This is a genomic window from Mesorhizobium erdmanii (genome assembly GCF_013170725.1).
GTDB lineage: Bacteria > Pseudomonadota > Alphaproteobacteria > Rhizobiales > Rhizobiaceae > Mesorhizobium > Mesorhizobium erdmanii.
In genome coordinates this window covers 6,252,792-6,483,477 of record NZ_CP033361.1, presented here as the reverse complement: position 1 = coordinate 6,483,477, position 230,686 = coordinate 6,252,792, and the positions used below count along the sequence as shown (strand labels likewise).

At 59.0% G+C, this 230,686-nt stretch carries 198 protein-coding genes, 32 pseudogenes and 1 riboswitch; of the genes and pseudogenes, 130 read left to right on the top strand and 100 right to left on the bottom strand.

The window, feature by feature from the left end; translation table 11 throughout:
• Positions 1-13 precede the first annotated feature (13 nt).
• Both EB233_RS31110 and EB233_RS31105 read right to left on the bottom strand, forming a co-directional pair.
• Positions 14-502 carry a hypothetical protein gene (locus EB233_RS31110; protein WP_064990636.1) on the bottom strand — a complete coding sequence of 163 codons (489 nt, stop codon included), beginning with the start codon at positions 500-502 and terminating at the stop codon, positions 14-16.
• A gap of 253 nt (positions 503-755) precedes the next feature.
• Positions 756-1,196: a hypothetical protein gene (locus EB233_RS31105; RefSeq protein ID WP_027055510.1), complete on the bottom strand. Its 441-nt coding sequence runs from the start codon at positions 1,194-1,196 to the stop codon at positions 756-758.
• A 290-nt stretch (positions 1,197-1,486) separates the two neighbouring features.
• Between EB233_RS31105 and EB233_RS31100 the strand changes: the two genes are divergently transcribed.
• The gene (locus EB233_RS31100; protein WP_244277716.1) at positions 1,487-2,767 is read left to right on the top strand and encodes an RsmB/NOP family class I SAM-dependent RNA methyltransferase; all 1,281 of its coding nucleotides are present in this window, start codon (positions 1,487-1,489) and stop codon (positions 2,765-2,767) included.
• Positions 2,768-2,803: 36 nt separating this feature from the next.
• On the opposite strand, the gene EB233_RS31095 is transcribed toward EB233_RS31100, so the two are convergent.
• On the bottom strand, positions 2,804-4,837 hold the full coding sequence (locus tag EB233_RS31095; protein WP_064990637.1) for a YgiQ family radical SAM protein: 2,034 nt from the start codon (positions 4,835-4,837) through the stop codon (positions 2,804-2,806).
• 583 nt (positions 4,838-5,420) lie between these two features.
• Between EB233_RS31095 and EB233_RS31090 the strand changes: the two genes are divergently transcribed.
• The 9 genes from EB233_RS31090 (at position 5,421) to EB233_RS31050 (ending at position 12,203) form a co-directional block, all read left to right on the top strand.
• A complete protein-coding gene (locus tag EB233_RS31090) occupies positions 5,421-6,353 on the top strand; it encodes a hypothetical protein (protein ID WP_155765381.1) in 933 nt (310 codons plus the stop codon).
• Between the two features lie 523 nt (positions 6,354-6,876).
• On the top strand, positions 6,877-7,491 hold the full coding sequence (locus EB233_RS31085) for a hypothetical protein (protein WP_064990639.1): 615 nt from the start codon (positions 6,877-6,879) through the stop codon (positions 7,489-7,491).
• Positions 7,492-7,562: 71 nt separating this feature from the next.
• Entirely contained in the window at positions 7,563-7,928 is a 366-nt protein-coding gene (locus EB233_RS31080) for a DUF3768 domain-containing protein (protein ID WP_064990640.1), read from the top strand.
• 404 nt (positions 7,929-8,332) lie between these two features.
• On the top strand, positions 8,333-8,689 hold the full coding sequence (locus tag EB233_RS31075; RefSeq protein ID WP_064990641.1) for a hypothetical protein: 357 nt from the start codon (positions 8,333-8,335) through the stop codon (positions 8,687-8,689).
• Between the two features lie 65 nt (positions 8,690-8,754).
• On the top strand, positions 8,755-9,294 hold the full coding sequence (locus tag EB233_RS31070; RefSeq protein ID WP_244277717.1) for a hypothetical protein: 540 nt from the start codon (positions 8,755-8,757) through the stop codon (positions 9,292-9,294).
• Between the two features lie 65 nt (positions 9,295-9,359).
• A complete protein-coding gene (locus EB233_RS31065) occupies positions 9,360-9,782 on the top strand; it encodes a superinfection immunity protein (protein ID WP_064990643.1) in 423 nt (140 codons plus the stop codon).
• 54 nt (positions 9,783-9,836) lie between these two features.
• Entirely contained in the window at positions 9,837-10,196 is a 360-nt protein-coding gene (locus tag EB233_RS31060; protein WP_064990644.1) for a hypothetical protein, read from the top strand.
• 154 nt (positions 10,197-10,350) lie between these two features.
• Positions 10,351-11,622, top strand: a complete 1,272-nt coding sequence (locus EB233_RS31055; RefSeq protein WP_064990645.1) for a hypothetical protein — start codon at positions 10,351-10,353, stop codon at positions 11,620-11,622.
• Between the two features lie 11 nt (positions 11,623-11,633).
• Complete coding sequence (locus tag EB233_RS31050; RefSeq protein ID WP_064990646.1) at positions 11,634-12,203, top strand: GIY-YIG nuclease family protein; 570 nt, start codon at positions 11,634-11,636, stop codon at positions 12,201-12,203.
• 38 nt (positions 12,204-12,241) lie between these two features.
• Here EB233_RS31050 and EB233_RS31045 read toward each other — a convergent pair whose 3' ends face one another.
• From EB233_RS31045 to EB233_RS31015, 7 genes are all read right to left on the bottom strand, one after another.
• A complete protein-coding gene (locus EB233_RS31045) occupies positions 12,242-12,520 on the bottom strand; it encodes a hypothetical protein (protein ID WP_246298420.1) in 279 nt (92 codons plus the stop codon).
• Between the two features lie 10 nt (positions 12,521-12,530).
• On the bottom strand, positions 12,531-12,989 hold the full coding sequence (locus EB233_RS31040; RefSeq protein WP_064990648.1) for a Ros/MucR family transcriptional regulator: 459 nt from the start codon (positions 12,987-12,989) through the stop codon (positions 12,531-12,533).
• 155 nt (positions 12,990-13,144) lie between these two features.
• Entirely contained in the window at positions 13,145-13,666 is a 522-nt protein-coding gene (locus EB233_RS31035) for a hypothetical protein (RefSeq protein WP_155765382.1), read from the bottom strand.
• Between the two features lie 279 nt (positions 13,667-13,945).
• The gene (locus EB233_RS31030) at positions 13,946-14,155 is read right to left on the bottom strand and encodes a DUF2188 domain-containing protein (protein ID WP_081294177.1); all 210 of its coding nucleotides are present in this window, start codon (positions 14,153-14,155) and stop codon (positions 13,946-13,948) included.
• Positions 14,156-14,448: 293 nt separating this feature from the next.
• On the bottom strand, positions 14,449-16,761 hold the full coding sequence (locus tag EB233_RS31025; protein WP_155765383.1) for a hypothetical protein: 2,313 nt from the start codon (positions 16,759-16,761) through the stop codon (positions 14,449-14,451).
• A 166-nt stretch (positions 16,762-16,927) separates the two neighbouring features.
• Positions 16,928-17,476 carry a recombinase family protein gene (locus EB233_RS31020; protein ID WP_064990650.1) on the bottom strand — a complete coding sequence of 183 codons (549 nt, stop codon included), beginning with the start codon at positions 17,474-17,476 and terminating at the stop codon, positions 16,928-16,930.
• Between the two features lie 179 nt (positions 17,477-17,655).
• Entirely contained in the window at positions 17,656-18,789 is a 1,134-nt protein-coding gene (locus tag EB233_RS31015) for a phospholipase effector Tle1 domain-containing protein (RefSeq protein WP_171892277.1), read from the bottom strand.
• Between the two features lie 396 nt (positions 18,790-19,185).
• Between EB233_RS31015 and EB233_RS31010 the strand changes: the two are divergent.
• From EB233_RS31010 to EB233_RS30975, 7 genes and pseudogenes are all read left to right on the top strand, one after another.
• Positions 19,186-19,543, top strand: a pseudogene (locus EB233_RS31010) (recombinase family protein); the annotation flags it as partial.
• 1,768 nt (positions 19,544-21,311) lie between these two features.
• Positions 21,312-24,023: a class III lanthionine synthetase LanKC N-terminal domain-containing protein gene (locus tag EB233_RS31005; protein ID WP_081294178.1), complete on the top strand. Its 2,712-nt coding sequence runs from the start codon at positions 21,312-21,314 to the stop codon at positions 24,021-24,023.
• 307 nt (positions 24,024-24,330) lie between these two features.
• Positions 24,331-25,458: a RelA/SpoT domain-containing protein gene (locus tag EB233_RS31000; RefSeq protein WP_246298419.1), complete on the top strand. Its 1,128-nt coding sequence runs from the start codon at positions 24,331-24,333 to the stop codon at positions 25,456-25,458.
• Positions 25,459-25,491: 33 nt separating this feature from the next.
• Complete coding sequence (locus EB233_RS30995) at positions 25,492-25,851, top strand: hypothetical protein (protein WP_064990653.1); 360 nt, start codon at positions 25,492-25,494, stop codon at positions 25,849-25,851.
• Positions 25,852-25,859: 8 nt separating this feature from the next.
• Entirely contained in the window at positions 25,860-26,603 is a 744-nt protein-coding gene (locus EB233_RS30990) for a hypothetical protein (RefSeq protein ID WP_155765384.1), read from the top strand.
• A 13-nt stretch (positions 26,604-26,616) separates the two neighbouring features.
• The gene (locus EB233_RS31700; protein WP_179948855.1) at positions 26,617-27,645 is read left to right on the top strand and encodes a nucleotidyltransferase family protein; all 1,029 of its coding nucleotides are present in this window, start codon (positions 26,617-26,619) and stop codon (positions 27,643-27,645) included.
• Positions 27,642-28,364: a DUF6602 domain-containing protein gene (locus tag EB233_RS30975; RefSeq protein ID WP_064990655.1), complete on the top strand. Its 723-nt coding sequence runs from the start codon at positions 27,642-27,644 to the stop codon at positions 28,362-28,364. Before EB233_RS31700 ends, EB233_RS30975 begins: the two co-directional genes overlap by 4 nt.
• A 119-nt stretch (positions 28,365-28,483) precedes the next feature.
• On the opposite strand, the gene EB233_RS30970 is transcribed toward EB233_RS30975, so the two are convergent.
• From EB233_RS30970 to EB233_RS32100, 6 genes and pseudogenes are all read right to left on the bottom strand, one after another.
• Positions 28,484-30,169, bottom strand: coding sequence for a DUF927 domain-containing protein (locus EB233_RS30970; RefSeq protein WP_081294179.1), 1,686 nt, complete (start codon positions 30,167-30,169; stop codon positions 28,484-28,486).
• A gap of 59 nt (positions 30,170-30,228) precedes the next feature.
• Positions 30,229-31,134 carry a hypothetical protein gene (locus EB233_RS30965; protein WP_064990657.1) on the bottom strand — a complete coding sequence of 302 codons (906 nt, stop codon included), beginning with the start codon at positions 31,132-31,134 and terminating at the stop codon, positions 30,229-30,231.
• 91 nt (positions 31,135-31,225) lie between these two features.
• A complete protein-coding gene (locus EB233_RS30960) occupies positions 31,226-31,678 on the bottom strand; it encodes a hypothetical protein (RefSeq protein ID WP_064990658.1) in 453 nt (150 codons plus the stop codon).
• Positions 31,679-31,877: 199 nt separating this feature from the next.
• Positions 31,878-32,849: a hypothetical protein gene (locus EB233_RS30955; protein WP_155765385.1), complete on the bottom strand. Its 972-nt coding sequence runs from the start codon at positions 32,847-32,849 to the stop codon at positions 31,878-31,880.
• On the bottom strand, positions 32,846-34,474 hold the full coding sequence (locus tag EB233_RS30950) for a tyrosine-type recombinase/integrase (RefSeq protein ID WP_244277718.1): 1,629 nt from the start codon (positions 34,472-34,474) through the stop codon (positions 32,846-32,848). The genes EB233_RS30955 and EB233_RS30950 overlap by 4 nt, the downstream gene beginning before the upstream one ends.
• 838 nt (positions 34,475-35,312) lie before the next feature.
• Positions 35,313-35,649: pseudogene (locus EB233_RS32100) on the bottom strand (ATP-binding cassette domain-containing protein); the annotation flags it as partial.
• A 716-nt stretch (positions 35,650-36,365) separates the two neighbouring features.
• Between EB233_RS32100 and nodU the strand changes: the two are divergent.
• Together nodU and EB233_RS30940 are read left to right on the top strand one after the other, a co-directional pair.
• Positions 36,366-38,036 (top strand): nodulation protein NodU, encoded by a 1,671-nt coding sequence (gene nodU, locus EB233_RS30945; protein WP_064987272.1) that lies wholly within the window; start codon positions 36,366-36,368, stop codon positions 38,034-38,036.
• 54 nt (positions 38,037-38,090) lie between these two features.
• Entirely contained in the window at positions 38,091-38,387 is a 297-nt protein-coding gene (locus EB233_RS30940) for a hypothetical protein (protein WP_064987271.1), read from the top strand.
• Positions 38,388-39,074: 687 nt separating this feature from the next.
• Here the strand turns inward: EB233_RS30940 and EB233_RS32095 are convergent.
• A complete protein-coding gene (locus EB233_RS32095) occupies positions 39,075-39,257 on the bottom strand; it encodes a hypothetical protein (RefSeq protein ID WP_244277719.1) in 183 nt (60 codons plus the stop codon).
• On the opposite strand from EB233_RS32095, the pseudogene EB233_RS32425 reads away from it, so the two are divergent.
• From EB233_RS32425 to EB233_RS30925, 4 genes and pseudogenes are all read left to right on the top strand, one after another.
• Positions 39,247-39,291: pseudogene (locus EB233_RS32425) on the top strand (hypothetical protein); the annotation flags it as partial. The gene EB233_RS32095 and the pseudogene EB233_RS32425 overlap by 11 nt on opposite strands.
• Before the next feature lie 116 nt (positions 39,292-39,407).
• Positions 39,408-39,575 carry a hypothetical protein gene (locus EB233_RS32090; protein WP_223217963.1) on the top strand — a complete coding sequence of 56 codons (168 nt, stop codon included), beginning with the start codon at positions 39,408-39,410 and terminating at the stop codon, positions 39,573-39,575.
• A gap of 289 nt (positions 39,576-39,864) precedes the next feature.
• Complete coding sequence (locus EB233_RS30930) at positions 39,865-40,245, top strand: helix-turn-helix domain-containing protein (RefSeq protein ID WP_155765386.1); 381 nt, start codon at positions 39,865-39,867, stop codon at positions 40,243-40,245.
• A 424-nt stretch (positions 40,246-40,669) separates the two neighbouring features.
• Positions 40,670-40,882 carry a cold-shock protein gene (locus tag EB233_RS30925; RefSeq protein ID WP_019863204.1) on the top strand — a complete coding sequence of 71 codons (213 nt, stop codon included), beginning with the start codon at positions 40,670-40,672 and terminating at the stop codon, positions 40,880-40,882.
• A 1,504-nt stretch (positions 40,883-42,386) separates the two neighbouring features.
• Here EB233_RS30925 and EB233_RS32085 read toward each other — a convergent pair.
• Together EB233_RS32085 and EB233_RS32080 are read right to left on the bottom strand one after the other, a co-directional pair.
• Positions 42,387-42,533: a hypothetical protein gene (locus EB233_RS32085; protein WP_244277720.1), complete on the bottom strand. Its 147-nt coding sequence runs from the start codon at positions 42,531-42,533 to the stop codon at positions 42,387-42,389.
• Positions 42,534-42,563: 30 nt separating this feature from the next.
• Positions 42,564-42,806 carry a hypothetical protein gene (locus EB233_RS32080; protein WP_019863206.1) on the bottom strand — a complete coding sequence of 81 codons (243 nt, stop codon included), beginning with the start codon at positions 42,804-42,806 and terminating at the stop codon, positions 42,564-42,566.
• Positions 42,807-42,836: 30 nt separating this feature from the next.
• Between EB233_RS32080 and EB233_RS32420 the strand changes: the two genes are divergently transcribed.
• The 3 genes from EB233_RS32420 to EB233_RS30910 all read left to right on the top strand — a co-directional run bounded on the left by EB233_RS32420 (position 42,837) and on the right by EB233_RS30910 (position 46,468).
• A complete protein-coding gene (locus EB233_RS32420; RefSeq protein ID WP_155765388.1) occupies positions 42,837-43,232 on the top strand; it encodes a helix-turn-helix domain-containing protein in 396 nt (131 codons plus the stop codon).
• Between the two features lie 971 nt (positions 43,233-44,203).
• Positions 44,204-45,313 carry a histidinol-phosphate transaminase gene (hisC, locus tag EB233_RS30915; RefSeq protein WP_027047754.1) on the top strand — a complete coding sequence of 370 codons (1,110 nt, stop codon included), beginning with the start codon at positions 44,204-44,206 and terminating at the stop codon, positions 45,311-45,313.
• A gap of 126 nt (positions 45,314-45,439) precedes the next feature.
• Positions 45,440-46,468 carry an LLM class flavin-dependent oxidoreductase gene (locus EB233_RS30910; protein WP_080643865.1) on the top strand — a complete coding sequence of 343 codons (1,029 nt, stop codon included), beginning with the start codon at positions 45,440-45,442 and terminating at the stop codon, positions 46,466-46,468.
• Between the two features lie 258 nt (positions 46,469-46,726).
• On the opposite strand, the gene EB233_RS30905 is transcribed toward EB233_RS30910, so the two are convergent.
• From EB233_RS30905 to queC (EB233_RS30865), 9 genes are all read right to left on the bottom strand, one after another.
• Positions 46,727-47,497: a hydroxymethylpyrimidine/phosphomethylpyrimidine kinase gene (locus EB233_RS30905; RefSeq protein WP_064987267.1), complete on the bottom strand. Its 771-nt coding sequence runs from the start codon at positions 47,495-47,497 to the stop codon at positions 46,727-46,729.
• Positions 47,488-48,093 carry a thiamine phosphate synthase gene (locus tag EB233_RS30900; protein ID WP_064987266.1) on the bottom strand — a complete coding sequence of 202 codons (606 nt, stop codon included), beginning with the start codon at positions 48,091-48,093 and terminating at the stop codon, positions 47,488-47,490. Before EB233_RS30900 ends, EB233_RS30905 begins: the two co-directional genes overlap by 10 nt.
• On the bottom strand, positions 48,090-48,863 hold the full coding sequence (locus EB233_RS30895; protein WP_064987265.1) for a thiazole synthase: 774 nt from the start codon (positions 48,861-48,863) through the stop codon (positions 48,090-48,092). Before EB233_RS30895 ends, EB233_RS30900 begins: the two co-directional genes overlap by 4 nt.
• Position 48,864: 1 nt before the next feature.
• A complete protein-coding gene (gene thiS, locus EB233_RS30890; protein WP_064987264.1) occupies positions 48,865-49,062 on the bottom strand; it encodes a sulfur carrier protein ThiS in 198 nt (65 codons plus the stop codon).
• Positions 49,031-50,032: a glycine oxidase ThiO gene (gene thiO, locus EB233_RS30885; RefSeq protein WP_064987263.1), complete on the bottom strand. Its 1,002-nt coding sequence runs from the start codon at positions 50,030-50,032 to the stop codon at positions 49,031-49,033. Before thiO ends, thiS begins: the two co-directional genes overlap by 32 nt.
• On the bottom strand, positions 50,029-51,864 hold the full coding sequence (gene thiC, locus EB233_RS30880; RefSeq protein ID WP_064987276.1) for a phosphomethylpyrimidine synthase ThiC: 1,836 nt from the start codon (positions 51,862-51,864) through the stop codon (positions 50,029-50,031). The genes thiO and thiC overlap by 4 nt, the downstream gene beginning before the upstream one ends.
• A 102-nt stretch (positions 51,865-51,966) precedes the next feature.
• Positions 51,967-52,083, bottom strand: a riboswitch (TPP riboswitch).
• A gap of 283 nt (positions 52,084-52,366) precedes the next feature.
• Positions 52,367-53,092 (bottom strand): 7-carboxy-7-deazaguanine synthase QueE, encoded by a 726-nt coding sequence (gene queE, locus EB233_RS30875; protein WP_064987262.1) that lies wholly within the window; start codon positions 53,090-53,092, stop codon positions 52,367-52,369.
• A complete protein-coding gene (queD, locus tag EB233_RS30870; protein WP_019863217.1) occupies positions 53,089-53,445 on the bottom strand; it encodes a 6-carboxytetrahydropterin synthase QueD in 357 nt (118 codons plus the stop codon). Before queD (EB233_RS30870) ends, queE (EB233_RS30875) begins: the two co-directional genes overlap by 4 nt.
• Positions 53,445-54,143, bottom strand: coding sequence for a 7-cyano-7-deazaguanine synthase QueC (gene queC / locus EB233_RS30865; protein WP_019863218.1), 699 nt, complete (start codon positions 54,141-54,143; stop codon positions 53,445-53,447). Before queC (EB233_RS30865) ends, queD (EB233_RS30870) begins: the two co-directional genes overlap by 1 nt.
• 734 nt (positions 54,144-54,877) lie before the next feature.
• Between queC (EB233_RS30865) and EB233_RS30860 the strand changes: the two are divergent.
• A pseudogene (locus tag EB233_RS30860) lies at positions 54,878-55,960 on the top strand (IS110 family RNA-guided transposase); the annotation flags it as partial.
• Between the two features lie 312 nt (positions 55,961-56,272).
• Here the strand turns inward: EB233_RS30860 and EB233_RS30855 are convergent.
• Positions 56,273-56,530: pseudogene (locus tag EB233_RS30855) on the bottom strand (transposase); the annotation flags it as partial.
• Between the two features lie 213 nt (positions 56,531-56,743).
• On the opposite strand from EB233_RS30855, the pseudogene EB233_RS30850 reads away from it, so the two are divergent.
• The 6 genes and pseudogenes from EB233_RS30850 to EB233_RS32260 form a co-directional block, all read left to right on the top strand.
• Positions 56,744-57,238 (top strand): annotated as a pseudogene (locus EB233_RS30850) (tyrosine-type recombinase/integrase); the annotation flags it as partial.
• Positions 57,239-57,905: 667 nt separating this feature from the next.
• A complete protein-coding gene (locus tag EB233_RS32075) occupies positions 57,906-58,568 on the top strand; it encodes a TniB family NTP-binding protein (RefSeq protein WP_246298418.1) in 663 nt (220 codons plus the stop codon).
• Between the two features lie 232 nt (positions 58,569-58,800).
• Positions 58,801-59,649, top strand: a complete 849-nt coding sequence (locus EB233_RS30840) for a calcium-binding protein (protein WP_064990661.1) — start codon at positions 58,801-58,803, stop codon at positions 59,647-59,649.
• A 180-nt stretch (positions 59,650-59,829) separates the two neighbouring features.
• A complete protein-coding gene (locus tag EB233_RS30835) occupies positions 59,830-61,659 on the top strand; it encodes a type I secretion system permease/ATPase (protein ID WP_244277722.1) in 1,830 nt (609 codons plus the stop codon).
• A 13-nt stretch (positions 61,660-61,672) separates the two neighbouring features.
• Positions 61,673-62,974: an HlyD family type I secretion periplasmic adaptor subunit gene (locus EB233_RS30830; RefSeq protein ID WP_064987235.1), complete on the top strand. Its 1,302-nt coding sequence runs from the start codon at positions 61,673-61,675 to the stop codon at positions 62,972-62,974.
• 48 nt (positions 62,975-63,022) lie between these two features.
• On the top strand, positions 63,023-63,649 hold the full coding sequence (locus tag EB233_RS32260) for a calcium-binding protein (protein ID WP_064987232.1): 627 nt from the start codon (positions 63,023-63,025) through the stop codon (positions 63,647-63,649).
• Here the strand turns inward: EB233_RS32260 and EB233_RS30820 are convergent.
• Together EB233_RS30820 and EB233_RS30815 are read right to left on the bottom strand one after the other, a co-directional pair.
• Positions 63,646-63,800 (bottom strand): annotated as a pseudogene (locus EB233_RS30820) (IS481 family transposase); the annotation flags it as partial. The gene EB233_RS32260 and the pseudogene EB233_RS30820 overlap by 4 nt on opposite strands.
• A 19-nt stretch (positions 63,801-63,819) precedes the next feature.
• Positions 63,820-63,921, bottom strand: a pseudogene (locus tag EB233_RS30815) (transposase); the annotation flags it as partial.
• Between the two features lie 98 nt (positions 63,922-64,019).
• On the opposite strand from EB233_RS30815, the pseudogene EB233_RS30810 reads away from it, so the two are divergent.
• A pseudogene (locus EB233_RS30810) lies at positions 64,020-64,711 on the top strand (helix-turn-helix domain-containing protein); the annotation flags it as partial.
• A gap of 56 nt (positions 64,712-64,767) precedes the next feature.
• On the opposite strand, the pseudogene EB233_RS30805 reads toward EB233_RS30810, so the two are convergent.
• A pseudogene (locus EB233_RS30805) lies at positions 64,768-65,895 on the bottom strand (IS110 family transposase).
• Between the two features lie 261 nt (positions 65,896-66,156).
• Between EB233_RS30805 and EB233_RS30800 the strand changes: the two are divergent.
• Positions 66,157-66,358 (top strand): annotated as a pseudogene (locus tag EB233_RS30800) (integrase core domain-containing protein); the annotation flags it as partial.
• 250 nt (positions 66,359-66,608) lie between these two features.
• Here the strand turns inward: EB233_RS30800 and istB are convergent.
• The 3 genes from istB to EB233_RS32060 form a co-directional block, all read right to left on the bottom strand.
• A complete protein-coding gene (gene istB, locus EB233_RS30795) occupies positions 66,609-67,361 on the bottom strand; it encodes an IS21-like element helper ATPase IstB (RefSeq protein ID WP_064987230.1) in 753 nt (250 codons plus the stop codon).
• 22 nt (positions 67,362-67,383) lie between these two features.
• On the bottom strand, positions 67,384-68,892 hold the full coding sequence (istA, locus tag EB233_RS30790; protein ID WP_155765405.1) for an IS21 family transposase: 1,509 nt from the start codon (positions 68,890-68,892) through the stop codon (positions 67,384-67,386).
• A gap of 95 nt (positions 68,893-68,987) precedes the next feature.
• Positions 68,988-69,257, bottom strand: a complete 270-nt coding sequence (locus EB233_RS32060) for a hypothetical protein (protein ID WP_081288656.1) — start codon at positions 69,255-69,257, stop codon at positions 68,988-68,990.
• Here EB233_RS32060 and EB233_RS30780 point away from each other — a divergent pair.
• Positions 69,228-70,215: pseudogene (locus EB233_RS30780) on the top strand (recombinase family protein); the annotation flags it as partial. The gene EB233_RS32060 and the pseudogene EB233_RS30780 sit on opposite strands and share 30 nt — an antisense overlap.
• Here the strand turns inward: EB233_RS30780 and EB233_RS32415 are convergent.
• A complete protein-coding gene (locus EB233_RS32415) occupies positions 70,136-70,411 on the bottom strand; it encodes a Fic family protein (RefSeq protein ID WP_425487742.1) in 276 nt (91 codons plus the stop codon). The pseudogene EB233_RS30780 and the gene EB233_RS32415 sit on opposite strands and share 80 nt — an antisense overlap.
• A 502-nt stretch (positions 70,412-70,913) precedes the next feature.
• Between EB233_RS32415 and EB233_RS30770 the strand changes: the two genes are divergently transcribed.
• Together EB233_RS30770 and EB233_RS30765 are read left to right on the top strand one after the other, a co-directional pair.
• Positions 70,914-72,347 carry a phosphomannomutase gene (locus EB233_RS30770; protein ID WP_064987227.1) on the top strand — a complete coding sequence of 478 codons (1,434 nt, stop codon included), beginning with the start codon at positions 70,914-70,916 and terminating at the stop codon, positions 72,345-72,347.
• Positions 72,347-73,762: a mannose-1-phosphate guanylyltransferase/mannose-6-phosphate isomerase gene (locus tag EB233_RS30765; RefSeq protein WP_064987226.1), complete on the top strand. Its 1,416-nt coding sequence runs from the start codon at positions 72,347-72,349 to the stop codon at positions 73,760-73,762. The genes EB233_RS30770 and EB233_RS30765 overlap by 1 nt, the downstream gene beginning before the upstream one ends.
• Before the next feature lie 1,294 nt (positions 73,763-75,056).
• On the opposite strand, the gene EB233_RS30755 is transcribed toward EB233_RS30765, so the two are convergent.
• Positions 75,057-75,317 (bottom strand): RodZ family helix-turn-helix domain-containing protein, encoded by a 261-nt coding sequence (locus tag EB233_RS30755; RefSeq protein WP_027047760.1) that lies wholly within the window; start codon positions 75,315-75,317, stop codon positions 75,057-75,059.
• A 789-nt stretch (positions 75,318-76,106) separates the two neighbouring features.
• Here EB233_RS30755 and EB233_RS30750 point away from each other — a divergent pair.
• From EB233_RS30750 to EB233_RS30740, 3 genes and pseudogenes are all read left to right on the top strand, one after another.
• A complete protein-coding gene (locus tag EB233_RS30750; RefSeq protein ID WP_064987225.1) occupies positions 76,107-77,192 on the top strand; it encodes a cytochrome-c peroxidase in 1,086 nt (361 codons plus the stop codon).
• A 617-nt stretch (positions 77,193-77,809) separates the two neighbouring features.
• The gene (locus EB233_RS30745; protein WP_019863241.1) at positions 77,810-78,487 is read left to right on the top strand and encodes a transposase; all 678 of its coding nucleotides are present in this window, start codon (positions 77,810-77,812) and stop codon (positions 78,485-78,487) included.
• A gap of 69 nt (positions 78,488-78,556) precedes the next feature.
• Positions 78,557-79,094 (top strand): annotated as a pseudogene (locus tag EB233_RS30740) (DDE-type integrase/transposase/recombinase); the annotation flags it as partial.
• Positions 79,095-79,318: 224 nt separating this feature from the next.
• On the opposite strand, the gene EB233_RS30735 reads toward EB233_RS30740, so the two are convergent.
• The 5 genes from EB233_RS30735 to EB233_RS32050 all read right to left on the bottom strand — a co-directional run bounded on the left by EB233_RS30735 (position 79,319) and on the right by EB233_RS32050 (position 81,600).
• Entirely contained in the window at positions 79,319-79,618 is a 300-nt protein-coding gene (locus tag EB233_RS30735; protein ID WP_081288655.1) for a M10 family metallopeptidase C-terminal domain-containing protein, read from the bottom strand.
• The gene (locus tag EB233_RS32410; protein WP_394811863.1) at positions 79,615-79,722 is read right to left on the bottom strand and encodes a hypothetical protein; all 108 of its coding nucleotides are present in this window, start codon (positions 79,720-79,722) and stop codon (positions 79,615-79,617) included. The genes EB233_RS30735 and EB233_RS32410 overlap by 4 nt, the downstream gene beginning before the upstream one ends.
• On the bottom strand, positions 79,700-80,044 hold the full coding sequence (locus tag EB233_RS30730) for a calcium-binding protein (protein WP_081288654.1): 345 nt from the start codon (positions 80,042-80,044) through the stop codon (positions 79,700-79,702). The genes EB233_RS32410 and EB233_RS30730 overlap by 23 nt, the downstream gene beginning before the upstream one ends.
• A 570-nt stretch (positions 80,045-80,614) precedes the next feature.
• A complete protein-coding gene (locus EB233_RS30725; protein ID WP_244277742.1) occupies positions 80,615-81,412 on the bottom strand; it encodes an IS110 family RNA-guided transposase in 798 nt (265 codons plus the stop codon).
• Entirely contained in the window at positions 81,409-81,600 is a 192-nt protein-coding gene (locus tag EB233_RS32050) for a hypothetical protein (protein WP_027047765.1), read from the bottom strand. The genes EB233_RS30725 and EB233_RS32050 overlap by 4 nt, the downstream gene beginning before the upstream one ends.
• Before the next feature lie 459 nt (positions 81,601-82,059).
• On the opposite strand from EB233_RS32050, the pseudogene EB233_RS30720 reads away from it, so the two are divergent.
• Positions 82,060-82,515: pseudogene (locus tag EB233_RS30720) on the top strand (beta-barrel domain-containing protein); the annotation flags it as partial.
• A 419-nt stretch (positions 82,516-82,934) separates the two neighbouring features.
• On the opposite strand, the pseudogene EB233_RS30715 reads toward EB233_RS30720, so the two are convergent.
• A pseudogene (locus EB233_RS30715) lies at positions 82,935-83,315 on the bottom strand (acyl-homoserine-lactone synthase); the annotation flags it as partial.
• A 1,431-nt stretch (positions 83,316-84,746) separates the two neighbouring features.
• On the opposite strand from EB233_RS30715, the pseudogene EB233_RS30710 reads away from it, so the two are divergent.
• The 5 genes and pseudogenes from EB233_RS30710 to EB233_RS30690 form a co-directional block, all read left to right on the top strand.
• Positions 84,747-84,863: pseudogene (locus tag EB233_RS30710) on the top strand (polysaccharide deacetylase family protein); the annotation flags it as partial.
• Between the two features lie 117 nt (positions 84,864-84,980).
• Positions 84,981-85,244, top strand: coding sequence for an acyl carrier protein (locus EB233_RS30705; protein WP_064987220.1), 264 nt, complete (start codon positions 84,981-84,983; stop codon positions 85,242-85,244).
• Position 85,245: 1 nt separating this feature from the next.
• On the top strand, positions 85,246-86,454 hold the full coding sequence (locus EB233_RS30700) for a beta-ketoacyl-[acyl-carrier-protein] synthase family protein (RefSeq protein WP_064987219.1): 1,209 nt from the start codon (positions 85,246-85,248) through the stop codon (positions 86,452-86,454).
• Positions 86,455-86,774: 320 nt separating this feature from the next.
• A complete protein-coding gene (gene fabG / locus EB233_RS30695) occupies positions 86,775-87,512 on the top strand; it encodes a 3-oxoacyl-[acyl-carrier-protein] reductase (protein ID WP_064987218.1) in 738 nt (245 codons plus the stop codon).
• A gap of 223 nt (positions 87,513-87,735) precedes the next feature.
• Positions 87,736-89,076 carry an ISNCY family transposase gene (locus EB233_RS30690; protein WP_027047176.1) on the top strand — a complete coding sequence of 447 codons (1,341 nt, stop codon included), beginning with the start codon at positions 87,736-87,738 and terminating at the stop codon, positions 89,074-89,076.
• Positions 89,077-89,410: 334 nt separating this feature from the next.
• On the opposite strand, the pseudogene EB233_RS30685 reads toward EB233_RS30690, so the two are convergent.
• Positions 89,411-89,721 (bottom strand): annotated as a pseudogene (locus EB233_RS30685) (type I secretion system permease/ATPase); the annotation flags it as partial.
• 392 nt (positions 89,722-90,113) lie between these two features.
• Positions 90,114-91,073, bottom strand: a complete 960-nt coding sequence (locus EB233_RS30680; protein ID WP_064990759.1) for a calcium-binding protein — start codon at positions 91,071-91,073, stop codon at positions 90,114-90,116.
• A 508-nt stretch (positions 91,074-91,581) separates the two neighbouring features.
• On the opposite strand from EB233_RS30680, the gene EB233_RS30675 reads away from it, so the two are divergent.
• From EB233_RS30675 to EB233_RS30665, 3 genes and pseudogenes are all read left to right on the top strand, one after another.
• Positions 91,582-92,082, top strand: a complete 501-nt coding sequence (locus tag EB233_RS30675; protein WP_155765390.1) for a hypothetical protein — start codon at positions 91,582-91,584, stop codon at positions 92,080-92,082.
• A 9-nt stretch (positions 92,083-92,091) separates the two neighbouring features.
• A pseudogene (locus tag EB233_RS30670) lies at positions 92,092-92,681 on the top strand (NodA family N-acyltransferase).
• A 265-nt stretch (positions 92,682-92,946) separates the two neighbouring features.
• Positions 92,947-93,132 (top strand): hypothetical protein, encoded by a 186-nt coding sequence (locus EB233_RS30665; protein WP_064987081.1) that lies wholly within the window; start codon positions 92,947-92,949, stop codon positions 93,130-93,132.
• A gap of 253 nt (positions 93,133-93,385) precedes the next feature.
• Here EB233_RS30665 and panD read toward each other — a convergent pair whose 3' ends face one another.
• Genes panD through bioB form a run of 6 tightly spaced genes read right to left on the bottom strand, consistent with a single transcriptional unit; the run spans position 93,386 to position 98,903 of the window.
• The gene (gene panD / locus EB233_RS30660) at positions 93,386-93,838 is read right to left on the bottom strand and encodes an aspartate 1-decarboxylase (protein ID WP_064987142.1); all 453 of its coding nucleotides are present in this window, start codon (positions 93,836-93,838) and stop codon (positions 93,386-93,388) included.
• A gap of 56 nt (positions 93,839-93,894) precedes the next feature.
• Positions 93,895-94,878, bottom strand: coding sequence for a beta-ketoacyl-ACP synthase III (locus EB233_RS30655; RefSeq protein WP_064987082.1), 984 nt, complete (start codon positions 94,876-94,878; stop codon positions 93,895-93,897).
• Positions 94,875-96,140: an adenosylmethionine--8-amino-7-oxononanoate transaminase gene (locus tag EB233_RS30650; RefSeq protein WP_064987083.1), complete on the bottom strand. Its 1,266-nt coding sequence runs from the start codon at positions 96,138-96,140 to the stop codon at positions 94,875-94,877. The genes EB233_RS30655 and EB233_RS30650 overlap by 4 nt, the downstream gene beginning before the upstream one ends.
• Positions 96,140-96,775 carry a dethiobiotin synthase gene (gene bioD, locus EB233_RS30645; protein ID WP_064987084.1) on the bottom strand — a complete coding sequence of 212 codons (636 nt, stop codon included), beginning with the start codon at positions 96,773-96,775 and terminating at the stop codon, positions 96,140-96,142. The genes EB233_RS30650 and bioD overlap by 1 nt, the downstream gene beginning before the upstream one ends.
• Complete coding sequence (locus EB233_RS30640) at positions 96,772-97,911, bottom strand: 8-amino-7-oxononanoate synthase (protein ID WP_064987085.1); 1,140 nt, start codon at positions 97,909-97,911, stop codon at positions 96,772-96,774. Before EB233_RS30640 ends, bioD begins: the two co-directional genes overlap by 4 nt.
• On the bottom strand, positions 97,908-98,903 hold the full coding sequence (gene bioB / locus EB233_RS30635; RefSeq protein WP_064987143.1) for a biotin synthase BioB: 996 nt from the start codon (positions 98,901-98,903) through the stop codon (positions 97,908-97,910). Before bioB ends, EB233_RS30640 begins: the two co-directional genes overlap by 4 nt.
• A 48-nt stretch (positions 98,904-98,951) precedes the next feature.
• Here bioB and EB233_RS30630 point away from each other — a divergent pair, with 48 nt between their 5' ends.
• Positions 98,952-99,290: a hypothetical protein gene (locus EB233_RS30630; protein WP_155765391.1), complete on the top strand. Its 339-nt coding sequence runs from the start codon at positions 98,952-98,954 to the stop codon at positions 99,288-99,290.
• 118 nt (positions 99,291-99,408) lie between these two features.
• Here the strand turns inward: EB233_RS30630 and nadC are convergent, their stop codons facing one another.
• The 4 genes from nadC to EB233_RS30610 all read right to left on the bottom strand — a co-directional run bounded on the left by nadC (position 99,409) and on the right by EB233_RS30610 (position 103,822).
• Positions 99,409-100,290 (bottom strand): carboxylating nicotinate-nucleotide diphosphorylase, encoded by an 882-nt coding sequence (gene nadC / locus EB233_RS30625; RefSeq protein ID WP_019863264.1) that lies wholly within the window; start codon positions 100,288-100,290, stop codon positions 99,409-99,411.
• 1 nt (position 100,291) lies between these two features.
• Positions 100,292-101,830 (bottom strand): L-aspartate oxidase, encoded by a 1,539-nt coding sequence (locus tag EB233_RS30620; RefSeq protein WP_064987087.1) that lies wholly within the window; start codon positions 101,828-101,830, stop codon positions 100,292-100,294.
• Positions 101,827-102,801, bottom strand: coding sequence for a quinolinate synthase NadA (nadA, locus tag EB233_RS30615; RefSeq protein WP_064987088.1), 975 nt, complete (start codon positions 102,799-102,801; stop codon positions 101,827-101,829). Before nadA ends, EB233_RS30620 begins: the two co-directional genes overlap by 4 nt.
• Positions 102,802-102,865: 64 nt before the next feature.
• Positions 102,866-103,822, bottom strand: coding sequence for an NUDIX hydrolase (locus tag EB233_RS30610; RefSeq protein ID WP_064987089.1), 957 nt, complete (start codon positions 103,820-103,822; stop codon positions 102,866-102,868).
• A 178-nt stretch (positions 103,823-104,000) separates the two neighbouring features.
• Here EB233_RS30610 and panB point away from each other — a divergent pair, with 178 nt between their 5' ends.
• The 3 genes from panB to EB233_RS30595 all read left to right on the top strand — a co-directional run bounded on the left by panB (position 104,001) and on the right by EB233_RS30595 (position 106,632).
• On the top strand, positions 104,001-104,834 hold the full coding sequence (gene panB / locus EB233_RS30605) for a 3-methyl-2-oxobutanoate hydroxymethyltransferase (RefSeq protein WP_064987090.1): 834 nt from the start codon (positions 104,001-104,003) through the stop codon (positions 104,832-104,834).
• 75 nt (positions 104,835-104,909) lie between these two features.
• Positions 104,910-105,392, top strand: coding sequence for a pantoate--beta-alanine ligase (locus EB233_RS32405; RefSeq protein WP_155765392.1), 483 nt, complete (start codon positions 104,910-104,912; stop codon positions 105,390-105,392).
• 730 nt (positions 105,393-106,122) lie between these two features.
• Positions 106,123-106,632: a hypothetical protein gene (locus EB233_RS30595; protein ID WP_064987091.1), complete on the top strand. Its 510-nt coding sequence runs from the start codon at positions 106,123-106,125 to the stop codon at positions 106,630-106,632.
• A 220-nt stretch (positions 106,633-106,852) separates the two neighbouring features.
• Here EB233_RS30595 and nifA (EB233_RS30590) read toward each other — a convergent pair whose 3' ends face one another.
• From nifA (EB233_RS30590) to EB233_RS30580, 3 genes are all read right to left on the bottom strand, one after another.
• Positions 106,853-108,568 carry a nif-specific transcriptional activator NifA gene (gene nifA, locus EB233_RS30590; protein WP_171892275.1) on the bottom strand — a complete coding sequence of 572 codons (1,716 nt, stop codon included), beginning with the start codon at positions 108,566-108,568 and terminating at the stop codon, positions 106,853-106,855.
• Between the two features lie 659 nt (positions 108,569-109,227).
• Positions 109,228-110,259: a LacI family DNA-binding transcriptional regulator gene (locus tag EB233_RS30585; RefSeq protein WP_019863271.1), complete on the bottom strand. Its 1,032-nt coding sequence runs from the start codon at positions 110,257-110,259 to the stop codon at positions 109,228-109,230.
• Between the two features lie 424 nt (positions 110,260-110,683).
• On the bottom strand, positions 110,684-112,117 hold the full coding sequence (locus EB233_RS30580) for a dicarboxylate/amino acid:cation symporter (protein WP_019863272.1): 1,434 nt from the start codon (positions 112,115-112,117) through the stop codon (positions 110,684-110,686).
• A gap of 806 nt (positions 112,118-112,923) precedes the next feature.
• On the opposite strand from EB233_RS30580, the gene EB233_RS32040 reads away from it, so the two are divergent.
• The 6 genes and pseudogenes from EB233_RS32040 to EB233_RS30550 all read left to right on the top strand — a co-directional run bounded on the left by EB233_RS32040 (position 112,924) and on the right by EB233_RS30550 (position 119,367).
• The gene (locus tag EB233_RS32040; protein WP_223217812.1) at positions 112,924-113,592 is read left to right on the top strand and encodes a sensor histidine kinase; all 669 of its coding nucleotides are present in this window, start codon (positions 112,924-112,926) and stop codon (positions 113,590-113,592) included.
• Positions 113,589-114,952, top strand: a pseudogene (locus EB233_RS30570) (sigma-54-dependent transcriptional regulator). Before EB233_RS32040 ends, EB233_RS30570 begins: the two are co-directional and overlap by 4 nt.
• Positions 114,953-115,187: 235 nt before the next feature.
• A pseudogene (locus EB233_RS30565) lies at positions 115,188-115,457 on the top strand (transposase); the annotation flags it as partial.
• A 636-nt stretch (positions 115,458-116,093) separates the two neighbouring features.
• Positions 116,094-117,083, top strand: coding sequence for a nodulation protein NodZ (locus EB233_RS30560; RefSeq protein ID WP_019863275.1), 990 nt, complete (start codon positions 116,094-116,096; stop codon positions 117,081-117,083).
• A 142-nt stretch (positions 117,084-117,225) separates the two neighbouring features.
• Positions 117,226-118,326 (top strand): GDP-mannose 4,6-dehydratase, encoded by a 1,101-nt coding sequence (gmd, locus tag EB233_RS30555; protein ID WP_019863276.1) that lies wholly within the window; start codon positions 117,226-117,228, stop codon positions 118,324-118,326.
• A gap of 87 nt (positions 118,327-118,413) precedes the next feature.
• Positions 118,414-119,367 carry a GDP-L-fucose synthase family protein gene (locus EB233_RS30550; protein ID WP_167626481.1) on the top strand — a complete coding sequence of 318 codons (954 nt, stop codon included), beginning with the start codon at positions 118,414-118,416 and terminating at the stop codon, positions 119,365-119,367.
• A gap of 49 nt (positions 119,368-119,416) precedes the next feature.
• Here EB233_RS30550 and EB233_RS30545 read toward each other — a convergent pair whose 3' ends face one another.
• The 13 genes from EB233_RS30545 to nifS all read right to left on the bottom strand — a co-directional run bounded on the left by EB233_RS30545 (position 119,417) and on the right by nifS (position 130,714).
• The gene (locus EB233_RS30545) at positions 119,417-119,683 is read right to left on the bottom strand and encodes a hypothetical protein (protein ID WP_155765393.1); all 267 of its coding nucleotides are present in this window, start codon (positions 119,681-119,683) and stop codon (positions 119,417-119,419) included.
• A gap of 173 nt (positions 119,684-119,856) precedes the next feature.
• A complete protein-coding gene (locus tag EB233_RS30540) occupies positions 119,857-120,768 on the bottom strand; it encodes an SIR2 family NAD-dependent protein deacylase (protein WP_019863279.1) in 912 nt (303 codons plus the stop codon).
• A gap of 41 nt (positions 120,769-120,809) precedes the next feature.
• Positions 120,810-121,022, bottom strand: a complete 213-nt coding sequence (gene nifT, locus EB233_RS30535) for a putative nitrogen fixation protein NifT (protein ID WP_019863280.1) — start codon at positions 121,020-121,022, stop codon at positions 120,810-120,812.
• Positions 121,019-121,345: a nitrogen fixation protein NifZ gene (locus tag EB233_RS30530; protein ID WP_019863281.1), complete on the bottom strand. Its 327-nt coding sequence runs from the start codon at positions 121,343-121,345 to the stop codon at positions 121,019-121,021. The genes nifT and EB233_RS30530 overlap by 4 nt, the downstream gene beginning before the upstream one ends.
• 90 nt (positions 121,346-121,435) lie before the next feature.
• Positions 121,436-121,630 (bottom strand): 4Fe-4S binding protein, encoded by a 195-nt coding sequence (locus tag EB233_RS30525; RefSeq protein ID WP_010913566.1) that lies wholly within the window; start codon positions 121,628-121,630, stop codon positions 121,436-121,438.
• A gap of 32 nt (positions 121,631-121,662) precedes the next feature.
• The gene (gene nifB, locus EB233_RS30520; RefSeq protein ID WP_064987093.1) at positions 121,663-123,144 is read right to left on the bottom strand and encodes a nitrogenase cofactor biosynthesis protein NifB; all 1,482 of its coding nucleotides are present in this window, start codon (positions 123,142-123,144) and stop codon (positions 121,663-121,665) included.
• 240 nt (positions 123,145-123,384) lie between these two features.
• A complete protein-coding gene (nifA, locus tag EB233_RS30515; RefSeq protein WP_019863284.1) occupies positions 123,385-125,145 on the bottom strand; it encodes a nif-specific transcriptional activator NifA in 1,761 nt (586 codons plus the stop codon).
• Between the two features lie 151 nt (positions 125,146-125,296).
• Positions 125,297-125,596, bottom strand: coding sequence for a ferredoxin family protein (locus EB233_RS30510; protein WP_019863285.1), 300 nt, complete (start codon positions 125,594-125,596; stop codon positions 125,297-125,299).
• 12 nt (positions 125,597-125,608) lie between these two features.
• A complete protein-coding gene (locus EB233_RS30505) occupies positions 125,609-126,916 on the bottom strand; it encodes an FAD-dependent oxidoreductase (RefSeq protein ID WP_019863286.1) in 1,308 nt (435 codons plus the stop codon).
• 11 nt (positions 126,917-126,927) lie between these two features.
• A complete protein-coding gene (locus tag EB233_RS30500) occupies positions 126,928-128,034 on the bottom strand; it encodes an electron transfer flavoprotein subunit alpha/FixB family protein (RefSeq protein ID WP_019863287.1) in 1,107 nt (368 codons plus the stop codon).
• A 20-nt stretch (positions 128,035-128,054) separates the two neighbouring features.
• Positions 128,055-128,906, bottom strand: a complete 852-nt coding sequence (locus EB233_RS30495) for an electron transfer flavoprotein subunit beta/FixA family protein (protein ID WP_019863288.1) — start codon at positions 128,904-128,906, stop codon at positions 128,055-128,057.
• A gap of 184 nt (positions 128,907-129,090) precedes the next feature.
• Positions 129,091-129,474, bottom strand: a complete 384-nt coding sequence (nifW, locus tag EB233_RS30490; protein WP_019863289.1) for a nitrogenase stabilizing/protective protein NifW — start codon at positions 129,472-129,474, stop codon at positions 129,091-129,093.
• Positions 129,467-130,714: a cysteine desulfurase NifS gene (nifS, locus tag EB233_RS30485; RefSeq protein WP_155765394.1), complete on the bottom strand. Its 1,248-nt coding sequence runs from the start codon at positions 130,712-130,714 to the stop codon at positions 129,467-129,469. The genes nifW and nifS overlap by 8 nt, the downstream gene beginning before the upstream one ends.
• Before the next feature lie 695 nt (positions 130,715-131,409).
• On the opposite strand from nifS, the gene EB233_RS30480 reads away from it, so the two are divergent.
• The 4 genes and pseudogenes from EB233_RS30480 (at position 131,410) to EB233_RS30465 (ending at position 135,106) form a co-directional block, all read left to right on the top strand.
• Positions 131,410-133,305 (top strand): ABC transporter ATP-binding protein, encoded by a 1,896-nt coding sequence (locus tag EB233_RS30480; RefSeq protein ID WP_019863291.1) that lies wholly within the window; start codon positions 131,410-131,412, stop codon positions 133,303-133,305.
• Between the two features lie 634 nt (positions 133,306-133,939).
• Positions 133,940-134,142: pseudogene (locus EB233_RS30475) on the top strand (CCE_0567 family metalloprotein).
• Positions 134,139-134,456: a ferredoxin III, nif-specific gene (gene fdxB / locus EB233_RS30470; RefSeq protein WP_019863294.1), complete on the top strand. Its 318-nt coding sequence runs from the start codon at positions 134,139-134,141 to the stop codon at positions 134,454-134,456. Before EB233_RS30475 ends, fdxB (EB233_RS30470) begins: the two are co-directional and overlap by 4 nt.
• Positions 134,453-135,106 (top strand): nitrogen fixation protein NifQ, encoded by a 654-nt coding sequence (locus EB233_RS30465; RefSeq protein ID WP_064987094.1) that lies wholly within the window; start codon positions 134,453-134,455, stop codon positions 135,104-135,106. The genes fdxB (EB233_RS30470) and EB233_RS30465 overlap by 4 nt, the downstream gene beginning before the upstream one ends.
• On the opposite strand, the gene rpoN is transcribed toward EB233_RS30465, so the two are convergent.
• Together rpoN and EB233_RS30455 are read right to left on the bottom strand one after the other, a co-directional pair.
• Positions 135,103-136,557 (bottom strand): RNA polymerase factor sigma-54, encoded by a 1,455-nt coding sequence (gene rpoN / locus EB233_RS30460; protein WP_064987095.1) that lies wholly within the window; start codon positions 136,555-136,557, stop codon positions 135,103-135,105. The two genes, EB233_RS30465 and rpoN, sit on opposite strands and share 4 nt — an antisense overlap.
• Positions 136,558-136,631: 74 nt before the next feature.
• Complete coding sequence (locus tag EB233_RS30455; RefSeq protein WP_027047771.1) at positions 136,632-137,180, bottom strand: peroxiredoxin; 549 nt, start codon at positions 137,178-137,180, stop codon at positions 136,632-136,634.
• Here EB233_RS30455 and EB233_RS30450 point away from each other — a divergent pair.
• The 12 genes from EB233_RS30450 to asnB all read left to right on the top strand — a co-directional run bounded on the left by EB233_RS30450 (position 137,170) and on the right by asnB (position 149,227).
• Positions 137,170-137,331 carry a hypothetical protein gene (locus EB233_RS30450; RefSeq protein ID WP_155249159.1) on the top strand — a complete coding sequence of 54 codons (162 nt, stop codon included), beginning with the start codon at positions 137,170-137,172 and terminating at the stop codon, positions 137,329-137,331. The genes EB233_RS30455 and EB233_RS30450 overlap by 11 nt on opposite strands.
• 790 nt (positions 137,332-138,121) lie before the next feature.
• Positions 138,122-138,595, top strand: a complete 474-nt coding sequence (locus tag EB233_RS30445; protein ID WP_155765395.1) for a hypothetical protein — start codon at positions 138,122-138,124, stop codon at positions 138,593-138,595.
• 17 nt (positions 138,596-138,612) lie between these two features.
• Positions 138,613-139,830, top strand: coding sequence for a cytochrome P450 (locus EB233_RS30440; RefSeq protein WP_064987096.1), 1,218 nt, complete (start codon positions 138,613-138,615; stop codon positions 139,828-139,830).
• A 42-nt stretch (positions 139,831-139,872) separates the two neighbouring features.
• Positions 139,873-140,118: a ferredoxin gene (locus tag EB233_RS30435; RefSeq protein WP_064987097.1), complete on the top strand. Its 246-nt coding sequence runs from the start codon at positions 139,873-139,875 to the stop codon at positions 140,116-140,118.
• A 211-nt stretch (positions 140,119-140,329) separates the two neighbouring features.
• Positions 140,330-140,869: a nuclear transport factor 2 family protein gene (locus tag EB233_RS30430; protein ID WP_064987098.1), complete on the top strand. Its 540-nt coding sequence runs from the start codon at positions 140,330-140,332 to the stop codon at positions 140,867-140,869.
• A 357-nt stretch (positions 140,870-141,226) separates the two neighbouring features.
• On the top strand, positions 141,227-142,282 hold the full coding sequence (locus tag EB233_RS30425) for an LLM class flavin-dependent oxidoreductase (RefSeq protein WP_064987099.1): 1,056 nt from the start codon (positions 141,227-141,229) through the stop codon (positions 142,280-142,282).
• 489 nt (positions 142,283-142,771) lie between these two features.
• Positions 142,772-143,680, top strand: coding sequence for a phosphoenolpyruvate mutase (aepX, locus tag EB233_RS30420; RefSeq protein ID WP_064987100.1), 909 nt, complete (start codon positions 142,772-142,774; stop codon positions 143,678-143,680).
• Positions 143,681-143,725: 45 nt separating this feature from the next.
• Positions 143,726-144,916: an aminotransferase class I/II-fold pyridoxal phosphate-dependent enzyme gene (locus EB233_RS30415; RefSeq protein ID WP_064987101.1), complete on the top strand. Its 1,191-nt coding sequence runs from the start codon at positions 143,726-143,728 to the stop codon at positions 144,914-144,916.
• Positions 144,917-144,942: 26 nt separating this feature from the next.
• Complete coding sequence (locus tag EB233_RS30410) at positions 144,943-145,761, top strand: phosphocholine cytidylyltransferase family protein (RefSeq protein WP_064987145.1); 819 nt, start codon at positions 144,943-144,945, stop codon at positions 145,759-145,761.
• Positions 145,758-146,357 carry a CDP-alcohol phosphatidyltransferase family protein gene (locus EB233_RS30405; RefSeq protein WP_064987102.1) on the top strand — a complete coding sequence of 200 codons (600 nt, stop codon included), beginning with the start codon at positions 145,758-145,760 and terminating at the stop codon, positions 146,355-146,357. The genes EB233_RS30410 and EB233_RS30405 overlap by 4 nt, the downstream gene beginning before the upstream one ends.
• A gap of 30 nt (positions 146,358-146,387) precedes the next feature.
• Complete coding sequence (locus EB233_RS30400; RefSeq protein ID WP_064987103.1) at positions 146,388-147,302, top strand: class I SAM-dependent methyltransferase; 915 nt, start codon at positions 146,388-146,390, stop codon at positions 147,300-147,302.
• 32 nt (positions 147,303-147,334) lie between these two features.
• Entirely contained in the window at positions 147,335-149,227 is a 1,893-nt protein-coding gene (gene asnB / locus EB233_RS30395; protein ID WP_064987104.1) for an asparagine synthase (glutamine-hydrolyzing), read from the top strand.
• Between the two features lie 38 nt (positions 149,228-149,265).
• Here the strand turns inward: asnB and EB233_RS30390 are convergent, their stop codons facing one another.
• Positions 149,266-150,573, bottom strand: a complete 1,308-nt coding sequence (locus EB233_RS30390; RefSeq protein ID WP_064987105.1) for an alkaline phosphatase family protein — start codon at positions 150,571-150,573, stop codon at positions 149,266-149,268.
• 167 nt (positions 150,574-150,740) lie between these two features.
• Here EB233_RS30390 and EB233_RS32035 point away from each other — a divergent pair, with 167 nt between their 5' ends.
• The 8 genes from EB233_RS32035 to EB233_RS30355 all read left to right on the top strand — a co-directional run bounded on the left by EB233_RS32035 (position 150,741) and on the right by EB233_RS30355 (position 158,820).
• On the top strand, positions 150,741-151,655 hold the full coding sequence (locus EB233_RS32035) for a glycosyltransferase family protein (RefSeq protein WP_244277723.1): 915 nt from the start codon (positions 150,741-150,743) through the stop codon (positions 151,653-151,655).
• Positions 151,543-152,433, top strand: a complete 891-nt coding sequence (locus EB233_RS32030) for a pyridoxal phosphate-dependent aminotransferase (RefSeq protein WP_244277743.1) — start codon at positions 151,543-151,545, stop codon at positions 152,431-152,433. Before EB233_RS32035 ends, EB233_RS32030 begins: the two co-directional genes overlap by 113 nt.
• Positions 152,434-152,487: 54 nt before the next feature.
• Positions 152,488-153,279 (top strand): DeoR/GlpR family DNA-binding transcription regulator, encoded by a 792-nt coding sequence (locus tag EB233_RS30380; protein WP_020629141.1) that lies wholly within the window; start codon positions 152,488-152,490, stop codon positions 153,277-153,279.
• A gap of 187 nt (positions 153,280-153,466) precedes the next feature.
• Positions 153,467-155,029 carry an ABC transporter substrate-binding protein gene (locus EB233_RS30375; RefSeq protein ID WP_064987106.1) on the top strand — a complete coding sequence of 521 codons (1,563 nt, stop codon included), beginning with the start codon at positions 153,467-153,469 and terminating at the stop codon, positions 155,027-155,029.
• A 5-nt stretch (positions 155,030-155,034) separates the two neighbouring features.
• Complete coding sequence (locus EB233_RS30370; RefSeq protein WP_064987107.1) at positions 155,035-156,066, top strand: ABC transporter ATP-binding protein; 1,032 nt, start codon at positions 155,035-155,037, stop codon at positions 156,064-156,066.
• Complete coding sequence (locus tag EB233_RS30365) at positions 156,063-157,022, top strand: ABC transporter ATP-binding protein (RefSeq protein ID WP_064987108.1); 960 nt, start codon at positions 156,063-156,065, stop codon at positions 157,020-157,022. The genes EB233_RS30370 and EB233_RS30365 overlap by 4 nt, the downstream gene beginning before the upstream one ends.
• A complete protein-coding gene (locus EB233_RS30360) occupies positions 157,022-157,963 on the top strand; it encodes an ABC transporter permease (protein ID WP_019863313.1) in 942 nt (313 codons plus the stop codon). The genes EB233_RS30365 and EB233_RS30360 overlap by 1 nt, the downstream gene beginning before the upstream one ends.
• Positions 157,960-158,820, top strand: coding sequence for an ABC transporter permease (locus EB233_RS30355; protein ID WP_064987109.1), 861 nt, complete (start codon positions 157,960-157,962; stop codon positions 158,818-158,820). Before EB233_RS30360 ends, EB233_RS30355 begins: the two co-directional genes overlap by 4 nt.
• Positions 158,821-158,985: 165 nt before the next feature.
• Here the strand turns inward: EB233_RS30355 and EB233_RS32025 are convergent.
• Together EB233_RS32025 and EB233_RS32400 are read right to left on the bottom strand one after the other, a co-directional pair.
• Positions 158,986-159,051 (bottom strand): annotated as a pseudogene (locus EB233_RS32025) (3'-5' exonuclease); the annotation flags it as partial.
• 246 nt (positions 159,052-159,297) lie between these two features.
• Positions 159,298-159,390, bottom strand: a pseudogene (locus EB233_RS32400) (nucleotidyl transferase AbiEii/AbiGii toxin family protein); the annotation flags it as partial.
• Between the two features lie 443 nt (positions 159,391-159,833).
• Here EB233_RS32400 and EB233_RS30345 point away from each other — a divergent pair.
• From EB233_RS30345 to EB233_RS30315, 7 genes are all read left to right on the top strand, one after another.
• Positions 159,834-160,133, top strand: a complete 300-nt coding sequence (locus tag EB233_RS30345; RefSeq protein ID WP_019863317.1) for a hypothetical protein — start codon at positions 159,834-159,836, stop codon at positions 160,131-160,133.
• Positions 160,130-160,561, top strand: coding sequence for a PIN domain-containing protein (locus EB233_RS30340; protein WP_064987111.1), 432 nt, complete (start codon positions 160,130-160,132; stop codon positions 160,559-160,561). Before EB233_RS30345 ends, EB233_RS30340 begins: the two co-directional genes overlap by 4 nt.
• A 36-nt stretch (positions 160,562-160,597) precedes the next feature.
• A complete protein-coding gene (locus EB233_RS30335; RefSeq protein ID WP_027047779.1) occupies positions 160,598-161,386 on the top strand; it encodes a DUF5131 family protein in 789 nt (262 codons plus the stop codon).
• 25 nt (positions 161,387-161,411) lie between these two features.
• The gene (locus EB233_RS30330; RefSeq protein ID WP_064987112.1) at positions 161,412-162,677 is read left to right on the top strand and encodes a three-Cys-motif partner protein TcmP; all 1,266 of its coding nucleotides are present in this window, start codon (positions 161,412-161,414) and stop codon (positions 162,675-162,677) included.
• Positions 162,674-163,531, top strand: a complete 858-nt coding sequence (locus EB233_RS30325; RefSeq protein ID WP_244277724.1) for a restriction endonuclease — start codon at positions 162,674-162,676, stop codon at positions 163,529-163,531. Before EB233_RS30330 ends, EB233_RS30325 begins: the two co-directional genes overlap by 4 nt.
• A 227-nt stretch (positions 163,532-163,758) precedes the next feature.
• The gene (locus EB233_RS30320; RefSeq protein WP_064987113.1) at positions 163,759-164,700 is read left to right on the top strand and encodes a restriction endonuclease; all 942 of its coding nucleotides are present in this window, start codon (positions 163,759-163,761) and stop codon (positions 164,698-164,700) included.
• Positions 164,701-164,709: 9 nt separating this feature from the next.
• A complete protein-coding gene (locus EB233_RS30315; RefSeq protein ID WP_019863324.1) occupies positions 164,710-165,606 on the top strand; it encodes a bacteriophage abortive infection AbiH family protein in 897 nt (298 codons plus the stop codon).
• Between the two features lie 325 nt (positions 165,607-165,931).
• On the opposite strand, the gene EB233_RS30310 is transcribed toward EB233_RS30315, so the two are convergent.
• On the bottom strand, positions 165,932-166,069 hold the full coding sequence (locus tag EB233_RS30310; protein WP_155765396.1) for a hypothetical protein: 138 nt from the start codon (positions 166,067-166,069) through the stop codon (positions 165,932-165,934).
• Between EB233_RS30310 and nifH the strand changes: the two genes are divergently transcribed.
• The 9 genes from nifH to EB233_RS30265 all read left to right on the top strand — a co-directional run bounded on the left by nifH (position 166,068) and on the right by EB233_RS30265 (position 175,927).
• Entirely contained in the window at positions 166,068-166,961 is an 894-nt protein-coding gene (nifH, locus tag EB233_RS30305) for a nitrogenase iron protein (protein WP_006331760.1), read from the top strand. The two genes, EB233_RS30310 and nifH, sit on opposite strands and share 2 nt — an antisense overlap.
• 104 nt (positions 166,962-167,065) lie before the next feature.
• Positions 167,066-168,571 (top strand): nitrogenase molybdenum-iron protein alpha chain, encoded by a 1,506-nt coding sequence (nifD, locus tag EB233_RS30300; RefSeq protein ID WP_064987114.1) that lies wholly within the window; start codon positions 167,066-167,068, stop codon positions 168,569-168,571.
• A gap of 129 nt (positions 168,572-168,700) precedes the next feature.
• Complete coding sequence (nifK, locus tag EB233_RS30295; protein ID WP_064987146.1) at positions 168,701-170,242, top strand: nitrogenase molybdenum-iron protein subunit beta; 1,542 nt, start codon at positions 168,701-168,703, stop codon at positions 170,240-170,242.
• Between the two features lie 60 nt (positions 170,243-170,302).
• Positions 170,303-171,793 carry a nitrogenase iron-molybdenum cofactor biosynthesis protein NifE gene (gene nifE / locus EB233_RS30290; protein WP_019863329.1) on the top strand — a complete coding sequence of 497 codons (1,491 nt, stop codon included), beginning with the start codon at positions 170,303-170,305 and terminating at the stop codon, positions 171,791-171,793.
• Positions 171,794-171,802: 9 nt separating this feature from the next.
• On the top strand, positions 171,803-173,185 hold the full coding sequence (gene nifN / locus EB233_RS30285; protein WP_064987115.1) for a nitrogenase iron-molybdenum cofactor biosynthesis protein NifN: 1,383 nt from the start codon (positions 171,803-171,805) through the stop codon (positions 173,183-173,185).
• Positions 173,151-173,648, top strand: coding sequence for a nitrogen fixation protein NifX (gene nifX, locus EB233_RS30280; protein ID WP_019863332.1), 498 nt, complete (start codon positions 173,151-173,153; stop codon positions 173,646-173,648). The genes nifN and nifX overlap by 35 nt, the downstream gene beginning before the upstream one ends.
• Before the next feature lie 17 nt (positions 173,649-173,665).
• Complete coding sequence (locus EB233_RS30275; RefSeq protein ID WP_019863333.1) at positions 173,666-174,145, top strand: NifX-associated nitrogen fixation protein; 480 nt, start codon at positions 173,666-173,668, stop codon at positions 174,143-174,145.
• A 24-nt stretch (positions 174,146-174,169) separates the two neighbouring features.
• Positions 174,170-174,955 carry a response regulator transcription factor gene (locus tag EB233_RS30270; RefSeq protein WP_019863334.1) on the top strand — a complete coding sequence of 262 codons (786 nt, stop codon included), beginning with the start codon at positions 174,170-174,172 and terminating at the stop codon, positions 174,953-174,955.
• Between the two features lie 84 nt (positions 174,956-175,039).
• Positions 175,040-175,927 (top strand): universal stress protein, encoded by an 888-nt coding sequence (locus tag EB233_RS30265; protein ID WP_064987116.1) that lies wholly within the window; start codon positions 175,040-175,042, stop codon positions 175,925-175,927.
• A gap of 287 nt (positions 175,928-176,214) precedes the next feature.
• Here EB233_RS30265 and EB233_RS30260 read toward each other — a convergent pair whose 3' ends face one another.
• The 3 genes and pseudogenes from EB233_RS30260 to EB233_RS30250 all read right to left on the bottom strand — a co-directional run.
• The gene (locus EB233_RS30260) at positions 176,215-176,616 is read right to left on the bottom strand and encodes a hypothetical protein (RefSeq protein WP_064987147.1); all 402 of its coding nucleotides are present in this window, start codon (positions 176,614-176,616) and stop codon (positions 176,215-176,217) included.
• 25 nt (positions 176,617-176,641) lie between these two features.
• Complete coding sequence (locus EB233_RS30255; RefSeq protein WP_064987117.1) at positions 176,642-177,385, bottom strand: acetoacetate decarboxylase; 744 nt, start codon at positions 177,383-177,385, stop codon at positions 176,642-176,644.
• Positions 177,386-178,259: 874 nt separating this feature from the next.
• Positions 178,260-178,608: pseudogene (locus EB233_RS30250) on the bottom strand (GDP-mannose 4,6-dehydratase); the annotation flags it as partial.
• A 681-nt stretch (positions 178,609-179,289) separates the two neighbouring features.
• On the opposite strand from EB233_RS30250, the gene EB233_RS30245 reads away from it, so the two are divergent.
• The 8 genes and pseudogenes from EB233_RS30245 to EB233_RS32395 form a co-directional block, all read left to right on the top strand.
• Complete coding sequence (locus tag EB233_RS30245; protein WP_064987148.1) at positions 179,290-180,594, top strand: lysine N(6)-hydroxylase/L-ornithine N(5)-oxygenase family protein; 1,305 nt, start codon at positions 179,290-179,292, stop codon at positions 180,592-180,594.
• A gap of 742 nt (positions 180,595-181,336) precedes the next feature.
• Positions 181,337-182,116 carry a phytanoyl-CoA dioxygenase family protein gene (locus tag EB233_RS30240; RefSeq protein ID WP_064987119.1) on the top strand — a complete coding sequence of 260 codons (780 nt, stop codon included), beginning with the start codon at positions 181,337-181,339 and terminating at the stop codon, positions 182,114-182,116.
• Between the two features lie 330 nt (positions 182,117-182,446).
• A complete protein-coding gene (locus tag EB233_RS30235; protein WP_064987120.1) occupies positions 182,447-184,447 on the top strand; it encodes a class I tRNA ligase family protein in 2,001 nt (666 codons plus the stop codon).
• Between the two features lie 1,115 nt (positions 184,448-185,562).
• Positions 185,563-186,027: pseudogene (locus EB233_RS30230) on the top strand (DUF269 domain-containing protein).
• Positions 186,028-186,052: 25 nt separating this feature from the next.
• Entirely contained in the window at positions 186,053-186,256 is a 204-nt protein-coding gene (locus EB233_RS30225; RefSeq protein WP_019863342.1) for a CCE_0567 family metalloprotein, read from the top strand.
• Complete coding sequence (gene fdxB / locus EB233_RS30220; protein ID WP_064987123.1) at positions 186,253-186,570, top strand: ferredoxin III, nif-specific; 318 nt, start codon at positions 186,253-186,255, stop codon at positions 186,568-186,570. The genes EB233_RS30225 and fdxB (EB233_RS30220) overlap by 4 nt, the downstream gene beginning before the upstream one ends.
• Before the next feature lie 38 nt (positions 186,571-186,608).
• Positions 186,609-186,932: an exopolysaccharide production repressor protein gene (locus EB233_RS30215; protein WP_064987124.1), complete on the top strand. Its 324-nt coding sequence runs from the start codon at positions 186,609-186,611 to the stop codon at positions 186,930-186,932.
• A 119-nt stretch (positions 186,933-187,051) separates the two neighbouring features.
• Positions 187,052-187,171, top strand: a pseudogene (locus tag EB233_RS32395) (helix-turn-helix domain-containing protein); the annotation flags it as partial.
• A gap of 460 nt (positions 187,172-187,631) precedes the next feature.
• Here the strand turns inward: EB233_RS32395 and EB233_RS30205 are convergent.
• From EB233_RS30205 to EB233_RS32250, 3 genes are all read right to left on the bottom strand, one after another.
• Positions 187,632-187,991, bottom strand: a complete 360-nt coding sequence (locus tag EB233_RS30205; protein WP_155249162.1) for a hypothetical protein — start codon at positions 187,989-187,991, stop codon at positions 187,632-187,634.
• 702 nt (positions 187,992-188,693) lie between these two features.
• Positions 188,694-189,464 carry a calcium-binding protein gene (locus tag EB233_RS32255; protein WP_027047785.1) on the bottom strand — a complete coding sequence of 257 codons (771 nt, stop codon included), beginning with the start codon at positions 189,462-189,464 and terminating at the stop codon, positions 188,694-188,696.
• 483 nt (positions 189,465-189,947) lie between these two features.
• Positions 189,948-190,073 carry a hypothetical protein gene (locus EB233_RS32250; protein WP_257784413.1) on the bottom strand — a complete coding sequence of 42 codons (126 nt, stop codon included), beginning with the start codon at positions 190,071-190,073 and terminating at the stop codon, positions 189,948-189,950.
• Between the two features lie 705 nt (positions 190,074-190,778).
• Between EB233_RS32250 and EB233_RS30195 the strand changes: the two genes are divergently transcribed.
• From EB233_RS30195 to EB233_RS30175, 5 genes and pseudogenes are all read left to right on the top strand, one after another.
• Positions 190,779-190,970: a CBS domain-containing protein gene (locus EB233_RS30195; protein ID WP_027047788.1), complete on the top strand. Its 192-nt coding sequence runs from the start codon at positions 190,779-190,781 to the stop codon at positions 190,968-190,970.
• A gap of 162 nt (positions 190,971-191,132) precedes the next feature.
• Positions 191,133-192,006, top strand: a pseudogene (locus EB233_RS30190) (transposase); the annotation flags it as partial.
• Between the two features lie 552 nt (positions 192,007-192,558).
• Complete coding sequence (locus EB233_RS30185) at positions 192,559-193,122, top strand: hypothetical protein (RefSeq protein WP_064987149.1); 564 nt, start codon at positions 192,559-192,561, stop codon at positions 193,120-193,122.
• A gap of 2 nt (positions 193,123-193,124) precedes the next feature.
• Positions 193,125-194,141, top strand: coding sequence for a S8/S53 family peptidase (locus EB233_RS30180; RefSeq protein ID WP_223217807.1), 1,017 nt, complete (start codon positions 193,125-193,127; stop codon positions 194,139-194,141).
• A 400-nt stretch (positions 194,142-194,541) separates the two neighbouring features.
• A complete protein-coding gene (locus EB233_RS30175) occupies positions 194,542-195,555 on the top strand; it encodes a 1-aminocyclopropane-1-carboxylate deaminase (protein WP_064987150.1) in 1,014 nt (337 codons plus the stop codon).
• 698 nt (positions 195,556-196,253) lie between these two features.
• Here the strand turns inward: EB233_RS30175 and EB233_RS30170 are convergent.
• Entirely contained in the window at positions 196,254-196,442 is a 189-nt protein-coding gene (locus tag EB233_RS30170; RefSeq protein ID WP_065005741.1) for a hypothetical protein, read from the bottom strand.
• A 130-nt stretch (positions 196,443-196,572) separates the two neighbouring features.
• On the opposite strand from EB233_RS30170, the pseudogene EB233_RS31685 reads away from it, so the two are divergent.
• The 3 genes and pseudogenes from EB233_RS31685 to EB233_RS30160 form a co-directional block, all read left to right on the top strand.
• A pseudogene (locus EB233_RS31685) lies at positions 196,573-196,695 on the top strand (ATPase); the annotation flags it as partial.
• A gap of 308 nt (positions 196,696-197,003) precedes the next feature.
• Positions 197,004-197,294, top strand: coding sequence for a type II toxin-antitoxin system RelE/ParE family toxin (locus EB233_RS30165; protein ID WP_244277726.1), 291 nt, complete (start codon positions 197,004-197,006; stop codon positions 197,292-197,294).
• 62 nt (positions 197,295-197,356) lie between these two features.
• Positions 197,357-197,656: a helix-turn-helix domain-containing protein gene (locus tag EB233_RS30160; RefSeq protein WP_064987127.1), complete on the top strand. Its 300-nt coding sequence runs from the start codon at positions 197,357-197,359 to the stop codon at positions 197,654-197,656.
• A gap of 203 nt (positions 197,657-197,859) precedes the next feature.
• Here the strand turns inward: EB233_RS30160 and EB233_RS30155 are convergent.
• From EB233_RS30155 to EB233_RS30120, 8 genes and pseudogenes are all read right to left on the bottom strand, one after another.
• A pseudogene (locus EB233_RS30155) lies at positions 197,860-198,897 on the bottom strand (LacI family DNA-binding transcriptional regulator).
• Between the two features lie 389 nt (positions 198,898-199,286).
• Complete coding sequence (locus tag EB233_RS30150) at positions 199,287-199,562, bottom strand: hypothetical protein (RefSeq protein WP_064987128.1); 276 nt, start codon at positions 199,560-199,562, stop codon at positions 199,287-199,289.
• 364 nt (positions 199,563-199,926) lie between these two features.
• Positions 199,927-200,664, bottom strand: a complete 738-nt coding sequence (gene queC / locus EB233_RS30145; RefSeq protein ID WP_064987129.1) for a 7-cyano-7-deazaguanine synthase QueC — start codon at positions 200,662-200,664, stop codon at positions 199,927-199,929.
• Positions 200,665-200,668: 4 nt separating this feature from the next.
• Positions 200,669-201,022, bottom strand: coding sequence for a 6-carboxytetrahydropterin synthase QueD (queD, locus tag EB233_RS30140; RefSeq protein WP_064987130.1), 354 nt, complete (start codon positions 201,020-201,022; stop codon positions 200,669-200,671).
• The gene (queE, locus tag EB233_RS30135; RefSeq protein WP_064987131.1) at positions 201,019-201,651 is read right to left on the bottom strand and encodes a 7-carboxy-7-deazaguanine synthase; all 633 of its coding nucleotides are present in this window, start codon (positions 201,649-201,651) and stop codon (positions 201,019-201,021) included. The genes queD (EB233_RS30140) and queE (EB233_RS30135) overlap by 4 nt, the downstream gene beginning before the upstream one ends.
• 236 nt (positions 201,652-201,887) lie before the next feature.
• Positions 201,888-202,349, bottom strand: coding sequence for an iron-sulfur cluster assembly scaffold protein (locus tag EB233_RS30130; protein WP_064987133.1), 462 nt, complete (start codon positions 202,347-202,349; stop codon positions 201,888-201,890).
• 27 nt (positions 202,350-202,376) lie between these two features.
• Positions 202,377-202,697: a HesB/IscA family protein gene (locus EB233_RS30125; RefSeq protein WP_064987134.1), complete on the bottom strand. Its 321-nt coding sequence runs from the start codon at positions 202,695-202,697 to the stop codon at positions 202,377-202,379.
• 64 nt (positions 202,698-202,761) lie between these two features.
• Complete coding sequence (locus tag EB233_RS30120) at positions 202,762-203,064, bottom strand: hypothetical protein (protein ID WP_064990666.1); 303 nt, start codon at positions 203,062-203,064, stop codon at positions 202,762-202,764.
• Between the two features lie 618 nt (positions 203,065-203,682).
• Between EB233_RS30120 and ectB the strand changes: the two genes are divergently transcribed.
• From ectB to EB233_RS30100, 4 genes and pseudogenes are all read left to right on the top strand, one after another.
• Complete coding sequence (gene ectB / locus EB233_RS30115) at positions 203,683-204,942, top strand: diaminobutyrate--2-oxoglutarate transaminase (RefSeq protein ID WP_064987135.1); 1,260 nt, start codon at positions 203,683-203,685, stop codon at positions 204,940-204,942.
• Entirely contained in the window at positions 204,932-205,774 is an 843-nt protein-coding gene (locus tag EB233_RS30110; RefSeq protein WP_064987136.1) for a 2OG-Fe(II)-dependent halogenase WelO5 family protein, read from the top strand. The genes ectB and EB233_RS30110 overlap by 11 nt, the downstream gene beginning before the upstream one ends.
• 317 nt (positions 205,775-206,091) lie before the next feature.
• A pseudogene (locus tag EB233_RS30105) lies at positions 206,092-206,351 on the top strand (transposase); the annotation flags it as partial.
• Between the two features lie 492 nt (positions 206,352-206,843).
• Positions 206,844-207,689 carry a LuxR family transcriptional regulator gene (locus EB233_RS30100; protein WP_081288632.1) on the top strand — a complete coding sequence of 282 codons (846 nt, stop codon included), beginning with the start codon at positions 206,844-206,846 and terminating at the stop codon, positions 207,687-207,689.
• A 41-nt stretch (positions 207,690-207,730) separates the two neighbouring features.
• Here EB233_RS30100 and EB233_RS30095 read toward each other — a convergent pair.
• A pseudogene (locus EB233_RS30095) lies at positions 207,731-208,491 on the bottom strand (transposase); the annotation flags it as partial.
• A gap of 724 nt (positions 208,492-209,215) precedes the next feature.
• Between EB233_RS30095 and EB233_RS30090 the strand changes: the two are divergent.
• Together EB233_RS30090 and EB233_RS30085 are read left to right on the top strand one after the other, a co-directional pair.
• Positions 209,216-210,145 (top strand): 2-oxoglutarate and iron-dependent oxygenase domain-containing protein, encoded by a 930-nt coding sequence (locus EB233_RS30090; protein ID WP_064987138.1) that lies wholly within the window; start codon positions 209,216-209,218, stop codon positions 210,143-210,145.
• A 310-nt stretch (positions 210,146-210,455) separates the two neighbouring features.
• On the top strand, positions 210,456-210,872 hold the full coding sequence (locus EB233_RS30085; RefSeq protein ID WP_081288628.1) for a DUF2267 domain-containing protein: 417 nt from the start codon (positions 210,456-210,458) through the stop codon (positions 210,870-210,872).
• A gap of 605 nt (positions 210,873-211,477) precedes the next feature.
• Here EB233_RS30085 and EB233_RS30080 read toward each other — a convergent pair.
• Complete coding sequence (locus tag EB233_RS30080) at positions 211,478-213,154, bottom strand: GMC family oxidoreductase (RefSeq protein ID WP_244277727.1); 1,677 nt, start codon at positions 213,152-213,154, stop codon at positions 211,478-211,480.
• A gap of 317 nt (positions 213,155-213,471) precedes the next feature.
• Positions 213,472-214,095 carry a hypothetical protein gene (locus tag EB233_RS30075; RefSeq protein WP_246298417.1) on the bottom strand — a complete coding sequence of 208 codons (624 nt, stop codon included), beginning with the start codon at positions 214,093-214,095 and terminating at the stop codon, positions 213,472-213,474.
• Positions 214,096-214,586: 491 nt separating this feature from the next.
• Here EB233_RS30075 and EB233_RS30070 point away from each other — a divergent pair, with 491 nt between their 5' ends.
• From EB233_RS30070 to EB233_RS30035, 8 genes are all read left to right on the top strand, one after another.
• Positions 214,587-215,003, top strand: a complete 417-nt coding sequence (locus EB233_RS30070) for an SET domain-containing protein-lysine N-methyltransferase (protein WP_064990667.1) — start codon at positions 214,587-214,589, stop codon at positions 215,001-215,003.
• A gap of 673 nt (positions 215,004-215,676) precedes the next feature.
• Positions 215,677-216,768 carry an IS5 family transposase gene (locus EB233_RS30065; RefSeq protein ID WP_064987257.1) on the top strand — a complete coding sequence of 364 codons (1,092 nt, stop codon included), beginning with the start codon at positions 215,677-215,679 and terminating at the stop codon, positions 216,766-216,768.
• A gap of 1 nt (position 216,769) precedes the next feature.
• Positions 216,770-217,114, top strand: coding sequence for a hypothetical protein (locus EB233_RS30060; RefSeq protein ID WP_064987258.1), 345 nt, complete (start codon positions 216,770-216,772; stop codon positions 217,112-217,114).
• A 109-nt stretch (positions 217,115-217,223) separates the two neighbouring features.
• Entirely contained in the window at positions 217,224-218,657 is a 1,434-nt protein-coding gene (locus EB233_RS30055) for an IS701 family transposase (protein ID WP_064987259.1), read from the top strand.
• 241 nt (positions 218,658-218,898) lie between these two features.
• Complete coding sequence (locus tag EB233_RS30050) at positions 218,899-220,005, top strand: ABC transporter substrate-binding protein (RefSeq protein WP_064987237.1); 1,107 nt, start codon at positions 218,899-218,901, stop codon at positions 220,003-220,005.
• Between the two features lie 129 nt (positions 220,006-220,134).
• Positions 220,135-221,193 (top strand): ABC transporter ATP-binding protein, encoded by a 1,059-nt coding sequence (locus EB233_RS30045; protein ID WP_081288657.1) that lies wholly within the window; start codon positions 220,135-220,137, stop codon positions 221,191-221,193.
• A 19-nt stretch (positions 221,194-221,212) separates the two neighbouring features.
• Positions 221,213-222,991, top strand: a complete 1,779-nt coding sequence (locus tag EB233_RS30040; protein ID WP_064987239.1) for an ABC transporter permease subunit — start codon at positions 221,213-221,215, stop codon at positions 222,989-222,991.
• 64 nt (positions 222,992-223,055) lie between these two features.
• Positions 223,056-224,225, top strand: a complete 1,170-nt coding sequence (locus tag EB233_RS30035; RefSeq protein ID WP_064987240.1) for a M24 family metallopeptidase — start codon at positions 223,056-223,058, stop codon at positions 224,223-224,225.
• A gap of 333 nt (positions 224,226-224,558) precedes the next feature.
• Here the strand turns inward: EB233_RS30035 and EB233_RS30030 are convergent.
• The 5 genes and pseudogenes from EB233_RS30030 to EB233_RS30010 all read right to left on the bottom strand — a co-directional run.
• Positions 224,559-224,705: pseudogene (locus tag EB233_RS30030) on the bottom strand (hypothetical protein); the annotation flags it as partial.
• Between the two features lie 832 nt (positions 224,706-225,537).
• Positions 225,538-226,821, bottom strand: coding sequence for an NAD(P)/FAD-dependent oxidoreductase (locus tag EB233_RS30025; protein ID WP_064987241.1), 1,284 nt, complete (start codon positions 226,819-226,821; stop codon positions 225,538-225,540).
• Positions 226,822-226,945: 124 nt separating this feature from the next.
• A complete protein-coding gene (locus tag EB233_RS30020) occupies positions 226,946-228,142 on the bottom strand; it encodes a M20 metallopeptidase family protein (RefSeq protein WP_081288658.1) in 1,197 nt (398 codons plus the stop codon).
• A complete protein-coding gene (locus tag EB233_RS30015) occupies positions 228,129-229,307 on the bottom strand; it encodes a M24 family metallopeptidase (RefSeq protein WP_064987243.1) in 1,179 nt (392 codons plus the stop codon). Before EB233_RS30015 ends, EB233_RS30020 begins: the two co-directional genes overlap by 14 nt.
• A 151-nt stretch (positions 229,308-229,458) precedes the next feature.
• A complete protein-coding gene (locus EB233_RS30010) occupies positions 229,459-230,529 on the bottom strand; it encodes a GlxA family transcriptional regulator (RefSeq protein ID WP_081288659.1) in 1,071 nt (356 codons plus the stop codon).
• Positions 230,530-230,686: the final 157 nt, after the last annotated feature.

Below are 230,686 nucleotides of genomic sequence, written 5' to 3'. Positions count from 1 at the left end.
GCGCCTTGCGCCATCATTCCTGTGAAGGTGGGGCGCTCAATCGACGATAGGGGATGCCATCGAACCTTGCCGTCACAAAGTCCGTGACGGAGATCTTGCGCTTGCGTCCGTCGCTGCAGGCGTACATCGGCCAACCGGCGTCACTGCATTCGCTGGCTGCGCAAATACGCGCCAGGCAGTTACCGATAGTCAACCGGAAGCCGCCCTTGCCGGCGAAGCCTTGCAACAAGCTGCCGTCCGCCGAGCGCCATGTACGTGCGCGGAATTCCGCCCGCAACAGCGATGGTTCGAGAGGGATCGCAAGATTGGTTTCGCCGGCAAGCCCCGCGAACCGCAGACGGAAGCGCGCCATGGCGGTCGTGTATGCGGTCACGATATCCGATTCGCGAAAGTATGCGATCGGCAGGTTGGAACGGTCGAGCAGATGGGACTTACGCTCGCTTGCCTCTACCGGGGTCAGCAAGGCAACAAAGGTAAGAAAGGCGAAGCAGGCTCGCGACATTTTTCAGCAGCCATATCGATCTCGGCTTGCCGGTTTGCCCCCGGTTGCCCTCCAGCACCATCCCGCCAATCGTCGCTCTGCGCAAGCCGCTTGCTGAGGCAGCCCGTAAGGCGGCTGGGCGTGCAATTCGCAAGGCCGCCGCGTTAAAGCGATTGGGAGCCGAAGACGGTGACCCGCATCGATGAATTTGCCCGGACGATGGCGAGATGCCGTCGGCGTTGGCGGCAGGTAGGAACACTGCCGCCAGGGTTCCTTAGCCGAGGCGAGCCGGCGGCAGTTCGTACAGGTTGGCGCCGCTCTCCCGGCCGTGCTCGACATAGCCGATGACGCCGAACCACCGGGCGACATCAGGTCCCTGGAGCCAACTGCGCGAATGGACGGGAAGGTTGCCGGCCAGCGCCTGGATCTGCCTTATATGCCGCTTGCAGAAACGCACGGTCGAGGCGCGGAAGAAATCCTCCTGCGCGGCAAACAGCGTATCGGCGGCATCGCTGTTCTCATGCCAGGCGATGATCGCCACGGCCTTCTCGCCCTCGACAAGCGCGTGCGCCCGGCCTTCCTTCAAATTCATCATCAGATTGTCGTAGGCGATCTTGCTGTCCTTGCCGGCCGCCGCGTATTCGTCCGACATCCGCTTGGACAGGCCATGAAAGACATCCTCGAGATCCCCGAGCGTAGCTGCGCGTGCTCTCATTTCACCTCCTGCAGCCCCACCGCAAGTTTGCCCTAGGGATGGAGGATCACCAAGCAAATTGAATCCTGATACGGGGCAACGGGAGCAAAGTCGTTTCGCTTGGCGGGTCGCGAGCCGGCGCCAACCGATGGCTGGGATGTGATCTCGCCATGGGCGGCGTAGTGTCGCTGGCGGCAGGCCGGCACGCGCGAGCAATGGTCATGCGCAGGTCCGTCCCCTATGGTGTCGTTTTTCAGCCTGATCATCGTTCCGTGACCCCTTCCGCCTGTCTGCAAGCTACCCTCGATCTTATGTCTGAAGTCGATAGTGTTGCGCGCCCTGCGGATGCTGTCGTCTCGGCCTGGTTCCGTGCCCGACGCACTATCGGCGACAAGGAACGTGGACAAATTCTGGAGTTGCTCTACGCGCTTCTGCGGCACCAGGCACGGCTTGGCTGGTGGCTGGTCAAGCATGGGCGCGAGGATATGCCCCGCAACCGGCTGCTCGCATGGCTTACCCTCAAGGAAGGCAAGACATCAGATCAGGTCAAAGCCTTGTTCAATGGCGCGAAATTCGCGCCTGCCGTCCTGGTCGATCACGAGCACGCGCTGCTGGTCAAATTGCAGGGATGCACGATCGACCATCCCGGCATGCCGGAAGAGGTGCGCCTTGAATGCCCGCCCTGGGCGGCCGACCCCCTGCGGCGCCGTTTCAAAGAAGCGTTTGGCAACGAGATGGCCGCGCTTCTGACGTCGGCGCCGCTCGACCTGCGCGTCAATCCGATCAAGTCGACGCGCGAGACCATGCTTGGCGCGTTGAAAGATATTGGCGTGCGGGCGCGGCCGTCAGCCATGGCTCCTTACGGCATTCGGGTGGATGAGCGCCTCTCCCTGGCAGGCCTGCCGATGCTGAAAAGCGGCGAGGTCGAGATCCAGGATGAAGGCTCGCAGCTTGTCGCCATACTGGTCGATGCCCGGCCGGGCGACCGCGTGGTCGATTTCTGCGCCGGAGCCGGCGGCAAGACGCTGGCCATCGCCGCGCAGATGAACAACAAGGGCCACGTCGTCGCCTGCGACGTCATGGAAGGTCGTTTGAAGCGCGGCGCCGAGCGCTTCCGGCGGGCAGGGCTGCACAATATCGAGACCAGGCTTCTGGCCAGCGAAACGGATCGCTGGATCAAGCGCCACAAGGGCGGTTTTGATCGCGTGCTGGTGGACGCGCCATGCAGCGGCACCGGCACCTGGCGCCGCAATCCCGATGCGCGCTGGCGCGCCCGCGAGGAACAGGGTCTGGACAATCTCGTGGCGTTGCAGGCCCGCATCCTGGCGAGCGCGGCGCGTCTGCTAAAGCCTGGCGGACGGCTGGTCTACGCAACCTGCTCCATGCTGTCCGAGGAGAATGAGGAGCAGGTAGCCGCGTTCCTTGGCGCGCATCCCGCCTTTCGTGTCGTGCCGCTGCACGAGGCCGCGCCGCGGCTGACGAACTCATCTCATCCCGACTATCTGTCGCTGACGCCCGCGCGCAACGACACCGACGGCTTCTTCGCCGCTGTCATGCAGCGAGAGGCTTCACCTGCGCCAAGCGCGGGTTGACAAAGGACAAAGCGGAAGTAGGCCGGGTCTGTCGGCTCACTTCTTCGGCAGCGGCACGCCTTTGGTGGTAAACCTCTGCCCCCGGCCGATCGGCCGCACGGGCCGCTTGGTGCCGGCGGCCTTGCCGGTTCCGGGCGGCTGGTGGGCGGGGATGAGTTGGTCGGGGCGAGGGCCGATAAGGTCGGCGCGGCCCATCTCCTTCAAGGCTTCGCGCAGCAATGGCCAATTGTCGGGGTCGTGGTAGCGCAGGAATGCCTTGTGCAGCCGGCGTTGCCGCCCGCCACGAACGGTCTCGACCTTGTCGGTCGCGCCGCGCCGCACACCCTTCAGCGTGTTGACGCCGGTATGGTACATCGCGGTCGCCGTGGCCATGGGCGAAGGCAGGAAGGTCTGCACCTGGTCGGCGCGATAGCGGTTCTTCTTCAGCCAGAGCGCAAGCTGGAGCATGTCCTCGTCGGTCGTGCCGGGATGGGCGGCGATGAAATACGGAATGAGATAGTATTTCTTGCCGGCTTCCTTGGCCGCGGCGTCGAACATCTCCTTGAAGCGGTCATAGGTGCCGATGCCGGGCTTCATCATCTTGTCGAGCGGCCCGCGCTCGGTGTGCTCGGGCGCGATCTTGAGGTAGCCGCCGACGTGGTGGGTCACCAGTTCCTTGACGTATTCGGGGCTCTTGACGGCCAGATCATAGCGCACGCCCGAGGCGACCATGACCTTCTTGACGCCCTTGACCTCGCGCACCTTGCGATAGAGCCGGATCAGGTCGTCATGCGAGGTGTTGAGGTTGGGGCAGATTTCGGGGAACACGCAGGACGGCAGGCGGCAGGCCGCCTCGATCTTGGGATCCTTGCAGGCCATCCGGTACATGTTGGCGGTCGGCCCGCCGATATCGGAGATCACGCCGGTAAAGCCCGGGGTCTTGTCGCGGATCTTCTCGATCTCGCGCAGGATCGAGCCCTCTGAGCGGTTCTGGATGATGCGGCCTTCGTGCTCGGTGATCGAGCAGAAAGTACAGCCGCCGAAGCAGCCGCGCATCACCGTCACCGAGAACTTGATCATGTCCCAGGCGGGGATCTTGGCGTCGCCATAGGAGGGGTGCGGCGCGCGCGCGTAGGGCAGGTCGTAGACGGCGTCCATCTCGTCGGAGGTCAGCGGGATGGGCGGCGGATTGAGCCACAGGTCGCGGTCGCCATGGCGCTGGACGAGCGGGCGGGCATTGCCGGGGTTGGCCTCGCGGTGCAGCACGCGCGAGGCGCGGGCATAGGCGTCGCGGTCGCCCTCGACCTGCTCGAAGGAAGGCAGCCGGATCACCGTGTCGCCGGGCTTGCGGGTCGCACCCTCGTCGGCGGAATCGAGGTCGTCGGCGTGCAGTTCCGTGAAATGCTCGGGCACGCGGCGGAACAGGGCGACCCCCCTGACGGAGTCGAGTTGGCGTGGCGTCTCGCCGGCGGCAAGCCGGTTCGCCACCTCGACGACAGCGCGCTCGGCATTGCCGTAGATCAAAAGGTCGGCCTTGGCATCGGCCAGGATCGAGCGGCGCACCTTGTCGGACCAGTAGTCGTAGTGGGCGATGCGGCGCAGCGAGGCTTCGATGCCGCCCAGCACGATAGGCACGTCCTTGTAGGCCTCGCGGCAGCGTTGCGTATAGACGATCGTGCAGCGGTCCGGCCGCTGGCCGCCCTCGCCACCCGCCGTATAGGCGTCGTCATGGCGCAGCTTGCGGTCCGAGGTATAGCGGTTGACCATCGAATCGAGGTTGCCCCCGGTGACGCCGAAGAACAGCCTCGGCCTGCCCAGTGCCTTGAACGGCTCCGCCGACTGCCAGTCGGGCTGCGAGATGATGCCCACCCGGAACCCCTGGGATTCGAGCAGACGGCCGATGATCGCCATGCCGAAGCTCGGATGGTCCACATAGGCGTCGCCGGTGACCAGCACGATGTCGCACTCGTCCCAACCGAGCGCCGTCATCTCGGCGCGGCTCATCGGCAGGAACGGTGCTGCACGTCCGGTAGGGGGCTTGACCCGGGCTAGCGGGGTCACGTTCTGTTGGGCGCTGGCTATGGTTTCCATGGCCGCGACGTATAGGCCGGCCCCGATGCGAATTCAATGAACCTCGATCTGGGCTCCGCAAAGATCGCTCTTTCGCACGGCGTAGGGGCTCGTTCCAGACAGGACCATGCCACCCAGTGTTTTGAAGCCGAGTTTACGCATCAGGCGAATGAACGTCCGCAATGCGTCTCGTTGTCCTGAAGGTGATGGTGCCCAGAGGCGGAAAAGGCAGAACGCAGAAAAAACCGAGCAAAATCAATTGCGGGCCCGACCTTGATTTGCTGCCTGTGTAACACCGATGTGGTGCAAAGTCGAATATGTTCGAGCACGTATAAACCGGCTGGCAGTCATACGGTGTCTTTTGACGGATCTACTCCGCCCCTCCCGTTTCGTTTAGTCAGTGCAACGGCGAAAGGGCCATTTGTGCTCAGCTCATCTTCCATCGCTTTCCTCCCTTCGATGATGGCCAACGCTCGATCCGCGCGTGAGGTTCAATAGGGTGAAATTCGTCAGGAGAGTCAGGTCATGGAGTTGACCGACATCCCGATCCGAGCCAGATATCTTACATTCATCCGGCACTACTAAACCAGAGAGACGCACTTTTATGAAGCAGCTTGGTTGGGCTCGCCTGTTGACGGCGGCGATGGCGGCTTGCATATGGTCGGTTGATACGCACGGTCAGGAGATCGAATACACACGAACGAAGGATTGGGTAATTACATCGGCCGGAACAGTTTGCACTGCGCGTAATTTACATGAAGACGAGCAAAAGAAATCTGGATTGATAGTAATAAATATAGAGTATGATTTTTCTAAGTCAAATAGTCAGATTCCGGATGTTTTGCTGTACCACCCGTCTTTTTCAAGGGTAAAAGGAACAAGTCAGTTTAAATATAATTTAATTGATGGAAAGAAAATAATTGAGTCAAGTTATCCATACCTAAGACTTGACGACGAATATCTGAAAAAATCATCTGATTATCGTATAAGATTTAACTGGAGCAGATCCATTTACAATATAAATTCTAGCGATATATTCCTCAAGGACTCTGAAGGGCGCGGCCCGCAGCTTCACGGAAAGACTACGGGGCTTGTTGAGGCCGTCAACATCGTTCTAAAGTGCGCCGCAGGTAGCTATCAAAATCGGCCTCAAAGCGTTATTAAGCAGGAAAAAGAAATAACCGAGACAATGTTATTTTGCGCTCAGCTCCCCCAAGCGCTTGCCTATGATTGCGGGGCGGCAAATCGGGATAATCCTTCTGCGAAGGTTATGTCATATCGGGACTTCCTCTTGGATGAAAACCAGCTGCTCTATAGGCCGATACAAGTAGAGGGCATGGTCGGGCGGACCAAAGACGGCACTTATGGCATATATGATAAAAACGGAGAAAACGGACGAATCCTGATTCTGGATCGCGCTCCGAGAGATGATCGGGGAGCCGTCCTGGATAAGTGTTCGGAGGGCTGTGACGCGGTAGTCACGGGTCGCCCAACCCCTATCGGACTATTTGCGACGGGTGTGGCGGTCGTCGATTAGTTCAGCCTCGCCTCCCGGCAGCTCAAGGAATGCGTCGAGTTCCGAGATCTGCGCCACGGCCAGCTGATCGCCCGGCACATCCTGGCGCGCGGCATTTGCTATGCTGGCGACAGGCTGTGTAGCGGTCGGGGTCGCCGACGAGATGGTAGAGCCGCCCAGACTCAGTCTCAACGATCTTCGCATGGCTTTCGTAGGCGACGATAGGCTGGTCACCCATCTGCCGAAGCAGCAAGCGCGGACATCAAGCTGGCGCTATCAGATTCTGTAGCAACTCAGACATCTTGGCCCCCATCGGGGCCAAGCCGGTCGGAGCTAAGTTATTGATTCTAGTTGATTTCTTGACAAAGGAAAATATTCCTGTTATAGTGGTCGCGGCGAGCTGCGTCGGCTGACGCGGTTAGGCCAGCACTTAACAGGAGATCAAAATGCCTATGACAGACCGACCCGGCACGATGTGTCGGCAGCCAGCACAGTACACCGAAGGGGGCCGAAAGGCCCCTTCTTCATTTAGGGAGGCGCTTCAATGAATGTCGCCTCAGAGACAACGCCCTCGCTGATCGTCTTTGGGCGCGACGAGACCAGCAAGGCTCATGCGTCGGTCTTCCTGCTGCCCGATGTCGAAGCCGCCGAAGGGGCCGCCAAACTGATGGGAATGCATTCGCACCGCCTTGAGCCCGGCGAGGCCGCAGACATCGCCATGCGCCTTCCGCGTGGCAAGCTCTTTGACAGCGGCAAGGCGTTCGTGCCGTTCGTCAAGGGGGATCTGTATACCCGCATTGCGGCCCTAGCAGGCGTCGCTGACGAGCCGCGCCAAGCCTCGACCGGCACCGATGACCCCGAAACCGCCGAAAACGCTTCAGCGGGCTCGCCTGAGGCCGGAAAAGGCCCTGCCGACGACGGGCAAGGGGCCGGTTCGGGCGACGGGGGCTCACCCGATCCATGGGCCAAGCTGACGGTCGGCGATTTGGTGCTGGCGTCGGAAGGTCCCGACGAAGGCTACTTCGAAGCTCGGATCATGAAAGCCAAAGCCAAAGGCATCTACACCCTGAAGTTCCGCGATTACCCAGAAGCCCCGTCGATCGATCGCAGCTACTACCAGCTCGGCCTGATCCACCCCCGGCAACTGGCCAAGAAATAACTCGACCTCGCAACGGGCTGGGCTCGTCCCGGCCCGTCACCCTTCAGCGACTCCCATCAAGGAACCAAATCATGACCTGCTCAACAGAGCGCGTCGATCAGGCCAGTGCGGCCCATCGGAGGATGCGCATTCGAACTCTCAACGACCGGCTACGGAAGACCGGCGTCGGCGGCCGAATGGTGATGACCGCCGGTGTCGCCGCGTTACCTGCCACCGAGATCGTCGCCATTTTGCTGGCTATCTCAAGCTTTGACGCCTTCGATGCAGCTAACGACCCGTGGGGCGAACACGACTGCGCGCTCCTGCACGTCGGCGAGCGACAGCTGTTCTGGAAAATAGATTGCTACGATCGGAAGCTGGCGAACCTGTCGCCGGACCCGGCTGACCCCGCCGTTACGACCCGCGTCATGACCGTCATGCTGCCGGAGGAATACTGATGTTCTCCGCTGCCCTGGGCAGGGCTTGGCTCCTGCCGAACGCGATATTTGATCAACCGGGGGCACTCTGCTCGTCACCACTGGGCCTTATTGTTAGAATATGGCGTCATCAGTTCCAGATAATTCCTACCGTGAGCTTCGGCCACCTCGTAGACGGTTATCACTATCGGATTGCGTTTGCCCCGTTAGAGGACGCTCAGATACTGCTGGCCGAAGCCGGAACGTGCTTCAACCTTTGCCTGAGGAAGACCTTTTGCCTTCCACAGCCGAACGATATTTTCCCCAACAGGCGCGGGAATATCTACGCGCCCCTGCGTTGCAGATTCCGATCGGCTCGGTTATCAGCTATAGTGTGTTTTGTTAATGCTCGAAGGGGTTCGAGCGCTTCTTTAAGGGGGAATTAAATGAAAATCGCAGTTGGAATAATTGGCATTCTGCTCGGCTTGGTGTCTATGCTGCAGTCGTGTGCAGTGGCGACGGGCGGAAGCCTTACATCGAACCACGATCTCGCCGGTGCAGGCTCGGTTGGCGTGTTGGTCGGGTTGCTGTTTTTCGTTGGCGGTGCCTTCGCGTTCGGATTGCCGCTGGTTTCCGCCATCGTTTTCGTGGTCGGCAGCCTGTTCGCATTCATCGCGGCCAGTACCTTCACCGACATGAAGATTTGGGCGATTGCCGACCTGATCCTCGCAGCGATGGCGTACTTCGCATGGAGAAGCGCTCGTGCGAGCCGGGTCAAGCTGTCGGGGGTTGCCCCGAAATGACGGACTGGTTTTACGAAGAGAATGGGCAACCACGCGGGCCAGTCTCTGAGAGAGATCTGGCGACAATGTTTGCCAACCGGCTGCTTTCTGCGGAAACACGGGTGTGGACTACGGCCTTCGGCAACGAATGGCGGTCGGCCTCGCAAACGACGCTTGCGAAGTCAGCGGGAGTGATGCCGCCGCCACTACCAGCTGCAAGCGCTACGACCGCACAGCCGCCTCAAACTCAGGCTGCTACTGGCTACTCACCGCCATACGTCCCGCCCAGCGACGTTTGGGCTTATCTGCTTGCCTTTTCACCCCTAGTGTTCGTCGTGCTGGAAGTAGTCCTGTACAAACAGTTTGGGGGCAAGCCGGGCGATGCTGTTCCGGCCATCCTCTACTGGCTCGGTCCGCTGCCGTTGGTTTGGGCTGACGCCCGCAATCTCTATCTCAGCCGACGCAACCCACAAAAGCGCGAAGTGATGCCGTTCGTGCTGCTGACCCCCTTCGCCTATTTCTGGCGGCGCTGGGCGATCACCAGAACGTCAATCAAGTTTCTTTGGATCTGGATAGCCTGCTTCGTGGCCTACGCCGTTGCCATGGCGGCGCTGTCGGACGGCTGAGCCAATAGAGCGAACACGATTCTGTCGGACGGCATTGTAGCCCGGCGACTCATCTGGGTCAGATCATGGACACAAGCGAATTCATTGCCGGGCTGATCATCATTTTGATGATCTACCTCATCCCGGCCATCGTTGCCTTCTGGCGGAGCCACCCGAATCGCTGGGTTATTTTGCTGCTCAATGTGTTCTTGGGCGGCACTGGCATCGTCTGGTTCGGTTGCCTGATCTGGGCCTGTATGGCTGTCCATATCAGCAATGACCCGAACGGTAGCAACGGCGGCGAATCCGGCATCAACCTTGCCGCTAATGATATCTTGCCCGTGCGCCTTGTCAGCAGCCCGCCAGCGCTACCTACGCTGCCACCGCCACTCAATAGTCTACCGCCTTCCAACGACCCCCTTACGCGCCTTGAAAGGCTCAAGAAGCTGCTCGATGACGAAGTGATCGATCGCGACCAATTTGAGCGGCTACGGCAACAGATAATCTGACTGTGTAGGAATTCCTTCACCAATTGCGGGTTTCTTCCTAACAAAGAGGTTCAAATGTCGAAGCTCAGAAAAGACCTCGATGTTCTGCTGTCCACGGTTGACGCGCTTTGCAGCATCCCTTCCATGAACGAATATTTGATTGGCCACACGAGGTTGCCTGCTTGGCAGAAAGCAACAGAATACAGGCGTGTTGGATTCCAACACTTAGCCGTTCTGGTTGACAAGCTGGATCGCGAAGAGAGCTTGGCTATTGAGCATGAACTCCAACGATCGATCTTCGCTTCGATCGGCTCACCTCTCTTGGAGAAATACCATAAAGAAAAGCGCGACCATCGCGTCCTAAGTCGCAGCTACGGCGGATCTCCCACCGATCCGGCGATAAAGGAATGCTCCGTTTACATAGTTTGGTATTGACTGCCATCCAAGCTAGTCGCTTTTGGCCGCTTCCACCGGGTTGGCTTCGAAAGGCACTCAAGCGAGAATTTTTTTCGGCTGTGAGGCTGAACTTGCCGCCTGAAAAGGGCTCTTCCGGACAACTGAAATTCGATTTCAACCGGAGAAGAAAGCTATGCAAAGAAAACTATCTCTTGAGACCGTTAGAGCCCTGCGGCACACGCTTGCTGACCTTCGCGATAGGGATTGGCAAGTCGGCTTTGAAATGATTGCTCTATTCGCCCCCAATTCCCCTCGGTCGCATCTGGTCAGCCGCGCCAGAGACGGTCAGCAGCATACCATCTCATATCCGGAAGTCTCTTCAATCGACGTGGCTGGATCGGTCAGCTCGGCTTTGGATTTTCTGTTGGAATGCTATCCCGACGCCACCTACTGGTTCTGTAGCGGCGCTGTGGCCGACGTCAAAAAAGTCGACCCTGACGGGCCTTATGGGTGCCAGTGCGACCTGCCCGGGCTGGCTGCTTTCGGGGCTGGGTGGACGCCAGCGCTTGCTGTGCTTGATACAATTCTAGCAATCGCTGAATGGCACTTCAAAGAGAATCTTTCATGGCCGTCTTCGGACGAGGGCTACGAGTGCTCACTCCCACAATTCAAGTTTGAAGAGCTAATCCCGCCAACCAGAGACCGAGAGAAAATCATGACTGATGGAATGACGTGGCTCGTCGATAAAGGCTCCTACAAGGCCGCCTACTATGACGCGATTGAGTCTGCCAAGACCAGTTTGCCCCAGACCCTTGTGAGTCAGGTAAGCACTCCTGAGGCGTGGGCACTCACCAGCGAATATGCCGGGGCTAAGAGACGCATCATGGTCATGGGTCAGGAAACCTTCGGCAATCTCACCAGCTTAAGCGCCGCGCGACCCTTTCATTCGTGGTCTGCGGCGATCGGAGAATCCATCACTTTCGATTTCGCAACCGGGGAGACACAGGAGACAAGCCCCTTTTGGCGGGCCTACCAAGAGATCATAACCCAATTGGGATTGCCTTCGCGCAGGCACACCGCCTGGACCAACCTTGCCAAGGTCCAACTGACGCTTGAGGACGGACCTTCAAGAAGCATCTCTACGTTGGAGCCGCAATCCCGCATGGAGGTCATCCGCTGGCAGAAGCCGCTGTTTCTTGCAGAGATGGAGTTCGCAAAACCGGACGCCATCATCATGCTCACTGGCTCGCTAACATGGCTGATTGAGCACATGTACGAGAACGTGCAGATTTCTCAAATGGGCAAGGAAGACGAAGCCTTTAACATCGTCCAGATTCCGGCGCTCAATATTCCCATTGTTCAGACGTATCACCCTGCAGCCCGAGCCGGTTCGGTCACCAACGTCGCTGGCCGCCGCCGCAACGCTGTCGAGCATCTGATATCAAAAATTAACACACTCACCTGACGAAGAGCTGGATGAGCAAATCGGAAAAAATTCGCGAGTTAGCAAAATCGGGAATGAGCACGGCAGAGATCGCTCGCACTCTCGGCATCCGATATCAATTCGCCTATAATGTGCTTCGAACCGAAGGGTGTGGGCTAACGCCCGCAGCGAAATCGGTGGTGGCGACTGGTGGCAAGCCACCCCTTCAAGTCAGCGATCTCCTCGCCGGTGGTTTCGAGCACGTCGGCAGTTGGATCCTTTCACGAGACCAGCGCCTTGTCGTTGACCGCGAGTTGCCCAAGGCGGTGGGCGTATATGCGTTCGCCAAGCAAGATGTCGTCCTGTATGTGGGCGTGGCAACCATGGGACTCGCCAAGCGTCTCTATTTCTATGGCCGCCCCGGGGTATCGCAGCGCACCAGCCTTCGCATCAACGCCATCATGATCAACGAGTTGGTAACCCACCCAAAGATTGACGTCTACGCTGCAATTCCGCCAGACCTGGAATGGAACGGCCTGCCCGTTCACGGAAGCGCAGGACTGGAGCTCGGCCTGATCAAGAAATATGCCCTGCCGTGGAACATGCGAAGTGCGGGTCAATGACCTTTGGATGGCGCTCGAGAGCGCGGCCACCGCGGTCGCTATTGCATCCTCGGATTGTCCGACCAATGGGAAGCCGATGAGCCGGGGTCCAGGTAGCGGCCGATCGAGCGCAGATAGACGACGATCTCAGGTAGCAAGAAATCACGGTCGCCAAACTCTTCGTCTATGCGTCGGAGCTCGTCTTCTGCCGCCACCATCTCTTCGACGTCGCCAAGCACGTAGCCAGAGTGGCCAATAGCGCAGATGTCGCAGCCGGTCTCAATCACCTTAGCGACAAAGGCGGGAATGTCACTCGACCTCATGAGCCGGGCCGCCATAGGTCAGCCTCTACGACTTCCTTCTCCCACTCGGCCTCCTGACGGCTTTGGCGGCCTTCGCTGCGGCCTTCCGGCCGAGCCCGCTCGACTTCGCCAGCGCCGACCGCTGGGCCGCGTAGTTCGGCGCGACCATAGGATAGTCCGATTTCAATCCCCACTTGGCCCGGTACTCGTCGGGCGTCAGGCCGTAGTGCACATCAAGATGGCGCTTCAGCGATTTGAACTTCTTCCCGTCTTCAAGGCAGATGATGTAGTCGGGGAACACCGACCTCTTCGGATTGACTGCAGGCGTAAGCGCCGGGCTCTCTGGCTCGGCTGGAGCGCCGATCTTTGACAGCGACGCATTCACACTTTGAATCAATTCAGGCAGTGATGCGACCGGCACAGCGTTCTTGCTGACATAGGCAGAGACTATATCGGCCGTAAGCTCGATCAGTGCGGTCCCGGAGTTCGATGATAGTTCAGACACGCAATACCTCCTTTTTATAGGGTAGGAATCTCTAGCGAGTTTTCTTAGAAATGCCAGTGCACCAAGAAATGGTTGGGCCTTCCTGCACCGCGCTCGTACAAGCTCGCGGCGATCGAGCGTTTCGAGCCGAGCCGGAAGCCAAACTTGTCGTACATCTAGGTCGAGCCGAGGGCGTATCGCAAGTTTCCCAGCTCAGAAATGAGCCGCTGCCCGGTAGTTTGAAGTGACTTGACTATTTCGCCAGCCTCGTTCTGTTCAATAACAAGAACTGCGCGCTGTGGCTGTTTGGATCGGAATGCAAGGGTCCGGAGGACGAGCAACCAATTCCCTTGTCGATCAAGAACAACTTTACCGACACCATGGGCCAACGATGAGCGCAAACCCTCATTGGGGCGGAACGCCAGCAGTGCTGCTGCAGATGCTTTTCCCTCGGACGCAAAGGCCCCAGTCGGTCCGATCAAGGTCGCTAGTTCTTCGAAGCGCTGCCCTACCAGATGAGGCAGTTTCACAGCAGTGCCACTCCTCGGCTTGCTTGCCAGCACTAAAAGCGTTTCGCTCACCGCTGCCTCACTCCGAGCAATATCAAGGCAACGTCCTCGCCATGCGTTCACAGCGCTCATAGCATGAGCCCACTGATCGTTGCTGACATCAGTAGTAGCGGCCGTCTCGGTATCCATTCGGTTGTCCTACCGGAACCGTCCCCCAACAGAAGGAGGTTCGGAATCATGCCATAAAGTCGGCAATCAAATGCGAAAGCCCTTTAGAGAGGCTAGATAAGTCACAGGTCGCCAGTTTGAAAATACTGTCGAACGCGCTTCATGAATGCCTTTGCGGATCTGACGGGCAGCAATTCAAGAACGCAACCGAAGCGAATTGTATGGCTCGCTGAAAAAAACCCGCCAACTCTGAAGATGGCGGGCCTCAGTCTGGCTTGGGAGGATTGAAGCTTTGGCCGATCACGCCTTCCGCCATTGGTCAGGCTTGCCGACACTGGTATGACGAACGCGCTCGACATCCGGTCGAGTGTTCGGCTCCAGTTCCCGTGCCCTTTCAATCGCCTGACGCTGCGTCGGCAGAACGTCGCTGGCTCGCTGTGAGTCAGGACGCCTTACAGCGTAGTCACCCTGTTCTCGGCGCTCCACATAAAGATGCTTGTCTTTGCTCATTGGGGTTTCCTTGTATCTAGATGTTGGGCCGCATGGACGCGCGACAACTAGACATGGCTAAAATTTGTACAAAAAATGGCGGAAAGGCGGCATGGGAACGAAAATAGAACGCCACCAGCGGTCCGCATAGATTTGAGCCTTCAATAGGTTGTCCATTCGGTCCCGAGCAAGGAAAACCGTTAACTATCGAGGAGGTATCTGCATCGCTTTGCGTCACTGCCTGTAAAGGAGTTCTCCCCTGCGCGACTTTACTCCCCGAAAAGCCCGCCCCCGAGCTAATACGAGACGATAGCTCAATAGTTGAAGTCGAACCGCGACCCAGATACTTTCTTTACCGACTCATCTCTTATTTGATTTGCAAGATCCTCTTTCGCTTTATCGATTTTTTCATCACAAAGAACCGCCAGCCCTGCGCCTCCAATAGGACCCAAGAGCGCGTTCCCCGCGAAAAAACAGACAGTATCTGCGATCATTTTGCACCCGCGATCGTCGGCATCAGCGGAAATTCCTGCAGAAAGATTGTTGTCATAGATTCTTACTTTCCCCCCGGAATTCGCCGCGAAAACGTCCAGCTTTCCAGTGATATTGGGAGTCTGCGAATGCAGTATCACTTTGGGTGCGCACAGCGTACCGCCCGTGGGAGGCGAGATCGGGGCATATACAAGCTCTTGCTCGGCGATCGGAACTTTCAACTTAAAACCAACACCGACAATAGGGTCTATAGACCAGTCGGCCTTGGAGGCTTTCACTGCAGTTGGTCCAAGCACCAATGGCTCGGCCAAAGTTGGCGACAGGCGAATAGGATAAACGTGGACATCTGCCTTGAAGCCTAACTTGCTCTTCTTATCTTCAAACGAAGGGGTGTCGAAATTATATGAACCGTCAGTGGCCGTTAGCCGGAGAGACGCCTCCCCGCGCCCTCGATAATAGTGAATATCCTGGATCTTGATGTCTGCGCCCAAAAAGTCCCCTGAATTCATGCGCGCACGAGCATGTCCCTCAATGTCGCCTTTTGTCAGTTCAGGCTCATCCCCATCTGCTCGCTCCACATGCGCGACCAAAGTGGCTCCTGCGTCGAACCGGACCTTTCCCACATCTCCGCCCTCAAACCCCGAGATCGATCCGTCAACGTCAACGGCCCCAATTGGCAGGCTTTGGCCGTCCTTGTAAATGAGATCGTTCGCTCTAACGCGCGCCTGCGCAATATGCGCAGTCGTGGACGCATCAATCTCAAAATCTTGCCCCTGAAGCGACACTTCGAACTTATTGATTTTTCCTGTGATGGGTGTAATCGTTCGGCTCGAATCCAAGTTCAACGTATCGGCTGCTATCTGGCCTGAGCTTATTTGAACAAGTCCTACATTTGAGATGTTGAATTGTCCGCCGAGAAGACTGGTAGAGAAGGCGTTAATAATGCCGTATACATCAACTTTTCCATCGGACCATCGCACCGCTCGACAGTCCGAGTCACTCTGGTGCTCTGGACAACCCAGAACCAAATCCAAGTTGGTATACCCCAATCGAACGCTGTTCTTCTCGCTAAACCACATTTCGGCGTTCTCAAGTTGTGCCGCCAAGACGCCACGCGCAAAGCTGAGGGTCTCATGGCCACCAGACACATCGTAGTTCATGCCGGAAAATGACGCCTTCGCATATGTAACGTTCAGAGTAGAGTCTCTATTTCCATTGCTAGAAAGGATAATCGAGGTTCCTCGACCAAGCTCACCGGTAAGCGAACCTCTGCTTATCGAGAAATGGGAAGCCTCTTTTGCGAAATCGACTTCGTCGGCAGAAAGTCGGCTTTGTGGACCTATCCTTAGCGTCGTGCGATCAGCCGATATGATTCCATCGGTTAGGCCGAACGTGATTTTGTGAAGTAGTCCGGCTCCAGATTGGGCCTCAAGGTCATAAAATAGGTCGTTGAACACAGCCGTCGAGTCAGGTCCTAGACTCAAGAATCCTTTGTTCGGGAGCAGGATCTGAGCCCCTTCTTCAAAGCTGGCCGCAAGTGCTGACAGCGGACGACCATCTGCCGAGCTGCCATAAAAAGTTGCGCGGCGAATGGGCAAGCCTTGCTCTAGTTTGTCGCATTTCGCGTCAACGCAGCGCCTCATGCTTTTAATTGAGATAAAAGGCTTGCCACTGAAGAGGTCGCCGGGGTCGGCCGAAAGCCTTATGAAGTCATTGATGCGCGCCAGCGGCTCTGAATCACGACAGTGTCCTGACGGAACGATTGTCTGCTCGGTATCGCCCGAAACAAATCCGCCCTCATCGTAACTGAGCCGCTTGACGCTAATGGTGACGCACTTATCACCAACTTGTAGCGTCAGAAGAACGTTTCTCTCGAAGTCCCACGAAGCGGAGACAATAGCCCTGTCTTGATAATTGAACTTGAGAGTGGATCCCATATCCTTCGGAACGTCGAATATGATTTCGCTACTACCGCTCGTAGCCAGATAGCGGCCCTTTAGTAGGTCCAGCCTTGCCTGTCCGTTGGCAGACTTGATCGCTGCCACAGCGCTATCAAGATACGCGCTACCGGCATGAGAAACACATGTAGCGAAAAGCAATATTATCCAGCTTGCGACTATCGATTGAAGACGCATCAGAACCCCCACCCGTGTTTGGTCCAATGTAAGCTCCAAATGTATTAGTGAGTCAAGACAAGCCCGAAGATGTCATTGCGGCTATTGCTGGAGGTGGACGGCGACTAAAAGCGGTCAAAGAGATCAGCGCGTTTTGTCAGGCGGCCATGGCACAGCAAGGCCTTATTCATCTGTTTGATTGAAGTATTCGGTAGATTTGCATCCGTGAACAACCGACCGCTCGAGCGATTTCTGACGCCCCGGCACCGCCCTCGTGCATGTCTTTCACTTTCTGGTGATCTAGGCGCGCTTTGCCACCCAGATAGACACCCTGTCGTTTGGCTTGCTCGATGCCCTCCCGTTGGCGCTCCTTGATAAAACGCCGTTCCATTTGGGCGACCATACCCAAAACAGTCAGCACTATGTGGCCCATCTCGCCCCGCGTCGAAACATGAGGATCGAGTACCGTGACGAATGCGGCCTTCTGTTCGCACTCGTAGATCAGGTTGAGTACGTCGCGGGTGTCGCGCCCGAGCCGGTCGAGGCGTGTCACCACCAGCTCATCCCCCGGCCGCAGGAAGTCTATGATCGTTGCCAATTCGGCCCTGCCGTCACGGCTCGCCCCCGAGACCTTCTCCGATCGGATAATATCGCACCCTTCGGCTTTCAGCTTGACGATTTGCGTTTCTAGATCCTGATCGATCGTGCTGACGCGGGCGTAGCCAATCCTGCTCATCAGGTGTCACCTCAAGGTTTAGGCCTGAGGCTACCTTGTCACAAATAGTCGCTGTCAACTCCGATGTTACGCATGAAGGCCAGGAGCCGGTTACGTCACGCTGGGGTATACCCTGAAGTGCAGCGGCTGGAGGTCTGACAATTGTATGATCGAGCACAAGCGGGCTACCGCATACATCACTATTTGGATCGACTCCGCCGCGAAGGCGGACTCTTGCGTTTCAGCTCTGCTGCCACGAAAGGCCCAAGTTTTTGGAGGAGCTTTCTAGTCCAGTCATCCGGTGCAAGACTGTCTCCTAGCCTGTTTTGGTAGACCTCATAGGCCTCATCTTTCCAGTGCACCGATTCTCCAATTAATACGAAATGGATCCAGTGAACTTTGTCGCTCTGTAGGAAATAGTCGTTTCGCTTCTTCTTGGCCACGCTTGGACCCTCCCGGTTCACTGCGACAAGGTGAGAGGCAAGCGAGGTGTCAATCTCATCCTGGAGCTTGGATAGCGCTGTCGTCTCCAGCGCAATTCCGGCATCTCGCTGCAGCGCAATCGCCATTGTGAATAGGCACGTGTTGGCGAGCGCGTCGTGGCGATAGCCTCCGCCAACATCGGAGTGAACGCCCGGAACCCAAATCTCACGGGACTCACCGTTCGAGGGTTGCAGCCTCGCCAGTACGAAATGGTCGCGCATGTCATGGAGGCTCATCAGATGAACATACCGAAGTACGTTCTCCGATTGCCGCTGGTCAATTACATGCAGGAAGTTGCGAAATTCTCGCGGCCCACCGACACAATCAAAAAGACCTAGGAATTTGATTGAGGGCGTTTCGAGCATCTGCTCCGAATATTGCGATCTGAATTTACTAGCCGCTTCAGCGTAAGAATTGAATGTACCTTTGGTTGCCGCCGAGAATCCCTCGAACATATCGGAGAAATAGCGAACACTGTTTGCTTGGAGCAATCCAAAGTCCGATACAAGCCGACAGAATAGGCGCGCCGCTATCGCTCCCCTAGAGAACCCAATCACAAGTAAGTCGTCGCCGGGCCGGTAGTTGGAAGCGAGGTTGATGTATGCCCGCATGACCATTTCATAGACGCCGTCGCCGAACCATAGCTGCCGAATTTTCGAAAACATACCACGGCTTGTGAACTTCGTGCCGATCCCTGGAATGTAAAAGGTGACCTGAGAGCGATGTCGTCTGCCGATCGATCTGGACTCAGCGACAAGGGAGTTCAGCTTGAACACATTACTCGGTTCCGCCGACGGCTCGGTCGGCTCATTGGCCGTACCATCGAACAAAAAAATGAGCGCGCGCGGCATCCAATCCCCCGCTTGCAGCATGTCTCGATAGCTGCGACAGACTTAAGTTTGGCAGATTTAGCAAATGGACGCTAGGACTCCGCTAGAAAGAGAGCTATGCGACGGACAATTGCGGCTATTTTTGATCTAGAGCGCGATTGAGCATGCCGATAACGTGATCACGCGGCGGTCTTTTATTGGAGCACCGCCTATGTGAGAGCTTTGCGCGATGTCGCTCGATGAAAAGAAGCCCCCCATGGCTGATAAGCACGTAGCCGATTGCGGCTAAAACGTCGTTGAAGAGTTTGGATAACAAGTCTGATGAAGTGAAAAGCGCAAGCCCTCACTGCCGCACACGCCGTCGAGGATGCCGACAGGGCTTTTGGATACATGAGCGAGGACGACCATGTAACATCTGGGTCAACGACCCGCGATGTGCTGAACCTGATCCACGAGTGCGAGCAGCGAGGGGCTTTCGTGACTGTCCTGGACCCGCATGTTTCGACTGGTGGAGAGATGGGCCAAATATTGCTGACGGTGCTAGGCATGGTTGCGCAGATGGAGCGCCGCTTTATCAAGGAGCGCCAGCGCGAAGGGGATCGAGCGAGCCAAACGGGAAGGAGCCTACAAAGGCGGCAAGCGAAGGCTTGATCGAGATCAGATATTGAAACTCCACAGAGAGGGTACCAAACCGACTGCCATTGCGAAGATAGTCAGTTGTTCCAGGATGGACGTTTATCGCGTCATAGAGGCCGCAGGCAGCCACCCTCATTAAACCTCTTCTTGTCGAAATGGTACCTTCTCATTCCCTCGACACACCGCCTGCTTAACTGGTGGCACACCGACATGACGTTCGAGGTGGGTTCGGTTCCGCATTTTTCTGATCACCTGTGCATAGCCGGGCGTTAGGCGATCGCATTCAGCTTCCGCACTACGCGTTCCCCGAGGCTCACGCCGGTTCGGCTCCTCGGAAACCGCCATGCTCTATGTCCCAGCAGCGCGATAATATAGCGCTATCCGAGTAGGACTGCAGCGCCCGCCTCAGTAGCTCTCGAATTAGCCTATCGCTCTGCCTGCGCAATCTACGCCCTCAACCCACTTTTCAACGATATAGCCAGTCTTTGGATTATAGTTTGCATAGCAGTCTACCCACGTGGTGACGAGACAGTCCTGCTGCCCGCCAAGAAACGCTCTATAGTAGCAAGCACCTAGCGTATCCGGATTCTCTGGCCTCGGTGAGTTTCCAACTGGTGCATCATGTCCGGTCGAAGCCATTGATCAATCCTCCCCTTTACCAGGTTTTCGCAGATTTCCTGCGTTAGACAAAATTAGTAGCCTCAAGGATCGTGCGCCGACTGAAAGCTACATTGTCCCCAGAGACCGCGCAACCGGCCACGATTTTTCCCCAATCGTTGAAAAGACTGCTTTCGCTTTAGGTAATGGCACTTCGAGCTTGCGTTTCAGCCTTGATCAACCCTGGGCGAATCCTAAATCCCTACTCGCCCACATCTACCCACGAACCAACCTTGACGAGTGAGACCAGCAGACTTTTGCAGGCTGAGACGCCGCTCGTCGCCCCTTATGGGTCAGAGCAGAGGTTGGCGTGGACAATTGCGCTGACGTCGCCCGGCGAACATCTGTAGCCCGGATAGTCTCCCGCGTGGTCAGCGGTCCTAGATTGAATACCAAGATCGAAACAGCCCGGAGGACCGGCATCCGCCGTGGAAAACGGCCCCTGCGCATTGTGTTGCTCGACCACTTCAACGGTCACTCCCTCCGCTCGCGTTGCGCCCTGGACACATATCTCCTTTCGAACGGTTACAAGTTCAACGCATTGAGGCCCAAACGTAAAGGGCAAAAGAATGTGAAGTAGACCGGTATCCACCGGCGTACACATTGCCGCCGTCGCTTCATTTGTCACGACCGGAAATGAAAGGAAAATAAAACCAATCACATATATGCACCGCTTCATCTGGATCCTCGTGTCCAAATAGTTGCCCCTGTTTCGCACTCCCAGACGGATTCCCTGCGAACTAATAGGTCCGCGATCCTGACCTAGCGCAGTCCCCCATTCTTGCAACTACTTGTTCGTGTACGCGACCGTGCTGTTTCCCTTTGACATATCACAGATTTAATTCTAAACCAGTGGCTGGATGGAGGATCGCGCTGATGCCTATTACCGAGTCCAGCAAAAAATCGGAACAATTCAAAACGCTCAGTAATTACTTGCGTATGAGATTGGAGACCGACCCCCAATTCGCTGAGAGAGTTAAGTCGAATCCAAAGCAGACTTTGATTGATCTCGGGTTCGATAAGAGCGTTTTGCGGGAATCTGGCGCAACTGCGGACGAGTGTACCTGTTACGATACAACCTGCTGGAGTAGTGAATGCCCGGCGACCTGTGTCGGCCCAAGCGTTACCTGGACGCCGGAACTATAGCGGCAATCAGAACAGCTACAAAGGGTACGTGTGGGCCGAAGTCGCATTGTCGGCCACAGTAGATTGTAAATACTCTTAAACCGTTAAGGGTGTTTCTAGCGGTGATGTCTACTGGCGCGCTAACCAAACCCCGTCTCGATGATTTTCTCGACCTTATACTGTCGGAGGCGTCGGTTCGCTCGTCGGCAGACGCGGTGATAGCTGGTGACCAGTGGATCATGATCCGGTCGCGAACGCGCCGATTGCTAGACCAAGGTTGGAAGCTTCATATCTCCGCTAACATTGGCAATAGTCTGCGTGTTCTAAGGGCTGCACTGTCCGTACTCTTGGACCTCGATTGTTCATTTAAGGTGGCGCGGACTCCATTGGTGTTGCGCAGTTTGAACGCTGGCAGTCTTGGCGCGAGCCAGATAGGAAAATTTATTACGGTATACCCCGACAGTGATTCCTCCGCTGTCGAGATCGCCGAACTACTTTATCTTTCGACCTTGGAGTTCAATGCGCCGGAGGTTCCGAGCGATCTTCCGGTTCATCCTGACGGCAATGTCTATTATCGCTACGGCACGTTCATAAACACTTCGATGCAGCTTCCCAACGGCGAAATCGTATCGGCTTTTCGCGCGAAGGACGGATCATTGACGCCTGATCATCGTAGGCCGTTTTATGCCGCGCCAGACGATGTCCCTTGTCCTTTCCCGAATGATCTTGAAGCGCGACGGCGCGACGAGGCCCACCTTATTTCAGATCGCTACCTTCTGTTGTTTCAAGTGTCTAGAACTGCCCGCGGTGCCGTGTTTATGGGCCACGACATCGACAGCAATGTCGCTTGCGTCGTCAAGCGGGCCCGGCTTAGGCCAAACGTTTTTCATAGCGATTCCGACCCGTCAAAAATGCTCCTAGCGGAGCATAGAATGCTTGGAATGTTGCGGGGTCTTAACGTATTCCCGAAGTGTTACGATCTGATTGAGTCCGACCATAACTTATGGCTCGTGATGCAATATGTGGATGGTTTGCCGTTGTCCGAATACGTTACGTCCAAATTCACGCGCGAGGGACCGACAATTACGAAGGAAGTTCTGCAAACCGCAACGGCGATAGCAAGACACGTCGGTACATTGCATCAAAAAGACTTCGTTTATCGGGACTTAAAGTCTAGTAACATTCTGGTGTGCGGTAACGGAAACGTTGATTTCGTTGACGCCGAACACGTGTACCTTTTGTCGGAGATACTAGATCATACCGTTGGGGGCGGGACTAGGGGGTACATGAGCTCCCGTCAATTGAATACTCGTATCCCGTCAAAGCGTGACGATATATATAGCCTCGGGGCTATCCTATACTTTATATTTACCGGTGCAGAGCCGTCTCGATCGCCCACGCCTACGGATTTATTAAGTCGGCGTCTCGAGCTCATGAACAGCGCCTGTCCGCAGGGGATAATTGACCTGGTGACCGAATGTCTTGACCCCGATGGGTTTCCCAACTTGGCAGCGAGTCATGTGAGCTCCAGGTTAGACGACGTGCAATTGCCGGTGAAGGCCAGTCCACGCAACATGGCGGATCGATCGGCTCTCGCGAGTACCTGCGATCCGAGCCTTTTGGCTAATAAGTTGGTCAAGACGCTGATATCTCGCTTTAATTGGCTTGGTGACGGCCAAGGATTCTGGGAATCTTGTCATCCCCTTTGCGTAACATCGGTAGCGCGAGATATACACGTAGGCGTGTCGGGTATGGTTATAGCATTAGCGAACGCTTTGGGTAATGAGTGTTTTGACCGCACGCTCCTCCGCGATGCAACGGAGGTGCTTCTTGGGGCTTGCCGATGGCTTACATCTACTAATAAAATAGTAGAAGGCCGTTTGCCCGGCTTATATGTCGGTGAAATGGGTGTGGCCTATGCACTCTGTGTCGCGGCTACGGAACTAAACAATGAAGAGATTCTTAGATCTGCAATTTCAATTGCGCGTGATACGTCAAGTATGGCTCATACATCGCCCGATTTATTTAATGGAACTGCAGGTCGATTGCGTAGTCTTATTCGAATTTGGGACGTGACAGGCGACGCGCATCTGCTCAAAGATGCGGTAAGTTGTGGTGAAATAATTGCGTCAGCTGCATTGGCGAAAAATGGTGCGTTCCACGCCTGGAAGATACCAAACGGCTTCGGCGGATTAAGTAACAACACCTACCTTGGGTACGCTCACGGAGCCGCGGGCATCGCTGACACTTTGGTTGAATTATACCTACGCACGGGTGACGACCGTTATATCTCAGTTGCTGACGGTGCGGGAGAGTGGCTCTTACAACGTATGCAGCTTTGGAAAGGGCCGGTGGCGGGCGCGTACTGGAATTCGGTTGAAGAGAGCGCTGGGGCGGCGCCTCCATACTGGTGTCATGGGTCGGCTGGAATAGCAACGTTCTTAATGCACCTTTACGAAATTCACCCTGAAGCTTCTCTATTGAAAGCCATGCATTTGGCTTTGAACGCGGTGAGCGAAGGATCACGTTGGGCTACTCCTGCATACTGTCATGGCCTAGCCGGGTCGATTGATGTTTTGTTGGACGCTCATACAATATTGCATTCAGACGATTACCGTCGCAGCGCATTTGAAATTGCCACCATTCTTGAGACATTCCGTATCGAATCTGAGGATGGAGTGGCAGTTTATACAGAGAATCCAGAGGTGACGACCCCTGATTTCATGGTTGGGTACTCTGGCCTCATTGGCCCGTTATTTCGACTCGCCGCAAGTAAACGAGCTTGGTCGGATGATCCAATGACAAGCGGACGTACACGCATCACTCCTTCCACATAGGCGACAAGCGTGGCTGACTTGAACGTCGGGATGACGCTTCTCACGGTTGGAGCCACGGCCCTGGGGACGCTTGCGGTAACCTATTTCGGCAGCTTGCTCCACCATCTTCATCTCAAATGACCAAAGCCGGAATTTTCAAGAAAGGCGAGTTAGCACGAAACAAGGATTCCTTCGGGGAAAAGCGAAGAATCCTTAGGGAGAGACGCCCGGTGCCGCTGGACAGTCGAAGGCGAATACCTATTTTCGGACAGTTCTGAATTCAAAGGTGATTCGGCTGATGTCGGAGTATCCGCGCCTTCGATACGCGATGGACGAAGTCCGTGCCGCAGGGAAAAGCCTTGCTGGCCCGGTGTACTTCACCCGGCAAAACAACGCCGATGCGATCGCGATATTCTCCATAGCCAATTCATGGCGTGACTCCCACATTTACCCCATGCGTAGCATCCGTGCTTCGGTGCGGATTGCCATGCGGCAGGCCTCCATTCGAGGAGACATGGCCGCACGGCCGAAACGGATGTCGTCAATCCGGCGCAAGCTCGCCGAGACGACGATCCGGCTCGACCAGATGCAGGACCTCGGCGGGTGCCGGGCGATCCTCAATGACATCGATGGCGTGAACCGCCTCGTCGAACGCGTGCGCGAGCGCTGTCCGCACGTCATTCGCAAGGAATGGGACTACATCCAGAAACCCAAGGACGATGGCTACCGCAGCCACCATCTCTCCATGGAGTTTACGCCCGCGAAGCAGGAGGACGAATCCTACGCCGGTCGCCGCATCGAGCTGCAAGTGAGGACCCGCCTACAGCACTCCTGGGCGACCGCTATCGAGGCCGTCAGCCTCTATCGCAACCAAGACCTGAAGCACCACAAGGGAGACGGCGACTGGCTGCGGCTGTTCGAACTTGCTTCCGCTGAGTTCGCGCATGTCGAGCGCAGCCCGCTTCCGGCCGGGGTTCCGGATCGAGCCGAACGTATCAAGGAACTGAAGGATCTCAACGCCAAGCTCGGTGCCGTGAGCATGCTCCAGAACATCAAGGCCGCCACCCATTTCGCCGAGAATTTCACCCATGACCGCGGCCGCTATTACCTCCTGCGGTACAGGCCGGATCACACCGTCAAGATCGAGACCTATATGGGCACGTTCTCCGCAACGGGCGCGCTTGAGCTTGCCGAAAGGGCGATCGAGGTTGGGGAAAGCCAGGATAAGGTCGTCCTCGTCGAGGTGGACAAGATCGACAAGCTGGTTTCCACCTACCCGAACTATTTCGGCGACGTCAGCCTATTCATCCGCAACCTGCAACTCGCCTGCAGCGGACAGTCAGGCATCGAATACACCTTGGCTCCACAGGAAGTGGTCAGGCCGAAGGAGGTGCAGCAGCCTGACTACGGAGCCCTGCGCAGGCGTTATACGCGTTGGATCGAGCCGCGACGTTGATCCGGGCACGGGGTGGCGAAATGGGGGGTAAGCATGCAGGAATTCGAAGCCGCACTGATGGACCGTTACGTTGCATTCAACATAGCCGTCGCCGTGGCAGGCATCACAATGTCCGGCTATCTCGCACAGCGCATGCGGCCGGGGTTCCTGCTCGGGACACTGGGCTTCGCACTGGCGACGGCCCTCGCTCTTTTCGTAGCGGCGGCTGCTACATGGCTGGCGGCGGCGTTCATGACTCCGGGGCTGGCCGGACGCTCTTGGGCGGTGCCGCTCGGCGCGGTCGCGTGGTCATTCGCGACAGGCGTTGAGTTCGCGACACTTGGCATCTCCGTGGGGATGCTCGCCTACCTAGTTCTCAGACTAAGGTTTCCGGCCAGACAGGCACAGTCATGATGGCGTGCATGGGCAGGATCAGCTGGAGTGCCCTCATTTCCGCCGCAATGCTCGTCCTCCAGTCGCGACCGCTGCTTGCGGCCAGCGATCCGTCCAGCGGCGCTTCCGACTCCTGGCTGACGGGCTGGCCCCTTGCCGTCATGACCGCCGTGACGACGACGGCTGGCACTGTTCTAGTTACTTACGCCAACCATCGGCTGACTATCGCCAGGGACAGCCAGCAGGAGCGCGACAGGCACGCCACCTACGTCGCCACCCGGGTGGTCTGCATGTTGGACCCGTTCGTGCTTCACTGCGTTGACGTAATCCATGACCAGGGCGAGTACGTGGACGACGAACTGACCCCGCAAGTCGACGCCCCGGAACTGGAATTCCCGGCCGACCTCGACTGGAAAACCCTGGACGCGGCCCTCATGTACCGCACCCTGTCCCTGCCCAACGAAATCGCGGTCGCCGACAGCATGATAGTCGCATTCGCGCAGCACTCCGGGCCGCCGAACTGGGACGAGGTCCGGGAGGAAAGGCGCTACCAGTACGGCCGCGTCGGCCTCCACGCCCTCGATCTCGCCGCCGACCTGCGGCGACGCTACAAGCTGGACCAGCCCGACTTCACCCGCTGGAATCCTCGCGACACACTCGACATTGCCTACAGCAACGAGGATGTCAGGCGTAAGAAAGCGAGCGAAAGCATCAAGAACATGATCGCCAACTCGGATAGGAAGAAGGCAGTCGCCCAGCCGGACCCGCTGTAGGGATCGAAACCGGATGAGCGACGCCTATCTGCAGGGAATACTGGCCCGCGAGGCCGTCGATACGGGTCTATATTCACCGGTAAGAAGCGTTCAGGCAACGCTGACGCCCGTGATTTCGGGCTGGGCGGGCAATAAGCTGCTTTCGGTGAATCCGAGCGGGTCTTTCGCGAAGGGAACCGCCAACCACAGCGGCACGGATATCGACCTGTTTATTTCGCTGTCAGAAGACACCGCCGAAACGCTGCAGCAGATATACGAATTGCTATTTAAGAAGCTTACCGCGGTCGGCTACGCGCCCAAGCGCCAGAATGTTTCCATCAACATCCAGGTTAATGGCTACGATGTGGACCTAGTTCCGGCGAAGCGGCAGAACTCGCTATCGAGCGATCACAGCCTGTATCGCCGCCGCGCCAATACCTGGACGAAAACTAATGTTCAGACGCATATCGCGACCGTCTGGGCAGGCGGCCGCCAGCAGGAGTCGCGCCTTATTAAGCTGTGGCGAGACCAGAAGGGTCTCGATTTCCCGTCCTTCTATGTTAAGAAGCTTACCGCGGTCGGCTACGCGCCCAAGCGCCAGAATGTTTCCATCAACATCCAGGTTAATGGCTACGATGTGGACCTAGTTCCGGCGAAGCGGCAGAACTCGCTATCGAGCGATCACAGCCTGTATCGCCGCCGCGCCAATACCTGGACGAAAACTAATGTTCAGACGCATATCGCGACCGTCTGGGCAGGCGGCCGCCAGCAGGAGTCGCGCCTTATTAAGCTGTGGCGAGACCAGAAGGGTCTCGATTTCCCGTCCTTCTATGTCGAGCTGGCCGTGATCGAGGCGCTGCGCAACACGAACCACGCTACCCTGAGCGAGCGGGTACTCGCGTGCCTCATATATCTCCGCGACCGCTTGCCGAACGCCCGGTTCGTCGATCCGGCCAACACCAACAACGTAATTTCGGACGACCTGACCCCCGCTGAGAAACAAAGGATCAGCGCCGCCGCAGCGCAGGCGATCAACGGTACATGGGGGCAGTTTGTCAAATGAGCGGATGGTCGCTGCACGAATTGCTCGCCGGGCTCCACGACAAGGTCGAGCAGAGCTTGAATCAGGCGCGCAAATCGTTCGCCCATTCCGGCACGAAGGGCGACGCGAGCGAAGCCGTCTGGGTCGATCTGCTGAACACTTATCTGCCGAAGCGGTATCAGGTGGATACCGCTCATGTCGTCGATAGCCACGGCTCGTTCAGCCAGCAGATCGATGTCGTCATTTACGACCGGCAGTACACGCCTTTGATCTTCGAGATGCACGGCATCAAGATCATCCCGGCCGAAAGTGTCTATGCTATCTTTGAGGCGAAACAGACGATCAACGCGATGTATGTGGGCTATGCCCGCGACAAGGCAGCCAGTGTCCGCAAGCTCGATCGGACCAGTCTGGCGGTTCCATGGCTCGGCGGCAAGGCCGAGGCTAAAAAGCCACACCACATTCTCAGCGGCATCCTAACATTCGAAAGCGACTGGAGCCCGCCCATGGGCAAAACCATGACAGACCTGCTCGACAGCGCCCCGGATGAAAGCCTGCTCGATATCGGATGCGTGGCCGCGCACGGCTGGTTCGGCCGCGGCGTAGACGGGCAGACCGCGGTGACGCCAGGCGGCAAGCCCGCTACCGCCCTCCTGATGGAACTGATCGCCCGGCTGCAGGAGATTGGAACCGTTCCCATGATCGACGTCCGGGCCTATGCACGGTGGTTGATTGAATAACGCAAGATCCGGCGACGATTGGTGGTGACGGGGTGGCGGAGCGCAGTGATGTCAGGCTCCGTGGCTAAACGTTTCGCGCTCGAACCATGTACCCGCTATCCCGCTCTCGAGACCAGTTCTCACAGCGTAATGCAATAAACCCTTTGACCCCCCAACCGCAAAAACGTCGGCGCTTTGATTGAGAGCTTCGGATTCTTGCCGCCTTCGGACTTCAGCTTACCATCAGCTCTAAGCCGCTGAAGAACCAACTGGCAGTCCGGACCCAATGCCTGCTGAAAGTTCTCGGTCGGCACATAGTACGTCGCGACTTTCTGGACGGTCTTGCGATACGCGAACGGCAGATCCCAAAAAAGGAGATCGGGACCCGCGCTAAGGTCTTTTGTCCTGTCCGTGTTCTTCTCAAGCACTGACCGAGCGCGCCTCACCGCCCACTCAAGGTCTTTCGGCTCGGACGTGACCGTCGCTGAGCTGGCTAGTTCGAAGATGCTTTGTACGGCCTTGGCAACCGGCTGCTCAAGAGCAGGAAGCGCTCCCCATTTGCGGGCGAGCCGACCTGCGGCATAGGTCAGAGCAAATGTGTTGACCACTCGGGCTGGTGCCGTCTTGGATGGAATCCAGGACCGAAATTCGTCGATGAACAGCCTAATTTTTTCGCGAAGAGCGTCCGCACCTTGGTCCTTGACGTGTTCCGCCACAGCTCGCACGAACTTGCGCCCCGCTGTGCCATACTGCTGATCGCAGAACTCTCTCAGCTTGTTCATGGCCTCCAGCGGCTCTGAGAAGCCCTCGGGACACACCTTCATGATCTTACCTTCGAACGCTATGGTGCAGGTACGGCTTCCTACGGCAGCAACAGTATCAGCTGCAGCCTTCATCGCGTCCTTCGATGCTTCGTTCGCTGTGGTTAGAAGGGCTACCCTCACGCCCTTGTCCGGTTCCTGCCCCGGCCTGCGTCGGCCCGAAGACGATGAGTGTTTAAACGCCATCTTGCCTGACAATTTGAGCGACGCGTCCATTTCATTTTGTTCATCAAGGAGAAGCATCGAATCGCGGCGGGGCCTTCGTAGTTCGTCGAACGACATCTCGCTGAAGTTGAAGCTATCGCCACCGCCCACATCGCTGTTCGGGTTTCCTGCGTGGACGCTCGTCGCCAGGATCGCGAACGTGGTTTTCCCGCATTCCGGTTCCCCTACAAGCTCGACAGAAGGGTTGACGATGTAAGAAGGGGCAAAACGCAGCAGCGGGCCAACAAAAGCGTAGCTCAGCAAAAAGGTCGCCAGTGGTTCGCCGCCAACGATCTTTTCGACACCGGCTTTCCATGCCGCAAGTTCCCCAAGCGGTGTAAACCGGCCGTCAGGTTCGAAGGTGATCAAGATTTCGCTGTCGAGGCCGTCTTCTCGAATAAGCGTACCGTCGCCAAACACGTAAATATTGTCAGCCATCCAGCCCGGGCTGCTGGCCACGAGGGCTTCGCGAATGGTCGGATACTCATCCAACGCAGCCAACATAGCTTCTTGGGGCTTGCGCGAATGAAAGCCGAATCCGCTTTTCACCAGAGCGCCGAAGACCTTCTTCGGGTTATCAAAGAGATCGTCGGCCGAGAACCACAGCGCGATGCTATCCGTCCCGTAGCGATAGTGGATTTGGCCTTCTTGGTCACGCACCTTGTCGAGAATGCGCGGGCCGTTTGCCAATTGGTCAGTCCCGTTTTTTTCCTGATCTGCGCGGATCTCTTTTTCGGGATTTCCCACCTTCCCACCTTTCCCACCCATTCGGGTGCTTTGTCGAAAATTGGCATTAGGCATGGCCGGTGCCCCCAGTTGCAGTTATTAAGACCTCACCTCCAACATGCCCCCCGAGGCCATCAACCACGCCCCCGACGCCGTATTCCGAGGAATTCGCGAACCACCTCGCGCAAATCGGCAGCCATGAACTGACGCATCAAGCCGGGCTGAAAGCCCCTTAGGATCATGAGTTCGGCCACGCCGTGCTGCGCGTACCACTGAAGCCATTCAGCGCGTTCGGATGCCTGCATCTTGTTGCGCTGCCGATTTCGCTTACCGCGCCTATCCTCGTAACCGACCCGTTCCTCGGCCGCGAACTTGGTGAAGTACAAGCCGGAGCCCCCGCTGTGGTAGACCGGGTCAATGTGAGAGTCGTGGCGAGGGCTACCGGGGACCACCGCCGATAGTTCATCACGCGTCGGACCCTTGATGATCATATGGACGTGCGGCTCGAAGAGCCGTGCACCGTCCTCTTCGATCAGCGATACCTCGACGATGCCGAAGACCGTGGGTTTGAGCCCGGCCTTGCGCAGCCGTCGATGGATCGTGGTGACCATCCTCAAGGCGGCCTCAGGCCGAAACTGGTCAAGTGATCCAACCGGCTGCCGGTGGCCGATCTTAGCCAGCGCCACCGTATGCACGTTCTCGCCGACGGCGAACAGCGGTGCAATTTTCGTCAGGACGGTCAGCCGGGCGCGGAAGCGCTCATAGACGCAGGCACTTTTCGCCGGACCTTGGTGGAGACTATCGAACCCCGGATGAATGGAAGCCTTATAAGAGCGAACGTCGAGACCCGCAGCCCTGACGTCGTGGACGGCGTTGGCCTGCTTCGTCGCCAGCCCGGCAACGGAAAACCTTGCGAAGGATGCGTTGCCCTTATGGCGACGTCCAGCCGCTTCTGCCGCAGCCTTCGCCTCCTTCACGATGGCCTTCAGCCGGTCACGGATATCGAACTCGTGGTCATAGATGAACTTGGAGAGCTTCATGTCGTATCCGGGGGCAGAGCTGCTTCGTGACGCAGCGGGTGAACAAAGAAAAACCGGCGATCTTCTAGGTCGCCGGTTGATGTCTCGACAGCTATTTGGGCTCGGGAATCCTGACGCGCAGCCGGATCTGATGTTGAAGCTCGAATGCCGCTGAGCCTGTCAGGAACCATCCGCCTTTTTCCCGCTTGAGTGAGAGAAGATGGGACGCATGCGCCAAGATCAAAAACATCTTCATGCAGCGCAGCAAGGACAGGCTTTGCTCTTTCCCATCAATCATCATCATCGCGGCCAGAACGTAGAAACGAATGAGGTGCTGCGGGTATTCGACTATTCCCGCAGCACGGTGGTCGCTGCTGTCGGGGTAAATGAGGCTTTGTAACAGCTCCTCGATGTCCAGCAGTTCGAAGCGATAATTTTCCTTCAGACTGGTTTTCATCCCAATAATTCTGGTGTGCGCCACGGCCGTGATGTAACGCGTTTCCGGCGACCCGATTTGGTCGAAGATGTAATCGAGGGCCACGCCTATTTCAGTCATTTCTTTCATTTTTGCGTCTCCGAGTTTTGCGCATAGCTACGCCCCACCCGCGCTTTACGAGCGAGATCAAACGATGCGGCTTTTTGTTTGATGGGCGGCCCGATACCCGGCCATTGCTATGTCTCGATTGCTGCCATCCGCACTCCTTGTTTGTTGTGCAGCGCAGATGGCACAGATGGGAGTCCGTGACTCGCGTAAAGGCGCGTAATTACGCGGTTGGAGGGATCGGTTTCTTCAGAACCCCCTTGAGACCCGGCCGCAGCTTAATTTTCTTCCAAGCGTCCTGTAGATTCCTGCGGACCATTGTCAAAGACGTCTTCAGTCCGGCCGCCTCCAAGTCCGCAACAAGTTTCGCCAGAGCCTCCGCGTTCTCTTCTGCACGAGGGTCATAGTCATAATGTTGCGCGGCCATAACGAGGATCATCCTGTCCAAAGTCGGCTTGTCGCGCGAGGCATTTTTCCCGCCCAAGCCCTCACTTCCCTTTGGAAGGAGGAGCTCGTTCTCGAAAGAGCTTGGAAAATCGATAGCCATTCTGGTGCAAAGTCCCTTCAGCTTGTTACGTTCGATTCCCTTCGGTATCTCCCCCAATTCGATGGCCCTGTTCACTATCGACAGAAGCCCACGGAAATTGTTTGCGAACGGTGATTTCCTGAACGGCTTTAAGCTTCGAACGTTGACGTGCTCGGGGTCCTTGTCGAGCGAAAGCGCCACCGTTTCCTCGGCGGTCCATTTCGACAGGCGGCCCCAGTATGCGTAGTCGGGCCGAGCAGCTTCTCGTGAGAAGAACCTGCCCTTGTCGAGTAGCAGCTCGTAGAGATTGTCCAGCTTGGAAGGGCTAAGGGACCCCAGCCGCTGCTCCTCCTTGAGGAGCGGTTCGAGCATCTGCCTAAGCCGCTCAGCGTCGGCTTGAGAGAGCTTTGTTTCGCCGTCCGGCCCCTCGCTGTTATCGACAGGGAGCCAGACTGTCTCAGACTCATAGCTAAGGTGCTCGGCGGCTGTGTTCAGCCAGTCCTCGGTGAATCGAGGGCCTTTTGCGTCGGCGTGGGCAACCGCCCACAACATGGCTTGTTGGTCTGGAAATTGGGGTTCGAGGAGGGCAGTGATCTTGCTACTGCGATCCGGCTCAATTTCTAAACGGCCGCCTACCGGTCTAGCGGTTCTATTGGGGAGGGTTCTCATTGTGCGCTTCCCATATCGGAGGTGCTCCGCAAGCGATAGAAGGGCAACTTTTCTATCTCCGCTGCCATTGTCTTTAGAGTGACCTCGCCGTAGGTCTCAGCCACCGTCCGGGGTGCCTGCCCCTGAATTGCGTCAAGGATGCGCGGCGGAATACCGGCTTCCATTCCAACCGTCTTGAAGCGATGCCGCCAACCATGGTTGGGGGCAACGTTGGGGTCGGAAACGAAACTGCGCCCGAATTCGGCAAGACGGTTCTTAAGGCCTCGCCGCGCGCCTCGACTGTCTTCGGTGGGATCAACATTCAGGAACAGATGACCGCTGCCAGATTGCTCGACAAATTTAGGAAACCCGAGCTCGATGAGCTGCTCATGGAGAGGTACATCGCGGGCCTCATTCGTCTTGACTGTTCCAGCCTCGGGAGTGATGCGAATTATCCAGAAACTGTCGCGTGTGAAAACATCCTGTTTTCGCAACTGAGCCAGTTCGCCCACCCGGGCTCCCGTGAATGCGCACAGCCACGGAATCCAGCGCTTGGCAGCATAGGTCCTCTGACTTTCCTGACCTCGCTGATGCGCCATAGCGCCGGATAGAATGGCCGCGGCCTCCTCGTCCGAAAGGCTCTTCGATCTGAGCCGCGCCGTCTTTCCTACCTTCAAGGTCACGCCTGCTGCCGGGTTATGGGTGACAAGCCCGTTTGCAACGCCCCAATCAAAAACAACTTTCAGGGCGGACAGGTTGCTGTCCTTGACTGTCTTGGCGGAAACCATTTTGCCCGTCTTAGGGGAGGGGGTGCTCAGCCGATGATTTTTGAATCCGATCACGTCCTTGGCTGTGACTTTCGTCGCATCGTTGTGGTCGAGGAAATCGGCAAGATAGGCAAACGCATTGCGATAGCTGTCATAGGTACTCGGTTTCCGGCCTGCCGCTTTGTTTTCTATCCACCATCCTTCAACCAATCCCATCAGCGTGGCTGATCCAGGTTTCGTCTTAGCGGTCGTAGCTTTGGATGATCGACCGTCCGCTGGTCGAGATTCTGCCGAACGATGAGTTAGACCGGCTGGCTGCGGTTCTGATTCATAGTCCCCGCGTTCTAGCTTTTGCAGCGTCAAGCTGGCACGTTGGAAAGCAGCGCCGACAGCCCGCGCGGTTCTCGTGATGCTCCATGGATCGGTTGGAAAACCATTCTCGACAAGGATGTCTTTGGCCCTGCTGATGCATCCAGCACGCATCGATTTCCAAAAGATATTCTCGATCGGCATTGTTCCTGGAATCGGGTCGGCGACCCCTTCCACCCCAGGAATCGGATCGGTCGAAGGCAGGGGATAATCCGTCCACATGCCCTCGTAGAACTCGGGATGCCAATGCAGCTGTTCGCTGGGGTTGTCATAGAACTTTGCGAGCCATTCATCGTGAACGGTCTGCGCGAGGGAATGCGCTTCGCGGTCTGTGATGGGATGTGCGGGCGACGCTGCTTTCTCGGTGGGCTCGCCATTACCGGCACCAAGCCGAATTCGGGAGCAATCAGCTTCGAATTCCGCGAGCACCTCTATATATTTTCGCTTGGCCTCTTCAGGGTCCTTCGTGCCGAGCGTCTTGTTGACCTCCTTGCGGCCCGTCAGCGCCACTATGTCCGCGGGTAGGCGCTTTCGAAACCAGTAAACGCCGGTCTTTGGATGTTTGACAGGACGGCTCATAGCAAGGACCATGTGTAACACCCGTGTGTAGCACCCGGGCAGGCCTAAGCATATAATTTTGCTAGTTTTTCAACTGCGTCAACACCTTAAGAAGGTGATGGTGCCCAGAGGCGGAATCCAAGCAAAGCAAATTTGACTTTATTTTCAAATGCCTGGGGTCGCGGATCGACGGCGTTAACCAACAGACATACCAATAAAATATTTCTGTGGATTGGTTCGGTTCCCGAACATTACAAACTGCCCCTCTCAGAAACCGATCGCTGTTCTAATGAACCTTAGCCAAGACTGGATCGTCCTCTCGATCACGCCCATAGCGCCGTGATCGTCTGAGGCGATCAAACTCGGGTTTTCGCCGGAAACTGCGCAATGCGAGACTCAAAACAATAAGGCAGGTCAAGTCATTTGAATCACTTGAGTCTGTTCCCCGGACAAACCTGCTGGCGGCGGAGAGAGCGTCTTTCGAGCTGACCTCCACGGCCAGTGGCCGTCTTGCGGCAGCTCGCTTGCCCTTTCCACCGGAGCTTCGGGGAGGGGAGGGGGAGGGCGTTGCGCGGCGGATATTGGCAGCGTTGGTAACCGATTGCTGATGGGCAGCCCTCTGCCTATTGCCCACATGTCCGGTACAAACCGTCACCTCAGTCTCTTCTTCGCGGCAAAGCAACAGCTCCGGAGCCCTGCACGTACAGCCACGGTCTGCATCGTTGGATACGGTGCCGACCATCTGGTAACCCAAACAAGCCCCGCACTGGGTCGATGCGCCGGGGCTTTGGCCTTGCGGCAGATATCCAATATGACGGCCCAACGCTTCCCGGTCCCATTGGTCGAGGCTTGCGCCGTCGATGCGAACCTTTCCGGCGGCCGGGGCCATGCGCCGACAGTAGCGCGCGAGAGCGTCGACTTGCCGGAACCGATGCGCCGATGACGCCCAGCGCGCTTCCCGCCTGAATGGCAAACGCAAGGCCGGTCTCGGTCGGCTTGCTTTCGCCGGGCGGAAAGATTGTCACGCCCTCGACGCGCAGTTCGCGTTCAGGTGCAGGCATAGGCATGACAGGAGCAGTTTCGGGGATCTTTGCCAGGGCGTCCAACAGATCGCGTTTGAGACTCCATCCGTCTCCTCATGCTCCATTCTCCTGGGTCCCTTACAGACCCGGGTTCGAAGCATGCTAGATGGCACATCTGACGCTAGGGAGCGGCCGCGCTTGTCGATGCGGTCTATCCCAGCCGAGGGGCGCCGGGTCGATATGCCGATAGAACAGGCGCGCCTCGATTCTACTCGAGTCAGGCTTGGGCCAATCGGGCGCAATCGCCGCCTTGATCGACTATGAAAAGGGCGCAGGGAATGCCGAAATAGTAGGCCTGCAGATGCAGGAAGTCGAGATGCCTGCTCCCCCGCAGAACGATGGCGTCGTAGTCGTCGCAGGCCGCGTCGTGCCGCGGCGTACCAACTTCGCTCGTGACTCCAAATCTGCGGAAGCCTCTCTGAATCACACTAACCTGTGACAGACCACCAATTATACGCCGTCGTTCACCTGAACTGCCCTGAGGTCACCGCTGCTCCTTCACGCTGAAAGTGCGGTAAATCGAGGTGCCCAACTGAGCCCCCATCAGTGCTCGACGAGGAAGAGCATGGTTGGGTTAGACGCCTGTTGGGCATGGGCCGCATATCCACCCCATGAATGCACTCAATCCAAACAATCAAATTTACCGATCCGTCAAGATGCTGCATAGCGCATTAATTGAAAGCGCATGTCCCGTGCTTTCGCGCTCACGTTTTCCGGATTGTTCTACATTTGTGCCACGCTAACCTTGACAGGGATCTATTATGCGCATTTGCGGTATCAAGCTAACGCACGACGGGGCAATCGCTGTCGTCGAGGACGGCCGATTGATCTTTTGCATCGAGCAGGAGAAACTCAATAATAACCCACGATACCAATCCATTGATCGTCTTGAAACGATTACTGCCGCCTTAGCGGAACATGGCCTCGATCCGCGCGATATTGACCGGTTCGTCATCGATGGCTGGGACGGTGAGATCGAATCGGAATTCCAGGTTGTCAGTGAGGGTGCCCCGGTCACTCTCCACGGGGCACCATATGTAGAGCGGGACGCTAATGGTCCCCTGACAGCCTATCACAGCTCGGGCCTCATGCTCGGCGGCGGGGCATTTCCTTATGAAAGCTATCCGCATGTCATTGGCCACGTAGCTTCCGCATACTGCACCAGCTCATTCGCCAAAGCAAAACAACCCGCCTTTTGCCTGATATGGGACGGCTTCATCTTCCCGCGGCTTTACTACGTGGAACCAAGCGGAGTCCGGTTTGTCAGATGCCTGTTTCCGATTATAGGCCATGCCTACGCCGCAGCGGGCCAACACTTCGGTCCCTATAGACAGGAAGTGCGGACCGGCTGGAATCTAGATATAGCCGGCAAGCTGATGGCCTATATCGCGCTAGGGGCTGTTCACGAAAATATCGTCTCTGTATTTCAAGAGCTTTATAACGAACACTTCGCCGGCGACACAAAGATTGGCCTCGAATACAGGAGCAGCAGCCGCTGCGAAGACGCGCTACTCGCAGCTGTGCATGTTTTCTTCGATGTAAGCGCGTCGCGCCTAGTCGCCGAGAGACCCGAGGACATACTTGCTTCATTTCATGCCTTTCTCGAGCGCCTTCTTGTTCGCGAGATGACAATCGCGCTGCGGCAGTCGGTTCCCGGGACGCGAAACCTGTGCATCGCCGGGGGATGCGGGCTGAATATCAAATGGAACAGTGCACTTCGCGCGAGCGGTTTGTTCGATACAGTCTGGGTACCTCCGTTTCCAAACGACAGCGGGTCGGCGATCGGTGCTGCTTGCTGCGCCCTAGCCGCCGACAAAGGCTTCGTCCACCTCGATTGGTCGGTCTACAGCGGGCCAAACATGAACCATGGCTCCGTGCCCCCTGGATGGCATGCTGCTCCATGCAGCTTAAAAGAACTTGCCAACGTGCTCGCCGACGACAAGCCTGTCGTTTTCCTCTCAGGCCGTGCAGAGCTTGGTCCACGTGCGTTGGGAGGCAGAAGCATCCTGGCGGCCGCGACTTCGCCGCAAATGAAGAACCACCTCAACAACGTAAAAGGTCGAGAGCACTTCCGGCCGGTAGCGCCAATATGCTTGGAGGATCGTGCTCATGAGATATTCGAACCCGGCACGCCGGATCCTTACATGCTGTTCGATCATCGAACACGTTTGGAGTGGAAAGAGAAAATTCCGGCAATCGTTCATCTCGACGGCACTGCGCGATTACAGACAGTTTCTAGAAAATCTGATCACCCAATTGCAGAGCTCCTGGTCGAATATGAGCAACTCACTGGGATTCCGCTGCTCTGCAACACGAGTGCCAACCTTAACGGACGTGGGTTCTTTCCGGATGCCGCGGCAGCCTGCGAGTGGGGACGGGTGGACCACGTTTGGTGCAATGGGCTGCTGTTGACCAACGTGAAAGGTACATGACCGGTTGGCACCTGACCGTCCGCTTCCGCCTGAGGGTTACGTGCGTGTGGCCGAATGGCGGATGATCCCTATGAAGGTAGTTTTATGAGATTGTATGCGAAAATCTTTGCTGCAGCGGGAGCGTTGCTCGCTGCCTGGCCGGTCATGGCCAATAACGCGGTTGTGGGTGAACCGGTGTCCTACAATCCCGATTTCTCTTTCGTCGGCGGCGGCCTCATCATTGACATCGAGGCCAACGAGCTAGTCCGGCAGGAAATCTTCCTGGCGGGCTCCGTCGAATGCTTAGCATCTCGACAGCTTTGGCGGCTGGACCTCGTATCTTGCCGCTGGACGAGCCACAGGCCGGTTTAAACGCGACCGAAGACAGCCGAGGTCACCGGCAAGCGAGAAGCTTGGATATGCGATCCGTGATCCGTCTTTGTGACCGGACCACGGTCTTGCATTTCGGCTGCGTCCTCGCTGAGGGGACACAGGCAATGCGCTGTCGACGAGTTGAACTTCGGCGCGAAGATCAGTGGCGTCACGCCGCCGACGTGGGCAGCAATGGCGTGGGCAAGACCAGCTTGATGAACACTATCTGCGGCTGGTGAAGCCATCGCAGGCGAGATCAGATTGGATGGGGAGTGCATGGACGGCATGCCCCCTGATGAGGTCGTGCGCCGAGGTAATTCGCTTGTCCCCGAGGGCTGGGTACTGCTTCCGCACCTCTCGGTGCGCGAGTTGCCCGTGCCGCTATGGCGTTCATCGCCAACTCACGCGCCTCGGCCATCGGTGCGACGTAGTGGCCCCGACGCGAGTTCGCGGGAGCCTGGCCATCGGGTTTGACGAACCGTCGCGACGCCACCAGGCCCGCTCGCCTCATCGGGCCGGAGAGTTGACCCCGTCTGGGTGCCCGACGCCGATCATGAAGCCATGCGCGACCTGATCCGGCTGCGCAGCCGTCGTGCGACAAGTGGTGACGCGAGCGCGCCAACATCTTCAAGGATTTCTGCTCGGTCACGGGCGCTAGCATGAGGGCGGGAGGGCCTGGCGAAAGGCTTATCGGCGATGGCTTCGGCCCTCGACCATCCCGCTCAGCAGGTCGCATTTCAGGACTATGTCGATGCCGTCATGGATGCGGGACGGCGCCTGCAGCGCCCCGGTCTTTGACGCTTTGCAGGCGATGCGCGGCATCGCGGTGATTAATGCCCTGTGCCGGGCGCGGAGGTCGGTGAACTTCACACGCTTCTCAAACCCACGCCAGCTCATGGCCTATTTCGGCCTGGTCCCCGGAGAACAATCGAGTGGTGAGACCGTCTGGCGCGGCGGCATCACCGAGCCGGCAATACTCATGCCCGGCGCGCGCTGGTCGAAGGCGCCTGGGCTTACCGGATGGGAGCGCGCATCGGCCAGCATAAGGTCGACCGGATCGAGGCGCTGCCGAAAATCGTTCGCGATATCGGGTGGAAAGCGCAAGTTCGACTGTGCACCCGAAATCGTCGGCTGAGCGCGCGCGGCAAGAATGCGATCCGCGCCAAAGGCGGCGTGACCACTATTTGACAGACCGCCAGCAGAGGAGACCACAACACGGGATCAGCCTCGGCGCGACACGCGGCGCTGGAGGCGCGACAATGCCGGGGAGCCCCGTCTTCACTATCAGCCTCGACGCTCGCCACCTAGACAGAGGCAGCCCCAAACGAAACCAGGTCATGCGGCCCGACCCGCGGCCTCTTGCACCTCACATCCGCCGTACAAGTGCCTCATGCCCGCCGATCGGATCGGCGGGCATGAGAGTGGATTGATCGGATCAAAAAGGTCCGATTTTGGGATTCCGTTTGCGGTGTAGCGTGTGAGTTTGATGCATCCCCATGGCATCTCCCTCAACGGCTCGGCCAGCGATCGTCGGCGCTTGCAAGTGATCGTCGCGGACCCTGGAAGCCTAGAAGGCGTGATGAGCGGCGATGGTCTGGGCACCTCGGCAATCATGGCCGAGACCGACAAGTCCAAGACCTGTGTCTGTCGCTCGCTGGAGCGGTTCATGCGCGAATGCTTCGATGGACTGCTCCGCGACCGGTCCCGTTCGCCCGGAAGGGCGCCGGTCCCGCCGAAGCACGTCGCCGAGATCGTCCGCCTGACGCAGGCGACGCCGCCGCATGAGGCGGCCCATTGGACGCTGCGCGCGATGTCCACGGTCGCCGGCATTGAAGCGTCGACGGTGCAGGGTATCTGACATTGTCGGACATCTGACATCGCCGAATGGGAAGTGCTTGCCACTTGAAAGGTTGCTAGGTGAACCATCCGTGGGCGAGCGACGAATATGGTGGCGTTAGCGCGCGCCCGTAATCGCTGTGTCGTCAGCGTACCCTTGCTCAAGTCGGTAGATCGCAGATCCCGTGATACGACTCCAAAACCAGCGATAGACGCGGTTCTGCGATCTTTTTTCGGAGCGTTGCAGGAATCGCTTGTCTTTTGGGCCATTCGAGCTCCAGCGCGAGATGCTTGGGGCGACAGGCGATCATGAGCCTTGCGCGCCGGGTTGCGATTGGACTGGGCTTTTGCAATTTCTCGCTTTTGCTGCCCCTAAAATCTCGGTATGAAGCGGGCGGACTGGCTTATGGCCTGCCCGCATCGAAATGTTTACAAGGAATACGACTATGGCGACCGGAACGGTGAAGTGGTTCAACAGCACCAAGGGATTTGGATTTATCCAGCCCGACAATGGCGGTCAGGATGTTTTCGTCCACATTTCTGCTGTCGAACGCGCAGGCCTCTCGACCCTCACCGACGGCCAGAAGATCAACTATGAGATCGAACAGGACCGCCGTACTGGCAAGTCCTCCGCTGGCAGTCTCAGCAAAGCTGGCTGAACTTTTCTGCGTCTGCCCGACAAGAGCCGGGCAGACGTGCCACTGACTCCGATAAGAGCGGGCAAGAACATGGATCCTACGCAGACCGGGGCAGCAGATTGTGGGAAGCTGTTAATTTCTACTCCAGCAGATTCTTCTGTAGAAGATGCCGACGGCAGCTGCGCGCATCAAAACGAATCTGGAGAGATGAGACCACGCTGCGACTTCTTGCGGATCCCGGTTCCTTCGCCGCTGAATGCTAATAGCTCGCGGCGCGTTCGCGTTCCGATCTGATGGACCTCGTCATCACCTACCATAGCCGACTACCGCGACAGTAATAATACTTCGTCCGATGAGGTCTCACGGACCCAAATGTCCACTGCGCTCCGGTTTTCGAAACCATCATCATATGACTCGCCAGAGCGAATTTCGAAACAGTCTTTGAGAAGCCATTGCTGTTGGAGTTGTCGCAAGAGTGGATCGGAGCGCTGCGCAGCTCACCTCTCGAGGGTCACTTCAGCAGCCCCTGCATACGACACCGTCCCGCACAACACTCCCCTGCACCGCAGCGATCTCCAGAAAATCGGGTGAAGGCGAAGAGGCGCTCGCCGGCCTCTTCCAGGCTTCGGCCACCGCCCAGCACTTGAGCCGCCATATGCGTAGGACCTGCGGCCGTCGTACGGGCAGCGTTATTGATATTCATCCGCTTCGTAGCTTCGACCGCAATCTAACCATCTTAGGATATGTTCCTTTCGAAAAGCTGGCGAGTCGAAGAGCCAATCACGACCGTCATTGGCGTCGCACCTGATTTCCTTCAGACATGCAAGGTGGTTCGATCCGGCACCGACCGTTAAGCGGGGGGCTGTTTGAGCCGATGCCGGACCGAACCGTCTGGGGCAACGCCGGCTTTCTCGTGGGAGATTGCGATAATGTCGGGGCTAAAAGGTGGCGATAATGTGTCACGGAATCACCGATTCCAACACGCGCTTCGAAAATGTGACTAGGCGGTTGGAAGCGGCACAGAGCAGCTGGCTTTGCTAGAGGTCTGCAGTTCGGCCGCGAAAGTGCTACTTTGGCTATGGTAGAAAGATTGATGCAGCGCGACAATCAAGGGTTCTTCCGCATATTTGGTGCAGATTGCGGGATTCACGGACGGTGCGAATAAGTTCATAGAGTCGGAATCGCAGTTGACGCCGTGATTTGCCCGCGCTCCATGCCTTCCGCTCGCTGATTTCGCCCGAGCTTTCGATTGTCCAAATTCTTCCGCAGGCTGACAGGGCGGTGCTCGTCGCTCGGCCGAAGGCAATGGAAACGTGCTTCCATGTTGCGGCCGCCGAACCGGCCGCGTCCACAGTCACTACATGCGCCGGTTGACCGATCTGCCGTGGCAGGGGCGGGTTGTCGAAATTCGGCTCCACGCACGACCGTTTCGATGCGCGAATTCACAATGCCCGCGCCGGTTCACCGAGAGGCTTCCTGAGACGGTTCAGCCGAAAGCCCGGCGCACGGTTCGGCTCGGCGAAAGTCAGCTGGCGATCGGCTTCGCTGTGGGTGGCGAGCCGGGCTCGCGCCTGTCGGACAAGCTCGCCATGCCGGTGAGCGGCGACACGCTGTTGCGGATGGTCCGCGCGGCCGGGTTCGAGCCGCCGCAAGCGCCGCGGGTGGTTGGCATCGACGACTGGGCCTGGCGCAAAGGACAGTGCTACGGAACGATCATCTGCGATTTGGCGCGCGACCGCGTGCTGGATCTATTGCCGGATCGAAATGCCGGCACGGTCGCATCACGGCTTAACGCCATCCTGGCATCGAGGTCATCGCGCGCGATCGTGCCGGCGTTTATGCCGAGGGCGCCCGTCGCGGTGCTCCCGATGCAACGCAGGTCGCCGACCGCTGGCATCTTCTCCAGAACCTGGGCGAAGCGTTGCGTCTGGCCGTCGGTCGCCATCGCAAGGCGGTCAGCGCCGCCGGAAAGGCCATGGCGTCCGAGATGGCCGGAAATGCCGAAGCCGAGCCGGAACCACCGGTAGAAACTTCCCCGAAACTTGATTGCCTGCGCCAGTCGAGGCGCAACCAGCGCAGCGAGTTCTATGCTGAAATCCTTCAGTTGCGGGAGGCCGGTCTATCGCCGCGACAGATCGCGCCCCGGATTGGCATGAACGTGAGAACTGTCGAACGCTGGCTTGCAGCGGGCGGTGAGCCCGAGCACCGGCGGCCACCTTCGCGCTCGGTTCTCATGGATTCTTTCCAAGAGTATCTCGAAGGGCGCTGGGAGGAAGGCCAGCGCAACGGGTTGCAGCTGTGGACCGACAGGGGGCCATCAGGTGCTCCGCGAGGAGGGCAAAGGTCAAGACTTCGTCGCGATTGTGAATGAAATCATGCCGGGGTCGCGGTCAGCCCGAGCAGGTGACTCGTCGCGATGGCGGTCGCCACGCCACTGCGCCGGCTTTGCCAGGAGCTGATTACGCTGGTGGCCCGAGCTATCAGCACCGGCACCGCGGAGACGCCGTGGCAGACATTCTACCGTTCGATCTCATCTGCTGAAGATATACGAAACTGAGGGAATTCTATCATGAGCGCCGAGTTTCCTTTCGCGGATGAAAGAAAGCTCGATTGACTCTCCCGCCCCATTCCGGTCTCGTGAATCAACGTGCGGTTGCGGCGTGCAGAAGTCAGTCGAAGATCGCGATTCATGAGAGGAAACCCATGCGCCAAGCATCGCCCCGATGTGCACTCGACCACGTCGCGGCGCCCCGACTTACGGTCACGGCGTTTTTCGCGCTTGCCGCGTTCCGCGGCGCGTGGAAGAGCGGACCGGGCAACATGGTGCTGTAAGTGGGTCCGGTGATGCCAGCCAGGCCGGCCACGTCGCCGAATGAGGCTGCTCCCTGGGCCGCCGCTACGGCCCCGCCCGTCGTCAGCGATCAGGCACCACTGGGCTGCCAGCGCGGCCTCTTAAAGGTGCGAGTATGTCAAATCGCGAGCGTGCTATCGGGGCCGTGGAGAGATGTGGCTCGCTGCAGGCAAAGGCGGCGCCTCCTGGGACTGACGCCGCGCCAGACTGGATACACGCTGAGGAAATACGGCATCAAGATCAAGCGTCCTTGAAAGGCCGACCGAGGCAAATATCAGTGACAAATCAAGCGTTGGTGGTTTGGCGGAGCCTTGGCCCGATGACGAGTGGATGCGGATCTGAGCGTCGGCCGGTTCGACCCGGGAGGACAGCCCGCCCGCCCTCACGGGGTCAATGTGCTGACAAAGGCGGTGTGAACGCACCGTCGGTCGTCCATGTGCTCTAGACCATCAGTTCATCCGGATTCCTCTGCGACTGAAACGGAGAAAAACATGTCCGACGCAAAACTGCAGAGTGTGCTTTCGTCTCTTTCGCGAGTGGCGAGACAGTTAGATGCTCTGCCATCCGATAGACCAGCGCCGGATGCAAGTTGGGTAAAACTAAACACGAATGAGAACCCATTCCCGCTTCCAGCAATCATAATGCAAAGTGCGATTTCAGCTTTAGAAAGGCAGTATCTATATCCGGAAGACGATAACATCAGCTTGAGGGAAGCAGCCGCCAACGCCTATAGCGTCGCCATGGATCAGGTAATCGCCGGCAACGGTTCGTCTGAACTGCTTGGACTTGTCTACCGAGCTTTCCTTGCTCCGGGGGATAGCGTGGCGATGATGTCGCCAGGTTTTTCGTTTAACCGCAAGCTTGCCACGTTGCAGGGTGCTCAATTTCTCGAAATCGAATTTAGCGAAGATAATTCCTTGCCGATGGAGCAATTGCTCTTCGGTCCTGCAAAGGACGCCAAGTTCATTCTGTTAGCCAATCCGAACAATCCGACTGGAACGTTCGTTCCGGTGGCCGATATCGAACGCCTGGTAGCGAAATCGGACCGCTTGATCGTGCTGGATGAGGCCTACGTCGACTTTGCACCAGAGAATGGTCTACGCCTCATCGATCGCTATTCGAACCTTCTGGTCTTAAGGACATTTTCGAAAAGCTATGCTGCCGCCGGCGTTCGCGTCGGTTTCGGTTTCGGTCACCCTGAAATTATCGGCAGGCTACGCAACATCCAGAACGTCTTCAACATGAATGTGATCGGGCAGGCGGTTGGTATCAGCGTCCTTGCGCACCGCGCCGCCTATGCAGACAACCACAGACACATCAGGCATGAACGACGGCGAGTGACGCTCGCGCTGTCGCAACTTGGATTTTCCGTAATCCCTTCCCACGCAAACTTCTTGCTTGCCCGCGTGCCAACGGGACAGGACGGCTCATGGTGGCAATCAGCCTTTGCAAGGCAAAAAGTACTTGTTGCCGTCTTTCCCGATAAAGGTTTGGAAAATTACATCCGCGTCAGCATCGGTACAAAAGAGCAAATGGATGCGTTTCTTCGTGACGCTAGTCGTATTAGTAGAATATTGAATATGTTAACGCCCCCGCGTTAGGTTGTTAAGGCCCTGCTTTAGCATTTCGCACGCATAATTCGAGCGATTACACAAGCGAAAAACCTTTAAATTGCTTGGAATACGCAAGCAACCGGACTTGTTGCGTCAAAAAATGGAGACAATATCATGGATAAGGCCTTTCCTTCAGGCCTAGCTGTCGGAATCTTCGATCATCTGGACGAGGACGGCCCCGATATCGCCCGACAGTACGAAGATCGCCTGATGTTAGCGGAGGCGTGCGATCACCTTGGGTTCTATGCATATCATCTCGCAGAGCACCATTGTACCCCACATGGGAGAGGTCCCTCACCGAATCTGTTCTTGTCGAGCGTAGCCCAGCGAACCCGGCGCCTTCGTGTCGGACCGTTGGTAATGTTGCTTGCCCTTTATCATCCGCTACGTGCGTTTGAAGAGATCTGTATGCTGGACCAATTGAGCGGTGGCAGGCTGGAACTTGGGATAGGGCGCGGCTCGCTCCCGATCGAATTGGGTTACTTCGGGATTGGCTCGGACGCGGCGCCAAACCACTATGCGGAAGCCAGCGAAATTCTTATCAATGCGCTGAAGGGCGGCACGCTATCGTATCAAGGTCGCCATTTTGAGTTGAACAGCGTTCCGCTGACGCTAAGAACTCATCAGCGTCCACATCCGCCGACTTGGATCGCCACCAATCGACCGGAATCGGCAGGCTGGGCCGCTGCGAATGGCATGAACATAGCGTGCGTGGGACCTTCCTCTTCCGTTCGAAGAATCACTGATGCCTTCCGCGCCGGTCGAGAGCACACCGGTGAGGCGGACGACCAAGCGCCATTTCTTGGATTGCTCCGAATGGTCGTGATTGGGCGTTCTGAAACAGATGCACGTTCACTCGCCGCACCTGCTTACGAACGGTGGCTCAAGAGCTTTAAATTTCTTTATGATCTCAATAGCATGCCAACTCCACCAAACCTGCCGCTGACCTTCGATGGAGCAATCGAGAAGGAATTGTGCGTAGTAGGAACGGCAGCATCTGCGGGACAAGCTCTTCTTGATCAGCTGGAAGCGGCAGGTGCAAACTACCTCCTTTGTCAACCGGCGTTTGGGAACCTGTCGTTAGATGCTTCCCTATATACCGCAACGGCGATTCAATCCGCAATTATGGCTCGAGTTGGCTAACCCCGGTTCGAACGTTCGCTCACCCAACAACGTGCCAAGCGGCATGCTGTCGCTAGCGACGACTAGGTGCGGGTTTCGGATGACCCATCAACCGGTTGGCACAGAGGCATGCGGCTTCCTCCTCAAAGCGGCGTGTTGTTCATAGGCGAAAGCGACCGTGTATGCCGCATTCTCACCCTGATAGGGCCTTCATGTCCTAGGAGTAGACCCACGATCGCCTGCCAGACTTGATCGGATCGTTGGATACGTTCGGGCCGATCAGCTTATCGGCCCGATATCCTTCGATCCGGCAAGCGCATCGAAAACATGTTGCTTGGCTTGGCGCACGCTCGCTTTCAGCGACGCTCCAAGAGCAAGCGAGGCGGCGACTGCGCTGGCCATCATGCAACCCGTTCCGCGCATCCCTCGCGGCAAGCGGGGCGCCTCAAACCGAACTGCAGGTTGGTTCGGCTGCAAAAGCACGTCGACGCAACGGGTTCCTTGTACATGGCCGCCCTTGACGAGTACGGCGGTCCTCACCGTCCTCGATAGCTCTTCAGCCTGACGACAAGCCCCTTCTTCGTCCGCGGCCGGTGACGAGCCGGTAAACGCAGCCAGCTCGACCAGGTTAGGCGTTACAAGCCGGCAGATCGGCATCAGATCGTGGCGCAGCATATTAATGGCATCGTCCGCCAGCAGATTGCGTCCCGAGGTAGAGGCCAGGACCGGGTCGAGTACCACAGGCACTTGGCGGTTGACCAAAACAGCGCCGACTGCCTCAACAGCCGCCGATGTCCCAATCATGCCTATCTTGACGGCCGCGACATCGTTGGCAGCGAACGCGGCGCGCATCTGAGCGGCGACAAGCTCCGACGGCACAAGCTTGACGTGCTCGACAGCCGAGTGCGTCTGGACTGTCACGGCGGTGATGGCAAGACAACTGCGCAGCCCGAAGGCGGAAACCGTTTCTATATCGCGGGCAATGCCAGCTCCACCGCTGGAGTCCGATCCGCCAACGACAAGGACATGCGGTTCCCGCCTCAGCGCCATCGCTCCGTCTTTTCGATCCATTCTCGCGTACGCGCCTCGGGGTCGGCATTCAGCGTGATATCGGTGACCACTGCCGCGCTATCGGCGTCCGCCGCGAAAACACCGTTGAGCCTGTCAGGGTTGAGACCGCCAATGGCGACCAATGGGATTGGCGCTACCCGATGCTTCCATTCTCTGATCCGTTCGAGTCCCTGCGGCGCCCATTTCATCTTCTTCAGGATGGTCGGGTAGATGGGCCCAAGCGCGATATAGTCCGGCCCGGCGGCCATCGCCGTTTCCAGCTCAATGTCATCATGTGTGCTCAGTCCGAGCCTCAAGCCGGCTGCGCGTATCGCCAAGAGGTCGGCGGTCTGCAAATCGTCCTGGCCGAGATGCACGAAGTCGCAGCCTTCCTCGATTGCCAGGCGCCAATGGTCGTTGACGATGAGCTGGCAGTGGTGCTGGGCGCACAAGGCCTTTGCCTTGCGGATCTCCGCGCGCAACCCAGCCTGATACACGGTCTTGATGCGCAGTTGCACAAGCCGGACTCCGAGTGGGACCAGCCGTTCGATCCAGGCAGCGCTGTCGACGATCAGGTAGAAGGGATCGAGCTTCATGAAAAAACTGCCCTGCCAATTGTCGGCGTCGATGGCGCGGCGACGTCGCGCGGTTCGAGCATTCCCGAGCTGTAAGCTTCACGACCGGCCTCGACAGCCTTGCCGAAAGCGCGCGCCATGCCGACCGGATCAGCCGCTCTGGCGACCGCGGTGTTCAGCAGCACGCCGTCAAAGCCGAGTTCCATGACGGTTGTCGCGTGCGACGGTCGTCCGAGCCCCGCATCCACAATCAGCGGGACGCCAGGGAAATGTCCGCGCATCGAGCGCAGTGCCATGATGTTGACCGGGCCGAGGGCGGAACCGATCGGTGCGCACCAAGGCATCAAAACCTTGCAGCCCGCATCCAGCAGCCGCTCGGCGACACCAAGGTCGTCGGTGGTATAGGGAAATACCGTAAAACCGTCTTCGCACAGGATGCGCGCGGCTTCGACCAGGCCGAACACGTCCGGTTGCAGCGTGTCCTGGTTGCCGATCACTTCGACCTTGATCCAGCTCGTGCCGAACACTTCGCGCGCCATGTTCGCGGTGGTGACCGCTTCCTTGACGGAGTGGCAGCCGGCAGTGTTCGGAAGGATTCTCGTGCCGAGCGCGCGGATCAACGACCAGAATTTTTCGCCGGCCCTCCCGCCTGCCATCTCACGCCGCAACGAGACTGTCACCACCGATGTGCCCGACGCCTTGATCGCATCGGCAAGGATGGCCGGTGAAGGATACTGAGCCGTGCCGAGAAGCAGCCGCGAGGGAAGCGACGTTCCGAAAAGTTCGAACATGCTAGCCTCCCTGCATGGGCGAGAGGATTTCGATCCGGTCGCCGTCGCTCAACTGGAACTCCGCGCGGTTGGCTTTGTGTACGAGATCGCTGTTGACGGCGGTTGCTAGCCAATCGCCTTCGTAGTCGAGCGCTGCAAGCAATTCGGCCAGCGTGGTGGCGGCAATCTCATGCGCTTCGCCGTTGACCATCAGATTCATGTGCAAACTCCGCGGGTTTGTCGTGACCGAAGACAAGCTCGGCCGCCTGGCGCGCCATGGCTGGGGCGAGCAGAAAGCCATGGCGATAGAGGCCGTTGATCGCGACCGTGTTTCCGAGTGCCTCGATACGCGGCAGGTTGTCGGGAAAGGCGGGACGAACGCCGACACCAGCCTCGACGATCTCAGCTTCGGCGAATGCCGGGTGCAGCGCGCAGGCGGCGCTGAGCAACTCCATCATTGAACGCGCCGTGACCCGTCCGGTGGACTGGCTTTCGATCATCGTCGCACCGACCATGAAATTGTGGTAGGTGCGCGGCACCACGTAGAGCGGAAAGCGCGGATGCAGCAGCCTGACCGGGCGTGACAGCGAGACATCAAGCGTGCGCAGGATCAGCATTTCGCCGCGAATGCCGCGCAGCCTGTCATCGACGGCGGCCATTCCCGTGCAGTCGATCTGACGATCGAAGCCGGAAACATGCCGGGCGTCGGTGCCGAAGTGGAATTCGACACCCATGGCTGCAAGCTTGTCATGAAGTGCCGCCATCGCCTGGCGCGGGTCGAGATGAGCCTCATCGGGGAACAGCAACCCGCGCCGGAAGCGGCCTGCGAGGTCGGGCTCCAGGATCGCAATTTCGTCTTCATCGACACGCCGATGCCCTGACGTGCGACTGGCGAACCGGTCAAGCTCACCGGCATCACGCGGCGCGGCCACGACCAGCGTTCCGGCCCGTGTCACCTGACCCGGCAGTACCGCATCCCACCAGCCGGCGGCATCGCGTCCGAGATCCAGCACCGGCTGCTCGGCGCTTTCGCGTTCGCACCATGGCGCCAGCATGCCGCCGGCGAACCACGACGCATTGCCGTCAAGGCCAGGCCTTGTCTCGGCAACGGTTACAGCCGCGCCGCGTGTGGCGAACTCGAAGGCCGCGGTGAGGCCGGCGACCCCGGCCCCTTTGACCAGCACCCTCATGACGGCTCATGCGCCTCCGGCACCAGCGGTGCGCCGGTCTCGTCCGCCGGCACGTAGAGATCGCCGCCCCCGCGGTATTTCGCCGCCATCGCCGCCATGCCCTCTTTCTGTGCCTCGGCGCGAATGTCGTGGGAAATGCGCATGGAGCAGAATTTCGGTCCGCACATCGAGCAGAAATGTGCCACCTTATGCGCCTCCTTGGGCAAGGTCTGGTCGTGGAAGGACCGCGCGGTTTCGGGATCGAGCGACAGGTTGAACTGGTCCTCCCAGCGGAACTCGAAGCGCGCGCACGAAAGGGCATCATCCCTGACTTTCGCCGCCGGATGCCCCTTCGCCAGGTCGGCGGCATGGGCCGCGATCTTGTAGGTGATCACGCCGGTCTTGACGTCATTGCGGTCCGGAAGGCCGAGATGCTCCTTCGGCGTGACGTAGCAGAGCATGGCCGTGCCGAACCAGCCGATCATGGCGGCGCCGATGCCGGAGGTGATGTGGTCATAGCCCGGCGCTATGTCCGTCGTCAGCGGCCCCAGCGTGTAGAACGGCGCCTCGCCGCAGACAGCGAGCTGCTTGTCCATGTTCTGCTTGATCTTGTGCATAGGCACGTGGCCAGGGCCTTCGATCATCACTTGGCAATCTTTGGCCCAGGCGATCTTCGTCAATTCACCGAGCGTTTCCAGTTCGGCGAATTGCGCCGCGTCGTTGGCGTCGGCGATGGAGCCCGGACGAAGACCGTCGCCGAGCGAAAAGGACACGTCATAGGCGCGGCAGATGTCACAGATTTCCGCGAAATGCTCATAGAGGAAGCTTTCCCGGTGATGGTGCAGGCACCATTTGGCCATGATCGAGCCGCCGCGCGAGACGATGCCCGTGACTCGGTCAACGGTCAGCGGGATAAAGTGCAGCCGCACGCCGGCATGGATGGTGAAATAGTCGACGCCCTGTTCGGCCTGTTCGATCAGCGTGTCGCGGTACACCTCCCAACTCAGATCCTCGGCGATGCCGTTGACCTTTTCGAGCGCCTGATAGAGCGGCACCGTGCCGATCGGCACCGGCGAGTTGCGCACGATCCATTCGCGGATGTTGTGGATGTTGCGGCCGGTCGACAGGTCCATCACCGTATCGGCGCCCCAACGGATCGCCCAGACCATCTTTTCCACTTCCTCGGCCATCGACGAGGTGACCGCCGAGTTGCCGATATTGGCGTTGATCTTCACCAGGAAATTGCGGCCGATGATCATCGGCTCGCTCTCGGGATGATTGATGTTGGCGGGAATGATCGCGCGCCCGCGCGCCACCTCCTCGCGCACGAATTCCGGCGTGACAAAGTCGGGGATCGCCGCGCCGAAGGCTTCGCCGTCGCGCTCGATCTTGCCGCGCAGGATCTCGCGGCCGAGATTCTCGCGGATGGCGACGAACTCCATTTCTGGCGTGATGATGCCGGCGCGCGCATAGGCAAGCTGGGTCACGGCCTTGCCCGATTTGGCCTTCAGCGGCCGGTTACGGATTGGAAACTCCGGCGTCAGGCGTTCGCCCGTGACAAATCCATTGTCTTCGGGTCGGACATGGCGCCCGTCATAGGCTTCGACATCGCCGCGCGACACGATCCATTCGCGGCGAAGCCGGGCAAGGCCGGTTTCGATGCTGGTTTCGACAGTCGGGTCGGTATAGGGGCCTGAGGGATCGTAGACGGTGACGGGCGGCTCGCCGGCCGTCGGATGGACGGAGATCTCGCGCATCGGCACCCTGATCTGCGGGTGGATGGCACCGGGCTTGTGGATTTTCCGCGAGGCGGGCAATGGTCCCGTCGAGACGGCGGGGGTGAAGGCATTCATCTTGAGGCTCCTTTGCTCATGCATTGGAGACCCAGTTCTGTGCCGGAAGGATGAAAAGACGCTTCTGTTGACCTGCCGAAACAGGACCTCGGGCGTAAACTCCCGTAAGCGCTTGCACCGTCCCTACGCCAGTATGAACTGGATCAGGTTCAACGGGTCACTGCGCCGCGAAAGCAAGCAGTATCTCAGCCCCTTGCCGGGACTCCCCTGGTGAATGCCTCAAGTTTGAACGGGCCGGCGCTATTTTGTCAAGCGCATTCGGCCCGCAGCGGTGATCGGGGCGACCAAACAAACCCAGCGGAAAAGCATGGTAGTATCGAGAGCAAGTCACGCTCCAGAGGAGCGGTGAAGCGCCCCCAATAAGGCGAGCCCTCATGCGGATTCGGTGCCTTTTCCAGCACGGTGTTTTCGGGGCTTTCCGGAACGACGCTGCTGCCGCCCAGTTGGGTGAGATTGCTATAGATGTCTGGCTTGCTCGTCGTCGGCAATCCTTCCCCTTCGGCTAGACGCCCCAGAGCAGAACATGAAGCTGCGGCAGTACACGCGCCTCGAACCACCTGTCACGGGTCACCTTTTCAACCAGCCATTCCATGCGCCTCATCACACCGGCAAAGTCGATGAAACCGTCTTCGTTGCCGGGACGCGGCGGCGTGTGATTGCCGGGCTGCAGATAGACGGGTAATTGGGGGTAGCGCGCCGCGGCGTCTTTGGCATAGGCATAGTCATCTTCGTCGAAGACGACAAGCTTGAGCGCCATCTGCGGCTTAGCCTGCGCCGCCTCTAAGCAGGCGTCGAACGCGGCCCAATCTGTCGTCATTTCACTTGAGGGCGGCTTGGGGCTGAGTACCAGCACGTCGAGATCCGCGAACCATTGCTTAGACACCGAACCTTGGCTTTCCAATGCAAAACGGTAGCCCTCACCATGCCCGCGGTCGATCAAGTGGCCAAGCGGCTGGATGGCCGGATTGCCGCCCGATAGCGATACCATCACGGGCTGACCGCCGGAAAGTGCAATGACCTTTTGCCAAACCGCGTCGGGAGTCATCATCTCCCAATCATGGCGGAAGCGACGGTCCACCGCATGCAGGCTGTCGCACCAGGAACAGCGATAATCGCACCCGCCGGTTCTTACGAACACCGTCGGCAAGCCGATCAGCACGCCTTCGCCCTGAATGGTCGGCCCAAAAATCTCGCTCACCCGGATTCCGGGATGCAACGCGCAAGTCATGGCCGGTATTCCGCCCAGGTTTTCGGCGTCTCGCTCACCCGCACGGCGGAGGTTTCGGGTAGCCGCACCTTGCACCAGTCGTAAAAGTGCCTGGCCAGGTATTCCGCTGTGGCATGGTCATGCCCCAGCACGTCGTTAAGATGCCGATGGTCGAAGGTCCCATCGATGTAGTGCTTGAACGCCGCCAGATCTTGGTAGTCGCGCACAAAGCCGTGTTCGTCCAGTTCGCCACCCGAAAGCTCCACTACAACGATGTAGTTGTGGCCGTGCAGACGTGCGCACTGATGACCTGGTGGCAAGGAGGTGAGCTGATGCGAGGCCGAGAAGTGGAACTCTTTGGTAATGCGGAACATTACGCGCTCCTTGTCTGGATAGCGTGGAGCCAGAAGTCTGCGTCCTCATAATCTGTCGGGTCGGTGATGCCGGCCAGATCGAATGCTTCGCGCCGTTCGACGCATGTCCCGCAGCGACCGCAATGACGTGCACCGCCCTTGTAGCAGGACCACGTCGCCTCGAACGGTGTGGCGTACTTTGCCCCCTCGCTGACGATGTCGGCCTTCGAGATATTCACATACGGAGCGTACAGGCAGATATCGGCGTAGCCTGCGAGCGCATGGTTCTGCATCGTCTGAAAGGCGTCGATAAAAGCGGGCCGGCAATCGGGATAGATGAAATGATCTCCGCCGTGGACGGCAGTGGCCACCGCATCGGCCTTCTGCGCGGCGGCAACCCCGAAGGCGATGGCCAGCATGATAGCGTTCCTATTCGGCACCACCGTGATCCTCATGGAGTCTTCGGCATAGTGCCCGTCGGGCACGTCCACATTGTCAGTCAGCGCCGAGCCGCTCAGGTTCCGGCCAACATCGCGGATATCGACGATCTGGTGCGGAACACCCAGCCGTTTGGCGCAGATGGCGGCAAAGCCGAGTTCCTTTTTGTGCCTCTGGCCGTAATCGAACGAAAGCAGGCCAATGAGTTTCTGCTCGGTCGCCACCTTGTGAGCGAGCGAAACAGAGTCCAATCCGCCGGAGCAGATGACGAGGGCATTCATGGTTTGAGTCCTTGTTTTGACCGGGTAAGGCTGCGACCGGAGATTTCTCTGCGTTCCCACTACCCCACCGAGCCGGTTTTGTGAATGAGGTGGACCCGATTGAGCGCACGTACCTTGTTGTCAGGGTCCCCAAGATGACTTTGCACGCGACTTGTCGCGCATGTTCGACCGCTGAGGCGCTGAGTCCGCCACTGCGTATGTATGCGTATAGACGATGCAGAAGTCACTGCCGTGGCGCAGCAGCATTCCCGACACACCTTCGGCTTGTCCGGTTTGCTCCAGAACTTGACGTCCCGAGTTCGGCGATAACGCAAGGGTCGACCGGCAGTCCAGTGAAAGGCTTCTGCCGCGCGCTGGTCTGCGCATAGATCGCCTCGATCCGCCGCGCCTCGTCATTGGTCAGAGCGGGGAAAGGCGGCGGTGCGAGCAAGGAGGTCACGCGGCACGTCCCCTATGATTGCCGCCGCGTGCGGCGACAGTTCAAGGCCGATGATCTTTCGAGTGTCTTTGCGGAATACCAGAGGGCAGAACTCATGCGTGCCCAGGAGATTGTCCCTTATGCGGTAGCGCGAAGCGGTCTTCTCGGGTCCCGGACCACCGCAGCTCGGGATCGACAACCGGAACGTAGCGTCCGGCATCGGCGTCGGGCAGATCGAGACGCGCGCCCGTCAGCCATTCATAAGAAACCAGATGCGGCGGGCATAACTGCCGGTCGGGCTTTCAGGGACCAGCGCCTCGAGGCTACGGGCAACGCCATGGCGGTGGTGCGGGTTCTGTCGCCCTATGTCGGCCGGGTGATTGTCGCCAACCCGATGCAGGTGAAGGCGATCGCCCATGCCAGGATCAAGACCGACAAGATCGATGCCGGGGTTCTGGCGCAGCTCCATGCCAGCGGCTTTCTGCCGGAGGTCTGGGTTCCCGATGAGCAGACTGAGCGGCTTCGCCGCCTCGTCGCGCGGCGCAACCAGGTCGTGCGGCACCGCACGCGCGTGAAGAACGAGGTGCATGGCATCCTGCAGGCGCACCTCGTGCCGAAGTGCCCGCATGCCGATCTGTTCAACCGTCGGGGTCGCGCCTGGCTCGAGCAGCAGGTGCTCCCCGACGACGAGCGGGCTGCTATCGCCCGCCACATCCGCGAGATCGACCGCCTGGCCGAGCATCTGGCTGACCTCGATCGCGACATCGCCCGGGAAGCGGTTGATGATGTGCAAGTCCGGCGGCTTCAGACGATCACCGGCGTCAATGCAATCGTCGCGAGCGGTATCATGGCCGCCGTCGGCGACATCCGGCGGTTCCGCGAGCCGCAGAGGCTGGTGAGCTACTTCGGCCTCAATCCGCGTGTGCGCCAATCTGGTCTTGGCTTGGCGCAATATGGCCGGATCAGCAAACATGGGCGTTCCCATGCCCGCGCCAAGCTGGTCGAGGCCGCCTGGGCGGCGGCGAAGGCGCCCGGACCGCTCAGGGCCTTCTTCCTGCGCATCCGCAACAAGCGTGGCCATCAGGTCGCAGCCGTGGCGGTCGCCCGCAAGCTCGCGGTGTTGATCTGGCATTTGCTGACAAAGGAGCAGGACTGCTTCTGGGCTTGCCCGGCGCTGGTGGCGGCAAAGCAGAGGCAGCTCGCTCTTAAGGCTGGCGCGCCGGGGGAGCGCGGTGTCGGTCGCCGCGGTTCGGCTTACGCCTACAACGTGAAGGAGTTGCGAAACAGCGAGCAAGCCGCGGCCGAGAATGCCGAGCGTGCCTACGAGCTGATGGTTGGGCATTGGCGGCCACGCGGGCCGAAGCGGCGCACGGACGCCACAAAGGAGGACCGACTATAAGGCTGCGTGGCGGCACTCTCATCCCCTGCACCACTCTTTGCCACGTGATCATCCATGCCGGACAAATATAGCATAGGGAATGTGCCGGCACGACCGCCGTCTCGGTCCGCTCCAGACTGGCGCCGTGCTCGACGCCGTCAAGGCGTGGCCTTGAAACCTCGCAGCCGCCGTGCCGCCACCGCACCGGCCAGCCTTGACGGCGTCTCGACACGCTCGCACGGGAAATCCTGTGGGCCGGGACGAAGAAACAGGCTCACCTGAAGCCGAACAAAGCGAACAGGAGTCGAAAAAGCCAAAAAGCCGAAATCAGGTGTCGATGTCATCCGTCGAGTGCAGCTTGACGCGGTGCTCCCTGGGGAAGCTCATGTAGGCGAGCACGTCGTGCTCGGCCTCGTCCATGATGGCGGCGAGATTCGGCACCTTCGGGCGGATCTGGTCGGCGACGGCGCGCCACTGCAGGCTTGCCGCCTCGGCCGTCTCCTGGACGAAGGCGGTGGCGATGAAGGCCGAGACGACGCGGCGGCCGCTCTTGCCGGCATGGGCGAGCACGTTGCGGGCGAAATGCACCTTATGCCAATGTCGGCATAAGGTGCCATTGGACTAACCCGCTCCGCGATTGCGGAGCGGCAAGGAGGGTGTGTGCCGACGGCGTGGTGTTGATCACGTCGTCTGTCGCGCTGGTCATGTGTCCACAACAAGCTCCGACTGCGTCAGCATGGAGTGGCTGCTTGCAGCCCATTCCATCCGACAAAGGAGCTTGTCACGCCCTAACTTCGCCAGCGCATGAGCGAGGACATGGAGGTGCGCAACTTCGCGCTCAACACCCAGCTGTCGTATCTGCAACAGGTGTCGCTGTTCGCCCGCTATTTTAGCAAGTCGCCGGACTTGCTCGGGCGCGAGGACATTCGGACCTATCAGGTCTATTTGACCAACGAGAAGAAGCTGGCCCCCGGCTCGACCCACATCTCCATTGCGGCGCTGCGTTTTCTCTACAAAGTGACGCTCGAAAGGGACTGGGCGCTTGAAGAGGTCCTGCCGCTTCCCAAGAAGTCGCAAAAGCTGCCGATCATTCTCAGTCCCGAGGAATTTCAGCGGTTCCTCGGTTGCGTCCTCGACGTCAAACACCACGCCATCCTGACCACTTGCTATGCCGCCGGCTTGCGCATCTCGGAAGCGGTTCGGCTGAAGCCCGCGGGCATCGACAGCCAGAGAATGGTCATCCGCGTCGAGCAGGGCAAAGGCCAGAAGGACCGCTACGTGATGCTGTCGCCCAAGCTGCGAAGAAATCGATCAGGACGGGTCGTTCAGCGCAGCCAGCGCTTCTTGCCCCATTCCCAATGGGCGTCTTCGGCATTGACCTCAGCTAAAGTTTGAACAGAGGCCTTGGCTTCCCTACGACGCAACTCAAAAAAAGGTCGCCAGCGTGCTTCAATATGCTCGAGATTCGTGCTGTCCAGGCCATGATACAGATCTGCATCTTCGCATCCCCAACGAACCGATGGGCAAAGTGTCGTTCGATCCGTCTGAGCGGCCGGCGCGGACCGTCATGCGGAAGAAGCCTTCGAGCTCCGAAGAGCGCCGACGCGAACAAAACGAGCGCATAGCCGCTCGGATGGACTTGGAGAAGAGGATCGTCGGATGACGATGTTCGTTGAAGCCCGCGCTGCGCTCAGTGTGCGCGCCGCCTTCGATATGGCGGCCAAGATGCAATGTCCGGTGCTTGCGGTCGGTAAAGCCGAGCTCCGAAAGACTGTAGCACTCGGGTGGATAGCTGCCCAAACCGGAGCTGCCTGTTGTGAGGTTGCGTAGCATAGCAAGGCTATCAGGCCGATGCTGCAGATGCTGCACGACGCCTACGGCGTCCAAAAGGACAGCAAGTTCACATACGACCTTGCGACAGGATTGCATCAACTTTTTGGATGCCCGATACGGCGCGACGCGTGCGTTGCTGGTGGACGAATATCAGAACTTCACACCCGCCGTATTGCGAGAGCTGCTGCATCTTCAGGAGTACTGCGGTTTCGCTTTGCTGCTCGCTGGCAACACTCATCGTTTAGCGGGCACGAGGCGTGATACCCACGCTATGGATCAGCTCGAAAGCCGTATCGGCATGCGTTTCGAGATCGGGCAACCGACGCGGGAGGACTGCGTAAGGATCGGTGTCGAACAAAACGTTGATGGAGCCGACGCCTACGAAGCGATTGTCATCTATGGTGAGAACACCTCCCTTCGCGCGCTTTGCCACCTTCTCCAGAACTGCGCTGCCCTTACCAGCGGCATTGGGGGCATTCGTCTTCCCCGGAACGAGACCACGCTTTCGTGTGATGTCGTGCGGCAGCGATGCGTTAAGCTTTTGCACGAGCGCCGGCACGACCGGCTTAATTCCGGACAGCGACAGATAATTTCTGAACGGCACAACAGGGCCAGAATCTACTGCAGCGGCTGCTCCCAGGGCATGCCGGAGCCTGCTGGCGCGAGCTGGGACCGCGAGAACAAGCACGAGCGCGGCGGACCAAAGAAAGCTTCTTGCACAAGAATTAGCCCTTTCAAACTACTGAAGTTGCGGGAGCGTCAGTCGGGTGACGGCGTAACCGCCGCTGCCCTCTGACCACTGGACCATGGTTCGTCCGGTTTGACCAACCGACTGTTCCAGACCGGTCGGCTGAGTAGCCAGGTCGCCTGCCGCCATCGAGACCGGCAACTGCTACGCAGAAGGACGGAGCCGATGCCACACATCCATTTCGTAAATGTTTCTATCGAACAAATCGATTTCCCCAGTTGTCTGGTGAGGGATAGCAAGGTGCCAGGTGGGTGGGGCTGTATCAGAAGGAATGTTTGCGATGGAAACATTTATCCAGGGAGGCCCGAAGGGCGAAACCGTCTTCGGCAGCGACGGCGACGATAAGATACTTGGTTCCGGTGGCGGTGACTGGCTCGAAGGTCGTGGCGGCGTTGACTATATCTCGGCCGGCTATGGTAGTGACCGATCCATGGGCGGTGAGGGCAATGACAAAATCTTGGGCGAACAGGGCTTCGACCATCTCTCCGGCGACAACGGCCGCTACAAACCGCGCATCGTCGGTGAGGACAATGACTTTATCGACGGCGGTCCCAACGACGATTACATCTACGTGGGTGACGGCAAGGACTATCTGACAGGCGGGGCCGATAAGGACACTTTCGTGTTCCAGTTCTACGATCCAATTCCTGGGTGGGATGGTTCCGCCCCTTGGGAGCAGAAGCCTTGGCTGGGGTCGGGACCTGATGTGCCGATGTTCTCGGTGGACATCACTACTATCGAAGATTTCGATCCGAAGGAGGACACCTTCGCCTTCGACGCCGTAGGCCTCCTCAAAGATGGTTTTGGCGCAAACTTCATCAATCAATCCAGCTTAGAGTCTGGCAACGCGGTGAGCAGCTTCTTTAGCGGTGCGGCGTCGGCTGCGCATGGCGAGCACGCCGTGGTGATCACCGACGAAGCTTTCACCTCTGCGGCTGACGCCGCGAAGGCCATCTCCGGCGAAACCGTTGGCGACATCATCGTCTACTGCTCCGACGACGGCATAACGAGTCTGGCCTATGTGACCGCCGAAAACCAGGCGCGGGACTTCACCCATTTGGGCGGTGTGGACAGTTTGGCCGATCTGGCCAATCTGGGCCTGACAGCCTCGGACTTTACCTTCGTCTGATTCGGAAAGTCGATATGGGACCCGCCCCACACGTGGGGCGCTTCCTTTTCCACTACTTGCCGATGCCGTGGCGCAGCATGTCACCTTGATAAAGGGCTGCTGGTCGTAGACCGTCCTGAAGGTACACATTGAGGCGGTGAGGCTGTCCGGACCCCTGGCAGGAGCGGAGCACAATGGCTGATGAACGAGCCGGTGCGATCAGTGTCGCTCCTCCATTTGGCGAGCACTGCGCGTGCTGTGCCGACAATTAACGGAGGCATTCTCCTGAGCAAGTATCTCTCGAACATTTCAGTGTGGAGACCTTCCGGTCTGACTTCCACCATTGGGGGAATTTTGTTGATAAGCGGCGTGGTCAATGTGCTTGCGCTGACCTCGCCGCTGTTCATGCTGCAGGTCTATGACCGCGTTCTGGCAAGTCACAGCGTACCGACGCTGGTGGGGCTCGCCGTGCTTGCTGCTGGGCTTTATGCGTTCCAATGCCTGCTCGAAATTCTGCGCGCCCGCGTGCTGCTGCGGATCGGTGAGCGTTTCGATCGACAGTTTTCCGGACGCGTTCACGATGCTATCGTTCTGCTTCCGCTTTCAACGCGCATGCCGGGCGACGGCTTGCAGCCGCTTCGCGATCTCGACAATGTTCGCGGATTCCTAGGTGGAAAAGGTCCGACAGCCTTTTTTGATCTGCCATGGACTCCGCTTTATCTTGGCATTTGCTTCCTGTTTCATTTCTGGATCGGCATGACGGTGACTGTCGGAGCGGTCGTTCTGATATCTATGACATTTCTTACCAATGCTCTTTCCCAACGCCCGATACGCGATACAACAGCCCACAACATAGTACGTCATGGTCTTTTGGAAGCTGCACGCCGCAACGCCGAGGTCGTGCAGGCTCTCGGTCTCGGAAACCGAATCGCTGCCCGATGGCACCAAGCCAATGGCAAGTATCTGGCCGCCAACCGGAAAGCCGGGGACGTGGCAGGTGGGCTCGGCCGCATTTCAAGTTCGCTGCGCGTCATGCTGCAATCGGCCATCCTTGCCCTGGGAGCGTACCTTGTCATCAGGCAGGAGGCTACGGGCGGGGTCATGATTGCCAGCTCGATCATGATGGGGCGTGCGCTGGCTCCGGTCGAGCTGGCCACTGCAAGCTGGAAGTCCTTCCTCATGGCGCGCCAGAGTTGGGCGCGGCTGGAGGACCTCCTGGCAAAGATCCCTGAAAGTGCTCCTGTCATGCCTATGCCTGCACCTGAACGCGAACTGCGCGTCGAGGGCGTGACAATCGTTCCCCCCGGCGAAAGCAAGCCGAGTGTGACCGGCCTTGCGTTTGCTGTTCAGGCTGGAAGCGCACTGGGCGTCATCGGCGCATCGGGTTCCGGCAAGTCGACGCTCTCACGTGCTATTGTCGGCGCATGGCCGCCGGCCGCCGGAAAGGTTCGCATCGACGGGGCAAGCCTCGATCAATGGGATCGGGAAGCACTAGGCCGTCATATCGGATATCTGCCGCAAGGCGTTGAACTGTTCGACGGCACCATTGCCGAAAACATCGCTCGTTTTGAAGACAGTCCTGATCCTGAGGCTATTGTCGCCGCGGCAAAGGCCGCAGGGACCCACGAGCTCATCCTCCGATTTGAGTACGGTTACGAAACTCCGATCGGTGAGGCCGGATCAGCACTTTCCGCCGGGCAGCGTCAGCGCATCGGTCTTGCCCGTGCTCTCTACCGCGACCCTTTCCTTGTCGTGCTCGATGAACCTAATGCCAATCTCGATGCGGAAGGCGAGGCCGCTGTCATTGAGGCGATCGCCTCCGTGCGCGAGCGGAAGGGAATTGCGGTTGTCGTCGCCCATCGGCGGAGCGCCCTGCGTGCAGTGGATTACGTGTTGACTATGGACGGTGGGCGGCAGAGGGCCTTCGGTCCGCGTGATGAAGCGCTGTCCAAGGTCCTGAAAGGGGCAGCGACGGCACCAGGCATGCGTCATGGCGCACCAAGTCCTCACACGATGAAAGGGGAGTGCTGATATGGTGGCCCCGATGTCCGGCATTTATCAGAGCAATGACGTTTCCAGCTCCATTCGCCATCACCTGTTAGTGGGCCTTGTGGCCAGCGGGATCGTTGTCGGCGGAGCCGGAGCCTGGGCGGCCGTCACGAATCTTTCCGGTGCAGTTGTCGCATCCGGACACTTTGTTGTCGATTCCCATGTGAAGAAGGTGCAGCACCCAACCGGCGGGGTCGTGGCAGAAATCCTAGTGCGCGAAGGTGATAGAGTGAAAGCCGGCGACGTCGTCATCCGGCTCGATGCCACCAAGACGCGCGTCAATCTCGCCGTCGTCACCAAGCGGCTCGATGAGCTGGCCGCCCGGTTGGCACGACTGGAAGCTGAGCGTGACGATCTGGCGGAGATCGCCTTCCCCCACTGGCTGCTCGCTCGCGGAGATGGTGCGGCAATACATAACGAAACGCGGCTGTTCGAATTTCGTAGACAATCCCGCGAAGGAAAACAGGCTCAGCTAGCGGAGCGCATTGCTCAATATCAGCACGAGATCGAGGGGGGCAAGGAGCAGGAAATTGCCTACGAGAAAGGCATCGAGATTCTCCAAAAGGAAATTGCTGCCCTCACTGGGCTGCGCGAACAAGGCATTGTCTCGGACCAACGCTTGAATAGCCTAAAGACGCAGGTTGCCACTTTCGGCGGCGAACGCGGTGAGAAGATTGCCTATCAGGCACAGACGGCAGGCCGCATAACTGAAACGCGCCTGCAGATCCTGCAGGTCGATCAGGATCTCAAGACGGAAGTCGGCCAAGAGCTCAGAGAGGTTCAGGCGCAGATAGGGGAATATGTTGAGCGCAAGGTGGCGGCTGAAGACGAACTGCGACGAATCGATATTGTCGCGCCTCAGTCAGGCATCGTTCAACAACTCGCAGTTCATACGGTCGGCGGAGTGATCGCGCCCGCCGATCCGATCATGCTAATTGTGCCCGAAGGCGACGATCTGACGCTAGAAGTGCGGATCAACCCGAAGGACATCGACCAAATCCAGCTCCTTCACAAGGCTGTGCTGCGGATGTCAGCCTTCAATCGGAGAACCACGCCCGAATTGAATGGATATGTAAGCCGGATCGCAGCCGATCTGGTGACGGACGAAAAAAGCGGCAGTTCCTATTACCTGGTGAGTCTCTCAATCCCGCATGCGGAACTGACGAAACTCAAGGACCTGACGCTCGTGCCCGGCATGCCGGCCGAAGCGATGGTCCAGACGGGCGAGCGTACGGCGCTTTCCTATCTTGTGAAGCCGCTGGCCGACCAAATCAGTCGCGCATTCCGCGAGCAGTAGAGTGCGATCCCTTCCACCCCGCCAAGACACAACACAGGAGAAAGACACATGGCACTAGTCAGTAGCAGAGAATTCAACGATCACGTTTGCGATGGGACGCCCTATGGGGACCTGATCCTCGACAGCCAGAACAGGGACGATCTGCACAGGCCGCGCGACTGGGTGCAGGGCAGCCCCGAGGCCGACGTGTTCCTCGGTGGCGACGGCACTGATTTCGTGAAAGCCGGTGGAGGCAACGATTTTGTGCGGGGCGGTGACGGCCGCGATATTTTGTTCGGCGAGGAGGGCAATGACAGCGTCCATGGTGACGGGGGCGACGATCAGCTGTACGGGGGGTTCAACAATGACTATCTGTACGGCGACGGGGGCAATGACTTGCTCGACGGTGGCAGGGGTGACGATCATCTGTTGGGCGGTGGGGGCAGCGACAAGTTTGTCTTCGAAGCCCAGAGCGGCAACGATATCGTGTGGGACTTCGAGGCGGGGCACGACATGCTGCGGATCAATGGAGCTATGACTAATGGCACTTATCCCACCGTCGAAGAACTTGCCGGTCGCGCCCATCAGGTTGGCCAGGACACGGTCGTTGAACTCGAAGCGGGTAATACGATCACGCTCTCCAACGTGAGTGCTGACGACGTTCACGCGCACGCGAACCTTTATTTCTTCGTCTAGGTGTTCAGTCCCGAGGTCAAGTGGACCGGATCGATCCGGAAGCGATCTGGCTGTTTGGCCCATGCCGTGCAATAGCTTCGTAAGGTGTAAGGCCATGAAGGGTCTTGAGCCGCCTGGCGAAGTTGTAGCCATCGAGCGAGGCGGCAAGGTGATTTCAAGTTGCCGGTGGGGCGGAAACCGGCAGGATCGGGTACTGCCGCACGAACGGTGGCTGCAATGATCGGACCTACACCGGGGATTGCCGTCAGGCGGCGAGCGCTGTCGTCTTTTCTGTAAAAGCTTTAACTTTATCTGACAGACGGTGTCCTAGGTTGAAGCTTGAGCCGAGGCCGGGCGCGGGCCCGGCCTCGGCGTTTGAAAGGACACTAACATGACCAAGGACCAAAAGATCATCCGCGCCAAGGTGGGGCTGCTGGAGCTGGCCAAACAGCTCGGCAATGTCAGCCAGGCCTGCAAGATGATGGACTATTCGCGCGACAGCTTCTGCCGCTTCAAGGAGCTTTACGAGACCGGCGGCGAACTGGCGCTGCAGGAACTGACGCGCAGGAAGCTGTTGGCCAACCGCACGCCACCACAGATCGAGGCGATCATCATCGAACCGACGCTGGAATATCCCGCCTATGGCCAGACCCGCATCGCCAACGAAATGCGCAAGCTCGGCCACTCGGTCTCGCCGTCGGGCGTGCGCGGGGTGTGGCAGCGTCACGATCTGGAGACGATGAAGAAGCGGCTGAGGCGCTGGAGGCGAAGGTCGCCCAACACGGCATCGTGCTCACCGAGAGCCAATTGGCGGCGCTGGAAAAGGCCAGGCTGGACAAGGGGGCGCATGGTGAGTTCGAGAGTGAATGCCAGGGCTATTGCGGCGGCCAGAACACCTTCTATGTCGGCAACATGAAGGGGGTCGGGCGCATCTATCAGCAAACCTTCCTCGACACCTATTCGAAGGTCGCCTTCGCCAAGCTCTATGACCGCAAGACGCCGATCACCGCCGCCGATCTCCTCAACGACCGCATGGTGCCGTTCTTCGATGCCCACGAAGTGAAGCTAAGCCGGGTGCTGACCGGGGTGACCGCGTGGCGAAGAGCGGGATCAGAGGTGAGTGTCCCGCCGCGCAGCCTTTATCGTCGCACCTCATTTGCGGCATCCGTGCGCACCTTCTTCGGACCTCGCGGGTTCCAGCCGGCAACGAAGCGGGCATAGGCGCCCTCGGCTTGCTCAACCCAGCGCCGCTCTTCATCTCGATGGCTTTTAATGTTGTAGGCGTGCGCGGTTCCCTTTTGGCCGCGCGCAGCGTTGCCTCCAGCTTTGAGTTCCATGTCGCGCAACTTCTTGGCGTGCAGGGACGGGCGCGCCCAGGCATAGCTCTCCCCCTTCGTCAACAGATGCCAGATCACGACGGCGAGTTTGCGTGCGGTTGCCACGGCCGCGACATGCTGCCCGCGACGGGCTCGCACCCGCAGGAAGAAGGCACGCAGTGGCCCCGGTGCGCGTGCTGCCGCCCAAGCTGCTTCAACGAGCATGCCGCGGGCATGTCCGCGACCCTGCTTGGTGATCCGTCCGTGGTAGGCGGGGCCTGGCCCTGATTGCCTGACGCTCGGATTCAGGCCAAGATAGCTCACAAGTTTCCGCGGTTCGTCGAAGCGTGACACGTCGCCGATCGCGGCCTTCATTGCCAGCGCGACCGTCATGTCGACGCCGGGAATGGTCATCAGCCGCTTCACGCCTTCATCATCGAAAGCCGAGCGGGCAAGATCGCGCTCGATAACCTGGAGGTCGTCGCCCAACCGGTCGAACTCGCGCAGATGCCGATCGATCGCGAGGCGCTCGTCTTCTGGCACGATCTGCTCGCCCAACCACGACCGGCCTTTGGCGCCGCGTCACCTGCCGGCGCAACGCCTGTGTTGGCTCGTCCGGGATCCAGAGTTCTGGCAGGAAGCCGCTGGCATAGAGCTGCGCCAGAACGCCGGCATCGATCGTGTCCGTCTTGATCTTGGCATAGGCGATGATGCGCACCTGCTTCGGGTTTGCGATCACGACTTTCTTCACGTGCAGCGCGACAACCGCGGCGGCAGAGGACGCGTTGCCGGTAGCCTCGATCACCACAATGTCGCTCGGCGCCAGCTTTGCGGCAAACGCCTCCAGCAGGTCGCGCCGCATGTCGACACGGCCCAGCTGCCTGAGCCTGCCGTCCTCCCATGCCACGCCTCGGCGAAAGCGCGGTGGATATCCAGTCCGATGATGCACATGCCTGTTGCCTCCTTTCTGGCTCGGCCAAAGAACGGGAACTGGCGGGCAACACGACATCTACTGATCCGCGCTCGCAGCGCATCCGGGAAAGTCGCGGGGGGCGGCCATGTAACGAGCTCGGGCTCTCAGCCCACGGTCTAAGGACGGCCTGCCCGCACTTTCGTGCTCCCGGTGCCCCACGTCCCGGATGGGCTCACCATAAGGCCGTTCCAAACAAAGAAACAGCAGGACGAATAGGCACCGCAGGTCACATACCGGATAATGGAGTCGTTGAACGCTTCCACAACGGTGCTGGACGAGTTCTACCGGGTCGCCTTCAGGAAGAAGATCTATGGCTCGATCGAGGAACTGCAGGCCGATTTGGACGAATGGGTCAGAAGTTACAATGAGGAGCGCCCACATCAGGGCCGCTGGTGCTTCGGCAAGACGCCGATGCAGACCTTCCTTGACACGCCCCCTTGACACGGCCCCGCTGGCGAAAGAGAAAATGATCGCTGCCTGATCCCATCGGACAGGCAAAACGGACCACTCTCAGACGCTAACTGTCCGATCAAGTGCAAACTTCTACATCTTTTCTCACTGTCTGCGGATTCCGACGAAGTCGGCCATGCATTCCGATTTGAAGCCGGCCGGGTATTCCAATCTGAAGCCGGCCACCCTTGGCGTCATTTCGCATGGGTCTGGAGGATGATGTTTCGGGAAGAGGCGCAGGTCAAGTGGCGGGCTGGTCGAGATCAGCGCGCTTGGCTTTTCGCAAGCTCTCGCCGGTGAGTTCGATGCGGTAGGCGTTATGCACGAGCCGGTCGAGAATAGCGTCGGCGATGGTTGGACTGCCGATGATCTCGTACCAATGATCGACCGGCATCTGGCTGGTGACGATGATGGAGCGAGCCTCGTAGCGGTCCTCCACGATCTCGAGCAGATCGCGGCGCTGATCGGCGTTGAGGGGTTCCGGTCCCCAATCGTCCAGAATGAGCAGATCGAGGCGAGCAAGCGAACGCAACGTCCTGGCGTAACGGCCATCGCCGCGGGCGGTGGCCAGGGCGGTGAACAATCGCGGCACGCGATGATAGGCGACGGCCAGATCGTCACGGCATGCCCGATGGCCAAGGGCTGAAGCAAGCCAACTTTTGCCGACGCCGCAGGGCCCCGTAATGAGTAAATTGTGCCTGGCGCGGATCCAGTCGCCGGTGGCAAGCTTGAGGAAGAGAGAACGATCCAGGCCTCGAACGGCACGGTAATCGACATCCTCGACGGTGGCGGTGTGGCGTAACTTTGCCGTGCGCGCTCGGCGCTCGAAGCGCAGTTGCTGGCGCAGCGTCTTCTCCTGTTCGAGCAGCAGGGCGAGCCATTCTGCATGGTCGAGGGTACGGGCCTCGGGCTGGGCGTTGAGATCGATGAAGCCCTTGGCCATGCCATTAAGGCCAAGGATGTGCAGAAGATCGAGCGTGGGATGAGTGAGCATAGTCAGTCCTTTCAAGGGCTTGTCAGTGGAAGTAGCCGGGGCCGCGCAGATTGGGGTGAACGATCACTGTCTCTTCCGCGGCAGGTTTGCTTGCCGTCTTGTTGGCAAGGATGGATGCGATGGCTTTGTAGGTGAGCGCTCCGATGGCGATGGCCCGCTCGGCAATGGCTTCGGCGCGCTCACGGTCGATGTCCTTGAACAGGCGCAGCACGCCCACACAGGAGCGGAAGCCCTGTTCGGGATGAGGCTTGTTGGCCAGGATGGCGATCACCAGCCCTTCGGTCTGTGGTCCGATCGAGCGTCCCCAGCGCCGGAAGCGGTCTGGCGACCAGTCGGCATAACGGCGATGGGAGCTGGGCATATGATCGGGATCGGTGCCATGCCGGCGCCCGCCATGGCGACGCTGATGGGCACCGACGCGTTGACCTTGGTAAAAGATCTCGATCGTCCTGGCGGTGGCGCGGATGTCGACCTGCTTGCGGATCAGGCCGTAGGGGACCGAATAGAAGAAGCTGTCGAACTCGACATGATAATCGATCGACACGCGCGCGAGCCGCCACTCGGCGAACTGGTAGTCCTCCGGCGGCAAGGCAGCGAGGGCGGGTTGCTCGATCGTCTCGAAGACATGGCGCCGGCTGACGCCCAATCGGCGCATGACATGGGCGTTCAGGCGCTCCAGCACTTCCAGGATCGCGGCGTTCGCTTCGGCCAGGGAGAAGAAGGTCTGCCGGCGCAGCCGCCCAAGAATATAGGTCTGGGCGAAGCGGACTCCAGCTTCAACTTTCGCTTTATCCCGGGCCCTATAGGGACGTGCTGGCAGGATTCCGACACCGTAGTGCGACGCCATCATGCCATAGGAACGGTTGATCTCGGGGTCGTAGAAACAGGCCTTGTTGACGCCAGACTTCAGATTGTCGGGCACCACAAGGCGGGGCACGCCGCCAAAGAAGCGGAACATATGGACATGGGCCGGGATCCAGTCCGGCAGGGCTTGGGTCCAGCTTGCTTCGGCGTAGGTGTAGTTCGAGGCTCCCAGCACTGCGACGAAGATCTCCGCATCCCGCACCTCGCCGGTGTCTGGATTGATGATGGCGATCTTCTTGCCGGAGTAATCGACGAAGACCTTATCGCCGGCGACATGGTCCTGGCGCATCGTCGGCGACAGGCGCCGCTCGAACTCGCGGAACAGGTCACAAAAGCGACTGTAACCGTAGCCGTCAGGACGAACTTCGCGATATTCCTCCCACAGCACCATCAGATTGACGCCCGGCCGCTTCAGCTCGCAAGCTAGCGTGGCCCAATCCGGTTCGGCGCGTCGGCGCAGCCCGGGTTTGCTGCCGGCATGACCGAAAAGCCGCTGCTCCAAGACAGCGTCGGTCAGCTCGGCAGGCAGAGGCCAGCTCAAGCCGGCCTTTGCCGCCCGTTGCAGATTATCCTGGATCGTACTGCGCGCCGCCCCGAGCGTGCGCCCGATCTCCCGGGCGCTGACACCGTCACGGGCAAGCCGCAGCATCTGTCGGATTTGTCTCATGGTCAGTTCTCTCTTGGCGGGCATCAGCCATTCCTCGTTGATAACGAGGGGCCTCATGCCCGAGGGCCGGCTTCACGTCGGAATGGTGGCCGGCTTCAAATCGGAACGGTGGCCGGCTTCGCGTCGGAATACCCCGCCGGCTTCGGTCGGAATCCGCACACTGTCGCGAGAATCTCCCTATCCAGCCTCTCAATACGTTCTGATACCGCTTCGATCTGTTCGACCAACTCCGCCAACGCCATTCGTGCAGCGCCCGGCAACCTAGTGTCACTCTCGTCGCGCACGATGGTGGCAAGCTTGATGATTCCGACCAGCCCGGTCGCCCTGACAATCCCTTGATTTCGCTCACCGCTGATAATTTCCATTTTCCCCGCCCTTCTGACGGGCGCAAAACGGTGTCCTTCGATTGGGTGCCGGTCCGCTATCGAAGCGTTATTTCGATTCTCAAGAACCCGTTCTACGCAGGGGTCTACGTCTATGGTAAAAGTGAGAAGCGAACAGAGATTGTCGATGGCCGGGCTCGTAAAAGCTACGGACACAGCAAGCCTTTCGCAACGTGGGACGTGCTGCTCCGGGATCATCATGAAGGCTATATCGATTGGGATGAGTTTGAAAGAAACCAGCGCCTTATCGCCGTCAATGCCTTTGGTCAAAAAGGCGGAATCAAGTCCGGTCGTGGAGGTCGAGCGTTGCTCGCAGGCCTGCTCACCTGCGGCCGGTGTGGAAGACGGTTGGGCGTTGTCTATTCGGGACGCCCTCCAGGCCACCCTTATTACCGCTGCGAACGTATCAACCAGATGTTCGCCAAACCGCGATGCATGACTTTGGCGCTTCCCGCATCGACCCTGCGATCGGCAAGGAGATACTGAGGGCCGTAACGCCCATGGCGATCGAGGCGGCGATGGAAGCTGACCGAATGCATCGGGATAATCTGGAAGAACGGCATCGCATGATGGAGCTGGACTTGTAGCAAGCGCGCTACGAGGCATCTCTCGCAGAACGTCGTTATGCCGCTTGCGACCCTGATACCGGCTGATCGCTGCTCAGCTTGAGAAGAGCTGGGAAGCAGCGCTCAGGCGCGTGGAAACGTGTGAAGCGGCTCTAATCCAAGCCCGACAAGTCGAACATGCAACCCCAACTCCCGATTTCGCCGGCATTGCCACCGACCTGGAGGCCGCCTGGCGCGCGCCTAATGTCGATATGCGTTGCCGTCAGCAACTCCTTTGCACTGTTGTGTCCGATATCATTGCTGATGTTGATGACGAGAAGCGCGAAGTCCTTCAGGATCGCGGCCGATACGGGAACACCACTCCCGGCGATTGAAGCGGTGCATGGCAACGACGTGGTGGATCAGGTAGCGGTGAATGCGGCCGTTTCCGTCCTCGAACTGATGGATGTAGACAAAGCCGAAGGCGAAGATTGCGGCGGCGACGACTGCATCAAGGTTTTGCGCTGGGCCTTGATAAAACGCACCTCCAGAACAACTTTCCTGGACTGAAGGCGTCGCAAGGCAAGACATTGTCGGCGCTGATCGTCGTCCCAGCTGATCCAAGCATCGGTTCCTGCTTCTTGGGTCTAGCGCCCTAGGCGACGCCATGGTCGGCGAGCGCTCTGGCTGACCTTAATCCAAATACCTAAGAATCACAGGGTTCCATTGCGCTGATCGAGACGGCCATCTAGCCCTATCCATGCCATGGATGCATTCCATCCAAACAACCAAGTTTACGGATCTGTCATGATGCTGCATAGCGAAATACCGGCAGGCACCGATCGATCACTCCACTGCCTCGATCATTAGATGAGCGCGCCAAAAGATTCCAATAGAAGGAGAACTGTGGATGTCCCCGTGCCAGTGGATGCCCTGCTGTTCGGCGGAACTCTGAGGGGTCCTTGCGCCACACCGTGTTGTAGAGACCGCATATCTGAACCGCAGGTGGCTGAGAGCGATGGCCCTTGCATTAGAAAGTACTAGCCCATTGCAACATGACCCCACCCTGCCTGTCCACTAGCAAAGCGAAATCATGAAATTCGGGTCAAGCGGCGTTCGAGGTTTGGCTTCGGAATTGGTCGGCAAGGCCAGCGGACTTTATGCCGAAGCTTTCGCTTGGCGTTTGATTTCCAGCCGGGTTCAGCCGAGTAGCTCGGTCTTCGTAGGCCGCGACCTACGTGACAGCAGTCAGGCGATAGCCAACAATTGCATGGCGGCGTTGGCCGCAAATGGTTTCCAGCCGATCGATTGCGGCACCATACCTACGCCTGCGCTGGCACTATATGCATGCAAACACGGCGCGGCGGCTCTTATGGTAACCGGGTCGCACATTCCAGCCGATCGCAATGGCATCAAGTTCTATGGCCCGAATGGTGAAGTCAGCAAGGCGGATGAGGCCGCGATTACGCGCTTTGTAGCCGAAAGATCAGTTGCGTATTGCTTACCAACGGCTTGTCTGGGAACGACGTGGCCTATGCACCGTGAAGAAGCGATCGCCTCTTATCGAGAGCGCGCCCATAATATGCTGGAGCCGGGCTCACTTTCCGGCATGAGACTTGGTGTCTATCAGCACAGTTCGGTCGCGGCGGAACTGTTGGTACAGGTTCTTCGATCGCTCGGTGCCAGCGTGGTCGCCGTCGGGAAAACCGGGACCTTCGTACCTGTCGATACCGAGGCCGTGGACGCAGCAACAATCGCGAAATTGAAGAAGTGGGTCCGCGAATTCGGTCTCGATGCCATCGTGTCGACCGATGCGGACGCTGATCGGCCACTCATCGCTGATGAAAATGGCGATCTTCTTCGCGGCGACCTGGTTGGGCTTGCAACGGCTCTTTTCCTGAAGGCAGACACGATCGTGACGCCAGTGACCTCCAATTCGGGAATTTCGAAGGCCTTTGGTTTCGCGGTCCAGAGGACGAAAGTCGGGTCTCCATTCGTCATTGAAGCAATGGAAGCATTACACGGCGCCGGCGGCGTCATCGTCGGCTTTGAGGCCAATGGTGGTGTTCTGCTGGGCTCGGATTGTGTGCTGAATGGGAAGACATTGACTGCACTGCCGACGCGGGACTCATTCCTCCCGATTCTGGCCGTCCTCAGTACGGTGGCATCGACAAAAAAGAAGCTGTCGCGACTGCGCGGGCTTTGGAATCTTCCTGTGTGCGCCAGTGACCGGCTTCAGAACTTCCCCTCGGAAAGTTCACGCAGATTGATGGATCATCTCGCAAGCTGGAACGCACTGCAGCACTTTCTTGCCTCGTTCGGGACCGTCGCCGAAGTTGACGAAACCGATGGCCTCAGGGCGCGGATGCATACGGGCGAGATCATACATCTGCGGCCTTCCGGCAATGCCCCGGAACTGCGCTGCTACTCGGAAGCTTCGACCGAGAGCAGGGCCATCGCAATCGTCGCCTCGACGCTGCAAAGGGCACAGGCATTCGCGCTTACAGACGAGATAGAGGACCTTTGATGAAAGTGGTTCCGGTCATCATCAGCGGTGGAGCTGGTTCGCGGCTCTGGCCGGCCTCAAGGCAATCGCACCCCAAACCTTTCCTGAAGGTGGCGGATGGACATTCGCTCATCCAGCACACCGTGTTACGCGCCGCTTCGATACCGGACGTCGTAGAGCTTGTTACCGTGACGTCCACGGGGCACCTCTTCCTTACAAAAGACGTCTTCGACGAACTGGATTCCGTGGTTTTGCCACGCACCTTTCTGCTTGAGCCTGAGGGTCGGGATACCGCCGCCGCCATCGCTGCGGCAACCGTCCATACCAAGGCAACACAGGGTCCCGATGCTGTTCTGTGCATTTTTCCCGCCGACCACATGATTGGTGACCTGCCAGCATTTCAAACCGCCATGAGCCGGGCAATCGAACAGGCGCAGCAGGGGCGTATCGCAACCTTGGGCATAACCCCGGATAGGCCAGACACCGCATTCGGCTACATCGAGGCCGAGGGTGAGAAAGTTGTCCGGTTCGTCGAGAAACCGAACGCCGAGACTGCCAAATCTTATGTCGCGTCCAAACGTTTCTTCTGGAACGCTGGCATCTTCTGCTTCAAGGCGCAGGTCATGCTCGACGAAATGGCTGCGCATTGCCCGGAGGTGATCGATGCCGTTCTCGACAGCTATGATAACGCTCGCGTCAGCCACGGCGAACATGTTGCCAGCGTCGAACTCGCATCTGAGCACTTCGCCATGGCGCCGCGTATTTCACTCGACCGAGCGGTGATGGAAAAAACACACAATCTCTCCGTCGTTCCCTGCGAAATGGGGTGGAACGACATTGGATCTTGGAACGCAATGGCCGAACTGGTCCCCGCTGACGGGAGCGGCAACAGGATTCGCGGCGATGTCCACGTGGTCGACACCGTGGGCAGTTACATAAGCTCGGACAAACGCGTCATCGGCACCGTCGGCATCAGCGACCTGGTGATCGTGGATTCCCCAGATGCATTGCTTGTTGCATCCCGCGATCGCGTCCAGGACGTCAAGAAACTCTTCGAGGCCCTCAAGGCTGCGGGACATGAAGCGCACTTGCTTCACAGTACCGTGCACCGGCCCTGGGGCACCTACACGGTTCTGGAGGAAAGCGAGCGCTTCAAGATCAAGCGCATCGAGGTGAAGCCGGGCGGACGCTTGAGCCTGCAGATGCACCATCACCGCTCCGAGCACTGGGTCGTGGTCAGCGGCACTGCGAAAATAGTCAACGGCGACCAGGAGCTACTCCTGACAACTAATCAATCTACCTATATCCCTTGCGGCCACAAACACCGGCTCGAAAACCCCGGCAATATCGGACTGGTGATGATCGAGGTCCAAAGCGGCGAGTATCTCGGCGAAGATGACATCGTGCGGCTTGAGGACGTATACGGTCGAACCTGATAGTCCAACGTCACATGCCCTACGGTGGCTGGCAGACCGAACCTGCGTCGGCATGTGGGCTGTCAGGCGACCGCCGGCTAAGCAAGGCGAGGCAAACCAGAACAGGTTTTATGAGTATGGCTGGTGAGCGATGTCGCAACGACAGGCTGGCCGAATTGTTGAGACGGCAGTTTTCCGGCGAGATTGTCAGACGACGCTTGTGCATCCGCTGCACCCGCTGCAACGGCATGCGCTGCTACAGCCGCTCGAGTTGCGGAAGGTGATCGGCAATATCAGTTGATCAGGTGCGCGATAAGGTTCGTTGCCATGTACGGCAGGCGCGACATGAGCGGCCTGGCACTCTGACGGGTAGGCCAGCATGCGCCAGGCCCGATTGGCGGAGTCGGAAGAGAAACGCGGCATCGGCTGACGAAGATAATACGCTCCTGCGCGCCGGTGACGGACCGGGGCCATTAGGCGTAGGGGCATCGCTATCGCCATGCCACGTAAACAATCCTATTCGGGCTGGGCAGATGGACGGTAATTCCAGCTTTCGACGGCGTTGACTTCGTCGATGCAGACCGGCCCCGATGCACCGCAGTCCTCGCATTTCATCACAACGCGCGCCTCGTCCGTCTCATATGGCCTAACCTCGCAGCTTGTGCAGAACGGGCAAGGGATCGCTTTCATCGTGACGAACCTTCCTGATGGCCTCGGGCGGTTTCGCCGAAACCTTTCGGCTAAGCCGCTCGACTTCACAAGCGCTGATCGTTGTGCCGTAGTTCGGCGCCACCATCGGGTAGGATATTTTGTCCACATGCCCTCGTACGGGCCGGTGTGCCGGTGCTACTGTTCGCTCCGATTCTCTCGGAACTTTGTGATCCATTCATCGTGCACGGCTTTGGCAAAGTGATGCGCATCTCGGTCGCGACTTATGTTTGTTCATAATGGCCGCGGCGCGCCACGTCTCGGATCGTTTCCATTCTCTAAGCGGCGCGTGAACCGGATAAATTCCCACTCGCGCTCAAATTCGGCAGGCACCCCTGCGTATTTTCGCTTTAGGTCTTTTGTTCCCAAGTTCTTGTTGGCTTCCTTGCGACCCACCAACGCGGCTAGGCGGTTCTCACTATCCACAGATCTGGCCTCTCGTGCGGGTTACATCCGTGTCGCCCAGCATGAGGCCGATCTTCCGCAGAGCGAATCGATTCCGTAGAAATAAGAATTCTGCCACCGCCCCGCCGCCGTAAGGGTAATGATATACCCTTGGGATTTTGATCCGACCTGGCAGGCGGCGGGTAATCTTCAGAGGCCGACGTCAGGCAGCGTTCGGGATACCCGAGATTTCATCGAAGATACTCTCAGCCAAACCAAGCGCCCGAGCGATCCGATCGCGATAGCCCTTGTCGAAACAATTGCCAGATTCGATCAGCCCAACCTCCTCGACTGTCAGACCGCTGGTCACGGCAATGTCCTCGGTCGAATAGCCAAGATGTTCCCGACATGCCTGAATTAGGGGTTTTCCATTTGAGATTGCGGTAAGCACTGCCTCGGGCAGCGCGAAAGGCGTTGCGGTCATTTTGCCTCCAAATGCAGAGAACGGCCATTCGATAACTCGAAACAAGCGGCGGCCGATGTTGAAATAAGATGCCGAAACAGCCCGAGCCGGCGGCATCCAAAAATGCGATCACTCTCGAACGTGCGAGAGGCGCTACGCTAATATGGCGGCCGCCGCCGTTTAGATCAAGAACCTTGGCTCGCTTTACGAGGATTGCTCCAGTGGCCACAATACGACGACACAGTGCGCAGCGCCGTCATCATGCTCACATCGATGATTGCGCGGCCGCTTTAACGCGCCGTCGGCTTGCGGCGCGATTGAGGAGCCGCGATCTGGCGGTCGGGCACTAGGCGCACCAGCTCGCGGACCAGCGTCAAAGTATCTGCCGGGACTGTCTAGCGATGTTTGCCGGCGGCGTTCATCTTGAGCTTTAATATCGTGTGGTCCCCTCCCGCCCATGCAGGAGGCCGGGTGCCCATCGGACAAGACGCTGAGGGACCAACATCTCTCTGTTTCAGCCCGACTGTTGGCTGTCAGATCCGCGACACCGGAGTGGGGCTGCGCTTTGCTGCGAATTCCTTCAACCTGTTGAATGATGACCAGAAAATCCGCCGGAGGTTCCTTCTGCTCAGTTGGCACGACTTTTGATGCTTCTCGAGAGGCGACAGGAGATACCGACTGGCGTTCATCGTGGGTGACTTCGCGCAATGCAACGAAGGAAGACAATATGTCAGGTCCGCGTCAGAATCGATTTTATGCAAAGAGGATTGCCGCCTTTAGCGCAAGGCGTTCACGAACCGCATATCAACAATGGCTTCCGTGCAAAACGCAGGGAGATCACCCGTGAAAATCCTATTCACTACGGTGGCTGTCGCGTTGCCGGCCATCGCTTTTGCTGCACAAACGATCCCCGTATACCTCAGCGAAACAGCACGGGCCACCTTCAAGGCTCTACCATCCATCACGCCGACAGTCGCCAACAACCCGATCACACCGGAGAAGATAGCCCTGGGCAAGGCAATGTTCTTCGATCCACGCCTCTCGGCGTCAGGCGTCTTGTCGTGCAATTCGTGCCACAACTTGGCCACCGGGGGCGACGACAATCATGAAAGCTCGATCGGCCATGGTTGGCAGAAGGGACCGCGGAACGCGCCGACGGTACTGAACGCTGTCTTCAACATAGCGCAGTTCTGGGATGGTCGTGCTGAAGACCTGAAGGTTCAGGCCAAGGCACCGATCCAAGCCGCTGTCGAAATGGCCAACACACCAGGTCAACTCATCGCCACGCTCAAGTCGATGCCGCAATATGTCGAGTGGTTCAATTCAGCTTTCTCGGGCGAAGCCGATCGCGTCACCTTCGAAAACGTCGCCAAGGCAATCGAAGCATTTGAGGCGACACTGGTCACACCGGCGCCCTTCGATGCCTTCCTCAACGGCGATGACGCCGCTATGACTTCCGAACAGAAACAGGGCCTGACGCTTTTCATGGACAAAGGCTGCTCGTCCTGCCACGGCGGTATCAACGTGGGTGGGGAGGGCTATGCCCCATTCGGCCTCGTTGAAAAGCCCAACACCGATGTCCTGCCGGAAAACGACAAAGGCCGATTTGCCGTGACCCGTGAAGCCGACGATTCCTATGTTTTCCGTGTGGCGCCGTTGCGCAACGTAGCACTCACCGCGCCATACTTTCATTCGGGCAAGGTTTGGGATCTGAAACAGGCCGTCGCCATTATGGGGACCACCCAGCTCGGCCAAGAATTGACGGAAAAAGACGTCGACCTGCTCGTTGCCTTCCTTAATTCGCTGACCGGAAAAGTACCGGAGGTCGCCTATCCCGTCTTACCGGCCGAAACGCCGACAACGCCTCGACCTGTATTGCATATCCTCCCGCAATGATTGGCCGGAGCTGGCTAGTGAAGGTCGCAATCACGAATGATTGCGACCTTCACTGGGACGAGACGATCATGACTTCCGGCGAGGCCTATCCAACTGGAGCTAGGTGGACTTTCATATCCGAATTCCATTGAAACGCTAAGTGAAAACCTGACCCGTCGACGCCCAATTGCGGCACGACGGTATGACCGCCTTGTCGGCCACCTCGATCAGACGCTCCGACTACCCGACTGTGTCACGATGTGTCGTTGCATGCACCCCCGCTTAGATTCGCTGACAAGCTCGGATCCATCTGATCGAGCCATCGCAGTGAATATTCCGCGCGGCGTTGGCGTGCGCCCAGCAGAAACCGCCATGCCTTCAGATCCACCCCTTCAAACGTGCTCGATGGCGTTGCGACGCGCTAGCAGTTGTTCCAGCTCTGCAAACGCACCGATACGAAAACAAAGCTGCGACAGGCAGCGACGTGGCTCGAACGAGCTTTTGTCAATGCACACCGCAAGTGCCGCTTGCTCTCGGGCTATCTCATCCATATAGCTCGGCGCAACAGAGGGAGCGCCAGTTGTTCAGTCGTCGTCAGCCGCGACCTCTGTGCAATTCGTTCTAACAAGGAAGAACCTATGAGGCGGCAGACCCGACCGTTCACTGTGGAGGTCAAACAAAAGCGCAATTATCAAAAACGGGGCCGTTCCATCTGGAGCGATGTCGATCTCTCCGTAGCCATAGCCGACACAACAAGGGAGCTCAAAGAAATGGATCTAAATGGTCGGCTGATTGACTCTAATGTCATAGCCCTTGATGCTGAACACGGTCTCAAACCGCGAGCGGAGAATCTCATGGCAAATCCCCCAGACGCTGAATCAGTAGAAACTGCAACCGAACCTGCTCCCAGCGGAACTGAAACGAAGAAGAAATCCTCACCGTCGCGGGAGGCGAAGGCTGCGCCTGGTCGCAAGAATGGCGCCAATACGGCGTCCCCGGCGAAGGAAGCAACAGCAACAGCAGCGGCCGTGCGGAGCCCCCGGAAGGTCTACTCCGGAAAAGAGCGCGCCCAGAAGCTCGCTCAGATCGAGACGTCGATCAGCGGCAGCGCCACTCTCAAGAGCGCCGTAAAGCAGGCCGGTATATCGGAACAGACCTATTATCACTGGAAGAAGGCCGCGGCGCCTACATCCGATGGCGACGATCTGAAGGATCTGCTCGCCCTCGAGCAAGAAAACAAGCGATTGAAGAGCCTGCTCGCGGAACGCCTGCGCAGAGAGAACGCCGAACTGAAGACGAAGCTGGGGTTGCAATAACGCTTCAGAAGTCTCCTGATTCGATGCCGGCATTTGGCCGGACGGATCGTAGAACTGTGACGGGTCGATCGGCGCCCGAACACGAGCAAGCCAGCTGCGGGCCACAAGATCTACCCTTATCTGTTGCGCGGGATTAAGATCGCACGGCCGAACCATGTCTGGGCGATGGACATCAGCTACATCCCGATGCGGGCGCCTTCGTCTATCTGGCAGCCGTCGTCGACGTGTTCAGCCGGCGGGTGCTGGCCCATCGGGACTCAATCACGATGGAGGCGGCGTTTTGCGTCGAAGCGCTCGAGGAGGCCCTGGCCAGACATGGCCGACCCGAGATCTTCAACTCGGACCGGGCAGCCAGTTCACCAGCCTCGAGTTCACAGGCGTGCTGACGGCGGCGAGCGTGTCCATCAGCATGGATGGCAAAGGTGCCTGGCGCGACAACGTCTTCGTCGAGCGGCTGTGGCGCACGATCAAATACGAGGCGGTCTATTTGCGCGCCTACGACCGGTATCTCGCCTTCTATAATGGAGGGCGCCCGCATTCGAGCCTTGACGGGCGCACGCCCGACGAGGCTTATTTCGGCGCGCAAGCGATGGCGACGGCCGCATGATCGTCGCCGCGCGATTTTGCTGCAGCTCTGGTCGGGCTACGCCCTCCCGACGCCGCAGCAAAATCGCAAAGCCCCGCGCTCAACGTAACCGGCAGCATGCCACTTAAATTCCGCGGGCGCTGTCCAAACAAGCGGAGCCAGCTCTTGGGGCGACCTACACGCTTACCTGAGTCACGAAGCTATCACCCGCATTGCCTTGGATGCAGTCCACAACCGCCGTTGCTCTAGACTGAAAAATAATGTTCCGGGTGCGTGTGAAAGTCGTCAAAACTCACTTTGGCGAGCGTGATCGAATTACCCGGTTCGAGGTCAACGACCGTGTCTTTGCCAGACTGATAGGCGCGACCGGCAAGTACTTTAACCGTAGCTTCAGTGCCATTGATCATTACCCCGCTGATCGACAGGGTGTCCTGCCCCGCCTCGAAGTCCATCACTTTATCGTTGCCGGTCTGGGCTTCGAAGACGAACTCGTCGGAGCCCTTACCGCCGAACAGACGATCGTCGCCTTTGCCACCGTAGATCATGTCATGCCGTCATCACCCGCCAGAGTATCGTCGACCTTACCGCCGGCCACACGATCGTCGCCTGTGCCGCCGTAGAGATGGTCACGGCCCTCTCCGCCGTACAGATGATCGTCGCCCTCCGCCGAACGGATGATCGTCGCCCTCTTCGCCGTACAGATAATCCTTGCCCGCACCGCCGAACAGAGAATCGTTGCCCCTCTCACCATGTAGGAAGTCATAGCCCTCATTGCCGCACAAAAAATCGTCGCTATCGTCGCCTGGACCGCCGTTCACATAATCGGCGTCGTCGCCACAAACGATCTCCTCGTCCCCGGGGCGCCCCCGCTGCCCGTCGCCCGGGCTGTGCAAATCGTTCCTGTTCTGGTTGTCGAGAATCAAGTCCTCATCGGGCGTCCCATGCAAAACGATCGTTGAAGTCTCTGCCACTGACTAGTGCCATGTGTCTTTCTCCTGTGTTGTGTCTGCTAGAGGGGCCGGCACGGAAGGCATCCCACCCTGGCTGCCGAACATACATGTCGGATCTGACGCAAACCTGACGTGCACCTCACCAGACGTTATGACCGTGGTCTGAGCGGCCGGGCCCGCCCTTAGTCTACGCAGCTGTTAAGCAACGGGGGGGTGCTTCTCTATTCGGCGTGTTGAAGTCAAGCGCTTTTCGAGCTTTCCGCTTCGCCGGCATCTGAGGTCTTTCGCGGGGTCTTGCTTCTTTACGAGATCGGCGCTCGGGGCCGTCGCCTTGATGGGGATGAGAAGCATGAGGCGGAACAATCTCGGAAGCGTCCTGATCGTTGTGATGCGACCGGTACTGCAACCCTCGCGAACTCACCTCATTCGTCGTCCCGCGAAGGACGCTCTTTCCACCGGCTGGTGGAACCTTATTGGGTGATCCTTGTCACGCTCGCTCTGCGCTCATGTTTCATCTCCGTGTTCTGCCGTCCCCGACCTGGTTTCGGCTCGGCCACCGCGCGCCGGAGGCTGCGATGGTCAGGCGCACGATCAGGCGGCTTTCGGCATGATGTCTTGTCGCGTCCAACGAAACTCTGTGCCGTCGCGCCACATGCGATGCATGATCACCGCCAGCCGGCGAGCCAATGCGACAATGGCCTTTTGTCGGCCGCGCCGCCTGGCAACATTCATCGCCCACGCCCTCAGCCACGACCATTTCGTCACGCGCGTTAGCAGTGTCTGCGCGGCTTCGTAAAGCAGCGTTCGCATCATGCCGTCGCCGCAGCGGGATATCCGGCCGATGCGGCGCCTTGCGCCCGACTCATGGAGCACCGGCGTCAGCCCCAGGATCGGTCCGACCGCCTTGGAGTTGTGGAAGCGGGCCGGAATGTCGATGGTCGCGTTATAGGCCAGCGCCACCACCGGACCGACGCCCGGTATCGTCGTCAGCCGCCGGCAGACCGCATCACCGCGGACAATGGCCAGAAGTTTGCGGTGAAGCGCGGCAAAATTCTCGCGCAGCTTGCTACGCGCCTCGAGCAGCGGTTCGACGATTTCGGCCAGATCGGGCATCCCTTCGGTGAGCTCGCGGATGCGGGCCTCGAACTTGACGGCGCCGACCATGCCGACCTTGAGGCCGAAGTTGCGCAATAGCCCGCGGATGTCGTTCTGGATGGCGACCGCCTTGTCCTGCAAGAGTTTGCGCGCCGTCAGCAGTGCCCGGCGCCTTCTGCTCGTCAGCGTCTTGACATGGACCGGGCGAAACAGGTTGCCCGGCATCATCTGGGCAATGCCGCGGGCGTCAATGCGCTCGGATTGTTCATGGTGGCCACCAGGAGATCGCCTCAGAAGCGGCGCCCATTCGGAAACATTAGCACCTCCGCGTCTTGTCGCGGCTGCTTGAACTCTTCGACGGCAACCGCCTCAATTAGCAAATCCAAGGCTTCGCGCCCCCTCCGACTCATCGGGTCATCGCCACGCAAATAATGATACGCTCGATCTAAATGCACTCGCGCGGCGGAAAAATCGCTTGTCATGTGACCCTCTCAGTTGCCGCCCGCGTTAGCCCTCTACGAGGTGAGGATCGCGCAATCGTCACTATCCACAGACGGATTTGATTTAAATTGCGAATGATGTGGGATAATCACAACGCCTGCTTGTCTTGTGCGAGAGCCCCTTGCTTACGTCGCCGGCCGGGCCCGGTTGGCTCTGCAATTGGGGTTCCGTGGTGTGCGCCGATCGCACGTTTCATGCGATGGTCGTCATTGAACCTCGCATCGGCCGCTACTGCTATGTTCGGTCGGCAGCCGATGCCCGGAAAGTGCTCCTCCGCGAATGACCTGACCACGTGGAAGCATGGGTCCTAACTCGTGCAGGAGGTTGTCGCTTGCGCTGACCTCGCCGCTGTTCATGCTGCAGGTCTACGACCGCGTTCTGGCAAGTCACAGCGTACCGACGCTGGTGGGGATAGCCGTGCTTGCTGCCGGGCTTTATGCGTTCCAATGCCTGCGCCTCAGTCAGGCATCGTTCAACAACTCGCAGTTCATACGGTCGGCGGAGTGATCGCGCCCGCCGATCCGATCATGCTAATTGTGCCCGAAGGCGACGATCTGACGCTAGAAGTGCGGATCAACCCGAAGGACATCGACCAAATCCAGCTCCCTCACAAGGCTGTGCTGCGGATGTCAGCCTTCAATCGGAGAACCACGCCCGAATTGAATGGATATGTAAGCCGGATCGCAGCCGATCTGGTGACGGACGAAAAAAGCGGCAGTTCCTATTACCTGGTGAGTCTCTCAATCCCGCATGCGGAACTGACGAAACTCAAGGACCTGACGCTCGTGCCCGGCATGCCGGCCGAAGCGATGGTCCAGACGGGCGAGCGTACGGCGCTTTTCTATCTTGTGAAGCCGCTGGCCGACCAAATCAGTCGCGCATTCCGCGAGGAATAGAAAATAGGCATTTTCGCCGCTGAACTCTCTATTTTGCGAAACGTTGGATCGGGATGCCGTCCAGTTATCCGAGTTCTCGGCGACCTCAGGTCATTGCTGGTGATGTGAAACGGGCGTACGCTCCTCACTTTCAGTTTAACGAGCCGATCATTGGCCGTCGTGTCAAAGCTGCGGACTCATGGCCGGCGTCCTCACCTGCGTTAACAGCATGCAAGCCGGCGGGAGGAGACGGAGAATACTCGGCTCAGGTGCGATATGCAGCCCGGCGCACTCCTTCGTCTCGCCGTGGCTTGCTTCTCCGGGCCGGACGCAATGACTCGTTTTGGCGACAAGAAGCAAACCCTCTTCCGAGCCCTGGATCCACGCACCAAATCCTTCTGCAGCGGTGGCCTCGTTCGTCAGCGATCCAACAAAGGTGCTCACGTCTTAGCTCCGCATGGGCCGTGCGGCAGGCCGAGAATCGGTTGCCACAGTACCGGCCCGTTCAGACGTCCCCTCCAGCGGATGCGCAACAGGCTGGCGTGAGAGATCTCGAGAAAGCCGGCCACCGCCTGCGTTTTGCCGACGGGCTGCGGCTGTCCGATGCGCGACAATGGCCACGTTGCGAGGCGAAGGATCCGTTCCATACGCGTATCGGTCACCGTCACGATCCGGGTGAGATTGTTGGCCAAGCCGAATTCGATCATGCCGGCGAAGAGCTCGTAGGTTGCTTGGGCAAGGCCGCCTGCCGCCTTGGGCGTTGACGGGGGCAAATCGAGCGCGAAACGGCTGCTTTCCCATATGTCAGGACTCGCGGGCTGGGCGCGGTCCGCACCGACTATCCATGGTATGGATGCGCTCATCGAAACAAACTATTTGATCAACCTTCCGGGATCTCGCATTGACAAGAGCCCGGACACGCACCGAGAACCCGTTGCCTTTGTCGCTTGAAAAAGGACCCGAAAGGGAAAATCTTTGAATGAGCTCAGTCGTGCGCTGGAAATTGTTCTGGGAATGAGTTGCAGCAGGTCAACGATTTCGAACGCCGACCTCTCTTTCACGCAGCTGAATTAGCGGAGACAGCCCATGTTTCCGCCCGTCATTGCCCTCGCTGGTCGGCAAGGTTTTCCCGACTGATCGGGGCCGGACGCCGGAGCTGCTCTTTCACTCGCAGCCGCGACACTGCAAAATTGCCAGTCACGTTTGCCGCATAATCGTTCAACGGATAAGACGGGAGGCGCCAGCTTGGCCGGCCTACTGTCGGCATTTTCACCGCGTCACATCTACCGGAGGTTTGGGGGTTTCGTGGTCCCCTGGTCAGCATGCTTATGAGCGTTGTTGAATGTCGCGAATGTGGTCTCGACAAAGTGCGGCGCTGTCCAGTCAAAGTCCGCTGCAAGTTCGACATCACGCCCGATCTCGTGATTGCCGAGGTAGACGCCTTGATGAATTATTGTAAGGGGCGCGACAAACTTATTGTGGCTCGCGGGTGTGCGGCCAGCACGACCGTCGCGCGCGAGGAGGCAGCTTAGTGCGTGTGTCGTGACGCGGCCGCTCGATTCAGGTCATCTTGTGGAGCGCCATCCATACGGGTCGCGGCAGCGATCGCATGTCGACGGCGGTGTTTGATATCCGGCACCCGCAGCCGACTGGCGATGGCTTGGACATAGCCATAGCCCCACGCCCAGCCCAAGAGGAATGCTGTAGCGAAAGCGGTTCGTGGCGCTGAACGTCTTCCTTGGGCGATCAGATATTCCGGCGCTGCAGGCCTGAAAGAGTTCGAGCGAATCGATGTTTCGGAAGCTCGACCCACAGGATGAACCCGCCCTGCGGATCGGTGACCTTTGTGCTTTGCGCGATCCGCCCGCGCGCTTCGTTGAACCGGAGAGCGAGTGTGAGGCGCTGAGCATCTAGCAGCGACCGAGACGTGCCGAGCTGTTGCGCGGAGTGGCCATGCGGGATGGCTCCTGCAACCAGAGGCTTGCTGCGTCATTGAAACGTATCCCTATCCACAGCGTGGATGCGTCTTATCGAAACAAATAATTTTATCAATCTTCCGGAATGTCGCATTGACGACAGCACCTCACACACACCGATCATCCGCTACCCTATCGTGTGACGACTGCGAAAGAAGAGCCCGAAAGGAGAAAATCTTTCCAAGAGCTCAGACGTGCGATGGAAGGTGTGCTGGGAAATGAGTTGCAGCTGGCCGACCATTTCGAACTCGCCGACTTCTTCCGAAAGCCGAGATTTTTGACGACGGTCCACTTTGCACATTCGAGATGCTGCTGGCGCAAAATCGGGTGCCGGCAACGTTCTTCGTCATCGATGCCTACGCCGCAGACCAACCGGAACTCATCCGGTCTCTATAATGCGATTGGTGTTGGCGAGTGGCACAAGCCTGGTCAGGGACGATTTTCGCGACGTGACTGGCAGAGGCATGGCGCCGCGCCCACGTCAAAGGCATTACTATGGAAAGGAACAGAATGGCTGATCAACTCGCAACGGAAATCATTGCCACGATCAAGAACCGAGTCGAATCGGAGAGCGGCGAGGGAAAGAGTGTGTCCATCATCGGCGAAATAACGACTGCCACGGAACTGACCTCACTCGGAGTCGATTCGCTGGGTCCGGTGGAGCAAGCCTACGGCATCAAGATCGACATGAACTCGGCCGACGCCTGGTCGAATCTCAAGAATGTCGGCGACATGGTGGAAGCCGTCCGCGTTTTGCTCGCGAAGGAGGTCTGATTTGGACAGGCGAGTCGTCATTACTGGGATGGGCGGGCTTTGCGGCCTAGGCAACGACGCCGCCTCTATCTGGAAAGAGATGCGCGAAGGCCGCTCCGCCATCCGCCCGATGGTAACCTCCGAGATTCATGAGCTGAAGGGCACTGTCGGTACCGAGATCAAGGAGCTGCCCAAGCACGACATCGGCCGCAACCAGCTCGTCTCGATGGACCGCCTCAGCTTGCTCGCTGTGCTTGCAGCGCGCGAAGCCATGCAACACGCCGGACTTTCCTGCGATGAGGGAAATCCGTATCGCTTCGGCGCGACAGTGGGCGTCTGCGGCTGGGGCTGGGGAACGGTCGAAGAAACCTACCGCGCCCTCTTTTTGGGCGGCGCGAAGCGTGCTGGCATTTACAGTGCACCAAAGGGGTTGCCGAGCGCCGCTGCCAGCCAGGTCAGCATGAGCCTCGGCCTGCGCGGCCCGGTCTTTGGCATCGCCTCCGCATGCGCATCGGGCAACCATGCGATTGCGTCGGCGGCTGATCAGATCAGGCTCGGCCGGGCCGACGTGATGCTTGCCGGAGGTGCCGAAGCGCCACTCGTATGGGTTCAGCTGAAGGCATGGGAAGCAATGCGCGCGCTCGCTCCGGATACGTGCCGGCCTTTCTCCGCCGATAGGAAGGGAGTGGTGCTAGGCGAGGGTGCGGGCATGGCCGTGCTAGAAAGCTATGAGCATGCCGCGGCACGCGGTGCCACGATGCTTGCCGAGATCGCAGGCATCGGCCTTTCCGGCGATGCCTTCCACATCGTCGCGCCGTCTATCGAGGGGCCGGAGGCCGCGATGCGCGCTTGCCTTGCCGACGCCGGACTGAATACCGAGGACGTGGACTACCTCAACGCCCACGGCACCGGCACTAAGGCCAACGATCAGACCGAGACAGCGGCGATCAAGCGCGTCTTCGGACACTATGCCTATTCGATGTCTGTCTCGTCCACCAAGTCCATGCACGCGCATTGCCTCGGCGCAGCGAGCGCACTTGAAATGATCGCCTCCGTGATGGCGATCCAGGAGGGCGTCGTGCCGCCGACCGCCAATTATCGCGAGCCAGACCCCGATTGCGATCTCGACGTCACGCCCAATGTGGCGCGCGAGCGCAAGGTGCGCGTGGCACTGAGCAACGCCTTTGCCATGGGCGGCATGAACGCAGTTCTGGCGTTCAAGCAGGTGTAGAAGCCATGCGAGATGCCTCCAGTAACAATATCTTTCGTGTCAAAATGCCTGCCGGATCACGATTGTGAAGGACGTGCCCTTGGACCGCCTCGGTGAATGCGCCAAGTGACAGCGGAAGCTGACGAGCGAGGCCCCGTTTTTGTTAAAATTCTCAACTGTTGAGGCGGCGGCGACCTGCCGCTGCCCGGAAGGTTAAGCGAGGCCCTTCGGGTTCGGCTAGAGGGTCTGTCCAAAGCTATACCCGATAATGTCTGGAAGGCGCAGGGCCGCCGGTGACCGCCTCCGTGCGAAGCCGGTCCTTAGAGAGGGAATCGATAACAATGTTCGATCTGACTGGCCGCAACGCGCTCATCACCGGAGCAAGCGGTGGAATCGGCGAGGCGGTGGCGCGGGCGCTGCACGCGCAGGGCGCAAACGTCGGCCTGCACGGCACCCGTGTCGAAAAGCTCGAGGCGTTGGCTGCCGAGCTTGGCGGGAGGACAAGACTGTTTCCGGCGAACCTCTCGAACCGCGACGAGGTGAAGGCGCTGGGCGCAAAGGCGGACGCCGAACTCGAAGGCGTCGACATACTGGTCAACAATGCCGGCATCACCAAGGACGGGCTTTTTATCCGCATGTCGGACGCGGATTGGGACGCGGTACTCGAGGTCAACCTGACCGCCGTGGTCCGGCTCACCCGCGAACTGACCCATTCGATGATGCGCCGCCGCAACGGCCGCATCATCAACATCACCTCCGTGTCCGGCGTAACCGGCAATCCCGGCCAGGCGAACTATTGCGCCTCAAAGGCTGGCATGATCGGCATGTCGAAATCGCTGGCGCAGGAGATCGCGACTCGCGGCATGACTGTGAACTGCGTGGCGCCAGGCTTTATCGAATCGGCCATGACCGACAAGCTGAAGGACAAGCAGAAAGAAGAGATTATGGCCGCCATTCCGGCCAGGCGCATGGGCACCGGCGCGGAAGTCGCCGCGGCTGTCGTCTACCTGGCCTCGAACGAGGCCGCCTACATCACCGGCCAGACCATTCATGTGAACGGCGGCATGGCAATGATTTAGCCTAAAACGTTCAGTGCGCCCGACGAGGCGTATCAACGGTGGATGAAGGTTCCCGCCCAGATAGCAGTCGGTTGGTCTAGCTTAGTTTCCGTCCATAAACGTCAAACTGTTGATTTTATTGCCTAAATCGTGACTTTGCGCAGGCCAGGCCCGGCGGTTTCAGGTACACTTTGGTCTCATGCCACTGATTCCAAAGCACAATCTGCAACCGCCGGAGCCGACAATGCGCCAAGAACGCACCGTCCAAGCCAGTATATTCGATCTCTTCGCGACACACGAGATCGGCCACGAACTGAAGGCGATGTCGCAGTGGCTGGACGAGCACCACGATCTGCTTGGATTGGTGGCGCGAGACTTGGTTCGGCGCAGCGTCAGGGCCACCGGACGGCAAGGCCTACCTGCCGAAGCGGTCTTACGTTGCGCGCTTCTCAAGCAATACCGGCAGTTGACCTATCAGGAGCTGGCATTCCATCTTGAGGATTCAGCATCATTTCGAGCCTTTGCGCGGCTGCCGTGGTCCTGGAGCCCGCAGAAGTCGGTGCTGCAAAAGACGATCAGTGCGATCCGGCCCGAGGTCTGGGAAGAGATCAATCGGGCACTGCTGTCGAGTGCCCGGCAGGCAAAACTGGAAGATGGCGGTGTCGTGCGGCTGGACAGCACTGTGACCTCAGCGCTCATGCACGAACCGAGCGACAGCAGTCTGTTGTGGGACGCCGTCCGGATCATGGTGCGCCTGTTGAAGCAGGCTGGTGCCTTGGCCGGCGGCGCAGGTTTGGCATGGCGCGATCATTGCCGCGCGGCCAAGAAGCGTGCCCGCAAGATCCAGTTCACACGTGGTCGACCCAACCGTGTCCAACTCTACCGTGAACTGATTGCGATCACCCGCGCGACCTTGGCCTATCTGCGGCAGGCAGCCGCGCAATTGGCCGTGGCGCGCAGTCCGCTCGTCGAACTGTGGCAAGCCCAACTCTGTCACTATCGGCCGCTGATCGAACGCATCATCACACAGAGTGAGCGGCGGGTGTTGGCCGGCGAGTTGGTGCCGGCCAGCGATAAGCTGGTCAGCCTGTTCGAACCCCATGCCGATATCATCGTCAAAGGCAGCCGCGATACCGAATACGGCCACAAGCTCAACCTGACCACAGGAAGGAGCGGCATGATCCTCGATCTGGTGATCGAGGCGGGTAATCCACGCGACAGCGATCGATTGCTGCCGATGCTGGAACGCCACATCGCCTTCTATGGTCACGCGCCGCGGCAAGCGGCGGCCGACGGCGGCTTTGCCAGTCGCGGCAATCTGGTTACAGCCAAGGCCTTGGGCGTTCGCGACATGGCATTCCACAAGAAAGCCGGCCTCAGGATCGAGGACATGGTCAGAAGCAATTGGGTCTATCGCAAGCTACGCAACTTCCGTGCCGGCATCGAGGCCGACATCTCATGCCTCAAGCGCGCTTACGGATTGGCGCGCTGCACCTGGCGCGGTCTTGATCACTTCAAGAGCTACGTCTGGTCCTCGGTCGTGGCTTACAATCTCGTCGTCTTCACGCGCCTCAAGCCGACCTGATGCCAGCCGCTATTGGAATTGCGTCGCACCGGCCAAGGCCGGCCTCGTGGCGTGCGCGTGATCGCGCCCACAACGCCTTTCTGCTCAATTAGCCAACCCCTCGATCCTGTCCATGACGCTCAAAGCCGTTCCAGTTAAGGACAAGTGATTGTAAACAAAACAGAATACGTGCGTTTGTGGACGGAAACTAGCTTAGACAAGACCCTGCAGCGCCTCGAAGCCGCTGACTAACTGCGACGGATGGATCGCGTACGACGGGCGCGCACAAACACCCCTGACCGGCCGTTCCACTGTGCCCGACTACCGTGAGGTGATCCAGGCGGTGACGCGGCGCGATAGGGTGCGCGTCAAGATCAAAAAAGGCCGTCGGACCTTTCCACACAGGAATCCGCGAACATTGTCGAGATCGCGAAGCGGCTGCAAGCCGTCGCCCGGCATGCGCATTGAAAGCGGAAGCAGAACGATGGCATCGTGAACGCGTCCGGAAAACTGTCCGTCGAAACGCTCGCCGATCCGCAGCAGCACGCGGGCGCGCAGAATCCCGAGCAGGCATTGGAACGCATAAAGCCCAGCAGCAAGCACGGCGAGCCCCACCAGCGTCGGTACGCTGCCACTTGCCAGAACGCTGTCATAGACCTGCAGCATGAACAGTGGCGAGGTCAGCGCAAGCACATTGACCACGCCGCTTATCAACAAAATTCCCCCAATGGTGGAAGTCAGACCGGAAGGTCTCAAAGCTGAAATATTCGAGGGATGGTTGCTCAGGGATGCCTCCGTTAATCTGTTAGCACAGCACGCGTCGGGCTCGCCGAAGGGGCAGCGACACTGATCGCATCGGCTCGCTCTCAGCGATCAGTGCTCCGCGCCTGCCGTAAGGGCCCGAACAGCCTCACCGCCTGAATATTTTACCTTCAGTACGGTCTACGACCAGCAGCCCTTAATAAAACTGGACACGCTGCGCCCACGGCCAACGGCAAGTAGTGGAAAGGAATGCGCCCCCACGTGGGGGCGCGCGGGTCCCGTATGGACTTTCCGAATCAGACGAAGGTAAAGTCCGAAGCTGTCAGGCCCAGCCCGGCCAGGTCGGCCAAACTGTCCACACCGCCCAGATGGGTGAAGTCCTCCGCCTGGTTCTCGGCGGTGACATAGGCCAGACTGGCGAGTCCCGTTCTGCCGTCGGAGTGGTAGACGATGATGTCGCCGACGGTTTCGCCGGAGATGGCATTCGCGGCGTCAGAGGCAGAGGTGAAAGATTTGTCAGTGATCACCACGACGTGCTCGCCATTCGCATCCGAGGCCTTACCGCTGTAGAAGCTGCTCACCGGGTGGCCAGACTCTGGGCTGGCGTTATTGATGAAGTTTGCGCCAAAACCATCATTGTAGAGGCCCACGGCGTCGAAGGCGAAGGTATCCTCCTTCGGATCGAAATCTTGGATGGTAGTGATGTCAGGAACACCGGATACTCCCAAGGCTCCCCCAGGCTCCCCAGGCTCGTCCCCTATCAGGGGATCATCCTCCTCCCACCCCCCTATCAGGGGATCATCCTCCTCCCCAGGCCACTCAGGATAGTCAGGCAACATCCAAGGCTTAGGGTCCACAGGCTCCCCAGACCCTGAACTATCCACCCCAGGAACTGGATCGTGGAACTGGAACACGAAAGTGTCTTTATCGGCCCCGCCTGTCAGATAGTCCTTGCCGTCACCCACGTAGATGTAATCGTCGTTGGGACCGCCGTCGATAAAGTCATTGTCCTCACCGACGATGCGCGGTTTGTAGCGGCCGTTGTCGCCGGAGAGATGGTCGAAGCCCTGTTCGCCCAAGATTTTGTCATTGCCCTCACCGCCCATGGATCGGTCACTACCATAGCCGGCCGAGATATAGTCAACGCCGCCACGACCTTCGAGCCAGTCACCGCCACCGGAACCAAGTATCTTATCGTCGCCGTCGCTGCCGAAGACGGTTTCGCCCTTCGGGCCTCCCTGGATAAATGTTTCCATCGCAAACATTCCTTCTGATACAGCCCCACCCACCTGGCACCTTGCTATCCCTCACCAGACAACTGGGGAAATCGATTTGTTCGATAGAAACATTTACGAAATGGATGCGTGGCGTCGGCTTCGTCCTTTTGCGTTGCAGTTGCCGGTCTCGATCGCGGCAGGCGACTTGGCTACTGAGCCGACCGATCTGAAAAGTCGGTTCGTCAAACCGGACGAACCATGGTCCAGCCGTCAGAGGGCAGAGGGACAGATGAACAAACAAGTCAAGCAGCCTCCAGCGATTGACACCTCCGGGATCACGAGGGCCGGGTACATTGGCCCCGAAGGGACCTGGACACATCAAATCACGCTGGATCGAGTTACTCAACGATCTTCAAGGTAATGGGCCACCCGGTAGCCTTGGAGGCGGTGGCCGCGTGGCTCGACGACAACATGCCAAATGTCGAGCGAGAGAGTCGTAGGAGAACGAAATCTTTCGTGGCGGGCAAAATCTCCCTCGATAGCGGCATTGGGTCCTGCACTTGGAGCGAAGCTGTATGATTTGCAGATCTTGCGAACAGGAATCGAAGAAGGGCTACATAAACTAACCCAGTGGTGGGTGCTTGGGCGCAAAACCCCTGCGCCGACAGGATTCGAACGGACGACACTTCACCTCCGCGTTTCAGAGCAATATCAGTTATGTACTGAATATGATCTCGAAGAAGATTTAGTCGTTCTCAATATCTATGAGCGTCCGACATGCGAGCGGCTCGAAACAAACGATTTTGCCAATTCTGCAGAACGGCATAGCAAGAGCAAGGATCTAAGCCAAAAGGTACTTATGGATGTTTGTATTGGCTCCGAGCAGCAATTTCTGGTGCATCGCCTCCCGGTGTGCTCCGAACACAACGAAGTCGCATGTTCATTGCGGCTAGTTTCTTCAATGATCTGCGCAAGCTACATCGAGCCGGCACGATGCGACGGCGTCCTTAAGGTAGGGCTTACCTCAACCAAACAGCAACAAAGATGAGGTCTTTTCATGTGCTCTGACGTGCAGTGGAGGTTGTGCTGGGAAAATGAGTTGCAACAGGCCGAACATGTCGAACTCTCCGAATTCTTCCGAATGACCTATGGACCGACTGGGGCCTTCAACGCAAAACCATTCGAAGGCGGCCGTAGCTGGGCCGGTGCGAGGCCAGAACTCCGCGCAATCAGCTACGATGCGCATGGCGTAGCGGCTCATATCGGCATACTACGCCGCTTCATTAAAGTTGACGAGGTCGAACTCCTAGTGGCCGACCTGGGCTTGTACGGGGTGCGTCCGGATCTCGAGGGACAAGGAATCAGTCATTCAATGCGCGTTGTGTATCCAGTGTTGCGGCAGCTTGGGGTTCCATTCGCTTTCGGCACCGTTCGGCACGCGATGCGGAATCATTTTGAGAGGTTCTGCAGAGACGGCCTGGCGGCGATTGTGTCGGGCGTTCGCGTGCGGTCCACTCTCGCAGATGTATACCTCGACCTACCCCCACATGCGTCGAGGACGTGCTCGTCGTGGTTGTGCCGATTGAACGCTCGATGAGCGAGTGGCCGTCCGGCACCCTGATCGTTCGGAACGGCCCAGAGCTATGAAACATCTTGAAGTGCTAGGTGATCGCGCCGAGGGCACCAGAGCGGCGGGGTTAAGGCTGAAATAACATGCAAAATCTGCGCATCTAAATCGATCCGAGCGCGATTTCCGCGCGCACGGACGTGCCGGACCGGAATCGCCGTCCCCTGAAATCGACAAGGCGTCGGCTATCCCAAAATCAGTGCTTGACGTTACGTAAGGCCCCGTGTTTTCAGATCCGCGGGACCGACTTCCAGTCTCACCCAAGGCAACGAAATAGGGGCAGCAATGGTGGCTGGCGAACCTAATGACGTGCGCGTCAAGCGCTGCGGTGGGGGATGGATCGTTCATACTGTCCAGGACGGCAAACTGACAGTTCTTCGGTTCAAGACGCAGTCTCCCGCCGAATATTTCGCCGATGCCCAACGAACCAGGCTCGGCCTTGCTGCCAAGCCACCGATCGACCAGCGCTGATATGTGACCGGATTGGGCGTTGGATGGCTGGTGAGCGCTTGGCGCCGTCGGGATACACTTTGCCGAAGGCCCGCTTCAATGGTGCGTTTTGATTCGGACACTCAGACATGCAAACCGCTGTTCGCGGGCACGAAGGCCCGCCGTACCGAAGGCGCAGTGGGCATGGGGGTTTCGAAGCTCGAGTCTTAGACGCTCTTCAGTGCCCAGCAAGTTGCAACGGGGCGAAGAGGCCCGCACATCTATCGAGCGCGGCTCACGCCCCGGAGACCAGGGCAGGAATGACCAAAGGCTCATTCGCCTCGTCAAGAATGGAGAAACTGTAACGGCCGTCTGTATCGAGATCGACTGAGTAGCTCAGGCGGTCGAGTATGTGGTTATCCTGGTCAAACGTGACGATCCGCGGCTTCAGCGAGGTGATATGCGCTTCGTCCAGGTAGATGGAGTTGCAGACAATGATCTGGTCGTCGGGCTGACAGGTGCGAGCCGCCGCTCCGTTGAGGATGCAGCACCGTGAACCGCGCTCGCCGAGGATGACATAGGTCGAGATCCGCGCTCCAGAATTCTTATTCCATATCTCCACGAATTCCATCGGCAGGATCCCGGCTGCCTCGCAGTGGTCGGGGTCGAGCGTTATCGAACCATGGTAGTTGAGGTTCGCTTCGGTGACGTGGATGCCGTGCAGCTTGCCGGCCACTATTTTTCGCATTGGTTCTGTTGTCCTCATCATCATACAAGGTGAATCTTGGCAGCTGGTTCGCGGGGCTAAATCCCGAAGACGAGAGCGCCTCCGCTGAGACCCGCACCTGCCGCTGCCAGGAGGATTTTCTCGCCCTGTTGGAACGGCTCCGCCTGATGGGCCAGAGAGAGCGACAGCGGGATCGTCCCGGCGGAAGAGTTGCCATACTCGGCGATCGTCTTGACGATCGCGCCATCCGCGATGCCGAGGTTTCTCCCGACGGCATCGAAAATGCGGGCATTGGCCTGGTGCGGCACAAACCGATCGATGTTCTGTGGCTGCATGCGGGCAGCAGTGAGCGCTTCCTGCGAGCAGGCAGTCATCATGTCCACGGCCTTGGCAAATACTTCGCGGCCGTCGGTGATCGTGATCCGGGTCTGCTCGAGGTCGAGGTCGCCATGGAACGGAGTGTTGCTTCCGCCGGCGGGAATCTGGATCAGCCCGTAGCGCGAGCCGTCCGAATCCACCGAAGCGCCGAGAATGCCCCGATCCGGGTCATCGCACGGACCAATCACCATGGCGCCGGCGGCATCGGCAAACAACACGGCGCTAGCGCGCTCGGCCGGATTGATGCGGCGGCTGAGGATGTTGGCGGCAATGACTAGGCTCGCTTTGCCATGCAGACGGGTGAACCCGTCGGCGAACATCAACGCGTAGATGAAGCCGGCGCAGGCGCCGGTCAGATCGATCGCACCGGCGCGACCGAGCCCGAGCCAATGTGCGACCAGCGGCGCGCTTGGCGGCAGAAGGTGGTCGGGTGTGGAGGTGGCGAGCAACAGCAGGCCGATGTCGCTGCGGTCGATGCCGGCGTTTGCCAGCGCCATGTCGCCGGCGTGCGCGGCAAGGCCCGACAGCGTATCCTCGTCGGTTGCCCAGAAGCGCGAGCGAATTCCTGTGCGGCGTTCGATCCAGCCGGGTTCGAGCCCAAGACGGGTTTCGATTTCCGGGTTCTCGACCTTGCGCGACGGCGCATGATGACCGAAGCCGAGAATGCGCGCCGATCGGTTCATGGCAGCGAACCGAAGCGTTCGCCGGCCTCCTCGATGGCGTCATAGAGCCCGTCCAGCTCCTCGCCGGTGATGCAATAGGGCGGCAGAAGATAGAGGACATTGCCGAGGGGGCGCACGAGCAGCCCGCGCGCGAGGAAGAAGGCGCGCAGCTCCGGTCCGATTTCGGCCAGATACCCGGCAGAGCCGGTGCGCAGGTCAAGAGCCGCGATCGTGCCGGTCGCTCGGCAGTCGGTGAAATATGGATTGTCCCGGAAGCGTTGCAGCCCAGCGGTCTGCTTCGCGCTCAAGGCCGCGATCCGCTCCGCCACCGGCTCGTCACGCCAGATCTCGACATTGGCGAGTGCGGCCGCGCAGGCAATCGGATTGGCGGTGTAGGAGCTCGAATGAAAGAAGGTCTTCTTCCGGTCCTCGGAAAAATGGGCCTGGAAGATGGCATCGGTGGCGAGCGTGGCGGCCAGCGGGATGGCACCGCCGGTCAAGCCCTTCGAGGTGCACAGGATGTCTGGAGAGATGTTCGCCTGCTCGCAGGCGAACATGGTTCCGGTGCGTCCCCAGCCCGTCATCACCTCGTCGGCGATCAGCAGCGTGCCGGAGGCCTCGGCGATCTTCTTCAATTCGGTCAGAACCCAGGCTGGATACATCAGCATGCCACCGGCACCGAGCACGAGCGGCTCGACGATCAGCGCGGCGGCGCGTCGGTCACGGCTCACAACCTCGAAACGATCCAACGTTTCCTGCTCGCGCCCCGCGGCCGGGAAGGGAATGGTGTCGACCTCGAACAGCAAGGGTTCGTAGGCGGCGTTGAACACGCCGCGGGCGCCGACGCTCATCGTGCCGATCGTGTCGCCATGATAGCTGTGCTCCATGACGGCGATGCGCGAACGCGGCGCGCCGATGTTGCCGAAATAGCCGAGCGCCATCTTCAGTGCGACTTCGACTGAGGTCGAGCCGCTGTCGGAATAGAACACCCGGTCGAGGCCAGGCGGAGCAAGGTCGACAAGCGCCTCTGCCAGGCGTTCGGCCGGCTCGTGGGTGAAGCCCGCGAAGATGATCTGGTCGAGAGCAGACGCGGTCGTCTCGATAGCCTTCATGATGCGGGGATGACGGTGGCCGTGGGTGACGACCCACCAGGAGGAAATCGCGTCCAGGATGCGGGAGCCGTCGGCCTTTTGGAGATAGGCGCCTTCCGTCAACACGATTTCAGGGATCGCCGGCTCGAGCGCGTGCTGGGTGAATGGATGCCAGACTCGAGACTGCGGCATCAGTCACCTCCGGCGATCAGGGCAAGGTCGAAGCCTGCAACCATCGCTTCCCTCAGGGTCTCACTCGTCAGCGGATCGAGCAGCGGCAGTCTGCCAAGCTGGCGCACGCCGCTGAATTCCGCGATTGTTCTTTGTGTGTCGGCCACCTCGTCGCCGATGAAGGCAATGCCGATGAGCGGGATAGAACGAGCCCTGAGCGCTTCGATCGACAGCAGGGTGTGGTTGATCGTCCCGAGCGTGGTGCGGGCGCACAAAATGACCGGCAGCTGCCATTGCTCGAAAATGTCGATGAACCTTGTCCGCCGATTGAGCGGCACCATCAGCCCGCCCGCGCCTTCGATGATGAGCGGACCCGGCAAGTCTGGAAGTGAGAGCTTGGCCGCCTCGATCGCGACGCCGTCGATTTCGGCCGAACGATGCGGTGGCAGCGGCATCCTCAGACGGTAAACTTCCGGCAGGACGCGCCCGGCGGGCAAGCCGGAAAGCCGGGCAACCACCTCGCTGTCAGTCTCCTCGTCGAGGCCCGATTGCACCGGCTTCCAGTAGAAGCCGTCGAGCAGGCCGGCGAGCCCTGCCGAAAACACTGTCTTGCCAATTCCGGTGTCTGTTCCGGTGACGACGATGCGCTTGGTCATGCCGTGGCCAACACCTCGACAAGCGCCTCGACCATGGCGGAAATGTCAGTTTCGCAGACGTTGAGCGTCAGGGAAATGCGCAGGCGCGATGTGCCCTCGGGTACGGTCGGCGGACGAATGCCGCGTATGTCGAAGCCGCGGGCCTGCAGTCCTGCCGCTACCGCCATGGTGCGCCTGTTATCGCCGATGACGAATGGCTGGATCTGCGAGCCGCTGGGTACCACGCCGCAGCGCTCGGCCAATTGCCGGCCAGCGAGGGCGACACGCTCATGCAATTGAACGCGGCGCATCGGTTCGTCGGACAGCATGGCAAGCGCCTCTCGAGCCGCAACCGCCAACAGCGGCGACGGCGCGGTGGCGTAGATGAATGGCCGGCACCGGTTGACAAGATAGTCGCACAACGTCCGCGGTCCGGTGACCAGTGCGCCGGACGCGCCGAGCGCCTTGCCGCAAGTATGGAGCGCGATGATGTTGTCGCGGCCCTCGAAAGCGGCGGCCAGCCCGCGGCCGTCAGGTCCCCAGACGCCGGTGGCATGCGCCTCGTCGACGACGAGGAATGCCTCGTGCCGATCGGCAAGCGCGACGATACTCTCCATCGGCGAGCGGTCGCCATCCATGCTGTAAAGGCTTTCGACCGCGATCCAGACGCGCCCCATGCCGCCTTCGGCGCGCCAGCGCGTGATCGCGTCCTCGATAGCACCAACGTCGTTGTGCGCGGCCAGCTTGAACTCGGCGCGCCCGGCCTGCGCGCCCTCATGCATGCTGGCATGGGCGAGTTCGTCGAGGACCAGCAGGTCGCCTTTCTGCGGCAGCGCGGTCAGGAGAGCGAAGTTGGCGATGTAGCCACTGCCGAAGAACAGCGCGCGGTCGGCGCCAAAGAACGTTGCCGCGTCCACCTCCAGTTCCTCATGTTCCGGTGCATTGCCGCGCAACAGCCGCGATCCTGTGGCGCCGACCGGCGTACCCCGCGCGATCGCCGCCGAAACCGCATCGCCCAGTCTTTTGGAGGCGGCAAGCCCGAGATAGTCATTCGACAAGAAGTCGAGACCGGCGCGCGGCGCAAGCGTCCGCAGGCGATCCTTGCGCGCCAGTCCACGCAAGGATGCGTCATACCGGGCAAGAAGTGCCTCGTTCATTGCGTGCCGATTTCCATCGGCTCGATGCCGAGACGCTGGAACAGCAGAGTATCCTTGTCCTCGCCGGGATTGTCCGCCGTCAACAGCGTGTCGCCGACGAAGATCGAGTTGGCGCCGGCAAAGAAGCACAGCGCCTGCATCTCGTCGGTCATGGCGGTGCGGCCGGCGGAAAGACGGACGTGTGACTTCGTCATCATGATGCGGGCCAGCGCGATCACGCGCACGAATTCGATCGGCTCGATGGGTCTAGCCTCGGCCAGCGGGGTGCCCTCGACCGGGATCAGCATGTTGATCGGAACGCTTTCCGGATGCTCCGGCAGATTGGCCAGCGTCACCAGCATGTCGATCCGGTCCACCGGCTCTTCGCCCATGCCGACAATGCCGCCGCAACAGACTTTGATGCCGCTGTCGCGGACATTGGCCAACGTATCGAGCCGGTCGGCAAATGTGCGGGTCGAGATGATCTCTGAGTAGTAGCGCTCGGAGGTGTCGATGTTGTGGTTGTAGTAGTCGAGACCGGCCTGTTTCAGACGAGCGGCCTGCTCAAGATCGAGCATGCCCAGCGTCATGCAGGTTTCCATGCCGAGCGCCTTGACGCCCTCGACCATCGCCACGACCGCATCCATGTCGCGGGCCTTGGGGTTTCGCCAGGCAGCGCCAATGCAATAGCGGGTGGCGCCGGCGTCACGCGCCTTGGTCGCCTCGGCGATGACGCGCCTGACCTCCATCAGCTTCGACGCCTTCAACCCGCTTTCGTGATGCGCCGACTGGCTGCAATAGCCGCAATCCTCCGGACATCCGCCGGTCTTGATGCTGAGAAGGCGGCTGAGCTGGACCTTATTGGGATCGAAATTCTCGCGGTGGACCGTCTGAGCCCGAAAAAGCAGGTCGTTGAAGGGCAGGTCGTAGACCGCCTGAGCTTCCGCTCGCGTCCAGGGGGGAAGCGCCCATCCGATTGGATCCGAGGTCAGGTCTGGGCTCAGTTCGTTCATAACGGTCTTGTTCTCCATTATCTTCCGTCCTTGACCGGGAGCGTTGCCGTGGATGCTGAAGACAAGGCGCATGCCCAGCGGGAAGTCTTCTATCGAAATGCGAGTGGTGGCGCGCTCGAGCGGACTCTCCAACTGCTGCCCGCAGGCTCAACTCACGTCATCCGCGGGGATTACAGTTTCCATTGTTTGGCTCTGAGCACAGGAATGCTCCTTTCTGATCGCGTCGCAGGATTCGGTGAACGCGACGTCCAGCAGATAACCGAGAAGTTCCAGCCCGTGAGAGGCCGCCAACTGGCGCATCTCGTCGAGTCGGCAGATGATGACGCCAAGGGCTTCAACGCGTCCTTCTGTACCTTGCTGGTCCGTCGATCCCGCCTCCGTCGTTGAAGCGTGTCGCTTGGCACCGTGAAGGCTTGCATCGGCTGTTGGTGGAACCGGGGACGTGCTGACGCAAGTTAGCCTGCGACCAAAGGAGTTCCTGCGATCCCGGTTCATGTCCTCTCCCTCAGTTCAGATGTCTGTTGCAATTTCGGTCGGCCGGCATGTCGAGACCGATGTCGAGAATGGGCGCGCTGTGGGTAAGCCAGCCGACCGATATGAGGTCGACGCCGGTCGCCGCAATTGCCGCGGCGCTCGCCCGCGTTACCCGGCCTGAAGCCTCCGTGATCGCACGGCCCCCGACCATAGCCACTGCCTGCGCAAGGTCCTCGACTGACATGTTGTCGAGGAGCACGGCGTCGACGCCCGCTGCAAGCGCTATCTCCAACTGATCCAGCCTGTCCACCTCGACCTCGATCTTGACCATGTGACCTATGGCGCTACGCGCCCGCTCGATTGCGGTGCGGATATCGCCGGCAATGGCGATGTGGTTGTCCTTGATGAGCACGGCGTCGTCGAGCGCGAAGCGGTGATTGGCCCCGCCGCCCGCTCGTACCGCATATTTTTCCAGGACACGCAGGCCGGGCGTCGTTTTGCGTGTGCACACGATCTTTGCGTTATGGCCGCGCACCGCGTTTACGAGCGTAGCCGTTGCCGTTGCGATGCCGCTCAGCTTGCACAAGAAATTGAGCGCCGTCCGTTCGGCCGTCAGCAGGCTGCGCGCCGGCCCGTTTACGATCGCGATGGTCTGGCCGGTCGAAATCTTGCCGCCCTCAGGACACCGCAGCTGGATACTGATCCCGGGATCGACCAGCAGGAAGGCAAACATCACCAAGTCGAGCCCGGCAACAACGCCCGCTTGGCGCGCGTTCAGCGAAAGCGTGGCTTTGCAATCGGCGGGGATGATTGCATCGCTCGTGATGTCGCCGGCTCTGCCTAAATCTTCCAGAAGGGCATTTCGTACGATCGGCTCCATGATGATCTGGGGAAGTGGTGCAAGTGAAGTCATATCAACGGCTCCGTTCGGATGCTTGCCATCTGAGCGTGACGGCATTCTCAAAAGCTGTGTAGAGCGTCAGTCGTGAGGGGCAGGCGGCAGCATCGCGCCCGGGGAAATCGGATCGGTAATGCGAACCCCGGCTCTCCTCGCGCCGAAGGGCTGAGATCGCCATCAACAATGCCACCAGGGCCGGATCGGCCGCGGCCGTCTCGCCAACGGCCAATGGCAGCAGTGTCGTGATTGTTTCGCGCAGCCTCTTGCCGTTGCGGACTATCCCGAGTGCATCGGAAGCGACCTGGCGTATAGATGACGGGTTCGGTCGCGCGGGCACTATCTCGGGAAGCCTGGGCCATTGCCACCCCGCGCAAGTGCCAGCGACGCTTGCCGCCACCCAAGCCGATGTTGCGACCGCTTCGGAGAGCGAGTTGCTGGCCAGCCTGTTGGCGCCATGCAATCCGGTACGGGCGACCTCGCCGCACGCCCATAAGCCAGTCACGGAGCTCCGCCCCTCGGCGTCAACGGCCACTCCGCCCATGTGATAATGTGCCGCCGGACGCACGGGGATTGGCTCCAGGGCGGGATCGATACCGGCCTGCTTGCAAACAGCGTCGATTGCTGGAAAGCGTTTTGCGAATTTCGGCCCGAGGCATTGTCGTGCATCGAGATACACACGATGCCCGGCGGCGAGCTGATCGGAGATCGCCCTCGCGACCACATCGCGCGACGCGAGTTCTGCCCCGGGCGTGTCTGCCAGGAAGCGATGGCCGTGCTCATCGATCAGCACCGCGCCTTCGCCGCGCACCGCTTCGCTGACAAGCGGCATTGGCCGGCGCGGACCATCGAACGCGGTCGGGTGGAACTGCACAAATTCGAGATCGGCGAGCTCCGCTCCAGCACAGGCCGCAAGCGCAAGACCGTGGCCGAATGAGGAGAGCGGGTTTGTTGTGTCGCAAAAGAGACCACCTATACCACCGGTGGCCAGCACCACACGGCGCGAGGGCAATGCGAACACGCCGCCGTGCAGAACAGCCAGCAAGCCCACAATGCTGCCCTGGGCGACAACCAGGCGAAGCGCTGTCATGCCTTCCATGATCGTGATCGAACGGGTTCGCCGCGCCACGCCGAGCAGCACCCGAAACAACTCGCGGCCGGTTGCGTCGCCGGCGGCGTGGACGATCCGGCGACGTGAATGCGCCGCTTCCAGGCCGAGCCGCAGCCTCCCGTCTAGCGAGCGGTCGAAGGGAGCACCAAGACGAATGAGGTTCTCGACGGCTTGAGGTGCGGCCTCAATCACCCGCCTGGCCATTTGTTCGTCGCAGTGTCCGTCCCCGGCAGCAAGCGTATCGGCGAGGTGGAGTTCCGAGTTATCGTCCTCGCCGAGGCTGGCTGCGAGCCCGCCCTGGGCGAGCGTGCTGGAGGCTTCGGTCCCGAGCGGAGTTCTGGAGAGAAGAACTACCGGTTGTGGCGCCAGATGCAGCGCCGTGAGAAGGCCGGCGAGGCCAGCGCCGACAATGACCGGCGCCCCGCCAATGTCAATGTCCTGCGTCATACGAAGAGCATGCGCTCGACAGCCCAGCGGGCCCGGTCAGCAACACGCGGGTCGATCGTGACGACGTGGCGGTTCTCCTCGAGCGCGGTCCGGATATTACGAAGCGTGATCCGCTTCATGTGCGGGCACAGATTGCATGGGCGCACGAAATCCACGTCCGGATGCTCGACCGCGACGTTGTCGCTCATGGAACATTCCGTCATCAGCATCACACGCGCCGGCTTATGCCGGGCGACATAATCGGACATCGCTGCTGTCGAGCCGGCGAAATCGGCTTCCGCGACCACTTCGGGCGGACATTCGGGATGGGCAAGTACACTGATGCCGGGATGGGCCTCACGCAGCTCGCGGATGTCGGCCGCTGTGAAGCGCTCATGCACCTCGCAGCGCCCCTTCCAGGCAATGATCTCGACCTTGGTCTGCGCCGCGATGTTCTTCGCCAGATATTCATCGGGCAGCATAATCACACGCGGCGCGCCAAGCGATTTTACGACTGCAAGCGCGTTGCTTGAGGTACAGCAAATGTCTGACTCGGCTTTCACCGCGGCGGAGGTGTTGACGTAGGTGACGACCGGAACGGACGGATAGCGCTGCCGCATCAGGCGTACGTCTTCGGCCGTGATCGAGTCGGCAAGTGAGCAACCGGCCTCGAGGTCCGGTATGAGCACTGTCTTGTCGGAATTGAGCAGCTTGGCTGTTTCCGCCATGAAATGCACGCCAGCCAGAACGATGATATCGGCATCGACCGTCATTGCCTTTCGGGCCAACGCCAGGCTGTCGCCGACGATGTCAGCCACGCAGTGAAAAATCTCCGGCGTCTGATAATTATGCGCCAGTATGACCGCGTTGCGCTGTCGCTTCAGTTTCAGGATAGCGTCGATGTCCTCGACGAAGAGTGGCCACTCGATTGGTGGGATAACGCGCCGAACGCGGTCGTATAGTGAGGCGCTCGAAGGCAGGACGGCGCTCATCGAGCCTCCAGTTATAGTCAACGCGATTATAAGGCCTATATAATCGTTGTGACTATAAGTGGTGTCAAGCCCGTGCGAGCGGCAATTTTGTGCCGGCCACAGGCCTCTCGTCTAGAATAGCATGGTGGAAGCGGTAGAGCTGCGCCGGCCGGCCGCCGGTCTCGGCGGTCGTCGTCCCGGTCTTCTCAACCAGCTCCTGCTGCTCTATGAGCCGGCGAAAGTTCGGCTTGTTGATGAGCCTGCCGGAGAGCGCCTCCACGGTTCTTTGTAGCTGTAAAAGCGTGAAGAGCGGCGGCATCAGTTCGAACACAACAGGCCGGTATTTGATCTTGGAGCGCAGCCGCGCAATAGCCGTGGCCAGAATGCGGCGATGATCGGCGCTCATCGATCTGCCCGGCACCGGAGCGAGGATGGCCGAATCTCCGCCGCGTTTTGCTTCCTCTACCAGGGCGGCCTCATACAGCAGCTCATAGCGCTGCAGCGCGAGCTCTTCGTTCCATGCCCGGTCGTCCAAGGCAAAGGCGACCGCCGCTCGCCGGCGGCGATCGAAGCGCGTCGCGCCGTCGTCCGCGCCGTCCGCCCATTCGATAAGGCGCGGCCACAGTTCTTCCAGCATCGAAGGCCTGCCGGAGCGATGATCCTCCCAGGGGAAATAGTCGTACCAGCTGGCCCAGCTGCGCCTGCCCGAGGCGCCCGCATCGTCTTCGCGGGTGAGTGCGAGATAGCTAATCGAGATCACGCGTTCGTTGGCGCCGATCCGATCGCGATCGGCGAAGGTGTAGAGCTGCTCGATATAACCGAGAGGCTGACCGGTCTGCAGTTCCACCCATGCCCTGAGGCCCGACTGGAGCGAACGATGAGCGAGCTCAAACGGGCCCGAGGGAAGGGTGTCCCCCTGTTCGATGGTCAGAACACAAGGTCCTGCGTCGTTCACGGCAACGACGACTGCGATGAGGTCCGCGTTGACGTCGTTGGTCTTGCCTGTGACTCTGCCTTTCCTTGGTCCCTTTGCCTGATCCATAGTTCCTGACCTACTTGGCAGAGCTCCGCCTGTCTAAACCGATTTAGTTCTGTTCTTTATCATACCACCCGTCGCGTCAACACCACGCGCTCTGGCGATTTTACCTCTTCGCACCTCGACAAAAATATGCCAAACGCGACACTGGCCGTGGGTGACGTTGGGTGAGGAGAGACGTGGATTGAGCGCCGCTGGTGTCGTCAAGGCGATCACGCCGCCGAACATCCGTGCGCGAAAGGGCAGCACGCCGGTGGTCTGCCTGACGGCCTACACCACGCCGGTCGCAAGGTTGGTTGACGGCCACTGCGACATCGTTCTTGTCGGCGACAGCGTCGGCATGGTTCTCCACGGCCTTCCCTCCACGCTCGGTGTCACGCTCGATATGATGATCATGCACGCCAAGGCGGTTCGGCGGGGAATGGAGCGGGCGCTCCTGGTCGTCGACATGCCGTTCGGCTCGTACGAAGAAAGCCTAGAGCAGGCCTTCCGCAATTCCGCGCGCCTTATGGCGGAGACCGGATGCGCTGCGGTCAAGCTCGAGGGCGGCGCGACGACCGCCGAGACGATCCGCTTCCTCACAGCGCGCGGAATCCCGGTCATGGCGCATGTCGGCCTGACGCCGCAGGCGGTCAACGTGTTTGGCGGATATCGCGTGCAGGGCAGGGGCGAGGATGCCGAGCGCATTTGGCGCGATGCTCTTGCGGTTAGCGAGGCTGGCGCCTTTTCCGTCGTACTGGAAAAAGTGCCCGAACCGCTCGCCCGCCGCATCACCGAGGAAATCCCAATCCCGACGATCGGCATCGGCGCCTCCGCGGCCTGCGACGGGCAGATCCTGGTCGTCGACGACATGCTGGGCCTGTTCGGCGACTTCCGGCCGAAATTCGTCAAGCGCTATGTCGAACTGGGAGAGGTCGCTTCGGCAGCGATCGAGGCCTACGCGTGCGACGTGAAGGAGCGCCGGTTTCCGGCGGCCGAACATGTCTTCGGCGATGAACCGAAAGCCATCAAAGGATGAGATGCGACATGAGCACACCGGTCGTCCGGACCGCCACCGAGTCGCGCAAATCCGTGGCGGCATGGCAGGCTGGGCATGAAGGTCGCGCCCTTGCATGAAGGCCCTCTCAGCCTGGTGCGCGCCGCACTTCAACGCGCCGACCGGGTGATCCTTACCTCTTCGCGAAGCAGTTCAACGACCGCCGCCGACGTTGCCGCCTACCCACCCACGGAGCATGAGGACGCTGCCAAGCTGCTAGGCGCCGGATGCTTTACGCGCCGCAAGAGAGATGTATCTCGAGTGGTTGCCACCTGTCGCGGTGAGCGGGGTGAGCGAAGGCTGTGCGTCGCGTTCGGCGACGGCGTGGCGCGATTGGTGACGAAGCTCTTTTCCAGACCGCTGCTGGTCCGGCCTTCTTGGCGAGAAAGATTTCCAGCAGTTGAAACTCGTGCGCCGTTCTGCCCGCTTTCTCGAGATCATCGCCTTTCCGAAAAGGCGCAAAGCCATGGATGGGCGATCGCAATTCTCAGCTGCCGGCCGCGCAGCGCGTGGCGATCCCCCAAAGCGAAATACTGTTAAAGCGGCCGAGAGGCTGGCCAAGGCACTGCGAGAGGCGACGCCATCCTAGCCGCCGGCTACAGAGAAGTCGAATATCTCGGACTACGGGCCGACGATGATCCCGATCTGTTTTTACGGACCAGCCGACCGAGCTGCAACTACAGCATGTCCTGTGATGATGACTTGATGGTCATGTGACAGTTGCTTTGGTGCTGATTCAAAATCCTTCAACGGAGGTGAGCAGTCGGTGCGGATCAGCCAAAGCGCCTTGAGCGCCTGCCTTCGCGGGTCCGGCGAAGCTTGTGTTGCTGGACGAGACCGACCTCTCATGCGACGCAGAATGACGGCGAGCGCGCGGGCAACAGCAACAAGGGCCGGAGGCATACTGCGCAGTTGGCGACGTTCATGCCCCACGCTCTGAGGCCCGACCCTTTCTTGCTGAGCACGAGCAGCGAATAAGCCGCCTCGGAGAGCCGTGCTGGCCAGTTGGTCACTGCATCGGCCCAATGGCCCTTTGGCTACAAGCTGGCAGTCCTGCGCGGGCATCGCCAACGTCCTCGTCCAGCGGCTTCGCGCGTCGAATGTCGTCAAGTGCAGGCCGCCGCGGTCCCGCCCGTCACTGAAGGCAGCAGGGCGAAGAGCACGTGAAAACATCCATCCGGCAAATGCATTCATAACGGCAAACGATTACCGCAATGGCTCGGTGAGCGGTATACGAAGTGCTTCGTCGCGGCAGCATCGGGAGACTGCAATGAGAAAGCTTATCCTGCAGCTAAAACAGTTTCTTAGGGGTCAACCAACTCCCGAAGCAATCGAAAATGAGCGGCACGATGTGAGCGTGGGACCTGACCGCAGTGACAGAACCGACGCTTGTCGAGGCGACTCTCAATCTTTAGCCCGCGAGGGCGATCACCGACCCTACGGTGATAAGGCATGCACGAACTCTCCGGTGACAGAAGCCGCGACAAACCGCACGTTTTTGGGGAAAACAATAACATGCTCTGCGGATTCGGCGAACGGCAGCAAGGATTACCTGACCGCGGGCGTTGACTCACGTTTCCAGGATCCGACGACCGATTTCGATCCGAGATTAGGGTGGAGGCCGCACGTCATCGCTCTCGTTGATATCGAACGCAATAGCTTCATCTTTCAGACGGTGGGGTACTACAGGGACGGTTCCGCGAACTCCGTCGACAACGCCGGCGCACTGCCCGGCTACCCGGCGAACTGGTTTTACACAGGCAAATCCTCATTGCACTAGTTCGCAGAGCCGATCGACAGGACCGACAGAGCGACCATAACGGTGCTGCGTTCCCAACCAACTTGATCAGGCGGCCGTGCGGGCCGTTCTTGGCGCCGGTAGGGGGCTGGACCGCCTCGCGGAGGTCCGTGCCGAATGAACCAACCCTTGATTTGACCCAGCTATTCGCCTCGCTCGCTCTGTCGCGCGGCCGCCACATATCGAAAGTTCGACAGCTCGTTCAGAGACACTTGATCTCGATACCGTATTTCCTCAGCGCGTAGCCAATCTGGCGCGGCGTCAATCCAAGCAGGCGCGCTGCCTTTGCCTGTACCCAGCCGGATCTTTCCATCGCCGCGATGAGACGCTCGCGATCGGTCATCTTCCCGTCGCTCACGAGGCCTATCCGATCAGGCGCTGGCAGTGCCTGCTCGCTGTCAACAGGCGGGGTCGCAACGGCGGCCGATGCAAAGGCACCAGATGATTTCATGGCCGGGTTTAGTGGCGATGGTGCGATCGCCTCGAATTTCGGCGAAGTCTCCTTAGACGCGTGCTTCCATAACATCGCGGAAAGGCATCGGCCGTGTGAGCAGTCAAAGTCGTTTCTGACGATTGGCGTTCCCGCTGCGAGGGTCGCTGTCCGCTGCACGCAATTTTCAAGCTCGCGGACATTTCCGGGAAAAGCACAGTTCATCAGCACTTCAGTCGCACTCGCATCGAAGACCATCGTACGGCCATTCTCGCTGTTGAAATTCTTGAGAAACTCAGCGGCAAGGAGCGGAATATCACCGCGCCTTTCGCGCAATGGCGGCACCAGCAAGGGAACAACGCTGATGCGGTAATAAAGGTCGGCGCGAAACTCGTTCCTTGCAACCGCGTCTTCCAGATTCCTGTTCGTGGCGGCAATCACGCGAACGTCGACCTTAATCGTCTGGTTGCTGCCGACGCGCTCGAACTCCTGCTCCTGCAGCACGCGCAGCAGCTTTGCCTGGAACGAGGCCGAAATCTCACCGATCTCGTCCAGAAACAACGTCCCCTTGTCGGCGAGCTCAAAGCGCCCCTTGCGCGTGTTGAATGCACTGGTAAAGGCACCCTTTTCGTGACCGAACAGTTCGGATTCCAGGACCGTCTCAGGGAGCGCTGCGCAATTGAGCTTGATGAACGGCCGCTTGGCGCGCCCCGACAGCTCGTGAACGGCCTTGGCGACCAGCTCCTTGCCGGTCCCGGATTCGCCGCGCAGCAAAACGGTGCTGTTGGACCTGGCCACTAACGCGACCTTCTCGAGCAGCCCGCGCAGCGCCGGGCTGTCGCCAATGATCCCCTTGACATGAGCCCTCTTGCCCTCATGGCCAGGCTGCTCGAGTTCGCCGAATTGCTTTTGCATCCGGATTCTCTCGGCCATCAGTCGCTCGGGGTCGGACGCGAACATGCGATGCAGCTTCACTGTCTGCCCAACCAGATTGGCGATTGTGGTGAGGAGGCGGAGGTCGTGATCGAGAAGGGAACCTGATTTGTTGTCCAGGATGCGGTCGATGGTCAGCGTGCCCACGACGTTCGCATCGACGCGAATGGGTACGCCGATGAACGACACATTCATGTTGTCGGACGCCCCGAGCACGTCCTTGTCGGCGGCGTTAAAGGCCGGATCCAACGCTATGTTCTCGGCGACGAGCGCCATGCCCGTCGTTATGATCTGGTCGATCGCCGTCCGTGGCAGATGCTTCCGGTAGCGCACATCGCTGTCTTCGCTCCAGCCGGCGCCGACGGTCATGTCCGGTATGCCGGCACCACCGCAGAGCGAGATGATGCCGTGCCGCACCTGCACCAACGATGGCAGGAGATCGACGACGTTGGCCAACGTGGCTTCCAGTCCAGACGGAGCGGTGAGCGCTTTTGACGTTTCAAAGATGTCCAGAGCCCTCTCGTGCAACGGCACAACAGGGACCACGTCATTCATCTCGGACTTTGAATTGGGCCTTTTCATTTTTGGAAGCGATATGCAGCGTGACGAGATCCGCCTGGCACTTTGCTCGGAGTTGCGAGCATCGTGTTGCATGTGATCATCCATCTCGCGCCATGAAATCGATGCCCGAGGCAAGTGCGCCTGTCGTCCAGCGCGTGGATGTCCTTGGCGAATCGCATTCGTCGGCGTCTTCGCTCCGCAGGCCGCCGCACAATCGACGAGTTTGCTTGCCTTGATCTGGCACGCCGGGATTCATTGAAGCACAAAAAGGCGTTGATGGAGACAGTCGTAACGATTGGTCCGCCAGCGAGACGGACGTCTGCAGCGGGCTTTTCGCGAGTAAGGAGATTGCCGCCGGGATGATAGTTAATGTCGCTGCCAGTCAGGCCCGGGCCGCGGGCAAGTGCGGCCTTGGCAAGTTGGGGCGGCGCTATGCGGTCGATCGCAAAGCGGAGCGATGCTCGACGCATGGCTTTCCTTTCTCTTCCATGAAGTGCGGGTCATCGTTCTCGGCTGACTGGATTCCGCCGCGCAGCAATCATTCTTTGTTAAACGAGACCGGAATGAGGGAGTTGAGTCAACCAAACTCCCGCTGCTTTTCTTTCATCGACGAAAGGAAATTAGGCCTCTCATGATAGTATTTTATCAGTTTTTCAGATGTTTTCGGGCAGATAGATTTCGAACGGCAGAAAAGTCTGCCCAAGCGTCTCCGAAGTGCCGACCTTGATGGCCTTGGCCATTAGCGTCATCAGTTCCTGGCAAAGCAGGCGCTGGGGTGTGGCGACCGACATCGTGATCATGCCATCTGCGAGTGCTGCCCGCGACTCCGGCGTGATCTCATTAACGATCGCGACGAGACCCCGGCTTTCGCCTTCTTCACGGAGCGCGGAAATCGCTCCCTCCATACCTCCGCCGGCCACATAAAAGCCGGTGAGTTCGGGTTCCCGTTGCATGAGGTCCAGCGTGACCTCGTAGGTGATCTGCCGTGCCTCAAGGTTCACGAGCGGATCGAGCAGCTCGAATGTCGGTGCATTCTCACGGAAATAGGAGCGAAAGCCGGCCTCCCGCAGCTCCTGCCCCTGAAAACGGTGGCTGCCGACAAAAACCGCCACCTTTCCCGGCCTTCTTGCGATCTTTGAAAACATCCACGCTGTCGTCCGCCCGACCTTGCGGTTATCGAGGCCGATATAGCCCTCACGAACACCTTCCGCGAAATCGGAAAGCAGCGAGAAAACGGGGATGCCTTTCGCCTTGAGTTCTTGGACGGCTGCCGTGATCGCCGGATGGTCCGGCGCCACCATGGCGATCGCGTGGCAGCGCGCGCCGAATTCCTTGAGCAGTGGAATAAGGTCGCACGGCATGTGCGACGGCGCGAATTCGATGAGCGAAGTGCCATGGAAGCAATTCGCCGCGTTGACCGCCGCTTCGACCTCACGCGCTAATCCTTGGTAGAAGTGGTGAGCCGGTTTTCTCAGGATGAAGCCAAGCCGATATTGCGGCAGGTCCCGCTGCAGGCGCTGCTTGATGAGACCTGCGGCGTGATATCCGATGGCCTGTGCCGCTGCTAAGACCCGCCGCGCAGTCTCCTCCCGCACCGGATGACGGGCATTCAGAACTCGGTCAACGGTGGCAACACTGACCCCGGCTTCCCGGGCGATATCAGCAATTATGGGTCGCTTCGCCATTGTCCGACTCTGATCAAAACGACATCAGGAAGAAACCCGGTAAAGGTAAGATTCAGTAAAATCTGTCATTCCTGCATTGATCCTGTTCGCTAGCGGAATTCTTGTCGTGGCGTGGCGCGAGGGAGCAGCCGAAACGTAGAACCCACGCGCCATCCGATCGTCTTCGACATCATCGATGCCCATAGATCATTGATTCCTCTATGCCAAGGTCGCTTTCGTTGCGTAGAGCGTTGGCGAATTGTTCAGCCGTGCCGACGAGAGTTGACCGCGGCGGCCTCCGATCGAGCTCCGCGCCCGGTTCACGAACCTTCGCAATCTTCGGAAGCATTAAGCGGTTCATCGATGGCTTGTGTGTCGTGACCGGTGCGAGTCCTTCGCAAGGCGCACATGATTTCGCACCCACCGCATTTCGGGATTCTTGATTTCATCGGCCCGCGAGGTTCTGTTTGGAACCCGCGGCTCGATTGTCCGGCGTTTGCGACCAGCCAGGCGCTTCAATCGGTAGCGATGCTGCCGACTCGCCCGGCGCGGGCACTATCAGTGGCTGGCCGGTTGATGTCTCGGCAGGCTGGTGGCCGCAGAAGGCAGCTTCCAATTGCGCCTGGTCCAATTCGCCTTCCCAGCGGGCGACGACGAGCGATGCCACCGCGTTACCGACCAAATTCGTGAGTGCCCTGCATTCCGACATGAAGCGGTCGACGCCAAGGATCAGCGCCATTCCAGCAACGGGAACAGCCGGCACTACCGAGAGCGTAGCGGCCAACGTGACGAAGCCGGCACCTGTGACACCTGCTGCACCCTTCGAGGAAAGCATCGCGACGAGCAACAGGAGGACCTGATCGCTAACTGACAAATCCGTATTCGTCGCCTGCGCGATGAAAAGGGCCGCAAGGGTCATGTAGATATTGGTGCCATCCAGATTGAAGGAATATCCGGTCGGGATGACCAGGCCCACGACCGAGCGCTTGGCGCCGGCCTTCTCCATTTTCTCCATGAGAGAGGGCAGCGCGGCCTCGGAGGAGGACGTTCCGAGGACCAGCAGCAGCTCTTCCTTGATGTAGCGGATAAGAGAAAAGATCGAGAAGCCATTGTAACGACAGACTGCGCCGAGAACCCCGAACACGAAGAGGAAGGCCGTGAGATAGAAGGTCCCGACCAGCATCGCAAGGTTGGCCACCGAGCCGATGCCATATTTGCCTATCGTGAAGGCCATTGCTCCGAAAGCGCCGAACGGCGCGGCTTTCATCAGGATGCTGACCAATTTGAAAACCGGTGCAGTGAGGTCCTGAAGGAAGGAAAGAACCGATTTGCCCGATTCTGCGACCATCGCCAGCGAGATGCCGAAGAGGACGGAGAAGAACAATACCTGTAGAATGTCGCCTTCCACAAAGGCGCCGACAATCGTGGTCGGGATCATGTTCATCAGGAAGCCGGTCACGGACTGCTCATGGGCCTTTGAGGCATAGCCACTGACGGCCTGGACGTCGAGCGAGATCGGATCGATGTTGAGGCCGGCGCCAGGCTGAATGACATTGCCGACGATGAGGCCGACGATAAGTGCGAGCGTCGAGAAGGTGAAGAAATAGACCATCGCCTTGCCGGCAACACGGCCGACCTTCTGAAGATCGCTCATGCCGGCAATTCCAGTCGCCACAGTCAGAAAAATGACGGGCGCGATGATCATCTTGACTAGCTTGATGAAGGCATCGCCGAGGGGCTTCAGGTTTTCTCCGATTTGCGGATAAAAATGGCCAACTGCAACTCCGAGGATGATTGCGACAAGCACCTGCACGTAAGGCTTGCCACAAAGGGTTTTGCGGGGTGCGCGTTTTGCGCTGGGGGGCAGTGGGGCCAACATGTAAGTTTTCTCTCCCTGACCGGGTCGGGCGGGCTCTTCCTCCCCGCGGCTTCTCCCATCGCGGCGCTCCGGTCAAACGCTGCTGCGATGTTGGTCGCAAGAGCCGTGCCAAGCCAAGAAACGCGGAATTCGTAGGAGTCTCGGGTATTTGCTACAATTTGCGCAGTTAGATTGTGTGGTTTTCCGCACTGATCGCTTTCCCTTCTGGCGGAACCCCGCACTATGGTTCGTCAATGATCGGTCTGAAGAATGCGATGGCAGAAGAAGACATAGGCAACGGCGCCTTCCAGCGCGCCCCATGGGTCTTCCCTGGCAGATGGCTGGCGGTCGATCTGTCTGGCTTGCGGTTTTGCTTGCAATTCTTGGTGCAGCGCTCTGTTTAGTGGTCTTTGCAACGGGCCGCATCGCCGGCACCAGAGCACAGTATGCCCTACGCGACCGTGCTCTTGCCGCGTTCCCACTTGCGGCCGACAGTTTGAAAGGGGAGGTCGAGAAGCAGCGAGTGATTCCGCTCGTCCTGCACCGAGGCCATGGCGGACGACGCGGCTATGCAATACGCGCTCGGCACGGTTAGCGCACGGCCGGGGCTCTATCTGTCGAGCCGGGTCGATGGATCGGAGGGGCCGGGCGGCCCGGCAGCGGCAGAAAGTGCTTGTGTTCCTGAATGCGGAACTGGAGCATCGCGTTGAACTGCGCACTGCGGAGCTCCAACGCTCGAACGAAGCGCTCGCCGGTGAGATCGCCGAGCGAGAGAACGCAGAGGCAAGAGTGCGCGCCTGCGCAATGAACTCGCCCAGGCGAACCGCTTGTCAATCTCGGGACAGAGAACAGCCGGGGTCACCCACGAGGTCAACCAGCTGATCGCCGCAATCCGCACCCATGCTGAAAATGCCGCGCGTCTTCTTGGGGCCGGCCGGTCGCAAGGTACCGGCGAGAATCTGACCTCGATAGCCGCCATGACCGGCAGGATCGGCACGATCACCGAAACGCTAAGGTCCTTCTCCCGCCGCGCCAGTGGATCGATGGAACCGATACTGGCGGAAGACGTGATCGACGACGCCCTGTCGCTTCTTTCAGTCCGAATTCGCGATTCCGGGGTGACGATAGAACGAAAGCGGATTGATCCATCTCCAATTGTCATGGCAAACCGCATGCGACTGGAGCAGATCCTCGTCAACCTTCTCCAGACCGTGCTTGACGCTCTGAAGGATCAACCGGAGCCCCGGGTCGAGATAGCGTTCGCCGATAACGGGGAAATGGTCGCTATTTCCGATCGGGACAACGGCCTCGGCCTTGCCCCCCAAGATTCGCAGGAGCCTCTTCATGCCGTTCATCACCAACAAGGAAAAGGGTCCCGTCTTGGCCTGGTCATTTCGGAGGAGATCGCACGTGAGCTCGGCGGCTCGTTGCGGCATGATGATGCCGGCCAGGAGAGAGGGAGTTCCTTCACGGTCGAGCTGAGGCGCGCGGCATGAATGCTGAAACAGGACCGGTCATTTTTATTGACGATAATGAGGATCTGCTCCGCGCAGCCACGCAGATGCTGAAGCTTGCCTCCTTCTCACCGAGCGTGTTCGGTTCGGCCGAGGCCGCGCTCGCCAGTATCGACGAGAACTTCGATGGCCCTGTTGTGAGTGACATCCGCATGCCCGGACTGAACGGCCTTCAGCTCTTCGAGCGAGTGAAGGCGATCGACCCGGACATTCCGGTTGTTCTCATCACCGGGCATGGCGACGTCGAGCTAGCCGTTGCCGCGGTCAAGAACGGCGCCTACGATTTTATCTCAAAGCCTTATGCGAACGACCGGCTTCTAGTGACGCTGCATCGCGCTTCGGAAAAACGGCGCCTGGTCCTGGAAAACAGACGTCTTAGGGATGCAGTTGTCCGATCTGCGGGCGATATCCCGCTGATCGGGGAGGCACCGACCATGATTCGACTACGCGAAACTCTCCGTCAGATCGCCGATACCGATGTGGATGTCCTTGTGGAAGGCGAGACGGGCACGGGTAAGGAGGTGGTCGCGGATCTGCTTCACCGCTGGAGCAAACGACGCACGAAGCCCTTCGTTGCCCTGAATTGTGGAGCGCTGCCCGAAAGCGTCATCGATAGCGAACTTTTCGGGCACGAGGCAGGCGCCTTTACTGGCGCGCAGAGGCGCAGGACCGGTCGCATCGAGCATACGGAGGGACGCTCTTCCTCGACGAAATCAAGTCGATGCCGCCAGCACTCCAGGTGAAGCTTCTGAGGGTGCTTGAGACCCGGCAGATCACGCCGCTCGGCACGAACGAAACCCGCAGCATCGACCTTCGTATCGTGTCGGCTACGAAGGCCGATCTCGGCGACCCGGCCGCCCGCGGAGATTTCCGGGAAGACCTTTATTTCCGGCTGAATGTGGTGACGCTCCGCATCCCGGCGCTTCGTGAAAGGCGCGAAGACATCCCGATACTCTTTGGACATTTCCTGGAACGCGCCGCCAAACGTTTCGGCAGGCCAGTTCCCGACACAAGCGCTGGCGTGCGCGATCGCCTCATGAGCTACAATTGGCCCGGCAATGTCCGTGAACTCGTGCATTTCGCCGATCGCGTTGCATTGGGACTTGAAGAGGTAGACACGCCCATTGCGCCCGGTCGAAAGGAACAAGCGGTATCAAACCTCCCGTTGTCCGAAAAAATTAGCCTTTATGAAGCGACCGTCATCCGTGATGCCTTGCAGGAATGCGGCGGCGACGTGAAGCGGACGATCGAAATCCTGGGAGTGCCGCGCAAGACCTTTTACGACAAGCTAAAACGACATGGGATAGACGCGGCCGATTATCGAAGAAATGCCAGTGTCTGAAGCCTTCTTGCTCGGGTACCTGGAAAGGCTGCGATGATGTGTTGGGTCCAGTGCATCGGAATTGCTAAAGTGGAATGATTTAGCTGCGGTCTCAATCTGGTTGACGAAGACGTTTCGCCATTCTTGCAAAGTGACGGTTTCGAGAATCGAGCGATGGCGTCGCAGAACGGCATTGACAGTTTGGCGGCGGCGTCGCGCAGAGGTGGCTCGAGCCGGCGAGCGAGAACAACGGGTGTTGCGGCTGCGGGTTCCGCAGGACCGAGCCGGCCTCTTCTCCACCGAGTGCTCGAGCGCTACCAACGTTCGGAGCGCGCCTTGGTGGCCACCTAGCGGAGGTGTATGTGCAGGGCGTGTCGACCAGGAAGGTCAAGGCGATCACGGCTGGCTGTGCGGCCATGCGTTCTCGGCCATCAACAAGCGGCTGGACGAGAGCCTGAAGCCCTTTGTCGAGCGCCCGTTTCGCGAGCTGCTTGCTTACCTCATCCTCGACGCCTTCTGCGAGAGGCACTTATCCATAGCGTGGATGCTCGCGATCTAAACAATCAATTTTACCAATCCGGGCGTGTCGTTCATAGATCGCCACGTGACATGCACCGCCGCTGCTTCTATCGCGTGAGGTGCACAAAAGAACCCGAAAAGAGGAAGTCTTCGCATGCGCTCTGGCGTGGGTCGAGGTTGTGCTGGGAAAATGAGTTGCAGCTTGCCGATCACCCGAAATCTCTGAGTTTTTGAGAAAGACCTACGACCCGACCGGGGTGTTCACGCAAAACCATTCGAGGGCTCTCGAAGCTGGCCGCTGCTAGGCCTGAGGTCCAGTGAAACGATGCTCGCGGATCTGCTCATCTCAACGACGCCGGCAGATCAGGCGTGAAGTTCTCGAAAAGGAGCAGCGGCAATTGCGGAAGCAGCGCCGCGTTCGGTTGCATCACATAGATGCTGATCGCATCCATCAAGACTTCGGTCAAGCGCTAAAGCATAGCAGTCAATACTAATATGGCCGTGGCCCGGCTCATGACCGTGATGCGAAGCTTATTCCCATGAAATTGGCAACGACCACGATCACCGGTGGCTGGTCTGTGTGTGGGGCCAGACATATTCAAGCCCATTAATGCTTGTGGTGTTCTGAAAAGAGGCAATGTAGATGCTTATCGACAGTTCAAGGAAGGATCGTTTCGTTGTTTCTCGACGGCGCACCGGTTTCGGTGATTGCCTGTGGTCCCTCGCGTCGGCTTGGGACTACGCACATCGAACGGGGCGAGCTTTAGCAATAGATTGGCGCGGCTCTTGTTACCTTGACAACCCTTTTTCGAATGCCTTTGCGGTTTTCTTCAAGCCAATTGAGGATATCGGTGGTGTACCGGTCATTTGCGATGACCAGATCAACAACGTCTCATTCCCTGGCCCCTTTTTCCCGTCGTGGTGGAACAAGCCATCCATCGACTGCGTGTACCGTCCGGATGAACAGATTTTCCAAGAACGTGACGAGCTAATCGATCTTTTACAGGCCCAAGATGATTGTGAAGCCGACACGGTAGTGTGTGATGCTTGCTTGATGTGGCGCTGCGATGAGAAGGCAGAGCGAACCATATTTCGAAGCATCACACCGAGGTTCGAAATTGAGAATCGCATTGAAGCGCTCTACCACGAACACTTTGACGGGTACAGCATTATTGGAGTCCATGTCCGCCACGGTAACGGCGAGGATATTATGGATCATGCACCTTTCTGGGCTGATCCGAAGGTTGCCTTGGAGCAGGTATGTACTGCCATTCGTATGGCCAAAGCGCAACCGCATCCGAGACCTGTAAGGGTGTTCTTGTGTTCGGACAGCGCCCAGGTTGTTGATCACTTGTCGGGCGTATTTCCCGAACTTTTCACCGTTCCAAAACGCTTCCAGGCGGATCAGTCCGGCCCCTTACACAGTGCAGCACTGGGCACCGACGGGGGTTTTTCCGCTCTCGTTGAAATGTATCTCCTCGGCAGGTGCGACACTGTAATTCGCTTTCCTCCGACTAGCGCCTTCACCCGCTATGCCCGCCTCTTCGTGCCACGCATTATTGAATTCGATTTGAATGACCCGCGTCGTTTGATCTTGATTGATAATTCTTCCGAACGTCCCCCGGCACCATGAAAGGGTTGGCATCCCACTCGAACTCTCCCTTGCCTTCGCGCAGAGGCCCCGTTGCCCTGCCCAAAGCGCCCCCTTTTCGCCACGCAATCCCGCCGCAGGCGAGCATCTTCTTGGGCGCGTCAAAATCAAAAAGGATTCAAGCTTGTCGCAGAGAAAAGTCGCTTTAATCACCGGGATTACGGGGCAAGACGGTTCCTACCTCGCAGAATTGCTTTTGGAAAAGGGCTATTCTGTGCATGGGATAAAAAGACGATCGTCTCTTTTTAATACGGGCCGTATCGACCATCTCTATCATGACCCTCATGAAAGTGGCGTTGATCTTACCCTTCACCACGGGGACTTGACAGATTCGTCCAGCCTTACGCGCGTCATACAACTGGTGCAGCCGAACGAAATTTACAATTTGGCAGCTCAGAGCCACGTGGCAGTCTCCTTTGAAGAACCAGAATACACCGCGAACTCCGATGCCTTGGGTGCGCTGCGTATCCTCGAGGCAATTCGGATCTTGGGGCTCGTCGAGCATACGCGCTACTACCAAGCCTCGACGTCTGAGCTCTACGGGCTGGTGCGGGAAACGCCACAGACCGAGACGACACCTTTCTACCCCCGATCACCCTACGCTGTTGCCAAATTGTATGCTCACTGGATCACCGTAAACTATCGAGAAGCTTACAATTTGTATGCGTGTAACGGCATTTTATTCAATCATGAGTCACCCGCGCGCGGAGAAACATTCGTAACACGCAAAATCACGCGCGCCCTGGCTCGGATCAAGCTTGGAATGCAGCAGACTCTATTCTTGGGCAACCTTAATGCGCGTCGCGATTGGGGGCACGCTCGAGACTACGTCCAGATGCAGTGGTTGATGCTGCAGCAGGAGCAACCTGAAGACTTTGTGATCGCTAGCGGTGAGCAACATTCGGTGCGCGAATTCGTCAACGTCGCGGCCGCTGAACTCGGCATCGGTGTTCGTTGGGTGGGGGAAGGGGTCGACGAAGAGGGGTACGATGCAAAGACGGGAGCTCTGATCGTAAAAGTAGATCCCCGTTATTTTCGTCCTGCCGAGGTCGAGACACTTCTCGGCGATGCCCGCAAGGCCAAAGAAAAACTTGGGTGGGAGCCCAAGATATCCTTCATCGAATTGGTTAGGGAGATGGTTCGGGAGGATTTGCACATGGCAGAGCGTGACGCAGTGCTGATGAAGCAGGGTTATTATTCACACAGTCCACAAGAGTTATGCTGACAACGGCCGCGCCATGCTGACTTATTGTCAGTGCCATGGTGGCCTTCTTACGGAGCGTCCAGAGCGTTATCAATGGAAAACAAAAAGATGAAGAAAGTCTACGTGGCAGGTCATCGCGGCCTTGTGGGATCCGCCACCATGAGAGCCCTCGAGGCGTTAGGATCCTATGAGATAATAACACGCACTCACGACGAACTGGATCTATTTGATCGGAGCGAGACGCGCAGCTTCTTCATGTCGCGGCGACCTGATTACGTCGTTATGTGCGCCGCGAAGGTTGGTGGTATACTGGCGAACGCTACCTCCCCTGTCGATTTCCTTCACAACAACCTCGCGATTCAAGTCAGTGTTTTTGATGCCGCTTACGCGTCCGGCGTCGAACGGATGATTTTTCTTGGCTCCTCGTGTATCTATCCACGCGACTGTCCACAGCCGATACGGGAGGAATACCTTCTCACCGGTCCGCTTGAAGCGACAAATCGTCCCTACGCTTTGGCAAAGATCGCAGGTGTTGAATCATGCTGGTCTTTCAACCGGCAGTACAAGGCGCGCTATCTCGCGTTGATGCCGACCAACTTATATGGTCCGGGCGATAATTATCACCCCGAAAATTGTCACGTTCTGCCTGCTCTGATACGCCGTTTTCATCAAGCTAAAGTAAACGGCGACACCTCGGTGGGGGTCTGGGGATCCGGAAAGCCTCGGCGAGAGTTTATGTATTCGTCGGATCTAGGTGATGCCATAGCGTTCCTGCTTGGCCTGCCAGATTCGGATTTTGACGCCTTGACAGCCGCCGACACTGCGCCCCTGATTAATGTTGGCGTTGGTGAGGATGTCACAATTCGCGAGGCAGCGGAACTCGTCAAGGCGGCAGTCTGCTGGGAGGGCAATCTGGTATTCGACTCGACGAAGCCAGACGGTACTCCGCGCAAGTTACTGGACGTAACGCGCTTGCGTAACCTTGGCTGGAAAGCCAAGACGTCTCTTGGTGCCGGGTTGCAAGCTACGTATGAGGATTTTCTTCGCCTTCATGGGGCTTGATGTGGATGCGTGCATCTTGGTTGGACTGCATGTCCGACCTGGTGCAAGCTTATTCAGTCAGGCGAAACAGAAGAGAGGGACACATACTCGGCAGGCATGCGCCATGATGCGGCCGTTTACAACCCATGCAGCAGCGGGTCTCGTTGAAGACGAAGCGGCTTGCCCTGTACCAACCGTTCGAGAGCGTCTGCAGAGCGCCAAGCTCGATTGGCATCGGCCCCAACGCGCTCATGATCATCGTGCCGCGCACGGCTTTTGCCTTTTGCCGCCAAGTGAAGCCGATCATCTGCGAGCGCTCGCCGCGACAATATTCCATTATGCGCATTCCGCATCGCCGACCTTGGTGCGGCCGGCGGGCGATGCTCCGCTCGGCGGGTTAGAGCCAGGTGCTGGCTCGAAACAGCAGCGCCTCTCGGAGTTGTTGAAAACCCCGCAAGTGAATTGCCCGTTTTCCTTTCGGCAATCGCTGTTGAGACGTCTGGGAATGACTCAAACGATTGCCCTTTTGGCTTCATGCAATGTCTCGCCCAATCCGACGAGACGGGCCGCGGCTTGACCCGTCGGCATGTCAATGACCGTGATTGCGCTTGCTGCAAGGAAGCGGCGCTCGTTCTTGGTCAGCGTCGCTGTATCCATTGCCGCAAAATGTGGGCCATTGGAGCGCTTCATGATCTGTCGGGCATAGGTGCGCAGCATCTGATCGTTGAAGCGGCAGCCGAGGAAGAAAAGACCACGGCTGGCTCGCCGTTCCTTCACAAGGTCAGGGATCGGCGTCTGGATATCGATTTCGCTCAGCACTTCGACATAGTCGGAATCTGCGACGAGGAAGTTTGCGGCCGGCCTGGCGCCGCCGTGGGGGGCGTAAAGAACCGTCTTCGCCGTCGGTGCGGATTCGAGTAATATCCCGGACAAATCGTAGGCTTTCGTCCAAATGTCGCCGGTCTCGTGCGCCCGTGGGACCCCTTGTATTTCAACGACGTCCGTTCGGCGGGCCTGTATTAGGGCCGCGCGCATGGCACCGTCGTACCAGCTGTCGATGATCACGGAGAGCGGCAGCGTTGCAAGCCAGGCATGGAAGACGGTCGGCAGCACCGGGACGGCGAATATTTCGGCCATCCAAACTTTAAGCGTGCGGCGGTGCCGGCGCTGTTCGATATACTGCGCAACCGACCACATGTTGGTGCGAATCTTCGAAGGGGCCGGCGTGCGCTTGTGGAGCGCTGCGGCAACGGCTTCGGGGGTATTCGGTACGAGCGGTTCGGCGGAGCTGGTCTCAAGCAGACCCGGCCCGAGATAGGGAATTACGTGATCGGCCGCGAGCGCTGCCTTCAAAAGGTCAAGTTGCCTTTCAGCAAAACTGTCCCGAATAACGACGAGGTGGCCCGAGGTCATCGTGTTCATGCTCGTATCCCTTTGCCGCTCTCTTTGTGTCAACCCGAAGATCAGCTCTCGTCGGGAATCTTCCTTGCCTCGACGGTGATCGGCAAAGGCGTTTCCCGCGGAAGGTCGGGCAGGACTAACCGCCAGCCATTCTTCAGCGTCACGACCCCGCCCCATAAGTGTTCGTTGTCGGCCTTGATGATCGGCTCTTCGAGATCCTTTTTGGGAACATACGCCGACAAGCCATCACCGGTCCTGCGGATCATTACCTTCATCCGGCCGTTCCTTCGTTAAAACCAGCACCGATTTCGGCACTGCAAGGAGTCCGAGCCGTCTCAAGGCTCATGAGTTCACGGGCACGCATGCCGACGACGGTGCCGCGATCGATCCATTCGACTGCATAGATGTAGAACTGCTGGAGAAAGGTGCCGATGTCGCGCACATAGCCCTCGTCGCCTTTGCGCACCAGGTTTTCACCGATCTCCTTGCCAGGATAGGTGCCGTCATTTTTTATATGGCGTGTGGCGCGGACCCGCTCACCCGGCGCGAATCGCGGAGGTGTACGGATTTCGATGTCCTGTTCGCGTTCGAGGCCCATGGCCGTTCCTTTCTCCCGTCTGCAGCTTTCCAACAGGAGGTCAATGATTCTGATGAGGCGCCTCGACCGTGTCGGTAGCCGAAATGGAGGTCAGGCGGGGACGCAAGTCTTCGACACCGGACACACCGAGGCGCATTGTTGCGTTTCGAAGGTGCCCTCGCATTCGGTGCACTTTTTCGGATCGATCACATAGGTCTCGCCCTTGAACTTGATCGCGCCGGAAGGGCATTCGAACTCGCAGGCGCCGCACTGGGTACATTGGGAAGCTATGATCTTAAAGGCCATTTTCATCTCCGGTTCGGTTAGAATGAGGCGGCTCAGGCCGTCGCAGCCAGTGGCTCGCTCCCAAACTCGGCGGCGTAAAGCGCGCCGATCGCGGTCTCGATGTAGTCATAGCCGTAAGCATCCGTTGCTCGGATCCCACTTTCCTTGAGTCGATCCTCGGGGCTATTTCCAATTCTCGCGCACAGCACGATGTCTACGCCTTCGAGCGTAGAGATGACGCCGTCGAGGCTCTTGTCCTCGGCCCGGCCGCCGAGGCAATACTGCTCGACTTTGCGATGACCCACGAAGCCGATCCCTTTCGGCGAGGCCTCATAAATCTGGAATTCCTTGGCATGGCCGAAATGCTCGTTGATGCGACCGCCTCCCTTGGTCGCCACCGCGACCAGAAGCGATTTGCCGGAGCCTGCGGTCTTGACCATCCCGAGCGCCTCGCTCTTGGCCGCCATGCGATCGCCCCGCTCGCGCGCGACCACTGCCCGGTACGTCTCGCGCTTGCTGGCGTCGTACGTGACCTTGTCGGGAAGCCGGTCGAGGGTGAATTCCTTGCCGCGATCCTCACCGAGCAGCCCGACAGCATCGGCCCGGCACTGCCGGCAATGGCGCATCAACTTGGCGCCGCCTTCGAGACGATCCTGAAGGGCCTTCAGCTCCATTGCCTTGGGGCCGCGCTGCCCGCTCAGGCCGTAATGCGTACCGTGCGCCGGGTCGGAAATCAGCGGCATGACATTGTGCAGGAACGCGCCGCGCTCCTTGACCCATTTATTCACCTCGATCAGGTGCTCATCGTTTACGCCGGGGATCATTACCGAATTGATCTTGGTGAGGATGCCGCGCGCCGTCAGCATCTCCAGCCCCGACATCTGTCGTTCGTGCAGGATCGTGGCTGCCTCAACGCCCGTATAACGGCGGTTCTCATAGAAGATCCACGGATAGATCTCGGCACCGATCCGCGGATCGACCATGTTGATGGTGATCGTCACGTGATCGACATTCATTTCGGCAAGCTCGGCGACGCGGTCTGGCAGCGCGAGACCGTTGGTTGAGATGCACAGCTTGATGTCGGCGATTTCCTTGGCGACCCGTTCGAATGTGGCCTTTGTGTTCTTCCAGTCGTAACAGGCATCGCCCGGTCCGGCGATGCCAAGCACGGAAAGCTGCGGCACTTGGTTGGCAACCTCGATCGCCTTGCGCAGCGCCTGGTCGGGCGTCAGTCTTTCCGAGACGACCCCAGGCCGGCTTTCGTTGGCGCAGTCATATTTGCGATTGCAGTAGTTGCATTGAATATTGCAGGCCGGGGCGACCGCCACATGCATGCGCGCGAAGTAGTGGTGCGCTTCCTCTGAAAAGCAGGGATGATCCTTGATCTTCTCCCAGACAGCCGAGTCCATCTCGTGCGGCTTTGCGGAGGAGCCGCAGGATGAAGATGCGCAGCCACCGGATTTCGCTCTCGCCGGCGACTGATCGAAGACTGTCGTGCCGGAAAGGCCCTGTAGCGAAATCATCGGTGCAGACATCGAACGGCTCCGTGCGTGGTGTGAACATCGCACTTCAGAGCGCAAGAGATATGCCAACTCGAAAAGTGGTCTTTATCGTTATGTTGGCTTTTACGTCGTGCCTTTTGTGTCCAATTGTGTCCGTTTCCTGCGACACGTCTTGTCAGGTCGCCGACAACGTCAAAAAAGGTTCCGTCTTGTCTCAGTTATGCCCAGTGCGGGAAGCAACCGCGCAACCACGTTCGATGTCATCAGGGACGTTTAGAACTTCTTCACTCCGATACGATGCCGGCGCAAAGCATAGCCGACCTGCCGCGGCGTGAGACCGAGAACACGAGCCGCCTTGGCCTGTACCCAGCCGGCCCTCTCCATCGCATCAATCAGCCGGTCGCGTTCCGTCAGACGCGGGTTCATTGCAGGACAAACGGGATGGTGGGGGTCGCAGGTCTCGCCGGGCGATGCCTCATTCTGTGAGGCGCCGACCCGCATGGGAGACGGCCGCGATCCAGCCGGCATCACATTGGCACGTGGGAACTCGTCGACGGCATAGCCGCCATGCGAACGGCCGACTCCTTTCCACAGAAGCGCAGACAAGCACTGGCTGTTCTTGCAGGCGAAATCCGACGCAGTTATTGTCGTTGAACGCGCAAGTGTGGCCGTCCGTCTCACACAATTCTCCAACTCACGCACGTTGCCAGGGAAATAGCATTGCGACATTAGGTCAAGCGCCGACGGCGTGAATGCAAGATCGCGATGGTTCTCCTTGTTGAATCGCTCGAGGAGAGCTTTCGCAAGGCGTGGAATATCGCCCGGCCGTTCTCTGAGGGGAGGCAGGACTATTGGCACCACATTGATGCGGTAATAGAGGTCAGCCCTGAACTCTCCATTCCGGACAGCCGTCTCGAGGTCCTTGTTGGTGGCGCATATGAGCCGCACGTCAACTTTGAGGGTCCTGGTGCCGCCCACTCGCTCCAGTTCTCCTTCCTGCAAGACGCGCAACAGCTTGGCTTGAAAGGCAGGCGAAATCTCGCCGATTTCATCAAGCAGCAGGGTTCCGCCATTCGCCAATTCGAACCGGCCAGCGCGCTGCAGGATAGCCCCGGTGAAGGCGCCTTTCTCGTGGCCAAAGAGCTCTGATTCCAAAACGCTTTCGGGCAGTGCGGCGCAGTTCAATTTGACGAAGGATTTGTCCTTCCGATGTGAAAGCTTATGGATAGCCTGTGCAAAGAACTCCTTGCCGGTACCGCTTTCGCCTCGCAGAAGCACGGTGGAATTGGTCCTGGCCACGACCGAGACGATATCGAGGACTTGCTTGAGGGCGGGACTTTCTCCGATAATTCCGTCGATCTTGACATGCGGATGTCGGGCCGGATGGGTCCTGTCCTCGTCGAGCGACTGCTCTGGTCTCGGTTGCTTTTCCACAAGTCGCTGACGACATGTGCTCAAAGTGCGATGGAGGCGGATGGTCCGGCCGACCAGATTGGCGACCATGGCCAGGAAGCTTAAGTCCTCCTCGTAGTGGAACCTGGTGGTACCGTTCCTGACGCGGTCGATCGACAGCGTCCCGAAGATCTTTTCCTCAGCCTTTAGCGGGACACCGATAAAGGCAGTTGCGATCGTGCCGCTGTTCGATCGAGGATCAGCCTGAAATAGCTCGGACGTGCTTGTGTCTTGTATGACGATCGGCAATCCGGTAGCGACGATTTTGTCTATTACGGCCTGGGGAATGACGCTGCCGGCGGCTGATTGAGGCACAGTGCCGCCGGTAGTTGCGCTAATCTGCGGCTCTCCTTCAGCGTCCAGGACGACGATTGCGCCATGACGCATTTGCACAAACGAGGAGAGGATATTCGCGACATTGGCAAGCGTAATCTCCAGCTGGGCCGGGGCAGTCAGAATCTTCGATATCTCGTAGATTCCCCTGAGCAAGCTGTCCGCATTGCTCACCGCTTCGACCGCAGGTTCGGGCGGGGTGTTCCGAGATGCGATTTCACCGACCTGATCTGGAAGCATGTGAGCCATGCAAACACCTCAAGGATTGTCCAAGGTGCTCCGCCCAAGCCCTTTTTTGTATTTTGAGTTCCAGAAACTTTTTTCAGCTTTTCGGTAATTGTGAACACTATTGACGGTATTAACCGCAATTGCGAGCCTCTCATTTCTCGCTCTGCGCCAGTCATCCGAACTTGAAGAGAACGCCGAAGCCGCCGCGCGGGTAATTCCACACGATCTCACCGCTGGCCTCGCACAGCACGCGACAGGTGCCGCATTCCATGCAGCCGTCGGGAGTGGTCTCCACCTGTCCCTTGTCGTTCAACTCATAGCACTTAGCCGGGCAGATGTGTGTCAGCGCGAGCAGGTTCGCGCTCGGCCTCTCGTGCGGTCGCACTTTGATATGCGGGCGGCCCGGATCGACCAAATAACGGTTCTGATAAAGCTTCTCCTCGACGCGTAACTTCGTCACGGCCATCGTCATTCTGTTTCTCCTTCAGCGCCACGCCAGTGCCAGGCGGACCACATCGCTGATCAGCCCCCAGCGCGAACGCGCCTTGATGAAGGCAGCAGTGGTCGCCTTTTCCTTCTCGATTTTCGGGGTTCCGTCGACCCGCATGAAGTTCTGCGCGGCCTGCGACATCAACTGCGGGTAAGTCATGAAGAAATTGCGGGAATTGGTGTGTATCAGGTCCGGCATGTCCTTATATTTCATCAAGTCTTTGACTACGAAGGACTTGTCCAACATGGTCTTGTAAAGGGCGAGATTCCTCCTGATCATCGGCTGGTTGCGGCCCTTGATCTCAATGATTGCCTCGCCCGCGATGCGACCTGAAGTCATGGCCAGGTTCGAACCCTCGCGGTGAATGGCGTTGTTCAGTTGGGCGGCATCGCCGACCGCGACCCAACCGTCACCGAAGAGCTGCGGAATGGCCTTGTAGCCACCTTCGGGAATGAGATGCGCGGAATACTCCTTGACTTCCGAGCCCGCGATCAGCGGCCGAATCGAAGGATGGTGCTTAAAGGCGTCGAGGAGGACGTAAGGGCTCTCCCTTGTCTGGGCGAAATCGGAGACGAGGCAGCCAATGCCGAGAGAGATCGACTCCTTGTTGGTGTAGAGGAATGCAAGTCCGGCCATGCTGCGAGAGATCGTGCCCGCCGCTTCGATCACGCAGCCTTCGTCGCCCTGGAGGCCGAACCGCTGCTCAATGACCTCGTCGGGTAGGAAATGCATTTCCTTGACAGCGAGCGCCACGCTTTCTGGCTTCGGCATCTTGCGCAGGCCGGCCCGTGTACCGAGCAGTCCGTTGACACCTTCTGCGAGCACGACGACGTTCGCATAGATCGGCCCGCCAGCCCGGTCGGTGCGCACGCCGATCACCTTACCTTTGGCATTGCGGACGAGTTCGGTCACCGTCGTCTCGCACAGAACCGTCGCGCCGGCCTCGCGCACCTTGCGCGAAAACCACTTGTCGAATTGGGCACGGATGATGGTGTAGCGATTGGGCCTCGCCTCGTTGAAATCATCCGATCGATACTGCATCCCGGTGTGGGAGGTGTCGTCCATCACCCAGAATCGCTGCTCGACCAGATGCCGCTCGAGAGGCGCATCATTCCGGAAATCCGGGATGATTTGCTCCAACATGTCGGCATACATGATGGCGCCCTGGACATTCTTGGAGCCCGGATACTCGCCGCGCTCTAACTGCAGCACTGCCAGGCCCTGGCTTGCCATAGTATAGGCGGCCGCGTTTCCGGACATACCGGCCCCGACGACGATGGCGTCGAATTCTTCCTCGATCATGGCCGTCTCCCTTAGCTCGCAAGCTTGTCGTGACTGTGCGGCGACAGCCGCCGGGTGAAGGCGTCCGTCAATGCCGGCAGGAAACGGATCGCATCAGTGACGATGCCGAGGTGGGCAAAGTCGAAGATCGGGGCGTTCGGGTCGGTGTTGATGGCTACGACCAAATCAGACCCCTCCACGCCAACCCGATGCTGAATGGCGCCGGAAATCCCGGCCGCTATGTAAAGCTTTGGCCGGATGGTCTTGCCCGTTTGGCCAACCTGCCGATCAGCCGGCATCCAGCCCTTCTGGACCAGCGGGCGCGAACAGCCATATTCGGCGCCGATTGCCCGCGCTAGATTCTTCACAAGCTGCAAATTTTCCGCCGAGCCGAGGCCCAGGCCTCCGGCAACCACGATGTCGGCGTAGGCGAGATTTGCCTTTGCCGATTGGCGATCGAGGTTGAAGCCAAGGACTTTGGTGATGATCTCTTCCTCGGTCATCGACAGCTTGTGCCGGATGACACGCCCAACCGGCTTATCCGCCCGCGGTGGCATGGCCATAACTCTGGGTCGTACGGTGGCCATCTGCGGCCGGTAGTTGAGCGTATAGATCGTGCATAGCAAGGAACCGCCGAAAGTCGGACGGGTCGCGGCGAGCGAACCGTCCACATCCACATCGAGTTCGGTGCAGTCGGCAGTAAGCCCTGTCAGCAAGGTCGTCGCTACTGAGCCAGCGAGATCCCTGCCGAGCGTGGTCGCACCGAGAAGCAGGATCTCCGGTTTGTGGGTATTGACCAGATCCGTCATCGCCTTGGTGAAAGGCTCGTTGCGATAGTCGGCAAGCAGCGGTGCTTCGACAAGGTAGACAAGGTCGGCGCCGTAAGCGAAGGCCTCGGCAACGGCATGCTGGGTGGCCTCACCCGGCGGTCCGAGCACGATGCCCGCAAGCTGGATGCCAAGCTTGTCGGCGAGCTTGCGGCCTTCGCCAAGCAGTTCGAAGGACACGGGATGGACCTCGCCGCGTTCCAGTTCGATGAAAACCCAGACGTGCCGATAGTCCCTAAAGTGCTCAGGCAATTCCCTCTTGATGCCGGCACGGCCGGCGGAAGGAGGGGCTTCGCGGTTCGCGTTCGACATCGTCTCTCCTTGCCGTCCCGTCACTGGCCGCCGTCAAAGGCGAGTTCGTGTTCGAGCGCTGGCTGGCGGGTGAAGATTGCGGCGATCAGTTCGTCAGCGGCGTCATGCTGTGTCTTGTCGGTCATGTCGATTTGCGTCGCCTTTTCCGCCCGCGTCGTAGGGGCGAAAACGCGCTTGACGACCGTCGGCGAGCCGCGCAGGCCGCATTTGTTGAGGTCCTCAATGCCAGCTTCGGCCGCACTCCACTTCACGATCTGGCTACGCGCGGCGCGCATGGCGTCGTCGAGCGAGCCCCTGCGGATTTCGTTGGTGCCTTCCAGCATTGTGATGAGGCAAGGCAGTCTGCTTTTCAGCATCTGCGTACCGCCTTCGGAACGGCGGTTGACGGTGATCTCGCGCGCATCGAGATCGATAGAGGCGATCTTCGCCACATAGGTGAACTGCAACAGGCCGAGGCGCTTGGCGATGCCGGGCCCGACTTGGGCGGTATCGCCGTCAATCGTCTGCTTGCCGGCGAAGACGATGTCCGGCGCGCCGAAGGTCTCGCCAATTCTCACGATTGCCCGAGAAAGCGCGAAGGAGGTCGCTAAAGTATCGGAGCCGGCAAAACAGCGGTCGGTCAACAGGACCGCGCGGTCGGCGCCATAGGTGAGCGCCTTGCGCAGCGCATCTTCTGCCATCGGCGGACCCATCGTAAGCACGGTGACCTCGCCGCCATGGGCGCCGCGCAATCTAAGTGCCTCTTCGAGGGCGAACAGGTCGTAAGGGTTGATGATGGTCGGTACGCCCTGGCGCATGATCGTGTTCGTCACCGGGTGGACACGTATCTGCGCGGAGTCCGGCACCTGCTTGATACAGATTACAATGTGCATTGCATCTCTCTCGGCTCCAATCCGCAAGCGCCCGTGGCGTTCATCTCCTTCTCAGCATCATTCGTGCCAACCCTCTTGCGTTGCTCTGTTCCCTTTGACATGGGGTTGTTTTCTTCCGAAGGTGCCGTCGTGATGACCGGACTTGTCGGCTTTTCGACATTGTCGCGTCGCAACCGTGTCGCGCTCAGTCTGTCTCGAACCGCCTCAGGATCGAATCGAACGGGACAAAGGTGTGGTCCCGAACGGCCGGTTTGTCCGGATCGTGCTCTTTGAGCACCTTGAAGACCCGGTGCGTGAGGGGCGAGGATGTCGCGAAATCCTCATAGGCGCGTTCCAACGTCGCACGCGCCCGCGCGGCGATCACCCCGTCGGGAAGGCCGGCGAAATCCTCTTCAGCGAGGTATTGGCCCATGCGCTTCATGATATGCAGGCGTGAGACATTGAGCACCTTCGGATCATAAGAGATGCCAAGGACTGCGAAGAACTCCTCCGCAGCCGACAGGCTCATCAGCCGGGCGAGGATGTCGGTGACATCGATGGCACAGCTTTCAGCGAAACAACTACGCATTGCATCCTCCTTGGCCCGAAACGGTGCTCGGGGGTTGCGTCGTCGCCCGGAGCTGGAGCTGATTGAAGTCCTTTCGCCTGGCTGGCGAAGACGGGGAAAGGTCATGCAGCTTCTTAACGATCCCGGGCATGACCTCGAGCACCCGGTCGACGTCCTCCTCGCCGTTGTTGCGCGAAAAGGAGAAACGGATTGCGCCGTGTGCCGCGCTATTGGGGATATTCATCGCCACCAAGACATGGCTCGGCTCCAGCGAGCCGGAGGCGCAAGCAGAGCCGGAGGAGCAGGCGATGCCCTCGCGATTGAGGAAATGCAGTATGCCCTCACCTTCGATATGTCCAAAGGCGATGTTTGCGGTGTTCGGCAACCGCTTTAGTAGGTCGCCGGCCACGAAGGCGTGTGGGATGCGCTGGAGAAGTTCTTTCTCCAAGCGGTCGCGCAACGCCTTTACCCGTGTGTTCGCGTCGTCCATGAATTTCAAGGCAAGTTCGGCTGCCATGCCGAGACCGACGATGCCTGGCGTATTCTCCGTGCCCGCGCGGCGGTTGCCCTCCTGGCGCCCCCCCTTGATCAGCGGACAGAAGCGCACGCCGCGCTTTGCATAAAGTGCGCCGACCCCTTTCGGTCCGTGTAATTTGTGACCGGAGAGAGACAGCATATCGATTGCCGTCGATTTCAAGTCGATCGCAAGCTTGCCGACCGCTTGCACCGCGTCGGTATGGAAAAGGGCGCCGACTTCCTTGGCCAACTCAGCAAGCTCGGGCACCGGGAAGATCGTTCCGGTCTCGTTGTTCGCCGACATGATCGAGACGATCGCCACGCGCGGGGTGAGGGCGGCCTTATAGGTGTCGAGGTCGATCCTGCCGTGGCGATCCACCGGGATCCTATGCACCTTTATGCCGCGCGCCTTTTCAAGGTGGGCGCAAAGCGTCAGCACGGCCGAATGCTCGACTGCGGAAGTCACGATCTCAGTGCGCTCAGGCATCACCTCGAGCGCCGAAAGGATCGCCGTGTTGTCGCTTTCCGTCCCGCCCGAGGTGAAGGTGATTTCGTCGTCGAACTCCGCGCCGATCAGCGTTTGCACCTGCAGGCGCGTCTTTCTCACCGCCGCCCCGGCGGAAGCGCCAAAATCGTGGTTCGACGACGGGTTGCCGTAATGGTCCGTAAAAAACGGCAGCATCGCTTGAACGACTTCAGGATCGACCCGTGTCGTTGCGTTGTTGTCCAGATAAACAGGCCTCATGGATGTGATCCTTCTCCTGAGCGCAATCACGCAAAAGCGCACGCCCGGTCTGTCATGATGATGGCTAGCCAAAGGAGTTGCCGCGGCCACATTCGGCCCGCGCTTCTTGGACCCAGCGCGGCCGCTCGCCTCGACTTGATGCGCCAGCCTTGCGCCGGCCCGGGAAAGCGCGGTCTTTAGGCCACGGCGTTTTCGGTGCGCTGGATCATGGACTGTTTCTCCTTCAGGCCGGGGCGCGTTCTCGAACAGCTACGCATGGACCGTGCCAAAGAAGGAAATCATTTCAAAACAACAGATGTCTTCAACACTGCTATGTCGCATGTCCGACATCGGCCTGAATTGTTCAACGCGGAACGCCGTTGAATCGGCGTGAATTCCGCTTCGCGTGAGGAGCAATCCTACGTCGTTCGCCCAGGGTGCCCGCGCGATCGATGCGTCCTGTCGGGTTTGTCGGGTTCGCGACGCGGCACTGTTCCGCCCCGTTGCCTGCTGAGATCTCGTTTGTCATTGAGGAATATGCAGAAAATCCTTCTGAGCGTCTTCTGTGCCTTTGGCACGGCTATTGCGGTTCTATCCTCGTAAGAGCGGCGCGTGCTCGCAGCCGATATTCATCTCGCGGGTGACATCGCGATCGATGGAACGAAGGAAAGAAAGAAAGCAACATGCCAGGTCCAGATCAGCTACCCGCATTCCGCATGTTTTCGTCCTCACGCAGACCTTCCATTTCAGCTTTCTTGAGACCGAGCGTCCTGCTGCGCTCGTACAAAGCCAAGCGTCGTTTTCACATCGATCTGCGCGGCGCCGCCTTTCGCGACGTTTTCGCCTTCACCATGCGCCACTGGAGCAGGCAGCCGGTCCGGCTCGCGATCATTATGATCGCGGTGCTTGTCGCAACGCTCCTTGACGTCCTGACGCCGTTCTATTCCGGACGGCTCGTAGACGCGGTCGCCCAAGGGGCGGCAGCAGAGGCCGTCGTGTGGGATGCGGCTCTTGCGGCCTTTTCAATGTTGATTGCTCTCACACTCGGCGCCGTCGTCTTGCGCAACGTCGCCTTCATTGCCGTCAATGACTTCATTCTGAAGATGATGTCGGACATCGCCTGCGACGCGTTCCATCGCGTCCAGCGCTTTTCGACCAATTGGCATGCGAAAACCTTCGCCGGCTCGACGGTGCGCAAGATCACGCGCGGCATGTGGGCGCTCTGCCTCCTCAACGACACGATGCTTTTTGCGTTGTTCCCCTCGCTCATCATGCTCGTAGGGTCGAGCGTCCTGCTCGGCTGGTATTGGCCAATGATGGGGCTGATCATCGCCTGCGGCTCGGTTGGCTATGTGGCGCTGATCATTATCCTGTCGCTTGGCTATGTGGCGCCAGCGGCAAGCCTTGCCAACGACTGGGATACGAGGCTTGGGGGCTCGCTTGCTGACGCGATCAGCTGTAACGCCGTGGTCAAAGGCTTCGGCGCCGAGGTGCGGGAAGATTATCGCCTCGCGAAAGTCATCTCTAAGTGGCGGCACCGCACCCGCCGGACCTGGGTGCGCGGGACAACCAGTGCTGCATTCCAAGGAATCATGCTTCTTGCGATGAGAGCGGCTTTGATCGGCTATGCCTTATTTTTGTGGTCGCGCGGCCAGGCTACCCCAGGTGACATCGCCTTGGTGCTCGCGTCTTTCACCGTCCTGTATGGCTACTTGCGTGATGTTTCCATACACGTGCGCAACATCCAGCGCTCTGTAAATGAGATGGAAGAACTGGTCAAAACCTACAGCCAGCCGCCCGACGTGGCCGATGTTGCCGGCGCCAAGCCGATCCGGATCACGAAGGGTCACATCGATTTTGAGAGCGTCCATTTCCACTACGGCAATCACTGGTCGCCATTTTACAGCGACTTGTCGATTTCGATTGAGGCCGGCGCACGGGTCGGTCTGGTCGGCCCCTCTGGCTCCGGCAAGACCACCTTCGTCAAGCTCATCCAGCGGCTTTACGACCTGGATGCTGGACGAATCTTGATCGATGGGCAGGACATCTCGCGGGTGACGCAGGCCTCGCTGCGCTCGCAGATTGCGATCGTACAGCAGGAGCCACTTCTGTTCCACCGCTCGCTGGCCGAGAACATAGCCTATGGGCGGCCAGGTGCTTCTCGGACCGACATTGAGCAGGCGGCGCGGCTCGCCAGCGCGCATGACTTCATTGCGCGCCTGCCGAACGGCTACGGTACGCTGGTCGGCGAACGCGGCGTGAAGCTTTCAGGCGGCGAGCGCCAGCGTGTGGCGATAGCGCGCGCCTTTCTCGCCGATGCCCCGATCCTGATTCTGGACGAGGCGACATCGAGCCTCGACTCGGAATCGGAGGTACTGATCCAGAAGGCAATGGAGCGGCTCATGGTCGGGCGCACCACGCTCGTCATTGCGCACCGGCTCTCGACGGTGCGCGAACTCGACCGGCTGCTTGTCTTCGACCGTGGTTGCATCACCGAGCAGGGCGACCACGCCGCGCTGATCCGTCGCGACGGCATCTACCGCCGCCTGTTCGAGCGGCAGGCCTTGGAGCTGACAAAGGGGTGGGGTGGGACCGATGTGCAACGCGGTTGAACACGGCGTAGATTCAGCTCGCCTCCCCAGCAATCCTGTCGGGCCGTTCCTGAAAAGGCGGCCGCAACCTGTCGTCGGGTTTGTCCAATCCACGACACGCCTGGTGCCGGCCTGTCTTCCTGCCGCGCTCTCGAGCAAACCAATGAATGGGATGAAGACAATTTTTTATGAGCTGCGTCCTGCGTTCCCGGCACGGCGCTTGAGGCTTCAACCTGAGGCGGCCGCCGCCGCGCGATCATTTAGATCTTGGTTGATGCGATCAATGAAGCGAAGGAAAGCAACGCGCCGGGTCCGCGCCAGATCCGCGTTCTCTGGCAGAGAGGTGTCGCCAAATCGACGCCCTCCCAGCATGCGCGCACGGCCCGCGTCGACATGGGGCACTGATCGTGATTGTCGGCTGCGACCCACCGCTCTTATGCCGAACTCGAAGGTGCAGGATACGGACCTGCGTCTCGCAGCGCGGGATTGCATAAGCTGGCTGTAGCGTCTCCTATGCACCATCGCCATCATCGGTTCGGCTTCGAGACGTTCCGGAAACTCGCCGAGGCCGGCACGCCGGCGATGCGGTCGCGGCCATAGAAGCGCGTCCGACATGGCGCGGGGGTAAGAAAACCGGCTTGCGAGGAAGGGGATCATGTCAGACCTTGAGCTGTTGCAGAAGAAGGTCCGCAAGCTGCAGTCGCGCGCGGGAGCGCCAAGATCGAATTGCACGACCTTGCCAAGGACCTGCGGGTCAACTGGACCGAGATCAAGGCGGTCGCCAGGGAAACCTTCGAGATTTTTGCCGAGCTGGATGCGGCAAAGGAAGAACTCGCGGCGTTGGAGAATTTACAATGACGAGCGCTTTTGTCACCCGCGACGGCTCGCCATGGACGCCGCACTATCTGACGGCGATCAATAGCGCGACCTGCATCGGCTGCGGGCGCTGCTTCAAGGTCTGCTCGCGCGAGGTCATGCACCTTCATGGCGTCGACGACGCAGGCGAAATCCTCGGCATCTGCGCGGGCGAGGACGACGACTTCGATGGCGAGCTCAACCGCATGGTCATGATCGTCGACCATGCCGGCCACTGCATCGGCTGCGGCGCCTGCGGCCGCGTCTGCGCCAAGAACTGCCAGACCCACCTTGCGGCCGACAAGCTTGCTGCATGAGCTGGGGACAAGACCAGGAGAACGGCGCCACAGTCGCCCATCACCGTGTCTGTTTCAGCACCAGCCAATGGCCGCCGACAGACCTGGCGGCGGCGTTCGACCGGCATGCGCTTGCCTGTGTTGTTTACCTCGCGTTCGAGGAGGTCGGGGCCGGCAAGGCGACCGCGACCGAAGCAACCGGCCTTTCGCGTGCCGACCTGCGAGATGTCATGACACACTATTTCCCGGCTGTGCCCGTCACCGCCTTGGCGCTGGAAAAGCTGACCGATCCCGAGCCGGATATGGAGGAAGGGCTTCTGCGCGGCCTGCTCATTGGGCATGCCAGGCCAGACGATCCGGCGAGCATCCTCTTCGCCAAGATCATCGCCAGGCGTAGCTTGCGCAATGACCATCTGTGGCAGGACCTTGGCCTTTTCAATCGGGCCGAACTCAGCCGCTTGATCGCCAGGCATTTCCCGGCGCTGGCGGCCGGCAACACCAAAAACATGAAATGGAAGAAGTATTTCTATCGTAAGCTCTGCGAAGATGAAGGCTTTTCGTTATGCACCGCGCCCAGTTGCCAGGAATGCCGCGATTTCGAAAGCTGTTTTGGCCCGGAGGAAGGCGAAAGCCACTTGGCCCGGATCAAGAACGGGTTCGCTTTGGATTAAGAGCCGCTCTCGTCGGCGCCGCCGCCCTGGCTTGATTGGCATCGAAGCCGCACGCGCTTTTCCCGGCGACGGCGCGCGGAGGACGGGATGTTCAGCGCCTCACGATATTTCGCAACTGTTCGGCGAGCAATGTCGATCCCGGTTTCCTTGAGCCGGGTGGCGATGTCGTCGTCGGAAAGCACTTCGTCGGGCGATTCCACGGCAACCATCGCCTTGATTTGATGGCGGACGGCTTCAGCGGAGTACGCGTCGCCGCCTTCGGAGGAGCCGATCGCGACAGTGAAAAAATACTTCAGTTCGAACACGCCGCGCGGGGTCAGCATGTACTTGTTCGACGTCACCCGGCTTACCGTCGACTGGTGCACGTTGATCGCCTCCGCGACAGTCCTGAGATTGAGAGGCCGCAGGTGGGCGACCCCATGTTCAAAAAAGGCGTCCTGCTGGCGGATGATTTCAGCCGCTACCTTGAGGATCGTCTTGGCGCGCTGATCAAGGCTGCGGATTAGCCAGTTCGCGTTTTGGAGGCACTCGTTGAGAAATGACTGGTCTTTCGAATTTTGGGCGCTTAGGCGTGAGACCTCGGCAAAATAGTTTTGGTTCATCAGGAGCCTGGGCAGCGTGTCTGGATTGAGTTCGATTTGCCACCCACCTGCGGGCGAGGGCAGGACCAAGACGTCGGGTATGATCGATTCAGGCCCTCCGGATTGGAAGCGATTTCCAGGCTTGGGATCGAGCGCGCGGATTTCTTGCAACATGTCGAGAAGGTCGTCTTCATCGACACCGCAATGGCGCTTCAATGTTTGAAAATCGCGTCGCGCTAGCGCTTCAAGATTGGCGACCAGCGCTGCCATCGCCGGGTCGAACCTATTCAGCTGCCGCAACTGTATCTCAAGGCATTCGCTGAGAGTTCGCGCAAAAATACCCGGTGGATCGAACTGCTGTAAGGTTCCAAGAACTTGTTCCACAACAGCCTCCCGGACATTCAGGCTGCGGGCCAGTTCCGAAAGGTTCACCGGAAGGTATCCGGTGTCTTCCAGATGACCGGCAAGTTCGCCAGCTATTCGCCGCTCCAGCGGCGCGAATGCGCTGAGAGCGATCTGACGAGCGACATGGTCGTGCAATGTTTCGATGGAGGTGAAGGAATCTTCGAAAGCATGGTTTCCCGCCGGTTGGACATTGTTTTTGCCGCGGATTGATTTCCACTGCGAGGCCCGATCCGATGCTCCGCCCGTGGTCGGCCCGATGCGCGGGTTCCCGGCCGAAATCGACGGAATGTCCTTCGGCGCCCGGTTTGATGCCCGTTCCAGAAAGGGGTTCTTCTCGATTTCTTGCTCGACGAACTGATGCAGTTCGGGATGCGCCAGTTGCAACAGGCGAATGGATTCCATCATTTGCGGCGTCAAAACCAACGATTGCTTCTGACGCTGAAGCAGGCTTGCTGAGGACTCCATGGTTAGCGTGAAACTCCTACCGAGCGATCCTTCGCCTTGTGCAAGGGGATTTTCGAGACGTTGACTCGTCTAGATCATGCCGCCGTCACGGCTTCAGCGGCTTTCAGCGTTTCAAGGACGTTCTGCGGCGACGATACGCCATAGGGATCGGTCTCGCAGTTGTCGCAGAAACCGTCCTCCTCGAACCACCGCTCCACTAGGCCATTATTGATCACGGCAGCGTAGCGCCAGGAGCGCATGCCGAAGCCGAGATTGTCCTTGGCAACCAGCATGCCCATCTTGCGGGTGAACTCGCCCGAGCCGTCTGGGATGAGCTGGACTTTCTGCAGCCCCAGGGCCTTGCCCCAGGCATTCATGACGAAGGCATCGTTGACCGAAACGCAGTAGATCGCGTCAATTCCCTCCTTCTGGAACTCGTCGTAGAGCATTTCGAAATCGGGCAACTGGAAGGTCGAGCAGGTCGGGGTGAACGCACCGGGCAGCGAGAACAGGATGATGCGCTTGCCGTTGAAACAGTCGTCGGATGTCTTGTCTTCCCAGCGGTACGGGTTTGGCCCCTCGATGGACTCATCGCGAACACGCGTGCGAAAGGTGACGAAAGGAACCTTTTTTTTGACGGTCATCAATGTGCTCCTGGAGGAAGACTGGTCCGCTGCTTTTTTGGTTGAAACTGACACGGCATCGACCTCGGCCGGCAATTCGGCCGAGCGCCGCGCGTTTTGTGTCGGCCTTGGATCAGCCATGGCAAAACCGCTCGCAAGCGTGGGCGTTTGAAGAAACGAGGTCTCGATTTGCGGCGGCAACGAGAACGGTTTCACTACGCGCTTGTACGGGACGTCGCGATGTCTGCAATGGTCTTGCTCCCGGCCACCTTGTGATGGGTTCTACCGAGTCCGACGCAAGCGCCATGCCATTTGATTTAGGCAGAGGTTCACACTGATTTTTTTGCAGCGACACTCTTTGCCTTGAGCGGCCAGGACCATGCCTTCGCCGAGGTCGAGCGCGCCCATAATCACCTGATCGTGAGCTCTGGGCAGAGGGCATCCCCTTTATGCGTTTCAATCCGCGAACCTCTTTGTCCGAAGCTGGACAAAAATGTCGGAAGTCGGACCGGAAGGTCGCCGGGTCGCACAGAAAATAGGTGGCTCGTATTCGGCGCGGTCGGGGCTAACCTGACGAGGGTCCCTCCGGCCTCCGGCCTACGCGCTTCGGCCTATCGACGCCCCCAGACAGCTTCGAAGTCGACGATGGGTAAAAAAGCCAGCACGTCCATTGGCAAACTGGCCATGTGCATCTTCCTGAACTGCGCTTGCGTGAGGCGGGCACGGTCCCAAGTGACGGAAAACCGCCTTGTGCTCTCGGAGCATTTGAAGCTGCCGCGACTTTGCTGTCGGGTATGTCAGGTCCGCGACACGGCTGTGCTCCGCCAGGCTTGCGGCTGCGCATTCGTTCAAGCTGTTGAATGATACGCAGAAAATCTCCTGCAAGGCTCTTTCCGCGCCGTTGGCACGACTTTTGAAGCTGTGTTGTTGAGACGGCAGGAGATACCGACTGGCGTCCATTCGTGAGTGAAATCGCGCTCAATGCAAAGAAGGAAGACAACATGTCAGGCCAGCGTCAGTTCAAATTCTATCCGAAACGGGCATTGCCTTTGGAATGCAATATCGACCGGCGTGGCTTGCGTCACCATCACAATCGCCCGGCACCGGCCAATGGCCACCGATCGACCTGGAGATACGATTCGACCAGCATGTGCTTGTCCCTGTCCTCTCGCCGGCGCTCGAGGAGACCGGCGAGCGCGTCGGCGGCCAAGCGGCCTTTCGCGTGCCGCGCTGCGGATATCCTCGATGAGATGACTGACCCCGAACCGCTTTGGAGCAAGAGCTTCATTCCGGCTCGCAACTCGAAGCTGGAAAACGCCGCGTCTCCGACGATTTCGCTCGTCGGCTCTTTGGCGGCCAGACAGCGGTCTGGCCAAGAGGGTTACAAGTTGCCGGATGGCCAAGATGCAATGCCGCGCAGCCTGGTTGGTGGTTAGACGGCAGAAAAAGTCCAATGGCGCTCAACCAGGTTCCGGATCATGTCCCGCCCGAAATGGTGGGGGACTTCAGCCTGTTCACGTCGCCTGGCATGCTGCCGACGCCCGACGGGGACCCGCAGGCCGCTACTGCTTGCGTTCATGCCGGGCCACCGATCTTTTATTCCCCCTTTAACACACGCGATGGCCGAGGCACCTGGGTCATCACTCGCGCCACAGACCAGCGCAGGGTGCTGCAAGACGCTGATACCTTCTCCAGCCATCGAAGCATCTTCGCCTCCGCGCTTGGCGAGAACTGGCCGATGATCCCGCTTGAACTCGATCCACCGGCCCATGGCGTCTTTCGCTCGCTACTCAATCCGCTGCTCTCGCCCAAGCGGGTGACGGCACTCGAACCGGCTGTCCGTGAGCGAGCGATAGCCCTGATCGACAGCATCGCCGCATCGGGCACGAGCTGCGACGTCATGAAGGATTTTGCCTTGCCTTTTGCGGTAAGCATCTTCCTTCGCCTTCTTGGGCTACCCGATCACCGACTCCATACATTTGTCGGCTGGGCGAACGACCTGCTCCACGGCGACGATGTCAAAAGACCGGCGGCGGCCCGGACGATCCTGGCGTTCATCGACGAGCTCGCGGCCATGCGCCGCGAGGAACCGGTCGACGATTTCATGACCTTCATCTTGCAGGCACAGGTCGAGGGCCGGCGGCTGACCGACGAGGAAGTCCGTGGCATCGGCGTGCTCGTGTTCGTCGCGGGACTTGACACGGTCGCTGCAGCGATTGGCTTTGACCTGGCCTTTCTCGCGCGTCATCCCGAAGAACAGGAACTGCTGCGGAGCGAACCGAACCGAATCGTGCTCGCAGCCGAAGAGTTGCTGCGTGCCTATCCGACCGTGCAGATTATCAGGGTGGCAAGGAAAGATATCGACTTCGAAGGCGCGCCGATCCGTAAGGGGGACTATGTTTCCTGCGCGACGATGATTGCCAATCGCGATCCGGCGGAATTTGAATGTCCCGAAACGATAGATCTCATGCGCGAGGACAACCGCCACGCCGCCTTTGGCTATGGTCCCCACCGCTGCCTTGGCTCACACCTTGCCCGGCGAGAGATTGTTATTGGCCTGGAGGAATGGTTGGCGCGCCTCCCGGCCTTCCGGATCAAGGAAGGTACAGCGCCCATCGCCTATGGCGGCCATGTGTTTGGGATCGAAAATCTGATCGTCGACTGGTCCTGACCAAGAAGTCTTCAGCCACGGCACAGACAATGGAGGAGCGCCATGCACATCGTCGTCCACAAAACCAAGTGCCAGGGTCACGCACGATGCTGGGCGCAAGCTCCGAACATCTTCAAGCTTGATGATGAGGGCTACGTCCTGCCTGGCGACATCAATGTCGCGCAAGAGGACGAACTGCTCGCGTCACGGGCCGTGCGATCCTGCCCCGAAAGTGCGCTGGAAATCGATCGCACGTCGGCCGCGCGGTTCGAACCAGCCGACATGCAACCAAGCGCTGGGGAAGCTTAGGTGGAATCACGAGACGTGGCCCCAAACCGCAAGGCAAGATGTCCGGCCGCTTCCCTGCCTATCTCCTCTCCGGCATCGAGACCTCAATGACACGCACGCGACGCGTGAAGTTCGTCTCCGTTCTGGCTTCTTCGGTTGCCGATCGGTTCGTCCTTACATGCACCTAGAGGCACGAAGCGCCTCTTCCAATCTCAAAATTTGCGACAGAGCGATGAGCCAGGCAAAAATCACCGAACTGCGCGACCGCGAGGCGATCCGCGACTGCCTTTATCGGTACTGCCGCGGCATAGACCGCGCGGATGAGGCTGCGCTGCGCAGTGCGTATTGGCCCGATGCGCATGACAATCACGGTGCCTATTGCGGCTCAGCCGAGGGCTTTTTTGAGGTTGCGTTTGGTCTCTTCAAGACCGGACCGCGGTTAATCCACCAGATCACGAACGTATTGATCGAGTTCATCGACCCGGCGGAGGCCGTGGTTGAAAGCTATTTCACCGCGCTGCAACGCGGACCAGACAACGACGGAGAAGCACGCCAGGTGCTTCTCTGCGGCCGTTACTGCGACCTGTTTCAGAAGAGGGAAGGGGCGTGGCGCATTGCCGAACGGACCGTCGTTTACGATTGGCTCGAAGAGCAGACCCCACCAGCGGTCCCCGAGGCAGAACGGTTCGGCTTACGGCAACCGATCGGAGCAGCGCATCCCAATGACCCGGTTTACGCGCTCAAGAAGCGCCGCAGCTCGTCATCAAGATGAAAATGCAATGCTGACACCACAATGCTTTCCAAGGCTCCCAACTGGAGAGCCGCATCGCGGGAGCGGTCCTGGAACGCAACACGTCTACCGGTATGGAAACTTGCGGTCACCAGGACGTCTTGCAATGCCGCGACCGGCTGGCTCGCGTCGAGGACGCTGGCTGCGGAGAGGTTCATGTGGAGCGGGCAGGACGGGTCGTCATCATTACTGGAGCGGCAGGCGGGATCGGCCGCCGAACGATAGGCAGCTCTGCGCAAGATGGTCGATTACGTCGCCGCCGGATCGATACCCCGGCCCACCCGCAATCGGCACAAGTCGAAGGCTTGATTGGCCACTTTGTGTAAACGAGGAAACGCCATGGAATTCGCGACGTTCATCTTGGCGGCCCAGCGAGGCTATCATCAATCGTGCGACAGCGTCATCGGTAACTCCATAGAACAGGCAATCGCTTCGGAGCAGGCCGGCTTCAACACCGCATGGTTCGCCGAGCACCACTTCAACAATTACAGCCTGGTTCCCTCGCCCTTGATGATGGTGGCACACTGTGCTGGCCTCACGAGCACCATCGGCCTCGGCACCGGCGTCTGTGTGCTGCCGCTATATCAACCGCAGCGCCTGCTCTCCGAGATCGGCTTTGCCGATATCGTTTCGAACGGCCGCCTCGAACTCGGCGTCGGCTCGGGATACCAGCAGTTCGAGTTCGAGCGCTTCGGCGTCGATGTCGATCAGGCGCCGGCCATGTTTGCGGAATATCTGGATATCCTTCTCAAGGGCCTTAACCAGCAGGTCTTCGAGCACAATGGCCAGTATGAGAAGATACCTTTAACGGCGATTTCGCTGCGCACCATCCAAAGGCCAGCCCCACCGATCTGGATCGCCTGCGGTTCCGCGCGAAGCATGTGCCGTGCCTATCGTGAGGGCCACAATCTTTTCGTCACGGCGTTCCACTACGGCTTGGAAAACATAAGAATGCTGCGTGAGACCATCGAGGCGGCAGCGGCCTCGCGGGGTAAGGATGTCACGGCCGCCAAGATAGCGCTTCTGCGCTGCTGCTATGCCAGCGACGATCAGGCTGAGATCGACAGCTATCTCGACAACGCCCGCTTCCAGCGCCGGCTATCTGAAGCACTTCATCAGCGTCGCCAGCAGAGCCGGGACGGCTATCTGCTGCAGGAAACACCGACGCAGCAGGACCTGTCGTTCGAGACCATGCGCCAGAACCTGCCGATCGGCAGCGTAAGTCGCGTCATCGATCGCCTGCTGGAAGAGATAAGTGTCCTTAAGCCGGACCAGATCGCAATTCAGACCCAATTGGGAGATTTCGACCAAAAGACGATGCTACGCCAGATTGAGCTCTGGGGAGACAAGATCATTCCAGCGATCAACAAGGCGCTCGGTCACGTCAAGGCTTGAAGTTCCGGGCGGCCGCTGGGGTTGTTGAAATCTCGCGTGCCGATGCTCGGCAATTCGTCCATGCGGCCTGGATAGACAATCAAGCCGCCTGGCGATTGCCGGGATCGAAGACCAACGCCGTCCGTCACCTTGCCTGCACGGACCGCAGGTCTTCCGCTCCTTGGGCCACCCCGCTTGAGATCGTTGATCGGCAGCGTGGCGGGCCAGCCGCCACGGCGCAGACGAATAGCCACTCCCACGACCCCTCTTGTGTCCGAAGTTGGACGAGGATGTCGCAAGCCCGACCAAAGGGCCTGGCACGCGTATGGAGAATGGGTGCGGCGCAGGTGGGGCGCCATTTCGGCACGCGCCTTGCTTCATTCATTCTGTCCGGTGCACGACAGTGGCAGATCGCCGATCGGTGGGCAGAGCGGTTCGTCACTGAAAGTACTTCGTGCGGCAGCAATGACAGGCTTGTCGGCTGGATAGCGTCGGTGGAGGTGAGACCGCATGGTGGAGAGGCAGCCTGGTGCGCAGACGCGCGAGAGCTTGCGCCGAATGATCGCGTCCGGTGAACTCGCCTTCGCAATGGAGGCTCATGACGGCCTTTCGGCTGCGATTGCCGAGCGCGCTGGCTTCAAGGCGCTCTGGGCGTCCGGCCTCTCGATTTCATCCAGTCTCGGATATCGAGATGCGAACGAAGCTTCCTGGTCCCAACTCGTCGATGTGGTTGAGCGAATTTCCGACACGGTGGACATTCCAGTCCTCGTCGACGGGGACAGCGGGTTCGGGAACTTCAACAATGCCCGTTTGGTCGCCCGCAAGCTGCGCCAACATGGCGCGAGCGGCATATGTCTCGAGGACACGGCGTTCCCGAAAATGAACTCGTTTATCGGTGATCGGCACCCGTTGGCCGATATTCCCGAGTTCTGCGGCCGGCTTAAGGCGGTGAAGGACCAAGTGCCGGATGCGGAGTTCGTTCTGGTCGCCCGGATCGAGGCGCTCATCGCCGGCCGCGAAGAGGATGAGGCGCTGGCGCGAGCACAAGCCTACGCTGAGGCCGGCGCCGATGCTATTCTGATTCATTCCCGCAAGTCCAACGCTGAGCAGATTTTCGCCTTCACGCGCGCCTGGCAGAACCGCCTTCCGGTCGTGATCGTGCCTACGAAATATTACCGCACACCGGTCTCCGCGTATCGGGCGGCCGGAATCTCCACGGTCATCTGGGCGAACCACAACATGCGCGCGGCGATATCGGCCATGCGCCAGGTCTGCGACCGTATCCTCCGCGAAGAAAGTATCGCCGGTATCGAGGACGAGGTGGCGACCCTCGATGAACTCTTCGATCTGCTCAATTACCAGGAACTCTCAGCGGCGGAAGAGAAATATCTGCCGCAGACGGCGACCGGCGTGCGGTAGCAGCCCCAGCCCGTCTTTTGAAAGCAAACGAAAACGGGAGCGCACATGCTTGCGCATCGGACAAACCTGTTCGCTACATCGGGTACCGCCGCAGCGCGCGCTGCAGCAAAAGCGGCGGCCGATGCTGGCAAGGAGATCATCGATCTGACCGCCGGCGAGATCTGGAGCGAGCTTGCTCCCACGATTCGCGACGGCGCGATCGACGCCATCAATAACGGCGTCAATCGCTATACCGATACCGTTGGCAATGTGGAGCTGCGCGAGGCACTGTCGCGGAAGATATCCCGCGCTACCGGCCAGATCTGGAAGGCCGAGGAAGTTGCCGTGACGTGCGGAGCGAAGCAGGCCTTGTTCAACGCCGCAATGGTGCTTCTAAACCCAGGCGACGAGGTCATCATCCCGGCGCCTTACTGGACAACGTTTCCCGCCCAGGTCCTAATCGCCGGCGGCACACCGGTATTCGTCGACACCAAATCAAACGGTTACGTCCCGCGCCCCGAGCACATCAAGGAGGCGGTCACCGAACGCACGCGGGCGATCGTCGTCAACACGCCCAGCAATCCGGGCGGTGCGGTCTACGATGTTGAAACCCTGATGGCCATCGCTCAACTGGCAGTCAGCCGCAACCTGTGGATCATTTTTGACGAGTGCTATGGCGACTTCATATATGGGCATCATACCCACCACCCGATCGTCTCGGTCGCTCCCGACATTCGAGCACGCGCGCTGATCGTCAACTCCTTCAGCAAATCGCTGGCATTGACCGGTTGGCGCATCGGTTATCTGGCGGGTCCAAAAGAGGTGATCAATGGCGTCAAGGCCCTGCAATCGCACACCACTTCGAATCCAAACGTAATTGCCCAGCACGCGGTGCTCGCCCACTTGCAAAGGGGGGGCTCGGACTATGAAAGCAAGCTGCGTTCACGCCTGACAAGCACCAGGCGGGTCGGTCTCGACGCGCTTTCTTCGTTGACGCGTGTACCGGTCGCCAAGGCGCAAGGGGGCTTTTATTTCTATCTCGATCTTTCCCGTCTGCTGCGACCGGGATCGAAAGACGGCGCCTCAACGACGGCCGACGATGTCGTGACGGCTCTGCTTGCCGAAACTGGCGTTGCAGCTGTGCCGGGCACTGCGTTCGGTGACCCCGCCGGCCTGCGCCTGTCCTATGGAATTCCACCTGAAAAACTCGCGACCGGCCTGGCCCGGCTCGTCGAATTCCTCAATGCCTGGAAATGACACACACAACGAAAGAGGTCAATGAGATGCCTCCCGCTGCTCCCAGGAAAGCCGTCATTCTCGCTGCTGGCTTCGGCTCCCGCCTGCGTCCGCTGACCGATCTGTGTCCCAAGCCCCTCATCGAAGTCAACGGCACACCGATACTTCACAATGCCCTGTGGAACCTCCAGGCGGTGGGAGTTGAAGAGGTGACGATTGTTGTCGGCTATCGCAAGGATGCCATTCGCCATGCGTGTGGCAAACGCTTCGGGAGACTTGAAATCAACTATGTCGAGTCCTCGGTCTTCGACAAGACGGGGAGCGCCTACTCGCTCTGGCTGGCGCGCGACACGCTTCTTTCGGGCGACTGTTATCTCCTCGAAGGTGACGTCTTTTTCGAAGAAGATGCGCTGCGCCACCTGATCTTGGGGGAGGCGGCAAATGCCGCCGCGGTCGCGCCGTTCGATCCATCCATGGAAGGGTCGGCAGCCGTCCTTTCCAGCGACGGCTTCATATCCGAAGTCCGATTGAAGCAGACGGCAGCAAACCTGGTATCAGGCAGCCCGGCGCTCTTCAAGATGATGAACCTCATCCGGTTCTCTGGAGCCGAACTCCAAACGGTGATCGTGCCGGTCCTCCACGACCTGATCGGCTCGGGCGCGATCAAAGCCTATACCGAGGAGTTGCTCGCGCATCTCATCGAGCAGCGCGGACTGCAACTCGCCGCGGTGCGATGCGACGATTTGCGATGGTACGAGATCGACAGTGAACAGGACCTGCGGGTGGCGGAAAGGATTTTCGCCTTCGAGCGACCTCACGGACATAGTACCGGCGCGCCGGCCGCCGTGGCGGGGGTAGGACGATGATCCGCTATCTGTTCGACGCTGCAAATGCCATTACGGCCCTTGGGCTGACCTTGGCCACCACGGCGATCTACTTTGCTTTGATCGGGCGCTTCGAGATTGGCATCTGTTTCGGCTTGTGGGCTCTTTTGGCGGATGATGCCGACGGCATGGTCGCGAAGAGTTCGCCGAACCGGTCCGCTTTGACGGCACAACTGGGTGGCGCGTTGGACGGGCTGCTTGATTTGGTCTACGCAGCCGTCTTTCCAGCGGTTCTGATTTTGTCCTTCAACGCGTTCTCCGTTTCCGCCTTGTTGGCTGCCAACTGCCTCATCCTGTCGGGGGCTCTGCGCCTCAGCTACTTTTCGACGTTCGGACTGGACGCTGACGGATTCGGCAGAGGATTGCCGTTGAACAACAACCTCTTCGTGTTGGCGTTGCTCTTCGTCGCCGACCATCACTTGCCAGTGCAAGGCCTGGGCAACCTATTGATCGGTGCAGGATTTGTGCTGTCGGTCCTGCATCTTTCAAATTTCAAATTTCCCGGTACCGGCAATGCGTTGCGCTTGGCCAATCTTACACTGGTCGCAGCCGGATCTGTCGCCTTGCTCACAAAGTGAATCAGTTTGTAGCTATAGGGAAGAGAATACATGGAAAGCTCTTTCGAGATCGAAACTCGCACCGTCTTTGATCGCTACCAGCGCCAGCAGGAGAATGACGACCACATATTCGACAGGTTGGTCTCTCTGATCGAGGAGGACTATTTCGGCCTGCCAACCGGTAGCTTCCGCGGCCTTGATGTCCTGGATGCGGGCTGCGGCTCCAATGCGAATGCGTCCTATGCGTTTCTCGACAAGGGGGCCCGAAACGTTGTTTCGCTTGAATTGAGCAATGATTGGATGGATTGCGCGCGCAAGCGGCTCAGCCGATTTGGGCCGCGCTCGGAACTGGTCGCTGGCAGTGTGCTCGATCTGCCGTTTGACGACTTCAGTTTTGATTTTGTCCATTGCGCAGGGGTTTTGCCGCATACCAGGGATCCGAAAAAAGGCTTTGAAGAGCTTGCCCGTGTAACCCGCCCCGGCGGCAGCTTCTTCTTGACGATTATGGGTACCGCCAACGGCGTCATTTACCGATGCATCAATCACTTGCGAGAACTCTACCAAAGCGACGAACAATTCCGCAGTTCCATTGACAATCTAGATGCATCCACCGCACGCGAAGCCATCGACTGGCTGTTGAGAACAAAGGACGGCGAAGAAAAGGAATATATCCCTGGCGAAAACGAATTCTTTCGGAGTCTTTTTGATGATGATTTGTTCGTGACGATTCGGGATCGCTTCCAGGCGCCGACCTATCACGAGTTCGCCTTCACAGAGGTGCAAATCCGAGGCTGGTATGGCGAGTGCGGCTTCGAGAAGATCCGCAGGATCTCAAGGTATACAAAAAATTTCCATAATCTTCGGCGCTTTCTCGCTCCGATGTACCGTCATTATGACCACCCGCTGGCCCGCTTCTGGTTCGGCGATGGCTGCATCCAGATGATCGGCGAAAAGCCGAGCACGTAGTTGGCGTTATTCGTGCCAAGAGAGCGACCCCAATGTGCGGAATCTTTGGGATAGTCCTCAAAACCGAGGGGACACCCGTTTGTGCTGAGGCCGTTGAGCGTTGCGCTGACGCTCTCGCTCATCGCGGGCCTGATGCCAGCGGCTTATACATTGATCAATCGGTCGCATTCGCGCATCGACGGCTATCGATTGTCGACGCTCATTCTCGCGCCAATCAGCCCTATCGCGATGACAATACCGGAGTGGTGGTAACGTACAACGGCGAGATATTCAACTATCGGGAAATTAGAGCTGAATTGAGGGACATGGGTTTTTCCTTTTCGACGGTGTCCGACACCGAGGTTCTAATTCTTAGCTATATTGCTTGGGGAAAGTCATTCCTGAACCGCCTTGACGGGATGTTTGCCTTCGCGCTTTTCGATCCCCGGAACTCGCTTGCTCTCATCGCCCGAGATCGTTTGGGGGTAAAACCCCTTTACTACACGATCTGCGATGTTGGCCTTCTCTTTGCGTCGCAGCCGAACGCTCTCATTCGCTGGCCGGGCGTGATGCGCGGACCCGACATCATCGGCGCGCTCAGTTTTCTTTCCTATCGCGCGGTTGTCGGCGCCAGAACGCTGTTTGCCGGGATTTCCAAGTTAGAGCCCGGCCACCTTCTCGAAATAACAAACGGGCGACACACGTCGGAGCGTTGGTGGAATCTGTCCGAGCGCATTTCGCGATCGAAGCCGGACTATTCCGACATAAGGAGACTATTTGGAAGCGCCGTCGAACGTCAGCTGGTGGCTGACGTACCGGTCGCCGCATTGTTGTCCGGTGGACTTGACTCGAGCATCCTGGCCTATGAGGCATCCGCTCACTCCCAAATCCGTCCGATTTGCTATACCGGCAAGGTCGAGGCCCCCGATTATGACGAGACGGCTTATGCGATGGAGGTCGCCGCTGAATTCGGGCTCATTCAACGGGTCGTTCCAATTGGAGAACCTTCCGATATCAACGCTGTGTCAGAGCTGGTTCGCCTGCGTGGACATCCACTTGGGATGCATAACGAAATCGCAATGTTTACGCTCGCAAAGGCGATTTCGAAGGAGCATAAGGTCGTCCTCACCGGCGAGGGTGCCGATGAGATTTTTGCTGGCTACAGCCGATTGTTCCGTACGCCGTATGACTACAATCGAAGCAAGATCATCGCCGCATTGCCACGTGCTCTTGCCCAGGTCGCACGCCGGCGCCTCGGACTCGACGTCCACTGCTCTCAATTGCAGTTCTTCCTGGCGCGTTACAGCTACTTCCCGACCGATGAAATCCGCTCGCTTGCCATCGATGGGCGGATACGAAGGGAGCACGAGATGGCTCTGTTCGATCACTTCTCGACTCAATTTGCAGAGGCCGGCGGAGATTTCTTTAGCAAGATCTCATATGTTCTCGTCTCTACGCATTTGCCCGCATTGCTGGAAATGGTTGACAACACCACAATGGCAGCTGGGCTTGAAGCTCGCGTTCCTTATACCGATCACCAGCTCGTTACCGCCGCAATGGCGATGCCCGGCTCACAGCGGTTGAGGTGGAGGACTCCAATCGCTTCGGTCCAGGCACTGTGGCATCCGGTTGCTTCCTTCAGCGAACGTCTCGATGTCTCAAAATTCCCCTTAAGAAGGGAATACCGCAGCGTCTTGCCCAGATCTGTTCTATCTCGCAAAAAGATGGGATTTCCGCTGCCGCTGGGTGAGTGGGCCGTTGGCGAGGGAGCAACGGAATATCGAAGGCTGCTGTTTGATAAGGACTCTCCACTGGGAGATTTGTTCGATCCTGCTGCTTTGCGGCGTTGGTTCGAGGAGGGACAACGAAACCCATCAGATTCATTTGGCCGGAAATTCTGGCTGCTCGCCAACCTTGGGATATTCTTCAATGAGGTATTCTCATGACGAATATGCGAGCCCGCAGGCGGGCGGCTGCGGGCATTTTACAGAAGACCCTTTGCCGAAAACGGGGCGTTGGACAATCCCAAGATCTGAGCAATGGTTGGCGTGAACTCTTCAGCGGAGCCCCAGGCAACATTGCAAGGTTGCATTCCCGGGATGCTCAACAGGCATATGCGATCGTCCTCCGCGCTGCCCGGTCGAAAACCGTGGGTCGACAAGTATCGAGGTCTGCCCGTCGGGCCAGCTTCTTGCGTGTCTCCAACGGTCTCCTCGAAGGAGTGTCCAGGAGGTGCGACATAGGTCGCTATGCAATCGCGTTCATTTACCGGAACATGGTCGCTCGACCACGGCTCCACTTGGAAGCGCGCCAACAGTCCGTCTGCGATTCTGCGGTCATGAGCTCCGTCAACCAGGACATGGAGCGTCGCTCCTTCACTTTCCCAAAGCAAGTCAGGGATGATCGCATCCGGATAAATGGTTGTGTGGACGGCGCTATGTCCATGGTCACTTGCGACTACGATCGCGTAATCGTCTTCCCGCCCGACTCGCCTCAGTCCTTCGATGAGAGCGCCAATCATCATGTCGGCCGCGGCGACAGACCAATGTGCCGCCTCGCTTTCGTATCCGAACTGATGCTGAATCGAATCCGTCATGTCGATCTCGGTCAAAATGAGATCAGGCGGGTTCTCCGAGCAAGCCAGCGCTCCTGCAGCCCCGATCATGAGATGATCCGCGGCCAGGCCCGCAACGAGAGCAGTGCTCGCAACGGTGTCACTACTGGACGGGAAGCCGAAGAGATCGAACACGCCGGCGGCTCGCAACCGCCCATCTGGATCTTTGATCATGCGCGAGCGAGCGATGCGGTTTTCGGGCAGGCTCTTAAATGACCGGCTTCCCTGGAGAAACCCTCGTTCCCACCAGGCCGGCACGAAGACATCGCAATCGGCTGGGTCGATCAACCCAGCGCCGATGGACGCGACATCAAGCCCGCTATTTTTGGCAAGCTTTGCAATTGTCGGAACCCGCAGATCAGACGCGTCGGCGCAGACAAACGAGCCATCTCGCACAATGTGGTTTCCGTAGATCCCGTTCGCTTGAGGCGCCGCGCCGGTTAGCATGCTCGCGCGCCCCGGCATCGACGTTCCCGGCACCGTTGAGCGCAGGCGAGTGATGGACAGACCGTCTCCTGCCAAACGAAGAAGCGTCGGCAACCGATGTTTGTGCTTTTCGAAATAGTCCGCGCTTACGCCGTCCATGAGGATCAGAATCGCTTTCGTAGGAGCGCGCGGCTTTATCGAGGCAGGCGTGTGAAAACGAGCGGTAGGCCTGGATGGATTGGTGTGGGTCATTTTGCACCTGGAAGAGACCGATCGAAACCAAAGCCCCCTATAGGCTTCGGATGACGCCCGTATGAACGCATCACGGGATTCTTCGAGCGCCCGTGGGTCGTTTTGATTTTTGGGAATGGGCGCTTCTAGGCGCTCTTTTTGCTTCCTTCAGAAGAAAGGAGTCCGAGATGGCCGATACGACCCGTGCTATTTTTATCCTCGATTTCGCAGGGCCAAAAATACATCTGTGGAGTGGCAGCTACGATGCACCGTTGGTTCCTATCAACGGTCAGCCGCTCTTGGATCGTCTCGTCAACGCCTGTGTCGAAAACGGCATTGAAGATGTCACTTTCGTTGAAAACTTGAGCAGCGGCACATTCGATGGGTTCCGACTGCAGGACAGCACAAATACGCTTTCGTGGCGCGACGCGCATGACGGCGATCTCATTGAGAAGTTCCGCCAACATGAGGGCGATACTCTCCTGATATGGGGAACACCGCTTTTCGACAGTGAGGTTCTTGACGGTATCAATACCAACAAAGGTTTGCGCGGCTCCGCTTGGCGGCCCGACGCGCCGACCGGGATTTATCGATTGAGTGCTGATGTTCTACGCAATCTTCTGGCCGAAAGCCGCGCCGCGGCATCTCTGCATCAGGCCTTCAGCTGGTTAGTCGCGGGCCTGTCCCAGCTGGACGTAGCGTTGCCTGACAATGTGCTGACTGCTGGCTCCAAGCTGCTCGATATTTGCGACGGTGTCGACGCATCCATCGCGGAATTTCGGTGTGACAAGGAGAACGTGCTGTGGCGTCTGGAAACGAGCGTCGGAGGTTATTGGCGCAAGCCAATCGCTGAGCACATGCCGTTTCCCTCCCAAGACTTTTTACGATCGGCTGGCGGCGAGGCTCGAAGGCGTGTTGACATGCTATCCTTCTCAGCAGATCGATATCGCTTCAGTTGTTGGCACGATGACCTCGCAGCAGCCGGACTTTATTGCAGTCGGAAACGGGGCGACCGACCTCATCCAGGCGCTCTATTCAACGCTGAACCCAACAATCGCGATTCCCGTGCCGACGTTCGCCGGCTTTCAAACACCTCTCGATGACGAACAAAAGAACAACTTCGTCCTCACCCCGCCCTATTTCGATCTCGACGTTCGAGCCTTCCTGGAATTCGTACTGGCGACAGGCGCGGATACGGCAATCGTTGTAAATCCAAACAATCCGACCGGTCGACTTGTTGATCATGCTGACGTGGCATGGCTGGCGGAGGCCCTAGGATCTCGAGGGCGACGGCTGATCGTGGATGAATCGTTCATTGATTTTCCCGCTGATGGCCGACCAAACAGCGTTGAGAATCTGGTTCCGTCCTGTGCCAATTTGATCGTGGTGAAGAGCCTTGGAAAGGTCTTCGGACTTGGCGGAATCCGGCTCGCCTATCTCATGGCTGGCGATCCCACCCTCGTTGCCGCCGTGCGCCGGAAACTGCCGCTGTGGAACATTAACGGCATTGCGGAATACACACTGTTCCTGCTTCCCGAATTTGCAGAGGAATTGGAACACAGTCTAGAGATGTTGCGAGAAGATAGAGAGCTGTTCATCGAGGAGCTGCGGACGGTACCGGGCCTCGACGTCGTACCTTCGCAAACGAATTTCATCTTGTGCCGGCTGCCTGAAAATTCGGTATCCGCTGCCGAACTCAAGCGCCGCCTCGTTCTATTCGAATCCGTCCTCGTAAGAGAATGCGGCTATCAAGCCATGAACGAAGCAGATCGATATCTGCGCCTGACGGTTCGAAGTCGGACGGAAAACGAAAGGCTGGCAAAAGCTCTGCGGCGCACCTTAAGCCGCTCAACGGCCTGTGAGAGTGACGCCCTGGCGTGACATTTGCGCAGTGAACTGAATGGTCTTTTTTCGAATGCCGCGAGAGAGAGAAGCATGTCGCTTAGTTACAATCGTCATAAAAGGCTCGTAGAAATCGTCCAGGCGAATGGCGAAGTGCGCATCCGAGATTTGATGCAGCGGTTCAATATTTCAGAAGAGACTGCGCGGCGGGATATCAAACGGCTCGAGCAGGATGGCTTGGTCGCACGTGTCCATGGCGGCGCGGTCGCAACGCAACGGCCCAAGTTGCTGGCCATCTCATCGCGAGCTGTTTCCGAGCGCGCGGAAAAAAGCACCATCGCTGAGATCGCCCTGGGTCTTCTGAAGCCCGGTCAGAATCTCTTTTTCGGGGGCGGCAGCACCATTCTGTCGTTGGCCAGCCGCATATCGGCCCTCCCAGAAATGCGCGTCGTCACCAACATGGTCGATACTGCCATAGCCGCGGCCGAAGGCCATCGGCATCGCGTCGTCATGCTGGGAGGCGATTTCAATGTCGATTTCCGGACCGTAACCGGATTCACCGCCTTGCGTACACTCCGCGAACAGCAGATCGACATCGCATTCATCGGCGTCAACGCGGTGCATCCGAATGGCGTCTTCGACCATGAACAGGTCGGACAGGAGCTTGCTGCGACGCTCTGCGAGCAAGCGCGGAAAATTGTCATTCTCGCAGATCACAGCAAATTCGGCTTGTCGGCGCGCTACCGCATCCTGCCCTATTCGGCGATCACCGCGATTATCACCGACCGGAAGCCTGCATCGGACATGCTGGACAAGATCGAGGCCGCCGGTGTTGAAGTTCTATATCCGCAAAACCGTCACAACCCCGCACCGGTCTCTACTTGATCATCTGCGTTCAGCCAGCAGGCTGCCCCAACCGTGAAAGATTTTTTTCCGTTTGATTTCAAGAACCAACACAATCCGTCTCAAACCTGCAAAAAACCGTCACATAACCGCGCTATGTCTCAGCCCGTCTCGGGAGCGGATTTCGTTCGCTCCGATTGTCATCCCGACTGAAAGAGAGGGGATTTGGATGCAAACGACACGTCGCAGATTTCTCGGCATGACCGCCATGGCGGCTGGCGCGATAGCATTGCCGAACACGATCATGGCAGCAACCGCCCGGCGGCCGAACCTCAATATTGCCGTTCAGGACCTGCGCACAATTCTGGAACCGGTGGACGGCTCCTCCATCGCCAACGTTTCCTGGCGGGTGCAATACAGCATTTTCGATCAGCTTTTACGGACCGACTACATCGACAATTTTCGCCTGAATTTCGCGCTTGCGACATCATTGAAGCAAATTGACGCCACGATCCATGAGATCAGGTTGCGCGACAATGTGAAGTTTCATGACGGTTCCACAATGACGGCGGATGACGTTGTCTTCTCGCTCGGGCCGGATCGTCTGCGCGGCGAAAATGCGCCGGGCGCGGCCGTGTTTGCCAACTTCCTCTCCTCGCTCGCCGATGTTCAGAAGATCAATGACCGCACTGTCCGTTTGATCACCAGGACAGAGGATCCGGTCTTTGCCCAGCGGCTCGGCGCCTGGGGCACGCAGATCATCAGCGCCAGGGCACGGGCTGGCGCAAGCAGCTATGACGCCTGGGCGGCGAAGCCGATCGGCACCGGCCCTTACAAGATCGGCGAGGTTCGCAATGGCGACGAGATCACGCTGGTGGCGCACGACGAATATTGGGGAGGTCAGCCGCCATTTGCCTCGATCCGCTTCAAGCGGCTGCCGGAAATCGCCGCGCGCATCGCCGGACTGAAGTCGGGCGATTACGATATCGTCACAGACATCACTCCGGACCACATTGCCGAAATTGAGGGAGTCAACGGCCTCTCGATTGTTGGTGGCGAAGCCATGTGGTTCCGCTTTCTCACATTTGCTCCACTCAGGACTCCCATCCTGAAAGATGTCGATCTGCGTCGCGCACTCGCACTCGCTATCGATCGCGGTGCGCTGGCGGACGGCCTTTGGGACGGCCGGGCGAAAGCGCTGACCAGCTGGCAGCTACCGATCTTCGGCGAGATCAACGACCCCAACCGCAAGGGGGTGTCCTATGACCCGGCGCAGGTCAAGGAACTGCTCGCCAAATCATCCTACAGAGGCGAGGAAATCCCATACCCTTCCGTCGGCACCTATTATCCGATGCAGCTCGCCGAGAACCAGGCGCTTGTCGAGATGTGGAAGGCTGCCGGAATCAACGTCAAGCTGATCATGTGTGAAAACTGGACGCAGGTCGGCGACATTGGCGGCATCAATGACACGTCCGGCGGCGCCTTCTACGCCGATCCCGTTTCCATGTTGTGGCAGATTATCGGTCCGACCAATGACCTCCAGTCGACAGGTGGCTGGACCAATGCCGAATTCAACGCGCTCGGTCACGAGCTTGAAACGACGACCGATCTCGCCAAGCGCCAGGCGTCCTTCAAACGGATGCAGGACATTGTCGAGATCGAGGACCCTTGCATCACGCCGCTGCACTCCATGCCCTTCATCTATGGGCAGAAGGCGGATGTCAGCTGGCAGCCCAACCCGTTGCCGCAAATGTATCTCGGTCCGAAGATGCCGCCTGAGCCGGTGGCCTGAGTTCCATGCTGCATAAGTCTTTCCAGAACAGCGCGGGCGCCGCGCTGTTGCCGGCTCATGGCATCGGGGCTTCCGCCACCAAACCTGCCATCAGCATTGCTGGCTTGAGGGTGGCGTTCGGCGATGTGCCTGTGCTGCACGGTGTCGATCTCGCTGTGAACAAAGGCGAGGCCTTGGGTATCGTCGGCGAATCCGGCTGCGGCAAGTCCGTGACCTGGCGGGCGGTTCTTGGCCTGCTGCCGAAATCCGCCGAGATCGGGGGCGAGGCCAGGATTGGTAATCTCGATCTTGTGGGCGCACGACAATCCGTTTTGGATCGGGTGCGCGGCGGACGTATCGCCATGATCTTCCAGGATCCGGCCAGCGCGCTGAACCCGGTGCATCGCATCGGCGCGCAGATCACCGAAGCGCTTCGCCTGCACCGTGGCCTCAGCGGTGCCGCCGCCCGTGCCGAGGCCTGCCGCCTGCTCGACCAGGTCGGGATAGCCGCTGCGGCAAGCAGGCTCAACACCTACCCCCACGAACTGTCGGGCGGCCAGAACCAGCGGATGATGATTGCCATCGCGCTCGCCGGCCGGCCCGAACTGCTGATCGCCGACGAGCCAACGACCGCGCTCGACACCACCGTGCAGGCGCAGATCCTGCTGCTGCTCAAAGATATTCAACGCGACACAGGCATGGCGCTGGTCATGATCAGCCATGATCTCGCCGCGGTGGCGGCCGTCTGTGACCGGGCATGCGTCATGTATGCGGGCCAGATCGTCGAAACGGCACCGAAACACACGCTTCTGACCGCGCCGCAGCACCCCTATACACGCGACCTGATCGGTGCCATTCCGCCCTCGCACGGTCCGCGCATGCGGTTGACCGCCATTGCCGGCGCGCCGCCACAACGCCATCTATCGCCGGGATGCGCCTATGCGCCACGCTGCCGGCACGCGATCGCGGTATGTCGCACGAGCCGACCGGAACCGCGGCAGGTCGCCGCGCGGCATTCGGTGCGTTGCCTTCGTTTGGACGCCGGCACGTATCAATGACCCTGCTGCGTCTTAACAAGATCACCCGTCGCTTTCCGCTCGGCTCGCCACTCTACGGACCGCGGAAATATCTTGTAGCAGTCGATGGCGTGTCGCTGGATGTCGAGATGGGCCGGACGACCGGCATTGTCGGCGAATCCGGATGCGGCAAGTCCACCACCGGCCGTATTGCGCTCGGTCTGGAGCCGCCGGACAGCGGAGGTGTGCTGTTTCAGGGTTTGCCGCTGCCGCGCATCGACAGCAACAGGTGGCGCGCGCAGCGGCGCCAAATGCAGCTGGTCTTTCAGGACACCTTGGCAGCGCTTGATCGCCGAATGACTGTCAGCGCTCTCATCGCCGAGCCGCTGGCGATTCACGGAATTGGCGATTCGGCAAGCCGCAAGCAACGTGTGGCGGAGCTTCTCCACGGCGTCGGCCTCGGCGAAGACCATGGCGTGCTCTATCCGCATCAGCTTTCCGGCGGCCAGCGCCAACGCGTCGTGCTTGCGCGGGCGCTGGCGCCAAAACCCTCGCTTCTGGTTTGCGATGAGCCGGTCTCGGCGCTCGACCTGTCCGTCCAGGCGCAAATCGTCAATCTGCTCATGGATCTTCAGCAGGAGCTCGGGCTCGGCCTCTTGTTCATCAGCCATGACTTGCGGGTCGTTCGCCATGTCAGCGACCGGATCGTCGTCATGTATCTTGGCCGCGTCGTTGAGCAGGGGCGCGCCGACGCCATTATCGACCAACCCGCCCATCCCTATACGCAGGCGCTCGTCTCGGCCATGCCGAGGCTTCCGGGCGGCTTCGATCATTATGTGGCGTTGCCAGGCGAGCCGCCGAGCCCCACCGATAGGCCGTGCGGATGCCCGTTTCATCCACGCTGTCCACTTGCGCGCGACGTTTGCCGCCAGAGCCTGCCCGAACTCCTGCCGCTAGGAACGGAACGGCAGGTCGCCTGCCATTTGGTGAGGCATTGATGAGTGCTGTGTTTCGTTTCGCCGGCCCCAAGATCCTGCGTGCCGGCCTGTCGATCCTGATCGTGGTGACCTTTACATTCGTGGTGCTGCGGGCCTCTGGAGACCCGGCGCTGCAGATACTCGGTCCCAGCGCCCGCGCCCCGGATCTTGAGGCGTTTCGCCGGCATTGGGGGCTCGATCGGCCTCTGTATGTGCAATATGTCCGCTATGTCCTGGCGGCACTCCACTGCGATTTCGGGAATTCCATGCTGGCTGGAAAACCGGCCCTTCAGCTTGTGTTCGAGCGCGTGCCCCTGACATTGGCGCTCATGCTGCCGGCACTGGCGCTCACGATGCTGATCGGCATTCCGGTTGGCGCCTACGCCGCCATGCATCGCGACACCTGGGTCGACCGATCGGTGATGATGCTGACCGTGTTCGGCTTCACCGTGCCAAGCTTCGTGCTCGGGCTATTGCTGATCCTGATCTTTTCCGTGACGCTCGGCCTGTTCCCGTCCGGCGGCGCGGATCGGCCGGAAAGCTTCGTACTGCCGGTGCTCACGCTTGGTTTGGGCGGGGCGGCCATTATCGCGCGCTTCACGCGTAGCGCCATGATCGAAGTTCTGTCGCAGCTCTACATCGTGGCGGCCAGCGCCAAGGGCGTGACGTGGCGGCAGGTGGTTCGCCACCATGCCTTTCCGAATGCGATCATTCCTGTGCTGACGCTGTTCGGCCTGATGCTCGGCGGGCAGGTCGCGGGCGCCGTACTGGTGGAAAGCGTCTTCGGCTGGCCCGGCATCGGCCAATTGCTGGTGGTTTCGGTTGCGAACCGTGATCTCGCCGTGGTTCAGGTCATCCTCCTTCTCGTGGCGCTGACCATGACGTCGGCCAACCTGCTGATGGACCTGCTTTATGGCGTGTTCGATCCGCGCCTGCGTGGAACAAACTCAGGATCGCAATGAAAACGGCAACTGTAGAAACCAACCGTCCGACGGCTCGCTCGGTGGACCTGCCGACACTCCTTGCGGGCGGTTGGGTTCTCCTCATGCTCTTCACGGCGCTCGCCGCGCCGCTAATGGCTCCTTATGAGATTACTTCTATCGACCTGCGCCATCGCCTGGCGCCGCCCGTCGGCTTTGGCGGAACGATGCTACACGTCCTGGGAACCGACGATCTGGGCCGTGACGTGGCCTCGCGTCTTTTCTACTCGATCCGCACCAGCTTGCTGGTCGCCTTCGGCGCCACTGCAATCAGCGTGTTGGTCGGTACCGGGATTGGCTTCATCGCCGCGTATTTCCGCGGGCTCGTCGAGCATGCCCTGCTGCTAATGATCGACGTACAGGCTTCGCTACCGTTTCTGATCGTGGCGCTGGCAATGCTCGCTTGTTTCGGTAATTCGCTGACGCTGTTCGTCGCCCTGATGGGACTTTATGGCTGGGAGCGGAATGCGCGGTTGGCACGAGGACTGGCAATCACCGCCAGCGCGCAGGGCTATGCGAGCGCAACGCGCCAGCTCGGCGCCCATCCGCTGCGTGTCTATCTGCGGCATATCCTGCCCAACAGTGCGGCGACGCTTCTCGTGGCGGCGACGGTGACCTTTCCGGAGATCGTCCTGGTGGAAAGCGGACTGTCCTTCCTCGGCCTCGGCGTCCAGCCGCCGATGACCAGTCTGGGTGTCATGGTCGCGGCAGGCCGCGAGTATATCACCCGCGCCTCCTGGATGCTGCTCGCTCCAAGCCTTGTCATTGTCATGACGGCCGTTGCCGTTAGCGTCCTCGGCGATTGGTTGCGCGATAAGCTCGACCCGACCCTCAAATAACGGTTTCCCAGTGCAAAGCAAGCTGATCTCCATACTTGTCGACGGCTGCGCTCTCGCACGTAGCGGGGTGCCGAACCTTCGCCCGCGGCCGGTATCGACGTAACCGGAATACAGCATATGGATCTCGTCGCGGGCCCGCGTCAGGCCAACATAGAACAGCCGTCGGCTTTCGCGTCGCGCCGCCGGCTGCTCGTTGCGCCAGGGCAAACCGCCCAGATCGAGTCCCACCATGATCACGACATCATATTCGCAGCTCTTTGCCGAGTGCGGCGTCAACAGATTAAGATGGAGAGGCGACGCGTCGCGTCCACCGAGGCTCGCCAGATCCAGGTCGGCGAGCGGCCCGCCGACAGCGAGCGCCGCCGACATGCGCACCACCTGTTCGCGCTGATCGGCGAGGCTTGGCTCTACCGCCATCAGCGCATCGAGCATTCCCGGCCGCAGCGCGCCGATTGGCGAAGTTTGTAATTTTGATCCGCGAAATTCATCGTGCCAGTGACGAGCAAAGCGATCGCCGCGCCGGCGCTCCTGCAGGCAGAAGACATGGATGGCCGTCGCCTTCTCCCAGAAGGGCACCTGCACGCGGAACCCGTCCAGCAGGCGTTGTGGTCAATCATCGCCGCGCGAATCGACCAATCCCTGTTTCGCGCCGTTCGCCAAACGAGCCTCGCCGGTCCTGGGGCCGACGCCCTCTGGTCGGCGCCGAGATATTTCTCTTGTCAGCGCAAAAAATCCGACGCTGAGGCCGTAAAAAAGTTACGCCCCTGATTCAAAGGGAAAATTGCCGGAAACATTTTTTTGAGGTTTCGCCAACCATCGGCACCAGATCGGACGATCTTTACACCTCGCGTCGGCCGGCGGCTGCTCGACGCTGGTCAACAAGTACCGTCGCGTAACATATATCACGCGTCCACCGATGCCATTCAACCGAAAGAGCGCACTGCCCGGACTGCCTGCACCTTGATCAAACCCAGCATTCTGGTTATATTACTGGAAATAAGTCGGAGGTAACTATGGGCAGCTCGCAAAAACGCGCCATTCAAAACTATCGATCTCGCCTCAGCGAGCGCGGCTTGGCGCGCTTCGAGGTGCTTGGCCGCGATGCCGATCGCGACCTCATTCGATCTTTGGCTCGCCGCCTGGCCGAAGATGGACCGGATGCCTCTAGCCTGCGCGCTGCTGTCAGCCAGACCATCGCCGGCGAGCCACCCAAGCTTGGCGGGATTCTCGCCGCATTGCGTCGTTCGCCGCTGGTGGGAGCTGACCTCGATCTTTCCCGCCCCCATGAAGAGGGACGCAAGATCGACCTGTGACACGCTACCTCCTCGATACCAACATCATCAGCAATGTCGTGAAATCGCAGCCGTCGGAATCGCTCCTGGCATGGATGTCGAGACAGCGTGACGAGGATTTGTTCATCGCTTCGCTGACCGTTGCGGAAATTCTTCGCGGGGTTCTGGAGAAGCCACGCGGGAAAAAACGCGACGCACTCGACAAGTGGTTCTCTGGGCCCGAGGGGCCGCAGGCGCTGTTTGCGGGCCGCATCCTTTCGTTCGACGACAAGGCAGGGCTGATCTGGGCGCGGCTGATGGCAGGAGGAAAGGCGGCCGGCAAGCCGCGCAGCGGGCTCGACATGAGCATCGCCGCTGTCGCCGGAGCGAACGAGTGCGTGCTGGTAACGGATAACGAAAAAGACTTTGCCGGGCTCAAGGTCGTCAATCCGATACGCGGAGCGGTCTGATGCGGCGTCGGATCAAGGAATACTCGGGAGGGCAAGATGGCTGAAACTCAGATAGAGTGGACAGACTCCACTTGGAACCCCGTCGCAGGATGCTCCATCGTCACCGCAGGCTGCACCCATTGTTATGCTATGGAAATGGCCAAACGCCTTGAGGCCATGGGCATCGCAAAATATGCGGGACTTACCCGTAAGACGGGAAAGCGCACGGTGTGGAATGGCGTCGTGCGGGAAGACCGCAAAGCGCTGGCCATGCCCTACGGATGGAAGAAACCGCGGAAAATCTTCGTAAACTCTATGAGCGACCTCTTCCACGAGGGTGTCAGCGACGAATTCATCCTTGAGGTCTGGAAGGTCATGCGCGAGACCCCGCGCCACAACTATCAAATCCTTACTAAGCGTCCCGAGCGAATGGCAGCTCTCGTCGCCTCGCAGTTGGGCGACATCCTGCCCAATGTCTGGCTGGGCACTAGCATTGAAGACGCGAACGTCGTGAGTCGAGTCGACTATCTCCGCCAGGCGCCCGCAGCCATTCGCTTCATCTCTTTTGAGCCTCTCATTGGATCGGTTGGCGCCGTCGACCTCCGCGACATCCATTGGGCCATCGTGGGCGGTGAAAGCGGCAAATCCGCTCGACCGATCAGGGAAGAATGGATCGACGAAATTTACGGCCAATGCCTGGCGGCCGGTACCGCCTTCTTCTTCAAGCAGTGGGGAACCTGGGGCAAGGATAACAAAAAGCGTTCCAAGAAGGCCAACGGGCGCGAGTATCGGGGCCGGACCTGGGACGAGATGCCGACCACCCAGCAAGGCACGGTTACAATGTAGAACAACATCCGTCGGGGGGAGCAAAGTGGTCGAAAAACGATATGAATGGGCCGACGGAGCAAAGCTGGAGGAACACTCTCGCCGCAAACATAAAATTTTGCGAGAATATGTATTCGACTACCTGACGGTCCGCTGTAGGCTGCCTCAGCAGGAGCGATTTCGCCTCGCGATCGTCGACGGTTTCGCTGGCGGCGGGCGCTACCAGTGCGGCTCACCTGGATCGCCGTTGATTTTCATCGAAGAATTAAAACGAGCAGTCGAGGCTGTGAACACGCAGCGCGCCGTCCAAGGGCTTGGCGCTATCGAAGTCGAATGCCTCCTCGTATTCAACGACGCCAACCGCGATGCGATCGAACTTCTGAAGACGCATGTCGCACCGATGCAAGCAGAGGCTAGCCAGAGCTGCCCCAAGCTGCATCTGCGGGTCGAATATCTGAACGAGTTCTTCGAAGCCGCTTATCCCGATATCAAGAGCCTGTTGGGGCAAGGCCGCTATCGGAGCGTCATCTTCAACCTCGATCAATGCGGTCACAGCCATGTCGAGCGAAACACCATCCTCGACATTATGCACTCTTATCCCGCGGCTGAGATTTTCTACACCTTCGTCATCAGTTCGCTGCTCGCATTCCTTCAAAAGGACCAACCGGAGCGGCTTCGCGCCCAGCTCGATCATCTCGGGCTGACGAGCAACGATATCCAGGCGCTCGATGCGTTAATGAGCCAAAAGGACTGGCTCGGCACAGCCGAGAAAATCGTCTTTGACGCTTTCCGATTGTGCGCCCCCTATGTCAGCCCGTTCTCGATCAATAATCCCGGCGGATGGCGGTACTGGCTGATCCACTTTGCGAATGCCTATCGGGCAAGGCAGGTCTACAACAACATTCTTCACGACAACGCCAGCTTACAGGCACACTTCGGTCGATCCGGCCTCAACATGCTCTCCTACGATCCAAAGCATGATGAAGGCATGCTCTACCTCTTCGACATCAGCGGTCGCGTATCGGCAAAGAACCAGCTTCTCGGAGACATTCCGCGCCTGATCATGGAATGCGGAGACGCCATGCCTGTCATGGACTTCTACGAAAGCATATACAACATTACCCCGGCGCACGCCGACGATGTCCATGCAGCGATCATCGAAAACCCAGACCTTGAGGTGATAACGCCCGCCGGCGGGGAGCGACGGAAGGCCAATACGATTGGCGTTGATGACGTCATCAAAATGAAGAAGCAGATCAGCTTCTTCCCAATGTTCCTGAATGCCGGGACAAAAGGCGGTCCAAAAGAATGACCGCGAACCGACATCGGGATCCCGAATGGCGCGAATTCGAACGCCTGATCGCGCGGATCGAGGCCGACGCAGGCCCCCGGGGGCTGATCGTCAAGTCACCGGATCGTCTGCGTTGCAGGCTCACAGGTCGGCTGAGGGAAGTGGATGCCAGCATTCGTGCCAAAGTCGGCACGACCGAAATGCTTGTCACGATCGAATGTCGACGCAGATCAAGACTGCAGGATGTCACCTGGATCGAGCAGCTAGCCACAAAGAAGTCTTCGATTGGCGCGGATCGAACCATTGCCGTCACTGCATCTGGTTTTTCCCCGGAGGCTCAGATTGCCGCGTCTCATGCGGGCATTTCCCTGCGGAAAATTTCGGAAATTACGGTTGCGGAAATCAACTCGATCTTGTTGCGACTGGACTTTGTGCTCTTTTGGCATAGGGCCTGCGGCATTGCACGGATCGGCATCCGGAGGTTCCGTTCGCTCGATTGGAAAGTTCCCAGTACGCAGGACGTGGATTTTACTTTACCGGAGGATACTGATCCGCTCGCGCCGATCTTTCGCAACACCGAGTCCGACACAACTTGGTCTTTAACTGATCTGTGGCACCAAATCCAAGGGGCTGCAGATCCGTTTGACGGCATTCAAAAGGCGCAACCGCCTGCGTTCCGCAGCGCATGCTTTCCTTATCCCGGCTCAGTCACCCTCACCACCGCCGACGGCCCCTGCGTGCTCGGTGACGTCCTACTGACGGTCGCGCTTTGGATAGAGGCCGAGCAGATCACTCTCGATGCGGCGCACAAGGTCGAGTACGCATCCGACGAGATGGCCGCGATCCAGCGCGTCGAATTCGCCTCGCGCCGGTGAAAAACGAACGATTGGCGCATCTCCCTCCAGATCCCAAAAGACTCCGAGGGTCCAGCCGATCTCCGAACAGGAAGCAATTGGCTTGATGCCGAGAAATAGCGACACACATTGCCTTTTGAAAAACATCGACCAGTTTGTGCCCCCGCCCGACCCTGCACATGCGCAGCAATCGGACAATCTGCTGTGAGGTTCCTGGCTAGGGGCGTGCGTCCCAGGAAAGGATCTCTATGAGTATCGCCCAGACAGTTCGACCGATTCATTTCGAGGATTTCAGTGGGTCCGAGTTCGAACGACTTGTCTTTGCCTATCACCTCTGTGAGGGATGGACCGACCTCGCATGGTACGGCCAGACCGGCAGCGACCAAGGGCGAGACATCGTCGGCACTCGGCCATTCGACGACCGGCCGGACGAACGGACTGTCATTCAATGCGTAAACCGCGCAAGTCTTACTCAGACAAAGGCCGAGAAGGATATGTCAGCGGCAATCGGTGCTGCCTTCGGGCGCCCGGCGACCTTTAAGTTTGTTTGTCGATGCAGCGTCTCCGCTCAGCGGCGGGACGAAGTGAAAGCTGCGGCCAACAAGCTGGGAGTGGCTCGCGTCACGATTTGGTCGGGCTCAGAGTTTGAAGAACATCTGAGGCTCCGCGCCGAGTTCCTCCTTCGACGTCTGGTCGAAGGGGTCCCCTTTCCCGACACCGCGGCTGAACTGCGCGACTTCGTTGACCGGTTCTCGGCTATTACCGATGACCAGACACTGGCGATGCTTGCGCGGGCCTTCGATAGACCGGCCTTTCGAACACCCTTTCAGCAGGAGAGTAACCTTCCAGCCTTCCTACAGGCCGTCGAAGACACCATTCGCGTGCTGAGCACCGGCATCTGGCAAACCCGTGAAGGCGTAGAAATCCATCGCCTTCCCTTGTTGCATCACATCCGTGATCCAAGCGTCCGATCGGCCCTCGAAGCGACGGTGCGTGAACTAGATCACCTTCGTCGCCGCTATAAAACCTTGCTTTCAACCGGTGCGATCAGGCCGTGCGGCTGTGGCGATCCGTCCTGTCCGACCTTCATGTTGACCGATGCCGCTGCCCGGGAAATGGACCGCGCCCGCGATCGCGTCCTTACTGCATTTCGAAAGCCATATCCGAGCTTCAGCGTAACTCTGGAATAAAGCAGGCTGATGAGCGACACGTTATACATCATCGGCAATGGCTTTGACCGCTATCACGATATTCCATCGGATTACCTGGACTTCGGCCGATATCTCAAGCAAGTTGATCTGGCCACCTATCGCGAAGTCGAGACATATTTTGCAGTCGACGACGCGTTCTGGTGGGAATTCGAGGCGAGGCTGGCCGACTTCGATGTCGACACGGTTATTGACTATGCCTCTCAATTTCTCATGTCCTATGGAGCGGAGGACTGGAGTGATTCAGGCCATCACGACTATCAGTATGAACTGAACCGCGTCGTCGAGGCTATTTCTTCTACAATGCGGGCACGGTTCGCCGATTGGATTCGACAGCTTCGCATCCCCGCAGCCAATTCATTCACCGGCAAACCTTTACCGCTCGACCCGACCGCGCGTTATCTCAACTTCAATTATACGCCGACACTTCAGAAGGCCTATGGAATTGCCGATAGCCAGGTTCTGCACATTCACGGGCAAGCCAGTAGCTCTGCTGACCAACTCGTGCTCGGCCATGCATGGCAGCGCACTTTGGCGGACTCCCTCAATCACGGCGTTGATGTCGAGGCTGCGGACACACGCGTCCTTGAGGGCAACAGGATCGTCGACGACTATTTTTCGGCGACGTTCAAGCCGACCCACAAAATCATCCTGCAGCAGCAGCCGTTCTTCCATAGCCTGAGATCAGTGCGTCGAATCCTCGTGATGGGACACTCCCTTTCTGAGGTGGACGCGCCATATCTCGAGGAAATAACCAAGCACATCGACGCAACAACGGTGACGTGGAAGGTTAGTTATCACAGTAATCCAGCGGCGGCGCAGGCTCCAATGTCGGAGCTGGGAATTGATCCTGGTCTTATAAGCCTCGCACGTTTGATCGATTTCTGAACAATTCTGATCCTTTCCACCCCTTTTCAGCGACCAGACCGCTGTGGCTGCCATACGACCCTTGCTTGAGTCCAGGCCTGACCCGCGAAATTATCCGACTTGGCGCCCGATGGCCGCAGCTACAACCTCGACGGGCAAACCGACCAAGTCGGGGTGAAGACGCGAGGGGGCATCTACTTCATCAGATTTTGACAACTAGCTTTCTTCCGGGCTCCGCGGCCGACCAACGGCATCCGACATCTCCTGTCGCCTTTGTCGGGCCCGCGACACAAGTTTATTTAGCCAATTTAATATTTTTGCCAAATGTTAAACAGCTGAAAAGCAATCATAAAATTTCTTCTTCGATCCAGCCGGCCAAATTGGCACGAGTTTTGAAACGATCGGTGCGAGGCGGCGGGATCTGCCGACCGGCATTGAAGTCGCGGTAACCGCTATGGATGGAAAGAAGGAAGGAAAGCAACATGTCAGGTCTGCGTCAGATCGCATTCTACGGAAAGGGAGGCATCGGCAAGTCCACCACCTCCCAAAATACGCTAGCCGCCCTAGTCGACCTCGGACAGAAAATCCTGATCGTCGGCTGCGATCCCAAAGCCGACTCCACCCGCCTGATCCTGAACGCAAAGGCGCAGGATACCGTTCTGCATCTCGCCGCCCAGGAAGGTTCTGTGGAAGACCTTGAACTCCAGGACGTGCTCAAGATCGGCTACAAAGACATCAAGTGTGTGGAGTCCGGCGGCCCCGAGCCGGGTGTCGGCTGCGCCGGCCGCGGCGTCATCACCTCGATCAACTTCCTCGAGGAGAACGGCGCCTATGACAATGTCGACTATGTCTCCTACGACGTGTTGGGCGACGTGGTGTGCGGCGGCTTCGCGATGCCGATCCGCGAAAACAAGGCCCAGGAAATCTACATCGTCATGTCCGGCGAGATGATGGCGCTCTATGCCGCCAACAACATCGCCAAGGGTATCCTGAAATACGCCCATTCGGGTGGCGTGCGGCTCGGCGGGCTGATCTGCAACGAGCGCCAGACCGACCGCGAGCTCGACCTCTCCGAGGCGCTGGCCGCCAGGCTCAATTCCAAGCTCATCCACTTCGTGCCGCGCGACAACATCGTCCAGCACGCCGAACTGAGAAAGATGACGGTAATCCAGTATGCGCCGGACTCCAAACAGGCAGGGGAGTACCGCGCGTTGGCCGAGAAGATCCATGTCAATTCGGGCCAGGGCACCATCCCGACCCCAATCACCATGGAGGAGCTCGAGGATATGCTGCTCGACTTCGGCATCATGAAGACGGACGAGCAAATGCTTGCCGAGCTTCAGGCCAAGGAAGCGAAATTGGCCGTCGCTCAGTAACCGCCGCTACCGACAGGGGGCGCCGAGCGTGACCTGGCGCCCCTTTCTACGAAGCAAGGCCTCGTTGGCGAGGCGTTACCCGAACCTTGAAAGGGGCAGGTCCCATGGGCCTCGACTATGAGAATGACGGCGCTTTGCATGCGAAGCTTATCGAGGACGTGCTGTCCCAATATCCAGACAAGGCGGCGAAGCGTCGCAAGAAGCACCTCAGTGTCGCAACGAGCAAGGACGAGGCCGGTGGGGAGGACAAGGGCCTTTCCGAATGCGATGTTAAATCGAACATCAAATCCATTCCGGGCGTGATGACGATCCGCGGCTGCGCCTATGCCGGCTCCAAGGGCGTGGTGTGGGGTCCAGTCAAGGATATGGTCCACATCTCGCACGGGCCGGTCGGCTGTGGGCACTATTCCTGGTCGCAACGCCGCAACTATTACGTCGGCACGACGGGCATCGACACGTTCGTGACAATGCAGTTCACCTCCGACTTCCAGGAGAAGGACATCGTTTTCGGCGGCGACAAGAAGCTGGAAAAGGTCATCGACGAGATCGAGGGCCTGTTTCCGCTCAATGGCGGCATCTCGGTGCAGTCCGAATGCCCGATCGGGCTGATCGGGGACGATATCGAGGCTGTGTCGCGCAAGAAGGCCAAGGAGCACGAAAAGACGATTGTACCGGTGCGCTGCGAAGGTTTCCGCGGCGTTTCACAATCGCTCGGCCACCACATTGCAAATGATGCGATCCGCGATTGGGTCTTCGACAAGAACGATGTCGCGTTCGAGTCCGGCCCATACGACGTCAACGTCGTCGGCGACTACAACATTGGCGGCGATGCCTGGGCTTCGCGAATCCTGCTCGAGGAGATTGGGCTTCGGGTGGTCGGCAACTGGTCGGGCGACGCCACGCTCGCCGAGATAGAGCGCGCGCCCAAGGCCAAGCTCAACCTGATTCACTGCTACCGGTCGATGAACTACATCTGCCGGCATATGGAGGAAAAATACGGCATCGCCTGGATGGAATACAATTTCTTCGGACCCTCCCAGATCGAGGCCTCCCTGCGCAACATCGCCAAGCATTTCGGTCCGGAAATCGAGGAGAAGACCGAAAAGGTGATCGCCAAGTACCGGCCCTTGGTAGATGCCGTCATCGCCAAGTACCGACCGCGCCTCGAAGGCAATACGGTGATGCTTTATGTCGGCGGCCTGCGCCCCCGTCACGTCATCACTGCCTACGAGGACCTCGGTATGGTGATCGTTGGCACCGGCTACGAGTTCGCCCACAACGACGACTATCAGCGCACCGGCCATTACGTGAAGAATGGCACGCTCGTCTATGACGACGTCACCGGTTATGAGCTGGAGAAGTTCATCGAAGGCATCCGCCCTGATCTCGTTGGCTCCGGTATCAAGGAGAAGTACCCGGTGCAGAAGATGGGCATCCCGTTCCGCCAGATGCACTCCTGGGACTATTCCGGCCCGTACCACGGCTATGACGGCTTCGCCATTTTCGCCCGAGACATGGATCTGGCCATCAACAACCCGGTGTGGGGTCTCTACCGCGCGCCGTGGAAGAAGATGAAGGACGCGCCGCTGAGGGCGGTCGCCGCCGAATGAGGACTGGCCACCCTGCCAGGCAGGGAGGCCGATAAATGCTTGGGGCGCACTCGATCCGCGGGAGGCCCCTTAACGTCTCGATGTCCCTGTGCTGCCGCTTGGCGCGGCCAGATGGAAAAGGTGACCACCATGCCGCAATCGGCCGAAAAAGTTCTCGACCATGCTCCCCTGTTCCGCGAGCCGGAATACAGACAAATGCTTGCCGAGAAGAAGCTGAATTTCGAATGTCCGCACCCTGATCAGATCGTCACCGATCAACGCGAATTGACCAAAACTTGGGAATACCGCGAAAAGAACCTCGCTCGCGAGGCGCTTGTCATAAACCCCGCCAAGGCCTGCCAGCCGCTCGGTGCCGTGTTCGCGGCCGCGGGGTTCGAGAAGACCATGTCGTTCGTTCACGGTAGCCAGGGCTGCGTTGCCTACTACCGCTCGCATCTGTCGCGACATTTCAAGGAGCCTTCGTCAGCGGTTTCCTCCTCGATGACCGAGGACGCGGCAGTGTTTGGCGGCCTGAAGAACATGGTCGACGGGCTCGCCAATACCTACAAGCTCTACGACCCCAAGATGATCGCCGTCTCGACCACCTGCATGGCCGAAGTCATTGGCGACGACCTGCGGAGCTTCATAGAGAACGCCAAGAACGAAGGCTCGGTCCCCTGCGACTTCGACGTGCCTTTCGCACATACGCCTGCCTTCGTCGGCAGCCATGTCGATGGCTATGACGGCATGGTCAAGGGCGTGCTCGAGCATTTCTGGAAGGGCAGCGAGCGCTCGCAAGCCGCTGGGACCATCAACATCATTCCAGGCTTCGACGGATTCTGCGTCGGAAACAATCGGGAACTCAAGCGCCTCCTCGACCTGATGGGTGTCACCTATACCGTCATTCAGGACGCCTCAGACCAGTTCGACACGCCGTCGGACGGCGAATACCGCATGTATGACGGTGGCACCAAGATCGAAGACCTGAAAGGGGCACTCAACGCGGAGGCGACACTGTCGCTGCAGCATTACAACACCCGCAAGACGTTGGAATATTGCAACGAGGTCGGGCAGGCGACGGCATCCTTCCACTATCCGCTGGGTGTCCAGGCGACCGACGAATTCCTGATGAAGGTCTCGGCGATTTCCGGCCAGGAGATCCCCGAGTCAATCCGGATGGAGCGCGGCCGACTGGTTGACGCCATGGCGGACAGCCAGTCATGGCTGCACGGCAAGAAGTACGCAATCTATGGCGATCCCGACTTCGTCTACGCCATGGCCCGCTTCGTCATGGAGACCGGCGGCGAGCCGACACATTGCCTCGCGACCAACGGCACATCGGCCTGGGAGGCCGAGATGAAGGAATTGCTTGCATCCTCGTCCTTCGGCCAGGATGCCCAGATCTGGGCGGGCAAGGATCTCTGGGCGATGCGTTCGCTGCTGTTTACAGAGCCGGTGGACCTGCTGATCGGCAATTCCTATGGCAAGTATCTGGAACGCGACACCGGCACGCCGCTGATCCGGCTGATGTTTCCAATCTTCGACCGGCACCATCACCATCGCTTTCCCCTCATGGGCTACCAGGGTGGATTACGCGTGCTGACGACGATCCTCGACAAGATATTCGACAAGCTCGATCGCGAGACGAGCGAAACGGGCGTGACGGACTATTCCTATGACCTCACCCGCTAAGTCCGTGCCGGCTTTTCGTCGAGGCCGTCCATTGCCCAATGGACTTCGGAGACTGACGCAATGACCTCGCTCAGTGCCAAGATCCAGGACGTTTTCGACGAGCCCGCCTGCGATACCAACCGCGGCAAGGATGCCAAGGCGCGCAAGGAGGGCTGCTCGAAGCCGCTGACCCCCGGGGCGGCAGCCGGCGGCTGCGCCTTTGACGGCGCCAAGATCGTCCTGCAGCCAATCACCGACGTTGCGCACCTGGTCCATGCGCCGCTCGCCTGCGAGGGCAATTCCTGGGACAACAGAGGCGCAGCTTCGTCCGGGCCAACCCTGTGGCGCACAAGCTTCACAACCGACCTCACCGAACTCGACGTCGTGATGGGGCGGGGCGAGCGGAAGCTCTTCAGGGCGATCCGCGAGATCAAGGAAACATATGCGCCGCCGGCAGTCTTCGTCTATTCGACCTGCGTGACGGCGCTGATCGGCGACGACATCGAGGCCGTGTGCAAACGCGCGGCCGAAAAATTCGGCTTGGCCGTGGTGCCGATCAATGCGCCGGGCTTGGCCGGCTCCAAGAACCTCGGCAACAAACTCGCCGCCGAAGCGTTGCTCGATCATGTCATCGGCACGGTGGAACCCGACGACGCCGGGCCCTACGACATCAACATCCTTGGCGAATTCAACCTCTCGGGCGAATTCTGGCTCGTGAAGCCGCTGCTTGATCGGCTCGGCATCCGGGTGCGCGCCTGCATTCCGGGCGATGCGCGTTACCTTGACGTTGCATCCGCGCACCGCGCCCGGGCGGCTATGATGGTGTGCTCGAGCGCACTCATCAATCTGGCACGCAAGATGGAGGAGCGCTGGGACATCCCGTTCTTCGAGGGCTCCTTCTACGGCATAACCGATACGTCGGAAGCACTTCGCAACATTGCTGAGCTGCTGGTGAGGAAGGGCGCCGATGCGGAGATCCTCGATCGCACAGACACGCTGATTGCTGAGCAGGAAGCGATTGCGTGGAAGAAGCTCGAGGCCTACCGCCGGCGGCTTCAAGGCAAGCGGGTGCTGCTCAATACAGGCGGTGTGAAGTCCTGGTCAGTCGTTCACGCGCTGATGGAGACCGGCATGGAGATCGTTGGCACCTCTGTCAAGAAATCCACGGTCGAAGACAAGGAGCGGATCAAACGGATCCTCAAGGACGAAAACCACATGTTCGAGCAGATGGCAGCGCGCGATCTTTACGCCATGCTCTCAAACCACAAGGCCGACATCATGCTGTCGGGCGGGCGCACGCAATTCATCGCGCTGAAGGCCAAGACACCCTGGCTCGATATCAACCAGGAGCGCCAACATCCTTATGCCGGCTATGACGGCATGGTGGAACTTGTACGGCAGATCGACCTCGCCATTCACAACCCGATCTGGGGTCAGGTACGGGAGCCGGCGCCGTGGGATTGCCCGCCTGCTTTGGAGGACGATCTGGCGAGCACGAAGAACGGGACCGCGACTGTGAATGCTTTCAATGAATTCGCTGGCGCGACGGCTCACCGCTTCGACAACCGTTGAGGAAATCCGATGGTCCGCATCCTTCGCAAAATCAAATCAGCGGCGGTCAATCCGCTGAAGTCGTCGCAGCCACTGGGTGCCGCCTTCGCTTTTCTTGGAGTCGACGGTGCGATGCCCCTGTTCCACGGCAGCCAAGGCTGCACCAGCTTCGCCCTCGTGCTCTTCGTGCGGCATTTCAAGGAAGCGATCCCCTTGCAGACAACGGCGATGGACGAGGTGGCAACTATACTCGGCGGAGCGGATCATCTGGAAGAGGCGATCCTCAACCTCAAAACCCGCACAAAGCCAAAGCTGATAGGGGTGTGCACGACCGCGCTGGTGGAGACCCGTGGCGAAGATTGCGCGAGTGATATCGCCAACGTCAAGCTGAAGCACGTGGAAGAGCTCGCGGGTACGGAGGTCGTGCTGGCCAACACGCCAGATTTTGACGGCGCGATCGAAGAAGGCTGGGCCAAGGCTGTCGCGGCGATGATCGAAGGGATTACACGGTCGGGCGCACGGACCCGGCACCCGAAGAAGATCGCGATCCTGCCCGGATGCAACCTCACTGTCGCTGACGTCGAGCATTTGCGTGACATGGTTGAAAGCTTTGGGCTCAAGCCGGTTGTTCTGCCGGACGTCTCCGGCTCTCTCGACGGCACGGTTCCCGACCGCTGGGTAACGACTACCTATGGCGGCACCAGCGTCGAGGAAATCCGCGAGCTTGGCACGGCCGCGCAATGCATCGTCATCGGCGAGCACATGCGCCACCCTGCGAAAGTGCTGCACGGGTTGACCGGCGTGCCGTTCGCGGTGTTCCAGTCGCTGACCGGATTGAGGGCTGTCGACCGGTTCGTCTCGCTGCTATCGGCGGTTTCGGGCGCGGCGGTGCCGGCCCAGGTGCGCCGTCACCGGGCGCAATTGCAGGATGCGTTGCTCGACGGACATTTCCATTTCGGAGGCAAGAGAATTGCGATCGCTGCTGAACCAGACCAACTCTATCAACTCGCAACCTTCTTCACCGACATGGGCTGCGACATCGCGGCGGCGGTCACGACGACCGATATGTCGAAGATTCTGCAAAAAGTACCGGCGGAGTGGGTTCAGATCGGCGATCTCGGCGATTTGGAAGCTCTTGCAGCGGGCGCGGATCTTCTCGTAGCACATTCCCACGGTCGCCAGGCGTCGCAACGCCTTGGGATTCCGCTCATGCGCGTCGGCTTCCCGATCTTTGACCGGCTGGGCAGCCAGCACAAGCTCACAATCCTGTATCGGGGGACCCGCGACCTGATCTTCGATGTTGCCAATATCTTCCAGGCCAACCAGCGCGCGCCGACACCTGAGGCGCTTGACCCATTCCGTAACCGAGAAATGCCAGATGAGCTCCGTTCGTCGCCTCTCACTCGTCACTGACGAGGTTCACGCACCGATGCCTGAACGACGAGCAGGCGCATTGCGCGTAGCCATCGCCACGCAAGACATGAAGGGTCTCAATGCCCATTTCGGGTCGGCCAAGCGCTTTGCTGTCTACGACGTGACGCGCGAGGAGTGGCATCTCGTGGAAGCCGTGGCCTTCGATGACGTTTCCGATGAGAGCGGGAAGCGTCGGACCGAGGGCGATGACCGCATCACGCCGAAGGTGGAGGCGCTGAGGGGATGCCACCTGCTGTTTTGTCTGGCCATCGGCGGGCCTTCGGCAGCCAAGGTTGTTTCGGCAAAAATCCATCCCATCAAGGTGCCGCAGCCACAAACCATCCAAGAGGTGCTGTTGCGCACTCAGATGATGCTGAGGACATGTCCTCCGCCCTGGCTGCGAAAGGTGCTGGCCGAAGCCGGTGTCGCCGAAAAGAAACCCTCCTTCGAGGACGAGGACTGAAACGAGGAAAGAGCAAAATGTTTGAAGTCGCGATCAGCCCTGCTGTCAACGATGACGAGGCGGCCCTTGCCAGCCCGTTCGTCAAATGCCTCGTGCGGCTGATCCGTGCTCAAGATACCCACGGGTCGTGGGACGGCAAAGCGGACGCCGAGTTGCTGGCCGACTTCATCGTCAGCAAGGAACAGCGCCGGACGATTCCAATCATCGGCGATCCCGATCCGGACGTGCTGTGGAGGCTCGACAAGTTTTACACTGCCGTCGCCCTTGCGATCGAGGAGCGCTCCGGCCTGATGGCATCGCCGATGATCGAAATGAGCCATGAGGGCTTCGGGCGCGTGCTTTTCACCGCCGGGCGGCTGGTCGTTCTATCCAAGACCCTGCGCGACGTCCATCGGTTCGGCTTCGAGACGTTCTGCAAAGTCGCCGCGGCCGGTACGAAACTGGCCGACGATGCTATCGCAGCCATCGACGCCTATCCCGAGGTGGCACGGGCATGAAACCGATTTTCGAGCAAGAGGATCATGTCAGGCCTTGAGGAGCCGCGACGGCCAGCCTACGCGGCCGACGCAGTCGAGGCCAATTTGGTTCTCGGGGTAGCGCTGATGAAGCCACTCGTCCTGATCTGTTCGCAAGATGCGGAGTTCTATCTGTTCCTCAGCCACATACTGGAGGTGGACGGCTTCGCCAGTGAGCCGGCAGGTGGCGCGAAGGAAGCACTTGCAATGGCCGACGAACGGGAATTCCAGGCCGTGGTGCTGGACTGCGGTCCAACGAGCCTTACCGGGTCCGCAATCTGCGCCCGGCTCAAGCGCGAGCCCCAGACCGGCGGCCTGCCCATCATTGCCCTGATCGCGCCCGGCGCCGAGAACCAGCAACTCGATCTGTTGAAGGCCGGCATTGACGAGAGCTTTGTACGGCCAATGGCGCCGGCCAAGCTGCTCGATTGTTTGCGGACGAGGCTGGCGCTGCCGAAGCCGGGTTCAAACGGGATTGAAAACGGCAGCTGGCTTTCCTGTGGCACCCTTGAGATGAAGCTCGATGCCCACCGGGTTTGCGGCAATGGCCATGACATCCATCTCGGACCGATCGAGTTCAACGTGCTGCGGCATTTGCTCGAGGCTCCCGGCAAGGTCTTCAGCCGGGACGAGTTGATCGGCGCGGCCTGGCCGGCCAATATCCACGTCGGTGTACGCACAGTCGATGTCCATATCAGTCGGCTCAGAAAGGCGCTGGAGACGGCCTCGACCGGCATCGTCATCCGTACCGTCAGGTCGGCCGGCTACTCGCTCGAGAAGCCGGACGGCTGAATCAAGTGCCGGGTGTGGTGCCCTCTTTTCCTCGGTCTTGCGGCCTGAAACGCCCTCAACGAATACTCAGGAAGAAGCAGGAAAATGGGCTTTAAAACCGTACTCTGTTTGACCGGCGCCGACCATTCCGATCAGGACGTCACAACTGCTGCCGGCTTGTGTGCGGAAATCGGTGCGTACCTTTCCGTACTGATCATGCCCCCTCCGACGCTCCTTATGTCGCATCGGCGGATCGAGGATGGTGTCCCCGAGTGGCCGATAGGACGTGGACAGGCAATTACCAGATTGAACGATCGGTTTCGGCAAATCGATCGATTTACACAGGACGCGGCCAGACTGGAAAAACGCTCCAGAGATATTCAGAAACTGCTGGAATCTATGTCGCTCGCCTATGACGTTGACACCGACTATTACGGTCGGGCCAGCCTCGGTGAAGTGGCACGACAGCGGGCGCTCTGCGCCGACCTCACTATCATCGGACCGGGGCTCCTCAACGACGAGAATCTCGGACCTCCTGTGGTCAACGGCTGCTTGTTTGATACCGGAAGGCCGGTGCTCGTTGTGCCGGAGGGCGCTGAGGCGACGCTGTCGCCACGGCGCGTCCTAGTCGGTTGGGATTCCCGAGCAGAGGCGTCCCGTGCGGTTCGAGAAGCGCTGGGTCTCCTATGCCTTGCTGAGGAAGTTCGTGTCGCCCTGGTCGATCCGAAGGCCAACGACAACGGGAACCGCGCGGAACCTGGAGCCGACATCGCTGCCTATCTCACTCGGCACGGTGCTCGGGTGTCGGTTGACGTACTGCCAAGTGCCGGCAAATCGGCGGCCACGGTGCTTGCGCAGCACGCAACCGACACGTCTGCCGACATGATAGTCATGGGCGCTTATGGCAGCCGCCGGCTGCGTGAGCGGCTCTTCGGCGGAGTGACGAGATGGATAGTCGAAAAGCCGCCATTGCCGCTGTTTTTGGCTCGCTGACGGTTTTGGACCCGCACCGATGCTGTTCAAAGCTCTACTGTGACGCCTGCATTCATTCGTAGATGGGCTCCATCGAAATAATCGATTTTACGAAGAGTAACGAACATGAAAAGCATTGCTCGGGAGGCGACGCCCGCCGGAAATCTCTTCAGTCATGCGCAAGGCGGAAGGTAGAACGGAGTCCTCCCCAGTTCTGATGCCCAGGGTATGCGCCGGCACGTCGTTGGCGATCGATCACGCATCGGCCGACGAGGCTGCTCGTTCCACGAAAAGCGACAAGCGCGAGCTCAATGGGCAACCTCGTCGGGATCGAAAAGAGCGCTAAACCGGGTTGCTAGATCAATCCAGGGTGCCGCGTCGCCGCTCTCTGAAGCTATTCGAACGACCGCCGCCAGATAATCGGTAAAAGCCTTCAGTCTTATGGCGCCTTGCTCTGAGAGGCAGTCAATGGCGTCAAGCCGCTGGTAAACGGCAGCGAGCATATGTTGCACCAAAAGCAGGGAGGATGGGCAAGGGCAATCGCTCTTACTCGCGAGACGCCTGCACTCGCCGCAAAGCGGCGGAATGTCCTCTAAGGCTAGGTCGCTGGAAAGACGTTGTATGAGATTGTCAGTGGCGTTCCTTGTCGAGAAGTCGGCCACCAGCTCCCCATCGCGTTGGTTCAATGAGATATCACTGTAAAAGTTCATGGTTTCTTCCTTTCCGATGGCGAGGCTAGGCTTGCGCGAGATAGTCGTGGACAACCTTCCCGAGCGCGAGCGTGAGATCTGCAACGAGGTGTACTGCCGAGACTACTTCCAACACCGGCAGTTCGGCGACGGGGGCAAGCGCGTGCGACCAGAGGTTCAGGGCTGCCGGGCCGGTCCAGGCGCCCCTCAGATGGACGTCCTCTAGATGATATTCCACGAGCTCACAGATGCGCGGCGTGCCGTCGACATGCGGGATAATCTTGAGGAGGAAGTTCGGTTCAGCGAGCGAGGCCCTCACGCTCGCGAGGTCGGCGGCTCGGTGCTTGTAGCCCATGGTACCCGTCGCGACGCGGACCGGCCCGTAGTCCAGCGTGCCAACGAGGGTATCCGTCTCCGTTCGGAGCGTTGGGCTAGCGAGCTTCTTGGGAAAGCCCCACAACTCGCGTCCGCCCGCTATCGGCGGATGGTCGTCGAGAAACATGCAGAGGGTGTAGCTCCCCCTGCGGCCACAGAAGGAGACAGGGATGACCTGTCCGCCTTCCGTGTAGTCGCCGAAGCCCGTCGAGTCCGGCATGCGAATGAACTCGAATTTGACCAGAGGCTCGCACACGTGAAGCGGCTCCGGCACGATGTAGCGCAGTTTCTGCGGATCGGTGCGATATGTGATGATCAGATACTCCCGGTTGCGGAAGCGATATGGGCCGGCCGGGTAGGCCGGGCTGGTCAGGGGCATGGCGAAAGCTCTCCCGCGGACGGTATCTTGGTGCATGTTTTGAAATTCCTTAGTGCTGGATCAAGTGGCCCCAGATCGGTCTGCATGATGGCGGCGAGGCTCTCCGAGGTGCTGTCGTAGCCTCGTAAGGGATGCACGGCGCAATCGCGCGTAGCCATTTTGCGCTGGGCAATTGCCCTGGGGCGCGATCATTGGCGATGGTCGCGGACGCGGTTCCATGACTGCGGTTGTGGTCGAGAGGCAAGATTCGAGGCAAAGTCATTTTGTTCCTCATTTGAAGGCGCTGCTTCCCGTCTGCCCTCGTGGCTGAAGGAGGTAGAGTGGCGGCCAGCTCGGATTTCTCCTCATGACCGGGTTTGCGGATCGAGGTGCATGCGCCATGCCAAATGAGAAATCGCCGAGGCCCGCAGGACAGACGGCCTCAGCGAGCCAGTCGAGAGAGAAGGTCTTCGCCTCACGCGGATCAGATACGAATTCCCGAGCACTGCGGTGATGTAGCAAGAAGGCCTGCGACGCCACCAAACCTCTGTCGCGAAAATATGGAGGTGACGCGGTATCCGCGGTCTAGCGAGACGAGAGCAGCATCCGGCAGCACGCACTCAACGGCCTGTTCTCATTGCCGGCTTCAGGAGAAAAGATCAGCTATGAGCCGACAGGCAATCGCTGCACTCGGCGGTCAGGCCGTGTAGATCTTCCGCGCACACAGCCGGCGCCTAAATGATGCTAGATGATGAGCCGACGCCAACATTACCGCAGGGGAGACAGCCAAGTCTGTCCTCCAGCGTCTGACGATGAGTGATGCATGTCCAAAAGCTGACAGCGACAAAAAACATGTCTGGTCCAAAACCACCGGCCGCCTTGGGCATGAGGTTCTCGAAGCCTACTCATGCAGTTTGCTGCGGCAGAGCCCCTCGCGGTAGCTCATGGTGATCCAGTAGGCGTAGAGCTTCGCGCCCGCATAGGGCGAGCGTGGATAAAACGGAGTGGTCTCCTGCTGCGGGACGCCCTGGACCGAACCAAAGAGTTCGGAAGTTGATGCCTGGTAGAAGCTTTTTTCTCAAGACGAAGAACGCGGAACGTTTCCAGCAGCGCAGCGTGCCGAGCGCATCGGCATTGGCGGTGTATTCAGGGGTCTCGAAGGAGACCTCAACGTGGCTTTGCGCAGCCAGATTGTAGATTTCGTCGGGCTGCGTTTCCTGCCGGAGACGGATGAGGTTTGTCGCATCCGTCATGTCGCCGTAATGCAGGACCATGTCGGGATAGTCCCTCCTGAGGATCTTGATAACGGAAATTCCTTTTCAAGGGAGCGACACTCGGCGCCGAGGCCATTCCTCGATGACGTCCGTGTGGAAAGGGTCAAGAGCGCCTAAAACGCTATGAAGTCGAAAGTACGATTACGTGCAAAATCGGCGCCGGTGCAAGGTTTCGGCCTCAATGTCGGATACTCGACAGGATTGCAAACCTGCCTTCCGTTGCTTTTGTTGATGTTTTGCTGTGGCACGTTCGATGCAGGGGACCTCCCGAAAGCAGCAGCGGATGTCTTCTATGATCAAACCCACGGAAAAATGCTGTCGCCGCACTCATGACCGCGCCCTCGCTAGTCGCCAAGCAGGCCGAAGGTCGGCTGGTCACGGTCGACGCGGGCAACTGAGTCCAATTGCAATGAGGGGCAGGCTGCGAAAGCATGTCACTGACCACACGGGGGTTATCGTGGCGGGATTCTCGATGCCAGCCACGCGCAACATGTCACCGGCATGAGTGCCGATCTCATCAGAGAGCCGGAATCCGCGGGCGTCACACCCGACGATACGAACGCGCGGACAAGCTGTCGCAAGTCCGGCGGTGTCGACGATGAGTTCGCGGAGGGGAGGCCCAACGGCTATGGCCGACATTCGCCGCATACAGCGCCTGAATGGGACACATCAGTAGGAGTAAGACAACTGGAGCTCTCTTGCATTGGGATCGGTGCTGGTCCGTCCAATTTGAGCCTTGCGTGTCAAATCCATGAGCAGGTTGGGCACGGGGCACTGTTCTTGGATCGGCAAGTCGACTTCCGCTGGCATCCAGGCAGCGCATTCGAGTCCTCAGAACTCCAGGTCAGCCACTTCAAGGATCTGGTCACGCTGGTGGATCCGCGGTCAGCCTATACTTTCATAAATTTTCTGCACGAGAACGGGCGTCTGTACCACTTCCTGAATGCACAGTTCGATTCTGTGTTCAGGGCTGAGTTCGGACAATACCTGAACTGGGCGTTCCGTAGGAACCCACTTGTCCGCGGCGGCGAGACTGTCCACGAGATACGGTATGATGGCGAGTTTCGGGTGCGGACGGACGACGCGGTGCTTAGTGCCAGAGACCTGGTGGTCGGCATCGGCAAGCAAGCGCGGATTCCACCTCAATTTCAGGGCTGGATCGGACGCAACCTGTTCCATTCATCCGATATGCTGCACATCCATCCTGAGGTGCGGCAAAAACATATTTGCGTCGTTGGTGGAGGCCAGTCGGGAGCCGAGGTGCTGTTGCATCTGGTAGGTGGGGCAAGAGAACGGCGGCCTGCCTCGATCACCTGGGTCTCGCAGCGCGAAAACTACCTGCCCCTCGACAACAGCCCGTTCACAAACGAGTTGTTCATGCCCTGTTTTTCGGATCGTTTTGCGGCAATGAGCCAGACGCAGCGCAAGCTGTTCCTGCGGCGTTTCGTGCTTGCCTCGGATGGTATTTCGGATCGCACTTTGCGCGCCGTCTACCAGGCGCTGTATCGCCATGAATTTCTTGAGCCAGCCCCATGTGACATCGCACTGCGGCCGGGTTGCAACGTTTCACGCTGCATCAACGACGGCGCCGGTCATAACTTGACGCTGCAGCGCGGCTTGGGCGACGTCGAAGAAGTCACGGCCGACATTGTCATCCTGGCCACCGGTTACGAGAACGCTGTGCCAAGCTTTTTGGAACCGATGGCGGATCGGCTGCAACAGACCGACAATGAGTTGGTCATCAACGAGGATTTTTCGGTTTGCTGGGACGGACCGCGCGACAGACGCATCTTCGTACAGAACGCCAATCCCGGGCAGCGCGGGCTGGCCGATCCGAACCTAAGCCTGCTGGCCTGGCGAGCTCGCCGCATTCTTGACAGCCTTCTACAGCGCGCGCCGTGCGCGAAGCCCGAGCATCCTGGCTTTATCAGCCGTACCTCCGTCGAAAGCTGGCCCGACCCGGTAGCCGAAGAAATGGGCAGGGGGATATGAGTCATCGACTACTGATCATCGGCGGTGGCATCCAAGGAATGATGTCCGCCTCCGCTGCGGCGACGGCCGGAGCCCCCTCCGAACTCATCGTGAGTGAACCTGCCCTTGGACCTATGGGCGCATCGCTTTATTCTGCGGGCGTCCATTTGCCCCACGGTCGTCGAAACCGTACCAGGTCGCTCACAGTGACCCTGGCGGCCATGACTGCGTCGGCCGTCAGGGGAGGCTTCCGGCCCGTAGCGATGCGTGTGGTGGCCGGACCGGGTGATGTAAGTGATCGGGACCAGCTTAGGGAACCCCTGGACCCAGCTTGGCCTGGGATTGGCAGTCTAGCGCCGAACTTCTGCGGACAATACCCGTTTTTGGAGCATCGATGGACTCGATGCCGACGTGCCCTCCCTGATCGCCCCGAACGGAACTTGTCGCAAAGGTTCGCGTGGCGCGGCTTGCGTCGCGTCAGGCTGCACGAAAGGTCGTCCATCGGGCAGTCGCACCATCAACAGCATGTTCGGCGGTGACTACTATGCAGACGTACCGGATCGACAGATCTTTACGGGCCTGGGCGATCTCTCCATTGAGGAGGGACAACAACGCCGTGCAATCCACCCGGAGCGGAACGCGCTTGGCGTCGCCGTCTGCATGTCGTGGAGTATCGTCTCCGTGGGCCCCCACCCTGACAGCGCCCGACTGCCCCTAACCGGAATGTTTGACCAACCACTCTTTCCAACAGGAGGCTTTTCGCATGTTGACCGATGCACAAAGAGAAAAGTGGCAGAGAGACGGATACGTCAGGCTCGAAAGTTTCTTCGAGCCCGCGGCTCTGGAAGGTATTTCCAGCTTTGTTGAAGACATATCACGCTGGGATGTCAGCGATGATAAATGGCTCATGTGGTTCGAGAAAACGACGGACGATCGGAAGATTATCTCCAAGGCCGAGAATTTTCTCGACTTCAATGACCCATTGCGTCTTGTCCTCCTGGAAGATCAGCGCATTAAGTCTGCGGTCGAGGATTTGCTTGACGAAGATTCGCGCAGGCTCAAGGAGTTGCTGATCTTCCACTATCCCGATAGCGGCGGCTATCGCCCGCATCAGGACATTTATCACATTCCACACAGGCTGCCCGACCGGATGGTCCATGCGGTCGTTGCCATAGGCATTGACGACTCCGACCCGGACAACGGCGGGCTCTTCTTCAGTCCCGGCAACCACAAGAAGGGGGTATTTCCCATGGATGCCGGCGGGGTGATCGATCCTGAGGTCGCCGAAAGGTTTTCCTGGGAGCCAATAGTATGGAAGGCTGGCGACATCTTCATCTTCGACGATTACGCACCGCATTACTCACAACCGAACAAAAGCAATCGTTCTCGGCGGACACTCTACTTGGTGTTCCAGCGTGCTTCGACCGGTGGACCGACCCGCGCTGAATATAACGTGCTTAAGCGCGCCCTTAATCCGCCAGAGGGCAAAGTGGCCGATCTCGACAACCTCAAGCCCCCAAACGGCATTTTCTATCGCGATTGAGCTCACGGAACCAGGCGAGGTCATGCACACGAAACTGATCTACCGCTAGAAAATGCGCGGAGAGCATGGCGTTCTGATTGCCGGCTACTGGAGCATCGCCCGCAATCCGTTACGACGCTTCGGTACGTCGATTGTGCAGGTGTCGCCGGGCGGTCTTCTGTGACGCCTAAAGCCCCACTGGCGCCCGTCGTCGCCGGCCCGGGCCCCAGAGACGGATTATTCTGAAGGAGGCGGCCAACGTTTCAGGCTACCGCCTCTCTTCGCGACTTGCAGCAGAGGCTGTTGCGTTGGCAGCCGAAGATACCACTGTTTCAATAGCTGAGGTTCGTCATGCGCAAATCCACGTTTTCTCGAACGGAGCTGTCGCGGGCGTTCGGTATTGACACGGCCACGCTCGGAACGGGAAGCGCGGGCACCGGGTTTTCATTCGGCAAGGTGGCACCGGGCGTCACATCCGAGCCCCATCGGCACGACGAAATCGAGGCCTTCGTGGTCCTCTCTGGAGTGGGCAAGGTCAGGACCGATCTTGGGGAGATCCCGGTCGCGGCCGGCGATGTCGTTCTGTTCCACCCTTTTGAAGCGCATGTGCTGCACAACGATGGGGACGAAGACCTAAATTTCGTCGATGTCTACTGGCGCGACGGCAAGGCCGCCCTCGAAGCTGCTGCACAGACCGCGACTCCGCGCGGACCGATCTTCGTCTTCTCCGCGCCACCGACGCCTAATGGCGATCTGCATCTGGGGCATCTTTCTGGCCCTTATCTTGGCGCTGATGTCTACACGCGGTTCCTGCGCATGAAAGGGGCCGAAGCCTATCATCTGACTGGAAGCGACGATTACCAGAGCTACGTCGCCACGCATGCCGATGCCGATCAATCGACGCCCGCAAAGGTGGCGCGCCACTACGCCGACGAGATTCGAGCCACGCTTGCGCTTCTAGACTGTGAGGTCCACAGTTTCCTCCCCACCTCGGGCGATAGCGCTTATGCAGAGTTTCAAGCGGCGTGTTTCCGTAATCTTCTGAGCAGCACGGCGGTAGATCTGCGCCAGAGCCCTGCGCTCTTCGATGCTGTGACAGGCGACTACCTCTACGAACCGGATGTAAGCGGCCTCTGCCCCGATTGCGGCGGCTCCGCTGGTGGCAACATCTGCGAGGAATGCGGCGCGCCGAACCTATGTCACGACCTGGGTGCAGTCCGGTCGCGGCACTCGGCCGAGGCGCCGCTGGTCGGCTCCGTGTGCCGTCCCGAACTTGCGCTGGAACGGTGCTACGTCAATATCGACCGGCATTTAAGGGCGTCGGGCGCCCCCGTTCGGATCATGGACCTCTTCGCGCGTCTACGCCAACGTGGCGACTTTTCCGTGCCCATCACCCACCCGTCGGACTGGGGGCTACCAGCCGAAGGGTTCCCGGGGCAGGTGACCTGGGTCTGGCCAGAGATGGCGTTTGGTTTTCTTTACAACATCCAGGCGCTGGCTTGCTCGCTCGGTCGAGACTGGAATGCGGCCCTGCCCAGCAACGACTGGCAGATTGTCCATTTCTTCGGCTTCGACAATTCCTTCTACCACGCGCTACTTTGCCCCGCCGTTTATGCCGAGGTCTTCTCCCACTGGACGCCACGCATCCGGTATCATGTGAACGAGTTCTATCTGCTCGACGGCCAGAAGTTCTCGACCAGCCGCGGCCATGCGGTCTGGGGCAAAGAGGTTCTAGGCCCAAAGACAGTCGATGTTGTCCGTCTTCATTTGGGCCTGACACGTCCGGAAGGTGAGCGGACGAACTTCACGCTGGACGCGCTGCGCCGCACCGAGAACGAGGTGTTCCAAGGGATCTGGCTGAATTGGCTTGATGCGCTGCACCGGGAAATCAAGCAGGACTTCGGCGGTTGTGTGCCCGACGCAGGCGACTGGGCTCCCGCCGATCGCGCTTTCTTTGCTCGGATAGAGCTCCATCGCGCGGCGATGGAACGCGCCTATTCGGACGATGGCTTCTCGGTCCGGCGCGCAGCCGCGCAGGCCTGCGATTTCGTGAGCGAATGTGTCGTCTACCGACAGGCGCAAGACTATGCAGCGGCGCGACGTCTCTATCCCGCCCGTATCCGGACTTCGCTCGCCGTTCAGACGACGGCCGCTGCGATCCTGGCACAGACACTCGCGCCGCTGATGCCCCGATTTGCCAGCACGCTGGCGCGAGGCATCGACGGCATCTCAACCGAAACATGGCCGCGGTCGGTCCAGAGGCTTGCGCCCGCAACGACCTTTGATCTCGAACCCGTGCTGACGTTCTATGCCAGAGCAGACATTCCTGTTCCCAATGAGGAGGAGGCATAATAGCTATCGTGATTTCGACTATCGTGATTTCGACCAGATTCTGGCGGCAATCAAAGCCGATGTTGCCGAAGCTTTACTCGCTACCACTGGCTGCCGAAGGCCACTCTGAGACCTTGGACACAAACACTCGCCTTAACCAAAATGTCGAGACGCTGGCCCGCGCCTTGGAGGATCGCTCGGTTGACAGCTTTCCAGCGCTTGCCATTCGTGCGGCAAATGCCGAGCGGGCCCCACTGCGCTGACCAACTTTTCGGAATCGCGGAATTTCCGACCTATTGCCAGCCGGTCAAGAAGGTCATGCGGTTCGGGGCGCTGGGGCAGCCTAGCGCGCCCGCGCATCGCCGGCGGCGAATGATGCTGGATGAGCCGACGCCAACATTACCGCAGGGTAGAAAGCCAAGCGGTTCTCGCCCTCAAGCGTCTGATGCATGATGCGTGTCCAAAAGCTGACAGCGGCAGAAAACATGTCTGGTTCAAAACAACCGGCCGTCTTGGGCTTGTAAGGTTTCGAGGCAGAATCATGCATTTACTGCGGGCAAAGCGCTGGCATGACGTTTGCTGGTTGAGATCGGCAATACTGAGTGAGGGCTGGTCGCATGAGAACACGCAAGACTTCGATGGTCTCCCAACCGGTGTGTTCCGTTCTGAGAGAACAACCAGCTCGCGCATAAACGGCAGGAAAGGTGTGGGAATGGCAAACAACATATTGCGTAGAGAATCCCCGGCTCCTCTGCTCGAAGTGGACGATTGGCTGCGTGGCGAACCCCTCACGAACTTTAAGCCCGGCAAGGAGTAGGGATGACAAGTGGAAGGGAACCCTGGTCAATTCGCCCATTTTCTACGGCGCCCGCAGTAGCTATGTCCATGGGGCACAGGGTCGACCGTTTGCTTCAGGTCAGGGCTCGGACGTCAAAGACCTCCAACCGAATAGCCGCGGCCGCGATATTCGACGCGAATTTGGCCGTCGATGAAGACGTCACAGTCCACGACGTGTTTAAGGTCGGCCACCGCAGCATTTACGTGGAATTGGCCTGGCCAGGCCGGACGTCGGCTGCGTAAGCGGCCCCGAAGTCCACTTGCCGAGCAGAAATCCTCCGTTGAGGACGAGACCTGAAATTGAGGAAACGAAATGTCTCACGCAGCGCTGGCCCTGCCATCAACAGGACGGCAAGGCCCTTGCCCGCCCGTTCGTCAAATGCGTCCTGCGGCTGATCCGTGCTCAGGACTCCACGGCTCATGCCAACGGAAACCGGACACCGGGCTGCTGGCCGATTTCATCATCACCAAGGAACTGGGCCGGAATATCCAATCACCGGCAATCCGGATCCGGACGCGCTGTGGAGGCTCGACATGTTTTGGACCGTAGTGGAGCTTGCGATCGAGGAGCGCTCAGTCAACAACAGAAATCAAACCGACGGGTGCTTTCGGACGCGTGCTTTTCACGGTCGGGCAGTTCGAGGGTCTGTCGAGACGTCTACCGTTTCGGCTTCGAGACGTTCCGGAAACTCGCGAATACCGGCGCGAAACTGGTCGGTGATGCGACTGCAGCTATTGCCTATGCCGACGTGGTGCGGGCGTGAAGAAACTGATTTTCGAGGAAGGATCATGTCAAACCTGGATGAGATGGCGAAGAAAGTCCGAAAGCTTCAACTGCGCGCGGCAATTGCCAAGACGAACTTGCGCGACCTTGCCGAGGGTCTCCCGGTCAAATGGATTGAGATAGAGGAAGTCGCCGAGAAAACGCGTGCCGTTTATGCCGAGCTGGATGGTGCCAGGAGAGAGCTCGCCAAAATGAAGACTTTGCGATGAGCGGCACATTCATCAGCCGCGACGGCTCCATGTGGGTGCCGGAATATCTGATCGCTATAGATGGCAAGATCTGTATCGGCTGCGGCCGCTGTTTCAAAGTCTGCTCGCGCGAGGTCATGCATCTTTACGGCGTGGATGACGCGGGGGAAATCCTCGGCGCCTGCGACGGCGGTGACGACGATTTCGATGGTGAGCTCAATCGCATGATCATGGTTGTCGACCGTGCCGGCCGCGGCATTGGCTGCGGAGCCTGCGGCCGCGTCTGCCCAAAGAACTGTCAGACCCATGTCGCGGCCGACCGGATCGCAGCATGAATTGCATGATTTGACGAGACAAAATCAGGAGAACGGCATTGCGCCTCATCAACTTTTGTCGGCTCCTCGGGCTGGTCCTGTGCGGCAACGCTGTGACGGTTTACTTCGTCTCGCATTCGTTCCGTCTAGCAGTCGTCACGACGCTGGGCTGTTCGCTACTTCTTCAGCTGGGCTATTTCGCAAGTGTGCTCTTTCTGATTTGGCGATCCAGCTGCGCTGGCAAAGCCGGGCAAGGGGCTGGGCTTTTCGACAGGTCACAGGAAGTTCGGTACCAGTCGCGCGACGATGATGCGCATAGGAACGAAACTCAAGATGTGCAGCAGCGCAATCAAACGCTCGGCATATCGCTGCTCCTCCCTTGAGGTGCCGTAACAAGATCAGAGCTCAGATTCATCACTTTCGGCGTCCGATTTTGAGCCCCGGTTGATGGAGATCTGCGACCATCCGCTTGTCTCGGCGAGCGAATGGAGGGGATGAATAGGTGGATACGATTGCCCGTGTTCGGCGCGCTTTTTATGTTCAGGGGTGGTCGGTCAAACGGATTTGCCGGGACCTTGATCTGCCGCGCAACACGGTGCGCAAGATCCTTGCCAGCGACGCATAGATGACGACGGCGCTGCTCGACTGGCCCACCTATCACTAAATGAGTCCTCGCGCTTCAAGAACCCCACCTAAAGCGCCCCCACCGCCCAAACAATCTGCACTCGCCGGGCTGCGCAACCCCGACCAGCTCCGCACGGCGAGCGCTCCTCGTCGCGCCTATGCAAGACGGGTCAATATTTGACGCTTTTGGGGAAATTCGAGCGGCATTGACAGTTCGAGGCCAAGACCCAGTTCGCCGTCGTCTTCGGCGAAAGGTTCGTCAGCCAATGACGAGATCGGCCTCGCGCACAGAATTGCCGACAGTCACTTCGTTCGCATCCGAGGCAAACTGCATTATCTCTGGCGAGCTATCCCCAGGCGAAGGATCAAATTGTGCACGCCCGCGGGGCCATTGACGACCAGGTAGGCGCCCAAAGCAAGCACGCCCGACTGCAGCATCATTCTAAGAGATAGCCTCCCTAACCCTGTCGCAACATCAGAGGCGCGCTGCTGGAAATCCATATAGCTTCATTTGCAGCGCTCCAATGGCTTCCTACGCGCTTGGCCATTCCCATCGCACGAACGACTTCAGCGTTGCGCCTGTTTGCTCCTGCAATGGAATTTCTGATGGTCCCGAATTCGGCTGTCTTGCGCGATGGCTCTCGAGTGAGTCGCTCGGTCATAAGCGTCACAAACACCAGAAGCAGAGCCCCGAACAGGACCGCACTGCCTATCCACGCATGAAACATAAAGGAGATGCCAACGTAGAGCGGCAAGCAAGGCAAATCGAATAAAGCTCCCGGTCCCCCATCGAAAAGAAAGTATTTGATCCAGGTCATGAAGAGGCTGAACCATCTCCCCTCTCGTCGTTCACGAGCGGCAGGCCAATCAGCGTCTCGTGCACCCTCCCACTCAACCTCTCGTCAAGAAGTCGGCCGACGCGTGTAAACAGGCGTGCGCGGCCAACATCCAGCCAGCCTTGAAAACGAAAAGACCGCCAGCAAGAATTACGAGACCAACAAGAGTTGGCACGCTACGACTTGGCAGAACCCGGTCATAGACCTCGAGCATGAAGACGCGCCGGTCAAGTGTAGCGAGCTGATCACTCCGCTCATCGCCGCCGTACCTGCCAATGCCCAACGAGAGGCGGCGATAGCTTCGCGAGGCTGCGAACCGGTTGCATGCTTGTTCTGCATAAATGTTATCCGTCGACGCGGGAGAAGGAGTGCGGCGCTGGGGGGAATCCCCCTGACAGCACCATCCAGCCCATGCAGAAGGCGCTGACCCAGATGAACCTGCAGCTCCAGCACGCCGGGACCGACAGCACCGGCCAGACGGGGCTGCGCAGCATGCCGATCAGGGTTGCACCGCCCCGGCAGCCCCTGATCGATCTGGGACCTATGGCTCGCGCCAACGCGACCTTCCTTGACGCGAGCACCGTGGCAACCTCTCCAGAGTCGCCTTGGCAAAGGCATGGCCACCCAGACCCTGGCCCGTCCACGACGGACGGCGCCAGGAGCTGGAGCGTCCTCCTTGCACCGTCATAAGAGGAAGAAATACACTTCTGGGTGGGCGTGAACGTCCTCAGCATTCACATCGAGGAGTCGGATCGAGTCGCCATTGCCTAGTTCGACAATCGTGTCGTTGTCGACTTGGTGACTGGCGTCAGCGAGGTCGGCATACGTCTTGATGTTGGTGCCGTTCATCCCCAGGTCGACCTCGAGGAGGTCCTCGCCAGGCGCGAAGTCTAGAACTTGATCTTTGCCGCAGCCGCTCTGGAATATGAACAAGTCGCCGCCCTCACCGCCCCAGAGCGTATCGTATCCGGGGCCGCCCTCCAGGGAGTCGCCCCCGGAGCCGCCAGAGAGCCTATCGTCTCCGCCGCCCCCCCGCAGGGTGTCGACCCCGTTTCCGCCCCAGAGCGTATCGTTTCCGTCGCCTCCAAAAACGCTGTCGTTCCCTTCAAAGCCGTCGAGCTTATCGTCTCCGGGGCCGCCCTCCATGTGGTCGTCCCCTTTTCCGCCCGTCTTCCTATCGGGATACGGATCAGGGGCGGGATCAGGGCTGGGATTGTCGTCGTCGTGAGGGGGACGCCAGGGACGATGATATCCAGGTTCCCAATATATAGGTGGTGTAGTAGGGATATCAGGACGATGTCCACCCTCGGGGTCGGGATGAGCGTCGTCTACACCGAGCCTCTGGGCGGCGACGGCGGCAACTCCGCCGGCATGAAGGTCGAGAGCGTCAATGCCGTCCGATCCAAACGTCGCGCGCAGGATTTCGCTGAAGCCTGCGTCTTTAATCGTAGCCATGCCTATCTCCTTGTTATGCCGCCCGCCGAGAGCCCGCACTGGTGAAGGCGCATTGAGGGGTTTGGGCAAGTGCGCTTTGAAACCCTCCGCGTACAATCCTGCAGAAGCACCCATGCCCCAAATGCAGCATTCCGGAAGAGTGGTAAAATTGATTTCCTGATTGCATCCATCCGCGCCATGGATGAGCTATAGCGGAATGCGTACTGTCAACTTGGACGCCGGCGAGGCAAAGCTGCCGCGGGCGCAGCCGTCACGCGGTACTGTCAAGTTGGCGAGAGGCGGCGATCTTTGGCTTGGTCTTGGGTATGAGCGCGACGTCCAATCCCTACCGGGGCTTCCGCTGTCCGGCCGAGATCACAATCAGGCCGTCTGGTTGTATCACTGCTCCAGCCTGAGCCCGCGTGACGTTGAGCTGATTCTTGCCGGGCGAGTCGTGGTCAGCTACGAGACTATCCGTGAATGGAGCCTGCGCTTCGGCTGCGCCTATGCAAAGTTGCGGAACAGCCCTTCCGACCAGAGCACGTCAGCAAAGTCCGGTCCGATGCCCTTGATGTCCAGCAACACCGCCGCCGAGGCAGGTGTTGCCGCGTCTCGTGTCTCAACGGTCATATGGTGCCGCGAAACTTGAGATCCTGCCGGGCGTGGAGGGCATGGACTGGACGCGCGTCAAGGCTGAACGGATACGACGGCGGACCTCGGCCGGATAGACCCGTGACCAAGTGAACTCAGGTGGTCGAAAGCGGGGCCTCGAATCGGGCTAAATGTGCTTCTGTCGAGCCATGACGCGCGGTGTTTCTGCCCTTCCCAAGATGACGGCACACTGAAGGCGATGCTTGCGGCCGTGGCCTCGCAGAGGGGGGCAGTGGATCGCCGGCCGCGCTCAGCCGGACATAGCGCTCGTCAATATCCCAGAACCCAGCCTGACCTCGCATCCAACGCCCCCGTGCAAATCACCAGGCGAAGTGAATCAAAATGCGTTCTCGATTGCCAGGTTTTTCGAGGTGTCCAGTCGGAGGATGTCGATGCGGCACCCGCGGCTTGGGACGAAACGTTCGACATCGACCGCGACGACCTCGAGAGGCTGCTGCGGGAGGCCGATCTGCAGGCGATGGTGCGCTCGCATCGCATGCTGCTGTGAACATCATGTCCCGCAACAAGATCTCGGTAACGGAAAATGCCACCCCGACGACGCCCGTAGCTGCTTCTCGATCGCAACATCCGCACCTTGCCGGTGATCGGTGCGGACGGCCGGCTGGCCGGCACCGTGGGGCTCCGCGAGCTGACGCAGGCGATCGAAGCGGTGAAGGGCTTGATATGTCGAAGGCGGGCGTCGTCTCGCCCGAGATGCCGGCGATGAGCCTGCTTCCCGTGCTCACCGACGGCCGCAGCCATGCGGTCGTCATTGTCGGTGCCGAGCGGCGCATCCTTGGCCTGATTACCCAGACCGACCTGCTGGCGGCGGCGGGGCGCCTGCAAACGGCAGACACAGCACTTTCTGCAGCATAAATCATATTCTCGATTTGCTCAAATCCGAACCCCCTTTTGCCGGAGTGGCATCCTATTGCCGGATGCCCACGCCTGTCCGGGAGATCGGGGCGCAGAGCGCCAAACCCGCAAGGGCGCTTCGAGCATGGGATGCCGCGTCGGACGCTATCGCTTTGGGCGGGCATGCGAACGAAATCGAAATGGTCGCCGCCCAGGGAGCAGAATTCTGGGTGTCGCGCTCACTGATGATTACAGTTGGATTGTTTCCGCTGCCCGACCAGCGATCGGCATTTGCCCGATTGTGGCCCGCGAAGCCGAAGTCGGCATGGATGGTCCGACCGCAGCCTTCAGGATCTGCCGGTCCAGGGCAAGCCCGTGACGGTGAAGCTCCTGCTGAGCCGCTGGCGATGTGCACATCAGAAATGTGAGCGACAAACGTTCACTGATCGACTCCCGACGGTTGCTTCCCTTATCCGCGCAGGACGACGAGGGTCGTGGAGATTGTCGGCTTGCGCGGCCATAGCACGGGTGGACGTCCTGGCGAACGCCTCATTCAACGGCTCGGCATGAACGTCAGGTGACGACACCATCCTGCGGCAACCGAAGCGGGATGCTGCGGTTACTCGCCGCGCCTCCGAGATTCGGGTGGTTGGCATCGATGACTGGAGCTGGCGGGGAACGACGCTATGCGGCACTATCATGGTTGATCTCGAGCGTCACTCGCTCGTCGACATTCTCGATGATCGAGTGTCGATAGCGCAGCCAGGTGGCTGCGGAATCATCCCTTCGTCGAGGTCGTCAGCCGAGACCGCTGCAGCCTGTATGCGGGAGCCGTCCGTGAAGGCGCACCGCGGGCTCGCCAGGTGGCCGACGGATTTCATCTGTCGAGAATCTTCGTACGGCAACCGAGGAACAGATGAGCCTTAATGGACGTGCTTCAGGAAGCCCCATCCTGTCCGAGGACGCCATTGTCGACGCTGCGACACATCGCCGGCGTGCCCGTCTTGCGCATAGGCAGTCTCGCCAGGAGATATTCGAGATGCTCCACGCCTTACGCCACTAGCTTACGCCCCCTCCCAAGGCAAAGCCGGCCTGGCAGCGAGCTCAGTCTCTGCCGGGCATGCCATTTTAGACGTACTCGCGTTCAGAACTTCAAATTGGGCGGCGTAATGCCCGGCTGAAGAGGAATTCGTCGAATGAAATATGAGGCCGTTCCGAGGGCTCTCCGATGGCACCTGGCCGGAGCGCGAAGGAAGCGTTGCTGTGCCCATGCGGGTGGGTTCACGCTAAGCGTGTTCGTCGACATCCGACAATTGTGTCGGCTTGTCGGTTTGACGACACAGCCTTGTTTGGCCGGCGTCTCGGACGTTTGGCTAAACCGCTGAAAGCAAACATGCAATTCCTTCCCTGTCGCCGTCATCTAGATTGGCATGAATTTAGCTTAATTCCGCTGAGAGAGCGGGAGCTTCTTGCCAGGAAGAGCGAAGAGATGGCTCGGCAAAGTTGAAGGACGGGAGATCACAGATTTGTTGCGAATGAACACGTTGGCCGCTGGGCGGCCATGCGTCTGAGGCTAGAGCCTCCGGCGGGTCCAACAAGGGGGTTGCAGATGTGCATACGGCTGGCGGCCGGTTACGTCTTGTTCGTGATGGCATTCTTCGTCAGCGCCATGACTGCGAACGGACAGGAGACCAGCCTTGTCGGCATTTATCAAGGTTCGGAGCTGACCGCGGCCGCCAACCATCTGGGACAAGGCGGATACGAGCTGTCGGATGGTACGAAAGTGTCTTTCGAAAAATGGTACCATAGCAACTGGATCGACATGCGATTTGAAATGTTGACGCAGCTCTCGGATGATTTCGGTCTCCTGTGGGGCGCGAGCACCGGCCAACGTGCCGAAAAGATCCGAATCGACCCAGGTGTGAAACTCGGCTTCATTCTGCAAAAGCGACCGACACCGTCCACGACGCTTTCTCTCACCGTCAGTTCGATTTTGGGCGGGAACCTGACGGAACGACCTTGCACGGCTGACTATGGCGCCGTCGGCGGCTCCCATGCAGTGAATTGCCGTCTGGCGGCCTCGCAACTGCGGCCCTCGGATACGTTGAAATACATGACCAACCTCGAGCCAAGCCGATGGAAACTTGACCTTCGGTTCAGGGGTGAATTTTAGCGATGGTGAAAGGCAAGGCCGTAAATTTCGTTGATGAAGAACAATCAGACAGGAAGTTGATTATGCACAAAACACAATTGTTCCCGGCAGGTTTCGTTGTCGGTCTTATAGCGTGCCTGTTGGCTGCACCCGGTTTCGCGGGTGATCTCGATGCCGGTGTCAGCGGCAAAGGAACGACCGGTACTCTAGCCGCGGAAAGCAGTAGCTCGGGCTGTCCACAAAATGCCGACGGCACATTCTGCTGGATGAGCCCAGATATTGGTGAAGCATGGACATCAGGCTTTATCGGTTCCGGCGTATCGATAAATGTCATAGATGACTTCAAGGAACAGCCATTTGACGCAGACCTCGGTCGCGGTACGCAGACGCAGCGACATGGAGATTGGGTCGCTGAAATTGCCGGCATGGTCGCCCCTGGCGCAAACATATTCAAGTATGGCTATCTCGAGGGGTCTTCGATCGGTCTGCAGGACGGCCTCAATATCATCAATGCGAGCTACCGCATTATAGAGCCCCTGAGCCAGCATCCGCGCGAGCAGGCGATCGTCGATGCCGCCTGGGCCGGCACTGCCATCGTCACCAAGAGTGCCGACAACCGCAGCAGCGAGGTTGGTAGGCCGCACGAAGGGGATTTCGATGAGCTAACCCTCGGGCTGATCGGGGCGCCATCGACAATCTTCGTGGGTGCGCTCGACCATAATGGCACTCCCGGGAACAAGACGCGGCTGGCCCGATACTCGAATTATCCCGGCTCAAACCCCGAGGTGCGGAACCAGTTCCTGACCGTGGGTGTCGAGGGTGACAAGACTGGCCTATACGGCACGTCTTATGCGGCACCTGTGGTTGCAGGCTATGCCGCCATTCTGGGCAGCAAGTTCACGTCAGCAACACCGACACAGATAACCAATCAGTTGCTGGATACGGCTAGAACCGACACGCTCGTCAACTACAATCCGGCGACTTACGGCCGCGGCGAGGCCAGCCTTTCGAGGGCATTGGCACCCGTTTCGATCAGGTAACGAGCATTTCCATCGACAACTGAAACTTCTGTGAGGCGTTGAGCGCCACAAAAATCGCCTCGCAGAATTCGGCTCGGCAACCGTGCGGTCCCTGCCTGTCCAATCGCAAATAAGAGCCACTGCGCTTTTATCGAAGTCTGCTGGTTGGCGGTCTGGCTGCGCTCGCAAAGCTGGCAAAAACGCAGATGCCGGCCGCGTGTCGCCGTTGGTTTCCTAGGCAATGGTCGCCTCATGGCAGCATGCCGACATGTCGATCGCTTCGTCTCAATCGCAAGGAAAGCGCTGGAAATCCGCAAGGCGCTGATGGGTGGTCGGAGAGCGCGGCCGACCAATCCAAGCAGCGCTTTTGGAACGAGTTTTGCGTGGCTATTTCAGCTGAATGATCATCGCCGGAGAGAATATGCTGGAAAAATTCGAGCGTTACCCGCTCACCTTTGGACCCACACCCATCGAGAAGCTCGACCGGCTCGGCAAGCATCTGGGGGGCAAGGTCGAAATCTACGCCAAACGCGAGGACTGCAACTCCGGTCTGGCGTTCGGCGGCAACAAGCTGCGCAAGCTCGAATATATCATCCGCGACGCGATCGCGTCAGATGCCGATACCCTTGTCACCGTCGGCGGCGTGCAGTCCAACCACACGCGCATGGTCGCCGCCGTTGCCGCCAAGATCGGCATGAAATGTCTCCTGGTTCAGGAGAGCTGGGTCCCGCATGAGGACGCCGTCTACGACCGCGTCGGCAACATTCTCTTGAGCCGGATCATGGGAGCGGAGGTGCGCCTGGTCGACGATGGCTTTGACATCGGCATCCGCCGCAGCTGGGAAAAAGCGCTCTATGAAGTCAAGGCAAGGGGCGGCAGGTCCTATGCGATACCGGCCGGGGCGTCTGTTCATCCGAATGGAGGCCTCGGCTATGTGGGGTTCGCGGAGGAAGTGCGCGCCCAGGAGGAACAGCTAGGGTTTCGCTTTGACTACATGGTCGTTTGCACGGTCACCGGTTCAACGCATGCCGGCATGCTCGTCGGTTTCGCCAAGGACGGTCGGCAGCGCAACGTGATCGGTATCGATGCCTCTGCTACCCCGGCCAAGACCAGGGCGCAGGTGCTTAGCATTGCCCAACACACTGCGACCCTCGTCGAGCTCGGAACGGAACCTGTCGAGGATGACGTGGTGTTGCTCGAAGACTACGCGTACCCGCGTTACGGCATTCCATCCGAGGAAACCAAGGAGGCGATCCGTCTGTGTGCGCGGCTCGAGGGTATGATTACCGATCCCGTCTATGAGGGCAAATCGATGCAAGGGATGATTGACCTCGTTCAAAAAGGCTTTTTTCCAGAGGGCTCGAGGATCCTCTTCGCGCATCTCGGCGGCGCGCCGGCGCTCAACGGTTATGGCTACACCTTTCGCAATGGCTGATGCCCGACAGATCTCCACGTATCGTGTCTGCCGTGACAGTGCTGCGCCAAGTTTGACCGAAGGCCCATTGGCAAACCTCAGCGGGCAGCTGTTAACTGCCGCCACGGCGTGGGGTCGTGGTGCTGGCATGCTTGCCAGTGTTTGCCCGTGCTCAATGTGTCCTGACGCTGCATAAGAAGGCAGCAGACATGGCCGTTTGACTTTTTTGTCATTTTGCGGTGCGGCGATAATCGCCGTAAATTTGATGTTGTAAGCCACCGAAGGCGTCGCGCAATGCGGAGGTATCTTCTCGATCAGGTGTGGAAGCTGTGACCCAAGCGTGCTCAACGGTCGTCGTCGGCGAGTACATAGCGGGACACCCACAGCGCAGTGGTGAACTGGGCCAGCATGGGCGAGGGAAGAGGCCGCAAGCGTCACAGCGGGCAGGTCGGCATCCGGCTTAACGAGGCCTTGCTCATACCTATTGCGAGCGTCGACGAGACTGTCGTCCCTTCGGCAATTTTGACCGAAACGGCGCGTTCAGCCGACGCGTTGCCCTCGGGCGGGCTCGTCCACCTGGCGCTCAGCACTACGTGCGGAGGGGGCTACGAAGTCGCGGAGCCGCTCTATACGGAAGGGCGCGCGCGAGGCGACGATGAGGTCGAGTTGTCCCACGATCGCGTTTAGGCAGCTCTAAGTGTCTACATATCGGCCTGATTCTAGATCGTCGAGACAGAGGGCTGCTTGATCTTGAGGATCGAGGCGATCTCTGCCTGGGCTTCCCAGCCGCACGGCGCAGCTCGCCGAGGCTCTCGACCTCCGTCCTTTAACTCTTCGAAACGTGCATCGACACGCTCCCGACGCTCCTCAGGGAGGGCTGCGATCACGTCATCAAGCCTGCGTTCCATCACTTCCTCTCCTTCTTGTTCGCCGCCGCCCGGCGGTGAGATGCCTTGATGGCAGTTGGTCCAATGGCGTGTTGATTGGTGGCCCGGAACGGGAAGTCGCATCTGGCCATTGCCATCGCCCGGGCGCTCATCCGCGACAGCGGGCGCGGCTACTTCGACGGAACAACGGACCGCACTGCTCGAGCCTCTCACGCATCATTGCGAGATCATCGAAATCGGACATGAATCCTGGCGCTCCAAGAACCGCGCCTGATCAACACATCGCCCAAGACGATCCGCGCTCGCCGGGCTTCGCAACCCGGACCAGCTCCGCCCGGCGAGCGCTAAACGCGATGCGCTGCCGCCAATTTTTACCGGGATACTCGCTGCGGCCAAGCAAGAGGGATACCTCAAAAAAGCAAACTGGGCTCATTATCGATGTAGCACCGCCAAAGTGCTCTACTGGGTGGATTTGCCGAGCGCGATTGACGAGTATCTGGGAGGGTTTTGCGCCGAGCTGGAACGGTCCGTGCAGTCCAAAATGCGTTCATAGGAAATTTGATCACTTGGCGAAACGGCTGTTTGACCCGAATCTTTCTTTCAGTGGCTGAGCGGAGTCAGATTGGTCGATGTCTGCATCGTCATGGTCTTGCAATCAACGATGCCCAAAATGGCGAGCAGCATCTGGCGGTCAAAGCCCTCAAGGGATTTGGCGGCCGAATTCTTGCGGTGGCCGACGACTTAGACAGGGATACTTATCGCCCGTCCATGCCGTCGCTTCGCTGGTGTGATCTGCATCCTTGCTTCCAGAAGAAGGGCAGGGACACGCCCAAGTGCGAAGTCGATCTCGTTACAGCGATTGAAGGTGGCTGAGACGCACGATCGCGAAAACTATGGGAAAGGAACACAGTCATGACTGAAGAATCACCGGCGAAATGACCAGCGGCAACGTGTTTGCGGATCTGGGCTTTGACAATTCCGAAGAGGAATTGCGCAAAGCCAAGCTCGCCCGTGAGATCCGCGCCGTCATTAACCGTCGGCGTCTCACTCAAGCCAAATCAGCTCAATTGCGTGCCATGAAGCAGCTCGACATATCTGCCATAGTCACGGGGCGAACAGACAAGTTCTCTATAGATCGCCCGCTGCGCTGCCTCGATCGACGCGATAATAAGGTGGACGTTGTGGCGCGCCACAAGCCGCGCAAATCGGCACGAATGGCCGCACAAGCAGCCTAATGATTGGCAAGCGTGGGGTCCAGCTCTCGACAGGATCGTCTTCCTCGGAGATTTCCATCTCCTCGTCCTCCTGGCCTATTTCGCTGGATACGAGGACCATGAGTGCCGAACTGCTCTTGCGCCCCTATTTTCCTCCCGGAAGTGGTCGTTGCTTCGCAGCGGTACGGATGACCTTATCCGGACGACGATGGCTCTTCCGATTCTTAAGTCCAAATGCTCTCTGGCGTGAGGATCTCGAACGGAACGATCCGCTGTTCGATTAGCCGTGTGTCCGTACGTTCGATCATGCGCAGCATTGCGTCGATGAGTTCTTCAGGCATCCTGTCGACGGGATGGCACAAGGAAGCAGTAATCAAGCCTTCGCTCAATCCCTAGCGTGTCTCGGGCCCGATGTCGCGGCAGACGACCCGGATTTTGCAATGCTCCACAGCGAGATCGCGCATGGCCCGCAGGACGCCGGAATGCCGCCGCCATTAACAAAGATGCCCCTGAGCTCCGGCTCCTCCACTATCAGCCTGCGAACGATTGCATAGGCGTTCTTCGGCGCCTCATGGGTGAGGAGGGTTTCGCTGACGTGGAACTCGGGCGCGTGCTCGCGCATGTAGGAGCGAAAGCTTGCATCCGATATGTCTTGGAACTGATAACGGTTGCTGCCGATGAGAGGAAAGACCTTGCCGGGCCGACCGGACGTCTGGCTGATAAAACCATGCTGCGGTGCGGCCGGCCTTCCAGTTGTCGGTTCCCACAAAGCCGGCCCGGCTGGCGGCGGACAGGTCAGTGACGTAGGCGATCACTGGAACGCCTTTGACGCGCAACTCATCTATCGCCTGGCCGACGAGCGGGTGATCGGCCGAGATCACCGCGATTGCATCGGCGGTTCCGCCTATCTTGAGCAGATTGGCAGCAACCGCTTCGGGGGAAGGGTCGTCCTCGAAGAGCACGTCTGGCTCAATAACCGCATCTGTGCGTCGCGCGCAGGCACCGAGAAGCGCTTCGGCCCAGATCCGACAGAGTGGCCGGTGCGATTGCTGCATGAGAAAGCTCAGGTGCCGATGCGGGAGATTGTCCCGCCTGCGTTCGTGCAGCGGCCCCGGACTGCGGAAGCCCATCTGCTGCGCTGCGCTCAGGATGAGGTCGGCCGTCTGCGGTCGCAGTGTGCCGGTTCCGTGCAAGAGCCTATTGACGGTGGAAACACTTACGCCCGCGGCTTTCGCCAGATCGGCGATCGTTGGCCTGTTCATCAGCCGCCTCCCATTTCGTGAATGACGTCTACCAAGTGCAAACGCCATGTAGTCATCGACGAAGGCGGAGTAGGCCCGGATCCTTCAAGGAGAGGCCTGACATATTGCACAAAGCTTCGCGCCGCCTGACGCCAATCGGCAAGATTGTTCGCCCGCGGCCGCCATTTTTCCCGATGGCACCACGCGCGCTGCGGCTGTGCGATCCGAAGCCGCGCGGCGCGCTGCAACGCAGGCGCCAATCTGGCTGACGTTAAGGGACAGTGCTTTCTGGACCTCGACAACACTTTCGCCATTCCTGATTCCTAGGGATGGCTTTGCCCCGGCGATTGATACGGTCGCGTGTATCCTTCGAGACGGCAACCGCCTTTTCAATTCGACGGCACATGAGATCAACCTTGCTGAACTACCTGCTCGATTGTCTTCCGGCGCTTGAGCAGATCCATTTCGTCAAACATCGAAACTGAGGCTGTGACGATCGCCATCAAGGCGGCACGCGCATTCACTGGACACACGAGCATTGCCAGATCGAAGGCGCTTATCAGGAATCCTTTGATTGGGCCGAGGTAGGCCAGGGGAGGGATATCCGCAACATCGCGTCGCCGCAGGCGCCTGCGCCCGTGCCGGTTTACGCAGGCGCCGGCATCGATTGCCGATGAGGTCGTCATTCGTCGCTTCAATGATGCCGATGGTGCGGCCATGCTGGTTATGGACGTGCATGGACGATCCTCCACATAAGGGCAGGCTCGGCCATCAACCGCCTCTCGTCGAAACCACAACCTCTCCTTTTTCTTGGCAGTACGCTCCACGATCAATCCGACCTGGATCAAGGATAACAACCGCAGCCTGCTCGTCCATGGTGCTGAACCCCCCTACCAAACAGCACCACGCGAACGGCAAAGATCATCAAGGTCGATGTATGGAACAGCCCTTCGAAACGGCATCGAAAGCGCCTACCCTGGTCGTGCTGAACACCACAAGAAGGAAACGATCTTTGGAACAGATTGCCACCGTCGGCCTGGATCTGGGCGCTCAGGTCATTTCATTGGCGGCCACCGGTGCCTCTTTGCATGATCGGAATTGCTCCCATCCCGCTGCGCGAAGATTACACTCGATGCAGGTCCCGCACCCGAAACCCCAGCTATGTCTATGCTCGCGGTCTCCGCTATAGCAGGTGTGGCTTCCCTCGCAGATGAGCTTCACCAGCGCCTCGCCGCCCAGCCAATCCGCCAGCGCCCAGGTCTGCGCCTTGTCGCGCCGTATGAGGGGTGTGTGAATGACGAAACGCGTTTCCATTCCAAGGTTCAGGGCGAGTTGCATCGCTTTGACTGCGTCATCCCGACAGTCCGGGTAGCCGGAACAATCCGCCTCGGACACTCCGATCACGAGGTGTTTCGCGCCCATCCGGTAAGCTATCGCGGCCGCAAAGCCGAGGAACAGAAGATTGCGGCCAGGCACGAAGGTATTTGGTAGACCGTTCGCGTTCCTTGCGATCTCGACGTCGCGCGTGAGCGCGGTATCACTGATTTGGCCGAGCACGGCCATGTCGATCATGTGGTCCTCGCCCAGTCGCCCACGCCAGGCCGGAAAGTCTGTTCGAATGCGCCCGAGCAGGTAGGGCCGCACATCGAGCTCGATCCGGTGCCGCTGCCCATAGTCGAAGCCGATTGTCTCGACGCGCTCGAAATTCTCGAGCGCCCAAGCCAGGCAGGTTGTCGAATCCTGGCCGCCGGAGAAAAGGACGAGTGCGGTTCCCGGATCTCGTTGCATCGGGTCAACCCTCGTACTCAGCCCAGCACAGCGGTGTCTCATAGACTGTTACCGAGCACATCTGGCCAAGAAGCGGCTTGGTTTGGTTCCAGATCCAGACCGCAATGTTTTCCGCTGTCGGATTGTCGAGACCCTCAATCTCATTCAGATACTGATGGTCGAGACGTTGTAGAAGCGGTCCGAACACAGCCTCGACGTCGAAGAAATCGATGACAAAGCCCGTGTCTGGATCGACGGGCCCTTCCAGACGCAGTTCCACACGGTATGAGTGGCCATGCATGCGGTGACAGCGATGGGTCTTTGGCACGCGCGGAAGACAGTGCGCTGCCTCGAAGGTGAAAGCTTGCGTAATTTTCATGGGATCCCGAGAAGTTTGTGGGTTTGCAGGCTCAGGCGCCAACGTGGGTTGGCAAGACAATAGGCCACTGCGGCGGCCGTATTCGCCTCGCGCTCGGGCCCATCCATCGGCTGAAGCAAAAGGTGCTCAAACGCGAGAACTTCGAAATGTTCGGGCTCCGCGCCGATCTGAGGATATACAAGCTTTAGCTCGTCCCCTGCCATGACCACAAGGCGTGCATTGCATTTCGGACTGACGCACAGCCAGTCGATGCCGGCGGGTGTGGGGATGGTCCCGTTGGCCTCCACGGCAATTTCAAACACCAAGGAATGCAGCGCTTCCAGGAGTTCTTCATCGATCTGGAGGAGGGGTTCCCCTCCGGTGAGCACGACGAGACGCTGCCCCGCCGACCCGCGCCAGGCTTGTTCGATCGCCAACGCAAGCTCCCGTGCGGTGTCAAAATGTCCGCCACCGGGGCCATCTACCCCAACGAAATCGGTATCGCAGAATCCGCAGAATGCTCTTTCCCGGTCGCCTTCACGTCCGGACCAAAGGTTACAGCCGGCGAAACGACAAAATACGGCAGCCCGCCCGGCATTTCGTCCTTCACCTTGAAGGGTGTAGAAAATTTCCTTGACCGCATATGACATTGCTTAAGCGGCCTTCGAGTGAGCAAGGGAGCATCTCTGCTGGCTTACGAGACGCGGCAAAAGGTGGGAAATGTCCCACTGCACGTTTTGCAGCGCGTTCCACCGTCGAGGCTCGTTGCCGCAAACCCACTCGCCCGAACTCCACGCAGAATTAGGTTTCAGCGGGCGGAGGCTGCGGGGAAGGGCCTCCCCCTCCTTGAAGCCTATCACCTCGAAAAACGCCGCTATCACGCCGGTCATGGCGATGATGCCTTGACGACGACGAGGCGTGAGAATCCTGGGGTCTCCTCGAAAGCCTTCCTTACAGCACGGAAGAACTCGCTCATCAGGCGCAAGCCGCGCTCCAGGATAAGGCGGTCGAGCGATGAGTAGATCGTGTGCGGCGGCAGGGCACCGAGAAAATCCGCCATGTCCTGATCGGTGATCTGGAGGGCTTCATCGATGGTCTTGCCGACGATGAATTCGGTAAACGCCGAGGAAGCGGTTATGGCCGAGCCGCGGCCGAAGGTCTGGAACGTTGCGGCGGTGATCGTGTGCGTCTTAGGATCGAAACCCATCATCAATTTAAGTCCATCGCCGCAGGCGACGGCGCCGACCTCACCGGCCGCATTGGGGGTGTCCAAAGCGCCGACATTTTTCGGGTTGATGAAATAGAGCTTGTCGCTGAAGAGGTAAAAGTTGTCGGTGTCGTCCCGCATGGGCGCCGATCCTTGTCGTGATGGCGGCTAGCCGAAGGACTTGCCGCAGGCGCATTTGTCCCGCGCATTGGGATTGTCGAAGACAAAGCCCGAGGACTCCAGGCCCGTGACGAAGTCAACGGTTGTGCCGGCGAGATGGGGCTGGGAGCTTGCGTCAAGGAACACCTTGACCCCGTCCGTCTCCATGACGGCATCGCCCTCGCGCGAGACGCTTTCCAGACCCATCAGGTATTTGAGGCCGGCGCAGCCGCCCGCCTCGACCATGATGCGAAAGCCTTCCGCCGGTTCGTCGGCCCGGGAAAGCGCGGCCTTGACGGCGGCGACGGCGTTTTCAGTGAGTGTGATCATGGGACTATTTTCTTGCTGATGCATTCGCAAGTCGCGCTGCACAGAACGTGCCAGAGAGGAAAATTCAATAGGAGGCATTGTTAGCGGATTTGGCGCCCTGTCTGACATCCAACAATTGTCGGATGTCGGACAGAGTGAAACCTTGCGCACAGAAAGCGGCATCGGACACATCGCCAGTGTCGTCGCCTGAGCCAGCGTTTTCGATCATATGAATGTGGACCGGGTGGGAACTTTTAGTCTTGCTGCGCTCCAAAAGCCGCGCCGTCGTCACCACCGGTGCGGTGGCGAACACCGGGGTTGATACCGCTTCGATCGCGCCTTCTCGAAGCCGCGCCGTCTGCGTCAGCTCGTGGGTGGCGAACACCACTCGCGTGCTCGGCCCGTGGCCTGCAGTGCGGCCGTCCTCTCGCGACGGCCGACTGAGGCATTGTAAATGCCGTCAAGCCAGGTGGGCCAACGCGCCGCCCAGGGAACAGCCCAATCACCGGCACGGCGGCCACGGCCTCGATTAGAGGCCGCGGTCAGTTCCCAGTTCTATCGCAAATCGCGGTCTGGCTCCTCCGCGTTCCAAAACGAAACTCGAGCGAGCCCCGGTCTCGCCGTCACATCGAAGGAGAGAAATCGCTATTTGTCACGGCCACTCGTCGGCAAGGATCCCGTCACGGCCCGACATAGAGAAATACCCAAGCATCGTGATTGCAGTCATGCTTGGAAAAACCGGTGCGGCTATGTCAGTTGCCCCCGCCAACAACGCCGCCGATAGCGTTGCCGCAAGGCGGGTACTGACTGTCACGCTATCGCTAACCCAAGCGTTGCAACAGATTCGTCAAACAAGTTTACAGACTCTTTGCGAATGCAAGTCGCTGACCATGATAGGTTCGCTTTAAGTCAGAGATTGGCCGCAGCTAATCGTCGAAATCAATGGTTTGGAATGCGTGGACAAGAACCTGCAACGTTGATCGCAAGACCCATGAGAGGCCCTTTAATGGATATCGACATTTTCGAAGCTTATGAGTCTAACGTTCGTCGCTATGGACGATCATTTCCAACAGTCTTTAAAAAGTCACTTGGGGCGACAATCTGGGACGAGGTCGGAAAGCCATATATTGATTTCCTTGTAGGGTCCGGCGCGCTCAACTACGGTCATAACAACCCGGATATCATTGCGCCGGCAATTCAATATGTCGCCGATCAAAATATTGTCTTGTCGCTTGATATGTATACGGCTGCAAAGCGTGATTTCATCGAAGTGTTCGTCAATTCGATCCTGAAGCCCCGGGGCCTTTCTTACAAGATACAGTTTCCTGGGCCGACCGGGACAAACGCTAACGAAGCGGCGTTAGCGCTGGCGCGAAAATATACCGGCCGCTCAAGTGTCATGGCCTTCACAAATTCGTACCATGGCATGTCGCTCGGCTCTTTAGCGGTCTCGGGTTCAGCGTCAACCAGACAGCTTGGCGGCGTTGCTCGCCACGATGTGATCCGTGTCCCTTACGAGAACTATCCGAACCAAACTTTCGATTCCGCGAGTTACATTGATCACGTGTTGGGCGACCCAGGCAGCGGCATAGAAAAGCCGGCCGCAATCATCCTGGAGCCCATCCAGGCAGAAGGCGGCATGAACACCGCATCCGCACCATGGCTTGCAGAAATTCAGCGCATTTGCCGTAAGCACGACGTTGTTTTCATCGTCGACGACATTCAGGCAGGTTCGGGACGAACGGGCGATTTCTTCTCGTTCGAGTTCGCGAAAATCGAGCCCGATATCGTGTGTCTTTCGAAATCCCTGAGCGGTTCAGGTAGTCCGTTGTCCATAGTTCTGATTCGCCCCGACATGGATATATGGAAACCGGGAGAACATAGCGGGACCTTTAGAGGCAATAATCTCGCCTTTGTGACTTCCGCGGCCATGTGCAAAATGTGGTCCGATAGGCGGTTTACTAAAGCCGTCGAGCGGACGGCCGTAAAACTGCAAGAACACCTTGATCGCCTCGTTGCGAAATTCCCTAAGTGCATCGAACAAAAGCGCGGCCGTGGTCTGATGGCCGGCCTCAAGTGCCGATCACAGGCCGTTGTTGGCCGTGTGCACGATGTCGCGTTCGAAAACGGCCTGCTGATCGAATCGTCGGGGCCAAATCGCGACGTCATCAAAGTCCTTCCGCCGATAACCATCTCAGATGACGAACTTGATCACGGAATTGCCATCCTCGATCAGGCACTACAGGAGAAAACAAATGGCGACTAACCAAGCACGTCAAACGCCGGCCATCTCGCCTCTTACGATCGAGGAACGAACCGGCTCGATCAGCACTGCGGAGATCATCTCGGTCCTAAAAGGTGAGATCACGGCTCTGCATATCAGCCAAGCTTTCAGCACCGAAATAGCCGAGGAGATCACCGCGAAGTTTTTTGGCAGTCCCGGTCTCAGGGAGCGCAAAGATGGCGTCCCCGGACAATATGTGGGCGCATCCCACTACAGGAAGGATGCGGCCACCTATTTCGCGGAGGCAGAAACTGCACGGCCGCACGTTGACGCTCTTTTTGGCTGTTTAGTTGACCCGGTCCGAGCCTTATTCGACGCGTTGAAGCGCGAGCTTCACAACCAAGGCATTGAATTGCGGCTGGCGCGCTCAGAACACGGTCAGGCGAACGTTTGTCGGGCTCTCAGTTGGACCGGAAGCGGCACATTTTCCTTGGATCCCCACGACGATGTCGCTCAAGTGTTACGTGCTGGGAACGATTACGAGCTTTCTGCGGTGGCGCACAACACCGTCGCAGCACTCAACTTTTATCCCAGCATGCCTGAGGAAGGTGGAAACTTGAGGCTATGGAGTCACAAGCCGACAGTCGCAGATCGAAAGTCGCAGGGTGTGGAGACCACGGGATATCCCTACTCCGCAGCTTATCTTGAGGCCGTGCCTAGTCGCGAAATCCAGCTTAAGGCCGGGGATATCGCGCTACTTGACGGCGGTTTCGTTCATGGGGTTACCGGTCAATCAGGCAACGGAAAGCGTCGCGTGCTGCTGAATTGCTTTTTCGGATTTGCGCGGCCAGATCTTGTTCTCTGGTGGACCTGACGTGAATGTCGCAGCGACTGACCGACACCTCCGCCCTTTGCGGCCGAACTGGCCTGCTGCTGTAGACCCCCAGGTCGCTCCCACTCGACCACGCGTTTGCTCATTAAGAACGGCTACCGCTCAAAAAGATGCTGCTGGCCATCATGCCTCTCGACATCGGCAGGCGGCAGCGGTGGAGTAAGAAGCGCCAGCCGATTCGGCTCGAGCCGCATCGCCTGGTGTTCATCGACGAAATGGAACCACGCGCCTGCGGCCCCGTTGCCTAAACGGCAACGGTTCATCGCCGGGCTGCGCTGCCATGGCTCACCGCCCATTTCGTTGTCGACGGCGCCTACGATCTAAGCTCATGGATAAGGCCGCCTACTTCGATTTCGTGGTCGAGATCATCCGCCGATCCGACGACCAGAAGGGCTTCGAAGTCTTGCCCCGCCGCTGGGTCGTCGTCGAGCGAACCTTCGGCTGGATGACAAGATGGCGCCGCCTGGTGCGCGACTACGAGAAGCGCATCGACGTCTCTCACGCCATGATCCTCGTCGCTATGGGCGGCAATCTTGTCTGCAGAAACGCCCATCCCTGATTTTCAAAACAGACTCTTAGGCATCCCTGGACCAAAGGTCGAACGCATAAACCGCACCATCCAGGACACCATCTTCAAGCGCTTCGAACTCCGTCACCACTCGCTGATTTTGTCAGAGCTAGATTCGCGAAGCCTCCCAAGACCTCAACCCTGACTAACTGACAATTTGAGGTCGCCGTTTTGAGAGCATTCCTTCTCGATAGGAAGGTTGTTCGCCCGCCATTGAGTAGACTGAAAGGCACCAGAAATTGCTTGACTGTGATGTGATGGTCGCAAAAGCACCATGATCTAGATGTGTATTTATCCTTTGTTGCATTAAATTCACGGCAGCGAAGCACAGTTGTAAATTAAATTAACTTCGCCAATCACGGTGAGATGCTAGAGCTCTGATGACACTGGTCTGTCGATGACGGGCGGGAGCAGTAGCCTTACGGGAGGAAACTGTGGTGCGCCAAGGACAACATCCAAACGAATGGCTACGGAGCAGAGACTATGGAACGTCGGCGAACGACTGCTGTCACTGAATTTCGAGCGCTTTCACCTAGAGTGTCCGACCAGTTCTGGTTGTTATCCAGGATGAATTTCCCTAAGGCTGCCAGGGAGGCGTTTGCGGCCGAATTTGCCCGTTTTCTCGACCAGGCTGATGGTATCAGAAAACCCAAGCAGTTGTTCGACCTGCTATCTGCTTTTGCCCTTAATTTTGATTGTCCGTGGGTCGCCTATGGCTCTCTTGCACCAGACCGAAAAGGCTTAAAGCTGGTGCGAGGCGATCCGGCTGTCATGCTCAATTACCCTGATGAATGGCGGGAGCGCTATTTCGAAATGGGTTATGACAAGATAGACCCCACTATCAAGAGAAGTCGAAGGCGAATAGAAGCCTTTCGATGGAGCGAGGCATACAACGACGAAAGCACGACTGAAGACGGGCGGCGCGTTTTGGACGAGGCTGCCACGTTTGGCTTAAGGTCAGGCATTAGCGTCCCATTGCACGGCCCCGAGGGCAGCTTTGCGATCATGAACTTTGCTCAGCCCTGGGATGGTGAATTCCGCAATAGAACAATCACGTACTTGCAACTTGCGGCGTTACATTTCCATCTAAGAGTCACGGAATTCACGAATTCGACTCGCGTTGAAAGCACTTCTAACCTTTCTTCAAGAGAAAAAGAGTGCATCCTATGGACGGCGAGAGGGAAATCATCGTGGGAAATAGGAAAGATTCTAGGGATATCTGTAAATACCGTTAATTTCCACATAAAGAATGTAATGAGAAAAATGGACGCTAATAGCAGAATAACCGCAGTCGTAGAAGTGCTAAAGCGCGGGATAATGGAAGTATAAACTTTGACATGAGCGCCAAAAAAGAATTTGGACTTGCAGGGCAATCCGAAGGGGTAGTCGAGCGCATTGTTCTCGCACCAGGCCAGATCTGCGCCCCGCCATAAGTGGCCGTCGCCGCGGACCAGGATGCGGGTGGTCGGCCAGCGCGCGCGGATGCACCGGACAAGCTGGCGCAGATGGCCGCGAGTCTCCTTGCCGGCGGAGTCTTGCCAGGACACAGGCTCACGGCGGTCGCGGCCTCACAGATGTGGGTCGGCAAGGAAGCAGCGCTCGTCGTGGGCGTTGAAGAGCGAGAGCTGTTGATGGCCGGGAACGACATCAAGCGTGTCGGCGATGTCGAGTGTCATGCTTTTGGGCGGCGCGGCATAGTTCGACAGCCACAGATCGGACCATCACCCAGCCGAGCCGGATGACGGCGCGCAGGTCTGCCAGATTCTCTAGGCGCGAGCAGGGGAGCAGGTCGGCTGCGAGCGCAGATCAATCCCGCTGTCGAGCAGCCCGCAGGCGAGCTCGAAGGCCGGGTCGGTGCGCAGCCGGTCGAGATCGTTGTCATCCTTGTAGCGCAAGCGGCCGTAAAGATGCGGGCGCGCAGAATGTCGGCCATGGCGTGCGTCACTCGCTGTGGATCACGCGGATCGTGGATTCGCAGCGGCCAGCCTGTCGGGCAGTTGCAGGCCTCGCTCGGCCCCGGCCAAAAGCATGACGCCGCCATCCGAAGTGATGCGTCCGCCATCAAACGCAGCTGTGATCTTCTTGCGCGTAACGGCTGGAATGAGAGCGGCAGCAACGTTTCGTGCGTCATCGTGGGTGTGGGGCAAGACCCGAATCCTAAGCCAAATCATTGCCGGCGGGTCCAGCACGTTTCTCATGAAGTGGGCGCGGAGGTCGCCATGTCGCCGACAGCACCTTGCTGACGGCCGCCTTGAGGCCTTCGGGGGCACTATATAAGCCTGTTGTGAGGTGCAGATCCTGGGAAGGTACGAAAATCGAGCGAGTTCTGGCTAATTTTGGTGAACCCTGCCAGGGTTTCGTTTATCATTCTAGGAGAATCCTTTACCGCCGCCTTTGAAATCGAACTGCAAACAAGAAATATTAAGCAGAGGTAGTCAGAATTAATGATTCTGCAACATATTCTTATTTGATCCTGTATTGATATAGCCGGATATTCGATGGATATTAGGCAACTTCTGAACACGCCGATCTACATCCCACGATGGGAGGAAGTCATCTCTACTTAAAATAATGGAAGCACGCCTTACGATGGCCTGAAAGGAAACCCGCCATAACCGCCATGTCCAAGTCATCGTCGATCCTGGTAGACCCCCCTTCAAATACCGGGTGGACGCGTCTTTCGCGCGGCGAGGTCCGGTCGGATTGGCTGTGCAAGCCGGTTCGCGGCGGCTTCTCCAGGATGTGAGCACGCTGTGCCGGCACAACGTTAAATCGACCGCAGAAGCTTCGCGATAGACGGTAGACTACTGAGTTGCGACGAATTTCACCGACCCAAGGACCAAGGATGAACAATTATGACCACACTACCACAAATTTCACTGAAAAATCTGGCATCCGACAAAACGCGGCCTGAAGAGCGCAAGCGCTTACGCCTGGCATGCGAGGAGTACGGGTTCTTCTACCTTGTCCAGCATGGCATCCCGAAGGAACGGATCGCGCAAGCCATCGAGGCCTCCCGGCGGTTCTTTGCGTTGCCACAGTCGATGAAGGAACGCTTCGGTCACGCCGCTCAAGGGATCTATCCCACTATCGCCCGTGGATACAGTCCATTGCACGGGGAAATCCTACATCCCGACGCCGGCCGCGATCCGAAGGAAGTGTTCGATCTCGGAATCGACAACGAAGGCGACAGCCGTCCGTTTGGCGGGAGCACGCTGTTTCCCGATGAGGCCTTGGCTCCTGGTTTCGCGCGAAGCCTGCTTGCCTTGCAAGCTACCGTGCTCCGCGAAGTCGTCCCGGAGCTCGGAACCGCGCTTGCCGACGTGATCGGTATGGAACAGGGCTGGTTCCAACGGCATTTCAGCCCGCCGACGCTAGAGCAACGCGTAATTCGGTATCCAGCTCGCGGCGGCATGTGCGCCAAGCACACCGATGGTGGCTTCTTCACGCTGCTGCTGCAGGAGGAACTCCCCACCAGGTCGTTGCAGGTGTGGTTGCGCGGGCGCTGGATGCCAGTGCCGAGCCTGCCCGACAGCCTCGTAGTCAATTTGGGCGATATGCTTCAAGCTTTGAGCGACGACCGCTTCAAGAGTACGCCGCATCAGGTCGCGCACAATGGCCTGACCGACCGAATTTCGCTTCCCTTCTTTATCTATCCCGACGTCGACGCGCGCCTGACTTCGCGGGAAGGGCGCCACGCCTTCAGTGTCGCGGAAATGATGTTGCGCAATTACGAGTCAGTCGAAACCGGAAATGGCGCCGGACGCGCGCGCGAGTTGCAGTAAGTGTTCGGCGATGTCAGGCTTCGCAGACTTATGGCTACGACGCGGGGCATCCGGGTGATACGCTGGGAGAACTCTCCCACTTTTAATCCGTCCCGCGTCGCGCGTATAGCGCGCGGCAAAGCGCCTCGGGATGCGACTCCGACATCAACGACATGCTCCAGGCATCTGATGCGAACGGAAACCGTTTTTTCTAGCCACCTGCCCTCGTAGCGCTTCGTCCCCTCTCACGAGCTTTGTCTGGCTCAAGGCCGGGAGACGCATTCGCGTGCAGGCTAGTAATCGATCCTGACTTCAAGGACAGAAAATACTCATGTCGGCAAGCGATGATCTCAACTATGCGTTGCAGGCCACCCAGAATTGGGTCAGCGATCTCGCGTGGAGACTTAGTTGGCATGATCGCGAGCGGGTTTTCCACACCCTGATTGCAACGCTGCACGCCCTGCGCGATTGCCTCGATTGCAACGAGGCGGTGTACATAGGCGCGAAGATGCCAGCCTTACTACGCGGCCTTTACTACGAGGGTTGGCATCCCGGCCGCCCCAAAGCCAGAAACCGGACTTCTTTTCTCGACAGGGTCCACGAGGGCGTCCGCCGTGACCCTGCCGTGGATTCGGAAGAAATCGCCCGCTCGGTACTAAGCCAGCTAGCGGACCGTTTCTCTGCAGTAGAGATCGAAGAGGCCAAGGCCGCAACTTCAAGCGTGCTGCATGACCTTTGGCCAGACTGAGACAGGCGTCTTGCCATGAGTGTCTACAAAGCGGCGCCGGCTGGGGTCGGCTGGCGGGGAGGTGCAACTCGTCGCGGGCACCACTCGGTCGTCCTAACCGCAGTTGAGTGGGCGCAACAGCATCTCGCCGCTCGCGGCGCCAGGCGAGATAGTCGTCCGTGGGGGCGATGTCCTGTCCCACTGTCGCGGGCACCTCATAAAGGAACGGGCGTCGGCGGGCGGCGGCAGGCTATCAGCCGTCCGCGGTCCAGCTTTCTGGCACGATAGAGCACCATGCCTTCTGGCTGTGAAGGCGGGGGCGCGGAAACGGCGGAGCGGCTCATCCTCGACGGCGACGGGAATCAACAGCCCGACGCACCATAAGGCTCCGGCAAACGTTCTCCGGTGACTCAGGAGTGCTCAGCTTCTCAATTCGCCCGACAGCAGGGCGACGCGTCCTAGGATTCCTAACAACACAATCACAACAGCGTGTGGCTGCGAGGAATCCACGGCTTGATCACCGACTTCTCGCACCAGCGCGGCCAGCCGCTCCGCTCCCGCGGCAGAGGAAGTGGCGACGCGCCGCGGTGATTCAAACACGACTCGCTACGACACCCACGAGTCTCTTAACGCTCATTGAGCATTGCGTCTGACATTTTTTCAGCAACCATAACTGTTGGAATATTCGTGTTTGCTCTAGGGCAGAATGGCATCACCGACGCATCGGCAACTCTTAAGCCCCCCACTCGGTGGACGCGACCGGACGGATCCGTAACACTAGCTGGGTCCAGAGCAGGCCCCATCCGGCAAGTTGAAGTCGGATGGAAGTTCCCAAAGACATTCTGGCGTATAAATTGGTCAAGAAGCTCGTCGCTCTGGATGAGGTCTGATATGCTACGACCATCGGTTATCGCACACCTTATGAGGCTTCGACGCAGCCACGGGGAGCTATCCATAAGGGTGGCGATAATGGAAGTGAGCCCCAGATTTAGACGACTGTACTTGCTGATCCGCTTTGCTCGCCCAGTCCAGGTAGAAGGAAATGGGTCGAGGGCGACCGCCACCAGTGCCTTGTGCTCAAGCAACTGTGCTACAAACCGAAACGCCTCCTTCAATCGCTCAGCATCGCGTTTGTCGCTCAACATATTGAAATTCACCTCCGGCTCAATAGCATGAGAAGAATTCTTGAGCGAAACTGTTCCTGTTGAGTAGGAGCGATTAACCCAGAAAGCCAGTGTACCAAGGCGGTTGCCGATTGGATGCCACGCAGACTTTGCGAGGGCTGAGATAGCCATATCGGTTGACGGGCAGCCCTCGTAGCCTGACGAGTAACGAGCATGCATCTGAATATACCCGGTCGCGTTGGCCGACATGCGATCGCCCGGTCTTAGATAAGCTGAGACGGCGACCCCGGGGTGCTCTTGAAGGTTTTTCCCGACGCCGTTTATATCTGCGACAATTGGAATGCCGAGGTTAAACAGCTGCTCAGCTGGACCGATCCCGGATCGCATCAGCACGGCCGGCGAGTGAATGGCCCCGGCACATAGGACAACCGTTGAAGCGCCATAGCAGGGCCGGCCGGTCTTACTTTCGGTCTCCACCCCAGTTATTTGACGTCCTGAAGAGGTTAACCGTACGACCGTGGTCTCGGACAGGATTTTCAGGTTGGGCCGAGCTCGGACGCTTTCCGGTAAATAGGCCATCGCAGCTGAGACGCGACGACGGTTGCGGTTCGTCAATGGAACAACTGAGTGCCCATCGCCAAACTCGCCGTTAAAGTCTGGCCGGAACGGTATATCTCTGTCTTCGTAAGCCGTGGATACAGCGCGAATAAAGCCCGACCATTCTGCTTTACCCACGCGGCTAATAGGGAGTGGACCTTCGTTGCCGTGAAATTCATTATCAAAATCTAAATCGCACTCAAGTCGGCGGAAGTATGGAAGGACACCTGCCCAATCCCAGCCCGTCGCACCGATAGACGCCCACTCGTCATAGTCCGCGGGCCCTCCCCGATTCGCCACCTGAGCATTAATGGTAGAGCCCCCACCCATGACCCGAGCTTGCTCATAGTGGGCGCGCCTGCTGACATCCTGCACTATGGTCGCGTTGAGAGACTGCCACTGATAACGAGGATTGTAGTAAGCCCTCGTGGGGTTGCCATCGAGAATATCATCAGGGATGGCATCTGGGGAAAAGTCAGGACCAGCCTCGATGAGCAGGACGCGACTTCCATTGGCTGATAGCCTGTTCGCTATGACGCATCCGGAGGAGCCACCGCCGACCACAATATAATCGAAAACCAAGATAACCCCCATCCACATGTGCTAACAGGCGACGTATGGCTTCAGCCGTGGGCCAGTTACCACGCAGTCTTGGTCGAACGCGCTAAACTGCAGACTTCAGATTTAGCCCCTCCAACCAGCCTCGCGGCAAAAGCGAATTTGAATGCCTGAGGCCGCTAACGAAGGCCGGCCGGACTGACGCTAGATCTGAGGAAATGTCCGGAAATCTCTGGCCTTGCCGTGCTGACGCCTTCCACCGCAGCGACCGTATGGCTACATTCCTACCGGCAAACCTCTCTATTTCTCCCATGACTCGTCTGCTGGCTTTGAGGATAGGCTCATGAGTGCCCCTGGTTCCCACGTTTAATAATACGAGACAATTCGCGTCGTGTTAGCCAAATCAGCCAATCATCCTCCTCGATACCCCGGTCAGGTAAACTCAGAATCGCCGCATGTGCTTCTCTGTGGAGATAACCATACTGACCGGCGACGCCCTTTTGGATTGACCAGGTATGGACCAAGGCATAAATGAAATCGGGCGACCATTTCACCCACGCGAGCCCAAATGCGATACCCGCAAAAATTCTAGGTAACCCCTGCCGCCTGAAGTCCTCTCGCAGCCATATGTCGCCGTGATAAACTACCGACCCAGTTATGTTTTGAGCGGTCGGTGCGCGGCAAATACATAACGAGCCTGAGCCAGCGTGGCTTCTTGGATTGGCGTAGAAGGCTTTCAAAGACTCGAGGTGTCTAGCCAAGTTGGTGGTCGTCAAATCGTCCACCCGAAGCGCCTGAACATGCGCTACTTCGCCAGATTGATCTTCCCCGACAATCCAAAACGCACGGCCAGCTTCAAGCCTCGAACAATCCGGCCGAAAGCTCGGATCTGTCGGCAATTTGCCAACGATATTTTCCGTGATATTGACATATTCTTCGAAATTTTCGCCCATTCTGAATTGCATTCCGGACTTCCTAGCTGCGTCAGCAAGTAGGTTAATATATTTGGAAACATCAAATATTGTGATGCACTCACTCATTTAATCTGCGCCTTTGCGGTATATTCCACCCTCCGACGGGCAGTACACAGACGCCTCTCCAACCGGCATTCACCGCGTCCGCGCAAATCTCCGGCAGAGTGAATTAACTGAAGGCCAGATTCCAGTGTCGATCCAGGTACGCGTCAGAAACAGCGTATGCCAATAATAGTACATCCTAAATGGCTAGAGCACCCACGCATATTGGTAGGTATCACGAGGTGCAGTGCAGGGTATCTTAGCTTGAGAGGCAGAGGCGTTGAAAACATGTTCTCCCGATGGAACCGCCCCGTTGCATGGGCGCCAGGATGGCGATGGCGATACCTGGGCTTGGCCGGCCTTCTAGGGCAGTTCCGCGAAGGACGAGGTTTGCCACAATAAAAAGTGGGCCTCGTCTCATAAATCAGAAGGAACCAACGATGGTCGATAAGATCTTTGATCGAAGCAACTCAGTGTATATTAAGCAGGTGCCGCAAAAAGGCCGTGGGGTATTTGCAAACATTACATTCAAATCAGGAGATTTGATCGATCGCGCTCCGACGTGGGAATTTGACAGAGAGGCAGAAAAACTGTTCAAGCGCACGGGGCTTCTCGAGTACTACTTCGTTCCCGACGATCCGATGTCAAAAGCTGGTTCCGTGGCAGGTTACGTCGTTTTCGGGTTTATTTCGATAGTGAATCACTCCGCGAATCCAAATGCACAAACAATTTGGACCGATGGAGACGCCGGCGCGTGGGCTAGCATCGTAGCAATAAAGGACATAGTGGTGGGCGAGGAAATTACACATAGTTATAAGAATATCTCAGACTATCCGCCATATGTTAAATTCGTCTAGTAAGATGTATAAGTGTCAAAGATATATATTGCTACAACGACGCCTGGTTTGTCGGTACATTTGTCCCACCCTGAAATTTGGATCAATCGCTAGCACCCCGACTTCGTCTGTTCCATAAAGTGGCTCGCACAAAAGTGGCCATTCAACGCGCTACAGAGCGGACCCTAAGTGGCCGGATTCCCGATATTGAGCGACACCGTAGTCTCATCCAGAAAAAAGTAGTCGGTCCGGTCCTTGCGGTCACTACGTTCGAGATCCGGTGATTGCGGTCGAGCTCGTAAGCGACACCGATCAGGCTTGGCAGCAGGCGTGTTCACGCGGGATGTCCACCGGTCCCTTTGGACCGCCGATCGTCATTGGACTGGCCAAGTGTGCGTGAATGGTTGGTACGTCGGCGGCGTAGAAACAACCGCTCGATAGACATCCGGTCAGGCAAACAGGCAGAGGTGGACAGTTGAATACTATTGAAGAGATTGGAATTAGTGATCCTCCATCCGCGCACCCGGGAAGCGACTCGCCGGCGATTAATTTCCCTGAGGTATTAATCCAACTGTGGAGATCGAAGGCTGGATATCGTAGGAGCTCGTTCGCCCCTAGCAGGCTGTTGAAAAAGGCACTCGCCACCGGACCGCAGCGGTGATTCACTGGTTCCGAAGGGATTCGGAGGTGACGAGTGCGCGGCGGCGACGATCGAACTGGCGAACTGTTCAGCTATGTTGACCTTGAGGCGCGGGTGCGGCGCAATCATCCGTTGCGGGCGATCCGGTTAATCGTGAGCGAGGCGCTGTCGGCGCTGGAGCGGGACTTCGCGGCGATGTATTCGCCGATCGGACGGCCATCGATCCCGCCGGAGAAGCTGCTGCGGGCGATGCTGTTGCAGGCGTTCTATTCGATCCGCTCGGAGCGGCTGTTGATGGAGCGGCTGGAATACGACCTTCTGTTCCGCTGGTTCGTCGGGATTGGCGTTGACGATGCGGCCTGGGATCATTCTGTGTTCTCCAAGAACCGCGACCGGTTGCTGGAGGGCGACATCGCTGCAAAGTTCCTGAGCGCGGTGCTGGCGCAGCCCAAGGTCAAGAGGCTTCTGTCGACGGATCACTTCTCGGTCGACGGGACGCTGATCGAGGCCTGGGCGTCGATGAAGAGCGTCAAGCCGAAAGACGGCTCGGGCGAGCCGCCGGCTCAAGGCGACGGGCGCAACGCCGAAGCGGATTTCCATGGCCAGAAGCGGTCGAACGATACACATGGCTCGACCACCGATCCTGACGCCAGGCTCTATCGCAAGGGTAAAGGCAAGGAGGCCAAGCTGTGCTTCATGGGACATGGGCTGATGGAGAACCGCCACGGCCTGCTGGTCGAAGCCTGCCTGACACTGGCCGACGGGCATGCCGAGCGGGTAGCGGCACTGCACATGGTCGAGCCTCGCGCCGACCGACCGCAGGCGATCACGCTCGGTGCCGACAAGGCCTACGATGCGGAGGACTTCGTTAACGAACTGCGTTCGATGAAGGTGACGCCGCATGTGGCGCAGAACACCAGCGGCCGTAGTTCGGCCATCGACGGGCGCACCACCCGGCATAGCGGCTATGCTGTCAGTCAGCGTATTCGCAAGCGCATTGAAGAGGCGTTCGGCTGGATCAAGACGGTCGCCGGTCAGCGCCAAACCAAGTTCCGCGGCCGGGACCGCGTCGGATGGGGCTTCACCTTCGCTGCCGCCGCCTACAATCTGGTGCGGCTGCCGAAGCTCATCGCGGGGACCAGCTGACATGGCCAAGGTTCCAGCCATCGCCAAGGCCTTTGCCGGTCGCTGGCGTATCGTCGAAATGGATGTCTGGGACAACGATTTCCTCGATCTCGTCGAAGAGGCGCATCTGACGTTCAAAGGCGCGGCGGAAGGCGAGATCGGCTTCGGCGCCCTCAAAGGCTTCCTTGATGTCCGCTACGGCGCGCGAGACGGCTCGGCCTGCGCGGAATTCTCGTGGGAGGGTCACGACGAAAGCGATCCCGCTTGCGGTCGCGGATGGGCGATGATCGGCACCGCGGGTCGCCTCGTCGGCCACTTCTACATCCACAATGCCGACGATTCAGGCTTCGTCTGCGAGCGCGCGTGACTTCTTCAACAGCCTGCTAGTCTTACTGAGTCAGAAAGTCGCGGATGCGGGGGATTCGCGCTGGTCGCGGATTTGTTAGCGTGCTGATTCGTGATCAGGGAAGCGCGCCATGGCCAACTGGACGACGGAGAGTGAAGCGGCGTTCGACGCCTATGTCGATGCCTTGATTGGGGTGATCGGCCACGCCGACCGCGCTGAGCCGCTGAAGGATTACTGTCTCGGACTTCTGATGCCGATTGAGCGCAAGAGCGTGGAGCCGTTGGCGGCCGTCACGGCGCCGTCGCGGGTGGCGGCCAAGCATCAGTCTCTGCTGCATTTCGTGGGACAGGCGCCGTGGTCGGACGCGGCCTTGCTGGCACGGGTTCGCGACTGGGTCCTTCCACGGATCGAGCAGCGTGGACCGATCCGGGCGTGGATCGTCGACGACACGGGCTTTCCCAAGAAGGGCAAGCACTCGGTGGGCGTGGCGCGCCAGTATTGCGGCCAGTTGGGCAAGCAGGACAACTGTCAGATTGCGGTCAGCCTGTCGATCGCAAATGACGCAGCCTCGCTTCCGATCGCCTACGAACTGTATCTCCCGCACAGCTGGGCGGAGGATCCGGAACAACGCAAGAAGGCCAAGATTCCGGCGGAGATCACGTTCCGGACCAAGCCGCAGATCGCGCTCGAGCAGATCAGGACGGCCAAGGCCGAGGGCGTCGCGCCCGGCGTGGTTCTGGCCGACGCCGGATATGGCGCCGACGGCGGTTTCCGCGCGGGCCTGTCCGAGCTCGGTCTGACCTATGTTGTGGGCGTTCAGCCGACCCTCAGCGTCTGGCGCCCAGGCGAGAGCCCGCTGCCGCCCAAGCCTTGGAGCGGAAGAGGCCGGCCGCCGTCTCGGGTCGGCCGAACCGACAATCACAAGCCGATCTCGGCCAAGGCCCTGGCCGAGGAGTTCGACGCCGAGACCTGGCGCACGATCGCCTGGCGTGAAGGAACCAACACCGAGCTCAATTCCCGCTTCGCCGCCGTGCGCTTGCGGCCGGCCTCCAGGGACTACAATCGGCCCGAGGCTCACGCCGAAGAGTGGCTCCTGATCGAGTGGCCTGAAGGCGAGGTCGAGCCGAGCAAGTATTGGCTCTCCACCTTGCCGGCCGACGCTACGATCACCCAGCTGGTCGACGCCGCCAAGCTGCGTTGGCGGATCGAGCGAGACTATCAGGAGCTCAAGCAGGAACTGGGACTGGGCCACTACGAAGGCCGAGGGTGGCGGGGCTTCCACCACCACGCCAGCCTCTGCATCGCCGCCTATGGCTTCCTGGTCTCTCTGCGGGAGACGATTCCCCCCTCAACTCCAACTCGCGCCCAGGGCCGCCAAACACCTGGTCTTCCCAGCGGTTATCGACCCCGCGGATCCTCCGATCCGACCAGAGCGGCACGTCCCGACCTCGATCCCGACCATCAGGCGACGCCTGACCGTGGCCCTGGCCAACCGTCTGCAACGATGTCCGTGCTGCACAAGGGCCATGGACAGTCCGCGTCACGCCAATTTATGACGCAGTAAGACTAGGGATCTTTGCGGAAAAGTATTCGCGACCATCACGAGCCGCACCCACGAAATCCTCCATTCGCGATCGTCCATCGGACGACGTCTACCTAGCACGGCGATGAAAACAAGCAGAGTTGGCCCGGAGATTGCAGGACTTCGGCATCACACGAAATATCTCCTTTTTGTAGCTCGCCTGTCGTTCACCATAAAACCTTGTGCGGGTTTTGTCCCAGAACCAACAAACGAAGGTAAAAGCATGAGTTCGAACATCACCCGACGCTACCTGATGGAGGCAGGCTCCGGTGCCGTTGCCGTCGGCATACTTTCCTCCATGACAAGCCGTACCAAGTCCCAGTCCTCCAACGAACTCCGCGTCTCAGTTGGCGGCGGCGACTGGGGCAAGGCGAACATCAAAGCCTACGTCAAGCCTTTCGAAGCCGAAACCGGAATCAATGTCACGCCAATATCCGACGACCTCACTCAGGCCCAGATTGAACTGATGGCGGTAACGAACAATGTTACGGTCGATGTTGTGGGGCCGGGACAGGGGATGGCAGTATCGCTCGCGACTAAGGGCCTTCTTGAAAAGATCGACTATTCGATTTTTAAGAAGGACGATCTGGACGGGATTGCAGAGATCGCTAAGAAGCCATGGGGCGTTGGGGCGCTGTTTTATGCGTCCGTAACGGTTTATAATACAGAGAAATACCCCGCCGGCAAACCGCGCCCCAACACTTGGGCGGAGTTTTGGGATGTGAAGAGGTTTCCAGGGGTGCGAACCATGATGTCCGGTTCGTACGGATCGGAAGGTCCCTGGGAAGAAGCACTCCTCGCAGACGGCGTCACGCCTGATGAGATCTACCCCATGGATGTCGAACGCATCTTCGCGAGCCTCGAGAGGATCAAGCCGCACGTCCGGAAGTGGTGGACCAGCGGTTCGGAAATCCAGCAGATACTGCGAGACAAAGCTACTGATCTGACCCATTCCTATGATGGACGAGCGTTGTTGGCGATCAACGAGCGCGCGCCCCTCGAAATCAACCGCAACCAGAGCAAGCTGAATTGGAGCTATTGGGCAATCCCCAAGGGGAGCCCAAATCTGCAGAATGCGCAGAAATTCATCGAGTTTGCGAGCCGAGCCGACCGCCAGTCTGCATTCGTGAAACTATTCCCGCAGGGTCCTAGCAACAGCAATGCTTTTAAGCATATTCCCGACGCTCTCGCGCAGAAGCTGTGTACCTATCCCGAATACGTTGAGCAGAGCGTTGCGATGAATATAGACTGGTATGGCGAGGTCGGGGCGGATGGGTTGACAAATACCGACCGACTGATCCGATGCTGGAACGAGTGGATCTTCCTTTAAGATTAGCCTTGGTGCGGGCAAGCTCTGCGATATCGGCTTGCCGACTCGAGTTATAGTATCGTTGAGCTGCGCTCGTTCGAGAGCGTCCTAAGTTGTCCGGGCATCGATGCGTTACCAATCCTTCATTCGGTGGGTACATTGAAAAACGCAACTTCTACGCCCATTCAAATCGAGTTCCGCGATGTCACCAAAACTTATGGGCCCGTTGCGGTGATAAAAAATATGTCGCTCTCTATCCGAAGCGGCGAGTTCCTGACCCTGCTCGGTCCAAGCGGTTCAGGGAAAACCACAGCCCTCATGCTGTTGGCGGGCTTCGTGGTCCCAACGAGCGGCGATATCCTGGTATCCGGAAAATCTGTGGCCGACGTGCCATCTCACCGCCGGGACCAAGGGATGCTCTTCCAGAGCTATGCACTTTTTCCACATCTTACAGTGCGACGTAACCTGGAGTTCCCACTTGAAACGCGAGGTATCAATGCGGCAGAGAGGGCGCGGCGGGTCGACAGGATGCTGCAGCGAGTCCACCTGCAGGATTTCGACAATCGGATGCCGTCACAGCTGAGCGGCGGCCAGCAGCAGCGTGTTGCGCTTGCCCGCGCGCTCGTTGCCGACCCGCCCATTCTCCTCCTAGATGAGCCGCTGGGAGCGCTGGATCGCAACCTGCGCGAACATATGCAGCACGAAATCAAGAGCCTTCATCGAGAGTTCGGCAAGACGACCATCTGCGTCACCCACGACCAGGAGGAGGCGTTGACGCTGTCGGATCGCATCGTGGTTATGCGAGGCGGCCAGATCGAGCAGGTCGATTCGCCTGAGCTTCTTTACGACCGACCTGCGACGCGCTTCGTTGCGAACTTCCTTGGCGAGGCAAATTTCATAGACAAGGCCGGCTTTGAGGTCGAAGTGGACGCCGCGCCCCCATCCGGCACATTACCGATGATACGTCCGGAGAGAGTGGCTATCATGGAGATTGGCGCGATTCCCAACAGTGACGACCTTCGCCAGGTGATCAGCGGTACTGTGCAGGACGTGATCTACGCCGGGCCGCTGCGCAGATATGTAGTCCGCGTCGCCGAAAGCACATTTGTCGTTCGCGAGCACGTTGTCTCGGGGCAGCCTATTTTCCGGCCTCACGATAAGGTCCAGCTGCACTGGCTGCGTTCCGACGTGCGGTTCGTAGCAGCCTAAGTTCGCAAGAGGACAACCCATGAGAGCCATTCAGAAACGGGACCTCGTTCCGGCCGGATTGGTCGCACCCGCCCTCGCGGTTCTGCTCGTAATCTTCGGCATTCCGATGGTGCAGCTGTTCCTCATTAGTGTTAATGCACCGACGTTCTCGTTTGGCAACTACCGCGCGTTCTTTGGTCAACCAGCAAACATCCGCGTGTTGCTGCAAACCATCGAGATTAGCGCAGTTACAACATTGATATGCGTGACCATCGGATACCCAAGTTCTTATCTCATAGTAGGGTTGCCGAAGCGGCTGCGGATGGTGCTAACGGTCCTAGTCTTCGTACCTTACCTCGCCAGCGTCCTCGCACGCACCTACGCTTGGGTCGCAATCCTCGGCGACCGAGGCATTATCAATAATCTGCTCTTGAATATGGCTCTGATATCCAACCCGCTTCCGCTTATCTACAATCGCACCGCGGTCTATGTCGGTATGGTTCACATAATGTTGCCGGTCATGATTCTCCCACTTGTCAGTGTGATGCTTGGAATTGATAAGTCGCTCATGATGGCTGCCCGCAGTATGGGCGCGCGGCCATTTAGTGCTTGTTGGCGGGTATTTCTTCCCCTCAGCTTGCCCGGGCTTCGGGCGGGGTCCCTGCTCGTCTTCATTTCGTGCCTTGGCTTTTACATTACGCCGGCTGCCTTGGGTGGGCTTCGTGACACGATGCTCTCCACGTTCATCGCGTCGGCGGTGTCCAGTTCTTTCGACCTTGCGCGTATTGCCTCCTCGGCATTCGTGCTCCTCGCCGTAGCCGCCGCGATCCTGTTCATGTTTGGTGTCGACCTCTCCGACAACCGGGGCTTTGCCACACGCTCCTCACAAAAGTCCGGCCAATCACGTCCATACTTGGTCCCAGCTGTGGGCCGCTCATTGAGCGAGATAGCCGCGCCATACAGGGCCAGACGGTGGGCCGTACAGCTCTATCAAGCCGGCGAAGGCGGCCCTCTGTGGGCAACCGCCGGCACGGTGTTTGTGGGGCTGGTACTCCTGTACCTGCTTTTTCCAGGTATCGTTGTCATCGTCATGTCCTTCAGCCCTGGGACATACTTGCAATTCCCGCCGTCCGGTCTGTCGCTACAGTGGTACCATTCATTCTTCGGCAATCCCTCCTGGACACGAGCTGCCTGGACCAGCATTCAGATCGGGGTTGCCGTGGCAATACTTTCAACCGTCGTGGGAACGCTCGCGGCCTTTGGTCTAAGCCGTGCTTCGCCTCGGGTGCGCAGCGTCCTGACCATGGTGATCCTGATGCCCATTGTCCTCCCAATCATCGTGGTGGGAATCGCAGCTTACCTCGGACTTCTCAACCTCGGACTAGTCGGCACCAAAATCGGAATAGTCCTCGCCCACAGTCTTGGCGCGGTTGGCATGGTTGTGGTGATTGTTTCCGCTAGTTTGGGCAACTTTGACCGAAGGCTGGAACAGGCGGCAATGAGCATGCGCGCCGGGCCGTTCCGGACCTTCACCAAGGTGACCTTGCCGCTGATTCGCCCTGGTATGATCGCCGGCTCAGTGTTCGCATTCCTCTTCTCCTTCGACGAGGTGATCATCACGTCGCTGGTCAGCGGATTCTCTATCCGCACCCTACCGCTGAAGATGTGGGAGAATATGCGCAACGAGATCGACCCGACAATCGCTGCGGTGGCGTCGCTGCTGACGCTGCTCCCGGTGCTCTGGTTAGCCCTGCTAGGAGCTAGCTGGTGGTGTGCGAACAAACTGGCTAGGCGCACCTCACCGGATCCAGCCGCCTGAGGATGCGCATAGCTTCGCCCTACCCCAGCGTCCAATGCCGTCTCTTCCAGCGAGAGAGTTTTTTATGCCAGTAGTCAAAGGTCCGCAGGTATTCCCGCGCTCAGAATATCTGCGCAGGCTCGCTGCGGTGAAAGCGAAGATGGCTGAGTGTGATATCGCAGCGGTTGTCATCACCGACAACGCACATATCACTTACCTCACGGGGTCCGTCGCTCACTCTTATGACACCCGCGGTGTGGTCATCCTAGCCTCGCGGGAAGAGCCGGTCTTCATTCTGCGCTGGATGGACGTTGCCGCGGCCGTCCAGGAGACGTTCATGGAACGAGACAGCATCATGGGCTACTCGGAAGAGTTTATGGGCGACCCCGGGAAGAACGGTTACGACGCGGTGATTGACTTCCTGTTGGACCAGGGACTTGGGCGGAGCGGCATTGGGTTCGAGCTGTGCAACTTGACGGTCGACTCAGCTGAAAAGTTCAAGGGCCGTTTGCTGCAGGCGCGCATCCAGGATTTCTCGAAAGTGGTAAGCCGAATCCGCACGCTCAAGTCGGATCTCGAGATTGTCGCCATGCGGGAAGCGGCGGCGATTTCGGACGCTGGTGTGCTCATGGCCGCAGAAGTTATGCGCCCCGGCATGCGGGAAGCAGATGCCATTGCCGAAATTGTCGGGACGCTCGCCCGCGGAGCGAATGGCAAACCAGGAACTTGGATCGCAACGCCCTACCTCTGCGCCACATCCCGAACTGGAAATCCGCATACGACCTGGAGTGAAGATACCCTCCGGGAAGATTCACAGGTCAATCTCGAGATCGCCGGCGTCCGGCATGAATACCACGCTCCGATCTGCCGGACCTACATCCTCGGCAAGCCGACCGATCGCTTGCTGCGTATTCACGAAGCCCAGCTCGCCGGTCTCGAGGCGGGGCTGAATGTAATCCGTGCCGGCGCCGTCAGCGGCGAAGTGGCCAGTGTGATTCACAGCACGACTGAGAAACACGGATTCAAGAAGCGGTCGCGCGCCGGATACTCCATCGGTATCGACTGGATGGAAAACACGACCAGCCTTAAGCTTGGCGATACGACGGTTCTTGAGCCAAACATGACCTTCCACTTGCATCTCGGTTCCTGGGTCGAGGAAGACTTCGGCTACGTGCTTAGCGAGAGCATTCGTGTCACCGAATCCGGCGTCGAGGTTCTCACAAAGGCGCCACGGAAACTTTTCCGGTTGGGGTGAGCGCGCAAACGGGCATCCCTCGGCCGCTCTGCACCCCGCCGCGCTGTGCCACCTCCTCGGACTGACCGCCCGGACGAGCGAGCGCCCCCACCTGGCGAAGTTCAGTCGATTTTTTGGATATGAAGAGGTGCGCCCATGGGCCCGCTTGGTGGCCGAAGGTCTCGTGGGGCGCGTTGAACCAAATCGTTTGCGCCTTGCGTTTCTTCTACGGTGTGAAGCTGGGTCGATCTGAGCTGACTGAGCGGATCGCCAGGACGCCGCGCAAGTTGCTTCCAGTGCGCAGGAGCCTACCTCCTGGTGAATTTCGCTGCCCGTGACCGGCGGGTTGAACACGCAGCCGATGATTATGGGCTTGTATACGTCGGCACGGGGGATATGGCTGTCGTGCTTTTCGAGCGTGTAGTCCGTGACGGGCGTCGTAAGAAGAAGAAGAAGAAGAGGAGAAGAAGAAGAAGAAGATGGCGCCGGCCGAAGAAACATCGCCCAAGGCAGGCTATTTCAATGCTGCGTGCGGCTCTCCGGCTAGACATACGACCTGCTTGATCGACACGGCGGCCAAGATCATGAGGGCCAGGTCGTCAAGGACCCGGCCCACTACGCTCGAAAGGCAGCATGAATATCTGCAGGCCGCCGCCGCTACTCGCTTCAGATAGGGTGTCGAGCCGCGTGCTGTTGGCTTGCGGTCCAGATGCGGATATTGCGCCATTCCACAAAAGACCTGGTGCGAAAGAGCGGGTTGGCCTTCTCCACGAAAAGGGAGTGTTAGCAGATGCGTATGGTTTAGAGCCTTTCTTCAGCGTGCGGAATCCGGGTTCATCGCGCAAGGATTTTCGCGCTGCATACGGTTACCTCGGATCAACCGGTTGTTAATCGCGGGTGCGACTACTGCGCCTTACGATGTTGAGAATGGGTCAGTCTTTCGAGGCATGACCGAGCACCCGCTTTCGCATTTGCAAATGCCGCTCAGCATGAGGGCATCTAACGCAGGCAGCGGACAATCAGCAAAATTGATCGCCCAGCAGGAGCCTGAGCTCGCTGCCGGGCGATGCGCCTTGGGAGGTGGCGTACTTGGGAAACCTTGGTACCCTCTATGATGGCGCCACAAATGTAGCGCGTTCAATGGACCGATCTACGCGAATGATGCTTCATCTACGCAGGAGTTCGGCGTTGAGGACGCCGCAGCTGCATAAACGCACACGGGCGGGCCATTTTGCCTTTGCGCGACATCGTGGCGAATACAGCTCCACGGTCTGATGACGAGGGCTCGGTCAAGAAGGGAGCTAGATTAATAGCGCACAAGGTCCGTGTCGCTTCAGAAACAAACATCTACCAAGTGCGCTAGTTGGGCTCCCACCTCATAATAGTTCTCCTTCAGCGCACGGAAGGCCGGGATTTCCGGGGTAGTGACGGGAAGTGGCAGATCCGAGTCTGCGACATTCCCGAGAATATGGTCGGCCAGTACACGTCCAAAGACGGTAGCTGGCGAAATTCCGCGGCCATTATAGCCGCAGATGCTGACTACATTGGGTGCTAAGCGGTGAAAGCGAGGCAGATGATTGCCAGTCGTCCCGATCATGCCATACCACTCGAACTCCAATTCGACCTTCAAAATTTGCGGGAAGAGCTTGCGAATTGCACGCTTGGCCCATGATCGGTGAATCCTGGCACCCGTACCTCCGAGCGCGCCGATACTGCCGAAAATCAACCGCCCCTCGCGGTCCAGCCGAAACGAACTCAAGACTTTCTTTGTGTCCCAGCAGCCCTCGCGGTTGGGAAGAATGGACCTCTGTAGTTCGTCCGGAAGCGGCCGGGTTGCTACATTGAAATAAGGAATATGTATCTGCTCATGCCGCAGCTCTTGCCAGGGAGCTTTCGTATAAGCATCCGTTGCAACTACGACCCAGTCGGCCTCGACAGAGCCTCCTGCCGTATGCACTGTCCACTTGCCGTTTGATCGCTCGACCCCGGTAACCCCACTTGAATTATATATTTTGGCTCCTGCAGAGATAGCCGCTCGAGCAAGTCCTCGTGCATAGCCGAGTGGCTGGATAGTTCCGGCGCGCAAATCAAGAAGTGATCCGGAATAGGCGCTCGTACCAATGCGCGCCGCTGTCTCTTGTGCGTTGAGGAGTTTCACGGGTGCGCCCCGTTCGCGCCACTGTCGCTCGCGTTCCCGGAGCTCATTTAGTCCCGTGTCGCCGACCGCGCAATGAAGCGTGCCGTTCCTCACAGGCTGGCAGTCGATGACGTGCTTGTCGATCAGAGACCAGACCTCGGCAGGCCCGTCGCCGAGAAGTTGCAAGACCTGTTCACCGAAAGGTGCGCCCAAACTTGATTTCACATCCTCGGGCTTCATCCATAGGCCGGCATTAACTAAGCCAGCGTTGCGCCCCGACGCGCCAAAGCCAATTTCCACCGCCTCAAGAACGCTGACCTTCACACCGGCTTGCGCCAGGTGCAGTGCCGTCGACAGTCCCGTGTATCCGCCGCCCACCACGGCCACATCTTGCTTATGGGCGTATCTTAGGATGCCTGTCTGCGGGGCGTCTGGTGCGCTGCGCTCCCAAAGCCCATGGGAACGACTATTATTCAACATTTTTCGTCCTTTCCAACTCACAGATAGGGGCGCCTAAGCGGCAAAAGAAATTGGGTTCGTTTTCGGCGGCGGCAAATTCATGCATTTCTCAGAGAGGCGGGTACGCTCCAGGGGATGTCGAACACTAGGTGATCGGCATCAAGAAATTTCGGGCAGAGTCACAGAGGACGACGGCCCCTATCGACAGCGCCTGTTCATCGACCCGAAAACGCGGATGGTGAAGCGGATAGACCGCTCCAAGTTCCTCGTTGCGAATTCCCAGGCGGAAATAGACCGAGGGGCATTTCTCGCTGTAGAAGGCAAAATCATCAGCAGCGGTCCAGCCCGGCGCGCTCAGCATGTTGTCCTGCCCCAACAGGCCGGCACTGGTTCGGCGGATAATCTCGACCATGTCAGGGTCGTTGATAACCGGTGGTTCGCCACGCCTCAGGTCAACCTCGGCATTGGCGTGGTGGATTGAAGCCACGCCTTCGACGATTTGACGTAGCCTCTTCCACGCATGCTGGCGGGTTGCTTCATGCCCGCTGCGGATCGTGCCTTTCAGCCTTACCTCGGCGGCGATGACGTTGTAGGCGCCGCCGCCTTCGATGCCGGTGATGGAGACGACCAGCGGATCATACGGATCGATCTCGCGCGACACGATCTTCTGCAACTCCGTCACCATCGAGCAGGCGACGGCGATGGCGTCGACGCTTTCGGACGGTTTTGCGGCATGCGCGGAATTCCCGGTGACGGTAATGTCGAAAATATCGCAGGCAAGCGTATACGGACCCGCGCCGACCGCGATATTTCCGGTCTCGGTATAGGGGTCGACATGGATGCCGATCGCCGCGTCGATATCGTCCAGCAGCCCTTCCTCGACGACCCGGCGGCCACCGAGCGGCTCCGCCTCCTCAGCGGGCTGGAAGATAATACGGACGGTGCCGCTGAACGACTGCTTCTGGCGCTCCAGGAGAACGCCGGCGGCGTAACCCATCGCGGCGTGGGCGTCATGGCCGCAGGCATGCATGACGCCCAGACGCTCCGAGCTGAACGGTACGCCCGAGGCTTCCGTAATCGGCAGCGCGTCGATGTCGGCCCTGATGACGATCTTGCGGTTCGAAGGACCGGCCGTGCCGACGACGTCAACGGCGAGACCGAAGCCCGCGACTGGCCTGATGCCGCTCAATCCAGCTTCTTCGAGCACCGCTTTCAGATAGGCCTGCGTCTCGCGCTCGTCGTTCGAGAGCTCCGGGTTGCGGTGGAGGTGGCGGCGGATTTCGATCATCCGGCGCTCCAACGCGGCATCCATCAATCCATTGCCGATTTCAGCTTTTGACATGAATCTCTCGCGGGAAGCTGGTCAGCGTCTCGCAGCCACTGGCGGTGACGAGGATCGTTTCGCTCACTTCGATCCCCCAGCCGTCCATCCACATGCCGAGGATGGAGTGTAGGACATTGCCGGGCTTCAAGATCGTCTCGTCACCCCGGCGCAAGCTGATCGTGTGTTCGCCCCAATCCGGCGGATAGGCGGCGCCGATCGAATAGCCGATGCGGGATTCCTTCTTCAGCCCGTAGCGCTGAATGACGTTGCTCCAGCTTGCCTCGACCTCTTCCGCGAGAATGCCAGGCTTGATTGTCGCGAGGACAGCCTCCATGCCTTCGAGCACGGCCTTTCCGGTGTCGCTGACCTTGGAGGGCATGGCGCCGAGCTGAAGCGTGCGCGCCAGACCGGCGGCATAGCGGCGCACAACCCCGGCGAGTTCCAGCGCGACGGTTTCGGTCTCGCCGAACCGGCGGTCGCTCCACATGATATGCGGCGCCGACGCATTCTCACCCCCCAAGATGGTCGGCGGGAGGGCAGTAATGTCGCCGGCGAAATCCGGCGAGCCCGCTATTTGCGCTGCTTGGATCCTGGCGATGGCGTCGCACTCGCGCACGCCCGGCGCAATAACCTCGTAGGCCGCCGTAACCGCCGCCTCGGCAAGGCGCGCGGCCTTGCGAAGATAGCCGATCTCGGCATCCGACTTGACGCTGCGTATCCAATTGACCAGGAGGTCGGCGTCGTGGACGGCCGCGTTGGGCAGGCCGGCGGTCAGGCGCGCATGCGCCTTCGGCGAATAGTAGTAGGCTTCGAGCTCGATGCCGATGTTGCCACGCCCCCAGCCCTTCTTCTCGATCCATGCGGCGATCCAGTCCATCGGATGGCGGTCGGGGCGCTGGACATGATCTTCCGGGAAACCCACGACGTTCCTCGGCTCCATCCATGCCGTCAACAGCCCGCCCGCGGCATCCATGGCGCGGCCAATCCAGACCGGCTCCTCGTCGCCAAGCGGCACCAGAACCACCTGCGGTGTGTAGAACGACCAACCGTCGTAGCCTGTGATGTAGTGCTGATTAGCAACGTCGTTGACGATCAGAAGATCGAGGCCGCGGCACGCCATCTCCGCGCGGATGGTGGCAAGCCGGCTTTGGTATTCGCTAAGCGCAAAAGGCAATTGAGTCATATCGGATCATCCTCCTCTAATCGCGTCCGCGTGTCTTTATCTAGCGGCAGCGCTAGTAAGCGGGCGGGGCGCCCCGGTTTACAAGGCGACAGTCGACAAAATCTGCTCGGAGCCGGGCCTCTGATCTTCTGAGAAAAACACGGCGCTCAAGTTAGTGGCAGTTAGGCATTCTTTCGTTGCTTAGCCTCCGATCGATTTGCCGGGATTTATTTTCCTCCGGCCGGTTCGATCGCTTTTTTCGTTGGTAAACTGGTAATCGTGATTGATGCGGCGCGCATCCGTAGGCATCGCGGTACGCTTTTGAAAAATGCGATGCGGAGACAAAACCGCAAGCCATCGCGATTTCAACGACCGGCAGGCGCGAGCTGACGAGTAGCAAGTGCGCACGTTCCAGACGAAGGTCCAAATAATAGCGACTCGGAGAGCATCCCAGTTCCCGCCTGAACAGCCGCTCGATTTGACGGCGCGATAGGCCGGCTGAACCGACAAGTTCGTCCAATAGCAATGGCTCCGTGAGATTTGCCTCCATTTCCTCGATTACTTTGATGACCGCCCGATGGTTTAGTTGCACTCGAGAATGAAGAGGTAGACGTTGGCGGTCACCCGCTGAACGGGTCCTGTACGCGATGGCTTTTTCGCAAATACGATTCGCGACTATCGTCCCATGATGGCGGTCAACCAAATCCAGAAACATGTCGAAGGGGGCGTCCCCCCCGGCGCAAGTGTACAGGTCTCCGTCCCGCTCGAAGGCGGTTTGAGTGGCTACCACACGTGGGAACCGCTCAGAGAATATCGGATATTGCTCCCAGTGAACCGCGCAACGCCGCCCTTCGGCAAGCCCCGCCCGAGCAATTGCAATCGTACCGCTACATATTCCTACGAGGCTGCCGCGGCGGTTGCGACACTCTCGTAGCCAGGCGTCAAGCTGTTTGTGAGGACTTGGAGCATTGCGTCCGCCGACGACCACGACAGCCGGTGCTGAGATCGATCGACGAATTCTTCCACGTTCGAAGGACAACGAAGAATCGGCGCAAACCAACAACTCGCAACTCGAGGCCGCAGGTAGTCCATCGTCCGAAATGACCTGCCAGCTATATATGTCCCGCCCCAACACTTCGTTGGCGAGCCTCAGGGCTTCTACTGCTGACGAGAAGGCCTGGAGCGAAAATGCCGGCAGGAGGTAAAAGCAAAAATTTCGGCACGTGGACTGTAAGTCTAGCATCCCTGGGGTGCCCTTTCTCCTGCCTTGATCGCTCATGCTTCCAGCGGGGATGCCAAAACTGCGGCCCCCTTGCCTCGTTGGAGACCAGCCCCGCACGCAACACGGAGTGTCTAAGCCTATCGGGCCCCAAAAATCGGCGGCACCGAAGGTGTGCTAG

Coding starts and splice junctions, on each gene's coding strand:
- EB233_RS31110 (WP_064990636.1), bottom strand. CDS start 502: ATGTCGCGAGCCTGCTTCGCCTTTCTTACCTTTGTTGCCTTGCTGACC.
- EB233_RS31105 (WP_027055510.1), bottom strand. CDS start 1,196: ATGAGAGCACGCGCAGCTACGCTCGGGGATCTCGAGGATGTCTTTCAT.
- EB233_RS31100 (WP_244277716.1), top strand. CDS start 1,487: ATGTCTGAAGTCGATAGTGTTGCGCGCCCTGCGGATGCTGTCGTCTCG.
- EB233_RS31095 (WP_064990637.1), bottom strand. CDS start 4,837: ATGGAAACCATAGCCAGCGCCCAACAGAACGTGACCCCGCTAGCCCGG.
- EB233_RS31090 (WP_155765381.1), top strand. CDS start 5,421: ATGAAGCAGCTTGGTTGGGCTCGCCTGTTGACGGCGGCGATGGCGGCT.
- EB233_RS31085 (WP_064990639.1), top strand. CDS start 6,877: ATGAATGTCGCCTCAGAGACAACGCCCTCGCTGATCGTCTTTGGGCGC.
- EB233_RS31080 (WP_064990640.1), top strand. CDS start 7,563: ATGACCTGCTCAACAGAGCGCGTCGATCAGGCCAGTGCGGCCCATCGG.
- EB233_RS31075 (WP_064990641.1), top strand. CDS start 8,333: ATGAAAATCGCAGTTGGAATAATTGGCATTCTGCTCGGCTTGGTGTCT.
- EB233_RS31070 (WP_244277717.1), top strand. CDS start 8,755: ATGTTTGCCAACCGGCTGCTTTCTGCGGAAACACGGGTGTGGACTACG.
- EB233_RS31065 (WP_064990643.1), top strand. CDS start 9,360: ATGGACACAAGCGAATTCATTGCCGGGCTGATCATCATTTTGATGATC.
- EB233_RS31060 (WP_064990644.1), top strand. CDS start 9,837: ATGTCGAAGCTCAGAAAAGACCTCGATGTTCTGCTGTCCACGGTTGAC.
- EB233_RS31055 (WP_064990645.1), top strand. CDS start 10,351: ATGCAAAGAAAACTATCTCTTGAGACCGTTAGAGCCCTGCGGCACACG.
- EB233_RS31050 (WP_064990646.1), top strand. CDS start 11,634: ATGAGCAAATCGGAAAAAATTCGCGAGTTAGCAAAATCGGGAATGAGC.
- EB233_RS31045 (WP_246298420.1), bottom strand. CDS start 12,520: ATGGCGGCCCGGCTCATGAGGTCGAGTGACATTCCCGCCTTTGTCGCT.
- EB233_RS31035 (WP_155765382.1), bottom strand. CDS start 13,666: ATGGATACCGAGACGGCCGCTACTACTGATGTCAGCAACGATCAGTGG.
- EB233_RS31030 (WP_081294177.1), bottom strand. CDS start 14,155: ATGAGCAAAGACAAGCATCTTTATGTGGAGCGCCGAGAACAGGGTGAC.
- EB233_RS31025 (WP_155765383.1), bottom strand. CDS start 16,761: ATGCGTCTTCAATCGATAGTCGCAAGCTGGATAATATTGCTTTTCGCT.
- EB233_RS31020 (WP_064990650.1), bottom strand. CDS start 17,476: ATGAGCAGGATTGGCTACGCCCGCGTCAGCACGATCGATCAGGATCTA.
- EB233_RS31015 (WP_171892277.1), bottom strand. CDS start 18,789: ATGCCGCGCGCGCTCATTTTTTTGTTCGATGGTACGGCCAATGAGCCG.
- EB233_RS31005 (WP_081294178.1), top strand. CDS start 21,312: ATGTCTACTGGCGCGCTAACCAAACCCCGTCTCGATGATTTTCTCGAC.
- EB233_RS31000 (WP_246298419.1), top strand. CDS start 24,331: ATGGACGAAGTCCGTGCCGCAGGGAAAAGCCTTGCTGGCCCGGTGTAC.
- EB233_RS30995 (WP_064990653.1), top strand. CDS start 25,492: ATGCAGGAATTCGAAGCCGCACTGATGGACCGTTACGTTGCATTCAAC.
- EB233_RS30990 (WP_155765384.1), top strand. CDS start 25,860: ATGGGCAGGATCAGCTGGAGTGCCCTCATTTCCGCCGCAATGCTCGTC.
- EB233_RS31700 (WP_179948855.1), top strand. CDS start 26,617: ATGAGCGACGCCTATCTGCAGGGAATACTGGCCCGCGAGGCCGTCGAT.
- EB233_RS30975 (WP_064990655.1), top strand. CDS start 27,642: ATGAGCGGATGGTCGCTGCACGAATTGCTCGCCGGGCTCCACGACAAG.
- EB233_RS30970 (WP_081294179.1), bottom strand. CDS start 30,169: ATGCCTAATGCCAATTTTCGACAAAGCACCCGAATGGGTGGGAAAGGT.
- EB233_RS30965 (WP_064990657.1), bottom strand. CDS start 31,134: ATGAAGCTCTCCAAGTTCATCTATGACCACGAGTTCGATATCCGTGAC.
- EB233_RS30960 (WP_064990658.1), bottom strand. CDS start 31,678: ATGAAAGAAATGACTGAAATAGGCGTGGCCCTCGATTACATCTTCGAC.
- EB233_RS30955 (WP_155765385.1), bottom strand. CDS start 32,849: ATGAGAACCCTCCCCAATAGAACCGCTAGACCGGTAGGCGGCCGTTTA.
- nodU (WP_064987272.1), top strand. CDS start 36,366: ATGCGCATTTGCGGTATCAAGCTAACGCACGACGGGGCAATCGCTGTC.
- EB233_RS30940 (WP_064987271.1), top strand. CDS start 38,091: ATGGCGGATGATCCCTATGAAGGTAGTTTTATGAGATTGTATGCGAAA.
- EB233_RS32090 (WP_223217963.1), top strand. CDS start 39,408: ATGGGAGCGCGCATCGGCCAGCATAAGGTCGACCGGATCGAGGCGCTG.
- EB233_RS30925 (WP_019863204.1), top strand. CDS start 40,670: ATGGCGACCGGAACGGTGAAGTGGTTCAACAGCACCAAGGGATTTGGA.
- EB233_RS32085 (WP_244277720.1), bottom strand. CDS start 42,533: ATGCCAACCACCCGCGGCGCTTGCGGCGGCTCGAACCCGGCCGCGCGG.
- EB233_RS32080 (WP_019863206.1), bottom strand. CDS start 42,806: ATGGCGACCGACGGCCAGACGCAACGCTTCGCCCAGGTTCTGGAGAAG.
- EB233_RS32420 (WP_155765388.1), top strand. CDS start 42,837: ATGGCGTCCGAGATGGCCGGAAATGCCGAAGCCGAGCCGGAACCACCG.
- hisC (WP_027047754.1), top strand. CDS start 44,204: ATGTCCGACGCAAAACTGCAGAGTGTGCTTTCGTCTCTTTCGCGAGTG.
- EB233_RS30910 (WP_080643865.1), top strand. CDS start 45,440: ATGGATAAGGCCTTTCCTTCAGGCCTAGCTGTCGGAATCTTCGATCAT.
- EB233_RS30905 (WP_064987267.1), bottom strand. CDS start 47,497: ATGGCGCTGAGGCGGGAACCGCATGTCCTTGTCGTTGGCGGATCGGAC.
- EB233_RS30900 (WP_064987266.1), bottom strand. CDS start 48,093: ATGAAGCTCGATCCCTTCTACCTGATCGTCGACAGCGCTGCCTGGATC.
- EB233_RS30895 (WP_064987265.1), bottom strand. CDS start 48,863: ATGTTCGAACTTTTCGGAACGTCGCTTCCCTCGCGGCTGCTTCTCGGC.
- thiS (WP_064987264.1), bottom strand. CDS start 49,062: ATGAATCTGATGGTCAACGGCGAAGCGCATGAGATTGCCGCCACCACG.
- thiO (WP_064987263.1), bottom strand. CDS start 50,032: ATGAGGGTGCTGGTCAAAGGGGCCGGGGTCGCCGGCCTCACCGCGGCC.
- thiC (WP_064987276.1), bottom strand. CDS start 51,864: ATGAATGCCTTCACCCCCGCCGTCTCGACGGGACCATTGCCCGCCTCG.
- queE (WP_064987262.1), bottom strand. CDS start 53,092: ATGACTTGCGCGTTGCATCCCGGAATCCGGGTGAGCGAGATTTTTGGG.
- queD (WP_019863217.1), bottom strand. CDS start 53,445: ATGTTCCGCATTACCAAAGAGTTCCACTTCTCGGCCTCGCATCAGCTC.
- queC (WP_019863218.1), bottom strand. CDS start 54,143: ATGAATGCCCTCGTCATCTGCTCCGGCGGATTGGACTCTGTTTCGCTC.
- EB233_RS30840 (WP_064990661.1), top strand. CDS start 58,801: ATGGAAACATTTATCCAGGGAGGCCCGAAGGGCGAAACCGTCTTCGGC.
- EB233_RS30835 (WP_244277722.1), top strand. CDS start 59,830: ATGAACGAGCCGGTGCGATCAGTGTCGCTCCTCCATTTGGCGAGCACT.
- EB233_RS30830 (WP_064987235.1), top strand. CDS start 61,673: ATGTCCGGCATTTATCAGAGCAATGACGTTTCCAGCTCCATTCGCCAT.
- EB233_RS32260 (WP_064987232.1), top strand. CDS start 63,023: ATGGCACTAGTCAGTAGCAGAGAATTCAACGATCACGTTTGCGATGGG.
- istB (WP_064987230.1), bottom strand. CDS start 67,361: ATGCTCACTCATCCCACGCTCGATCTTCTGCACATCCTTGGCCTTAAT.
- istA (WP_155765405.1), bottom strand. CDS start 68,892: ATGAGACAAATCCGACAGATGCTGCGGCTTGCCCGTGACGGTGTCAGC.
- EB233_RS32060 (WP_081288656.1), bottom strand. CDS start 69,257: ATGGAAATTATCAGCGGTGAGCGAAATCAAGGGATTGTCAGGGCGACC.
- EB233_RS32415 (WP_425487742.1), bottom strand. CDS start 70,411: ATGTCTTGCCTTGCGACGCCTTCAGTCCAGGAAAGTTGTTCTGGAGGT.
- EB233_RS30770 (WP_064987227.1), top strand. CDS start 70,914: ATGAAATTCGGGTCAAGCGGCGTTCGAGGTTTGGCTTCGGAATTGGTC.
- EB233_RS30765 (WP_064987226.1), top strand. CDS start 72,347: ATGAAAGTGGTTCCGGTCATCATCAGCGGTGGAGCTGGTTCGCGGCTC.
- EB233_RS30755 (WP_027047760.1), bottom strand. CDS start 75,317: ATGACCGCAACGCCTTTCGCGCTGCCCGAGGCAGTGCTTACCGCAATC.
- EB233_RS30750 (WP_064987225.1), top strand. CDS start 76,107: ATGGCTTCCGTGCAAAACGCAGGGAGATCACCCGTGAAAATCCTATTC.
- EB233_RS30745 (WP_019863241.1), top strand. CDS start 77,810: ATGAGGCGGCAGACCCGACCGTTCACTGTGGAGGTCAAACAAAAGCGC.
- EB233_RS30735 (WP_081288655.1), bottom strand. CDS start 79,618: ATGATCTACGGTGGCAAAGGCGACGATCGTCTGTTCGGCGGTAAGGGC.
- EB233_RS32050 (WP_027047765.1), bottom strand. CDS start 81,600: ATGACAAGCGATTTTTCCGCCGCGCGAGTGCATTTAGATCGAGCGTAT.
- EB233_RS30705 (WP_064987220.1), top strand. CDS start 84,981: ATGGCTGATCAACTCGCAACGGAAATCATTGCCACGATCAAGAACCGA.
- fabG (WP_064987218.1), top strand. CDS start 86,775: ATGTTCGATCTGACTGGCCGCAACGCGCTCATCACCGGAGCAAGCGGT.
- EB233_RS30690 (WP_027047176.1), top strand. CDS start 87,736: ATGCGCCAAGAACGCACCGTCCAAGCCAGTATATTCGATCTCTTCGCG.
- EB233_RS30680 (WP_064990759.1), bottom strand. CDS start 91,073: ATGGAAACATTTATCCAGGGAGGCCCGAAGGGCGAAACCGTCTTCGGC.
- EB233_RS30665 (WP_064987081.1), top strand. CDS start 92,947: ATGGTGGCTGGCGAACCTAATGACGTGCGCGTCAAGCGCTGCGGTGGG.
- panD (WP_064987142.1), bottom strand. CDS start 93,838: ATGCGAAAAATAGTGGCCGGCAAGCTGCACGGCATCCACGTCACCGAA.
- EB233_RS30655 (WP_064987082.1), bottom strand. CDS start 94,878: ATGAACCGATCGGCGCGCATTCTCGGCTTCGGTCATCATGCGCCGTCG.
- EB233_RS30650 (WP_064987083.1), bottom strand. CDS start 96,140: ATGCCGCAGTCTCGAGTCTGGCATCCATTCACCCAGCACGCGCTCGAG.
- bioD (WP_064987084.1), bottom strand. CDS start 96,775: ATGACCAAGCGCATCGTCGTCACCGGAACAGACACCGGAATTGGCAAG.
- EB233_RS30640 (WP_064987085.1), bottom strand. CDS start 97,911: ATGAACGAGGCACTTCTTGCCCGGTATGACGCATCCTTGCGTGGACTG.
- bioB (WP_064987143.1), bottom strand. CDS start 98,903: ATGAACGAACTGAGCCCAGACCTGACCTCGGATCCAATCGGATGGGCG.
- nadC (WP_019863264.1), bottom strand. CDS start 100,290: ATGACTTCACTTGCACCACTTCCCCAGATCATCATGGAGCCGATCGTA.
- EB233_RS30620 (WP_064987087.1), bottom strand. CDS start 101,830: ATGACGCAGGACATTGACATTGGCGGGGCGCCGGTCATTGTCGGCGCT.
- nadA (WP_064987088.1), bottom strand. CDS start 102,801: ATGAGCGCCGTCCTGCCTTCGAGCGCCTCACTATACGACCGCGTTCGG.
- EB233_RS30610 (WP_064987089.1), bottom strand. CDS start 103,822: ATGGATCAGGCAAAGGGACCAAGGAAAGGCAGAGTCACAGGCAAGACC.
- EB233_RS32405 (WP_155765392.1), top strand. CDS start 104,910: ATGAAGGTCGCGCCCTTGCATGAAGGCCCTCTCAGCCTGGTGCGCGCC.
- EB233_RS30595 (WP_064987091.1), top strand. CDS start 106,123: ATGAGAAAGCTTATCCTGCAGCTAAAACAGTTTCTTAGGGGTCAACCA.
- nifA (WP_171892275.1), bottom strand. CDS start 108,568: ATGAATGACGTGGTCCCTGTTGTGCCGTTGCACGAGAGGGCTCTGGAC.
- EB233_RS30585 (WP_019863271.1), bottom strand. CDS start 110,259: ATGGCGAAGCGACCCATAATTGCTGATATCGCCCGGGAAGCCGGGGTC.
- EB233_RS30580 (WP_019863272.1), bottom strand. CDS start 112,117: ATGTTGGCCCCACTGCCCCCCAGCGCAAAACGCGCACCCCGCAAAACC.
- EB233_RS30560 (WP_019863275.1), top strand. CDS start 116,094: ATGCTTATCGACAGTTCAAGGAAGGATCGTTTCGTTGTTTCTCGACGG.
- EB233_RS30550 (WP_167626481.1), top strand. CDS start 118,414: ATGAAGAAAGTCTACGTGGCAGGTCATCGCGGCCTTGTGGGATCCGCC.
- EB233_RS30545 (WP_155765393.1), bottom strand. CDS start 119,683: ATGGAATATTGTCGCGGCGAGCGCTCGCAGATGATCGGCTTCACTTGG.
- EB233_RS30540 (WP_019863279.1), bottom strand. CDS start 120,768: ATGAACACGATGACCTCGGGCCACCTCGTCGTTATTCGGGACAGTTTT.
- nifT (WP_019863280.1), bottom strand. CDS start 121,022: ATGAAGGTAATGATCCGCAGGACCGGTGATGGCTTGTCGGCGTATGTT.
- EB233_RS30530 (WP_019863281.1), bottom strand. CDS start 121,345: ATGGGCCTCGAACGCGAACAGGACATCGAAATCCGTACACCTCCGCGA.
- EB233_RS30525 (WP_010913566.1), bottom strand. CDS start 121,630: ATGGCCTTTAAGATCATAGCTTCCCAATGTACCCAGTGCGGCGCCTGC.
- nifB (WP_064987093.1), bottom strand. CDS start 123,144: ATGTCTGCACCGATGATTTCGCTACAGGGCCTTTCCGGCACGACAGTC.
- nifA (WP_019863284.1), bottom strand. CDS start 125,145: ATGGCTCACATGCTTCCAGATCAGGTCGGTGAAATCGCATCTCGGAAC.
- EB233_RS30510 (WP_019863285.1), bottom strand. CDS start 125,596: ATGACGATGGCCGTGACGAAGTTACGCGTCGAGGAGAAGCTTTATCAG.
- EB233_RS30505 (WP_019863286.1), bottom strand. CDS start 126,916: ATGATCGAGGAAGAATTCGACGCCATCGTCGTCGGGGCCGGTATGTCC.
- EB233_RS30500 (WP_019863287.1), bottom strand. CDS start 128,034: ATGTCGAACGCGAACCGCGAAGCCCCTCCTTCCGCCGGCCGTGCCGGC.
- EB233_RS30495 (WP_019863288.1), bottom strand. CDS start 128,906: ATGCACATTGTAATCTGTATCAAGCAGGTGCCGGACTCCGCGCAGATA.
- nifW (WP_019863289.1), bottom strand. CDS start 129,474: ATGCGTAGTTGTTTCGCTGAAAGCTGTGCCATCGATGTCACCGACATC.
- nifS (WP_155765394.1), bottom strand. CDS start 130,714: ATGAGGCCTGTTTATCTGGACAACAACGCAACGACACGGGTCGATCCT.
- EB233_RS30480 (WP_019863291.1), top strand. CDS start 131,410: ATGTTTTCGTCCTCACGCAGACCTTCCATTTCAGCTTTCTTGAGACCG.
- fdxB (WP_019863294.1), top strand. CDS start 134,139: ATGACGAGCGCTTTTGTCACCCGCGACGGCTCGCCATGGACGCCGCAC.
- EB233_RS30465 (WP_064987094.1), top strand. CDS start 134,453: ATGAGCTGGGGACAAGACCAGGAGAACGGCGCCACAGTCGCCCATCAC.
- rpoN (WP_064987095.1), bottom strand. CDS start 136,557: ATGGAGTCCTCAGCAAGCCTGCTTCAGCGTCAGAAGCAATCGTTGGTT.
- EB233_RS30455 (WP_027047771.1), bottom strand. CDS start 137,180: ATGACCGTCAAAAAAAAGGTTCCTTTCGTCACCTTTCGCACGCGTGTT.
- EB233_RS30440 (WP_064987096.1), top strand. CDS start 138,613: ATGGCGCTCAACCAGGTTCCGGATCATGTCCCGCCCGAAATGGTGGGG.
- EB233_RS30435 (WP_064987097.1), top strand. CDS start 139,873: ATGCACATCGTCGTCCACAAAACCAAGTGCCAGGGTCACGCACGATGC.
- EB233_RS30430 (WP_064987098.1), top strand. CDS start 140,330: ATGAGCCAGGCAAAAATCACCGAACTGCGCGACCGCGAGGCGATCCGC.
- EB233_RS30425 (WP_064987099.1), top strand. CDS start 141,227: ATGGAATTCGCGACGTTCATCTTGGCGGCCCAGCGAGGCTATCATCAA.
- aepX (WP_064987100.1), top strand. CDS start 142,772: ATGGTGGAGAGGCAGCCTGGTGCGCAGACGCGCGAGAGCTTGCGCCGA.
- EB233_RS30415 (WP_064987101.1), top strand. CDS start 143,726: ATGCTTGCGCATCGGACAAACCTGTTCGCTACATCGGGTACCGCCGCA.
- EB233_RS30410 (WP_064987145.1), top strand. CDS start 144,943: ATGCCTCCCGCTGCTCCCAGGAAAGCCGTCATTCTCGCTGCTGGCTTC.
- EB233_RS30405 (WP_064987102.1), top strand. CDS start 145,758: ATGATCCGCTATCTGTTCGACGCTGCAAATGCCATTACGGCCCTTGGG.
- EB233_RS30400 (WP_064987103.1), top strand. CDS start 146,388: ATGGAAAGCTCTTTCGAGATCGAAACTCGCACCGTCTTTGATCGCTAC.
- asnB (WP_064987104.1), top strand. CDS start 147,335: ATGTGCGGAATCTTTGGGATAGTCCTCAAAACCGAGGGGACACCCGTT.
- EB233_RS30390 (WP_064987105.1), bottom strand. CDS start 150,573: ATGACCCACACCAATCCATCCAGGCCTACCGCTCGTTTTCACACGCCT.
- EB233_RS32035 (WP_244277723.1), top strand. CDS start 150,741: ATGGCCGATACGACCCGTGCTATTTTTATCCTCGATTTCGCAGGGCCA.
- EB233_RS30380 (WP_020629141.1), top strand. CDS start 152,488: ATGTCGCTTAGTTACAATCGTCATAAAAGGCTCGTAGAAATCGTCCAG.
- EB233_RS30375 (WP_064987106.1), top strand. CDS start 153,467: ATGCAAACGACACGTCGCAGATTTCTCGGCATGACCGCCATGGCGGCT.
- EB233_RS30370 (WP_064987107.1), top strand. CDS start 155,035: ATGCTGCATAAGTCTTTCCAGAACAGCGCGGGCGCCGCGCTGTTGCCG.
- EB233_RS30365 (WP_064987108.1), top strand. CDS start 156,063: ATGACCCTGCTGCGTCTTAACAAGATCACCCGTCGCTTTCCGCTCGGC.
- EB233_RS30360 (WP_019863313.1), top strand. CDS start 157,022: ATGAGTGCTGTGTTTCGTTTCGCCGGCCCCAAGATCCTGCGTGCCGGC.
- EB233_RS30355 (WP_064987109.1), top strand. CDS start 157,960: ATGAAAACGGCAACTGTAGAAACCAACCGTCCGACGGCTCGCTCGGTG.
- EB233_RS30345 (WP_019863317.1), top strand. CDS start 159,834: ATGGGCAGCTCGCAAAAACGCGCCATTCAAAACTATCGATCTCGCCTC.
- EB233_RS30335 (WP_027047779.1), top strand. CDS start 160,598: ATGGCTGAAACTCAGATAGAGTGGACAGACTCCACTTGGAACCCCGTC.
- EB233_RS30325 (WP_244277724.1), top strand. CDS start 162,674: ATGACCGCGAACCGACATCGGGATCCCGAATGGCGCGAATTCGAACGC.
- EB233_RS30320 (WP_064987113.1), top strand. CDS start 163,759: ATGAGTATCGCCCAGACAGTTCGACCGATTCATTTCGAGGATTTCAGT.
- EB233_RS30315 (WP_019863324.1), top strand. CDS start 164,710: ATGAGCGACACGTTATACATCATCGGCAATGGCTTTGACCGCTATCAC.
- nifH (WP_006331760.1), top strand. CDS start 166,068: ATGTCAGGTCTGCGTCAGATCGCATTCTACGGAAAGGGAGGCATCGGC.
- EB233_RS30310 (WP_155765396.1), bottom strand. CDS start 166,069: ATGTTGCTTTCCTTCCTTCTTTCCATCCATAGCGGTTACCGCGACTTC.
- nifD (WP_064987114.1), top strand. CDS start 167,066: ATGGGCCTCGACTATGAGAATGACGGCGCTTTGCATGCGAAGCTTATC.
- nifK (WP_064987146.1), top strand. CDS start 168,701: ATGCCGCAATCGGCCGAAAAAGTTCTCGACCATGCTCCCCTGTTCCGC.
- nifE (WP_019863329.1), top strand. CDS start 170,303: ATGACCTCGCTCAGTGCCAAGATCCAGGACGTTTTCGACGAGCCCGCC.
- nifN (WP_064987115.1), top strand. CDS start 171,803: ATGGTCCGCATCCTTCGCAAAATCAAATCAGCGGCGGTCAATCCGCTG.
- nifX (WP_019863332.1), top strand. CDS start 173,151: ATGAGCTCCGTTCGTCGCCTCTCACTCGTCACTGACGAGGTTCACGCA.
- EB233_RS30275 (WP_019863333.1), top strand. CDS start 173,666: ATGTTTGAAGTCGCGATCAGCCCTGCTGTCAACGATGACGAGGCGGCC.
- EB233_RS30270 (WP_019863334.1), top strand. CDS start 174,170: ATGTCAGGCCTTGAGGAGCCGCGACGGCCAGCCTACGCGGCCGACGCA.
- EB233_RS30265 (WP_064987116.1), top strand. CDS start 175,040: ATGGGCTTTAAAACCGTACTCTGTTTGACCGGCGCCGACCATTCCGAT.
- EB233_RS30260 (WP_064987147.1), bottom strand. CDS start 176,616: ATGAACTTTTACAGTGATATCTCATTGAACCAACGCGATGGGGAGCTG.
- EB233_RS30255 (WP_064987117.1), bottom strand. CDS start 177,385: ATGCACCAAGATACCGTCCGCGGGAGAGCTTTCGCCATGCCCCTGACC.
- EB233_RS30240 (WP_064987119.1), top strand. CDS start 181,337: ATGTTGACCGATGCACAAAGAGAAAAGTGGCAGAGAGACGGATACGTC.
- EB233_RS30235 (WP_064987120.1), top strand. CDS start 182,447: ATGCGCAAATCCACGTTTTCTCGAACGGAGCTGTCGCGGGCGTTCGGT.
- EB233_RS30225 (WP_019863342.1), top strand. CDS start 186,053: ATGTCAAACCTGGATGAGATGGCGAAGAAAGTCCGAAAGCTTCAACTG.
- fdxB (WP_064987123.1), top strand. CDS start 186,253: ATGAGCGGCACATTCATCAGCCGCGACGGCTCCATGTGGGTGCCGGAA.
- EB233_RS30205 (WP_155249162.1), bottom strand. CDS start 187,991: ATGACCTGGATCAAATACTTTCTTTTCGATGGGGGACCGGGAGCTTTA.
- EB233_RS32255 (WP_027047785.1), bottom strand. CDS start 189,464: ATGGCTACGATTAAAGACGCAGGCTTCAGCGAAATCCTGCGCGCGACG.
- EB233_RS32250 (WP_257784413.1), bottom strand. CDS start 190,073: ATGACCGTTGAGACACGAGACGCGGCAACACCTGCCTCGGCGGCGGTG.
- EB233_RS30195 (WP_027047788.1), top strand. CDS start 190,779: ATGTCGAAGGCGGGCGTCGTCTCGCCCGAGATGCCGGCGATGAGCCTG.
- EB233_RS30185 (WP_064987149.1), top strand. CDS start 192,559: ATGTGCATACGGCTGGCGGCCGGTTACGTCTTGTTCGTGATGGCATTC.
- EB233_RS30180 (WP_223217807.1), top strand. CDS start 193,125: ATGGTGAAAGGCAAGGCCGTAAATTTCGTTGATGAAGAACAATCAGAC.
- EB233_RS30175 (WP_064987150.1), top strand. CDS start 194,542: ATGCTGGAAAAATTCGAGCGTTACCCGCTCACCTTTGGACCCACACCC.
- EB233_RS30170 (WP_065005741.1), bottom strand. CDS start 196,442: ATGGAACGCAGGCTTGATGACGTGATCGCAGCCCTCCCTGAGGAGCGT.
- EB233_RS30160 (WP_064987127.1), top strand. CDS start 197,357: ATGACCAGCGGCAACGTGTTTGCGGATCTGGGCTTTGACAATTCCGAA.
- EB233_RS30150 (WP_064987128.1), bottom strand. CDS start 199,562: ATGACGACCTCATCGGCAATCGATGCCGGCGCCTGCGTAAACCGGCAC.
- queC (WP_064987129.1), bottom strand. CDS start 200,664: ATGCAACGAGATCCGGGAACCGCACTCGTCCTTTTCTCCGGCGGCCAG.
- queD (WP_064987130.1), bottom strand. CDS start 201,022: ATGAAAATTACGCAAGCTTTCACCTTCGAGGCAGCGCACTGTCTTCCG.
- queE (WP_064987131.1), bottom strand. CDS start 201,651: ATGTCATATGCGGTCAAGGAAATTTTCTACACCCTTCAAGGTGAAGGA.
- EB233_RS30130 (WP_064987133.1), bottom strand. CDS start 202,349: ATGCGGGACGACACCGACAACTTTTACCTCTTCAGCGACAAGCTCTAT.
- EB233_RS30125 (WP_064987134.1), bottom strand. CDS start 202,697: ATGATCACACTCACTGAAAACGCCGTCGCCGCCGTCAAGGCCGCGCTT.
- ectB (WP_064987135.1), top strand. CDS start 203,683: ATGGATATCGACATTTTCGAAGCTTATGAGTCTAACGTTCGTCGCTAT.
- EB233_RS30110 (WP_064987136.1), top strand. CDS start 204,932: ATGGCGACTAACCAAGCACGTCAAACGCCGGCCATCTCGCCTCTTACG.
- EB233_RS30100 (WP_081288632.1), top strand. CDS start 206,844: ATGGAACGTCGGCGAACGACTGCTGTCACTGAATTTCGAGCGCTTTCA.
- EB233_RS30090 (WP_064987138.1), top strand. CDS start 209,216: ATGACCACACTACCACAAATTTCACTGAAAAATCTGGCATCCGACAAA.
- EB233_RS30085 (WP_081288628.1), top strand. CDS start 210,456: ATGTCGGCAAGCGATGATCTCAACTATGCGTTGCAGGCCACCCAGAAT.
- EB233_RS30075 (WP_246298417.1), bottom strand. CDS start 214,095: ATGCAATTCAGAATGGGCGAAAATTTCGAAGAATATGTCAATATCACG.
- EB233_RS30070 (WP_064990667.1), top strand. CDS start 214,587: ATGGTCGATAAGATCTTTGATCGAAGCAACTCAGTGTATATTAAGCAG.
- EB233_RS30060 (WP_064987258.1), top strand. CDS start 216,770: ATGGCCAAGGTTCCAGCCATCGCCAAGGCCTTTGCCGGTCGCTGGCGT.
- EB233_RS30055 (WP_064987259.1), top strand. CDS start 217,224: ATGGCCAACTGGACGACGGAGAGTGAAGCGGCGTTCGACGCCTATGTC.
- EB233_RS30050 (WP_064987237.1), top strand. CDS start 218,899: ATGAGTTCGAACATCACCCGACGCTACCTGATGGAGGCAGGCTCCGGT.
- EB233_RS30040 (WP_064987239.1), top strand. CDS start 221,213: ATGAGAGCCATTCAGAAACGGGACCTCGTTCCGGCCGGATTGGTCGCA.
- EB233_RS30035 (WP_064987240.1), top strand. CDS start 223,056: ATGCCAGTAGTCAAAGGTCCGCAGGTATTCCCGCGCTCAGAATATCTG.
- EB233_RS30025 (WP_064987241.1), bottom strand. CDS start 226,821: ATGTTGAATAATAGTCGTTCCCATGGGCTTTGGGAGCGCAGCGCACCA.
- EB233_RS30020 (WP_081288658.1), bottom strand. CDS start 228,142: ATGTCAAAAGCTGAAATCGGCAATGGATTGATGGATGCCGCGTTGGAG.
- EB233_RS30015 (WP_064987243.1), bottom strand. CDS start 229,307: ATGACTCAATTGCCTTTTGCGCTTAGCGAATACCAAAGCCGGCTTGCC.
- EB233_RS30010 (WP_081288659.1), bottom strand. CDS start 230,529: ATGCTAGACTTACAGTCCACGTGCCGAAATTTTTGCTTTTACCTCCTG.